Genomic DNA, 222974 nt, shown 5'->3' with positions numbered 1-222974 from the left:
AGCTCTTGATGGTGCTGATCGAGATCCCCTTCTCGATCTCGCCGATCATCGCCGGCATCTGCTACCTGCTGCTTTACGGCCGGCAGGGCCTGCTGGGCCCGTGGCTGGCCGCGCATGACCTGAAGGTCATGTTCGCCCTGCCCGGCATCGTGCTGGTCACCATGTTCGTCACCGCCCCCTTCGTCGTGCGCGAGGTGCTGCCGCTGATGCAGGCGCAGGGCTCGGAACAGGAGCAGGCGGCGGTCACGCTGGGCGCGCGCGGCTGGCAGGTGTTTTCCCGCGTCACCCTGCCCAATATCCGCTGGGCGCTGCTCTACGGCGCGGTGCTTTGCACGGCGCGGGCGGTGGGCGAGTTCGGCGGCGTCTCGGTCGTCTCGGGCTCGATCCGCGGGCAGACCAACACCCTGCCCCTGCAAATCGAGCTGATGTTCAACGACCTCAACACCACCGGCGCCTTTGCCGCCGCCTCGACGCTGACCGTGATCGCGCTGGTGGTGCTGGTCGTCAAGGCCGCGTTGGAAAGCCGCAGATGACGGCTCGTAACTGGCGGGAATGTCAGTGGACTTGACCCGCCACCCCGCCTAGGCTGCAGGCCATGGACGCCGCGATCAAGGACCAGAAACAGCCCTGCCCCGAACTGCCGAAGCCCCGCAGCTTCTGGCAGCGCATTGCCGACCGGCTGGCGGCGATCGTCGGCGCGCGCCGCCCCGCCACCCCGCCCGAGAAATCGGTGGCCTTCACCATCGCCGTGATCGCGCTGGGGGCCAAGCTCGCCAAGGCCGACGGTGCCGTGGCGCGGTCCGAGGTGGCGGCCTTTCGCCGCGTCTTCATCATCCCGCGGTCCGAGGAAAAGAACGCCGCCCGCGTCTTCGACCTGGCGCGACAGGACGTGGCCGGCTTCGACGCCTGGGCGCGGCGCATCGCGGCCATGTTCCCGGCGGGCGACCCGGTGCTGGCCGATGTGGTCGAGGGGCTGTTCATCATCGCCGTCGCCGATGGCGACCTGCACGAGGCCGAGATCATTTTCATCGACGAGGTGGCGCGCATCTTCGGCCTGCCCGCCGCCCAGGTGGCGGCGATCCGCGCCCGCCACGACCGCCGGCAGGGCTGCCCCTCTTGCGAGGTGCTGGGCGTGACGCCCGACACGCCGCTGCCCGAGGCGCGGCGGCGCTGGCGCGAACTGGTGCGCGAAAGCCATCCCGACCGCGCCCTGGCCCGCGGCCTGCCGCCCGAGGCGATCCGCCTGGCCGAGGCGCGCACCCGCGCGCTGAACGAGGCATGGGAGACCTTCCGCAACATGCACCCCAAGCGCTGCGCCGGCCCCAGCCTGTCGACCTAGGCGGGCTGCGGAAAAACGGCCTGGGTGTCTCGATCCGGCTCTGGAAGCCGGGAAATTCGCCGCAAAATGACCCGGAAACCTCAAACTCCTGGACCAGTTGCGCCAGATCGGGGACCAATTCCTTTACAGAAAAGGCCCAAGATCCTTTTCCAGCAGCCTGCCAGGGGCCAAGGCATTGCCGGGACGCCTGTGACCTGCGCGCCCCGGCATCCTCGTCGCGTCAGGCCATCGCCGCGCGCAGCGCCTTGCGGCGCGCCACGCGCTCGCGGATCGCCTCGATGTCCGTCACCGGGGTCGCGGCGAACAACTCGCGCGTATAGGGGTGGCAGGGGTCGGCGAAGACCTCTTCGCGGCTGCCCTGCTCGACCGCCTCGCCCTTGTTCATCACCAGCACGTCGTCGGCGATATAGCGCACCACCGACAGGTCGTGGCTGATGAAGACATAGGCCAGGTTGAACTCGTCCTGCAGGTCGGCCAGCAGGTTCAGCACCTGCGCCTGGACCGAAAGGTCCAGCGCCGAGACCGGCTCGTCCAGCACCAGCAGCGTCGGGTTCAGCATCAGCGCGCGGGCGATGGCGATGCGCTGGCGCTGCCCGCCCGAGAACATGTGCGGATAGCGGTTGAACACCTCGGGCGGCAGGCCGACCTTGGCCAGCATCTCCTCGGCGCGGCAGCGACGCTCGGCGGCGGGCGTGTCGGTGTTCAGAAGCAGGGGTTCCATCAGCACGTCGCCGATCTTCTGGCGCGGGTTCAGGCTGCCATAGGGGTTCTGGAACACCATCTGCACCTTGGAGCGCATCTCGCGCGTCAGCCGCGCCTTGCCGATGTCCACGGGCTTGCCGTCGATCAGCAGCTCGCCGCCCGAGGCCGGGTCGATCAGCGCGATGATCCGCGCCAGCGTCGACTTGCCCGAGCCGGATTCGCCGACGATGGCCAGCGTCTTGCCGCGATCGACCGAGAAGCTGATGCCCTTGACCGCGCGCACCATCTTGGCGGCGCGGGTCAGCGAGCCGGGGACGTAATAGTCGCGGATCAGGTTGCGCCCTTCGACGACACTCATGGCCGCACCTCCGGTTCAAGGAAGCTGCCGACGGTGGGCAGCCGGTCGCCCGTCGCGTTCTCGGGCAGGGCCGAAAGCAGCGCGCGGGTATAGGGATGCGAAGGTGCCTCGAACAGCGTCAGCACGTCGGCCTCTTCCATCTTGCGGCCCTTGTATTGCACCTGCACGCGGTCCGCGGTCTCGGCCACCACGCCCATGTCGTGGGTGATCAGGATCAGCGCCATGCCGGTCTGTTCCTGCAGTTTCATCAGCAGGTCGAGGATCTGCTTCTGGATCGTCACGTCCAGCGCCGTCGTCGGCTCGTCCGCGATCAAGAGGCGCGGGCCGGTGGCGATGGCCATGGCGATCATCACCCGCTGGCATTGCCCGCCGGACATCTGGTGCGGATAGCTTTTCAGCTTTTCCTCGGGGTCGGGGATGCCGACCTGGCGAAACAGCTCCAGCGCGCGGGCGCGGGCGGCGCGTTTCGACAGGCCCGCGTTGAAGCGCAGCACCTCCTCGATCTGGTAGCCGGTGGTAAAGCTGGGGTTCAGGGACGCGATGGGTTCCTGGAAGATCATGGTGATCTCGCGCCCGATGATGCGGCGGCGCTGGCGCGGGGTCATGCGCAGCAGGTCTTGCCCGTCGAAGGTCATCTCGTCGGCGGTGACGGTGGCGGTGTCGGGCAAAAGCCCCATCGCCGCCAGCATCGACACCGACTTGCCCGAGCCCGACTCGCCCACGATGGCCAGCACCTCGCCCTTGTCCACGGTCACGTCGATGCCGTCCACGGCGGTGAAGCTGCCGGTCGAGGTGGCGAAGCGCACGGTCAGGTTGCGGATTGTCAGAAGCGCCATCACTCAGCTCCGCTTCAGTTTCGGGTCGAGCGCGTCGCGCAGCCCGTCGCCCATCAGGTTGATCGCCAGCACCGAGACCAGGATGGCGAGGCCGGGGAAGGTGACGACCCACCAGGCGCGCAGGATGAACTCGCGCGCCTCGGCCAGCATGGTGCCCCATTCGGACGCCGGCGGCTGCGCGCCCATGCCGAGGAAACCCAGCGCGGCGCTGTCGAGGACCGCCGAACTGAAGGAAAGCGTCGCCTGCACGATCAAGGGCGCCAGGCAATTGGGCAGGATGGTCTTGAACATCAGCCGCAGGTTGCCGGCGCCCGCCACCTTGGCGGCGGTGACATATTCGCGCGCCTTCTCGCCCATCACCGCGGCGCGGGTCAGGCGTGCGAAATGCGGCTGGTAGACGATGGCGATGGCGATCATCGCATTGGTCAGCCCCGGCCCCAGCACGGCGACCAGCACCAGCGCCAGCAAGAGCGAGGGAAAGGCCAGCACCACGTCCATGACGCGCATGATGACGGTATCGACCCAGCCGCCGAAGAAACCGGCGACCAGTCCGATGATGATGCCGCCGGTCAGGGCGATGGCGACGACGACGATGCCGATGAACAGCGAATATTGCGCGCCATGGATCAGCCGCGACAGCATGTCCCGGCCCACGGCATCGGTGCCCAGCAGAAAGCCCGCGCGCCCGCCCTCTTGCCAGATCGGCGGCACCAGCAGCGCGTCGCGATATTGCTGCGTCGGGTCATGCGGCGCGATCAGCGACGCGAAGATCGCGGTCAGCACCAGCAGGACGAAGACGACGAGGCCGATCACCGCGCCGCGGTTCTGGCTGAAATAGAACCAGAACTCGCGCAGCATCCGGCGGCGGATGGCCGCGTCCGAAATCTTGACGGTGGTATCGGTCATTTGTGCCGGATCCTCGGGTTGATGAGACCATAGGTCAGGTCGACGATCAGGTTCACGATCATCACGATGGCGGCGATCAGCAGCAGGCCAGACTGCACCACCGGATAGTCGCGGCGCGAGATCGAATCGATCATCCACTTGCCGATGCCGGGCCAGGAAAAGATCGTCTCGGTCAGGATGGCGCCCGCCATCAGAACGCCGACTTGCAGGCCGATGGTGGTGATGACCGGGATCATGGCATTGCGCAGCGCATGGACCCCGATCACCCGGCGGGTCGACAGGCCCTTGGCCCTGGCGGTGCGGACGTAATCCTCGCCCATCACCTCCAGCATGGCCGAGCGGGTCTGGCGCGCGATCACCGCCAGCGGAATGGTCGCCAGCACGATCGAGGGCAGGATCAGGTGGCTCAGCGCCGACGCGAAGGCGCCCTTCTGCCCGGAAATCAGGCTGTCGATCAGCATGAAGCCCGTGACCTGCGGAAAGAAATACATCAGCGAGATGCGGCCCGAGACCGGGGTCCAGCCCAGCACGCCGGAAAACAGGATGATGAGCAGAAGCCCCCACCAGAAGATCGGCATGGAAAACCCGACCAGCGCCGCGGTCATCGAGACTTGGTCGAACCAGCTGCCGCGCTTGATCGCCGCGATCACGCCCACCGGCACGCCGATCACCGTGGCGATGATGATGGCCACCAGCGCCAGCTCGACCGTGGCCGGGAACAGCGCCAGGAACTCGGTCAGCACCGGCTTCTTCGTCACCAGCGAATTGCCCAGGTCGCCCTGCAGCAGGTTGCCGAGATAATGCAGGTATTGCTGCCAGACCGGCTTGTCATAGCCAAGCTGCGCCGCGATCTGGGCATAGCGCTCGGGCGAGACGCCGCGCTCGCCGGCCATCAGCAGCACCGGATCGCCCGGCAGCAGGCGGATGAAGCCGAAGGCCACCAGCGTGATCCCGATCATCGTCGGGACCAGGTAAAGCAGTTTCTTGAGGATGAATCTGAGCATCGAACCCTAACCTAAGGGCCGTGCAAGGAAATTTCCCTGCACGGCCGCGAGAGTTTCAATCCGGGCGCGACCTTATTCGGTCAGGTCCACGGTGTCGAAGACATAGTCGCCCAACGGCGACTGCACGAAGCCGGTGACGTTCTTGGCCATCGGCACGTATTGGGTCGAATGCGCCAGCGTGGCCCAGGGTGCCTCGCGCTTGAAGATGACCTGCGCCTCTTCGTAAAGCTTGACCCGCTCGTCATGGTCCGAGGTCGCCTTGGCCTTGGCCAGCAGGTCCGAGAATTCCTGGTTGCACCAGAAGGCACGGTTCGCCCCGCCCGGCGTGGCCGCGGCGCAGGACAGAAGCACCGACAGGAAGTTGTCGGGATCGCCGTTGTCGCCGGTCCAGCCCAGGATGACGGCGCCCTTGCGACCCTCTTCCATCGACTTCTTCAGGTATTCGCCCCATTCGTAGCTGACGATCTCGACCTTGACGCCGACCTTGGCGAAGTCGCTCTGGATCATCTCGGCGGTGCGGCGGGCGTTGGGCATGTAGGGGCGCTGCACCGGCATGGCCCAGACTTCCATGGTCAGGTCCTTGACGCCGGCTTCCTCCAGCATCGCCTTGGCCGCCTCGGGATCGTATTTGTCGTCCTCGATGGCGTCGTTATAGGACCACATGGTCGGCGGGATCGGGTTCTTGGCGACCTCGGCATTGCCCTGGTAGACGGCATCGATCAGCGCCGGCTTGTCCATGGCCATGTTCAGCGCCTTGCGGACCTGCGGGTTGTCGAAGGGCGCGACGGTGGTGTTATAGGCCAGGTAGCCCACGTTCAGGCCGGGCTGCTCGTCCAGCTTGAGGTTCGGGTCGGCGCGGATCTCGTCCAAGTCGGCGGGCGCGGGATAGGGCATCAGGTGGCATTCGCCGGCCTTGAGCTTTTGCAGCCGCACCGAGGCGTCGGGGGTGATGGCAAAGACCAGGTCGTCGATCTTGGGCGCCTCGCCCCAGTAGTCGGCGTTCTTCTGATAGCGGATCACCGCGTCCTTCTGGTAGGCGACGAACTTGAAGGGGCCGGTGCCGATGGGGGCGTTGTTCAGGTCTTCGCGGGTGCCGGCGGCGTCCAGCGCATCGGCATATTCCTTGGACACGATCGAGACGAAGGGCATGGCCACATTGGCCAGGAACGGCGCCTCGGGCTGGTTGAGGGTGAACTTCACCGTATGGTCGTCGACCTTTTCGATGGACTTGATCAGCTTGTCCATCTCCATCGAGGAATAATACTCATAGGTGATGCCGGGGATGTATTCGTGCCAGGGATGGTCGGCGCTGGCCTGGCGCTCGAAGGTGAAGATCACGTCGTCGGCGTTGAAGTCGCGCGAGGGCGTGAACTTGTCGTTGGAATGGAACTTCACGCCCTGGCGCAGATGGAAGGTGTATTCCAGCCCGTTCTCCGACACGTCCCAGCTTTCGGCCAGGGCCGGCTCGATCTCGGTGGTGCCCGGCTTGAACTGCACCAGGCGGTTGTAGACCGCATGGCCCGAGGCGTCGAAGGTGGTGCCCGCGGTATAGGGCGCGGCGTCGAACCCTTCCGGCGAGCCCTCCGAGCAATAGACGAAGGTCTTGGCATGCAGCGGCGCCGCAGCCATCAAGGCGAAAGCCGATGCCGCAAGCATCCGGGTGGAGAAGAGTGACATAATGCCTCCCATGTCTAGAGATATTCCCTGTCCCGATGCAAACGAATCTGCCTGACAGGTCAAGTGCTTTGCCGGGTCTGATCGTCGATTTGCCGCGATGACGCTGCGAAACGCCGGAATCATCGGGCGAATCTTGGCGTTCCACCGGGCAGCCATGGGAAAGCCCCCGCCGCAAAAACAGACAGAACCGGACCGTTCAGACGCTGCCGCGCCGCCGGTTCCCGCCCTGGGCGGGATGATTCTCGGCCCGGCATCCGCGGATCGGGGCGGCAGGCGGGTCCGCACCGGCGGCGGGACATCATCCGCCGTCGCCACGCCCCAGGAAAAGCGCCACGAAAAGATAGATCCCTGCCGCACCGAACAGGATGGCCCAGAAGAAGGCGCCACCCGCCGCCTCGAACGCCGCCCAAAGCAGGGGCAGCAGGACGCAGAGGACGCGGACCCAGAGCGGGCGGAAGAACGGGTGTTTGGGATCGACCAGCATCCCGCCAGCCTAGTGCAGCACGGCTGCCGGCGCCATATCCCTCGGCGCCTTGGGCCGATGGGGTGGCATTGCGCCGGCTCCAGCCTGCCGAGGCCTGGCCGCCTCGACCACCGGCGGCGGCGCCTGCCCTTCTTTCGTGCCCAAATATCCTGGGGGGACGTTTCCTCCACCCCGTCGAGGGGTGGAAGGAAACGCGGGGGGCAACGCCCCCCGACGCCAGCGGCGCAGCCGATCCCGGCGCGGCCGTCCGGCACCCGGCCGCACCGCCAGGACACAAACACCGGCCGCGCCGGCCACACCCTCGAACCTGGATCGCCCCGCCATGCATCCTGCATTCAGCCGGGGGGATGCGTCAGGAAAAGCGCGCGCTTGCATCGGCCCGACGGGCCCTCACCCCATGCCCAGCGGATCCTGGCGCCAGCGGGCGCGCTTGCGGTCCTCGCGCAGGCTCCACAGGGCGATGGCGCCCCAGGACAGGCAATAGGCCAGCCCCAAGGCCAGCACCAGCCAACCCGGAATCGGGCCGATGGCGGCGCGCTCCAGCAATTCGCCCGCCGATTGCAGCGGGGTCGGATGCACCCCCAGCTTGCCCAGATAGGCTGCGGTCTGGATCAGCAGGATCCAGAAGTAATTGCGCCGGATGCGCCGGCCGATGGCGGTGCGCAGGCTGACGTGATAGGCGGGGCGGCGGTAATCCTCGGCTAGCCGGTCCTGCCAGCCGGTTTCCAGCCGCAAATCGCCGTCGCGCAGCATCGGCGCCATGAAGTTCAGCTCCATCCAGCGGCAGCGCGCGCGCCAGACGTTGAAATAGCGATAGCGCCGGGCCTCCAGCATCAGGAAGAAGATGATGAGGATGCCGACCAGAACCAGCGGCAACGGCGATGCCTGGGGCGAGGAAAAGGTGATCGACAGCGCCACCCCCAGCGTCACCACCGACCAGTTCGTCGTGGTGTCGAGCCGCGTGCGCCAGATGGTCGAGCGATAGATTTCAGCCCGGTAAAGATGCGCAAGCGCGCCGATTTCCGCCGTGTCCAGCGACTTGCGGCTGTTCTGCTGTCCGTCCATATGCGCGTTCTCCCTGCCTTGCAGCTTGGCAGGGCCGGACCTTGCCGGCAAGACCCCCGGTCCGCGGCCGGACCCTCCGCGGCCTTCAGCTCAGCCGCTCGATCAGCGCCATGGCGGCTTGCGGATTATGCGCCTTGTGGCCGCCGATGACGTAAAGATAGACGTCGCGCGGCCCCGGGACAGCGTTCGGCCCGACATGATCCAGCCCCTCGGGCAGCCCGCCCGCGGCCCAGATCCGCGCCCTTTCCGCCCAAAGATCCAGCACGGCCGGCGAATAGCCCAGCGCCTCGTCCGCGCTGGTGCCCATGATGCGCGCATAGACGAAGGGCGCGGTCGGATCGGCGATCTGCGGATACTTGCCGTCCGCGGCGACCACGGCCGCCACCCCATGCTCGCGCAGCATCTCGGTAAAGGCGGGCGTACGGAAGCTCTCGTGGCGGACCTCGACCACATGGCGCAGCGCCCTGCCCTCGGCCGAGGCGGGCAGCAGCTTCAGGAAGGCCTCGAAATCCGCCGGCTCGAATTTCTTCGTCGCCATGAACTGCCAGTTGATCGGCCCCAGCTTGTCGCCCAAGAGCATGACCCCGCCGGACAGGAAGCGCGCGATGGTTTCGCCCGCATCGGCCAGCACCTTGCGGTTGGTGGCATAGCGCGGCGCCTTCAGCGAAAAGACGAAATCCTCGGGCGTCTCGTCATGCCATTTGCGAAAGCTCTCGGGTTTTTGCGCGCCGTAATAGGTGCCGTTGACCTCGATCGAGGTCAGCCGGCGGCTGGCATGTTCCAGTTCGCGCCGCTGCGCCAGCCCCTCGGGATAGAAGCTGCCGCGCCAGGGCTCATAGGTCCAGCCGCCGATGCCGATGCGGATGCGTCCCGCCGCCGCCCTGCCCTTGTCCATCCCCCGTCCTCCTGCGCTGGCGATTCGGCCGATCATAGCGCAGGGCGCGGGCCAGGCCCTAACCCGGCCGCTTGCGCGTCAGCGAGAACTTGTAGGGCGACATGCCGTATTGCCCCCGGAACACCTTGGAGAAATACGAGGACGAGCCGAAGCCGCAGGCCACCGCCACCTGCATGACGCTGAGATTGGTCTCGGTCAGCAACGAGCGGGCATGCTGCAGCCGCACCCTGTTGAGGTATTGCAGCGGCGTCGTGTCCAGGTAGCGCTGGAACAGCCGCTCGAGCTGGCGGCGCGAGATGCCCAGGTGGCGGGCGCATTCGGCCAGGTCGATCTCGTCCTCGACATGGGCCTCGATATAGGCCACGGCGCGGATCAGGTGGTCGTTGCGCGTGCCCAGGCGGACGGAAAGCGAACTCAGCTGTTCGTCCTCGCCGCGGCGGATCTGGCCCAGCAGGCACATGTTCATCACCGCCTGGCCCAGCTCGGCGCCGTAGTAATCCTCGATCAGCTTCAGCGCCAGCTCGGCCGAGGCGACGCCGCCGGCGCAGGTGACGATGCGCTCGTCGATGCAGAAGATGCGCCGCTCGGGCACCAGGTCGGGATATTTCTCGGTGAAGTTCGGGATGTTTTCCCAATGCAGGGTAAAGCGGCGGCCGTTGAGGATGCCGGCACGGGCCAGCGCATAGGCGCCGGTGCAAAGCCCGCCCACGGTGCCGCCATGGCGCCATTGCTTGCGCAGCCAGTCGGTCAGCTCGGCGCTGCAACCCGCATCCGGCTCGACCCCGCCGCAGACCAGCACGTAATCCGAGGCCGGCGCCTCGGACAGCGGCGCGTCGGGCAGCAGCGGCACCCCGTTCGAGCAGGTGATCGGCGCGCCGCTTTCGCTGTGGATGCGCCATTTGAACAGCACCTGCTCGGTCAGCTGGTTGGCCACCCGCAAGGGCTCGATCGCCGAGGTGAAGGCCAGCATGGTAAAGCGCGGCATCAGCACGAAGGACACGGTGATCGGCGCCCGGACCGGCGTCGCAAGCTTCACATGGGCGATGCCCCGCGCGATATAGCGTTCGCTGTCGTCAGCAACAGATTGCGGCACGATGGTTTCCCGGATGCTGCACCCGGCCGGGGGACCGGGCGTCCGTTCCGCATTGCCACAAGCCGCGGCGCGCTGCCAAGCCCCTTGGCAAGGGCTGGGCAGCGTCGGCCCAAGGCCGCCTCAGGCGGCCAGCAATTCGTCGGCCGGGCCGAAGAACTCGTAATGGATGCGGTCCGCGGGCACGCCCGCCAGCGACAAGGCCGCCACCGCCGCGCGCAGGAAGGGGCGCGGGCCGCAGATATAGTAATCCGCCGCCTCCGAGGGGGTATTGGCCAGCAACCATTCCTCGGTGATCAGCCCGGCATGGTCGTAGTCGCGGCCCGCGACCTCGTCCGCCAGCGGCGTCTGGTGGAAATCGGTGACGGTGATCTGCGGCCGCCGCTTGGCCAGCGCGCGGACATGGGCGCGCATCGCATGGGTGTCGCGGTCGTGGGTGCCGTGGATGTAATGCACCGGCACCGGCGCATCCGATTGCACCAGCGCCTCCAGCATGGCGACCATGGGCGTCAGCCCCACGCCCCCCGACAGCAGCACCACCGGCCGCTCGGGCCGTTCGGGCAGGAAGAACTCGCCCGCGGGGGCCGCGACCTTCAGCACCGTGCCCGGCCTTTGCTGGTGCAGCCAGCCCGAGACCAGCCCCTGCGGCTCGCGCTTGACCGAGATGCGATAGGTCTGGCCGTTCGCCGCGGCCGAGATCGAATAGTTGCGCTTGGCCGGGGCATGGCCGGGGATCTCCAGCCAGAAGGTCAGGTATTGGCCCGGCTTGTGCGCCATCACCGGCCCGCCATCGACCGGGCGCAGGATGAACGAGGCGATGGTGCTGCTTTCGCGGATCACCTCGTCGATGCGGAAGTCGCGCCAGCCGTTCCAGCCGCCCTCGACCGCCAGCTGCTCGTCATAGATCCGCCGCTCGCGCGCGATCAGGATATTGGCGAGGAACCAATAGGCCTCGCCCCAGGCATCCAGCACCTCGTCGGTGGCCGCATCGCCCAGCACCGCCTGGATGGCGCCCAGAAGCGCCTCGGCGACATGGGGGTAATGTTCGGGCAGGATCTGCAGGCCGACGTGTTTCTGGGCGATGCGCTCGACCGCGGGAACCAGCGCCGTCACGTTGTCGATATTGTTGGCATAGGCCAGGATCGCCCCGGTCAGCGCGCGCGGCTGCGATTCCGAACCGCCCTGGTGCGTCTGGTTGAACAGGTCGCGGATGTCCGGGTTCTGGAACATGCGCGCATACATTTCGCGAATGATGTCAAGGCCATGCGCCTCAAGCGCGGGGACGGTGGCTTTGACCAGGGCGATGGTCTGCGCGCTCAGCGGCTGCGGCATTCGGCTTCTCCTGCAAGGGGGCGCGGCAGGGGATCGGCCGCGACTCAAAACATGTATTGTGGATACATGTATCTTGCCGCCAGAAACATGCAATCAGGATACATGTTTTATCGGAGCCTGCGATGCGCCTGACGCGCTATACCGATTATGCCATGCGCGTGCTGCTGTATCTGGGCCGCGAGCCCGAGCGGCTCTGCTCGATCGGCGAGATCGCGCAGGCCTATGGCATTTCGCAAAACCACCTGATGAAGGTCATCAACGACCTGGTGCATGCCGGCTTCCTGGCCAGCCTGCGCGGGCGCAACGGCGGCATCCGCCTGGCCCGTCCGCCGGCCGAGATCAATGTCGGCGCGCTGGTCCGCCATACCGAGGACGATTTCGACCTGGTCGGCTGCGGCACCTGCATCATCGCGCCGGCCTGCGGGCTGACCTCGGTGCTGGACGAGGCGATGGCGGGGTTCATGGCGGTGCTGGACGGCTACAGCCTGGCCGACGTGCTGGCGCGGCGGCCGGATTTCTCGCATCTGCTGCACCCGGTCGCGGCGCGCGAACCGGCACGGTCCTGACCCGGATCAGCCGTCCGGCCCGGCATCCCTTTCGCGGAATGCCCAGTCCTGGAACGCCTGGGCGTTCTCGGCCAGGTCGGCGGGCTGCGGATCGTTGGCCAGCAGGTAGTAGCCATAGTTTTCCAGCACCGTGACCGGGGACAGCTGCACCAGCCGGCCGCTGTCCAGGTCGTCGCGGATCATCGCCAGCGGGCATAGCGCCACCCCCTGCCCGGCCAGGGCGGCGGCGCGAAGCAGATTGAAATCCTCGAAGACCGGCCCGGCCTCGTCCGGGCCGATGCCCTCGCCCATCCGCGCCAGCCAGGCGCGCCAGGCGGATGTGTCGGTGTCGTGCAGCAGCCCCGCGGCCCTGATCCCGGCGGCCGAGGGCGGCGCCTCGCCCAGGCCGGACAGCAGCGAGGGGTTGCAGACCGGCGCGCTTTCGCCGGGCAGGAAGGCCAGCACCCGCACCCCCGGCAGGACCGGCAGGCCATCCGAGAAGACGAAGGCGAAATGCGTGCTGCGAAAGTCGATCTCTTGCCCGTGCATGGCATAGACCACGCGCAGCGCCAGGTCGGGATGCGCCTGCCGAAAGCGCGAAAGCCGCGGGATCAGCCAGCAGATCGCGACCGAGGGGATGGCGGCGATCACCAGCGGCTGCGCGCCGCCGGCCATGCGCACCCGCTTGCAGGCCGCCTCGATCTCGGCCAGCGACAGGCTCAGCGTGCGCGCCAGCTCCTGCCCCCGCGGCAGGAGGCGCGGCCGCGGCCCCGAGCGGTCGAACAGCGCAACCCCCAGGAATTCCTCGAGATGGCGGACCTGGTGGCTGATCGCCGACTGGGTGACGAACAGCGCCTTCGCTGCCTCCTTGAAGCTTTTCAGCCGGGCGACGGCCTCGAAGGCACGCAGGGCATTGAGCGGCAGAAGCGACATGGGAAGCGACCCGCAACGGTTGAGATTTTCTCAAGCGAAGCATGAGAAACGGTCTTTTGACAAGACCCCTTGCACGCCCGATCCTGACGCCATCCGAACCCCCAAAGAACAAAGAGGACATCCCATGCAACGCGACAGGCTTCAAAGTTTCGTCGGCAATGGCGAGAAGGCGGCCCCGACCTTCTCGGCCACGGAAATGCAGCGCCGCCAGGACGCGATCCGCGCGCATATGGCGCAGGCGGGCGTCGATGCGGCGCTGTTCACCTCGTATCACAACATCAACTATTACGCGGATTTCCTCTATTGCCAGTTCGGCCGCCGCTATGGGCTGGTGATCGACCATGACAAGGCGACGACGATCAGCGCCGGCATCGACGGCGGCCAGCCCTGGCGGCGCAGCTTTGGCGGCAACGTCACCTATACCGACTGGCAGAAGGACAATTATTTTCATGCCCTGCGCCAGCTTGCCGGCAGCGCCAAGCGCATCGGCATCGAATTCGACCATGTGAGCATCGACCTGCTCGACCTGCTGAAGGCGGAATTTCCCGGCGTCGCGTTCGTCGACATCGCCGCCCCCGCCATGCGGCTGCGCATGATCAAGTCGGCCGAGGAGATCGCCCATATCACCGAGATGGCCCGCATCGCCGATGTCGGCGGCGCGGCCTGCGTCGAAGCGACCGCCGTCGGCGTGCCCGAGCACGAGGTGGCGCTGCATTCCACCGCCGCCATGGTGCGCGAGATCGCCAAGACCTGGCCGCATGCCGAGCTGCTGGACACCTGGACCTGGTTCCAGTCCGGCGTGAACACCGACGGCGCCCACAACCCGGTGACGAGCCGCAAGATCCAGCGCGGCGACATCCTGTCGCTGAACTGCTTCCCCATGGTCGCGGGCTATTACGTCGCGCTGGAGCGCACGCTCTTCGCCGAGGAGGCCAGCGACGAACATATCCGCCTGTGGGAGTTCAACTGCAAGGTCCACGACCGCGGCAAGGAACTGCTGGTGCCGGGCAAGAAATGCTCGGAGATCGCGGCCGAGCTGAACGAGATGTATGCGGCCGAGAACCTGCTGCAATACCGCAGCTTCGGCTATGGCCACAGCTTCGGGGTGCTCTGCCACTATTACGGCCGCGAGGCGGGGCTGGAACTGCGCGAGGATTGCGAGACGGTGCTGGAGCCCGGCATGGTCGTCTCGATGGAGCCGATGATCACCATCCCCGAGAACATGCCCGGCGCCGGCGGCTATCGCGAGCATGACATCCTGGTGATCGAGGAAGGTGGGAACCGCAACATCACCGGCTTCCCCTATGGACCCGAGCATCTGATCGTCAAGGGCAAGGCCAAGGCCGCCTGACCCCCGCCGCCCGCCGGACCACCCGGCGGGCGGATCGCGTAACGGCGGTTCCGACCGCCGCCACCGGCCCGCATCCCCCGCGGGCCGGGCCGAAAGGCCATTGCCGGCAGAGGAGGCCGGCAGGAACACCCAAGGGAGGGTAATCAATGTCCAATCCAACGCTCGCCGCGGCGGCCGGCATGCCGCAGGATGCGGCGCCGGACGCCGAGGTCTCGCGCGATGTCGTCAGGAAGGTGCTGGGCGCCAGCTTCGTCGGCAATTTCGTCGAATGGTTCGACTATGCCTCATACGGCTATTTCGCCACCGTCATCGCCCATGCCTTCTTCCCCGAGATCGCGCCGACCAGCGCGCTGCTGGCGACCTTCGCGGTCTTCGCCATCTCGTTCATCATCCGCCCGGTCGGCGGCATCATCTGGGGCGCGATCGGCGACCGGGTCGGGCGGCGCACGGCGCTGTCCTGGTCGATCCTGATCATGTCGGGCGCCACCACCGTCATTGCGCTGCTGCCATCCTATCACCAGATCGGCCTGCTGGCGCCGGTGCTTCTGCTGCTGGTGCGCATGGTGCAGGGCTTTTCCGCCGCGGGCGAATATGCCGGCGCCACCTCGTTCATCGCCGAATATTCGCCGACCCACCGCCGCGGCCTTTACACCAGCATCGTGCCGGCCTCGACCGCCGCGGGGCTGCTGGCCGGCTCGCTGATGTCGGCGGGGCTCTTCGCCTTCCTGGACGAGGCGCAGATGCAAAGCTTCGGCTGGCGCATCCCCTTCCTGCTGGCGCTGCCGCTGGGCTTCATCGGCCTTTATATCCGGCTGCGGCTGGAGGATACGCCGAAATTCCGCGAGCTGGAAAAGACCCATCACGTCGAGGCCACCCCGGTGCGCGAGCTGTTTCGCAACCATCGCCGGCAGATCGCCATCGCCTTCGGCGTCACCTGCCTCAACGCCGTGGGCTTCTACCTGATCCTCAGCTACATGCCCACCTATCTCTCGACCGAGATGGGCATGGGCAAGGCGCAGGCCTTCCTGGCCACCAGCATCTCGCTGGCCAGCTACATCTTCCTGATCTTCCTGATGGGCATGCTGTCGGACCGGCTGGGGCGCAAGACGGCGCTGATCACCGCCTCGGTGCTGTTCATGGCGATGACCGTGCCGCTGTTCAGCATGCTCGACGGCGCGAGCTTTCTCACCATCGTGCTGATCCAGATCGCCTTCGGCGCGCTGCTGACCATCAACGACGGCACCCTGCCCTGCTTCCTGTCCGAGATCTTTCCGACCCGCGTGCGCTATTCCGGCTTCGCCTTCAGCTTCAACGCGGCGAATGCGCTGTTCGGCGGCACCGCGCCCTTCGTCGCGACCTGGCTGATCAGCGTGACCGGCAGCAAGCTGGCGCCGGCCTGGTACCTGGTCGGCGCCGCCGCGCTGGCGCTGGTCGCCATGCTGATGGCGCGCGAGACCGCCGGCAAGCCGCTGGAGGACTGATCGCGCAAGGCCCAGGCTCCGAGGCCCAGGGGGCCGGCTGCCGGCGATCCGCCGCGGCCGGCCCCTAGGATTCGACCGCGGGCAGGAAGGTGCCCTTCAGCCCCAGGATATGGTCATGCACCCGCCGCCCCGCCGGCGACAGCGCCATGTCCTCGCGTCGGATCAGGAACCAGTTGCGCTGGATCGGCAGCCCCTCGGCCTTCAGCGCCACCAGCCGGCCGGCGCGCAATTCCTCGGTCACGGTATGCTGCGAGATCAGCGCGATCCCCAGCCCGGCGATCACCGCCTGCTTGATGGTCTCGTTCGTGCCCATCTCGACCATGCGCCAGGGCGTGCCGTCGCCGATCCGGTCCAGGAAGCGCGTCATCAGGATGCGCGTGCCCGAGCCCGGCTCGCGCGCCAGATAGGTTTCGGCCAGCAGATCCCGCGGCGTCGCCGGATCGGCCGCGGCCAGCCGGTGATCGGGGGGCGCGACGATGATATGGGGATGCGGGCCGATGGGCTCGGCCACCACCGCCGGGTTGCGCGGCGGCCGGCCCATGATCGCCAGGTCCAGCGCACGCGAGGTCAGCCACTGGATCACCGTGTCGCGGTTGCCGATGCGCAGCGTCACCTCGACCTCGGGCAGCGCGCGGCGCAGGTCGGCGACAAGGCGCGGCGCGAAATACTTGCCGGTCGAGACCACCCCCAGCGAGACGTTGCCGGTATGGCCGCTTTGCAGCGCCGCCACCCGCCGCGCACAGGTTTCCAGGGCGATGGCGATCTGCGCCTCGGCCTCCAGCACCGTCCGCCCCTCCTCGGTGGCAAGGAAGGCGCCATGCTCGCCCCGGATCACCATGGGCGCGCCCATCAGGTCTTCCAGCGCGCGCAGCTGGCTGTGGATCGCGGGCGGGCTGAGGCTAAGCTGCCCCGCGGCGCCCGTCAGAGAACCGCTGTCGATCACCGCGCGCAGCACGCGCAGCTGGCGCAGGGTAATGGCACTGATCCGCTTCATTCAGAATTTCCGAAATACTTTTTTGCATTATTAAATGTTCCTTAAAATCTGGACATGTCAACAAGAAGACGGGACGCGCCAGAGGAGGGGCAGATGACCGCCGAGACAATCCAGACCGACCGCATTCCCGAGGAGCTTCGGCCCGTGATGCAGGCGATGGCCGAGGCCGGCGCCCGGCTTGCCGCGATCATCCGCCGGGGCGGCGACCTTGCCTCGCCGGTCGGGACCAATGCGGATGGCGACGGGCAGAAGGCGCTGGACGTGATGGCGGACGACCTGTTCCGCCAGGCGCTGGCCGGCGCGGGGGTGCGCTGGCTCGCCTCCGAGGAACAGGACGAGGCCGTGGCGCTGGACCCCGCGGGGCGCCTGGCCGTCGCCATCGACCCGCTGGACGGTTCCTCGAACATCGACACCAATGTCTCGATCGGCACGATCTTTTCGATCTACCCCGCCGAGGCGACGGCCGAGGCCAGCTTCCTGCGCCCGGCGCGCCAGCAGATCGCCGGCGGCTATATCATCTACGGCCCGCGCTGCGCCATGATGGTGACGTTCGGCGACGGCGTGCAGCATTACGCGCTGGACCCCGACAGCGACGGCTTCCGGCTGGTCACGGCCCGGCAGGAGATGCCCGAAAGCGCCTTGGAATTCGCCATCAACGCCTCGAACTACCGGCACTGGCCGCAGCCGATCCGGGCCTATATCGACGATTGCCTGGCCGGCAGCGACGGCCCGCGGGAGCAGAACTTCAACATGCGCTGGATCGCCTCGCTGGTGGCGGAAACCCATCGCATCCTGATCCGGGGCGGCGTGTTCCTGTATCCGGGCGACGCGCGCAAGGGCTACGGCTCGGGCCGGCTGCGCATGCTCTACGAATGCGCGCCCATCGCCTTTCTGGTCGAACAGGCCGGCGGTCGCGCCACCAACGGGCTGGTCCCGATCCTCGACCAGGGCGCGGCGAGCCTGCACCAGCGCACGCCCTTCGTCTTCGGCTCGGCCGAGAAGGTCGCCCGCATCGCCGCCTATCACGAACTGCCCGAGACCGAGGTTTCGGCGCTGTTCGGCCATCGCGGCCTGTTCCGGGCCTGATCTGGAAAAAGAAGGGACACCATGAGCAAGAAACACCCGATCATCTCTGTCACCGGCTCGTCGGGCGCAGGCACCACCACGATCAAGAACACCTTCGACCAGATCTTCCGCCGCGAAAGCATCACCGCCGTCAGCATCGAGGGCGACGCCTTCCACCGCTTCGACCGCGCGGCGATGAAGGCGGAACTGACGCGCCGGACCGAGGCGGGCGACCACACCTTCAGCCATTTCAGCATCGAGGCCAACGAGCTGGAGCGCCTTGAGCAGGTGTTCCGCCACTACGGCGAGACCGGCACCGGCCAGACCCGGCATTACGTCCACGACGACCGCGAGGCCGAGAAATACGGCACGCCCCCCGGCCAGTTCACCGCATGGGAGGATTTCGCCCCCGACTCGGACCTGCTGTTCTACGAGGGGCTGCATGGCGCGGTCAGGTCGGACGGCATCGACATCGCCGGCCAGGCCGACCTGAAGATCGGCGTGGTGCCGGTCATCAACCTGGAGTGGATCCAGAAGATCCACCGCGACAAGGCCAGCCGCGGCTATTCGACCGAGGCCGTGACCGACGTGATCCTGCGCCGGATGCATGCCTATGTGCATGTGATCTGCCCGCAGTTCACCGAAACCGACATCAACTTCCAGCGCGTGCCGGTGGTGGACACCTCGGACCCGTTCATCGCGCGCTGGATCCCCACCGCGGACGAAAGCCTGGTGGTGATCCGCTTCAAGAACCCGCGCGGCATCGATTTTCCCTATCTGACCTCGATGATCCAGGGCTCGTGGATGAGCCGCGCCAATTCCATCGTCATTCCGGGGCCGAAGCTGGACCTCGCCATGCAGCTGATCCTGACGCCGATGATCCTGCGTCTGGTCAACGAATCGAAGCGCGCCTGAAGGGAGGGAAGAACATGAACCAGATGGCAAGGATCGACACCGGCATGGAGGCGCAGATGGCCAATGCCATCCGTGCGCTGGCGATGGATGCGGTCGAGGCGGCGAAATCCGGCCACCCCGGCGCGCCCATGGGCATGGCCGACGTGGCCGCGGTGCTGTTCAACCGCTTCATGAAGATCGACCCGGCGGATGCCGCATGGCCCGACCGCGACCGTTTCGTGATGTCGGCCGGCCATGGCTCGATGCTGGTCTATGCGATCAACCACATGCTGGGCTATGACGACATGGACATGGACCAGCTGCGGAATTTCCGCCAGCTGGGCGCACGCACCGCCGGCCATCCCGAATACGGCCATGCCAAGGGGATCGAGACCACCACCGGCCCGCTGGGCCAGGGCATCGCCACCGCCGTCGGCATGGCGCTGGCCGAGCGGATGATGAACGCCCGCTTCGGCGACGGGCTGGTCGATCACTGGACCTATGTCATCTCGGGCGACGGCTGCCTGATGGAGGGCATCAGCCACGAGGCCATCGACTTTGCCGGCCACCAGCGGCTGGGCCGGCTGATCCTGCTGTGGGACGACAACGGCATCACCATCGACGGCCATACCGACCTGTCCACCTCGACCGACCAGCTGGCGCGCTTTGCCGCCGCGGGCTGGCATGTGCAGGCGGTGGACGGCCATGACCGCGAGGCGGTGGCCGCCGCCATCGAGGCCGCGCGCGCGGACGAGCGCCCCTCGCTCATCGCCTGCAAGACGGTGATCGGCTATGGCGCGCCGAACAAGCAGGGCAGCCACGACGTGCATGGCGCGCCGCTGGGCGCCGACGAGATCGCCGCGGCGCGCGCGCATCTGGGCTGGAGCCATCCGCCCTTCGAAATTCCCCAAGACATCCTGGACTCCTGGCGCAATGTCTCCGCGCGAGGGGCCGAGGCGCGGTCAGCATGGCAGAAGCGGCTGGAAACGTCCCCAGATCAGGGCCGTTTCAACGCCATGCTGGCCGCGCCCGATGCGGCGGCGCTGCGCAGCGCCATCCGCGACTATACCGCCAGACTGGCCGCCGACCGGCCCAAGGTGGCGACCCGCAAGGCGTCCGAGATGGCGCTGGAGGTGGTGAACGCCACGCTGCCGAACACGGTGGGCGGCTCGGCCGACCTGACCGGCTCGAACAACACCCGCAGCAAGGGCATGGTCTCGGTGACGCCGGCCGAGCGCCTGGGCCGCTATGTCCATTACGGTATCCGCGAACACGGCATGGCCGCGATCATGAACGGCATCGCGCTGCATGGCGGGCTGATCCCCTATGGCGGCACCTTCCTGGCCTTCAGTGACTATTCCCGCCCCGCGATCAGGCTGGGCGCGCTGATGGGGGTGCCGGTGGTCCATGTCATGACCCATGACAGCATCGGCCTGGGCGAGGACGGCCCGACCCACCAGCCGGTCGAGCATGTCGCGGCGTTGCGGGCGATCCCGAACCTGATGGTCTTTCGCCCCGCCGATGCGGTCGAGACCGCCGAGGCCTGGGAGATCGCGCTGACCGCGCCCGCCACGCCCTCGGTCCTGTGCCTGTCGCGCCAGAACCTGCCCGCCGTGCGGCTGGAGGCCGATGACGAGAATCTGAGCCGCCAGGGCGCCTATGTCCTGCGCGAAACCGAGGGCGCGCGCGACGTGACCCTGATCGCCACCGGCTCCGAGATCGAGATCGCGCTGGAGGCCGCCGACCTGCTGGCGGCGCAGGGCGTGCGCGCCGCCGTCGTCTCGGCCCCCTGCTTCGAGCTGTTCGCCCGGCGTCCCGAGGCCGAGCGTGAGGCGGTGCTGGGCCGCGCCCCGCGCATCGCCATCGAGGCGCTGATCCGCCAGGGCTGGGACGGGCTGTTCCTGCGCCCCGGCGACGGCTTCATCGGCATGGCGGGCTTTGGCGCCTCGGCCCCTGCCCCCGCGCTTTACCGGCATTTCGGCATCACCGCCGAACGTGCCGCCGACCTTGCCAACCAGCTTATCCAGGGAGGAAAGTGATGGCCCTCATCACGCTGCGACAGCTTCTGGACCACGCCGCCGAACATGGCTACGGCGTGCCCGCCTTCAACATCAACAACATGGAACAGGGCCTGGCCATCGTGAAGGCCGCGGCCGAGGTCGATGCCCCGGTGATCCTGCAAGCCAGCCGCGGCGCCCGCTCCTATGCCGGCGACATCATGCTGCGCCGCATGGTCGAGGCCCTGGCCGAGATGAACCCGACCATCCCGATCTGCCTGCACCAGGACCACGGCAACAACCTGGCCACCTGCATGTCGGCGATCCGCCACGGATTCACCAGCGTGATGATGGACGGCTCGCTGCACGAGGACATGAAGACGCCCGCGGATTACGACTATAACGTCGCGGTGACGGCCAAGGTCGCCGAGGCCGCCCATGCCGTCGGCGCCTCGGTCGAGGGCGAACTGGGTGTGCTGGGCAGCCTGGAGACCGGCGAGGCCGCGGCCGAGGACGGCTCGGGCGCCGAGGGCAAGCTCGATCACAGCCAGCTGCTGACCGACCCCGACCAGGCGGTGGATTTCGTCTCGCGCACCCGCTGCGACGCGCTGGCCATCGCCTGCGGCACCAGCCATGGCGCCTACAAGTTCAGCCGCAAGCCCGATGGCGACATCCTGGCCATGCATGTGATCGAGGCGATCCACGAGCGCCTGCCCGGCACGCATCTGGTCATGCACGGCTCCAGCTCGGTGCCGCAATACCTGCAGGATCTGATCAACGATGCCGGAGGCGCGATGCCGCAGACCTATGGCGTCCCGGTCGAGGAGATCGAGCGCGGCATCCGCCACGGCGTGCGCAAGGTGAACATCGACACCGATTGCCGCATGGCGATGACCGGGCAGTTCCGCAAGATCGCCCGCGACAAGCCCGAAGAGTTCGATCCGCGCAAGTTCATGATCCCGGCCATGAAGGAGCTGACGGCGCTGTGCCGCGACCGCTTCGAGCGTTTCGGCACCGCGGGCCATGCCAGCAAGATCAGGGTCATCCCGATGGACGAGATGGCCAAACGCTATGCGTCGGGGGCGCTGGACCCGGCAATCACTGGCGCGAAAGCCGCCTGAGGAGGAGGAAGCCCGATGAACGAGATGAGCAAGTCCGAAATCACGGACAAGAAAAAGCGCTACGCCGCCGGCGTGCTGAAATACGCCCAGATGGGCTATTGGGACGGCGACTACCAGCCCAAGGACACCGATGTGCTGGCGCTGTTCCGCATCACCCCGCAAGAAGGCGTGGACCCGATCGAGGCGGCGGCGGCCGTGGCCGGCGAAAGCTCGACCGCGACCTGGACCGTGGTCTGGACCGACCGGCTGACCGCCTGCGACCAGTATCGCGCGAAAGCCTATAAGGTCGAGCCGGTGCCGGGCACGCCGGGGCAGTATTTCTGCTATGTCGCCTATGACCTGATCCTGTTCGAGGAAGGCTCGATCGCCAACGTCACCGCCTCGATCATCGGCAACGTCTTCAGCTTCAAGCCGCTGAAGGCCGCGCGGCTCGAGGACATGCGCTTTCCGGTCGCCTACATGAAGACCTTCGCCGGCCCGCCCACCGGCATCGTGGTCGAGCGCGAGCGCCTGGACAAGTTCGGCCGCCCGCTCCTGGGCGCCACCACCAAGCCCAAGCTGGGCCTGTCGGGCAAGAACTACGGCCGCGTGGTCTACGAGGGGCTCAAGGGCGGGCTCGACTTCATGAAGGACGACGAGAACATCAACTCGCAGCCCTTCATGCATTGGCGCGACCGCTTCCTCTACTGCATGGAGGCGGTGAACAAGGCCACCGCCGCCACCGGCGAGACCAAGGGCCATTACCTCAACATCACCGCCGGCACGATGGAAGAGATGTATCGCCGCGCGGAACTGGCCAAGGAGCTGGGCTCGGTCATCGTCATGGTGGACCTGATCGTCGGCTGGACCGCGATCCAGTCGATCAGCAACTGGTGCCGGCAGAACGACATGATCCTGCACATGCACCGCGCCGGCCACGGCACCTATACCCGGCAGAAGAACCACGGCATCAGCTTCCGCGTCATCGCCAAGTGGCTGCGCATGGCCGGGGTCGATCACCTGCATACCGGCACCGCCGTCGGCAAGCTGGAAGGCGACCCGATGACCGTGCAGGGCTATTACAACGTCTGCCGCGAGACGGTGAACGCGGTGGACCTGCCGCGCGGCATCTTCTTCGAGCAGGACTGGGCCAACCTGAAAAAGGTGATGCCGGTCGCCTCGGGCGGCATCCATGCCGGGCAGATGCACCAGCTGCTGGACCTGTTCGGCGACGACGTGGTGCTGCAATTCGGCGGCGGCACCATCGGCCACCCGATGGGCATCCAGGCCGGCGCGACCGCGAACCGCGTGGCGCTGGAGGCCATGGTTCTGGCGCGCAACGAGGGCGTCGATATCGCCAATGAGGGTCCCGAGGTGCTGCGCAAGGCCGCCAAGTGGTGCAAGCCGCTGGAAGCGGCGCTGGATACCTGGGGCAACATCACCTTCAACTATACCTCGACCGACACCTCGGACTTCGTTCCGACCGCGTCCGTCAGCTAAGGGAGAGATCAGATGCGTATCACTCAGGGCTGCTTTTCCTTCCTGCCCGACCTGACCGACGAGCAGATCCGCGACCAGGTGGAATACATCCTGTCGCGCGACTGGGCGGTCGGGATCGAATGGACCTCCGAGCCCCATCCCCGCAACACCTATTGGGAGATGTGGGGCAACCCGATGTTCGACCTCAAGGACGCCAAGGGCGTGATGATGGAGCTGGACGACTGCCGCAAGGCGCATGGCGACAAGTATATCCGCATCAACGCCTTCGACAGCACGCGCGGCTGGGAGACGGTGATGATGTCCTTCATCGTCAACCGCCCGGAAAACGAGCCGAGCTTCAAGACCTGGCGCATGGAGGCCGATGGCCGCCATATCCGCTATACCCACGAGATGGTCGGCTGACGGCACTGCCGGACCGGGGGGCTGTCTGCCCCCCGGACCCCCCGAGAGTATTTGTGAAACGGAGAAAGGCTGATGGACGGCGATATGGGCGAGACGCTGGCGACCGTGGATCTGAAGGCCGAGTATGAATCCTCGGGCGTGCGCGAGATCCTGGACGAGCTGGACCGCGAGTTGATCGGGCTGGCGCCGGTGAAGCAGAGGATCCGCGAGACGGCGGCGCTGCTGCTTGTAGACCGGGCGCGGCGCGACCTGGGGCTGGCCCATGAGGTGCCGACGCTGCACATGAGCTTTACCGGCAATCCCGGCACCGGCAAGACCACGGTGGCGCTGAAGATGGCCGGGCTGCTGCACCGGCTGGGCTATGTGCGCAAGGGCCACCTGGTCAGCGTGACCCGCGACGACCTGGTCGGGCAATATATCGGCCATACCGCGCCCAAGACCAAGGAAGTCCTGAAGAAGGCCATGGGGGGCGTCCTGTTCATCGACGAGGCCTATTACCTCTACAAGCCCGACAACGAGCGCGACTATGGCCAGGAGGCGATCGAGATCCTGCTGCAGGTGATGGAGAACAACCGCGACGACCTGGTGGTCATCATGGCCGGCTATGCCGACCGGATGGACCGCTTCTTCTCGGCCAATCCCGGCTTTCGCTCGCGCATCGCCCATCACATCGAATTTCCCGACTATACCGACGAGGAGCTGGGGCGGATCTCGGCCTCGATGCTGGAGAACCAGGGCTATGTCTTCGACGAGGCCGGGCGGGCGGCGATGGAGGAATATATCCGCCTGCGCCGCGAGCAGCCGCATTTCGCCAATGCCCGCTCGATCCGCAATGCGCTGGACCGGGCGCGGCTGCGGCAGGCGAACCGGCTGTTTTCCGGCGAGGTGCCGGTCGATGCGCGGGCGCTGTCCACCATCACCGAAAGCGATATTCGCGCGAGCCGGGTGTTTTCCGGCGGGCTGGACATCGACGGCAGCCGCCGCATGATCGAGGATTGAGGGCGGGCCGCTTGCGGCCTGCCGGGGCTTGCCGGTCAGCCAGAAAGATCGGGACGGGCGGGTTGCCGCGGCGTGGCGAAGGTCTTGCGGAACCAGTCCTGCACCATCAGCTTGTCATAGACGAAGCGCCGGCTGTCGCCATGCCCGCGCGGGTCCGAGAGATAGTTCATGTCGGTCAGCCGTTCTTCGCCCGCGCGGATGACGGTGTCGCCCTGCATCAGCCGATAGCGCAGGTGGATGCGCGGCGGCGTGGTGTCGCGCAGGAAGCGCACGTCGTTGAAGCCGCTGCGCCAGGGTTCGAACTCGCCGGCAAGGTCGATGTCCAGCACCTCGATGGCAAGGCTTTGCCCGGCGGGCAGGTAGCGCGCGCCAAGCTCGGCAAACCAGCGGTCGAACTCGGCCAGGGCCGAGGCGCGGCTGCGTTCGCGGCGGAACTCGCGGTCGCGGAAGCTCTCGGGCGCGACATAGGTGACGGTGACGTTTCCCCCCGCCGATGCGGCCGGCCCGGCCATGGCGGCAGGCGCGGCGAGCGCCAGGGAAAGGGACAGGCAGATGGTCCTGAGCATGGCTTGCCTCCGCGCTTCCAGCCCTGTGCCAAGATATGGGCATGGGACGCGAAAAGTCAAAGCCGGGTTCAGGCCCTGGCGTCCTCGAGCATCATCCGCGCGGCCTTTTCGGCGATCATCATCACCGGGGCGTTGGTATTGCCGCTGGTGATGGTCGGCATGACCGAGGCGTCGGCGATGCGCAGCCGGCCGAGCGCGCGCATCCGCAGCCTAGGGTCGACCACCGCCGCGTCGTCGGCGCCCATGCGGCAGGTGCCGACCGGGTGGAAGATCGTGGTGCCGATGGCGCCGGCGGCGCGGACCAGATCCTCGTCGCTCTGGAAGGCGATGCCGGGAATATGCTCCTCGGGGTCGAAGCGGTTGAAGGCAGGCTGCGCGGCGATCCTGCGGGTCAGGCGGATGGCGCGCGCGGCCACGTCACGGTCGGCCTGGGTCGACAGGTAATTCGGCCGGATCGCGGGATGGGCGCGGAAATCCGGCCCGGCGACATGGACCGAGCCGCGGCTTTCCGGCCGCAGGTTGCAGACCGAGGCGGTCATCGCCGGGAAGGGATGCACCGGGTCGCCGAACTTGTCGAGGCTGACCGGCTGGACGTGGAACTCCAGGTCCGGCGTCGCCTTGTCCGGCCCCGAGCGGGTGAAGATGCCAAGCTGGCTGGGCGCCATCGACATCGGGCCCGAGCGTTTCAGCAGGTATTCCAGCCCGATCGACGCCTTGCCCATCAGGCGCGAGGCCTTTTCGTTCAGTGTCGGCACGCCGCGGACCTTGTAGACCAGCCGCAATTGCAGGTGGTCCTGCAGGTTCTCGCCCAGGCTCGGCACCTCGACCTGGGGCGCGATGCCGGCCGCCTGCAGCACCTCGCCGCAGCCGACGCCGGAATGTTCGAGGATCTGCACCGAGCCGATGGCGCCCGCGGCCAGCACCGTCTCGCGCGCTGCGCGGACCTCGCGCCGCTGGCCCTGGTGGTGAAAGACCACGCCCGCGACCTCGCCCGCCTCGATCACCAGCCGCTCGACCTCGGCCCCGGTCAGGATGCGCAGGTTCGGGCGGTGGCGCACCGGGCGCAGAAAGGCCTTCGCCGCGCTCCAGCGCCAGCCGCGGCGCTGGGTCACGTCGAAATAGCCGCCGCCCTCGTTGTCGCCGCGGTTGAAGTCCTCGGTGCGCGGGATGCCGGCCTGCTCGGCCGCCTCCATGAAGGCGTCGAGCACGGCCCAGCGGACCCGCGCCGTCTCGACCCGCAATTCGCCGCCGGCGCCATGCATGTCGTCGGCGCCGCGATAATGGTCCTCTTGCGCCTTGAACAGCGGCAGCACGTCGTCCCAGCCCCAGCCGGTGCAGCCAAGCTGGCGCCAATGGTCGTAATCCGCCGCCTGCCCGCGCATGTAGATCATGCCGTTGATCGAGGAACAGCCGCCCAGCACCCGGCCGCGCGGGTAAAGCAGCGCGCGGCCGTTCAGCCCCGGCTCGGGCTGAGTGCGAAAGCCCCAGTCGGTGCGCGGGTTGCCGATGCAATAGAGATAGCCGACCGGGATATGGATCCAGTGGTAATTGTCGCGCCCCCCGGACTCGAGCAACAGCACCCGGTTGCCGGGATCGGCGCTGAGGCGGTTGGCCAGCACGCAGCCGGCGCTGCCCGCGCCGATCACGATATAGTCGTAGCTTTCCATCGGACACTCCATGATGGCCCCCGCCGGCGCGGGGGCCGCACCATCACGATTCGGAACGGAACCCCATTTTTCTGCCCAGCCTGGTCGCGAAGAACTCTCCGACGAGGCCGCGGCGGAACAGCAGCACGCAGACCATGAAGACGAGGCCGGTGATGATCGTCACCGGGAAGTCCGAGGTGGCCAGGTAGTTCTGCAACGTGACCACCAGCCCTGCGCCGACGATGGGCCCCAGGAGCGTGCCGATGCCGCCCAGCAGCGTCATCAGGATCACCTCGCCCGACATCTGCCAGGTCACGTCGGTCAGCGTCGCGAACTGGAAGATCAGCGCCTTGACGCCCCCCGCCAGCCCCGCCAGCGCCGCCGACATCACGAAGGCGCCCAGCTTGTAGCGCTGCACCGAATAACCCAGCGAGATCGCGCGTTGCTCGTTTTCCCGGATCGACTTCAGGATCATGCCGAAGGGCGAGTTCACGAAACGCCGGATGATCAGGAGCCCGATCACGAACACCGCCAACACGAAGTAATACATGTTCATCGGCCGGTTCAGGTCGATCAGCCCGAACAGGTGCCCGCGCGGCACCGACTGGATGCCGTCCTCGCCATGGGTGAAGGGCGCCTGCAGGCAGAAGAAGAAGAACATCTGCGACAGCGCCAGCGTGATCATGGCGAAATAGATGCCCTGGCGGCGGATGGCGATGGCGCCCATCACCAGCCCCAGCAGGGCCGCGCCGGCGACGCCCAGCAGGATGCCCGCCTCGGGCGACCAGCCCCAGACCTTCACCGCATGGGCGGTGAAATAGGCCGCGCCCCCGAAGAAGGTGGCATGGCCGAAGGACAGAAGCCCCGTGTAGCCCAGCAGCAGGTTGAAGGCCGAGGCAAACAACGCGAAGGCCAGAAGCTTCATCAGGAAGATCGGGTAGAGGAACATCGGCGCCACCAGCAGCCCGGCCAGGGCGATGGCGACCAGCGCCAGTTGCACCTGCCCCGCACGCGGATGGGCCGCGACATGTTCCGAGGCGACGGTTTCGGATTTTGCGGCCATGTCAGGCATCCTTTCCGAAAAGGCCCGCGGGCCGCAGGATCAAGACGATCGCCATGATGACGAAGATCACGATGTTCGAGGCCTCGGGGTAGAAGACCTTGGTCAGCCCCTCGACCACGCCCAGCATGTAGCCGGTGACGATGGCGCCCAGGATCGAGCCCATGCCGCCCACGACCACCACCGCGAAGACGATGATGATCAGGTTCGAGCCCATCAGCGGGCTGACCTGGTAGACCGGCGCCGCCAGCACGCCGGCAAAGCCCGCAAGCCCGGCGCCGAGCGCATAGGTCAGCGTCAGCAGCAAGGGCACGTTGACGCCGAAGGCCTGCACCAGCACCGGGTTTTCCGTCGCCGCGCGCAGATAGGCGCCGAGCTTGGTCTTTTCGATCAGCAGCCAGACCCCGATGCAGACCGCCAGCGAGGCGATGACCACCCAGCCGCGATAGATCGGCAGGAACATGAAGCCCAGGTTCACCGCCCCGGTCAGCTGCGGGGGCGGCGCATAGGGCTTGCCCGAGGCGCCGAAGAAATAGCGGAAGGTGCCCTCGATCGCCAGCGCCAGGCCGAAGGTGAACAGGAGCCCGTAAAGGGGATCGAGCTTGTAGAGCCGCGACAGCATGGTCCTTTCGACCAGCGCCGCGAACAGGCCCACGAACAGCGGCGCCAGGATCAGCGCCAGCCAGTAGTTGATGCCGCCCACGGTCAGGAGCAGCAGCGCCGCGAAGGCGCCCAGCATGTATTGCGCGCCATGGGCGAAGTTGATCACGCGCAACAGCCCGAAGATCACCGCCAGGCCCAGCGACAAGAGCGCATAGAAGCTGCCGTTGATCAGCCCGACCAGCAATTGCCCCATCAGGGCCTGGAGGGGCACGCCGAAAATCATCGTCATCTCACACCCCCAGTTCCCGATGCAGCATGTCCATCTGCGCCGGCAGTTCGGCGACCGGGAATTCTGCCGTCATGCGGCCGTGGTCCATCAGGTAGAAGCGGTCGGCGACCTTGGCGGCAAAGCGGAAGTTCTGCTCGACCAGCACCACGGTCATGCCGCGGCCCTTCAGCTTCTGCAGCACCTCGCCGATGGCCTGGATGATGACCGGGGCCAGCCCCTCGGTCGGCTCGTCGAGCAAGAGGCAGCGCGCGCCGGTGCGCAGGATGCGCGCCATGGCCAGCATCTGCTGCTCGCCGCCCGACAGCTTGGTGCCCTGCGAATTGCGGCGCTCCTCGAGGTTCGGGAACAGCGCGTAGATCTCCTCGACCGACATGCCGCCCTCGGCGACCTTCGGCGGCAGCATCAGGTTCTCCTCGACCGAGAGGCTGGCGAAGATGCCGCGCTCCTCGGGGACGAAGCCCAGCCCGGCGCGGGCGGTCTGGTGCAGGGGCAGCGCCATCATGTCGCGCCCGGCGAACTGGATGCGGCCGGTGCGCTTGCGCAGGATGCCCATGATGCTGCGCAGCGTCGTGGTCTTGCCCATGCCGTTGCGGCCGAGGATGCAGATGGTCTCGCCTTCGTTCACATGCAGGTTCACGCCGTGCAGGACGTGGCTTTCGCCATACCAGGCCTGCAGGTCGCGGACGTTCAGAAGCGGCGCGCTCATGCCTCGGACCCCATATAGGCGGTGCGCACGCGCGGATCGGCCGAGACGGTGGCATAGTCGCCCCGCGCGATGATCTCGCCGCGCTGCAGCACGGTGACGTGGTGGCAGATGTCGGCGACGACGCTGAGGTTGTGCTCGACCATCAGCACGGCGCGTTCGGCGGCGACGTCGCGGATGATGCCCGCGACCATGGCCACGTCCTCCTGCCCCATGCCGGCCATCGGCTCGTCCAGAAGCAGCACCTCGGGGTCGAGCGCGAGGGTGGTCGCGATCTCCAGCACGCGCTTGCGGCCATAGGACAGGTCGGCGGCGCGATGGTCGCGCCAGCGCGCCAGGCCCAGCTGCTCGATCAGCTGGTCGGCGCGCGCATTCAGCCGGTCGAGCGCGGACAGCGGCAGCCAGAACTGCGTCGAAAGCCCGTTGGGGCGTTGCAGCGCGACCTTGACGTTCTCGCGCACGGTCAGGTGCGGGAACACCGCCGAGATCTGGAAGCTGCGCACCAGCCCCATCCGCGCCACCTTGTCGGGCCGGGTGTTGGTGATGTCCTGGCCCAGGAGCGTGATCTGGCCCCGCGTCGGCTGCAGGAACTTGGTCAAGAGGTTGAACACCGTGGTCTTGCCGGCGCCGTTCGGCCCGATCAGGGCGTGGATGCGCGCATGCTCCACGTCCAGATCCACGTTGTTGACGGCGGTGAAACCCGCGAAGTCCCGGCCGAGGCCGCGGGCGGACAAGACCACCCGCGGCTCGGACTGCGTTGCAAGCGTCGCCGCCATCACTGGACCAGCGGGCAGCCGCTTTCGGCCGGGTTCAGGAAGGCCTGATCGCCCGGAATCGTGGCCAGGACGTTGTAATAATCCCAGTCCTCGGTCACGTCGCCGGGCGCCTTGACCTCCATCAGGTAGACGTCCTTGATCAGCCGGCCGTTGGGCCCGACCTTGCCGCCCTGGGCAAAGACGTCGTCCACCGGCATCTCGTGCATCTTGGCGGCGACGGCCTCGGTCTCGTCGGTCCCTGCCTCCTGGATCGCCTTGAGGTATTGGGTGACGGCGGAATAGGTGCCGGCATGGACCATGTTCGGCATGACGCCGGTGCGTTCCTTGAAGCGTTCGCCGAACTCGCGCGATTCCGGCGTGCGGTTCCAGTAGAAGCTTTCGGTCAGCGTCAGCCCCTGCGCGGCATCCAGCCCGATGCCATGCACCTCGGCCAGGGTAAAGAGCAGCGCCGCCAGGCGCTGGCCGCCGGCGGTGATGCCGAATTCGGCCGCCTGCTTGATGGCGTTCTGCGTGTCCATGCCGGCATTGGCCAGGCCGATGACCTTGGCCCCCGAAGCCTGGGCCTGCAGCAGGAACGAGGAATAATCCGTCGTCGCCAGCGGGTGGCGCACCGCCCCCGCGACCGTGCCGCCCTGCGACTTGACGAAATTGCCGGTCTGCTCTTCCAGCGAATAGCCGAAGGCATAGTCGGCGGTCAGGAAGAACCAGCTGTCGCCGCCCTCCTTCACCAGCGCACCGCCGGTGCCCACGGCCAGCGCATGGGTGTCATAGGCCCAGTGGAAGCCATAGGGGGTGCATTGCGGCCCGGTCAGCTCGGTCGTGGCCGCGCCGGTGTTGACGGTGATCTTCTTCTTTTCCTGGCTCAGCGCCTGCACCGCCAGGCCGACCGACGAGGTGGTCAGTTCCATGATCGCATCGACCTGCTCGGTGTCATACCATTGCCGTGCGATGTTCGAGGCGATGTCGGGCTTGTTCTGGTGATCGGCGGTGACGACCTCGACCGGCGCGTCCAGCACCTTGCCGCCGAAATCCTCGACCGCCATCCGCGCGGCCTCATAGGAATACTTGCCGCCGAAATCGGCGTAGACCCCGGACTGGTCGTTCAGGATGCCGATCTTGACCACCCCGTCCGAAACCTCGGCCAGGGCAGGCGTGGCAATAAGGCCGACCGCGGCGGTCGACAGCAGAATCTTTCGCATTATGTCCTCCCAAAGGCGCATCCCTTCCACCGGCCGCTTCTGCCTGCCGGGTGGGAATACTGTCCTGTTACCCGCGAGGGGGCGACTCTCGCCTTGCCCCTCCCGCATGGAACGATGCAGGCAATTCGGCTTTGACACAAGTGTTCAGAGAGGTTTAATTTCTTACAGGGCGTGTGCGTTTTCGAACAGATGGCCAATCTCAGCTGGGACGATCTGCAATTCTTTCTGGCGGTTGTGCGCGAAGGGCAGCTTTCGCGCGCGGCGCGACAGCTGGGCACCTCGCATGTCACCGTCTCGCGCCGCATCGACCGGCTGGAGCAGGCGCTGAACACCCGCCTGTTCGAGCGCAATCCCCGCGGCTACGAGCCGACCCCCGCCGGCCAGCGCCTGATCGAGGCGGCCGAGCGGATGGAGCAGGCCGCCGGGCTGATCCCGCTGGAGCAATCCGCCGCCACCGGCCAGGCGCGGCCGCTGCGGCTGGCCATGCCCGAGGGCTTCGGCAGCCTGTTCTCGACCCATCTGCTGCCGGCCTTTGCCGCGGAATTTCCGCTGATCTCGCTGGAACTCATCACCATGCCGCAGGTGTTGTCGCTGTCGCGGCGCGAGGCGGACATCTCGATCACGCTGGACCCGGTCACGAGCGGCCCCTATCGCTCCGAGCGGCTGGTGGACTATACGCTGCACCTCTACGCCACGCGCGAGCATCTGCGCAGCCTGCCGCCGATCGCCAGCCCCGAGGATCTGCCCCGGCTGCGCTTCGTCGGCTATATCGAGGAGATGATCTTCGCCCCCGGCCTCGACTACCTGGGCGAGATCCATCCCGCGATCCGGGCCGGGGTGAAAAGCTCCAGCATCTTCAACCAGCTTGCGGCGGTGCGGGGCGGGCTGGGGATCGGAGTGCTGCCCTGGTATATCGCCGCGAAATATCCCGAATTGCAGATCGTGCTGCCCGAACGGGTCCGCCTGACCCGGACCTATTGGCTGACCTGCCACCGCGACCTGCGGGTGATGCAATGGGTGCGCGCGGTGATCGGCTTTCTGTCGGCAAGGCTGGCCGAACGCGGCCACGAACTGTCCCGCCCCCTCGGCCATGCCGGGCCGGGCTGAGGCTCGCCCGGCAAGCCCCTGCGGGTGCGGAATCGATCAAATCCTTCGGAAATGCCTCGGGGCACGGGCATGCCGCTTAACCTTCTCTTAACGTTCCTTTGCCAGAAGGGTCGCAATGAATGGCGACACGATGGGGGAAAGCCCGCCAGATGGCATCGCGACATGCCCTTCCGACGGCCCTGCTGGCGACGGCTGGCCCCAAAAGGCCCGCTTGCGCGGGGCATCGGCCGTCCACGATCCGCTGTATTCGACCGCGCTGGCCCTTGTCCTCGGCAGCGCCATGGGCAGCCCCGCCGCCTTGGCGCAGACCGTGGCCGCCAGCGGCGACGTGCTTCCCGGCATCCCGCCGCCCCGCTTGCGGCCTGGAGCCTTGCGTGGGCGTGAACGCCCAGGATGCAATCGACATCGACGGCGGCGGCGGAACGCTGGCGATCCAAGCGGGCGGGCGGCTGGACACAGAGCCCGGCGTCATCGGCAGCGAGGCCGGCAAGTCCGGCTGAGTCAACGTCATGGGCAACGGATCGAAAGGCCATGGCCGCGCCTATGCCTCTCGGGGCAGCCTGCGGGCGGGGGCTGCCGGCAGCTTTGCGACCCTCGGCGCGCATGCCGTCGATGCCGGGGCCTCGCTCGACCTGGACGGTTTCGACCAGACCATCGGCTCGCTTTCCGGGGCCGGGGACGTCACGCTTGGCCAGGGCACGCTGACCACGGGCGGGGACGGCAGCGACACGGGCTTCGGCGGCACGATCTCGGGCACGGGCGGGCTGGTGAAAGAGGGCGGCGGCACCTTGATCCTCAGCGGCACCAACACCCACAGCGGCGACATCCTGGTGGCCGGCGGCGTGCTTCAACTGGGAAGCGGCAGCATCGGCACCCTGATGATCGCGGGCGACATGGAACTCGGCACCGGCTCCGTCCTCGGCTTTGACCTGGGCGCCTCCGGCCCGGCCAGCGGCGCGGCACAAGCGATCACGTCGCCGTCGGCGGGCAGCTGACCCTGGACGGCGTGCTCAGGCTTTCCAATGCGGGCGGCGCGGGCCTGGGCTATTACCGGCTGCTGAGCTATGGCGGGCTGACCGACCATGGCCTTGGGATCGCGACGACGCCGGCAATGGGAACAAGCACCTATGAAATCGTGACCGGCGGCGGCCATGTCGACCTGGTGGTCGGCACGGCGGCGATGCGGCGGTGAAGATCTGGCGCGGCGGCAGCGGCGTCTGGAGCGCGGCGAACCTGGCCTGGCGGGACCGTGGCGGCGACATCCCCATGGCCTTGGGCCGGCAGCCACGGCGCCTTCAACGAGACCGGAGGGCTGGTCGAAGTCCAGGGCGATTTGTCCTTCAAGGGCCTGCAATTCGTCGCCGACAGCTATGCCCTGGCCGGCGGCGGGATGCTGGAGACAGAGGCGGGCGGCGGCGAATTGCGCGTCCTTGCGGGGGCGACGGCCACCATCGGCACCCGGATCGGCGGCACGGGTGCTCCCCTGTCGCTGCCGCTCCCGCTTACGATGGCACTGCAACTGTTCGGCGCTTGTGTCAATCGCGTGATGGCGGCGGGCGGCCCGCCTGGCAACCCTGCGGGGCTGCATTGCCGGCCGGAAGATCCGTGCCGACGGCGGCTCGATCCGGCCGGTCTTGACCTCTGCAGTTCGCACAACGCAGGCCGCCTTGCTCAGATGGCAGCCGGGGCAACTCCACCTCCCCCTCCGCGCCGAAGAGGGCGATCAGCCCATCCGCCGGCACCCCACGCCAGACCAGATAGTCGTGGCCGCCTGCATATTTCCGCCACGCGACCTCATAGCCCTCAAGCCGCAATTCGCGCAGTTACGGCGAGGCTTCCAGAATACCCGCAGTGCCCGCACGCCCGGGCTGCGTCTGGTGGAGGGCTTGTCCTTGGTCGAACGGTCCAAGGCTGCCTGCTGTGCCAATGCTGTAAACCGATTTCCTGCCGGACACCACGCTGCGAAAATCAGAGGCCAGACTTCGAAAGCTGTGCTCTTGCAGGCTCGGCCGTGGCAGAACAGCCACAGATGCGGCGCGATTGCCGCAGCCTCGGCATTCTTTGCGTTGAAGACTTAATTCACAAATGGTTGAAGCCGGCAAGCGCGCGAGACGCCAGCCATCCCTGACCCTTTCCAACAGGAGCATGCGATGGCGACGCCTTTCCCGCGCCCGACCACGGGCACCGCACTCTGTCTGCTGATGTCACTGCCGGTCTTCGCCGGTTCCGTCCTGGCACAGGAGGCCACCACCGAAGACACGGTCGTCCTTGAAACAATCGTGATCACCGCCGAGGAACAGGCCAAGCAGGCGCTCGGAACCTCGACCGTGACAGCCGAGGACATCGAGAAAGCCCCTCCGGTCAACGATATTTCCGAAGTCGTGCGCAAGATGCCCGGCGTGAACCTGACCGGCGCCACCGCCAGCGGCCAGCGCGGCAACCAGCGCCAGATCGACATTCGCGGCATGGGGCCGGAAAACACCCTGATCCTGATCGACGGCAAGCCGGTCATGTCGCGCAACTCGGTCCGCATGAGCCGCAATGGCGAACGGGATTCGCGCGGCGATTCGAACTGGGTGCCCGCCGAAATGATCGAGCGCATCGAGGTGCTGCGCGGTCCGGCGGCGGCGCGCTATGGCTCGGGCTCGTCGGGCGGGGTGGTCAATATCATCACCAAGCGCCCCGAGACCTTCTCGGGCCAGGTCGGGATGCATTACAATTCGCCCGAAAGCCGCAAGGAAGGCGATACGGTGCGCAGCAACTTCATGCTGGCCGGGCCCGTGGGTGAAAACCTGACCTTCCGTCTGTTCGGCAACTACAACAAGACCGACGGCGACGCCCCCGACATCAACCGCGTTCCCTTGCTGGATGATGATGGAAGTCCGGTTCTGGACGACGACGGCAACCCGGAATATCTCAACCTCGCGGGCCGCGAAGGCGTGGTGAACAAGGATCTGGGCGGCTTGCTGAGCTGGCAGGTCGCGCCCGGTCATGTCATCGACTTCGAGGCGAATTTCTCGCGCCAGGGCAACATCTATGCCGGCGACACGATGTTCGGCAGCGTGAAAGAGGATCAGGACGGCGTCAACCTGATCGGCACCGAGACCAACCGCATGTATCGCCGCGCCCTGTCCCTGACCCATCGCGGCGAGTATGATTTCGGCGAGTCGTTCAGCTATCTGCAATGGGAAAACACCCGCAATGCCCGGCTTTGCGAAGGCACGGCCGGCGGCGGCGAAGGCGCGATCACCAATTGCGTCGATACCGATGGCGACGGGGAAAACGACGCGATGGCGTTCAGCACCATCACGCTGGACAACATCACCGCCAAGAGCGAATGGATCCTGCCGATGAAGCTTGCCGGCCGGGACAGCCGCGTGACCTTCGGCGCCGAATATCGCGGCGAGTTCATGGAGGACGGCGTGTCGATCCGCGGCGGGCTCGACCCGTCGTTGGTGCCCGATACCGGCGTCGATCCCGACGGCGAGAACCGCGACCCCAAGACCGACCAGCAGACCATCGGCCTTTACGCCGAGGCGAACATCCAGTGGAACGACAAGCTGACCCTGACCCCCGGTCTGCGCTTCGACTACAATGACAATTTCGGCAGCGCATGGTCGCCCAGCCTGAACGCGACCTATGCCTTCAACGACGAATGGACGATGAAGCTGGGCGTGGCGCGGCCCTTCAAGGCGCCGAACCTGTATCAGCTGAACCCGAACTACGTCTATGTCACCCGAGGCAATGGCTGCCCCTATGTCGACGGCGTGCGCCTCAGCGGTCCCTGCTACGTTCTGGGCAACCCGGATCTGGAGGCCGAGCGCAGCCTGAACAAGGAGATCGGCGTCGCTTATGCCGGTCACAACGACATCAGTGCCAGCCTGACCTGGTTCCACAACGACTATGACAACCGCATCGCCTCGGGCCGGATCCAGCACAACCCGGATGCGACGACAAACCGTCTGTTCCGCTGGGAAAACCAGAAGAACGCGGTGATCTCGGGGATCGAGGGCAATTTCTCGACCCCGCTGGGCGAAAGCTTCGCCTTCAACACGAACTTCACCAAGATGATCAAGTCCGAGGACGAGAACGGCCAGCCGCTGAGCCTGGTGCCGGACTATACGATCAACGCCTCGCTCGACTGGTATGCCACGCCTGACCTGACCCTGACGCTGGGTGCGACCCACTACGGCAAGATCGAGCCGGCGACGATCGGCAACAGCATGGGCAACGAGATCGAGGATCCCGAAACCCGCGGCAGCTATACGCTGGTCAACCTGGGTGCTAACTGGGCGGTAAGCGAGTCGGCGCGGCTGTCGGCCGGGGTGACGAACCTTTTCGACAAGCGGATCCTGCGCACCAATACCAGCGACGGAACGAACACCTTCAACGAACCGGGGCGCGCCTTCTATATCGGGCTGACCTCGACCTTCTGACGCGGCAGGGCGGTCCCGCCCCTCGCGCCGAAAGCCCCCGTGACGGCGGTGCCTCGTGCGCCGCCGTTTCCCTATATACACTCAAGTGAGCTCAAATGATGCCGTGGCGCGCCTGATCTGCCAGGTCCGCCGGACGAGGGCCGCGACGAAGGCCGCGGTCAGGATCAGGACGATGGTCGGCGCCGGTGCGCTGTCCAGGAAGAAGCTGGCGTGGACCCCGGCCAGCATCGCCCCCATGCAGACCGCGACAGCCACGATCAGCATCCGTCCGAAGCTGCGCACCAGCAGGAAGGCGATGGCCCCCGGCGCGATCAAGAGGCCCACCGCCAGGATCAGTCCCGTGGCGGTCATCGTGGCGACGCTGGCCAGCGACAGGATGGTCAGCAGCCCGTAATGCAGCAGCCCGACCGGCAGGCCGGAGGCCCGCGCCTGCACCGGATCGAAAGCGTGCAGCATCAGATCCTTCCACTTCAGGGCCAGCACGACGGAAACCGGCACGGCGATCCACAGCGCGGTGCGCAGGTCCGCCGGCACGATCCCCAGCATGTTGCCGAACAGGATATGGTCCAGATGCACGTCCGAGGTGATCGAGGTGTAAAGGACGATCCCCAGCCCGAACATGCCCGAGAAGACGACGCCCATGATCGTGTCCTGCTTGACCCGGCTGTTGGCCGACAGATAGCCCGTCGCCAGGGCCGTCACCATCCCGGCGCCGAAGGCCCCGAGGATCAGCGGAAAGCCGAAGATATAGGCCAGCACCACGCCGGGCAGCACCGCATGGCTGACGGCGTCGCCCATCAGGGCCCAGCCCTTCAGCACCAGGAAGCACGAGAGCAGCGCCGTCGGCACCGAGACGATGGCGGCGATCAGGAAGGCATTCTGCATGAAGCCGAACTGGAACGGCATCAGAAGCGTGTCGATCATTGCGCGCCTCCCTCTGCCAGAAGCGCCGCGCGGGCCTTGGCGCGGGCGGCCAGCAGCCCGTGCTTGGGCGCCCAGACGAAGGCGCTAAGAAAGACCAGCGTCTGCAGCAAGACGATGATCCCGCCCGTGGCGCCATCCAGGAAATAGCTGAGATAGGCGCCGAGGAAACTGGTGGCCGCGCCGATGGCGACCGAAAGCGCGATCAGCCGCGGGAAGCGGTCGCAGAGCAGATAGGCCGTGGCGCCGGGCGTCACTACCATGGCGATGACCAGGAACGCCCCCACGGTCTGCATCGCCGCCACCACGCAGGCCGACAGCAGGACGAAGAACACGCCCTTCAGCAGCCCCGGCCGCAATCCGATGGAACGCGCATGGGCCTCGTCGAAGAAGACCACCATCAGATCCTTCCATTTCAGCGCCAGCACCGCCAGCGAAACAAGGCCGATGAGGGCGAGTTGCAAGGTATCCTCGGGCGTGATGGCCAGGATGTTGCCCATGGTGATGGTCTGCACGGAAACCGCCATCGGGTTGATCGAGACCATGAACAGCCCCAACCCGAAGAACGCGGTGAAGATCAGGCCGATCACCACATCGAACTTGAGCCCCGAGCGATCGGACAGAAACAGCATCGCCGCCGGCGCCAGCCCGCCCGAGATGAAGGCGCCAAGCGCGAAGGGCAGGCCCAGCATATAGGCGCCGGCCACGCCCGGCACGACCGAATGGGACAGCGCGTCGCCGATCAGCGACCAGCCCTTGAGCATGAGGTAGGCCGACAGGAACGCGCAGACCCCGCCGACCAGCGCCGAGACCCACATGGCGTTCGTCATGTAGTGATAGCCGAAGGGTTCAAGCAGCAGGTTCATCGGACGCCCTCGCGCGTGTGGGTGCGGTCGCCATATTGCACCAGCGGGCGTTCGTCGTCGGTCAGGATGGTGACGTGGCGGCTGTCCTCGTCGTCATGCAGCGCCTGCCCGCCCAGGGTGAAATGGCGCAGCACGCCGCCGAAGGCCGCCTCGAGGTTTTCGCGGGTGAAGGTGGTCTCGGTCGGGCCATGGGCCAGCACGGTGCCCTTGACCAGCACCACCCGGTCGCAGAATTCCGGCACCGAGCCCAGGTTGTGGGTCGAGACCAGCCATCACCCGCCCCTCGTCCCTCAATTCGCGCAGCAGCGCCACGATCTGCTCTTCGGTCTTGACGTCGACGCCGGTGAAGGGCTCGTCCAGCAGGATGACGCGGCCGTCCTGCGCCAGCGCGCGGGCCAGGAAGACGCGTTTCTTCTGGCCGCCGGACAGCTCTCCGATCTGGCGATGGCGGTAGTCCTGCATGTTGACGCGGGCCAGCGCCCGCCCCACCGCGTCGCGATCCGCCTGCGACGGGCGGCGCAGGAAACCCATGTGGCCGTAACGGCCCATCATCACCACGTCCTCGACCAGAACCGGAAAGGACCAGTCCACCTCCTCGGCCTGGGGCACATAGGCGATCAGGTTGCGGCGCAGCGCCTCGCGGACCGTCATGCCCAGCAGCCTGATCTCGCCCCTGGCCACCGGCACGAAACCCATGATCGCCTTGAAAAGCTTCGATTTCCCGGAACCGTTCACGCCGACCAGCGCGGTGACGGTCCCCGTGGGAATCGCGAAACTGGCATTGCGCAGCGCGGTCAGGCCGTTGCGGTAGGTCACCGACACGTCGCGCGCCACGATGCCACCGCCGGGGTCCGTCCCAGGATCGCTGTCCCTCATGGTCATTCTGTCGTCGCGCATCATGGTCATCGCTTTCTGCCGGAACGGGACGGCCGCCCTTTGAACGGGAAACCCGCCGCGCGGAAGGCGCCGCGGCAGGGCAGTTCTTTTGCAAGCCAGGCCTTAGCTCACACCGGCCGCGAGCCCTTTCGCCACGGTCTCGGACGTGACCTTCAACAGGTCCAGGTAGGTCGGCACCGGCCCGTCCCACTCGGACAGGCTGTCCACGTAAAGAACGCCGCCGTAATGCGTTCCCGTTTCGCGCGCGACCTGTTCGGCGGGCGCGGTATTCACCGTGCTTTCGCAGAAGACGGTGGGGATCTGATGCTCCTTCACCCCGTCGATCACCGCACGCACCTGCTGCGGCGTGCCCATCTGGTCCGAGTTCATCGGCCAGAGATACAGTTCCTGCATCCCGAAATCGCGGGCCAGATAGCTGAAGGCGCCTTCGCAGGTCACCAGCCAGCGCCGGTCCTCGGGGATGCGGGCGATCTCGGCCTTCAGCGGCTCGAGCGTGGCGCGAAGCTGCTTCTTGTAGGCATTGGCGTTCCTGACATAGCTTGCCGCGTTCTGCGGGTCGTGTTCGCTGAAAGCCTCGGTGATGTTGTCGATGTAGATCAGCGCGTTGTCGAGACCCATCCAGGCATGGGGATTGGGTTTGCCTTCATAGGCGCCGGCGGCGATCGGGATCGGGTCGATGCCCTCGGTCAGCGTGGCCGAGGGGACATCGCCCAGGTTGACCAGGAACTTCTCGAACCAGAGTTCCAGGTTCATGCCGTTCCAGAGGATCAGGTCGGCATCCTGTGCGGCAATGATGTCCTGCGGCGTCGGCTCATAGCCGTGGATCTCGGCCCCCGGCTTGGTGATCGACACCACCTCGGCGGCATCCCCCGCCACCTGTCTTGCCATGTCGGCGATCACGGTGAAGGTCGTCACCACCTTCATCTTGTCCTCGGCCGTCGCGGCGGCCGCCATCAGCGCCGTTGCCGTCACCGCACCAAGCAGGCGCGCCAGTGTCGAAGACATGGGAATTCCTTTCCTGTTTCCATGGTCGAAAGCCCGCCTGCAAGGCCAGTCGCAACATAGTTGCGAGCGAGTCGCAGTAAGGAATATCGATTCGAAGCAATATTGCAAGTGCAATTCACTTGCATCTGTGCTTGACGAATGACGGCGCTTTCGCCATCCATTGTTGCGACTTACTCGCAACAATATCGGGCCGCCAATGACCGCCAGCGATGACAGCCCATTCGGTTCCCACCGCGCCCGCAGCATCCTGGCCGAAGCGGGCCTGCGGGCGACGCGCCAGCGGCTCGCCATCGTAGACATCCTGTCCGGGCAGCCACCGCGCCATGTCTCGGCGGAAGATCTTTTCGACGCATTGCAGAGCCGCGGCGCACCGGGATCCCTGAGCAGGGTCTATGGCAGCCTGAAACGCTTCTGCGAAACCGGGTTGGTGCGGCGCGTGCCGGCCTATGGCAACACGGTCTGGTATGAGATGAAGGGCGAAGATCACCATCATTTCTACATCGAGGAAGTAGATCGCTTGCTCGACATCCCGGCCGGGATGATCCACCTCGCCGAGCTTCCCCCTGCCCCGCCGGGCTATGAGCTTGCGGGTATCGACGTGCTGTGCCGCATCCGCCGCACCGCGTCGGAAGCCGGACCGGGCGCAAGCCGCGGCGCACAGACACGGTGACGCCCTTTCCGATCCGAAGGGCGCCCGCCGCCCGAGCGATGTCGTGCCGCCGGCATGGTCATTCCCAAGGAGAAGACGATGAATGCCTTTACAGACCTCAATGCCATGAACGCCGCCGTCGCGACGCCGGCCGGCCGCGACCACCTCTGGCTCGAACTGACAGCCATCGCCAACAAGGCGTTTTCAGCCGGAGAACATGCTGCGGCCAGGACGCTCTACATGCGGGCCCTGACCGAGGCGGAGCGGCTTTTCGCGCTGCAACGACCCGAGGCGCTGACCGTTCCCCTGCCGGTGATCGTCAATGTCTCGTGCCACAACCTGGCCGCACTTCTGGTCCATGAGGGCAAGGACGCCGAGGCGACGGAACCCCTTGCCCGCGCCTTCGACCTGCTGACCGGGACCGCGAGCCGGCGCTCCGCCCCGATAGCGTTGCGGATTAGCTGTGCGCAGCATCTGAAATATGCCCTGGCCGAACTGGCGGCGCATATCGGCAAGCAAGGCGCGACCGGGGCGGAAATCGACGGCCATGTCGCCCGCGCGAAAGCCGCCGCGCTTTCGGTCCATCATGCCGTCGAGCATCTGCGCCGCATCGCGCAATCGGCCTGCGGGCATTGCCGCCTGCTCAACTGATCCGCCCGGTCGGCATCGGCATTGCCGGACCAGGACGGCACCTCCCGCAGGATACAGGCCGGGAACCATTGACCCAAACCAGAAGGGTCGAGGGGCATGAAGACCCTGACCGATGCGATGAAGGACATGCTGGCGAAACAGACGCCGATCCAGGCGACGGTGACGAAAACCGGCATCCCGACCATCGACCCAAGCGCAGCCTGTGGGTCCATGAAGACACGCCGATCTTCGACGAAAAACCGGCGGCCAGACGCCGAAGACGACGCAAAGCGGATCGAAGATCGCCGTGGCGGTGATCGACCACGAAAAGCTGGACGACTATCGCTTTCTCGGCACGCCCCAGATCGTCGGCGCGGACGCCCCCTTCGACAATGCCGTGGCATTCGCCAGAAAGAACGGGTGAGGGCGCCGAAATGCGCCGTTCTGGTCCATAGAGACGATTTGCTCACCCGACGCGGGCAGGCGGATGGATGACCCGACGGCCTGATCGCGGCCGAGATGGAACCGGCGCCTCCAAGGGCTGAAGGCAGGCGCCGGGCTAACCTTCACCGCCAGCGACGGATTCGCGGCGGCATTCGCCCCATGCCGCGTCTTGCTTCGTCATCCGGCCCAGCGGCGGCAGGGTGCGGACACCCCGACCCAGGCCGGCCGGAACGGTCCCGGATGCCGGGCGGGATAGGGTGATGACCCCCGCAGGCCGAACTGCTATCGTGCCTGCTCACCCGCCGGGGGACCAACAGGGCGAAATTGTCAATCGGCACGCAACTTTGACCCCCTTTCGGCGCCCAATAATGACCCCGCTTGGTCAGCACGGGTAGCTGGCCCGATGCGGTGTAGCCTCCATACAGCGCAACCGGATCGGGCCAGCGGCGTCTCGGTCATTCCCGCGTCTTGAAGCGCCAGCTCTCGTTGCCGGTCTCGACGATGTCACAGTGATGGGTCAGTCGGTCGAGGAGCGCCGTTGTCATCTTCGCGTCTCCGAAGACGGTCGGCCATTCGCCGAAGTCGAGGTTCGTCGTCACGATGATCGAGGTGCGTTCGTAAAGGCGACTGATGAGGTGGAACAGGAGCTGGCCACCCGTCTGGGCGAACGGCAGATATCCCAACTCGTCGAGGATCAGGAAGTCGAGGCGGCACAGGAGATCCGCAGTGCGTCCCTGTCGGTCGGCGCGGGCTTCGGCGTCCAGCTTGTTCACCAGGTCCACGACGTTGAAGAAGCGGCCGCGCTTGCCACGGCGGATGCAGGCCCGGGCGATGCTGACGGCAAGGTGGGATTTGCCGGTCCCGGTGCCGCCGATGAGGACGACGTTACGCTGATGCTCGAGGAACTCTCCGGAGGCCAGATCGCGCACCAGCGTTTCGTTTACGGGCGTGTCTTCGAAGCTGAACTCGTCGACTTCCTTGGCCAAGGGCAGCTTGGCGATGGTCATCTGGTATTTGATCGAGCGAGCTTGTTTCTCGCTGATCTCGGCGTTCAGCAGGTCGCCCACGATTTGCTGCGGTTCGTGCTGTCGCTTCACCGCCGTGGCGATGATCTCATCGTAGGCGGCCTTCATGCCGTAGAGCTTCAACTGGCCCATCGCGTCCAGCACCTGTGATCTTTCCATGGCGGGGTCTCCTGAGGCTGTCGTAGCGTTTGCAGTCGGCCACGGGCTCGCAGGTCAGGCGCAACGCGTCCGGCGTGGCGATGGTCAACGGAGGTGGTGGCTCGCGATGTCGGGCCAGGATGTTCAGAACGACCGATGCCGCCGGGGCGCCTTCGGTCAGGGCCTCGACGCAGGCAGCCTCGACGGCTTCCAGTCCATCCGTTGGGATCATGCTCAGGATCTGGACCATCTGACGGTCACCGTTCGGCACGCGCCCCAGCTTACGCTGGACGCGTCGTATCGCCGGCGGCAGTTCCCATTCCTTGAAGGGAGCGCCGTTTCGAAGGGCGCCGGGCTTGCGGGCCAGCACCGGGATGTAGTGCAGCGGGTCATAGATGGCCTTGTCGCGCCCGAAGGCGCGGTCGTGCCGGCCGACGATCTTGCCGTCCTGCCAGACCTCGACCCGCTCGGCATAGGCGCGGATCTCGACCGGACGGCCGACGGCGCGACCATCGACCGAGTAGCGGTTCTTGTCGAACCTAACGAGGCAGGTCTTGGACACCGAGGCCGGCACGGCATGGAATCCGTCGAAAGGGCCGACGTAGGGCACCAGGCTCGCCCGCTCATCCTGGAACACGTCCCAGATTGTCCGATCACGCAATTCCTGGTGCGGATGGGCCTTGGCCCAGGCAATACAGCGATCCTGAAGCCAGGCGTTGAGTTCCGCGTAGCTCTTGAAGCGCGGCCGCGGCACGAAGAACCGCCGCCGGACAACGCCAACCTGGTTCTCTACTTGTCCCTTCTCCCAGCCGGACGCGGGGGTGCAGGCGACGGGATCGACAAGGTAGTGTCCGCACATCTGCTGGAACCGGCGATTATACGCGCGGTCGCGGCCGACGAAGATCGTGTCCACCGCCGTCTTCATGTTGTCGTAGATCCCACGCGCACAGGCGCCGCCGAAGAAGGCAAAGGCCTTGTCATGGGCATCGAACACCATTTCCTGCGTCTCTCGCGGGTAGGCCCGGACGAACAGCATCCGGCTATGACAAAGCCGGACGTGAGCCACCTTCACCGTGGTGGTCACGCCGTCGATCAGAACGACCTCGTGACTCCAGTCGAACTGGTAGGCTTCACCCGGATCGAAGCTCAGTGGCACATAGGCGGCGGCTGACGCTTCCTGCTCCGCCTGCGACCACGAAGCCGCATAGCGTCGGACCGCGTCGTAGCCGCCGTCATATCCGAGGGCCCTGAGCTCTTCGAAAATCCGGATGCGGGTCAGCCGCTCGCGCTTCGGCTTGCGCGCATTCGCCGCCAGCATCTCGTCGAGCTTGCCTTTCCAGGGACCGATCTTCGGCTGCGGTTGGACGGTTCGCTCGTAAGTCATCTCCGTTGCGCCGGACCGGATCACCTTCCGAACCGTGTTCCGCGATACCCGCAGCTCTCGGCAGATATGCTTGATCGACTTCTTGTCCTGGAAATACGCCCGGCGGATCTTCGCAATCGTCTCCACAACCAGCATCCCACACTGTGCCCCCCGATAGCCTCGGAGGCATCATGACCATCAGCGTAAGGGGGGTCATTTTTGGAAGCCGATTACCCCGTTACGGGGTCAATTTTGCACGCCGGTTCACATGTCCGGCACCGAGAGGCTGCACGAGATCGTCCGTTCCGATCCGCAGGTCCAGCGTCGGCTTTCGACGCTGATCCTGCCGCCGGTCTCAGAAGTGACGGATGGGGCAAGCGTCGTTCGGGTGATCCGGGAATATTGCCGGATTGCGGGGCTTGAGCCGCCGCTTGACGCAGATCTGATCCCGCGCCTGTTCCATGGCGCGCGTTATCGCTTTGGCCGCTGCATCGAGACTCTGGTCGGCGCGATCGAATTTGCCCTGGAGGCGGGGGCATCCCGTCTGGACATCGCCCATTTTGCGGAATTCTGGGCGATGCAGGAGGGCTGCCCGCCCGGCGGGAATGTCTTCCTCGCCCCGGATTGGCCGCAGATCGACCCCGACCGGAACGAGGCCGACGATCCGCCTGCTCGCGCGCGGGCCCGGCGGCGGCGGGCCTGAGCATGGCCCGCCTTTTTCCCCTGCTGCCGTTCCGGGCGGACGAGACCCATTGGTCCTGGGCGGTCCGCATGGCCGCTTTCCATATCCGCGGCCCCATCGAGACCTTCCTGCGTGATCTCGGCCTTGATCCTTTTGTTCTGTCCATCGGCGATCCGGATGAGCTGAACCGCCTTTGCGCAACCGCCGGGCAGGATCCGGGACCGGTGCTGCGCAACACCCTGATGCGGCACACCAGCCGGAGCTGGCGGCTTGGTGAGGAGATCCTGATCGACAGCCTGCGCCCGCAGCAGGATCTGCGCTTTTGTCCGGCCTGTCTGGCCGAGGACGATGCGGTCGCCAAGGTGGCAGGTCAGAATATCGCCATCCACCGGCGCGAACGGCTGATCTGGCGGCTGAAGCCGATCCGTTCCTGTCCGACACATAGGCTGCCCCTGATCCGCCGGGACAGGCCTGACCATATGGTTGGGAAGGGCGTCTTCGCCGGCAGCGTGCCGGAAACCGCCACCATGCTGCGGGATCTTGCGGGCTGTGCCAAATCCTGTCCGGCTTCCCCGCTCCAGACCTATATCGCCAACCGGCTTGTAGGTATTCATGGCCCTGCATGGCTGGACAGCCTGCCGCTCGAACAAAGTATCCGGGTGACGGAGTTGTTGGGCACCGCTATGGAGTTCGGGCCATATGCCGCTTTCGACGACCTATCAGTCCAGGATCAGATGCTGCAACGGCTCTGTTGCATAACTCAGGTGATGGGCGCGGTTACCCCCTCCCCGGACAGACTTATCCTACAGCTTCCGTGACCGGGATGCCGAGCGCGGTGTAGCCGTTCAGGACGGCGATGCGGATCTGGAACTCGGCGACCTGACGGTCGAAGTCCCTTGCCATGAGCCGCTGGCCCAGCAGTTTGACACAATGCATCTTCGTCTCGATGCGGCTCCGGCGGTGGTATCCACTCCATCGTCGCCACAGGGTGCGGCCGAGATACCTGGACGCCCGGAGGGCCTCGTTGCGCGCGACGGCTCCAGCGGTGATGGTCTTCCAGGTCTTCGCGTTCCTGCGCGGTGGGATGACGGCATGGGCTCCGCGATCTGCAATCGCATCGTGGCACTTGCGCGTGTCGTAGGCGCCATCTGCCGTGACGCTACCGATTTCCTGGTCCTCCGGGATCTGGTCGAGAAGGTCAGGTAGGATCGGCGCATCGCCGACGTTGCTCCCGGTGATCTCGACAGCCCGGATCTCTAGCGTTTCCTCGTCGATCCCAAGGTGGATCTTGCGCCAGACCCGCCGTTTGGGGCCACCATGCTTGCGAGCGTGCCACTCGCCTTCGCCCTCGACCTTGATTCCTGTGCTGTCGATCAGCAGGTGCAGCGGCCCTTTGGAGCCGCGATACGGGATGTTCACAGCCAAGGTCTTCTGGCGGCGGGACAGTGTGCTGAAGTCAGGCACCGTCCAGTCGAGGCCAACCAGACGCAGCAGGCTCTCGACGAACCCGGTCGTCTGCCGGAGCGCCATGCCGAATAGCACCTTCATCGTCAGGCAGCTCTGAATGGCAGTATCGCTGTAGGTCTGCTGGCGGCCACGCCTCCCCGTCGGCACGGCATCCCAGCTCATCTCGGGGTCGAACCAGATCGTCAGCGAGCCCCGGCGCTTGAGCGCTTCATTGTAGGCTGGCCAGTTTCTGGTCCTGTAGGTTGGCGGTGTGGGTCTGCTCATACATCACAGCTACCACCCTGGATTCACGATCTGAATCCCTGACGGGATTTGTGCAACAGAGCCTGCTGCAACCACTTGTGGCTGGATCTACACCGCCAAAGGGGTGGCGGGAATCCGCGGCGCATTGCAGATCCTTCAGACCGGATTTGACCCCACGCCGATGCCGAGGCGGGGCAGCAAATGGGATGCCTTCGGCTCGTTGCTCGACGAACTCCACCATCCCGCACCGGGCAGCCCGTTCCGCAGAAGCTTCGAAGAGCATATCGAGAGCACGGCGGAATCCTGATCTGCTATCGGCAGGCCCAGTCCGGCCCTGCCCTCCATCAGATGCCAGACTTCGTCAGGCCGCCTCCGGGCGGCCTTTTTCTTTGGCCGTCACGCAACATTTCGATGGTCAATAATCGCGCGTAGAATGGTCAAAGCGGGAAAACGCGCGATTCTTGGATGAATTGAAATCAATGGGTTATATGTAATGGACCGGTGCGAGTTGGCCATTATTTCAGTGGTTCGACATAGGAACACTGGCTGCGACGGGCCTTCCGTCGTTTTCAGTTGCGAGGTCCACAGTGAAACCCCTTATCCCGTTGATCGTCAAAGCGGTTCTGCCGCCCGTCCTCGGTGCGGCTGGTGCCGTGGCCGCGACCATGTTCCCGGCCTATCATGCCGCCGTCTGTGGCGGTGTTGTCCTTCCCGGCATCTCCTTCCCACTCGGGGGCTGACATGCGTCGTGGTCGTGTCTTTGCGCCACAGTCGGTGTCGAGCTACGAGGAAGCGCAAGCGTGGCTGTGGGGCCATTCCCGTGTCGAGGAATGGCTCTTTGATCCCGACGCGGTATTGCCTCCCGAGGCGATGCTTGTCTGCGCCGTTTATTGGGTCTCTCCCGCCCAGCTTTCCCGCGATCTGCGCAAGACGTGGAATCAGGTCGCGGGTTAAGCAGGCCACAGATACCAGGGATACAGGATGGTCGGGTCGATGCCGTTCAGCGTGTCGAAATTATCCAGCCCCACCATGCCGGGATAAAGCACCTGATCCAGTGAATACATCCACTGATGCGCATTGCTTTCACGCCAATCCGCGCCGATCAGCAGCTTGTGCTGGCGCCCCACAGGCCAAACTGGCCCTGCAGGCTGAGGTCCGCCGCCTTGGAATGGTTCCCGGTTTCCTCGTAGCGGGAAAAGACACCGGCGAAATTCCCGGTCTCGCGGTCGATCGGCCCGGTCGGGTTGATCCGCATGATGTCGGATTCGAAACTCTGCCGCATGGCCGAGAGCTTCAGCGTCCAGTCGGGGCTGATCCGATGCTCGACCGTGGCGAAGACATCCTTGATCCTGTGGTCGACATAGGCCCAGTCGGTGGTCAGCGCCCGGCTGCGATCAATGTCCATAAGCTGGAAATCGTCCCAGGTCGGTAGCCCCAGAAACCACTTTTTGCCCTTTTGCCGCTGATAGCTGACCCCGGCGCTGACGGTCGTGTCGGGCGTCAGGTCGTATTCCAGCACGCCATACAGGACATGCTTCTTCTCATCGCCCGGGGAGTAGAAGAAGTCCCGGTCCTGCCAGGCCCCGACCAGGCGACCGCGCAGCGCGCCGTCGCGGGTCAGCGGGCCGCCGATATCGGCCTCGATCCGCCGATTCTGCCAACTGCCATAGGACAGGACGATGCTGGACTGGAGCCGTTCGGACGGCCGCTTGCGGGCCAGGTTGACGCTGCCGCCCGGTTCTCCGCTGCCGGAAAATAGCCCCTCGGCGCCGCGCAGCACCTCGGCGCGATCATGGATCGCCATGTCGAAATCCGGCCGGAAGGACGATTCATAGGCCGTGCCCATGCCGTCGATCTGATAGTTGTTGATCTTGAAGCCGCGCGAATAGAACGCGGGGGCGCTGGTCGCCTCTCGCGTTGCGACGATGCCGGGCGTCCTGGCCATGGTTTGCTCCATCGTCGTGAGGTTCTGGTCCTCGATCGCCTGCCGCGTGACGACCGTGACCGACTGCGGCACGTCCTTCAGCGATTCCGCGCCCCGGGCGATGCTGGCCTCGCAGGCCCCCTAGGAACCGCTGCCCTCGGTCGCCGCACCGGATGCGTTGAGCGTGATCGTATCCAGCAGGATCAAGCCGTCCGGCGCCGTCATGCCGGCGGAGGCGGAACGGCCTGAAATGACGACGCTGCGGGGATCGGAAAAGCTGTAATGCAGGCCCGAGCCCGACAGCAGCCGCGCCAGCGCCTGTTCCGGTCGCAGGTTGCCCGTAAGGCCCGACGTGCTCTTGCCGGACGTGACGGCATCCAGATAGGAGATCTGGACCCCCGCCTGCCGTCCCCAGACCATCAGCGCCTGGCTCAGCGGCCCGGCCGGAATCGAGAACTCCACGCTTTGCGCGCTTTCCTGCGCCGATGCCGCTTGGCTGATCACGATGGTTCCGCCCGCCAGGACCAGCGTGGAAAGCAACAGTGCCCCCAGCATCCGCGCCGGCCGGATCGCGGTTGGATATAGCATTGAATAAACTGAACTTTCGGCCATGGCGAGCCTCTCCTTCGGTCAAACTGGACTGGAGGATGTGCCGTGCCTTCGCTCGCCGGAGCGCATTGGGTATTGCCCGACCCTATGACTGATACAATCGGGCAGGCGATTCATTCGGTCGATTATCGAAAAAAGTTCAGACGCTGGAGATGACCGCCAACAGACCCGAGACCCGGCGCAACCGGCCGCCGGTCGGGCGGACGGCGGCCTCGAGCGCTCGCTCGGGGTCGGAGATGTCGAAAAGGCCGCTGATCCGCGCGCGACCGATCGCAGCGTCCGCGACGATCACACGGCCGGGCAACCAGCGTGCGATCCGCGCGACAAGCGTTTCCAGCGGCTCGGCCTCGGCCACGACCATCCCCGTCCGCCAAGCCCCACCCATGGCCCCGTCGCGGCTGCCGGTCTCCGGGTGGCCGGTCTCGGTATCCAGACGGATCCAGCGCCCGGCGCCGATACCGTAACGGGATGTGCCGATCAACTCGACCTCGTCCCTTGCAACGGCAAGGTTGACGACACCCGCATCCTGCGAGACCTCGAAGGATGCCCCTGCCGTCCGCGTCTCGACGCCGCCGTTCAATTCCAGGACGAAGGGGTGCGTCGGATCGGGTGCGACATCGAACCAGGCCATGCCCCGCAACAGGCGCACGGCGCGGGTTTCGCCATGGTCCGGCATTGCGATGGCACTGGCCGGACCCAGGGTGATCCGCGTGCCATCGCGCAACTCCACGGGCAGCAATTCGGCCGTGGCGGTCAACTGGTCCGCCTGCAACCGCAATCGCATATAAGGCAAGCCCCAGGCACCCAACACTCCAGCCCCCAGGCCGAGCGTCCCCGCAAGCACCAGATTGCGCCGGGTCAGCCGGGGCTTCGCCGGTTCGGCCAAGGCGGCACCGCTCAACCCATGCGCCTCGGCCACGCACTGCCAGACGCGCCCGTGCTCTGCGCTGCGCCCGCGCCAGGCCGAAATCGTCTGAAGCGTCACAAAGTTCTCCGGCGCGTTCTGCCGTCGGATCACCAGGTCGATGGCCTCGTCCAGCAGGCGGGATGTCCGGTCGTCCAGTTCCGGCCGTTTCTCGGATGCGGAGGCCATCTTAGAGCCCCCCTGTCCGCAGCACGATCCGGCGATAGGTATCACGGACCAACTCCCATGTGCGGGTTGGGGACAACCCGATCTCCTCGGCGATGCGCGCGATGGGCCAATTTTCGACCCGATGCAGAAGGAATGCGCACCGCTGGCGTTCCGGCAACTCGGCCAGGACGGCAGCCACCAGCCGCAACTGCTCACGAGAGGCCAGGATCGTTTCTGCGTCGGGCTCGCGGGCGAGTGCCCGTTGGGCTTCAGATTGCTCCAGCGGCAGCGAAAGCACCAAGGCCTGCCGCTTTGCGTGGTTGATGTCCAGTGCGCGCCACTCGGTAAAGATAGGCCCTCGACAGGTAGTCGGAAACATCCTGGGCGGGCCCCCTGGCGATGACCCTCGCGAAGGTGTCCTAGGTCAAGTCCGCCGCAGCTTCGGCATCCAGCCCGCGCCTGCGCAGCGAGCGGGCGATCCCCGGCGCGTGCCGCCGGAAAAGGCTCTGAAAATCCCAGGCCATGCCTGTCACTCCAAGTTCCACTGGACGTTACGGTCCATTACGATGCGAAATGACCCTGTGGCTAAGGTACGCCATCGTCAAGACCCAGGGCGGAACGCTGGTCCTGAGCGGGGCCAACACCCATGCCGGCGGCACCAGGATCGAGGACGGCGTGGTCGCGGTCGCTGCCGACGACGCGCTTGGCCAGGCCGGGGGCGCGTTGACTCTGGACGGCGGCGTCCTGCGCGTGACCGGCGACAGCTACCGGGCCACGGACCGCACCGTCCTGGTGGGCGTCGACGGCGGCGGGTTCGACATCGCCGCGGCCGGCCACGTCTTTACCCTGGGCCGGGGCATCCTTGGCGGCGGAGAGCTCTACAAGCTCGGCGCGAGCACGCTGGCGCTGGCCGGCGACAATGCGGGCTTCGCCGGCAGCGCCACGGTCACGGATGGCCGGCTGACCGTGGGCGCCGGCGGGCTGGGCGGCCCGATCAGCGTGCAATCGGGCGGGACGCTGGGCGGCTCGGGCACGCTCGGCGGTGCGGGGGCCGCCGTCACCATCGCCGCCCGGGGGCGTCCACGCTCCGGGCGACGGCCTGGGCCGGCAGGCGGTCCTGGGCGATTATGTCCTGCGCGGCACGTTGCAGATCGCCGGCGCCCCGGAGGCCGTGGGCGGGTTGGTGGTGCAGGGCCGCGTCGACATTGCCGGATCGACCCTCGATCTGCGCTTCTCGCCCGTTGCGGCCGAGGGCTGGAGCGCGATCGCCCACCCCTTCATCATCATCGACAACCAGGGGACCGGCGCCGCAAGCGGAACCTTCGCCGCGGTGGACAGGAACCTCCTGTTCCTTGACCCGCAGCTGAACCATGCCGGCGGGGACGGCAATGACGTCACGCTGGAGCTGGTGCGACGTCTCCTTCGCATCGCTCGCGCGCAGGGCCAACCAGTCCTCGACCGGCCGGGGGATCGATGCCCTGCCCCGCGGCTACGCGGTATGGAACACGGTCGCGCTGATGAGCAACGAGAATGCAGTGCGCCGCGGGCTGGACCTTCTGTCGGGGGAAATCCATGCCTCGGCGCTGGACCTGCTGTTCGAGGAGGGCCGTTTTCCCCGCCTCGCCTTCGCCGACAGGTTCCGCCTTGCGGCCGGCACGGATCCCGGCAGCGCGTTCTGGACGCGGGGCCATGGTCATCGGCCGATCAGGACGGCGGTCGCAATGCCGCCGCGCTTGAACAGGACAGCGAGGGGCTGCTTCTTGGGCTCGACGGGCCGCTGGACGACTGGCGGGTCGACTTCCAGGCGGGAGAGAACGGATGCGATGCAGGTCGGGACGGATCGACCGGCCACGGCAGGACGGATCGGGGAAAGGACAAAGGATTGACTCAGGCTTTTGAGATCGGGGCGCGATCCGGCGGGCTCGGCCACCTTGCCGTCGCGCTTTGCGTCGTTGCGGCCTGGCTGGTGTTGACAACCAGCATCGGCCTGATGCCGCGCGATGCCCCGGTTTCGCTGAAACAGGTGATGACCACCACCCCGGCGTGGAAAAACCTTGCGGCGCTGGCATTCCTGCTGCTTGCCGTGCGGCTGCTGCGCGGGACGGGCCTGGGGCTGCGGTGGCCCGACTGGCGCACCCTCGGGCGGCTCCTCTGGTTTCCGCTGCATCTTGCCGCCATGGCGGCCCTGGTCGGGGCGGCGGGCCAGGGAATGCAAGCGGCGGCGATCCATGTGATGGTCAACGTGATCGCCATCGGCATCGCTGAAGAGCTTGCCTTTCGGGGCGTGCTATGGGGCGCGCCGCGCCGGGCGATGCCGTTCTGGCCGGCCTTTCTGGCCGTTTCCGGGGTTTTCGGAATCGCCCACATGGCCGATGTCGCCGGCACCGGGGACATGCAGGGCGGCATCGTGCAGTCCGTCGCGGCCGTGCTGTCCGGGACCGGCTGGCCCTGGCCCTTCGCATCCGGTGCCGGTCGCTTGTCCCGGCGATGGCGCTGCATTGCCTGTGGAACATCCTGGTCCTCGGCTTCGACGGCTTCGGCGCGCCGGAAGACCCGGCTGTCGCGTTGCCCTTTCTGCATCGACTGGGCGTTTCCGTGGGCTTCGTCCTGCCGATGTTTTTCTACGGCCTCTGGCTTGTGCGCAATGAAACGGTGCGCGCCGGCCGGCGCCATGACCAGGGCAGATGATCCGAGTGCAGGTCGCGGGGCCGACAGGCGCGCCGGGACGACCCGAGCCGGCCGGACGCGCGGATCGCGACCGCCCTGCTGGCGAAAACCGGCACCAGGCCCGACCGCGTCGGGTGCGGGCGCGGCAACCGCGATGGGCGGACCGCCCGAGACGCTGATCAGGGTTCCCCAGTCGGTTGCCGGCCCCTGCAGAGCCATGCCGTGGACCGCGCCTCGGCCGCGATGGGCGATACGCCACTGCGCCCGGTGGGGTTTCTGTGCCCGCTTGCGTCGGATTGGCACGCTCTGCCCGGCAGGGAACACCCGCCAGGGCTTGCAGCCGCGGGATTTGGCAGCGGATTCCAGGGCCACGCCACGCCATCGGAAACGACTAGTCTCTGCCGGTCAGGCCCTTCGGCGCGGGATCCGAGGTGAGGTTTCCGGGTGCCCATGACGCTGGAATGTGCAGACCTGGTCACGCAGGAAGCTGTGGTGGGATACAACAGCCCCTCGGAGACCTGGAGACCTGGAGACCTGGAGACCTGGAGACCTGGAGACCTGGAGACCTGGAGACCTGGAGACCTGGAGACCTGGAGACCTGGAGACCTGGAGACCTGGAGACCTGGAGACCTGGAGACCTGGAGACTGCGAAAGCCCGACGCGCCTGTCGAGAGGGTTTTCCGCCCCGCCATGGGAAATTTTTGCCGCGCCACCTAGGGAAAGCGCATTGCAGCCCTTCGGCGCGGCCTTCCCGGATGGCTCAGCGCAGGCCCATTTCGGCCAGCGCCCTGGCGATTTCGGGGGGCAGGTCCGGCTCGGCCCCGCGGCCTGCCGGCAGGTCGGGCGGGGCCTCGGCGCCGGGCAGATAGCGCCAGCCCTGGAACGGACGGCGCGGCACGGCCGCGACGCGCACCAGCTCGGGGGCAAGGACCAGCGCGCAGCGGCGGATGCCGTCCTCGCCCTGCACCTCATGCAGCTCCAGGATGCGCTGGCGGGCCTGCATCACGCCCTTGAACACCCAGTAGATCGAGCCGCCGTCCAGCAGTTCGGCCTCGCGCTTGGGCCACATGCGGGTGACATGGCGGGCCGGGCCGCCGCCGAAACGGTGTTTCTGCCAGGCGGCGAGTTCGGCGGGATCGTCGCAGCCGACGCAGAGTTTCATCAGGTTCAGGGACGCGCTCATGCGCCAGATATAGCTCCGTGGCGAGCGGGCGCAATGGACCTGTGCGCCAAGCCGCCATGACCGCAGCGCAGCGGCCGGGCAAGTAGGACCGGCCCAGCGACGGGCCGGGGCCTGCTGATTTCCCCCGAGGCGATGACCACCCTGCGACAACATGGACGCTAGGCCGAATCCGATTCTTTGGCCAGAAAGCGATCATTCAGGAAAAATTTTGCAAAGCAACGCAGTCTGGTCCGGTGCAGTCTGGTCCGGTGCAGTCTGGTCCGGTGCAGTCTGGTCCGGTGCAGTCTGCGCGCCCGACCTCCTTGGGCTGTGAACCCATGAACACAACGGGAGGAGTAACCTATGATGTAACCGCTCGGTTTCTACCGCCTCGGCTTGCCGATGATCAGGCGGCTGCCGCCCGCGGTGCTGCCGGTGGCGCCCAGTTCCAGGGGAGCAGTTCGTCGAGCCGGTTGATCTTGTGGTCGTGGATGCGGTCCAGGATGTCGGCCAGATAGGCCTGCGGATCGAGGCCGTTCATCTTGGCCGTCTCGATCAGGGTCATGGCGCGGGCGAGAGTCTCGGCGCCGGTTTCGGCACCCGCGAAGAGCCAGTTTTTCCTGCCGATTCCAATGAGCCGCAGGGCCCTCTCGGCCGGATTGTTGTCGATGGCAACGCGGCCATCGTCGAGGAACAGGCTGAAGCCCGCGCGGCGGCTAAGGCCATAGCGGAAGGCCTTCGCGAGATCGCTCTTGCCGGGGAGCCGGCGTAGCTGCACCCCGGACCAGTCGAAGAACGCTTCGACCAGCGGCTTGCTCAGCGTCTGGCGGGCCGCATGGCGCGCCTTGGCAGTCTGACCGGTGATGTCGCGCTCGATGTCGTAGAACGCCCCGATCCGATCAAGGGCTGCGCGGGCGATCTCGGATTTGGTGGATTGCCAGACGTCATGGAAGTCCCGTCGCAGATGCGCCCAGCACGCGGCCTCGCGGAAGCGGGCCGAGCTGCCGTCCGGTTCGGGAAGGTAGAGCTTGGCGTAGCCCTTGTAGCCATCTGCCTGTGAGGCATGCCGCTGGACCGTCGCAGGTGATGGCGGACATGCTCTTCCTTCCAGTCCGGCGCGAAGTGACAGGTCACGCCGGGTGGCGCTGAGCCGGACCAGGGCCGCTGATCGCGGACATAGGCCCAGATCCGACCCTTCTTCACCCCCTTGCCGAGGCCGCGGTCGCGCAAGGACCGGTCGAGCACCCGGATCGGGGTGTCATCGGCATGGAGCAGATCGCTGGCCATCACCGACATCTCGATGCGATCGATCAGCGGCTGCAGCACCCGCATCGCCCGGCCGCACCAGTCGACCAGAGTGCTGTCGGGGATGTCCGCACCCATGCGGGCGAAGATCTCGTTCTGGCGATACAAGGGAAGATGATCGTCGAACTTCGAGACCAGCACATGCGCAAGCAGCCCCGCGCCCGCCATGCTGCCGGGGATCGGACGGCTGGGCGCGGGCGGTTGCACCCTGTGCTCGCAGCGGCGGCAGGACTTCTTGAGCCGGGCGATCTGCACGACCTTCAGCTGCGCCGCAACCAGATCCAGCATCTCGCTGGTGTCTTCGCCCACCAGTCGTAGGTCGCCGCCGCAATCGGGGCAGCAGCTGCCGGGGTCGAGTTCCTGACGCTCGCGCGGCGTATCCGCCGAGACCCGCGGGCGGCGGCGTGTGGGGCGGTCCTCTGTATCGGGCTCGGCGATGGTCTTGACTTCCGGGGCATCCTCGGCGGCGGCCGCGCTGCTTTCGGCTGTCGCGACCATGAGGTCTTCAAGCGCCAGTTCCAGCTGTGCGATCTCGCGTTCGATCTTCTCCGATGACTGGCCGAAGACCTGCTTGCGCAATTTGGCGATCCGCGCCCGCAGGGTCTGGATCAGATGGTCAGGGGCGCGCAGGGTCGCCGATATCTGCGCATTCCCGGCCTGCAAGGCCGCAATCAGCGCCTTCAGAAGCGCAGGATCATCCGGCAGGTGTTCGGCCATGCTCGACATGCGATCTGATAACACGGATCGGTCCGAACAGCCATAAAAACAACGTCTTCCGGTTCATCCGACCCGCGCAGGCGGCGCGCCCCAATCCGGCCTGCGCCAATCAATTCCTTCCCAGAGCATGGCAAGCTGCGCCGAAGTCAGGCGCATCGATCCTTCGCTACTGCCGGGCCAAGGGAAGCGGCCCCGCTCCAGGATCTTATAGTAGAGGCAGAAGCCCTGGCCGTCCCAATAGAGCAGCTTCAGCCTGTCGCCGCGACGGCCGCGGAAGGCGAAGACCGCGCCGCAGGTCGGGTTCTGGCGCAGCACGTCCCGGGCCAGCGCCGCCAGCTCCTCGATCCCCTTGCGAATGTCGGTCACGCCGCAGGCCAGATAGACCCTGACACCGGCTCCGGGGCCGATCATGCCGCCTCGACCACCCGGATCAGCCGCACCAGAACAGCAGGCTCCAGATCTGGCGCGAAGCGCAGGCAGCGGCCATTGGTCAGAACCAACTCAATCTGCGGATCGGGTGCGGTCGGACTGGCCAGCGCCGCCTCCGGCAAAGCCGGTTCCATCGGCTCAGGCGCCGAGATCGGCAGAAACAGCGTATCGGCGGTCGGAAACAGCAGCCCCTTCTTCTTCAGCTCGGGCCGCCAGGCGTAGATCTGCTGGCGCGTCACATCATGGCGCTGCGCCGCCTGCGCGACCGTCGCGCCATCGGCGCCAACCGACAGCACGATCCCGAGCTTCTCCTCGTCATCCCACCGCCGCTGCTCCAACCCAAGGACATCGCCACGCATCCTCAACCCCGCATAAGACACGTCGTTAACGACGTCATTATGCACGTCCCATAGCCGATCCGCCCAAACTCAGGCAGATGGTCGCAACCGGGCGGTTACCCCGTGATGAACCGCCGCATGTTTCTTTGTACCACCACTTCGTTCACGCCGGCCTCCGCCGGCGCGGGCATGGCAGAAACCGCCTGCGTCATGCCGACGAAGGAGCGCCAGGCCGACATGACCCCCGCGATGTCATCGCCGCGCTGAAAGAGGGCAATGCCCGCTTTGCCGCCGGGGCGGTGCAGCATTGCGACCTGAACGCGATGGCGCGCGAAACCTCGGAAGGGCAATATCCCGTTGCCGCGGTCGTGGGCTGCATCGACAGCCGCGTGCCGCCGGAACTGGTCTTCGACCAGAAGGTCGGCGACCTGTTCACCGCGCGCATCGCCGGAAATTATGTGAACACCGACATCATCGGCAGCCTTGAATTTGCCTGCAAGGTCTCGGGCTCCAGGGCCATCGTCGTGCTGGGGCACAGCGCCTGCGGCGCGGCCAAGGGTGCCATCGACAAGGTCGAGCTGGGCTATCTGACGCATGTGATGCAGAGGATCGAACCGGCCATTGCGGCCGTTGCCCCGGCCAATCGCACCTCGAAGGACAAGGCGCTGGTGCAGCAGGTGGCCGAGAAGAATGCCGAACTGACCGTGGCCAAGATCCTTGCGGAAAGCCCGACGCCGAAGGACATGGCCATGCCGGCGAAATCGTGGTGGTGGCCGCGATGCACGGCACCGCCACGGGGGAAATCCGCTTCCTGTAGGCGAAAGGGCCGGGATCAGGCGGGGTGCCCGCAGGGGTTGAACCCAGGGGCTTGCGAGGTTACGCCCCAAAGGTCCACCGATGGAAGACATCATGCCCAATCCCCAACCGACCCGCGGCCAGCCCCTGCCGGAGTTCATCGCGATGCTGGCGCTGATCTTCGCCGTCATCGCCTTTTCGATCGATTCCATGCTGCCGGCCCTGCCCGAGATCGCGGCCATCCTGACGCCCCAGAACGTCAACCGCGCGCAGCTTGTGCTGACCTCATTCGTCGGCGGGCTGGGGCTGGGCCTGCTGGTCGGCGGGCCGCTTTCCGACGCGCTGGGGCGCAAGCCGGTCATCACCGCCGGCTTCGCGCTTTACGCGCTGGCCGCCGTGGCGGCGATCTTTGCCGATTCGCTGGACTTGCTGCTGGCGGCGCGTTTCGTGCAGGGCATCGGCGCCGCCGCACCGCGCATCGTGGCGCTGGCCATGGTGCGCGACCTGTACCAGGGGCGCGAGATGGCGCGGATCACCAGCTTCGTGATGATGGTCTTCATCCTGGTGCCGGCGGTGGCGCCCTCGATCGGGGCGGTGGTGATCCATTTCGTCGGCTGGCGCGGGGTGTTCGGCTCTTTCGTGGTGCTGGCGCTGATCGGCAGCCTGTGGCTGAACCTGCGCCGCCCCGAGACCCTGCCCGAGGCCGCGCGCCGGCCGCTGAACCTGCGCAGCCTGGCGGCCTCGGCGCGCGAGGTGATAGGCAACGGCCAGGTGCAGCTGGTGACGGTGGTGATGACGCTGGGCTTCGGGCAGATGTTCGCGCTGCTGAGTTCGGCCCAGCAGCTTTTCGTCGACACCTACGGCAAGGGCGAAAGCTTCCCGCTGTGGTTCGCCGCCATGGCCCTGCTGTCGGGCAGCGGCACGGTGCTGAACGCGCGCTATGTCGTGCGGCTGGGCATGCGGCGCATCGTGGGCTGGGCCTATGCCATGCAGGTCGTGGTCTCGGGCGCAATGACGGTGCTGGTGTTTTGCGACCTGCTGCCCGAGGCGCTGCGCTTTCCGGCCTTCTTCTTCTGGGCGGTCAGCGTGTTCTTCATGGCCGGCGTGACCTTCGGCAACCTCAACGCCATGGCCCTGCAGCGCATGGGTCATGTGGCGGGGATGGCGGCCTCGGTCGTCGGCGCGCTTTCGACGCTGGGGGCGGTGCTGATCGCGGCGCCGGTCGGGCTGCTTTACGACGGCACGGCGCGGCCGATCGTGCTGGCGACGCTGGTCTGCTCGGCGGTCGCGCTGATGCTGATGCGCGGCGTGCGCGAGGGCTGACGGCGCCGGCCGCGAGTTACCCACAGGGGAATGCGCCGCGGCCCCTTGCGCAGCCGCCGAAGCTGGCCTAAGAGCAGCCGTGTCGCCGGCCGAAGCGCAGGCGCAGGCATGGCCCGTTCGTCTATCGGTTAGGACGTCAGGTTTTCAACCTGAAAAGAGGGGTTCGACTCCCCTACGGGCTGCCATCGCCCCCTTTGCCTTTGATCCCCTTGCACGGCTAGCCTGATGCCGCCCGCCCGATGCAGGCGCCCGCCCGTGGGCGGCCGGGAACATGTCGCGAAGGGGCGGCGGTTCGGGCAGGCCGCCGGGAAGGCGGCCCGCCTCGCGGTCAGTGGCTGGTCGCGGTCAGTGGCTGGCTGGGCGGACCAGCGGCACCTCATTGCCATTCGCGTCGTAAAGCCGGCCGTCCATGAAATAGTCCCCATCCTCGAGCTGGGCGATGTCGGTGTAGCGGATGGTTCGTTCCGCCGCGGCACCGAAGACCGAGGGCTGGTCGGAATTGCCGGCCGTGAAATGGTTGAACAGAAGGTTCAGCGTGATCGCCATCAGCGCCGAGGAACTGATGCCCGAATGGAAGATCGTCTCGACCCAGGCCGGGAACTGGTGGTAGAAAGCCGGCAGCACGATCGGGATGGTGCCGAAGCCGATCGAGGTCGCCACGATGATCAGGTTCATGTTGTTGGCGTAATCGACCTTGGACAGGGTGCGGATGCCGCTTGCCGCGACCGTCCCGAACAGGACGATGCCGGCGCCGCCAAGCACCGGGCTGGGAATCGCCGCGACGATCCGGCCCATGACCGGGAACAGCCCCAGCGCCACCAGGATCAGCCCGCCCGTCGCCACGACATAGCGGCTCTTGACGCCGGTCACGGCCACCAGGCCGACGTTCTGGGCAAAGGCGCTTTGCGTGAACGAGCCGACGACCGGCGCCAGCATGCTCGACAGCATGTCGGCGCGCAGCCCGTCGCCCAGCCGCCGCCCGTCCACCTTGGTCTCGACGATCTCGCCCACGGCGAAAATATCCGCCGAGGTCTCGACCAGGGTCACGAGGATGACGATGAACATCGAGATGGTGGCCGCGACGCCGAAGGTCGGATAGCCGAAATGAAAGATCTGCGGCAGCGCGAAGACCGGCCCCTGCCCGACCTGGGAAAAATCGGTCATGCCGGTCGCATAGGCGATGGCGGTGCCGATCATCAGCGCCAGCAGGATCGACAGCCGGGATATGGCGGCATTGCCGACCTTGCTGAGCAGCAGCACGATGGCCAGCGTCAGGCCCGCCAGCAGGATGTTGGCCGGGCTGCCGTAATCGGCCGCGTTGCGGTCGCCGCCCATCGCCCAGGAACCCGCGACCGGCATCAGCGTCAGACCGATGGTGGTGATCACGATCCCCGCCACCAGCGGCGGAAAGAAGCGGGTGATGCGCGAGAATATCGGCGTGATCAGCAGGCCCAGCAGCGACGAGACGATGACCGCGCCGAAGATCGCCTGTATGCCGCCATTCCCCGAGATGGCGATCATCGTCGCCACCCCGGCAAAGGAAACCCCCTGCACCAGCGGCAGCTGGCAGCCAAAGAATGGCAGGCCGATGGTTTGCAGGATGGTCGCGACGCCGCCGGCGAACAGGGATGCCGTGATCAGCAGCCCGATGTCGGCGGGCGACAGGCCGGCGGCCTGGCCGACGATCAGCGGCACCGCCACGATGCCGCCATACATGGTCAGGATATGCTGCATGCCATAGGCCAGGTTGGCGGCAAGGCCCAGCCGTTCGTCCTCGGGCCGGACCGGCCCCGCTTCTGCATTCGTTGCCGTTTGCATGGTCGTCTCCCCCTTCTCTCCTCGCAAGCAGGCTCTCTCCCCTCAAGATTGGCGGAACTTATCGGGATAAGCCGGGGGTGACTTTTACAGAAAGCTATATGCTGCCTTAAAATCTGATATAAAATCGACGCGGGAGGCGCGGCAGGTGGGGCAGCAGGCCAGGCTTGCGGCAGGATTTCCACCCTGCCGCAAGCCTGGGTCAGGGGCGCAGGGCCTCAGTCGTCGCTGGCCGCATCGGCCGGGTTGACCATCGCCTCCAGGATCGAGGGCAAGTCGATGATGCCGACCAGCCTGTCGCCGTCGCGGACCTGCGCCTCGGACACGCCGGCCTTGGTCATGCGGCGCGCGACCAGGTCCAGCCGCGAACGCGCCTTGACGGCAAAGCCGGGCAGTTCGCGCCCCTCGGCGGCGGGCGCGGCGATGGTGCGCGCCTCGATGATGCGGCCGCGATTCACCTCGCGCACGAATTCGGCGATATAGGCGTTGGCGGGGCGCAGCACGATCTCCTGCCCGTCGCCCACCTGCTCCATGGCGCCGTCGCGCAGGATGGCGATCTTGTCGCCCAGCCGCAGCGCCTCGTCGAGGTCATGGGTGATGAAGATGATGGTCTTGCGCAATTCCTGCTGCAATTCCAGCAGGATCGACTGCATGTCCATGCGGATCAGCGGGTCCAGCGCCGAAAACGCCTCGTCCATCAGCAGGATCTCGGCATCGTTGGCCAGGGCCCGCGCCAGGCCCACGCGCTGCTGCATGCCGCCGGAAAGCTGGCGGGGATAATATTCCTCGTAGCCCTGCAGGCCGACGCGGCCGATCCAGTGCCGGGCGCGCTCCTCGGCCTCGGCGATACCGCGGATGTCCAGCCCGTAGGCCACGTTGCGCAGCACGGTGCGATGCGGCAGCAGCGCGAATTTCTGGAACACCATCGCGGTCTTTTGCCGGCGGAAGTCGCGCAGCTGCGCCGGCGTCATCGTCACCACGTCCAGCCCGTCATAGAGCACCTGCCCCGCCGTCGGCCGGATCAGCCCGTTGATATGCCGGATCAGCGTCGACTTGCCCGAACCCGACAGCCCCATGATGACCGTGATCCGGCCATGCGGGATGGTCAGGTTGATGTCCTGCAGGCCCAGGACGTGATTGTGCCGGTCGTTCAGCTCGGTCTTGGTCAGCCCGGCCTTGACCGCCTCGACATGGCGGCCGGCCTCGGGGCCGAAGATCTTGTAAAGGTCGCGGATCTCGATGTCATGCGTGCCCGCCTCGGTCATTTGCCGGCCTCCGTGTGCTTTTGCAGCCGCTTGCCATAGGCCTGCGTGGTGCGGTCCATGATGATGGCGATGGCGACGATGGCCAGGCCGTTCATCACCCCCATGGTGAAATATTGCTGGTTGATCGCCTGCAGCACCGGCTGGCCCAGGCCCCGCACCCCGATCATCGAGGCGACGACGACCATCGCGAGGCTCATCATGATGGTCTGGTTGACGCCCGCCATGATCGTCGGCAGCGCCAGCGGCAGTTGCACGTCGCGCAGCTTCTGCCAGCTCGACGAGCCAAAGGCCTCGGCCGCCTCCAGCACATCCGCCGCCACCTGCCGGATGCCCAGGTTGGTCAGCCGGATCACCGGCGGGATGGCATAGATCACCACCGCGATCACGCCGGGCACCTTGCCCAGGCCAAAGATCATCACCACCGGGATCAGGTAGACGAAGCTCGGCATGGTCTGCATCATGTCGAGGATCGGCGTCACCATGGCGTTCATGCGGTTCGACTGCGCCATCAGGATGCCGATGGGAATGCCCACCACCACGGCGATCAGGGTGCAGACCGCGACCATGGCGATGGTGCGCATCGTGTCCTCCCACATGCCGAAATAGCCGACCACCAGCAGCGCCAGCACCGAACCCAGCGCGATCTTCCAGCTTCGGCTCAGCAGCCAGATCCCGGCCGCCAGCACCGCCAGCACCAGGATCCAGGGCGAGCGGATCAGCAGGTTCTCGATCAGGGTCAGCAGGTCTTGCAGCGGCGCGAAGATCGCCTCCAGCGTGTCGCCCCAGGCGCGGGTGAAGTCCCGGAAGCCGCCGTCGATGGTCTGGCGCATCGCGCGCAGGCTCCCGCGGCTCATCTCCGGGAAACGGATCAGGTCCATGTCGTTCGTCCTTTGGAAATGGAAAGGGGCAAGACCGCGGCGGCGGCCTTGCCCGTCAGGCGCGAAGGCGCGGGTTACAGGGCGGCCTTGACCTTGTCGGCGACCTCGGCGGGCACCCAGCGGGTCCAGATCTCCTCGTGCCGTTCCAGGAACTCATAGGCGGCGTCCTCGTTGCTGGCCTGGTTCTCGACCATCCAGGCCAGCATCTCGTTGACGGTGTCGTTGCTCCAGGCGCGGGACTCGACATAGTCCATGGCCACGCCGGCCTTGTCGGCGAATTCCCTGGTCACGGCGGTATAGACGTCCGAGACCGGCCATTCCGTCACCTCGGGCTCGGCGCAATCGGGCTTGACCATGCAGCTGTCCCAGCGCTCGCGGTCGAAATCGGCCTCCAGCTCCAGCCGGGTCATGTCATGCTGGCCCAGGATGGCGGTGGGCGCCCAGTAATAGCCCAGCCAGCCTTCGTTGCGGTTCGCCGCCCGCGCGATCGAGCCGTCCAGCGCCGCGGCCGAGCCGGAATCGACCAGCTCGAACCCCTTTTCCGCCGCGCCCGAGCCGATGAACTGGTTGCGGTTGATCGCCTGGCAGGCCCAGCCCGAGGGGCAGCCGAACCAGGCGCCCTTGCTGCCGTCCTCGGCGCCGGGGAACAGCTCGGGATGCTCCAGCGCGTCCTTGAGCGTGCGGATGCCGTGTTCCTCGGCCAGCCAGGTCGGCACCCAGATGCCCTCGACCCCGCCGTCGGACAGGATCTTCGAGGCGATGACGATCCGCCCCTCTTCCACCGCCTGGTCCAGCGGTTCCTTGACGGCGTTGACCCACAGTTCGGGCGCCATGTCCGGCTCGCCCTTTTCGTTCATCGAGGCGAAGGTCGGCATGGTATCGCCCGCGACCAGCCCCACGTCGCATCCGTAGCCCTCTTCAAGAATGATCTTGTCGACCCAAGCCGCCAATCCCGCCGAGGCCCAGTTCATTTCGGCGACGGTGATGCTGCCGCATTCTTCATCCGCAGCAAGCGCGGGGACGGTCAGCGCCACGAAGGCAAGCGTAGTCGAAGCAAGAAATTTGCCCATCAAACATGATCTCCGGATTTTCAACGCGCACGCGTGACGCGGCGCAGGGGGCGAAACCAACCGACGCGCGACGCCGGTCACCTCCGCGGGTCGATTGCGACCCTGTTGCGTGGAATGGGGCATGCGCCCCGATTTCGGTGGGCGATACTATACACTTCTGTGAGAAAAGTTCAAATCCGCTTCAGGATTTTCTGCCGGCAGGGGATTTGCGCCGCATTTTCGGGACCGAAAAAGCGTCCTGGCAAGGCCAGGGGGCGCCTTGTGGCCCACCGGCCGGCCGCTGCCTTGCGCGCCGCAGCCGGCATCATGCCCAAGCCGCGAATCTCACCACCCAAGTCGCTGATCTGGAAGAAGTGGTGGGCGACCCTGGAATCGAACCAGGCATGGGTCTCCCCGGCGGAGTTACAGTCCGCTGCCGCACCTTGCAGCACGTCGCCCGCCGAGCGCTTTCGGCGTGAAGCGGTGATTATCCCGACCGTCGGGGGGCGTCAAGCAGGGAACCGCGGAAAAGTCGCAGTTCCTTGCCCCACCGCCAACCCGCCGCCACCCCGTCGCCAAGGTTGCATTCGGCGGCATTTTCTGCGCAGTCGAAACAGCAACCGGGAATGCGACATGGCCGAGAAACCACAGAAATCCAAGAAACCCGCCTGGGTCATCGACAAGGAACGCGCCCGCCGCGCCGCCGCGGCCGAAACCGTCTGGCTGTTCGGCCTGCATGCGGTGCGCGACGCGCTGGCCAATCCCCGGCGCGAAAAGCTGCGGCTGGTGGTGACGCGCAACGCGCTGGACCGGCTGGGCCCCCTGCCCGCTGAGCTGACGCCCGAGATCATCGATGCCCGCGTCTTCGACCGGACCGTGCCGCTGTCGCCCGAAAGCGTCCACCAGGGCGCGGCGCTGGAGGTCAGGCCGCTGAAATGGGACTGCCTGGCCGACCTGGCGCTGTCCGGGCCGGGCCGGCCGTTGCTGGTGGCGCTGGACCGGGTGACGGACCCGCATAACGTCGGCGCCATCCTGCGCTCGGCCGAGGTCTTTGGCGCCCGCGCGGTCATCGCGCCGGCGCGCCATTCCGCGCCCGAAACCGGGGCGCTGGCCAAGACCGCGTCGGGCGCGCTGGAACGACAGCCCTACCTGCGGGTCGTCAACCTGGCCGATGCGCTGATCGAGCTGCAATCCATGGGATATGCCGTGCTGGGCCTGGACGGCACCGGCACGGAAACCCTGCCGCAGGCGCTGGCGGAACTTTCGGGCCGGCCGATCTGCCTGGTCCTCGGCGCCGAGGGCCCCGGCCTGCGCGAACGCACGCGCGAGACCTGCGACCGTATCCTGCGCATTCCCTTCGCCGCAGATTTCGGCTCGCTCAACGTCTCGAACGCGGCGGCGGTGGCGCTTTACGCGGCTTCACAGAGTTGAACCCGGCCTTCACATCGGCGCTAGAACCCGCCCGCCCCGGTTGAGAATCGCCAACCGATTTGCCAGATCGAAAGCAGTCCAACCAACCCCCGCAGCGCCATGATTCGTCCGATTCTCGCCAGCCTGATGCTTGCCCTGCCCGTTTCGGCGGCGTTGGCGCAGGATTGGGCATTGGACGGCATGGATCCGGTCTCATACGGCACCGAAAACGCCGCGGTTCCGGGGCGCACCGACCTGGTGACGGTCTGGCGCGGCCAGGCCTGGCATTTCGCCAGCGAACAGAACCGCAACCTTTTCGAGGCCAATCCAAAGGCTTACGCCCCCGGCCTGGGCGGGCTTTGCGTCCTGGCCCTGTCCGAAGGCCGCTCCGAGCCGGGCAATCCGCGCTATTTCGTGGTGATCGGCCAGCGCACCTATTTCCTGCGCTCGGAACGCGCACGTGAGCGGCTTCTTGCCGATCCGCAGCAGATCCTGATGCGCGCCAAGGCCGTCTGGACCCGCATGAATCCCTAAAATTTCACTTTTTTGCGAGCGGGGTGGAACTTTTTAGCCACGGTTCCCATTTATTTACTGAACATGGCCACGGAACGGTCATGTTCAGATCACTGTCCCTCGTTCCGCGACTTGCGCCCGGCCAGACCTCTGGACCGGGCGCTTTTTCCATGCCACTTTCGGTTGAGATCTGGGGGAGGATCAGATGAACCTGGCAGTACTTCGCGACATCGGCACCTCGCCGGTCGACGACGACATTGCGCGCATCGCCCGCACGGTGCGCTGCATTGCCATCGTGGGCCTGTCGCCGAACGAAGCGCGACCATCCTGGGGCGTGGCCCGTTACCTGAAATCGCAGGGCTATCGCATCATCCCTGTCAATCCGGGCCATGCGGGCAGCACCATCCTGGATGAACGGGTCTATCCCGACCTGCGGGCGATTCCGCCCGAGGTGGTGGTGGACATGGTGGACATCTTCCGCCGGGCCGAGGCCGTGCCCGCCATCGTCGACCAGGCGCTGGCGCATCTGCCCCGGCCTGGCACGATCTGGATGCAGCTGGGCGTCCGCCATCCGCAGGCGGCCGCACGCGCCCGCGCCCGCGGCCTGACGGTGATCGAGGATCGTTGCCCGAAGATCGAGTTCCCGCGCTTTCTTTAAGGCCATGGCGATACGAAAAAGGCCCCGGTCCAGAGGATCGGGGCCTTTCTTTTGCGCCGCCGGCGATCACACGCCGGAATAGAGCCCTTCGTAGATCGGGCCCAGCGTGTCCACCTCGAACAGCGAGCTGACCGAGGTGCCGTTCCAGATGTTCAGGATCGCCTGGGCGAACATCGGCGCCGTCGGCACGATGCGGATGTTCAAGGCGGATTTTACCTTGTCGCTCGGCTCGATCGAATCGGTGATGACCAGCGATTTCATCACCGAGGCCTGCACCCGCTCGACCGCGGGGCCGGACAGGACGCCATGGGTGATATAGGCATGCACCTCGGTCGCGCCGTGTTCGGTCAGCACCTGCGCCGCCTTGCACAGCGTGCCGGCGGTGTCGCAGATGTCGTCGACGATGATGCAGGTCTTGCCGGTCACGTCGCCGATCACCGTCATCTCGGCCACCTCGCCCGGCTTTTCGCGGCGCTTGTCCACGATGGCCAGCGGCGCGCCGATGCGCTGCGCCAGTTCCCGCGCCCGCGCCACCCCGCCCACGTCGGGCGAGATCACCATCAGGTCCGACAGCCGCTCGCGGAAGTGATGCTTGATGTCCAGCGCAAAGACCGGCGCGGCATAAAGGTTGTCCACCGGGATGTCGAAGAAGCCCTGGATCTGTGCCGCATGCAGGTCCAGCGTCAGCACCCGGTCCACGCCCGCCTCGGTCAGCAGGTTCGCGACCAGCTTGGCACTGATCGGCGTGCGGGCCTTGGCGCGGCGATCCTGGCGGGCATAGCCGAAATAGGGGATGACCGCGGTGATGCGCGCCGCCGAGGACCGCTTCAGCGCATCGGTCATGATCAGCAGTTCCATCAGGTTGTCATTGGCCGGGTTCGAGGTCGGCTGGATGATGAACATGTCCTCGCCGCGGACGTTCTCATAGACCTCGACGAAGATTTCCTGGTCGTTGAAACGCTCGACCCGCGCCTCGACGGGGGCGACGTTCATCCCGCGATGCATCGACATGCGCCGGGCGATGGCATTGGCCAGAGGCCGGTTCGCATTTCCCGCGATGAGCTTGGGTTCGGTCATGGCCGGCATGGGCTTTCCCTGTCTGGATTCGTGCGATTGCACCCCGCTTAGCACCGGGCTAGCCTGCCCGCAAACCCCGAGGACGAAACCATGGCGCATATCGACTATTACTTCGGCACACCCAGCCCCTGGAGCTATCTTGCCGGCAACCGGCTGGAGGAAATCGCCGCCCGCCATGGGGCGACGATCCGCTACAAGCCCGTCGATCTGCTGCAACTTTTCGACCGCACCGGCGGGGTGCGCCCTGCGAACCGCCACCCCTCGCGCATGGAATACCGCGCGCAGGAACTGCGCCGCTGGTCCCAGCACCTGGGCATGGCGCTGAACCCGAAGCCCGCCTTCTGGCCGGTGAATCCCGCGCCCTCGTCCTATGCCATCATCGCCGCGCAAGAAGCGGGCGGCGGCGACCTGGCCGGGCTGGTGCAGGGCTTTCTGCGTGCCGTCTGGGCCGAGGACGCCGACATCGCCGACGACGCGGTGATCCGCCGGACGCTGGCTGCGGCGGGCTTCGACCCGGACCTGGCCGACAAGGGCCTGTTCGTCGGCGCCGAGACCTTCGGCCGCAACCTGGAACAGGCGGTCGAGGCCGGGGCCTTTGGCGCGCCCTTCTATATCGTGCGCGAGACGGGCGAGCGGTTCTGGGGCCAGGACCGGCTGGATTTCCTCGACCGGCACCTGGCAAGCCTGTGAGCGCGCTGCACCTGAGGCGCTGGCCGGGCAACGAGGATCGCCCGGCCCTGGCGCTGCATTGCATGATGGGCAACGCGGTCTATTGGGGGCCGATCGCCGAGGCGCTGCGCGACCGGGTGCGGATCAGCGCGCCGGACCTGCCGGGCCATGGGCAAAGCCCGGACTGGCCGGGCGGCACGCCGGATTATCACACCGCCGTCACCCGTGCGGCCGCGGCGCTGATCGACCGGCCGCTGGACCTGATCGGCCACAGCATGGGCGCGACCGTGGCGCTGCGCATCGCCGTCGCCGCGCCCGAGGCCGTGCGCAGCCTGACCCTGATCGAGCCTGTGCTGTTCGCCGCCGCCCCCGAGGCGCAGAACGACGCGCTGATGGAGGATGTCGCGGCCCGGCTCGCCGCCGGAGAGGATACCGAGGCGGCGCGCGCCTTTCTTGGCATCTGGGGCGGGATCGACTGGGATTCGCAGACCGCCGCGGGCAAGGCCCGCCTGGCACGGCAGATCCACCTGGTCCAGGCCAGCAACCAAGCGCTGCGCCAGGACAGCGCCAATATCCTGCGGCCCGAGGGACTGGAGGCCATCGACGCGCCGGTGCTGATCGTCATGGGCGAGGATTCGCCCGCCGTGATCCCGGCCATCGCCGATGCGCTGGCGGCACGGCTGCCCGATGTCGCGCGCGCCCGCGTTCCCGGCGCCGGCCATATGTTGCCGATCACCCATCCGCGGCAGGTGGCCGAGCTGATCGGGCTGAACCTGGACCGCGCCTGACCGGGTTCAGTCCAGATTCCAGTCGTCCTCGTGCCGCAAGGGGCCGATGGCCATCCAGCTGGCGCGCACGCGGGCGACGCGGGTATCGCCCCAGGTGCTGAACTGCAGCTCGAACCCCTCGGCGGTGATGTTCACCGCCTGAATGTCGGCGCGCTGGTTGGCATTGCCGTCCACGTCCCACATGCTCAGCGAGACATGCACCACGGGCGGCTCGACGAAGCGTTCGTCGAAGCGCACGGAACGCAGCTCGACCCGCGGCCCCTGCCCTGTCCACATCGGCCCGCCGCTCTCGAAGGCCGAGAACATCTCGGTCGAGCCATTGGCGACACCGACGGCGAAATATCCGAAACGCCGCACCCCTTACCCCTCCCCCGTGCCATGAAAAAATGATGGCACAAGTAGATAAAGCCCCGGAAAACCGGGGCTTACCATAGTTTTCATCAATTCCCGGTTAATGCGGGAAATTCGCCTGGTTCGGGTCAAGCCCGATATGCGTGCCAAGCGCCTCCATGTCGGCCAGAAGCTTGACCGCCGCGGCGACCAATTCCTCGCCGGCGGTTTCGCGTTCCTTGGCGACTTCGACGCGACGACGGGCCTGGGCCATCATCTCGTTGAAGACCGCCTGCGTCATCTCGGCGCGGGGATGCCCGCGTTCGGCCAGCAGGGTGACGGAGTCGTTGTTGATCTCGGCGAAGCCGCCGGTCACTGCGAATTCCGTCGCGGACCCGTCCCCTGCCACCACGGTCACCAGACCGGGGCGCAGGTTGACGATGGCCGGCGCATGGCCGGGCATCGCCGTCAGGTCGCCATCGGCGCCGGGCAGGCGCACCTCGCGCACCGGGACGGAAACCAGGTTCCGTTCCGGCGAGACGAGGTCGAACTGCATCGTGTCGGCCATGTCGCCCCCTTACGCCGCGTCAGCGGCGAGACGCTGAGCCTTGGCTTTCACTTCCTCGATGCCGCCGACCATGTAGAAGGCCGCTTCCGGCAGGTGATCGTATTCGCCGGCTACGACCGCCTTGAACGAGGCGATGGTATCCTCCAGCGGCACCTGCACCCCATCCGAGCCGGTGAAGACCTTGGCCACGTCGAAGGGCTGCGACAGGAAACGCTGGATCTTCCGGGCGCGGGCCACGGTCAGCTTGTCCTCTTCCGACAGTTCGTCCATGCCGAGAATGGCGATGATGTCCTGCAGCGACTTGTATTTCTGCAGGATGCCCTGGACGTCGCGGGCGACCTGGTAATGCTCTTCGCCGACGATCGCCGGATCGAGGATCCGCGAGTTCGAGTCGAGCGGGTCCACGGCCGGGTAGATGCCCAGTTCCGAGATCGCGCGCGACAGAACGGTCGTGGCGTCCAGGTGGGCAAAGGTCGTGGCCGGCGCCGGGTCGGTCAGGTCGTCGGCCGGAACATAGACGGCCTGGATCGAGGTGATCGAGCCGTTCTTGGTCGAGGTGATGCGTTCCTGCATCGCGCCCATGTCCGTGGCCAGCGTCGGCTGGTAGCCCACGGCCGAGGGGATGCGGCCCAGAAGCGCCGACACTTCCGAACCCGCCTGGGTGAAGCGGAAGATGTTGTCGACGAAGAACAGAACGTCGGTGCCGGTCGCGTCGCGGAACTGCTCGGCCAGGGTCAGGCCGGTCAGCGCCACGCGCATCCGCGCGCCCGGAGGCTCGTTCATCTGGCCATAGACCAGCGCCACCTGCGATTCCGCCAGGTTGTCCGGCTTGATGACGCCCGATTCCACCATCTCGTGATAGAGGTCGTTGCCTTCGCGGGTCCGCTCGCCGACGCCGGCGAACACCGAATAGCCCGAGTGAACCTTGGCGATGTTGTTGATCAGTTCCATGATCAGAACCGTCTTGCCCACGCCGGCGCCGCCGAACAGGCCGATCTTGCCGCCCTTGGAATAGGGGGCCAGCAGGTCGATGACCTTGATGCCCGTCACCAGGATCTCGGACGCGGTCGCCTGGGCGGCGAAGTCCGGGGCCGGCTGGTGGATGGCGCGCTTGTCCGTTGCGACCAGCGGCTCGCCTTCGTCCACCGGCTCGCCGACGACGTTCAGGATGCGGCCGAGCGTCACGTCGCCGACCGGAACCATGATCGGGCCGCCGGTATCACGCACCGGCAGGCCGCGGACCAGACCTTCGGTCGCGTCCATGGCGATGGTGCGGACGGTGTTCTCGCCCAGGTGCTGGGCTACTTCCAGCACCAGGCGCTTGCCGTTGTTCTCGGTTTCCAGAGCGTTCAGAATCGCAGGAAGCTGGCCGTCGAACTGCACGTCGACGACGGCGCCGATCACCTGCGTGATTTTTCCATTGGCCTCTGCCATGTCTCTACCTCTACGTGTCAGAGCGCCTCTGCGCCCGAGATGATTTCAATCAGTTCCTTGGTGATCGCGGCCTGACGCGAACGGTTGTATTCCGTCGTCAGCCTGTCGATCATGTCGCCGGCGTTGCGCGTGGCGTTGTCCATGGCGGTCATCCGCGCGCCCTGTTCGGACGCGGCATTCTCCAGCAGCGCCGCAAAGACCTGCGTCGCGACCGAGCGCGGCAGAAGGTCGTTCAGGATCGCGCTTTCATCCGGCTCGTAATCGTAGAGCGCCGAGGCCGCGGCCTCGCCCTCCTCGACCACGGCGGGGATGATCTGCCTTGCGGTCGGAACCTGGCTGATCACCGTTTCGAAGCGGTTGTAGAACAGCGTCGCCACGTCGAACTCGCCGGCGTCGAAGCGGTCGAGGATCTCGTCCGCGATCTGGCGCGCGTTCTCGTAGCCGATGCGCTTGACCTCGCTCATGTCGACGTGATGGACGAAGAGGTCGCTGTATTCGCGCTTCAGCTGCTCGCGGCCCTTCTTGCCGACGGTCAGGATCGACACCTGCTTGCCCTGCGCCAGCAACTCTTGCAGGCGCTGGCGGGCGAGCTTGACGATGGACGAGTTGAACCCGCCCGCAAGCCCGCGCTCCGAGGTCATCACCACCAGCAGGTGGCGGCGGTCTTCGCCGGTCCCTGCCAGCAGCCGCGGCGCCATGTCCGAGCCCGCCGCCGCAGCGGTCAGCCCGGCCATCACCGAGGCCATCCGGTCGGCATAGGGACGCGCAGCCTCCGCCGCTTCCTGCGCGCGGCGCAGTTTCGCGGCGGCGACCATCTGCATCGCCTTGGTGATCTTGCGCGTGTTCTTGACGCTGCCGATCCGGTTCTTGAGATCCTTGAGGCTGGGCATCTATCCCTCCTCTCAGGCGTAGGTCTTGGCGTAGCCGTCCAGCGCTGCCTTGATCGCATCCTCAAGCTCGCCCGCCACCTTGCGGTCGTTCCTGGTCATGTCCTCAAGCAGATCGGCCTTCTGGTTGCGCAGATACTGGATCAGCCCCTGCTCCCATTTGGTCACGTCGCGGACCGGGATGCCGTCCAGGTAGCCCTTGGTGCCGGCATAGATGACGATGACGATCTCGGCATTGGTCAGCGGCGAATATTGCGGCTGCTTCATCAGCTCGGTCAGGCGCGCGCCGCGGTTCAGCAGCTTCTGCGTCGCCGCGTCGAGGTCCGAGCCGAACTGCGCGAAGGCCGCCATCTCGCGATACTGCGCCAGCTCCAGCTTGACCGGGCCCGCGACCGACTTCATCGCCTTGGTCTGGGCGGCCGAGCCCACGCGCGACACCGAAAGGCCGGTGTTCACGGCCGGGCGGATGCCCTGGAAGAACAGTTCGGTTTCCAGGAAGATCTGGCCGTCGGTGATCGAGATCACGTTGGTCGGGATATAGGCAGACACGTCGCCCGCCTGGGTCTCGATGATCGGCAGCGCGGTCAGCGAGCCGGCACCGTTGGCCTCGTTCAGCTTGGCCGAACGCTCCAGCAGGCGCGAGTGCAGGTAGAACACGTCGCCCGGATAGGCTTCGCGCCCCGGCGGACGGCGCAGCAGCAGCGACATCTGGCGATAGGCCACGGCCTGCTTGGACAGGTCGTCATAGATGATCAGCGCATCCATGCCGTTGTCGCGGAAATATTCGCCCATGGCGGTCGCCGAATAGGGCGCGAGATACTGCATCGGCGCCGGGTCCGAGGCGGTCGCGGCCACGACGGTGGTGTAGGCCATGGCGCCGGTCTCTTCCAGCTTCTTCACCAGCTGGGCCACGGTCGAGCGCTTCTGGCCGACGGCGACATAGATGCAGTGCAGGGTCTTCATGCCGTCGGCCTCGCGGCCGTTGTAGTTCGCCTGGTTCAGGATGGTGTCCAGCGCGATGGCGGTCTTGCCGGTCTGGCGGTCGCCGATGATCAGCTCGCGCTGGCCGCGGCCGACCGGGATCATGGCGTCCACCGACTTCAGGCCGGTCGCCATCGGCTCGTGCACCGATTTGCGCGGCATGATGCCGGGGGCCTTGACGTCGGCGACGCGGCGCTCGGAGGCGTTCAGCGGGCCCTTGCCGTCGATCGGGTTGCCCAGCGCGTCCACGACGCGGCCCAGCAGTTCCTTGCCGGCGGGGACTTCCACGATGGCGCCGGTGCGCTTGACGGTGTCGCCTTCCTTGATGTCGCGGTCGTCGCCGAAGATCACGACGCCGACGTTGTCGGTTTCAAGGTTCAGCACCATGCCGCGGATGCCGCCGGGGAACTCGACCATCTCGCCGGCCTGAACCTTGTCCAGGCCATAGACGCGGGCGATGCCGTCACCGACGGACAGCACCTGCCCGACCTCGGCCACCTCGGCGTCCTGACCGAAATTCTTGATCTGATCCTTGAGGATGGCCGAGATTTCGGCTGCCTGGATTCCCATTATCCGACCTCTTTCATAGCATTCTGGAGGGAGGCGAGCTTCGAGCGGATCGAGCTGTCGATCATCTGCGAGCCCAGTTTGACGATCATGCCGCCGATGAGGCTTTCATCGACACGCGCGTTCAGTTTCACCTTCTTGCCCGATTTCGCGGCCAGCGTATCCGCAAGGCGGGCCTTCTGTTCGTCCGTCAGCGCCTGGGCGCTGACCACGTCGGCGGTGACTTCGCCCTTCGCATCGGCGATCAGGCTGCGCAGCTTGGCCAGCAGCTGCGGCAGGGCGAACAGCCGGCGGTTGCGGGCCATCAGGCGCAGCGTGTTGGCCAGTTCGGGCGAAAGCCCCATGCGGCCGGCAAGCGCGCCGATCGCAGTTTCCTGCTGCTGGCGGTCGTAGAGGGGCGAGAGGGTCAGATCGCGCAGATCCTGGCTGGCGTCATAGGCCGAGGCCAGATCGTCGATCTGGGCGGACAGGGCGTCGATGCCGCCCGAGTCCCTGACCAGATCGAACAGGGCCTGCGCGTAACGCCCGGCGATATCAGCGGAAATCGAAGCGGAATTGGCCACGGTCATCCTTCCGGTTAGCGCAAGCTCCGCAGGCGGGCCGGCGGGCGGGCCGGTCTGTCGCGGAGCGCGGGTCAAGGGCAGGCCCTGGCACAATACGGCTGGAGCCTTCCCGAAATCTGCGGCGTCTCTAGCAGGTGATTTTCCCTGCCGCAACCGCCTTGAACACGGAAAAATGAGCGTTTGCGGCCCTTGGCCGAGGACAGCCTGCGACCGATTGCGCAAACAGCCCGCCCCTCCGGCCACTCGCGCTTGCGCAGAGCCGCGACGCGGTGCCGGCAGACGCGCGGCGGGCGGGGGGATTCGCCCGCCCGCCCGCTCAGCCCGAGCCCCGCGCCGTGCGCCCGGCGCCCTGCCCCGCCGGCCGCGGCCGGGCGATGCCTCCCAGCACGTCGAGCGGGCTGGGCACGCTGACGCGCCGCCCCGGCCCGACCGGGGCCTGCACCTGCTTGCTGAACTCGGTCAGCACCACGCCCGCGACCAGGACCTGGCTGATGCGCAGCCCGGCGCGTTCCCACATCTGCGCGCTCTTCAGCCAGAACCGCCGGTCCGAGGGCGGGATGTAGAGCGCGGCCCCCGTGCGCTCGGTCACGAAGCCGGCCTCGCGGGCCTGCACCTCCAGCTGCCCCGCGGTATAGCTGCGCCCGAAGCCGAAGGGCGTCGTCTCGGACCGCGCCCACAGCCCGGCGCGGTTCGGCACCATCACCAGCAGCCGCCCGCCCGGACCCAGCACGCGCCAGGCCTCGTCCAGCAGGACGAAGGGATGGTCCGCCGTCTCCAGCGCATGCAGCAGCACCAGCCGGTCCACGCTGCCGGTATCCAGCGGCCAGGCCGTCTCCTCGCACAGGACCGAGCAATTGGGCAGTCCGGCCGGCCAGGCCATCACCCCCTGCGGCCCCGGCATCAGTGAGACGACCCGCCGCGCCCGCCCCAGCCAGGGCCGCAGCAGCGGCGCGGCAAAGCCATAGCCGGCCACGGTCATGCCCTGCACCTGCTCGGTCGGCCACAGCCCGGTCAGTCGGTCGCGCAGCACCCGCTGCACCACCCGGCCCAGGGGGCGGTTGTAATAGAATTTCCGCAGCTCATAGACGTCGTGATGCATTGCGCCTCCCGCCTCGCGAGGCCAGACTGCGGCAAAGAGAGGAATTTGCCAATGCCGCTGGAACTGGTCCCCGTCCGCTGCCTGACTGACAACTATGCCTGGCTCGTGCATGGCAACGGCCGGACCGCGCTGGTCGATGCGCCCGAGGCCGCTCCCATCCTGGCGGAACTGGCGGCGCGCGGCTGGTCGCTGGACCAGATCGCGCTGACCCACCACCATGCCGACCACATCCAGGCGGTGCCCGAACTGGTCGCGCAGACCGGCGCCGTGGTGATCGGCAATGCCGAGGATGCCGCCCGGATGCCGCCGCTGGACCAGGCCGTGCGGCCCGGCGAACGCTTCGCGCTTTGCGGCGAGGAGGCCGAGGTGATCGACGTCTCGGGCCATACCGTCGGCCATGTCGCCTTCCACCTGCCTGGCTCGGCCATGGTCTTTACCGCCGACAGCCTGATGGCGCTTGGCTGCGGCCGGCTGTTCGAGGGCGATGCCGCGATGATGTGGGCCAGCCTCTCGCGCCTGAACGCCCTGCCGGAGGAAACGCTGGTCTGCTCGGGACATGACTATTGCCGCGGCAACGGCGCCTTCGCCCTGTCGGTCGATCCCGGCAATGCCGCGCTGCGCGAAAGGCTGGCCGAAACTGCGGCCGGCGCCCGGCCCTGCGCCCCCTCGACCCTGGCCGAGGAACGGGCGACCAACCCCTTCCTGCGGGTCGCGGAACTGGCGGATTCCCTTGGCCTTGCCGGCGCGCCCGAGGCCACGGTCTTTGCCGAGCTGCGCGCCAGGAAGGATCGGTTCTGAGGTGTTTTCGCAACGCAGCAAGGACAAAGGGCCGGAACCGGCCCCCTGTCCCGCCATGGCGTTCGCCCAAGGCGACATGCTTGAAATTCGGCCAGGGGAACATCACATCTGCCTCAACCACGGGAAATTCGGCAGGGGCGGACGCAAATACCGCTTGAACTGCGCCGCAATCCACCAAATCTTAACTGTATCGTGACAGTCTGGTCAGGTGGACCGCTAAATCTGGCGGCCCATACCGCCAGCCGACTGACAGGAGCTTGAAGTGCCGTCCTTTTCGACCTCGCTGGAACAGGCCATCCATGCCGCGCTTGCGCTGGCCAACGAACATCGCCATGAGCTTGCCACGCTTGAACACCTCCTGCTCGCGCTGACGGAAGAACCCGATGCCATGAAGGTGATGCGGGCATGCAATGTCGATCTGGACGAGTTGCGCCGCATGCTGGTCGAGTTCATCGAGGACGACCTTTCGACCCTCATCACCGATGTCGAGGGTTCCGAGGCCGTCCCCACCGCCGCCTTCCAGCGCGTGATCCAGCGCGCCGCGATCCATGTGCAAAGCTCGGGCCGGACCGAGGTGACGGGGGCGAACGTCCTTGTCGCCATCTTCGCCGAGCGCGAATCCAACGCCGCCTTCTTCCTGCAAGAGCTGGACATGACGCGCTATGACGCGGTGAATTTCATCGCCCATGGCGTCGCCAAGAACCCGTCCTTCTCGGAAAACCGCCCGGTCCAGGGCGCCGAGCAGCAGGCCGAGCAGGCCCAGGCCGAAACCGCCCAGCCCAAGGACGAATCGGCGCTGGCGAAATATTGCGTCGACCTGAACAAGAAGGCCGCCAAGGGCGACGTCGACCCGCTGATCGGCCGCGCCGACGAGGTCGAGCGCTGCATCCAGGTGCTGTGCCGGCGTCGCAAGAACAACCCGCTGCTGGTCGGCGATCCCGGCGTCGGCAAGACCGCCATCGCCGAGGGGCTGGCGCTCAAGATCACCCGCGGCGAGACGCCGGACGTGCTGGCCGGCTCGACCATCTTCTCGCTCGACATGGGGGCGCTGCTGGCCGGCACCCGCTATCGCGGCGATTTCGAGGAACGGCTGAAGGCCGTCGTCAAGGAACTCGAGGACCATCCCGACGCCATCCTCTTCATCGACGAGATCCATACGGTGATCGGCGCCGGCGCCACCTCGGGCGGCGCCATGGACGCCTCGAACCTGCTCAAGCCGGCGCTGGCCGGCGGCAAGCTGCGCTGCATGGGCTCGACCACCTACAAGGAGTTCCGCCAGCATTTCGAAAAGGACCGCGCGCTGTCGCGCCGCTTCCAGAAGATCGACGTGAACGAGCCGACCGTGCCCGACACGATCAAGATCCTGATGGGGCTGAAGCCCAGCTTCGAAAAGCACCACGACCTGCGCTATACCAATGACGCGATCAAGATGGCGGTCGAGCTTTCGGCGCGCTACATCCACGACCGCAAGCTGCCCGACAAGGCCATCGACGTGATCGACGAGGCCGGCGCGGCGCAGCACCTGGTCGCGGAAAGCAAGCGCCGCAAGACCATCGGCCCCAAGGAGATCGAGGCGGTGGTGGCCAAGATCGCCCGCATCCCGCCCAAAAGCGTCTCCAAGGACGATGCGGCGGTGCTGAAGGATCTGGACGCGACGCTCAAGCGGCTGGTCTTCGGTCAGGACGCGGCGATCGAGGCGCTGTCCTCGGCGATCAAGCTGGCGCGGGCGGGCCTGCGCGAACCCGAAAAGCCGATCGGCAACTATCTCTTCGCCGGCCCCACCGGCGTCGGCAAGACCGAGGTGGCCAAGCAGCTCGCCTCGACGCTGGGGGTGGAGCTGCTGCGCTTCGACATGTCGGAATACATGGAAAAGCACGCGGTCAGCCGGCTGATCGGCGCACCTCCGGGCTATGTCGGCTTCGACCAGGGCGGGCTTCTGACCGACGGGGTGGACCAGCATCCGCATTGCGTGCTGCTGCTCGACGAGATCGAAAAGGCGCACCCGGATGTCTACAACATTCTGCTGCAGGTCATGGACCACGGCAAGCTCACCGACCATAACGGCCGGCAGGTGGATTTCCGCAACGTGATCCTGATCATGACCTCGAACGCGGGCGCGGCGGACCAGGCCAAGGCCGCCTTCGGCTTCGGCCGCGAACGCCGCGAGGGCGAGGATACCGCCGCCATCGAGCGCACCTTCACGCCCGAGTTCCGCAACCGGCTGGACGCGGTCATCAGCTTCGCGCCGCTCTCGCGCGAGGTGATCGTGCAGGTGGTCGAGAAATTCGTCCTCCAGCTCGAGGCCCAGCTGATCGACCGCGGCGTCCATATCGAACTGAGCCCCGAGGCCGCCGACTGGCTGGCCGAACGCGGCTATGACGAAAAGATGGGCGCGCGCCCCCTCGGCCGGGTGATCCAGGAATCGATCAAGAAGCCCCTGGCCGAGGAACTGCTGTTCGGCCGCCTGACCAAGGGCGGCGTGGTCCGGGTGCGGATCGAGGACGACAAGCCCGTCTTCGACATCACCGGCCCCGAGACGCCCAGGATCAGCAACTCCAAGCCGCCGCTGCTGACGGCGGACTGATCGCCGATCCCGGAAAGACAAAGGCGGCGCACCCCTCGCGCCGCCTTTCCTCTGCGTCGCAAGTCCTCTGCGTCGCAGGGGCCGCCCGGCTTTTCTTCCGTGTGGAAATATCCCGGGGGTCCGGGGGCAGCGCCCCCGGCGTGGCCGCGCCGTTCGGCCGCACCCTATCCTCCGCCAGGCCCGATCCCGACCGCCCCGGCCTTCTACCCCTTGGCCATGCCTTCCTTGATCTTCGCCGCCAGCTCCTTGGCGATGGCAAAGCTGCCCTTGATGCGCTCGGCGTCGGTCGGCCAGTCGCGCAGGACGACGATGCAGTTATCCGTCACCTTGGCCTGGCCGCGCTGGTCGTGGATGAACTCGACCAGCCCAGCCGGGTTCGGGAACTTGTCGCCATGGAACTGGATGGTCGCGCCCTTGGGCCCGGCATCCAGCCGGGCGATATTCGCCCGCTTGGCCATGGCCTTGATGCGGATGACCAGCAAAAGCGTGTTCACCTCGCGCGGCAAGGGGCCGAAACGGTCGATCAGCTCGGCCGCGAAACCCTCCAGCTCGACCTTGCTGGTCAGCTCGGCCAGGCGGCGATAAAGCCCCAGCCGCACGTCCAGGTCGGGCACATAGCTTTCCGGGATCGTCACCGGCACGCCCAGGTTCAGCTGCGGCGCCCATTCGTCCTCGGGCGTGCCCTCGATCTCGCCGGATTTCAGCTTGGCGATGGTCTCCTCCAGCATCTGCTGGTAAAGCTCGAAGCCGACCTCCTTGATATGGCCCGACTGCTCCTCGCCCAGAAGGTTGCCGGCACCGCGCAGGTCCAGGTCCTGCGAGGCCAGGTTGAAGCCGGCGCCCAGGCTGTCGATGGCGCCCAGGAATTTCAGCCGCCGCATCGCCTGCGGGGTCAAGGGCACCCGCGGCTTGGTGGTCAGGTAGCAATAGGCCCGCGTCTTGGAGCGCCCGACCCGGCCGCGGATCTGGTAAAGCTGCGCCAGGCCGAACATGTCGGCGCGCCAGACCACCATGGTGTTCGCGGTCGGGATATCCAGCCCCGATTCGACGATGCTGGTCGCCAGCAGCACATCGGCGCCGCGGTCGTAGAAGGCATTCATCCGCTGGTCCAGGTCGCCCGCCGCCAGCTGGCCATGGGCGACGATGGTGCTGGCCTCCGGCACATGCTCGCGCAGCCATTCCTCGACCTCGGGCAGGTCGGCCAGCCGCGGCACGACGAAGAAGCTCTGCCCGCCGCGATATTTCTCGCGCAGCAGCGCCTCGCGGATGGTCACGCCGTCGAACTCGGACACATAGGTGCGGATCGCCAGGCGGTCCACCGGCGGCGTGCCGATGATCGACAGATCCCGCACCCCGGTCAGCGACAGCTGCAAGGTGCGCGGGATCGGCGTCGCGGTCAGGGTCAGGACGTGGATGTCGCTGCGCAGCTCCTTCAGCCGCTCCTTGTGCCCGACGCCGAAATGCTGCTCCTCGTCGACGATCAGCAGGCCCAGGGTCTTGAAGCGCACCTGTTTCGCCAGCACGGCATGGGTGCCGACGACGATGTCCACCGTGCCCTCGGCCAGGCCCTTGCGGGTCTCGGCGGCATCCTTGGCGGACACGAAGCGCGACAGCGGCCGGACGTTGATCGCCGTGCCGCGGAAGCGCTCGGCAAAGGTGCGGAAGTGCTGGCGCGCCAGCAGCGTGGTCGGCGCCACCACGGCGACCTGCCGGCCCTGCGAGGCGGCGATGAAGGCCGCGCGCATGGCGACCTCGGTCTTGCCGAAGCCCACGTCGCCCACGACCAGCCGGTCCATGGGCCGGCCGGCGGCCAGATCCTCGGCCACGTCGGCGATGGCGGCGGCCTGGTCCTCGGTCTCGGCATAGGGGAAGCGGGCGGCGAAGCTTTCGATCTCGTGATGCTCGGGCTCCAGCACCGGGGCGGGCCGCAGCAGGCGTTCGGCCGCGACGCGCATCAGCCGGTCGGCGATCAGCTTGATGCGTTCCTTGAGGCGCGCTTTCCGCGCCTGCCAGGCGCCGCCGCCCAGCTTGTCGAGCAGCCCCTCCTCGTGCCCGTAGCGGCTGAGCAACTCGATATTCTCGACCGGCAGGTAAAGCCGGTCGCCGCCGGCATATTCCAGCGCCACGCAATCATGCGGCACGCCAAGCGCCTGGACGGTCTCCAGCCCGGTATAGCGGCCGATGCCGTGTTCGACATGCACGACCAGGTCGCCGGGGCTTAGCGTAGTGGTGTCGCGCAGGAAATTCTCGGCCTTGCGGCGGCGCTTGGCGCCCCGGATCAGCCGGACGCCCAGCACGTCCTGTTCCGAGATCACCGCCAGCGCCCCGGTGGCCGCGCCGTCCGAGGTGAAGCCCTCCTCCAGCGGCCAGACCGCCAGGCCAAGCGCACCGGGCTGGTCGGGCAGCTCGCGCAGGTCGGCGATGGGCTGGGCGCCCTTGATGCCCTCATCGGCGATCAGCCCGGCCAGGCGTTCGCGCGCCCCTTCCGAGAAACTGGCGATGACCACCCGGCGCGAGGCTTGAAGGTTTCGAATATGATCGGCAAGCGCCTTGAAAAGATTTCCCTTCTCGGCCTGGCGCTCGGGGGCGAAATTGCGCCCGACGCGACCGCCGGCATCCAGCACGCCCGGACCCGGCGGCTGCGGCAGAACCGAAAGGCGCAGCACCCGATGCGCGGCCAGCCAGCGCGCCCATTCGGCCTCGTCCGGGAACATGCCGGAGGGCGGCACGGGGCGATAGACCGTGTCGGTGCCGCCCTTGCGGGCCAGCGCCTCGCGCCGCGCCGCGAACTGCTCGGTGATCGTGTGCCAGCGCGCGTCGCGCACCTGCTCCAGATGGTCGTCCGCCACCACCGAGGCGCCGGGCAGATAGTCGAACAGGCTTTCCAGCCGCGCATGGAACCAGGGCAGCCAATGCTCCATGCCCGCCATCTTGCGGCCGGCGCTGATGCCCTCGTAAAGCGGATCGTTGGCGCCGCCGCCATATTCGGCGCGGTAGTTCTGGCGAAAGCGGGTGATGGCGGCTTCGTCCAGGATCACCTCGGACATGGGCGCAAGCTCGACGCGGTCGAGCTTTTCGATGGAACGCTGTGTTTCTGCATCGAATCTGCGCGCGCCGTCCAGGACGTCGCCGAACATGTCCAGCCGGATCGGCCCGGATTCGCCGGGCGGGAAGATGTCGATGATGCCGCCGCGGACGGCGAAATCGCCCGGCTCGGTCACGGTCGGGGCCTGCGAGAATCCCATGCGGGCCAGGAAGGCGCGCAAGGCGCCTTCGTCCATACGGTCGCCCACCGCGGCCGAGAAGCCGGCATCGCGCAGCACCTCGCGCGCGGGCACGCGCTGCATGGCGGCCGAAAGCGTGGTCAGCACCACGAACGGCCCCTTCAGCGCGCCATGGGCCAGCGCCGTCAGCACCGCCATGCGCGCGGCCATCACCGCCCCCGCGGGCGAGACGCGGTCATAGGGCGTGGTGTCCCAGGCCGGAAACTCCAGCACCGCGGCCGAGGGCGCAAAGAAGCCCAGCGCCGCCCGCATCGCGGCCATGCGCCGGTCGTCGCGGGCGATGTGGATGACGGGATTGCCGCGGGCCAGTTCGCGCGCGACCAGCGCGGCGTCCATGCCCTCGGGTGCGCCGGACAGGGTCAGGTGTTCGGGAAGCGGTGCCATGCGCCCCGAGGTAAAGCCGGCATCGGCGAAGTCAAGAGCGGTTCAGAAGCCGAAGGGATGCACGATCATCCAGAGCGCGCCGTAAAAGGCGGTCAGCGCCACCACGAGGACCGACATGGCCAGGATCACCATCCGGTGCCGGCGCATCAGCCGCGCGGCCTCGGCCCCGGCCTCGTTGACCGGCTGGCCCACCTCGGCGCGGGCCAGCACCGCGCGCAGGCGCCGCGCCAGCCGCAGCTCCAGCCCGAAAAGCAGGGCGAAGGGCAGGACCAGCAGCACCAGCGCCTGCGCCATCTCCAGCCCGTAGCCAAAGCCCAGGATGGCCAGCGTGGTCAGCAGGAACGAGCCCAGCCCCAGCAGGATCGCGCCCTCGCGCCGGTCGATGCGCCAGCGCGGCAGGGTCAGCGACAGCCAGTCGAGCAGCACCAGGGCGGCCGGGTCGTCCCTGGGGCCCGGCTCGGCGCCGACGGCCCCGGAAATCACGTCCGAGGGCACGCCCAGGATGCGGCGCCCCGCCATGGTCCAGGCCAGAGTCAGGATCACCCAGAACCAGATCGAGCCGAAGGACCGGCTGTCCAGCAGGGCGAGGATTCCCTCGGGTCGGGGCACGTCTTCTCCTTGCAGCGGTTGCGCAGGGCAAACTAACCGGGCCTGGGGCAAAGGAAAACCTCGATTTTCGCCGCCGGGCGGCAAGGGGTTGCGCGGCGCGGGGCATGGGTGCAGGTTCGGGCCAGATCCTTGCAAGCCACAGGCCCCGCCCATGTCCCCGACCCCGATCACCGCCCCCTTCCCCGCCAGCCGCCTGCGCCGGCTGCGCCGCACGCCCGCGCTGCGCGCGATGGTGACGGAAACGACCCTGACCCCCGCCAACCTAATCTGGCCGATCTTCGTGACCGAGATCGCCGGCGGCGAGGGCGAGATCCCCTCGATGCCGGGCGTCGAGCGGCTGACGCTGGACGGCGCCAAGCGCGCGGCGGAAACCGCGATGCGGCTGGGCATTCCGGCGATCTGCATCTTTCCCCATTCCGACCCGGAGCTGAAGACCGAAAGCTGCGAGCGCGCCTGGGATCCCGACAACATCGGCAACCGCGCCATCCGCGCCATCAAGGAGGTCGCGCCCGAGCTGGCGGTGATGACCGACATCGCGCTGGACCCCTATAACGCCAACGGCCATGACGGGCTGGTGCGCGACGGGGTGATCCTGAACGACGAGACGGTCGAGGCGCTTGGCCGCATGGCGCTGGTCCAGGCCGAGGCGGGGGCGGACATCCTGGGCCCCTCGGACATGATGGACGGGAGGATCGGCGCGCTGCGCGGACTGCTGGAGCAAAACGGCCACAAGGACGTGGCGATCCTGTCCTATGCGGCGAAATTCGCCAGCGGCTTCTATGGCCCGTTCCGCGACGCGGTGGGCGCCTCGGGGCGGCTGGTGGGCGACAAGAAGACCTATCAGGTGAACCCCGCCAACCGCGAAGAGGCGATGCGCTGCGTCGCCCGCGACCTGGCCGAGGGCGCCGACATGGTCATGGTCAAGCCGGGCATGCCCTATCTGGACATCTGCCGCATGGTCCGCGACCAGTTCGCGGCGCCGACCTTTGCCTATCAGGTCAGCGGCGAATATGCGATGATCGAGGGCGCGATCCGCAACGGCTGGCTGTCGCGCGAGGTGGTGGTGGAAAGCCTGCTGGCCTTTCGCCGCGCCGGCTGCGACGGCATCCTGACCTATTACGCGCCGCAGGTGGCCGAAAGGCTGGCGTGAGGGCGCGCGCCCGTCTATCATCGCGGCCTTGACAGGCGGGGCAACCGCCGAACAGGGAACGAGGGCTAGGATGATGTATTCCAACGGGATGAGCCGGCGCCTGCTGCTGCTGGGCGGCGCGGCGCTGGGGCTGGCGGGCTGTTCGAACGCGATCGGGCAGGATGCGCCCTCGCGGCTGGACGCGCGCGTCGATGCGACGCGGGACTTCCTGCTGCGCAGCTATCCCAATGTCGCGCCCATGGTGCAGAACGCCAAGGGCGTGCTCTACATGCCGCTGATGACCGAGGCGGGCTTCGGCGTCGGCGGCGCCTATGGCCAGGGTGCGCTGCGCATCAACGACGTGACGGTGGACTACTATTCGGCGGCGCAGGCCAGCGTCGGCTTCCAGATCGGCGCGCAGCAATATGCCCATGTGCTGATCTTCCAGACCGATGCCGCGCTGGCCGATTTCCGCCGCGCGCCGGGCTGGGTGGCCGAGGCCGGGGCCTATTACGCGCTGCCCGCCGGGGGCGTCTCGATGGGCACCGACACCATCACCGCGCAGCAGCCGGTGGTGGCGATGATCTTCGGCCAGTCAGGTCTGATGGCCGGCGCCTCGATCGCCGGGACGAAATACAGCCGCGTCATCCCCTCGACCTTCTGACCCTCGACCTTCTGAGGGCGCGCGCCAAGGCCGGGCGCCCTGCCCGGCCCAGCCTTTCAGCTGCCGTGGATGATGCGGACGTAGTTGCGCGTCTCGCGATAGGGCGGCACGCCGCCGTATTTCGCCACCGCCGCCGGCCCGGCGTTATAGGCCGCCAGCGCCAGCCGCCAGCTGCCGAAGGTGTTGTACATCATGCGCAGGTAGCGCGCGCCGCCTTCCAGGTTCTGCATCGGGTCGTTGGGATCGACGCCCAGCTTGGCCGCTGTGCCCGGCATCAGCTGCGCCAGCCCCTGCGCCCCCTTGTGCGAGCGGGCCGAGGGGTTCCAGCCCGATTCCTGCTGCACCAGGCGCAGGAACAGATCCTCGGGGATGCCGTGCTTGCGCGCGACGGCGCGGGCATGGGGCAGATACTGGCTGCGCCGGTTGCCGCGATAGGCGGGGATGGCGGTGGGAATGTCCAGCTCCACCACGCTCTTGGTCGAGGTGCCGCCGGGGCGCAGCCGGGCCGATTGCTGGTATTGCGCGGCCAGGCGCGAATCCATCAGCCGGGTCTGGCGCTCGAACTGGGCCAGCCGCGACTTGCCGCTTTTCGCCTGCAGCCGCAGCCCGTCGGCCGTGGCGGGGGCGGCCAGCCCGGCCGAAAGCGCCAGGGCCATCACGGCCCGGCCCAGCTGGCGCATCATCGCCCGATCGCGTGAAAGCATCCTTGGTCCCTCATGCATGGCGTCTTCTTTTTTGCCGGCACTATAGCGCAAAGCGGGCCGCGCGCCGCAAGAGGATTTTGCCGCGGGTCGGGCGGCACCGCCATCGGCGAATTTCCGCCTATGGCAGCCGGTGCCATTCCGCTTGCCCCCCCGCCCCCTCACGCGCTACACCCCCGCGGGAACGAAGCCAACGAAAGGGACCGCAGCATGGCTGGCAGCGTGAACAAGGTGATCCTGGTCGGCAACCTGGGCCAAGACCCGGAGATCCGCAGCTTTCCCAGCGGCGGCAAGGTCGCCAACCTGCGTATCGCGACCTCGGAGACCTGGAAGGACCGCAACACCGGCGAGCGCAAGGAGCGCACGGAATGGCACACGGTCGCCATCTATTCCGAGCCCCTGGTCCGCGTGGCCGAGCAATACCTGAAAAAAGGCTCCAAGGTCTATGTCGAGGGCCAGCTGGAGACCCGCAAATGGCAGGACCAGAGCGGCAACGACCGCTATTCGACCGAAGTGGCGCTGCGCCCCTTCCGCAGCGAGCTGCACATGCTCGACAGCCGCGGCGGCGGCGGTGCGGGCGGCGGCCGCGATGACGGCTATGGCGGTGGCGGTTACGGGGGCGGCGGCTATGGCGGCGGCGGCTCGTCGGGCGGCAGCTCCTCGGGCGGCAGCTCCTCAGGTGGCGGGCAGTCGCAGAACCGTCCCGATTTCGACGACGACATCCCGTTCTGATCCCCGAATCCTGGGCCCGCGAACCTGGCCCCACGAATCCCGGTCCCGGCCCCTCGCGGCCGGGATCTTGCGTTCAGAACCGGCTCAGCAGGTCCGAGCGGAACGAGGCGTCCAGCCGCCGCATGTAGCTTTCGGCGCAGCACATGTGGTCGTGCATGATGCGGGCGGCGGCATCGCCGTCCTCGGCACGAAAGGCGGCCAGCAATTGCCGGTGGCTTTCGATATTCGCCTCGCCGAAGATCTCGTGCTCACGCATGCTTTCGCTGCGATAGCTGACCAGGTCGCGCAGCATGCTGTTCAGAAAGCGGCACATGAATACCAGGATCACGTTGTCCGAGGCCTCGCAGAGGATGTCGTGGAACTCGGTCTCGGCCCGGCGCACCACGGCGCGGTCCTGGGCCGCGTTCGCCTCTTCGCAGATGCGGATGTTTTCCTCGAGCCGGCGGAAATGCGCGGGCGTCAGCTTGCCGATGACGTTGCGCGCCAGGCTGACCTCCAGCGACTGGCGCAATTCGTAGACCTGGGCAAAGTCGATCTTCTGGAAATGCAGGTATTGCCGCAGCTGCTGGGTGACGATGTCGATCGAGGCCGGCTGGATCTCGGGCCCGCCGTTCGGACCCGAGAGCATGCGCACCAGCCCCTCGACCTCCAGCGCCTTCAGCGCCTCGCGGATGGTGCCTTTCGAGCAGCCGTAATGCTCCATCAGCGCGCGCTCATGCGGCAATCGGTCGCCGGGGTGCATGCCGTCGCGGGCGATGCGGCGGCGGATGTCCTCGGCCACCTGGTCCGACAGCTTGATGCGGGTAAGCCTGCGTTCCTTGCCTGCCGGCGCGTCCTGATCCATGCGGTCCTTCAATCCTGCCAGGTTGTCCCCAGGTCCAGCGGATATATGGGCCGGGCGAGTTTTTTGAAAGCAAACAGATCGTAATCCGAGGCGGTTACGCCCGAGCTGGCGCATTCCACCACCGCCTTGGCCAGCGGCTCGAAGACCGGGCGGCAATACATGCGCGATTTCAGGTGCAGGAACCGCGCCTTGCCGGCGTCGAGGCCGAGGCAGGAAAAGCAGCCCAGGTCCAGCGGCTCGTGCGGTTCCTCGCAGATCACGATGCGCGCGGCGCCGGTGTCGAAGGCGGCGGCGCGGCCCATCGACAGCTCCTGCCCGTGATAGATCGGGCCGGCGACGCGATAGCGCCCGTCCGACAGCGCCGTGACCCGGCCCGACAGCCGCAGCGGCGGGCGCGGCGCGGGCAGGCCCTCGGCCGGGGTCTTGTTGCCCAGCCGGATCTCGACCTCGGCTCCCTCGCCTGCGGCGAAAAGCTGCGCCACGGTCTCGGGATCGGCGACGGGACCGACCAGGATGCCCTGCTGCCCGGCGGCCAGCAGTTCCTCCAGCACGTCCATCACGTCGCAGCTGCCGCCCGACATGCAATTGTCGCCATGGTCCAGCAGCAGCACCGGGGCCGAGCCATCGGCCAGCGCGGCGGCGCGGGCGATGGATTGCGCCAGGGGTTCCTCGGCATAGACATATTCGGCGCGCCGGTGCCATGCCTCGCGGCCAAGCTCCTGCGCGACCGCGCGCGCAAGCTCGGGCGTGTCGGCGACGGTGACGATGGACAGGCCGGTCTCGGCCAGGTCGGCGATGGGAAAGCCGCCAAAGACCGTCACCGCCTGCACGCCCGGCCGCGCCTCGGCCTGCCGCGCCAGCGCGATCAGGTCGGTCATGGCGCAGTCGGTCGTCGTGTTCATGCACAGCGTCGCCGCCAGCATCGGCGGGTGGCACAGCGCCATCGCCGGGCGCGGGGCGCCGGAAAGCAGCGGTTCGAACAGGCGCACGACATGTTCGCCGGTCTCGACCATGTCCACATGCGGATAGGTCTTGAAGCCGGCGATCACGTCGCAATGGTCCAGCGTGGCTTGGGTGATATTGCCATGCAGGTCCAGCGCCACGCCGATGGGCACGCCCGGCGCGGCGGCGCGGACGCGGCGCAGCAGTTCGCCCTCGCCGTCGTCATGGCTGCGCGTGACCATGGCGCCGTGCAGGTCCAGCAGGATGCCGTCGCAGCCTTTTTCCACCGCCGCCAGGATCGCCTGCGCCATGGCCTCGAAGGCATCGTCCTCGACGGGCCCCGAGGGCATGGCATGGGCGATCAGCGGCACCTCGACCTCGGCGCCGATGCGGCGGGCGAAGGCGTAAAAGGCGCCGATGGCGGCGGGATAGGTCTCGGCCGCGGCCAGCGCGTCCGCGCCCCATTTCGGGGCAAAGGCGGCCAGCGGGGTCTTGAGCGGCGAGAAGGTGTTGGTCTCGTGGTTCAGCCGGGCCAGGACAAGGCGGGTCATGCGGCGGCCCCCTTGCGGGTCTCGGCCATGCGGCGGTCATAGTCCAGCACCGCCTCCAGCAACACCTGCGCGCCGGCGGCGCATTCCGCGGGTTCGGTCGATTCGGCGGGGTTGTGGCTCAGCCCGTCCTTGCAGGGCACGAAGATCATCGTCGTCGGCGCCTTGGCCGCGGCATGGGCGGCGTCATGGCCGGCGCCCGAGACGATGTCGCGCGTGGAATAGCCCGCCGCCTGCGCCCCCGCCCTGACCGAGGCGATGCATTCGGCGTCGAACACCACCGGCGCGGTGCGCGAGATCTGCTCCAGCCGGCTTTCCAGCCCGACCGCCCCGGCGGCATCCTGCACCAGTGCCTCGACCTCGGCCTGCATCCGGTCCAGCACCGCGTCCGAGGGGTGGCGCAGGTCGATGGTGGCGCGCACCTCGCCGGGGATGACGTTGTGCGAATTGGGGCTGATCTCCAGGAAGCCGATGGTGCCCACCGCGTCCTGATGCGCCTTGGCGATGCGGTCGATGCCCTCGATCACCCGCGCCATGCCCAGAAGCGCGTTGCGGCGCATGCCCATGGGGGTCGAGCCGGTATGCGCCGCCGTGCCGGTCAGGGTCAGTTCGAACCAGCGCATGCCCTGGATGCCCTGCACCACGCCGATCTGGATGCCCTCGGCCTCCAGGATCGGGCCCTGCTCGATATGCAGCTCGAACATGGCGCCGAAGCGGACGGCGCCCGCCTTGGCCTCGCCGCGATAGCCGATGCGGTCCAGGCTGGCGCCGAAGGTGTCGCCGCGGGCGTCCGCCCGCCCGTCGCCGTATTCGCGGCTATAGACCCCGGCCCAGATCCCCGAGCCGAGCATGGCCGGCGAAAAGCGCGAGCCCTCCTCGTTGGTCCAGTTGACCAGCATCAGCGGCGCCTCGGTCTGGTAGCCGGCTGCGTCGAGCGTGCGCAGCACCTCGAGCCCCGCCAGCACCCCCAGCACGCCGTCGAACTTGCCGCCGGTCGGCTGGGTGTCCAGATGGCTGCCCATGGCGATGGCGGGCAGGTCCGCGCGGGCGCCGGGGCGGGTGGCGAACATGTTGCCGGCCTCGTCCACGGTCATGCTCAGCCCCAGCGCGTCGCATTGCGCCCCAAGCCAGTCTCGCACGCGGCGGTCGTCCTCGGACAGCGTCAGCCGGGCAATGCCGCCGTCGGGCGTGGCGCCGATGCGCGCCGTCTCCATCAGGCTGTCCCACAGCCTTTCGGCGTCGATCGTCAGGTTGGACATGGTGGTTTCCTTCATGCCTTCACGCCCAGATAGCGGTCGATGGTATCGGGGTCGCTGCGGAACTGCTCGGCGCTGGCGCAATGCACGATGCGGCCCAGTTCCAGGATGTAATGCCGGTCGGCCAGCTGGCTGCACACGGCCAGGTTCTGCTCGACCAGCAGGATCGGCACGCCGGCCTCGCGGATCAGGCGGATCTGGGCCACGATCTCCTCGACGATGATCGGGGCCAGCCCCTCGACCGGCTCGTCCAGCATCAGCACCTTGGGGCCGTTCAGCAGCGCGCGGGCGATGGACAGCATCTGCTGCTCGCCCCCCGAAAGCTGGCCGCCGCCGTTCTTCCTGCGCTCTTCCAGCCGCGGAAAGATGCGGTAGATGTCGCCAAGCGACCAGGGCGAGCCGCGGCGCATGGCGATGCGCAGGTTCTCCTCGACGCTCAGCAGCTGAAAGATGCCGCGGTCCTCGGGCACCAGCGACAGCCCGGCCGCGGCGATGCGGTGCGCAGGCTGGCCGGTCACGTCGCGGCCCGCCAACTCCACCCGGCCCTGCCGCGGCGCGATCAGCCCCACGGCGGTCTTCAGCGTCGTGCTTTTGCCGGCGCCGTTGCGGCCCAGCAGGGTGACGATCTCGCCCGGCCCGACCTCCAGCGTGACGCCTTGCAGGATGTGGCTCTTGCCGTAATAGCTGTGCAGATCGGTCAGTCGCAGCGCAGCGCTCATGCGATGTCCCCCGTGATCATGTTGCCCAGATAGGCGCGCTGCACCTCGGGGTCGTCGCGGACCTGGGCGGGCGGCCCCTCGACCAGCTTGCGGCCCAGCCGCATCACCGTGACCATGTCCGAGATGTTCATGACGATGCCCATGTTATGCTCGATGAACAGCACGGTATGGTCACGGCCCAGGTCGCGGATCAGCTGCTTCATCGCCTCGATGTCGTCGATGCCCATGCCGGATGTCGGCTCGTCCAGCAGGATGACGCGCGGCCGCGCCGCCATGGCCATGCCGACCTCCAGCCGGCGCTGCTGGCCATGCGACAGCTCGCCCGCCAGCCGGTTCGACACGGGGGCAAGCGCCAGCCGCTCGATCACCTCGTCGGCGATGGCCAGCGCCTCGGCATTGGCTTCCGCCCGCCGCCAGGGCGCCAGCGCCTGCCAGGGCGTGCGGCCCTGGGCGGCCAGGCGCAGGTTCTCGCGCAGGGCCAGGTTCGGGAACAGGCTCGTGACCTGGAACGAGCGCGCGATCCCCAGCCGCACCCGGTCGTCGTCCGAGGTGTCGGTGATGTCGCGCCCGTCCAGCTCGATCCGGCCCGAGGATGCCCGCACCCGCCCGGTCAGCGCGTGGAACAGCGTGGTCTTGCCGGCGCCGTTCGGCCCGATGATCGAATGGACCGAGTTGCGGCGGATCTGCAGGTCGACCTCGGCCAGCGCGTGGAAGTTGCCGTATTTGACGCCCAGGCCGCGGGTCTGCAATGCGATGTCGGTCATCTCAATGCTCCTCGGCCGGGGTTTCGGGCGCGCGCTCGCGGCGGAAGACCAGGTCGTAGCCGCGCTCGACCAGCCCCCAGAGCCCGCGTTGCAGGAACAGCGCCACCGTCACAAGCACCAGGCCCAAGAGCAGCAGCCAGCGCGGCCAGACGGTCGAGAGCGCATCGGCCAAGAGCAGGTAGAACCCCGCCCCCAGCACCGAGCCGAACAGGCTGGAACTGCCGCCGATGATGGTCATGATCAGGATCAGCTCGCTGGTGTGGTATTCGATGTTGGACAAGGGCGCGACGCCGATCAGCATCGCGTGCAGCGCGCCGCCAAAGGCCGTGACCGCGCCCGAGATGGCGAAAGCCTCAAGCTTGAACAGCTTGGTCGGGAAGCCGATGGCGGCCGCCCGCCCCTCGTTCTCGCGGATCGCCAGCAGGGTGCGGCCGAAGGTCGATTGCGTGACCATGACCAGCAATGCAAAGACCGCGACGAAGCAGACGGCGACGAAGGTGTAATAGGACCACGGGCTGTTCAGCGCCGTGCCGCCGACCGAAGGACGCGGCACGCCCAAAAGGCCGTTGTCGCCGCCGGTCACGCCGCTGAACGTATAGGCGACGAAGTAGAACAGCTGCGAGAAGGCCAGCGTCAGCATGACGAAATAGACCCCCTGCCGGCGGATCGACAGCCAGCCGACCAGCGTGGCCGTGGCCGCGCCCAGCACCGCCGCGCCGGCCAGCACCAGGGGCACCGGGACCGACCAGCGCGTCAGGCAGATGCCGGCGACATAGGTGCCGATGCCGAAGAAGATGCCCTGGCCAAAGGACAGCAGGCCGGTGTAGCCCAGAAGCAGGTTGCAAGCCGCGACGACCATGGCGAAGATCAGGATCTCGGTCGCCAGGATGCCGGATTTCAGGAACAGCGGCAGCACCAGCACGGTCAGCAGCGCCAGCGCGAGCTGCGCATAGGGTTTGTCGAGCGGGTTCATGCTCATGCCCTCCCCAACAGGCCGCGGGGCATCAGCGCGATGACCAGCGCCATGCCGACATAGATCATCAGCCGCGCGCCCTCGGGCCAGAGCGTGGTCATGACGCTTTGCACCACGCCGACCAGCAGGCCCGCGACCAGCGCGCCGGTATAGCTGCCCATGCCGCCGATCACGACGACGACGAAGGCGACGGAAAGCGCCTCGATCCCCATGAAGGGCTCGACGCCCCGGATCGGCGCGGCAAGCGCGCCCGCAAGCCCGGCAAGCCCGGCGCCGAAGCCGAAGACGGCGGTGTTGATGCGCAGCGTGTTGTAGCCCAAGAGCGCCATGTTCGCCGGCGATTCGGACCCGCCGCGCACGATGGCGCCCAGCCGCGTGCCTTCGAGCAGCCACCACAGCAGCCCGGCCAGGACGGCGGTGAAGCCGATGGTGAAGAGCCGGTATTGCGGATAGATGAAATCGCCCAGGATCACGACGCCCTGCAACCCGTCCGGCGCGGGAACCGAGCCGCCCAGCGGCCCCCAGGCGATGATGACCAGCTCCTGCACGACCAGGGCCAGGCCGACCGTCACCAGGATGTGGAAGGTATGCGGCAGCTTGTAGATGCGATGCAGCAGCACCGCCTCGATCAGCGCGGCGATGCCGGCCACGATCAGCGTGGCCAGCGGCATGGCGGCCCAGAAGCTGAAGCCGCGCATGGTCAGGTCATAGGTCAGATAGGCGCCCAGCAGGTAGAAGGCGCCATGGGCGAAGTTCACGAACTGCAACAGGCCGAAGATGACGCTGAGGCCGACGGCGAGCAGGAAATACAGCATCCCCAGACCGATGCCGTTCAGAACCTGGAATAGGTAGATCACGGGCTTCTCCTGAAACCGGGCGAAAAGGCCCCGCGCGACAGGGATCGCGCGGGGAGGCGGGGGTTCAGGCGGGCATCTTGCAGCCGGCATCCTCGGGCGACAGGAACGACTTGCCGGCGCTGATGACCTCGGCGTAATCGTCCTTGTCGGCCATGTCGGCCTTGGCCTTGCCCTTGAGCAGGTAATAGTCCTTGATGACCTGGTGGTCGGCGGCGCGGATCTCCTCCTCGCCGGTCAGGCCCTGGTATTTCAACCCGCTCAGCGCCGCGGCGACGCCCGCGCCATCCGGCGAGCCGGCCTTGACCGCGGCTTCCAGCAGCAGTTTCGCGCAGATATAGCTGCCGGCAAAGGAATAGTTCGGGTTGAAGCCGTGCTTTTCCTGCACCTTGGCCACCAGTTCGCGGTTCAGGGCCGTATCGGCGCCATGCCAGTATTGCGCGCCGAAATAGACGCCCTCGCAGATGTCCGGCCCCAGCGCCTCGAACTGCTCGAGCCCCGAGGCCCAGGCAACGACGATGGTCATGCGCTGCTTGAGGCCAAAGCTGACCGCCTGGCGCAGCGTGTCCGAGCTTTGCGCGCCGAAGTTCAGCAGTAGCAACACGTCGGGCTGGGCGGCGATGGCATTGGTCAGGTAGCCGGAAAATTCCTTGTCGGTCAGCGAATGATAGCTGTTGCCGACATGCTCGATGCCCTTTTCCGCGAACACATCCTTGGCGGCGTTCAGCAGCCCGTCGCCAAAGACGTATTGCGGAGTGATCGTATACCATTTCTTGGCATCGGGCAGCGCGTCGATGATCGGGCGCACGGTCTCGTTGATGGCGCCATAGGTCGGCACCGACCAGCGGAAGGTGGCCTTGTTGCAATCGACGCCGGTGATCTCGTCCGCGCCGGCGGTGGTCATGAAGGCGCCGCCGCCGCGCTCGACCTCCTTGCCCATAGCCAGCGATTCCGACGACAGGATGCCGCCGGCGAACAGCTTGACCCCGTCCTGCGCCAGCGCGTCCTGCACCTTGCGCACCGCGGTCGCGGGCTTGCCCTCGGTATCGAGGTCGAGGGTCGAGACCTGCACGCCATGCGCGGCCGCGACCTCTTCGGCGGCCATCACCGCGCCGATGGTGGCGAACTTGCCGTTGGCGGCAAAGGCGCCCGAGATCGGCACCGGCACGCCGATCTTCAGCGCCTCGCCCTGGGCAAGGGCGCGGGTGACAAGCCCCGGCGCGGCAAGCGCGGCCGCGGCCAGCGTGGATGTGGTCAGGAAACGACGACGATTGATCATGGGGAAACCCTGTTGTTGGCGTTGCATTGGTTCTTGGGGAGGCAACTTTCAAAACTATACGTATAGATAGGATTATCTGTCTATAAGCGGCTTCGCCTCGCCCTCCAAATATTTCCCTTTGAAATCATCGATCTGATCGTTTCTGCATCGCGGCGATGACTTCGCGCCCGCAGAAAGGGCAGCGGGAAAACCCGCGGCAAGGGCGCGCGACCCAGCCCGATTCGGCCCTGCTTGCGCCGAACTGGTCCCATCTATGGGCGCGATCTGGCTCTATCCCTTTTCCGCATTCGGGCGCAGTCAGGAGGAAACGCCCTTTGCCCGCAGGAGTCCGGCCATGACGCTCGATCTGAACCCCAACGACATGTCCCATGTGGTCGCGGCCGACCGCGCCCATGTCTGGCACCACCTGAGCCAGCACAAGCAATATGAGACCATCGACCCGCGCGTCTTTGTCGAGGGCAAGGGGATGCGGCTCTGGGATGCCACCGGGCGCGAGTTCCTCGATGCGGTTTCGGGCGGCGTCTGGACCGTGAACGTGGGCTACGGCCGCGAAAGCATCGCCGATGCGATCCGCGACCAGCTGGTCAAGCTGAACTATTACGCCGGCGCCGCCGGCACCGTGCCGGGCGCGATCTTCGCCCAGAAGCTGATCGAGAAGATGCCGGGCATGAGCCGGGTCTATTACTCGAACTCGGGCTCGGAAGCGAACGAGAAGGTCTACAAGATGGTGCGCCAGATCGCCGCGCGCCATCACGGCGGCAAGAAGTGGAAGATCCTGTATCGCGACCGCGATTATCATGGCACCACCATCGGCACGCTTGCGACCTCGGGCCAGGACCAGCGCGCCGCGGCCTATGGTCCCTTCCCCGACGGCTTCGTGCGCGTGCCGCATTGCCTGGAATACCGCAAGCAATGGGACGTGGAGAACTACGGCGAGCGCGCCGCCGACGCCATCGAGGAGGTGATCCTGCGCGAAGGCCCCGATACCGTCGGCGCCATCGTGCTGGAGCCGGTGACGGCCGGCGGCGGCGTCATCACCCCGCCCGAGGGCTATTGGCAGCGCGTGCAGGAGATCTGCCGCAAATACGACATCCTGCTGCATATCGACGAGGTGGTCTGCGGGCTTGGCCGCACCGGCACCTGGTTCGGCTATCAGCAATACGGCATCGAGCCGGATTTCGTGACCATGGCCAAGGGCGTCGCCTCGGGCTATGCGGCGATTTCCTGCACCGTCACCACCGAGCGCGTCTTCGAGATGTTCAAGGACGCGCCCGAAGACGGCATGAGCTTCTTCCGCGACATCTCGACCTTCGGCGGCTGCACCTCGGGGCCGGTGGCGGCGATCGAGAACATGCGCATCATCGAGGACGAGGGGCTGCTGGCGAATACCGTCGCCATGGGCGAGCGCACGCTGGCGAACCTGCGCGCGCTGATGGAGAAGCACGCGGTCATCGGCGACGTGCGCGGCAAGGGCCTGTTCTGCGGCGCCGAACTGGTCGCCGACCGCGCCAGCAAGGAGCCGATGGACGAGAAGAAGGTGCAGGCCGTGGTCGCCGACTGCCTGGCGCAGGGCGTCATCATCGGCGCCACCAACCGCTCGCTGCCGGGCTTCAACAACACGCTTTGCCTGTCGCCGGCGCTGATCGCCACGACGGACGACATCGACCGCATCACCGATGCCATCGACAATGCGCTGACCAGGGTATTTGCCTGACCCTTGATCCGCGGCGGCATTCGGGGGAGTGATGGACCCCGCCAGCCGCCGCGGATCACCCCATGCCGATTCCCCCCGACGCCTTCTTCCTGGACCACGCCGCCGGCCTGCCGCTTCAGGTCCAACTGCGGCGCCAGATCATCGCCGCGGTGACGGCCGGCCGCTTTCGCGCGGGCGAGAAGCTGCCCTCGACCCGCGCGCTGGCCCGGCACCTGGGCGTGGCGCGGGTGACGGTGGCGCAGGCTTTCGCCGAGCTGGTCTCGACCGACTACCTGGCCAGCCGCGACCGCTCGGGCCATTACATCTCGGACAGCATCGAGCGGCGGCTGGAGGCCGAGGCCCCCGCCCCGGCGACGCCGCGCTTCGACTGGGACAGCCAGATCGAGGGCCGCTTTGCCCGCGCCCAGCGCACGGATCGCGAACGCGACTGGCGCCGCTTTGCCTATCCCTTCGTCTACGGCCAGGCCGATCCGGCGCTGGTCGACCACGCCGCCTGGCGCGACTGCGCCATGCGCGCGCTTGGCCGGCGCGAGTTCGACAGCCTGACCGGCGATCTCTACGACGCCGACGACCCGGAGCTGGTCGACCATATCGCCCGCCAGATTCTGCCCCGCCGCGGCATCAGCGCCGGGCGCGACGAGATCCTGCTGACGATGGGGGCGCAGAACGCGCTGTGGCTGGTGGCGCAGGTGCTGCTGCGCCCCGGCGCCTCCTGCGCCGTCGAAGACCCCTCCTATCCCGGCCAGCGCGAAATCCTGCTGGCCAGCCGCGCCCGCATCCTGCCGGTTCCCGTCGATGCGCGCGGCCTGCCCCCCGACGCCATCCCGCCCGGCGTCGCCGCGGTCTTCACCACCGCCAGCCACCAGTGCCCGACCAATTCCACCATGCCGCTGGCCCGGCGCAAGGAACTGCTGGCCCGCGCCCAGGCGCAAGGCTTCGCCGTTGTCGAGGACGACTACGAATTCGAGATGTCCTTTGCCGGCGCGCCCTCGCCCGCGCTCAAGGCCATCGACCGGGCGGGGGCGGTGATCTATATCGGCTCCTTCTCGAAATCGGTGTTTCCCGGCGTGCGGCTGGGCTATGTCGTGGCCGATCCGCGCGTCATCGCCGAGGCCCGCGCCCTGCGCGGCATGGTGCTGCGCCACCCGCCGGGCCACATGCAGCGCACGCTGGCGCATTTCCTGTCGCTGGGCCATTACGACGCGCAGGCGAACCGCATGCGCCGCGCCTATGCCCGGCGGCGCGAGGTGATGCTGGCCGCCATCGCGCGCGAGGGGCTGCGGCTCGCCTCGCCCGAGGCGACCGGGGGCTCCAGCTTCTGGCTGGCGACGCCCGAGGGGGTGGATTCCTCGGCGCTTGCACTCCGGCTCAAGGCGCGCGGCGTGCTGATCGAGGGCGGCGCGGCCTTCTTTGCCCAGCCGGCGCGGGGGCGGGGCTTCTTTCGCCTCGCCTATTCCTCGATCTCGGCCGAGCGCATTCCCGAAGGCATCCGCCGCATCGCCGAGGCCCTGCAAGAGCAGGACCGGGGAGCGCCGCCGCCCGAGAGTTAGCTAGCCCCGGCCCCAATCGGCGTCGCGCATCTCGCGCAGCCGGCTGGCGGTGCGCTCGAACTCGAAGGCGCCCTCGCCCTCGGCGTAAAGCTGTTCGGGCTCGTCGGCGGCGCTGGCGATCAGCCGGACCCTGGCCTCGTAAAGCGCGTCGATCAGGGTCACGAAGCGCTTGGCCTCGTTGTAGTTCGATTGGCCAAGGCGGGGGATGGCGTCGATGAAGAGCAGGTCCAGCGCCTCGGCCATGGCCAGGTAATCGGCCGGGCCCAGGGGCTTGCCACAAAGATCCCAGAAGCCCGCGCGGCCGATGCGGCCGACATGCCGCGGGATCTCGACCTTGCGGCCCTTGATCTCGAGCAGCAGGGGCGCGGCCGCCGCGCCGCCGGTTTCCGCCTGCCACAACGCATCCATCTGCGCCCGCGCCGCCGCATCGGCGGGGATGAACCAGACCTGCCCGCCCTCGTCGCGATTCTGGCGGTGGTCGGTGGCGCTGGCCAACTCGACCACTTCCAGCCGCTCGCGGATCAGCGCGATGAAGGGCAGGAAAAGCTGGCGGTTGAGGCCGTTCTTGTAAAGATCCTCGGGCACCCGGTTCGAGGTGGTGACGACGGTCACGCCCTCTTCGAACAGCACCTGGAACAGCCGGCCGACGATCATCGCATCGGCGATGTCGGTGATCTGCATCTCGTCGAAACACAGCAGCCGCGCCTGCTGCGCCACCGCCTTGGCGACCGGGCGGACCGCGTCCTGCTGGCCGGTCTTGCGCACGCCCTCCAGCGCGCCCTGGATCTCTTGCATGAATTCGTGGAAATGCACCCGGCGCTTGGCGGCGACCGGCGCCGCCTCCATCACCAGGTCCATCAGCATCGACTTACCGCGGCCGACGCCGCCCCACAGGTAAAGGCCCCGCACCGCCGGCGCAGGCGCGGGGGCCGCGCCCCGCAACCGCGCGAGCCAGCCGTTCTTCTGCGGCGCGGGCGCCGGGGCTGCGGCCAATTCCCGCACCAGCCGGTCCAGCACCGGCAGGACGCCGCGCTGCGCCGCGTCGGGTTCCAGCCGCCCCGCCGCCACGCGGGCCTCGTAGAGTTCGGATACGCTTGCCATATCCGCCCCCTGCCAAAGAAAGGACCGGCCCGCAAGGGGCCGGCCCGGCAATTCCCATGAATTTCGTCGGGTTCAGCGGCCGCGGCGCTGGAAACTGCCGCGCGGATCGGGACCGCGGCCCAGCCAGTTCTGCGTCACCGCGGCGATCTGGTTCACGATCTGCACCCGCTGGGTCAGGCCCTTGGCATCGGCCTCGTCCCCGGCGCGGCCGACAAGGGCGGGAAGCTCGACCTTGACGAATTGCGGCTGGCTCAGCGCGGCGCCGCTGCGGGCGTCGAAAACCTGCACGGTATAGTGGACGTTGTGGACGCCCGAGTTCTGCAGCCGCTGGCGCACCACCGGGGTGACAGCGTGGAAACGCACGAGGGTGGCGACGATGCGCACCCCCGTCTTGCCTTTCAGCCCGGCGGCGCCCCGTTCGATGCCTTCCTCCAGGATGGCGGCCACCTGGGCGCGCCGGTCGCCCGCCGGCTCGCCATGCCAGACAATGTCGGCATTGGGCATGTAGCTGTTCGCCTCGGTGGTGGTCAGATCGTGGGGCACCGCGACCTCGACCGCGGCAAGGCGCCAGCCGACGGTCTGTGCGGGGTCAAGCTGTTCGTAAGCGGTTTCCCAGGTGCTGGCGCAGCCCGAAAGGCCCAGGGCCAAGCCAAGCGCCAGAAGCGCAGGTTTCAACATGGGGTGGTTCCTCGTTAAAATCGAATGAATGGAAGGCCGGCGACAGGCCGGCCGCTGAAATTGCGCCAGGGTCTTTGGGCATGATCGTGGCCTGGAAAATCGGATGGATCAGAAAAGCGCCTTTCGCAAACAGGCCGGCTTGCGCCGCCCTTAGGTCGCGGGAACAATCCCGCAAACCGATGGAAGGATAGTCCTGGTTTTCCAATGCGCAAGAGATTCGATTCCATACAGGCCGCCGCCCGCGCCGAACCCTGTCCCGACTGGCCCCTGCGTGCGGCAAGGCTGCGCGCCCTGCGGCAGATGCTGGACGAGAACCGCCGCCGCCTCGGCCAGGCCATCGCCCGCGATTTCGGCCAGCGCCCCCAGGCCGAGACCGACCTGGCCGAGATCTTTCCGGCGCGCGCCGGCATCCGCCACGCGCTGCGCCACGGCCGCGGCTGGATGCGCCGCCGCCCGGCGCGGACCGGGCCGTGGTTCTGGCCCGCGCGCTCATGGGTCCAGCCGCGGCCGCTGGGCGTGGTGGGGATCGTGGTGCCGTGGAACTATCCGCTGTTTCTCAGCATCGGGCCGCTGACCGATGCGCTGGCGGCCGGCAACCGGGTCATGCTCAAGCTGTCCGAACATGCCCCCGGCTTTGCCGAGGCCTTCGCCGAGGCGGCGGCGCGGCATTTCGACGCGGATGTGCTGGCGGTCGTGACCGGCGGGCCCGAGGTCGCGGCCGAGTTCGCCGCCCTGCCCTTCGACCATCTGCTGTTCACCGGCTCGGGCCGCGTCGGGCGGCAGGTGATGCAGGCGGCTGCGGCGAACCTGACCCCGGTCACGCTGGAGCTGGGCGGCAAGTCCCCGGCCCTGGTCGCGCCCGATGCGCCGCTGACCCATGCGGTGGACCGGATCATGACCGGCAAGCTGCTGAACGCCGGCCAGACCTGCATCGCACCCGATTACGTGCTGCTGCCGCGCGCCGGGATCGAGCCGTTCATCGCCGAGGCCCGTGCCTGGGTCGCCCGGCACTATCCTCGGCTGGAGGGGAATGTCGATTACAGCCGCATCATCAACGACGCGCAGTTCCGGCGCCTGGACGACTGGATCGCGCAGGCCCGCGACGCCGGCGCCGCCCTGCACCCGCTAAGCGACGCGGCCCCCGATCCCGCCAGCCGGCTGATGCCGCCGCTGATCATGACCGATGCGCAAGGCCCGCTGGCCGAGCAGGAGATCTTCGGCCCCATCCTGCCGCTGGTCCCCTATGACAGGCTGCGCGAGGCGGTGGACCACATCCTGGCCCGGCCGCGCCCGCTGGCCTTCTATCCCTTCACCCAGGACGACGAGACGCTGGCGCTGCTGCTGGGGACCATCGCGGCGGGCGGGGTGACGGTGAACGACACGCTGATGCACGTCGCCCAGCCCGGCCTGCCCTTTGGCGGCATCGGCGCCAGCGGCATGGGCGCCTGGCACGGCAAGGCGGGGTTCGACCGCCTGTCGCACCTGATGCCGGTGTTCCGGCAGGCGCGGCCGAACGGCGCCGGGCTGCTGGCGCCGCCCTATGGCGCGCGGTTCCGCATGCTGATGCGCTGGATGCTGCGGCTCTAGACGATGGACTGGTTGCGGGTCTCGGCCCGGATGAACAGCGTGCCGATGGCGGCCAGGAGCAGCAGCGCGGCAAAGACGCCGATGGCGACGCCGAAGCCGCGCGCCACGACATAGCCCATGAGCGAGGGCGCCAGCAGGCCGCCCACCCGTGCCACCGCGCTGGCCGTGCCCATGCCGGTGCCGCGCAGGCCGGTCGGGTAAAGCTCTGGGGTGAAGGCGTAAAGCGCCCCCCAGGTGCCCAGCAGCGCAAAGCTCATCAGCAGCAGCGAGGCGGCGACCAGCCAGGGACTGCCTGCGACGGTGAACAGGAAACAGCCCGCCGCGCTGAGCAGCAGGAAGACCTGCAAGGTGGGCTTCCTGCCCCAGCTTTCCACGCCATGCGCCGCCAGCGCATAGCCGGGCAGCTGCGCCAGCGCCATCAGCACCAGGAAGCCATAGCCGCGCACGAAGCCGAAACCGCCCTTGGCCAGCTCCGCCGGCAGCCAGACGAAGACGCCGTAATAGGACAGCGAGACCAGGAACCAGGCGGCAAAGATGCCCAGGCTGCGGTTGCGCAGCTCGGGGCCGAACAGCCGCGCCTCGGCGGTGACGGGCGGCGCGGTCAGGCGGGTGCCCTGCGGCAGCGCGCGGGCGCCGTTCGCGGTCAGCACCCGGTCCACGACCGCCCGCGCGCCGGGCTCGTCGCCCTTGCGCAGCAGGTACATCGGCGATTCCGGCACCCAGAGCCGCAGCCAGATGCCGATCAGCGCCGGCAGCGCGGCGACGGCAAAGATCCAGCGCCAGGGCTCGGCCGCGCCGGCCAGATGCGCGATCCAGGCGGTCAGGGCGATGGCGATGGTGCCGATGGCCCAGAACCCCTCGAGCCAGACCAGCCAGCGGCCGCGGTTCCTGGGCGGCAGGAACTCGGCCATCATCGCGTAGTCGACCGGCAGCGTGCCTCCCACCGCCATGCCGGTCAGGAAGCGCAGCAGCATCAGCGACCAGATGTCCGGCGCAAAGACCGAGGCCAGGCCGAAGACCGCATCGCAGCCCACCGTCAAGAGCAGCACGTTGCGCCGCCCGATCCGGTCGGCGATGCGCCCGAACAGCGTTGCGCCCGCGAACATGCCCAGGAAGAACAGCGTGCCGGTCTGCAGGGCCTGCGGCACGGTCAGCCCGAAACTGGCCGCGATCGAGGCGGCGGTGAAGCCGATAGCGATGACCTGCATCGCATCCGCCGCCCAGACCAGGCCGAAGATGCCCAGCAGCCGCTGCTGGAAACGGCCCGCGCCACCCTGGGTCAGGGCCTCGTCGATGGTCAGGTTCATGGGTCTTCTCCGCCTTGACGCCTGCGCCGCGGTCTTGCGGCGATCACCGCCATGTCCCACAGGAAAACGCCCGCCGACAAGCGGTTTTGCGCAAGGCGATGCGGGGCGGACGACGCAGGCATGAAAAGCGGGCATGAAAAAAGGCCGCCCCGGCGGGGCGACCTCTGGCGGGGCGGACGGGGCCGCGGGGCCGTCAGGCGGACAGGAAATCCTCGATCACCTGCTCGAAGCTGGCGGCAAAGCTGCCGCCCGCCGGGCGGCCGAACAGCGCCGCGCGCATCACCGTGCCGTGCAGCCTCTGGCCGATGGCGACGGTTGCGTATTCCACGCCCGGAATGCCCGGCACGCTGAAGGTCGCCATGCTTCCCCCCCGCGTATAGGCACGCACCATCTGCGCCGCATTGTCGATCTCGATCCCCACCACGAAGGCCTCGGGCGTGGCGGGCGCCCCCCCGAGATTGACCACGCGCGAGGTTTCCCCGTCGTGGTAATAGGCCTGCAGCTTGCCCTTGTTGCTGGTGATCGAGACGGGGCCGCCGGCGGGATTGGTCGCGAAAAGCTGCGCCACCCCGGAGTTGTGATGCTCGATCGCCAGGCGCAGGACGACGAACATCCCGCCGATGCCGCTGGTCGAGATCCCCGAGGCCTGCAGGAAGCCGCCGCCGTCGAAGCGGATGCCCGCGGGCGTCATGGCAATGGCCTGCCCCGAGCCGACCCGCGCCAGATCCCAGCCGCCATTGCCGCCGTTCACCAGCCCCGAGACGGCATCGGCCGTGCCGGAAAACGCGGAACCGGCGTGGAAATACCCCGCCGCCCGCGCGTAATCCAGGCCCGGCGCCCCCGGTTCGGCGACCGTCAGCAGCGCCGGGGCGGCGACGGCCGTGCCCGAGGCATTGCTCCAGTTGACCGCCAGCGCATATTCGCCGGGCTCGGACAGTTCCATGCTCAGCTGGTCCGGGTCGACCTGGTCGCGAATCGAGCTGTCGCCCAGAGTCAGATCCCATGCCGCGGCCGGCGGCGGCGCGCCCTCGGCCGCGCCCAGGTCCAGGGTGATGCTGTCGCCCAGCCCGGCCCCTTCGGGCAGCAGCGCGGGCTGGCGGGTGATCGTCGGGGCCACCGCGGGCTCGGGGGCGGAGGATTGCGCCTCGATCAGCACCGCGCCGCTTGCGTCCAGCAAGGCCGCCGGCTCGCCGCCCAGATAGATCTGCTGCACCCCCTGGAACAGGCTGCCCTCGATGGTGCCATGGATCACCGGCGGCGCGTCCCGCCCGTCCAGGACCAGCAGGTCGTTCGGGCGGCGCTGGCTTTCGGGCAGCGCGAGGTAGCGGTCATGGTCCGAAACCGTGATCAGCCGCGCCACGTTGCCCTCGCGCGCGGCCCGCAGGTTCTGCGCGCTGGTCCGCTCCAGCTCGCCCAGCGTCGTCGCCAGCGCCGAGGCCAGGAACAGCGATTTCACCTCGAACACCTTGGCGACATAGTGGTTGTAGCCCTCGATGGTCCAGGTCGTGCCCGCCCGCTCGCCCTCGCCGTTCACGATCAGATCCAGCGACCAGCCGCCCTGCGCATCCGTCGTCGTCTCGACCTTCTGCGTCACCACCCGCAGCCCGCCGTCGAATACGTCCGAGCCCTGAAGCGTCGCGACGATCTTGCCCGCCGCGATCGGCGCAAGCGTCGCATCCATCAGAACGCCCCTGACTGTGGCTTTGTTCGGCATCTCACCCTCTCCTCATCCGAATGGCGCCGCATTATCGGGGAGGGGAAAAGCCGTTGCGCCAAGGCCGGCTGCAACGGCCGCTGTCAGGGGATCAGGCCGGCAAAACGGGCAGGTCGCGGGGCGGAAACGCAAAAACCCCAGAGAAATCAGCGCAATGCGTCGATTTCTCTGGGGTTTCTGGTGCCGGTGAAGGGACTCGAACCCCCGACCCCATCATTACGAATGACGTGCTCTACCAGCTGAGCTACACCGGCCTCTCATGTGCCGCGCCGGATAGCAGGTTCCGGCGCGGGCGAAAAGGGGGGATCAGCGATTTTTCCCCGCAATCTTCACTTCTTCCCGGTCTATCGGCTCGACATCGGGGCGCACGGGCAGCAGATCGCCCTGGCCGCCAGGCGCCGGCCGGGGCGCCGGCTCGGGTGCTGCGGGCGCGGCCACCACCGGCTCGGGGTCGGTGACGGTCATCGCCGGCTCGGACCCGGCCACGGCCGGAGAGACGCGGCGATAATCCGATTCGCGCGGCACCATGCCGGGCGAGACATCGGCGATCTCGACCGGACCCGCGTCCTCGTCCGGCTTGCGCGGCTCGGGCTGCGAACCCACCGTGCCGGAGGTGGAGGCAGGGGGCGCGGCCGGCGTGGCCACCCCGGTCGCCCCCTCGCCATGCGCGGTGCCGACCAGCAGCGGCAGCATCTCGACCCCGTTCGAGGCGGTGGCGCCCCAGGCCGGGGTGTCCGGCTCGCGCCAGGTCAGCGTGTCGAAGCCGCCGCAGCTGTCGCAGGTCGGCGACCAGTCCGCCATGACGTTGTGGCATTTGTCGCAGACCCATTGCGGGCCGCGGCTGGCGACCAGCGCCCGCGCCAGGATGCCGCGCACCACCGCGTCGTCCGAACCCTCGCCCCGCTCGACGGCGGCCAGGATCGACAGCGAGCGCACCGTCGGATGCTTCTCGGCCAGGTCGCCGAGCGCGCGGCGGGCGCCGGGGAAATCCTCGGCCGCCAGCAGCAGTTCGGCGCGCAGCAGCCGGGTTTCCTCGTGCTCGGGGTTCTGCCGCATCAGATCCTCGAAGCGGCGCAGCCGCGCAGCCGGCTTTTCGTCCGGCACGATCTCGGCATAGGTCGCGGCGACCGAAGGATGCGGGCGCACGCTCCAGGTCTTTTGCAGCACCCGGCTGGCGTTGCGGGGATCGTTCTGCGCGATGTAGCTGCGCGCGGCCAGAACGGCGGCCGGGATCAGGTCGGGGCTGGCGCGGTTGGCGGAAATCGCCGCCTCGCGGGCGCTGATGGAATTGCCATGCGCCAGCACCTCGGAAGCCTCCTTCAGCGCCAGGACCGCGTCGCGGCGGACATGCACGTCCTTGGGCAGCTGGCCCTGCTGGCGCTTGTCCTTGAGCACGGCGCGCGCACCCTTCCAGTCGCCCTCGCGGGTCTGCAATTGCAGCAGCGTGTCCTGCAATTCGGTATGCTTGGGCTTCAGCGCATAGGCTTTCTCGGCCAGTTTCAAGGCGGTGGCGGTGTCGCCTTCGTCCAGTTTCTGGCGCATCAGCCCGCGGATGCCGACAAAGCGCGTCCGCTCGTCCGAGAGCAGGCGGCGATACACCTCGGCGGCCTTGCGGCGGTCGCCCGCGACCTCGGCGGCCTGCGCGGCCAGAAGGTCGGTGACATGCGGCTTGTCGAGAAGCTTGGCCGCCTTCGCGGCCTTGTCCTGGGCCAGCCTGCCCTCGCCCGAGGCGACGGCCAGCATGCCCTCGGACAGCGCGTCATAGCCCTTGCGCTCGCGCGAGCGGGCGAAATAGCGGTTGATCGCCGTCTCGTCGCCCAGAAGGAAGCGCATGAAGGCCAGAAGCAGCCCCAGCAGGCGCACGGTGATCCAGCCCAGCAGCACGACGACCAGCGCCGCGATGACAAGCTGCACCGGCCCCAGCGTGTATTCGGTGCCGCCATAGACCATGCTCAGGCCCTGGCCGGTTTCCGAAAGCTGCATCGCGCCCAGCGTCAGCACCAGCACGATGGCGAAGAAGATCAGGATTTTCAGTGCCGAAAGCAGCATGGCGCGCCCCTTACATGCTGCCCGCGGCCAGGGCGGCCAGCGCGGCATTGGCTTCGACCCAGGCCTGGGCCGCGGCAGTCCAGCCGGCCATCGCCGCCTGGCCGGATTGCGGCAGGGCGGCGATTTCGGCCAGCGCGCCCTTGATGTCGCCGGCATTCACCGCGGCATCGGCGCGCGACAGGATGGCGTCGGGATCGCTGCCCTCGCGCGGCTCGACCGAGCGGGCGCCGGTCTGCACGCGCAGGAAGTTCCCGATGGCCCCCAGCGCGCCGTCCTGCGGCGCCTCCTGGCGGGCGGCGGCCAGCGCCTCGCGCGCGGCGGCGGGAAAGCCGCTGCGCAGCTGGGCCAGCGTCGGCACCTCGCCGGTCAGCGCGGCCGGCGGCTCGACCCCGGCGGCGCGCAGGTCGGACAGCGCCTGGTCGCGGGCGCCCCCGGTCTCGATCGCGGCTTGCAGCGCGGCGGCAGCGGTGGCGGCCTGGGCGCGGCGGTTTGCCGCCTCGGCCGTCTCCTGCAATGCGGATGCCTGCGCCTGGGCGGCGGCGATGCGCTTTTCGGCCTCGTCCGCCGCGGCGGCGATGCGGGCTTGCAGCGCCTCGGCCTGTGCGGCCAGTTCCTGGACCTGCCCGGCCGCCGCCTGCGCGTCAGGGCGCGCGGCCAGCGCGTCGATGCGGCCTTGCTGCGCCGCCAGCCGCGCGGTCAGCTCGTTCAGCACCTGCTGCAGCCCGTCGCTGTTCTCGCCCGAGACCACGGGCGCCACCACGGGCCGCGCGGCCAGATCGGCCACGGCCTTTTCCAGCGCGGCCAGCTTTTCCTGCTGCGCCTGCAACGCCTCGGCATCGCCGCCCTGCGCCTCGGTATCGGCCAGGGCCTGCCGCGCCGCATCCGCACCCGCCTCCGAGGCACGGTTGGCAAAGGCCTCGGCCTGGGTCTGGATCTCTTCGCGCGCCGCCTCGACGGCAGCCTCGCGGGCGGCGGCGATCTGCGCCTCGGTCGGGGCGGGGTCGGCGCCCAGCGGCTGCCAGGCCGGCGGCAGATGCGGGATCGCCCACCAGGCCGCGGCGGCACCCAGGCCGGCGGCGACGACGCCGCCCAGGAAGGTCGGCATGAAGCCGGCCTTGCGCACCTCGACCACGCGGGTCTCGACCTTGGCCGGCTGGGGCTGCACGGGCGCGGCCTCGGGCTTGGCGACGGGCGGCACGCCGCCCTGCTTCACCTCGGCGGCGGGCTGGGAGGGGGCGGGCTTCGATTCGACCGCCGTCTTGCCGGCATCACGCTTGGGCGCGGCGGCTTCGGGGCCGGTGCCGGAACCGACCAGCCTTGATTCGACCTGCGGCTTGGGCTCGGGCCGTGCCGCCGGGGCGCCCTCACCGGCGCTGACCGGGCGGCTGTCGATGACCGAGCCGGAAACCGCCTTCTTCTTGCCGTCTTTTCCGGGGCTTGCCTTGTTCTCGCTGGAATTGGTTTCTGGCTTCTTCACAATTCTTCCCCGTTCCCTTTCGCATCGCGGCCCGGCTGCCACGGGGCAAGATCCGCCCCTTCCGCCCGCAATCATGATTGGCTCCCGCAGGCAGTCTAGTCGGCGGTGCGTGGCGCCTCAACCCGCCCTCATATGGATTGTTCCGTGGCCAGCAAGCGCTCGACGGCGCAAAGCACCCCTTCGGCATCCGGGGTGGGCGCCGGCACGCTGCGCGCGGCCGGGCCCTGCCAGGCCTGCTGCGCCGCGGCGCTGATCGGCGCCAGCCACAGGGGCGCGCGCGCACCCGCCGCCTGGCCGGACAGAAGCCGCGCCGAGCGGGGCGAGAACAGCGGCAGGATCACCGGCCTGGCCCCTGCCAGCGCCGCCCGCGCCGCCGCGTTCAGCGGTTCGGGCAATTGGTCATAGACCACCATGTCCGGCACCGGCAGTTCCTTGGCGACATGGGCGCCATGCGGATGCAGCCAGCCCTGCCCCAACCCCTTGAGCAGCGGCAGCATCCGCGCCGCGTCGCCGGGGCCCTCGGTCACGTCGAAGCCCGCCGCCCGCGCCGCCTCGGCCGTGGCCGGGCCGACGCAGATCGCCGGCCGCCCGCGCCCCGCCCCCGCCGCCGGCACGGCATTGACCGAGGTGAAGACCAGCCCCCGCGCCGCCGCCAGCCGCGCGGCATCATGCGCGACCGGCCGGATGCGCAGCACGGGCGAGATCAGCACCTCAAGCCCCAGATGCGCCAGACCTGCGGCAAATCGCCGCGAGGCCGGCTCGGGCCGGGTCAGAAGCAGGATGGGCGCGGGGTTCGGCGGCATGGCAATCGGCCTGACAAGATGCTACTCCCCCCTTGCCTAGGCCCTTGGCGGCGCGGGAACAAGGATGAGCATGGGACTGACCTTTCTGGGCATCGAAAGCAGCTGCGACGACAGCGCCGCCGCGGTGGTGCGCGACGACCGCAGCATCCTGGCCTCGGTCGTGGCCGGCCAGGCGGCGCTGCATGCCGATTTCGGCGGCGTGGTGCCGGAAATCGCCGCCCGCGCCCATGCCGAGAAGCTGGATCTTTGCGTCGAGGAGGCGCTGGCCCAGGCCGGGCTGCGGCTGTCCGACGTGGACGGGATCGCCGTCACCGCCGGGCCGGGGCTGATCGGCGGCGTGCTGTCGGGCGTCATGCTGGCCAAGGGGCTGGCGGCGGGCAGCGGGCTGCCGCTGGTCGGCGTCAACCACCTGGCCGGCCATGCGCTGACGCCGCGGCTGACCGACGGCATTCCCTTTCCCTATCTGATGCTGCTGGTCTCGGGCGGGCATTGCCAGTTCCTGCGCGTGGAGGGCCCGGCGGATTTCACCCGGCTCGGCGGCACCATCGACGACGCGCCGGGCGAGGCTTTCGACAAGGTGGCAAAGCTTCTGGGCCTGCCGCAGCCCGGCGGTCCCGCGGTCGAGGCGGCGGCGCGCGCGGGCGATCCGCGCCGCTTTGCCCTGCCCCGGCCGCTGCTGGACCGGCCGGGCTGCGACCTCAGCTTTTCCGGGCTCAAGACCGCCGTGCTGCGCCAGCGTGACGCGCTGGTGGCGGCGCAAGGGGGCTTGCACGAACAGGACCGCGCCGATCTTTGCGCCAGCTTCCAGGCGGCGGTGGCCGAGGTGCTGGCCGAAAAGACCCGCCGCGCCCTGGCGCTGGCCCCCGCTCCGGCGCTGGCGGTGGCCGGCGGCGTCGCGGCCAACGAATCCCTGCGCGCAGCCTTGCAGCGGGCCGCGGCCGAGGCCGGCGCGACCTTCCTGGCGCCGCCGCTGCGGCTTTGCACCGACAATGCCGCGATGATCGCCTGGGCCGGGATCGAGGCCTACCGGGCCGGCCGGCGCGACGGGATGGAACTGGCCGCGCGCCCGCGCTGGCCGCTGGACCAGGGCGCCGCGCCGATGCTGGGCGCCGGCAAGCGGGGGGCCAAGGCATGAGCGTGGCGATCATCGGCGCGGGCGCCTTCGGCACGGCACTGGCGGTTTCGCTGGCCAGCAAGGGCCCAGTCACGCTGTGGGGGCGCGACATCGGCTGGGCCGAGGCGCGCGAGAACCCGCGTCTGCCCGGCGTGACCCTGCCGCCGGCGCTGCACGTCACCGACCGGCTGGACGAGATCGCGGCCGAGACCGTGCTGCTGGCCCTGCCGGCGCAGGTGCTGGGCGGGTTCCTGGCCGAGCATGGCGCACGCTTCGACCGCCGCAACCTGGTCAGCTGCGCCAAGGGCATCGACCTGGCCACGCTGACCGGCCCCTCGGCGCTGATCGCCGCCGCCTGTCCGCAGGCGCGGGTGGCGGTGCTGACCGGCCCCAGCTTTGCCGCCGACATCGCCCGCGGCCTGCCCACGGCACTGACGCTCGCCTGCGCCGATGCCGGCACGGCCGAGGCGCTGCAACGCCGGCTCTCGACCGCCACGCTGCGGCTTTACCGCACCACCGACGTCACCGGGGCGGAGCTAGGCGGGGCGCTGAAGAACATCATCGCCATCGCCGCCGGCGCCGCCATCGGCGCGGGCTATGGCGACAGCGCGCGCGCCAGCATCGTGACGCGCGGCTTTGCCGAGATGCTGCGCCTGGCCACCGCGCTCGGCGCCCGGCCCGAGACGCTGCCGGGCCTGTCGGGCCTGGGCGACCTGGTGCTGACCTGCACCTCGGAACAATCGCGCAACTTCCGCTATGGGCTGGCGCTGGGGACGGGGCGCGACTTCGCCGCCGGCACCACGGTCGAGGGTGCCGCCACCGCCCGCGCCGTCACCCGGCTGGCCGAAAGGCTGGGGATCGAGATGCCAATCTCGAATCTGGTCGCGGGGCTTGCCCAAGGCAGCATCGCCATGGAACATGCGCTGGATTTTCTGCTCAACCGCCCGCTCAAGGAGGAATGATGCCCCTTTTCGCCGTCATCTGCCGCGACCATCCCGGCAAGCTGCAAACCCGTCTCGACACCCGCGAAAGCCACCTGGCCTTCCTGGGCGCGCAGCCCGGCGTCAAGCTGGCCGGCCCCCTGATCGAGAACGGCCAGCCCTGCGGCTCGCTGCTGGTGGTCGAGGGCGACGGCTTGACAGAGGTCAAGGAATGGGCGGCGCAGGATCCCTACAACGCGGCCGGACTGTTCGCCTCGGTCGAGGTGATCGAGTGGAAGAAGGTAATCGGCTGATGGCGCATTGGCTGTTCAAATCCGAGCCGGACGTCTTCAGCTTCGACGACCTGATCGCCAGGGGCGAGACGGGCGAGCAATGGGACGGCGTGCGCAACTACCAGGCCCGCAACAACATGCGTGCCATGAAGAAGGGCGAGCGCGGCTTCTTCTATCACTCGAACATCGGCAAGGAGATCGTCGGCATCTGCGAGGTGGTGGCCGAGGCGCATCCCGACACGACCGCCGCCGACCCGAAATGGGAATGCGTCGATGTCCGCGCCGTCGCCCGCATCAAGCGCCCGATCTCGCTGGACGAGGCCAAGGCCGAGCCGCGGCTGAAGGACATGGTGCTGGTCAATAATTCGCGCCTCTCGGTGCAGCCGGTCTCGGATGCGGAATGGGAGATCATTCTGGAGCTGGCCGGCGGCAGCGAGCCGCTGTGAACGCGCCATCAGGCAGCCAACCGGCCACCCAGGGAGGACATATGGCACGCGGACCCAAACCCATCGTGGATCGGCCGACGACGAAACGCATCGGCGCGCTGCGGGCGCTCTGGCCCTTCCTGCGCCCCTATCGCGGGCTGCTGGCCGCGGCGCTGGTCGCGCTGGCGGTGACGGCGGCGATCAGCCTGGTCCTGCCGCTGGCGGTGCGTCGGGTGGTGGACGGGTTCGACGCCGGCGCACATCTGCTGGACCAGTATTTCGGCGCGGCGCTGGCCATCGTGGCGCTGCTCGCGCTGGGGACGGGGATGCGCTACTACCTCGTCACCCGGCTGGGCGAGCGGGTGGTGGCCGACATCCGCAAGGCCGTGTTCAGCCGCGTCATCGCCATGAGCCCGGCCTTCTACGAGCGCGTGCTGACCGGCGAGATCATCAGCCGCATCACCACCGACACCACGCTGATCCAGTCGGTGATCGGCTCTTCCGTCTCGATCGCGCTGCGCAACTTCCTGATCCTGGTCGGCGGCATGGTGATGCTGGTCTGGACCTCGGCCAAGCTGTCGGGGCTGGTGCTGCTGCTGGTGCCGCTGGTCGTGGTGCCCATCGTCGTGCTGGGCCGGCGGCTGCGCAAGCTGTCGCGCGAGAACCAGGACTGGATCGCGCTGTCCTCGGGTGCGGCATCGGAAAGCCTGCTTTCGGCGCAGACCGTGCAGGCCTTCACCCAAGAGGGGCCGACGCGGGCGCGCTTCGACGACGTAACCGAGCGGTCCTATGATTCGGCGCTGAACCGGGTCAGGACACGGACGGTGATGACGGTGATCGTCATCTTCCTGATCTTCTCGGGCGTGCTGGGGGTGCTGTGGATCGGCGCCCGCGACGTGCGGCTGGAGATCATGACCGTGGGCGAGCTGGTGCAGTTCGTCATCTACGCCGTGCTGGTCGCCGGCGCCGTGGGCGCACTGTCCGAGATCTGGGGCGAATTGCAGCGCGCCGCCGGCGCGACCGAGCGGCTGACGGAACTGCTGTCCGCGCAGGACATGCTGGCCGATCCGCCCCAGCCCCTGGCCCTGCCCCGGCCGGTCAGGGGCGCGATCCGGCTTGAGGACGTGACCTTCCACTATCCCTCGCGCCCCGACCGCTCGGCGCTGGAGGGGGTCACGCTGGACATCCGCCCCGGCGAGACGGTGGCACTGGTCGGGCCTTCGGGTGCCGGCAAGACCACGGTGATCCAGCTGCTGCTGCGCTTCTGGGATCCCGATTCCGGGGCGGTGCGCATCGACGACATCGACCTGCGCGACATGGCGCGGGGCGATTTCCGCCAAGCCATCGCGCTGGTGCCGCAGGATCCGGTGATCTTTGCCGCCACCGCGCGCGAGAACATCCGCTTCGGCCGGCCCGACGCCTCGGATGCCGAGGTCGAGGCCGCCGCCCGCGCCGCCCATGCTGACGAGTTCCTGAACCTGCTGCCCGAAGGCTATGACAGTTTCGTCGGCGAGCGCGGCGTGATGCTGTCGGGCGGGCAGAAGCAGCGCATCGCCATCGCCCGCGCCATCCTGCGCGACGCGCCGATCCTGCTTCTGGACGAGGCGACCTCGGCGCTGGACGCCGAATCCGAGCGGCTGGTGCAGCATGCGGTGGACGAACTGGCGCGCACCCGCACCACGATCATCATCGCGCACCGGCTGGCCACGGTGAAGAAGGCCGACCGCATCGTCGTCTTCGACCATGGCCGCATCGTGGCCCAGGGCCGGCACGAGGAACTGGTGGCGCAGGGCGGCCTCTACGCCCGGCTGGCGCGGCTGCAATTCACCGAAGGCGCCATGGAAGCGGCGGAAGGCGTCGCCTGACGGGCGGCGGGCGCGAGCAGAAATCGCGGCCCGGCCCCGACTGCGGGCCGCCCTGAACAGGCAACGGACGACGCGACCCCGCCCCCGGCAGGTGCCAACCCGTCCCGGCAGGTGCCTCGGGGACGCAGGACGCCGCGAAGGGCCTCAGCGTGCCGGTGCTCAGCGCGGCGCGCTATAGACCGCTGCCCAGAAGACGGTCTTGCCATCCGCTCCCAGCGCCTTGCCGATGCCGTAATGGCGGGTCTGCGGGATCAGGATATTGGCCAGGTGCCCGCTGGAACGCGCCCATTCCACCAGCACGCGGTCCTGCCCCCAGGGACCGGCGGCGATGTTCTCGGCCGCGATGCTGGGGCGGTAGCCTTCCTTCTTTAGCCGCTGCATCGGCCCCTTGGTCTTGCTGCCCTGATGCGACATCACCCCGCGCTTGGCCATGTCGCAGGCATGGCGCGCCGCGGCCTCGGCCAGGTCGCGGTTCGATCGCAGCGGCGCCAGGCCGCGCGCCTGGCGCGTGGCATTGGTGGCGCGGACCGCTGCCTCATTTTCGCGCATCGAGGTCTGGAAGCAGGTGACGGTTCCCGGACGGACCGCATCCCCCGCGACGGACTTCGTCGAGATTCGCACCCCGTCCTCGGCCAGGGCGGGCAGCGCCACCAGGCCAAGAAAAGACGCCAGGATCAGTGATTTGCAGGATTTGTTCAACTTCTCTATCCCCTAAGACCTGCGAAAATTAGGGATCGGGCGGGCATTCCTCAACCTCCGATTGCTGAAATTTGTCTGGAACCGCCGCTTTCGGCGAATCGTTGCCGCCCCAGACACCGCCTGAAAGGAGAGATCATGGCTATCTGGGATTTCGTGAAGGACGCCGGCAAATCGCTTTTCGGATCCGAGGCCGAGGCGCTGGAAGCACCCGCCGCTGCCCAAGCCCCGCAAAGCGACACCGACCGCAAGGTGGCCGCGCTCAAGGCGGAGCTGTCCGCCCTGCGCCTGACGGGCAAGGACGTGCATCTGACGCTGCGCGGCGACACCGTGGTCATCTCGGGCAAGGCGCGCGACCAGGAAACCCTGGAAAAGCTGATCCTGGCGGTCGGCAACATCAAGGGCATCGCCCATGTCGAGCTGGCCGAGGGCGCCGGCACCGAAGCCCCCGCAGCAGCGGCGGCGCAGCCCCTGTTCCATACCGTCAAGAAGGGCGAGACGCTTTCGGCCATCGCGCAGCAATACCTGGGCAAGGCCAGCCGCTACCCCGAGATCTTCGAGGCCAACAAGCCCATGCTCAGCCATCCTGACAAGATCTATCCCGGCCAGACCCTGCGCATCCCGCAGGGCTGATCCCAGGGCTGAACCCAGGGCGCGACGCTGCGTTTTGGCCCCGGCGTGGCGTCGCGGAATGCTTGCCAGCATGCTGATTGTTGGACCATTCTGCCTGTCGGCGGGGCACGACCCCGAAAGGGAGAACGGGAGGTAAGGAATGGCCAGGTTCGCGAGCGTCGCAGACCGCGATGCGGTCGAGGCGGAGATGCCCTATGCGCAGCGTCAGGTGCCGCGCACCGTCTATGAGGCGCTGACCCAGACCCGCGACCGCCATCCCCAGCGCCCGGCGATCAGCTTCCAGCTGTTCTCGGACCCCAAGGCGCCGGCCCGCACCCTGACCTGGACCGAGCTGCACGAGCGCGTGACCGAGACCGCGAACCTGTTTCGCAGCCTCGGCGTCGGGCCGGGGGACGTGGTAGCCTACCTGCTGCCCAATTGCATCGAGGCGCCGATCGTGCTGCTGGCGGGCGCGACGGCGGGCATCGTGAACCCGATCAACCCGCTTCTGGAGCCCGACCACATCGCCGCCATCCTGCGCGAGACCGGCGCCAAGGTGCTGGTGACGCTGAAGAGCTTCCCCAAGTCCGAGGTCGCGCAGAAGGCGGCCGAGGCGGTGGCGCAGGCCCCGAACGTGCAGACCGTGCTGGAGGTCGACCTGCGCGGCTACCTGACCGGGCTCAAGCGCATGCTGGTGCCGCTGATGCGGCCCAAGGTTCCCGCCCGCCACCATGCCAAGGTCATGGATTTCGAGGCCGCCGCCAGCGCCTGCAAGCACAACCGCCTGACCTTCGACGAACCGGCCGAGGACCGCGTCGCCGCCTTCTTCCACACCGGCGGCACCACCGGCATGCCCAAGGTCGCCCAGCACAAGCAATCGGGCATGATCTACAACGGCTGGCTGGGCGGCACGCTGCTGTTCAGCGAAACCGACGTGCTGATGTGCCCCTTGCCGATGTTTCACGTCTTCGCGGCCTATCCGGTGCTGATGTCCTGCCTGATCTCGGGCGCGCAGCTCATCATGCCGACGCCGGCCGGCTATCGCGGCGAGGGGGTGTTCGACAATTTCTGGAAGCTGATCGAACGCTGGCAGGCGACCTTCCTGATCACCGTGCCCACCGCCATCGCCGCGCTGATGCAGCGGCCGGTCGATGCCGATGTCTCGTCGCTCAAGACCGCGATCTCGGGCTCGGCGCCCCTGCCGATCGAGCTTTACAACCGCTTCAAGGCCGCGACCGGGGTCGAGATCGCCGAGGGCTACGGGCTGACCGAGGCGACCTGCCTCGTCTCCTGCAACCCGATGGACGGGCTGAAAAAGGTCGGCTCGGTCGGCATCCCCCTGCCCTATACCCATGTGCGCATCCTGCAGCGCCGCAACGGCGGCTTCCACGAATGCGCCATCGACGAGATCGGCGAGATCTGCGTGGCCAACCCCGGCGTCTTCGAGGGCTCGACCTATACCGAGGCCGACAAGAACCACGACCTTTTCGCCGAAAGCCGCTTCCTGCGCACCGGCGACCTGGGCCGGATGGACGGCGACGGCTATCTGTGGATCACCGGGCGCGCCAAGGATCTGATCATCCGCGGCGGCCACAACATCGACCCCGCCGAGATCGAGGACGCGCTGCTGTCCCATCCCAAGGTCGCCGCCGCCGCCGCCATCGGCCAGCCCGACTCCTTTGCGGGCGAGCTGCCCTGCGCCTATGTCGAGCTGATCGCCGGCGCCGAGGTCTCGCTGGACGAGCTGATGGACCATGCCCGCGCCCATATCCACGAACGCGCCGCGGTGCCCAAGCATATCGGGATCCTGCCCGAACTGCCCAAGACCGCGGTGGGCAAGATCTTCAAGCCCGACCTGCGCAAGCTGGCGATCCGCCGCGTCTATGACGCCGCCCTGGCCGAGGCCGGGCTGGCCGCCGAGGTGGCCGAGGTGGTCGACGACCGCAAGCGCGGCCTGGTCGCCCGCATCCGCCCCAGGGGCGAGGTCGACCGCGACGCCGTCGCGCAGCTGCTTGGCCAATACGCCCTGCCCTGGGAATGGGAATAGGGCCCGCCGGCCCTTTCAACCGGCCTTCGGCGGAATGCCGTCGCAGGCCAGTTTAGCTTGCATCGTCAAGGAGGTGTTGCCAAACAAGGCCAAGATTGGGAGTGTTCGCCTGGCAGGCGAATCGCCGTGTATGTGTTTGAGAGTGTAAATTGAACGAGCCTTGTCCTCCATTGCCCGATCAGGGCTGGTCCAGAAAAACGATTACCCTGCAAGATGCGATTGTGGTCCCTCCGTGGGAATCCCGCCCCCGGACACCAAGCGGTGTCTGGAAGGACGGCGACATTGCAGAGGCAGCCGCCTGGCGTGGCGCCGGACGCATGTCGCTTGCGCTTGAAGAGGCCCCCGAGTCGGTTGAAAAACTCGAAGGGCATTTCCTCTTCGCGGGGATGTTTTATGGTCATTTCGGGCATTTCATTACCGAAACGATCAGCAGGCTTTGGGCGGTAAACAACGATTATGACGGGGTCTTGTTTACTCCCAAGCATCCGACCCTGACGCATTTCAAGAAGCCGCATCGAGAGATTTTCGAGATTTTCGGCATCAAATGCCCGACCCTGGTCATCAAGCAGCCTTCGCTGGTCGAAGCCCTTACCATCCCCGGCCAGGGATTTGGCCTTGGTGAAATCGCCGCCGGCACGGAAGAGTTCCGAAATTTCCTGCGCGAGACCGTAGGAAAGCTTCCCGCCAACGGGCGGCTCTGTTGCACAAATCCCGTCAGGGATTCAGATCGTGAATCCAGGGTGGTAGCTGTGATGTATGAGCAGACCCACACCGCCAACCTACAGGACCAGAAACTGGCCAGCCTACAATGAAGCGCTCAAGCGCCGGGGCTCGCTGACGATCTGGTTCGACCCCGAGATGAGCTGGGATGCCGTGCCGACGGGGAGGCGTGGCCGCCAGCAGACCTACAGCGATACTGCCATTCAGAGCTGCCTGACGATGAAGGTGCTATTCGGCATGGCGCTCCGGCAGACGACCGGGTTCGTCGAGAGCCTGCTGCGTCTGGTTGGCCTCGACTGGACGGTGCCTGACTTCAGCACACTGTCCCGCCGCCAGAAGACCTTGGCTGTGAACATCCCGTATCGCGGCTCCAAAGGGCCGCTGCACCTGCTGATCGACAGCACAGGAATCAAGGTCGAGGGCGAAGGCGAGTGGCACGCTCGCAAGCATGGTGGCCCCAAACGGCGGGTCTGGCGCAAGATCCACCTTGGGATCGACGAGGAAACGCTAGAGATCCGGGCTGTCGAGATCACCGGGAGCAACGTCGGCGATGCGCCGATCCTACCTGACCTTCTCGACCAGATCCCGGAGGACCAGGAAATCGGTAGCGTCACGGCAGATGGCGCCTACGACACGCGCAAGTGCCACGATGCGATTGCAGATCGCGGAGCCCATGCCGTCATCCCACCGCGCAGGAACGCGAAGACCTGGAAGACCATCACCGCTGGAGCCGTCGCGCGCAACGAGGCCCTCCGGGCGTCCAGGTATCTCGGCCGCACCCTGTGGCGACGATGGAGTGGATACCACCGCCGGAGCCGCATCGAGACGAAGATGCATTGTGTCAAACTGCTGGGCCAGCGGCTCATGGCAAGGGACTTCGACCGTCAGGTCGCCGAGTTCCAGATCCGCATCGCCGTCCTGAACGGCTACACCGCGCTCGGCATCCCGGTCACGGAAGCTGTAGGATAAGTCTGTCCGGGGAGGGGGTAACCGCGCCCATCACCTGAGTTATGCAACAGAGCCCCAACGGGCCGGAAAAGATCTATATCTCCAGAACGAAATATATTGCAAACGGCGGGCTGCTGGCTGAAGCGATCCTCGAGGAAAACCTGAGGCGCTCGGGCTATATCCCCGTTTTCCCCGAGCAGCTGTCCTGGAAGGATCAGTTCGCGCTTTACCGCGCCGCCCGGAAAATCATCAGCCTGGACACATCCGCCCTTCACATGGCCGGGATGGCGGCCGACCCGGACAAGGATATTGCCGTCATCCTGCGCAGGAACAATGCCGAACACCATAGCATGCGCCTGCAGCTCAGGGGAATGATGGGAAAGGATCCCTTGCTGATCAACAGCCTGGTCGCCGAATATCTGGTGCCCGGCAAGAAGCCGAACCACAACAGCTGGGGCCAGGTGGATTTCAGGGAAATCCATGCGACATTGCTGGAGCATGGCTATCTGGACGCGGATGCGGCCTGGGACATTCCTTCGGACGAAATCATTCAGGCCGACGTCGCCGAGGCCGAGCGGCGCGCAAAGGGAAGCCTTGCCTACACGCCGGTCACGAAACGGTTCGCACAATGAAGAACACCATGACCATAGTCGGGATTTGCCGCTTTTCCATGATCGGCCGCGGCGATTGGAAAGCCTATCGCAACGTCGAAGAAAACGACCTGGAACCGATCTACAAGCAAAAGGAGCAGGAGCTTTTCGGCGACGAGCGGATGAAGGCCCGTTTCGTGACGTTCGAGCAGTTGACGCTGGCGTCCCTGGACGCGCAGACCGACCCCGATTTCAAGCTGCTCGTCATCTCTTCGGACCGGATGCCCAAGGTCTATCGCGACCAGCTGCAAAGGCTTTGCGACGCGCGCCCCTATGTGGTGCTGCGCTTTGTCCCGCCGATGCATGTCGCCGATGCCCAGGTCCAGACGCTCAAGGAAATCGGGCTGGAATTGCAGGATTGCCTGCAATTCCGCCTCGACGACGACGATTGCCTTTCAAAGGATTATATCAGGAAGCTGCGCAAGCATGGCGATACCCTGTGGAAGGCGCATGGCGCCTTCGCCGTCAGCTTCCCCTCGGTGATCTATTCGGTCATCGACGGGCCGACGCAAGGGCTTTACCGCTGGTTCAACCCCTTCCTCGGCGTGGGTGTCGCCGTGCGCCATCCGCAACGCACGGTGTTCGGCTTTGCCCATTATCGCATCCCGACGGTCATGGTCGCCCTGACCGACCCCTCGGTTCCCAGCATCGTGACCCATTATGGGATGAACGACACGCCGCGGCACGCCAAGGAAATCCTGGCCAAAAGGGGCATGAAGAAAGCGCCGCGCGACGAATTGGATCGCCTGATCACGCGGCATTTCGACTACCTGTCGGAAACGGGCATGAAGGCCGCCGGGTTTCGATAACAGCCTGCGAAGAAAAAAGGGGGCAGATCCGCCCCCTTTCCTTCATCTTACCGCGTGAACTTCTTGTATTTCACCCGCTTCGGCTCGACCGAATCCGGGCCGAGGCGGCGGATCTTGTCGGCCTCGTAATCCTCGAAGTTGCCCTCGAACCATTCCACATGCGCATCGCCCTCGAAGGCCAGGATATGCGTGCAGAGCCGGTCGAGGAAGAAACGGTCGTGCGAGATGATGACGGCGCAGCCGGCGAAATCCTCCAGCGCCGCTTCCAGCGCCTGCAGGGTTTCCACGTCCAGGTCGTTGGTCGGTTCGTCGAGCAGCAGCACGTTGCCGCCGGATTTCAGCAGCTTGGCCATATGCACCCGGTTGCGCTCGCCGCCCGAGAGCAGGCCGACCTTTTTCTGCTGGTCGCCGCCCTTGAAGTTGAAGGCCGAGCAGTAGGCGCGGCTGTTCATCGTGGCATCGCCCAGTTCGATCTGTTCGGCCCCGCCCGAGATTTCCTCCCAGACGGTCTTGTTCGGGTCCAGCGCATCGCGCGACTGGTCCACATAGGACAGCTTCACCGTGTCGCCATAGCTGATCTCGCCCGCGTCCGGCTGTTCCTGCCCGGTCAGCATCCTGAACAGCGTCGACTTGCCGGCACCGTTCGGGCCGATCACGCCGACGATGCCGCCCGGCGGCAGGCTGAAGGTCAGATCCTCGATCAGCAGCTTGTCGCCCATGGCCTTCTTCAGGCCGTCGACCTCGATCACCTTGCTGCCCAGCCGCTCGCCGTTGGGGATGATGATCTGGGCGCGGGTCAGCTTTTCGCGCTCGGACTGGCTGGCCAGTTCGTTATAGGCGTTGATCCGGGCCTTCTGCTTGGCCTGGCGCGCCTTGGCACCGGCGCGAATCCATTCCAGTTCGCGCTCCAGCGTCTTCTGCTTGGCCTTGTCCTCGCGCGCTTCCTGCTCCAGCCGCTTGGCCTTCTGCTCCAGCCAGGCGGAATAATTGCCCTCGTAGGGGATGCCGCGGCCGCGGTCGAGTTCCAGGATCCAGCCGGTGATGTCGTCCAGGAAATAACGGTCGTGGGTGACGATCAGGATGGTGCCGGGATATTCGATCAGGTGCTTTTGCAGCCAGGCGATGGTCTCGGCATCCAGGTGGTTGGTGGGTTCGTCCAGCAACAGCATGTCGGGCTGTTCCAGCAGCAGCTTGCACAGCGCCACCCGGCGACGCTCGCCCCCCGACAGGCTTTCCACGTCGGCGTCGTCCGGCGGGCAGCGCAGCGCCTCCATGGCCACGTCGATCTGGCTGTCCAGATCCCACAGGTTCTCGGCGTCGATCTCGTCCTGCAGCTTCGCCATTTCCTCGGCGGTCTCGTCCGAGTAGTTCATGGCAAGTTCGTTATAGCGGTCAAGCTTGGCCTGCTTGGCCTTGACCCCTTCCATGACGTTGCCGCGCACGTTCAGCGCCGGGTCCAGCTGCGGCTCCTGCGGCAGGTAGCCGACGGTCGCGCCCTTGGCGGCCCAGGCCTCGCCGGTGAAGTCCTTGTCGATGCCGGCCATGATGCGCAGCAGCGTCGACTTGCCGGCGCCGTTGACGCCGACGACGCCGATCTTGACGCCGGGCAGGAAGTTCAGGCGGATGTTCTCGAAGGTCTTCTTGCCGCCCGGATAGGTCTTGGACACCCCGTCCATGTGGTAAACGAACTGGTAGGAGGCCATGATCTTTCCCCGTCTCTGAAATCCGTGTGAACTTGGCCGCTATGTAGTCGAGCGGGAACGAAAGGGGAAGGCTCAGCGGAAAGCCTTGGTGAATTCCGGGCCGAAGCTTTGTTCCAGAAAGGCGAATTGCGGCTCGAGCTTGTCGCGCAGCCGGGCGCGGGCCTGGTCGGGCACCACCAGCGCATTGTCCGAGGCAAAGACCTTCTTGCCGAGGTCGCGATAGTCATGCGGCCGCAGGTCCAGGAAGTCCTCGACCCGGCGCAGCAAGCCCAGGGGATCGCGGGCGATCATGCCGAAGGGCAGGTAAAGCAGCCGGTCGGGGCCGAAATGCGCGTTCCAGCGCGGCACATAGGTCATGTAGTCGCCGCGATCCATCAGCTCGGGGGCCTCGACCTCGGCCAGCCAGTCCTCGACGGTGGCGGGCTTACGGCGCGCGCGGGTCAGGTTCATCTTGAGCTGCGAGACGGCGCGATCGACCGGGTGGCGGATGATATAGATGAACTTCGCCTGCGGCAGGAACTTCGCCAGGAACTCCACGCCCTCGGCCGGCAGGGTCGAATATTCCGGGGTCACGTCGATGGTCCTGGCGCCCTGGGGCGCCGGGGCGAAGACCAGCTTGTACCAATGGTTGGTGAACATCGGCTCGCGGGTGACGCGGTCCAGGTAGCGCACCATCTCACGCGGCATCTCTTCGCCGCGGGCGGCCCAGCGTTTCTCGATGTTCTGGCGGCCGCGGCGGAAATGCCAGGGCAGCCATTTGCGATGCTCCTCGATGAAGCGGTGGTTGAAGAACTGCACCTCCTTGAACGGAGGCGTCCAGACATCGGGATGCTGGCCCAACATCTGCGAGAGCCATGTGGTGCCGGCCTTTTGCGCGCCGATGCCCAGGAAATCGGGTTTGCGGGGTTTGCCTTCGGGATCCCAGTTCATCATGCCGCCTTGCTGCGTCGCGCTGCCGCCTGATTAAGCCAGCGGCGCGGGCGCCACAACCTGCGCGATTGTCGCCGCCTAGAGCCGGCCCCAAAGGTCGTAGTCGCCTGCCCCGTCCACGGTGACGGTGACGATGTCGCCCGGCGCCAGCGCCTCGAAACCCTGGTCGATGAACAGGTTGCCGTCGATCTCCGGCGCATCGGCCTGGGTGCGGCAGGTCGCGCCCTCGTCGTCCACGCTGTCCACGATCACCTCGATGCGCCGGCCGACCTTGGTCGCCAGCTTGGCTTCCGAGATCGCCTGCGCCTTCTGCATGAAGCGGTCCCAGCGGTCCTGCTTGACCTCGTCCGGGACGTGGTCGGGCAGGTCGTTCGCGCGCGCGCCCTTGACGTTTTCGTATTGGAAACAGCCGACGCGATCCAGTTGCGCCTCGTCCAGCCAGTCCAGCAGGGTCTGGAACTCGGCCTCGGTCTCGCCGGGATAGCCGACGATGAAGGTCGAGCGCAGGGTGATCTCGGGGCAGGCGGCGCGCCAGGCAGCGATCTCGTCCAGCGTCCGGGCCGCCGCCGCCGGCCGGGCCATGCGCTTCAGCGTGTCCGGGTGCGCGTGCTGGAAGGGGATGTCGAGATAGGGCAGCACCAACCCCTCGGCCATCAGCGGGATCAGGTCGCGCACATGCGGATAGGGATAGACGTAATGCAGCCGCACCCATGCCCCCAAAGACCCCAGGTCGCGGGCCAGGTCGGTGATATGCGCGCGGTGCCCACGCTCCTCGGCGAATTTGCGGTCGAGCCCGTAGGCCGAGGTGTCCTGCGAAATCACCAGCAGCTCGCGCACCCCCGCCTCGACCAGCTTTTCCGCCTCGCGGATCACGGCATGGGCGGGGCGGCTGACCAGCTTGCCGCGCATGTCGGGGATGATGCAGAACTTGCAGGCGTGGTTGCAGCCCTCGGAGATCTTCAGGTAGCTGTAATGGCGCGGCGTCAGCTTGACGCCCGAGGCCGGCAGCAGGTCCACGAAGGGATCGGGGCTGGGCGGCACGGCGTGATGCACCGCGTCCAGCACCTGCTCGTATTGCTGCGGTCCCGTCACCGCCAGCACCGAGGGATGCGCGCCGGTGATGTATTCCGGCTCGGCGCCAAGGCAGCCGGTGACGATCACCTTGCCGTTTTCCGCCAGCGCCTCGCCGATGGCCTGCAGGCTTTCCGCCTTGGCGCTGTCCAGGAAACCGCAGGTGTTCACGATCACCGCGCCGGCGCCCTTGTAGTCGGGGCTGATCGCATAGCCCTCGGCCCGCAGGCGGGTCAGGATGCGTTCGCTGTCCACCAGCGCCTTGGGACAGCCGAGGCTGACCATGCCGATGGTGGGCTGCCCGTCCCTTCGCGTGGTGTCGAAGATCGGGCTTGGGGCTAGATCGGGGCGCAACAGGGGCGGGTTCTGGCTCATGGCCGGCATATAATGCGGGTCGCGGCGCTTGTTAAGCCGCAAGCGCGGCTCGCCGGAACGTCATTTGGACTTGTGCGTTCGCCAAGGCATAGCAGGGGACATGAGCATGCCTTCCCTCCTGACCCGCCTTTCTTCGGCGCTTGTCCTGGCGCTGGCCGTTGGCGCCGGCGTCGCCAGCCTGCCCGCGACGGCCGAGGCGCAGCCGCGCGGCAAGCCCATCGTCATCATGAACAACCGCGGCGGCAATGTCGTCGAGGCGATCCGCCAGCGCAACAAGCTGGCCGCCAGCGGCCGCCCGGTCGAGGTGCGCGGCTATTGCCGCTCGGCCTGCACGATCTATATCACCCTGCCCAATGCCTGCCTGGGGCCCAGGGCGACGGTGGGCTTCCACGCGCCCCGCATCCCCGGCACCACCATCATCCCGCCCATCGTGGACGAGCTGATGGCGCAATATTACCGCAACGGCATCCTGCACATGTGGAACGCGCGCTGGAAACATTCGTTGAAGATGCAAAAGATCTCGGCCCGCGAATATGTCCGGCTTGATCCGCAGACGCGGCTGTGCCGGAACTAGATGACAGCTCAGCGGCCATATGTCACATTTGTCTGCAAGGGAGGAGCCATAATGATTCGACATTGCATTTTCATTTCCGCCACAGCCCTTTTCTGGGCGACGGCGGCCGGGGCGCAGGACGCGGCAACCGAGGCCCCGCAGCCGCTGCGGCAAGGCGCCGGCAGCGCGGCGCAGGCGGCGCCGGGGCTGCTCGACTGCGCGATCTGGGCCGACCGCGAGCGGCTTGCCCCGGCCTATCGGCAGCTGGCGCAGACGCATGGCCGCGATACGGCGGAAAGCTGGCTGCGGCAGCAGACCACCGCCTACAACCTGCACGCGGCCCGGATGGGCAAGGCGGCGGCGCCCTGCCCGGCCTGAGCCGTCATTCGCGCAGCCGCCAGCCGGTCAGGAAGATCCAGCGGATCGCGCCCATGCAGACCAGGATCATCAGCGCGACCGCGCCCAGCGACAGCCCGACCGGCACGTCGGCAAAGCCGAAGAAGCTCCAGCGGAAGCCCGAGATCAGGTAAAGCACCGGGTTGAGCTTGGCCACGCCCTCCCAGAAGGGCGGCAGCATCGAAGCCGAATAGAAGGCCCCGCCCAGGAACACCAGGGGCGTGATGACCATCATCGGCACGATCTGCAACTGCTCGAAATTCTTGGCCCACAGGCCGATGATGAAGCCCAGCAGCGAAAAGGCCACGGCGGTCAGCAGCAGAAACGCCAGCATCCAGAACGGATGGGCGATATGGACGCCGGTGAACCAGAAGCTGGTCGCCAGGATCACCAGCGCGATCATCACCGCCTTGGCGGCGGCGGCGCCGACGAAGCCCAGCGTGACCTCGATCCAGCCGGTCGGCGCCACGAGGATTTCATAGATCGTGCCCGAGAATTTCGGGAAATAGATGCCGAAGCTGGCATTGGCCACGGATTGCTGCAACACGGTCAGCATCATCAGCCCCGGCACGATGAAGGCGCCGTAGGGCACGCCCTCGACCGCCTGGATGCGCCCGCCGATGGCCGCGCCGAAGACGACGAAGTAAAGCACCGTGGACAGCACCGGCGAGGCCAGCGATTGCCAGACCGTGCGGAAGAAACGCGCCATCTCATGGCCGAAGACGGCGCGGGCGGAACGCCAGTTCATGCGGTTTCCTCCTCGACCAGCGACATGAATATCTCTTCCAGGCTGCTCTGCTTGGTCGAGACGTCTCGCACGGCAAGGCCGCGCTCGGCCAGTTCGGCCAGCAGGTGGGCGATGCCGGTGCGCTCGGCCCTGGTGTCGTAGTCATAGCCCAGCTCGCGGCCGTCGGCCGAAAGCACCAGCCCGCGCCCGGCCAGGTCGGCCGGCAGCGCCGCCAGCGGCTCGTAAAGCGAGATGGTCAGGTGCTTCTTGCCGAATTCGCCCATCAACGCGTCCTTGGACCGGACCAGCAGCAATTCGCCGCGGTTGATGACGCCGATGCGGTCGGCCATGTCCTCGGCCTCTTCCAGGTAGTGGGTGGTCAGGATGATGGTCACGCCCTCGGCGCGCAATTCGCGCACCACCTGCCACATCTCGCGCCGCAGGGTCACGTCCACCCCGGCGGTCGGCTCGTCCAGGAACAGCACCTTGGGCCGGTGCGACAGCGCCTTGGCGATCAGCACCCGCCGCTTCATGCCGCCCGACAGCTCGCGCGTCTTGGCATCGCGCTTGTCCCACAGCGCCAGGCTGCGCAGCAATTGCTCGATATAGGCGTCGTCCGGCGGCTCGCCGTAGAGCCCGCGGGTAAAGCGCACGCAGTCGATGACCGTCTCGAAGGGCTCCAGCGCGATCTCCTGCGGGACAAGGCCGATCAGCTTGCGCGCCGCGCGCCAATCCGTGCGGATGTCGTGGCCGCCGACGCGCACCGTGCCGCCGGTCGGCACCACCAGGCCGCAGATGATCGAGATCAGCGTGGTCTTGCCCGCCCCGTTCGGGCCGAGCAGCGCCAGGATCTCGCCCTCCTCGATCTGCAACGAGACCTCTTTCAGCGCCACCGTGCCGCTGCCGTAGCGTTTGGAAACATGGTCGATGTCGATGATCGGACGCATACCGTCCCCCTGTTCTGGCCCGAAGGCCCGCGAATCCGCCGGGCAGGTTGGACCGCAACCGCGGGCGGGCGCAATGGCGAAAACGCCCCTGACCTTGCGTCAGGGCTCAGGCCGGCGGCAGGCCGCCCGCCTCGGCCAGCAGGCGGTCGCTGGCGCTCTCGATCCGGTCCTCCAGCAATTCCATCACCGCCCCCGACCGCGGGCCGGCGGTGATCGGCGGCAGGAACTCGATCACCGCCGTGCCGCCGCGGATCGGGATGCCCTGCCGGGGCCAGAACAGGCCGCAATTGACCGCCACCGGGTGGATGGGCAGGCCGGTCGCGCGCTGGATGGTGCCGGCGCCGTGCTTGTAGGGCAGTTTCTGCCCCGGCCGGGTGCGGGTGCCCTCGGGATAGATGATCAGCTGGCCCAGCCCGCCGGGACGGGCGCGGGCGGCCTCGATCCCGGCGATGATCTGCTTCATCGCCTCCTTGCCGCGGGCACGGTCGATGGGGATGCAGCCGACCTTGCGCGCAAACCAGCCCATGACCGGCACCCGCAGCACCTCGCGCTTCATCACGAAGGCGCGGCGCGGGCAGGCGCGGGCCAGCGCCAGGATGTCGAGAAAGCTGTGATGCTTGGAGGCGACGATGCAGTCGCCGGCGGGCGGCGTGCCGCGGTATTCGACCCGGACGCCCAGGATCAGCCGTGCCGCGCCCAGCATCTGGTCCAGCCACAGGCTGGCCACGCGATGCGCGCGCTCGGGGTGGACCAGCACCTGCGGCAGGCCCCACAGCCCCAGCACCAGCGTCACCAGCGCCGCATAAAGGTAATAAAGCACCGTGCGCGGCCAATCCAGGACCGAGGCCCGGCGCGGATGATAGAGGGCCATCAGCGCACCTCGCGCAGCATCTTCAGCGCCGCCCAGCGGGTCGCGACGAAACCGATGGCAGCGGCGAGCGGCGGGATCAGCAAGGGCCAGAGCCAGCCCCAGCCCTGGAATCCCAGCCCGGTCAGGAAGCTGCCCGCCTGGTCCATCGCGGGCAGCGCCCAGATCGCCGCCATCCCCAGCGCGGTGCCGCCGGCCGCACCCATGGCGGCGCGGCGGGTAAAGCGGCGTACGAAGGCGGTGGCGATGGTGATGTCGCGCGCGCCGATCAGGCGCAGGACGCGGATCACCTGCCCGTTCGCCGCCAGCGCCGCCTTGGCCGCCAGCGTGATCATCGCCCCCGAGGCGGCGGCAATCAGCAACAGCGAGACGAGGCCCAGCACCCGCAGCCGGTTCGCGGCCGAGACCAGCGGCTGGCGCCAGCGGGTATGGTCGTCCAGCACCGCGCCCGGCGCCTCGCCCTCCAGCCGCAGGCGCAGCGCCTCGGCGTCGAAACCCTCGGCCGCCTCGGTGATCTCGATCAGGCGCGGCACCGGCAGGGCCTCGACCGGGACATCGGGGCCGAACCAGGGCTCCAGCAGCCCTTCCACCTCGTCATCGGGCAAGAGCCGCGCCTCGGCGATGCCGGGGGTGGTCTTCAGCGCCTCCATCACCGTGAGGGTCTGCTCGTCGATCTGGTCCTCGGGGGCCGAGATGCGCACGGTCACGGTCTGGGCCAGCTCGCTGGACCAGCGTTCGGCCAGCCGGCCGGTGGCCAGCGCCAGCGCCAGGGCAAAGACCGCAAGGAAGGCCATGGCCGCGGCCGAGAACACCGTCAGCTGCGCGGTAAAGCCGGTCGGCGGCACCACGCGGTCCGTCCCCGCAGGGTCGGGTCGGGTCAGCCCGCGCCACAGCGTCGCCAGGTCGAGCGATTTCAGATCGGCTTTCTTCACAGGTCCGCCCCCGCCAGTTGCAGCCTCTTGCCCGCGATGCGCAGCACCCGCGCCTGCACCTGCTGCTTGGCGGCACGGATCAGGTTCAGGTCATGGGTGGCGATCAGCACCGCCTTGCCAGAACGGTTCAGTTCGATCAGCAACTGCAAAAGCCGCATCGACATGTCCCAGTCCAGGTTCCCGGTCGGCTCGTCCGCCAGGATCAGGTCGGGCGACATGATGACGGCGCGGGCCAGCGCGGCGCGCTGCCGCTCGCCCCCCGACAGTTCGGGGGGCATGGCGCGGGCATGGCCGGACAGCTGCACCCAGGCCAGCAACTCGCCCAGGGCCGGCATGTCCACCTGCTCGCCCGAGACCAGCAACGGCAGGGCGATGTTTTCCGCCACCGGCAGGTGGTCCAGGAATTGCGTGTCCTGATGCACCACCCCCACCCGCCGCCGCAGCCCGGCGATGCCGTCGCGCGACAGCCCCTGCACATCCTGGCCAAAGGCGGTCATCCGCCCGCCGCTGGGCAGCAGGTCGGCATAGCACAGCCGCAGGAAGGTGGTCTTGCCCGCGCCCGAGGGGCCGGTCAGGAAATGGAAGGAACCCGGCTGAAGCGTCAGCGACATGTCGGCAAGCAGCGGATCGTTGCCGCTGTAGCCGAAGGACAGGTTCTGCATCTCGATCACTGGTGGTCCCTTTCCGAGCGGGCTGCTTGGCGCGCGGTTCGTGGCTTGATAGAACAGTCGCGCGGCGAATGCGAGACGCCCGCATGATCGAAACCACCCCCGACCGGAGCCGAAAGACCAGCCCATGCGCCTGACCTGCCCCCGCTGCGCTGCCCAATACGAGATCGCGGAATCCGCCATTCCCGCCTCGGGGCGCGAGGTCGAATGCTCGGCCTGCGGCCATGTGTGGCGCCAGCCCGGAACGGGAAAATCCGCCCAGGCCACCGATCCCGCCCCGCGCCGCCCCTATGATCCGCAGGCGCGCCCGGTCCTGAACCGGCCGCTGGACGAATCGGTGCTGGCCATCCTGCGCGAGGAAGCCGCCCGCGAGCTGCGCGCCCGCGAGGCGCCGGTGCGAAAGCCCGCCACCGATCACATTCCCGCGACGGCCGCCGCCACAGCGGCCCCGGAGGCGGCGCCAGCGACGACCGAGCCCGCCGCCAGCGACGGCCGCGCGCCCGCCGAACCGCCGATCGACTGGCCGGCCGCCACCGTGACCGAGCCGGGCATCGCCCCGGCGCCCGCCGAAACCGCTCCCGCCGAGCCGGCCCCCGCCAGCCCGCAAACGCCGCCCCAGCCCCAGCCCGAAAGCCCGGTCGCGGAAGCCCCTGCCGCCAGGCCCGCGCCGCCGGAATGGCCCGAACCGGTCGCCCCCGCCCTGCCCGATGCCGAGGAACTGGCCGCGACCCTGACACGCAGCGGCCCGCCGCTGCCCGATCCGGCCCCCGAGGCGGGGGAAGCGCCCCCGGCCATCGCGCCGCTGATCCGTCCCGCCCTGCCGGAAACCCCGGCCGCGGCCAACCCGGCCGAGCCCGCCGCGGCCCCCGCCCCGCGCGAGGCGCCGGTTCCCGCCCTGGTGCCGGTGCGCCGACAGCGCAGCGGCGGCTACGGCATGGGCTTCGGCCTTGCCGCGATGCTGGCGCTGGGGGCGGTGATCCTCTATGCGCTGGCGCCGCAGATCCCTGCCGAGGAAGGCGGCGGCTGGCTCGCCGACTGGCGCCAGCAGGTCGACCAGGGCCGGCTCTGGCTCCACGACCGCATCCTGGGCCGATAGGGGGCCTCGCCGCGCGATCCGAACGGCGCGCCGCAAGGGCCGGCTGCCCCCCTTTTTCAGAAATTCTCCAGCAGCCGCCCCAGATAGTCGCGCTCGTCGCGCGGCCGCTCGCGCTCGCCGCTGCGCCGGCGGATCTCGTCCTGCAATTCGCGGGCCTTGCGCGAGGGATCGCCGCCCTCGGCCAGGGGATCGCCCGAGGTGATCGAACCGCCGTCGCCCGACAGCGCCCGGCCCAAGGGATCGGTCTGCGGCTGGCGATCATAGGGCTGCGCCAGCCCGCGCTGCCCGCGCGGATCGCCCGAGGGGCCCTCGGGGCCGTCCTGCTGCCCGCCCTGCTGCGGCTGGCCGTCCTGGCCCTGCTGCTGGTCCTGCGCCATCATGTCGCCCAGCGCCCGCATCCCCTCGCGCATGGACTGGATCGCCTGGGCCTGGCGCTCCATCGCGCCGGCGGCATCGCCCTCGCGCAGCGCCTGCTCGGCATCCTCCATGGCGCGGCCGGCCTCGTCCAGCTGGCGCCGCGCCTCCTCGCCCTGCGGGGTGCCGCGGCCGGGCAGCAAGCCGCGCTGCCGGCCCAGATCCTCGCGCAACTCGCGCTGGCGGTCGGCAAGCTGCTGGCCCTGCTGGTCGCCCTGGCCCTCCTGTCCCTCCTCGCCCGGCTGCCATTGGCCGAACCGGTCCTGCATCTGGCGCATGGCCTCGTCGGCCAGCTTCTGCTGGTCGCGCAGGGTCTCGGCCAGCCGGTTCATCGGCCGCTGGCGGCCGCCCTCGCCGCCCTCGGATTGCGTCACCCGCATGTTCTGCATCATGCGGTTGAACTGCTCCAGCAATTCCTGTGCCTCGGCCATGCGGCCCTCGTTCATCAGGCGCTGGATCTCGTCCATCATCTGCTGGATCTGGTCGCCGGTGATCTGCTGGCGATTCTGCGGCGAGCGGTCGAAACGCTCGGCCGGATCCTGCCCCTGCTGCTGGGCCAGCATGTCGAGGTAATCGTCGGTGGCCTGCTTCAGCTCGTCCATCAGGCGCTGGATCTCGTCGGGGCTGGCGCCGTTGCGGATCGCCTCGCTCAACCGTTCCTGTGCCTGCTGCATGCGCTCCAGCGCATCGGCCAGCCCGCCATCCTCCAGCGCGACGGCTGCATCCCACAGCAGCTGCGCCAGCTTGTTGCGCGCCTCCTCGCCCAAGTTGCCGGATTCCAGCGTGCCGACGGCACCGCGCAGGCCGTGATACAGCTCCTCCTCCATGAAGCCCTCGGGCTGCCAGCTCGCCGCACGCAGGATCTGGGCGCTGCGGGCGGCATTGTCGCGCGACCACAGCAGGTCGCGCCGCACCTCGATCAGCGACGCCGCCAGCGGGTCGAAGAAGCGCCGCCCCGGCAGCACCATGCGCATCGGGGCCGAGACGCCCTGCTGCTCGATCCCGTCCTCGACCTTCAGCGAAACCGTCACCGGCAGGTTGGCCCAGGGATGGCGCGCCAGGTCACCCACCAGCCGGCCGCGGATCTGCTTGCGGCTGCCGGTCGCGGGCAGGGGCAGTTCCAGCTCCACCGCCTCACGCGGTTCGGGATCGAGGGCCAGGCCAAAGCGGCGGTCCACCGCATCCAGGTCCAACGCGATGACCGCATGGCCGGCCGCGATGCCATTGTCGTCGCTGGCGGTGAATTCCTGCACCAGCCTTCCGTCGGCGCGCCGCTCGGGCGCCTTGCCGGGCGCCACCACCGGCACCGCATCCGGCAGCACGGTCACGTCGAAGCGCCGCCCGGCGACCTCGATCGCCCCGTCGCGCTCGGCCATGAACTCGGGCGCCGCGGGATCGCCGCCCGGCACCGCCGCGCCGATATCCTGCGCTATTTCGGCGCCTTCGCCGTAAAGCCGGAAGCTCAGCTTCGAGCCCTTGGGCAGCTCCAGCCCCCGCCCCTCGGGCAGGGCGTTCAGGTAAAGCGTCGGGCGCCGGGTATAGGCGGGGGGCGCGGCCCAGCCCTCCCATGACGGCCCGGCCTCGGCGCCGGGACGCGCCTCGGGCAGGGGCCGGAAGGTCGCGCCCAGGGCGGCAAGGCCCTGCCCCAGCTGCCCCGCCGGCGCAAAAACCAGCGCCATGACCAGCGCCACCATGCCGGCCAGCCGCAAGGCGACCGGATCGCGCCAGCGCAGCCGCGCATCGGGCGCAACCGGACGCGCGGCAGAGGCCACCTGCTCCATCCGCGCCAGATGCGCGCGCCACAGCGCATCCGCGCCGCCGTCCCCGGCCCCCAGGACCAGACGGTCGCGCAGCGCCGAAAGCGGCCGCCCCGGCAGGGTCAGGTCGACCCGCAGCCGCGCCACCGCGGCCGAGGGCCGCCGGAACCGCCGCACCCCCCAGCCGAAGGCCAGCACCGCGATCAGGGCCACCAGGCCCATCAGCCAGATCAGCGCCCGCGAGGAAAAAAGATCGGTCGCGCCAAAGGCCAGCGCCGCCAGCACCAGCGCCAGAACCACGCCCAGAGGCCAGAAGGCGGCGGCCAGCGCCTCCCACCACATGCCGGCGCGGGTCAGCCCGACCGCCCAGCGGATCCGGCGCGGCTCAGCGGGATCCATGGCCCCGCCCCCTCGTTCTTCCGTGGACAAATATCCCACGGGGGTCCGGGGGTGTGAAACCCCCGGCGACCACGCAGCAGGAAGCGATACCTAAAGCCATTCCGGGATGGTATCGCGTCCCAGCATTTCCTCAAGCGTCGGTCGTGCCCGAATGACGGCGAATTGATCGCCGCTGACCAGAACCTCGGGCACCAGCGGCCGGGAATTGTATTCCGAGGCCATCACCGCGCCATAGGCCCCGGCCGAGCGCAGCGCCACCAGGTCGCCCGGACCCAGCACCGGCAGATCGACCGCCTTCTGGAAGGTGTCGCCGGTCTCGCAGACCGGGCCGACCACGTCATGGGGCGCGACCTCGGCCCCCGGCGCCGGCTCGCGCACCGGCACGATGTCGTGATGCGCCGAATACATCGCCGGCCGGATCAGGTCGTTCATCGCCGCGTCGAGGATCAGGAAATCCCTCCCCTCGCCCTGTTTCAGATAGATCACCGAGGACAGCAGGATGCCGGCATTGCCGGCAATGTTGCGCCCCGGCTCGATCTCGATCTCGCAGCCCAGGTCGCCCACGGCATCGCGGATCACCTGGCCGTATTCGATCGGCAAGGGCGGCGCATTGTTGTCGCGCCGGTAGGGAATGCCCAGGCCGCCGCCCATGTCGAGCCGGGTGATCGCATGCCCGTCGGCGCGCAGGGCGCGGGTCAGCTCGGCCATCTTGGTATAGGCCAGCCGATAGGGCTCCAGGTCGGTCAGCTGGCTGCCGATATGCATGTCGATGCCGACCACCTTGATGCCGGGCAGCCGCGCGGCATGGGCATAGACCCCGCGCGCGCGCGCGATGGGGATGCCGAACTTGTTCTCGGACTTGCCGGTGGCGATCTTCTCATGCGTCCTTGCATCGACGTCGGGGTTCACCCGCACGGCGACCGGCGCCTCGACCCCCATCGCGGCGGCCACGCGCGACAGCAGTTCCAGTTCCGGCTCGGATTCGACGTTGAACTGGCGGATGCCGCCTTCCAGCGCCATGCGCATCTCGGGCTCGGTCTTGCCGACGCCGGAGAACACGATCCGCTCGCCCGGCACGCCCGCCGCCTTCGCCCGCGCGTATTCCCCGCCCGAGACGATGTCCATGCCCGCGCCCAGGTCGCCCAGAAGCTTCAGCACGGCGATGTTCGAGTTGGCCTTGACCGCAAAGCAGACCAGGTGATCGGTCCAATCCAGCGCCTGCTGGAACAGCTTGAAATGCCGGGTCAGCGTGGCGGTGGAATAGACATAGACCGGGGTGCCGACCTCGGCCGCGATGCGGGCCAGGGGCACCTCCTCGGCATGAAGCCAGCCGTCGACATAGTTGAAGTGATCCATCAGGTGATCCTGCGAGAGCGGATGAACAGATAAAGCGGCAGCGCAAAGCCGATCCCCAGCGCCAGCGCCGGCAGCGTCAGCAGCGCCGCCCAGTTGCGGCGCAGCATGGTCTCGACCAGGCACCACAGCGCCAGCGTGGCCTGCGCCAGCAGTTCGGACCCGCCGGCGCCCTGCCACAGCGCCTCGCCCCGCCACAGCGCCACGGCCAGGCCGGCCAGCGCAAGCGCCGCCCAGGCCAGCCGCAGGGGCGTCAGCTCAGAGCTGCTTGATGACACCGAAACGCGCCTCGCCGCTGATATGCACGCCGGGTTCGCGGACGGTTTCACGGGCAGGCTCGGGACGGGTCGGCGCACCATCGACCCCACAGGCGGCCAGGGTGGCCAGGATCAGCGCGAAGGCGGCCAAAAGCAGGTGCTGCGTCATGCGGATTTCTCCTCCAGTTTCTGTTTCCAACGGGCGATCTGGGCGCGAACCTGCTGGGGCGCGGTGCCGCCATAGGACATGCGCGAGGCGACCGAGTTATGCACGCCCAGCACGTTATAGACATCCGCGGTGATCGCCGGATGGACCGATTGCATCTGCGCCAGAGTCAGCTCCGGCAGGTCGATCCCGGCCTTCTCGGCCAGGGCGACCAGCGCGCCGGTGACGTGATGGGCGTCGCGGAAGGGCAGCCCCGCCTCGCGCACCAGCCAGTCGGCCAGGTCGGTCGCGGTCGAAAACCCCGAGCCCGCCGCCGCCTCCAGCCGCTCGCGGTTGGCCGTCAGGTCCGACAGCATGCCCTCCATCGCGGCCAGCGCCAGCATGAGGTTGTCGGCGGCGTCGAAGACCTGCTCCTTGTCCTCCTGCATGTCCTTGGAATAGGCGAGCGGCAGGCCCTTCATCACCACGAACAGCGCCACGGCCGCGCCCAGGATGCGGCCGATCTTGGCCCGGATCAGCTCGGCCGCGTCGGGGTTCTTCTTCTGCGGCATGATCGACGAGCCGGTCGAGAAGCGGTCCGACATGGTGACGAAGCGGAACTGGGCCGAGGACCAGATCACCAGCTCCTCGGCCAGCCGCGACAGGTGGACGGCACAGATCGCGGCCGAGGACAGGAACTCCAGCGCGAAATCGCGGTCGCTGACCGCATCGAGGCTGTTGGCCATCGGCCGGTCGAAGCCCAGCGCGCGCGCCGTCGCCTCGCGGTCGATGGGAAAGCCGGTGCCGGCCAGGGCGGCGGCGCCCAGGGGCGATTCGTTCATGCGCTTGCGCGCGTCCCGGAAACGCGACAGGTCGCGGCCGAACATCTCGACATAGGCCATCATGTGATGGCCCCAGGTCACCGGCTGCGCGGTCTGCAGATGGGTAAAGCCCGGCATGACCCAATCCGCGCCGCGCTCGGCCTGCGACAGGGCGACGCGGATCAGCGCGTCGAGGCCGGCGATGGCCGCGTCGCATTGGTCGCGCACCCACAGCCGGAAGTCGGTCGCCACCTGGTCGTTGCGGCTTCGCGCCGTGTGCAACCGCCCCGCCGGCTCGCCGACGATCTCCTTGAGCCGCGATTCCACGTTCATGTGGATGTCTTCCAGCGCGGTGGAAAAGGGAAACTCCCCCGCCTCGATCTCTGACAAGACCGTGAGCAGCCCTTCCCCGATCGCCTCGGCATCGCTAGTGCTGATGATGCCTTGTGCCGCAAGCATCGCGGCATGGGCGCGGCTGCCCCGGATGTCCTGGGCATAAAGCCGCCGGTCGAAGCCGATCGAGGCGTTGATCGCCTCCATGATCGCGTCCGGGCCTGCGGCGAAACGTCCGCCCCACATCTGGTTGGCGGTGGTGGGCTGCTCGGTCATGACTTGTCCTTCGGGGGGTGGAATGCGTTGGCTGGTTCTTTATACGGCGCTGCTGATCGGTGCAAATGCGGGTTTCGGCCCGGCATTTGCCGGCGAAATCGACTGGCAGGCCGCGCATGACGGCGGGCTGGCCAAGCTGGCGCCGACCGATCCGACCCCGGTGCCCGCCACGACCTTCACCGACCCCGAGGGCGGCACGCACAGCCTGGCCGACTGGCGGGGCAAGGTGGTGCTGCTGAATTTCTGGGCGACCTGGTGCGCCCCCTGCCGCGAGGAAATGCCCTCGCTCGACGCCCTGCAGGCCGAGATGGGCGGCGCGGATTTCGAGGTGCTGGCCATCGCCGCCGGCCACAACCCGCCGCCCGCGGTCAGGAAATTCCTGGACGAGGAAGGCATCGCCCATCTGCCGGTGCATCTGGACCCGCGCCAGCAGCTGGCGCGCGAGATGGGGGTGATGGGCATGCCGGTGACGGTGCTGATCGACCGCGACGGCAACGAGATCGCGCGGCTGATCGGCGGCGCCGACTGGTCCTCGGAGACGGCGAAGGAACTGGTCAGGCAGGCGACAGCGCCCTGACGCGGGCATGGGCCGGGCAATGGGTCACGTGGTCGTTGACCAGCCCGCAGGCCTGCATGAAGGCATAGGTGATCACCGGCCCGCAAAAGTTGAAGCCGCGCTTTTTCAACGCCTTGGCCATGGCTTCGGATTGCGGCGTCCTGGCGGGAACCTGGCTCAGCGCGGTGAAGCGGTTCTGGATCGGCCGGCCGCCGACGAAGGACCAGATGAAGGGCGAAAACCCCTGCGATCCCTCGATCTCCAGAAACAGCCGCGCGCCCTTGACGGCCGCCTCGATCTTGCCGCGATGGCGGATGATGCCGGGGTTTTGCAGGGCCTGCCCCACCTCGGCCTCGCCCCAGGCGGCGACGCGCTCGGGGTCGAAGCCCTCGAAGGTCTCGCGAAAGGCCTCGCGCTTGCGCAGGATGGTGATCCAGCTCAGCCCGGCCTGGAAACCGTCCAGCACCAGCTTTTCCCAAAGCGCGCGCGAATCGTATTCCGGCACGCCCCATTCATGGTCGTGATAGGCGACGTAAAGCGGGTCGGAGCCGCACCAGGCGCAGCGTTCGGTCAGGTCGGGCAAGGATCCGTTAACCTCGAGTCGAGAATGCGGCTCCAGTTTACGCGATCTTAGGACATGATCGCCAGAGTGCCGTCGATGACAGGAGTCTTGGCATGACCGACAATATCGATTCGCGACTGGAAATGGGCTCTCCGCTGGATTTCGCCGTGGACCGGCAGTCGCGGGTGACAATGGCGACGGTGCGGCGCGCAGTATCGCGCGGCGACGCCGTCCTGGCCTATCAGCCGGTGGTGCAGGCGGATCGCACAGACCACGCGGCCTTCCACGAAGGGCTGATCCGAATCATCGACGAAACCGGGCGCATCGTGCCGCTGCGCGACTTCCTGCCGCTGGCCGAGACGACGGAACTGGGGCGGCAGATCGACTGCCTGGCGTTGTCGCTGGGGCTGAAATCCCTGGCCGAGGAGCCCTCGCTCAGGCTTTCGATCAACATGTCGGCGCGTTCCATCGGCTATCCGGCCTGGCTGCGCACGCTGCACGAAGGCATCGCCGGGGATGTGAGCATCGCCGAGCGGCTGATCCTGGAAATCACCGAAAGCTCGGCGATGGGCATGCCCGAACTGGTCGAGCAATTCATGCAGGAGTTGCAGGCCCAGGGCGTCAGCTTCGCGCTGGACGATTTCGGCGCCGGCTATACCTCGTTCCGCTACCTGCGCGATTTCTGCTTCGACATGGTCAAGATCGACGGGCAGTTCGTCCGCGACATCGCCATGCAGCGCGACAACCAGGTGCTGACGCGGGCGCTGCAATCCATTGCCCGGCATTTCGACATGTTCACCGTCGCGGAATCGGTCGAGACGGCCGAGGACGCCGCCTTCCTGATCGACATGGGCCTCGACTGCCTGCAGGGCTATTATTTCGGCGCCCCGACCATCGTGCCGCCCTGGAAATCGCCCAACACAGCCGCCCGGCGCAGCTAAACCCGATTCACCCGGCAGTAGAAACGCCTTGGCCCCCGCGACAACCGTTCCCGCGGCCCCGCCGGCGGGGGTGGGGATTTCCCGACCGACCGGCCGGCCTGCGCGGATCGGCAGGCGGGCTTGCCGGCGCCGCCGCGTGGCCCGCCTGGGCGGACGGGCGCTCAGCCGCCGCGGCGACGGGGCCTGTCGGGGGCGACGCAGCCGCAAGTCCGCTTGACCTCGGGTAACGAAACGGCAAACAGTCTTCCTGTCACCGATATTATCGGCCTATCTGGGAAGGAGCCCCGTCATGACCAAAGCCGTAATCGTTTCTGCCGCCCGCACCCCCGTCGGCAGCTTTCTGGGGTCCTTTGCGAACCTGCCGGCGCATGAGCTTGGCGCCATCGTCCTGAAGGCGGTCGTCGAACGCGCCGGGGTCGATCCTTCCGAAGTGTCCGAAACCATCCTGGGCCAGGTGCTGACCGCCGCCCAGGGCCAGAACCCCGCCCGCCAGGCGCATATCAAGGCCGGCTTCCCGCAGGAATCGGCGGCCTGGGTCATCAACCAGGTCTGCGGCTCGGGCCTGCGCACGGTGGCGCTGGCGGCGCAGCAGGTGCTGCTGGGCGACGCCCGGATCGTCGTGGCCGGCGGCCAGGAATCCATGTCGCTGGCGCCCCATGCCGCCTATATCCGCGCCGGGCAGAAGATGGGCGACATGAAGATGCTCGACACCATGATCAAGGACGGGCTCTGGGACGCCTTCCACGACTACCACATGGGCACCACGGCCGAGAACGTCGCCACGAAATGGGAGATCGCGCGGGCCGAGCAGGACCAGTTCGCCGTCGCCTCGCAGAACAAGGCCGAGGCCGCGCAGAAGGCCGGCAAGTTCGCCGACGAGATCGTGCCCGTGACCATCAAGTCCCGCAAGGGCGAGACCGTGGTCGATGCCGACGAATACATCCGCCACGGCGCCACGCTGGACGCGATGGAAAAGCTGCGCCCCGCCTTCAGCAAGGAGGGCAGCGTGACCGCCGCCAATGCCTCGGGGCTGAACGACGGCGCCGCCGCCGTGCTGGTCATGACCGAGGACGAGGCGGCGCGGCGCGGGCTGACGCCGCTGGCGCGCATCGCCTCCTACGCGACCGCCGGGGTGGACCCGCAGATCATGGGCACCGGCCCGATCCCCGCCAGCCGCAAGGCGCTGGAAAAGGCCGGCTGGTCGGTCGGCGACCTGGACCTGGTCGAGGCGAACGAGGCCTTTGCCGCCCAGGCCATCGCCGTGAACCGCGACATGGGCTGGGATCCCTCGATCGTGAACGTGAACGGCGGCGCCATCGCCATCGGCCACCCCATCGGCGCCTCGGGCTGCCGCATCCTGAACACGCTGCTGTTCGAAATGCAGCGCCGCGACGCGAAAAAGGGCCTGGCCACGCTGTGCATCGGCGGCGGCATGGGCGTCGCCCTGTGCCTCGAGCGTCCCTGAGCCGAAAAGGCGCGCGCAACTATCTTGCGCGCGCCACGCCAGTTCGGTAACACAATTTCACGACCATTTTCAAAGGGGGACGAAAAATGGCAAAAGTGGCCCTTGTGACCGGCGGGTCGCGCGGCATCGGCGCGGCGATCTCGAAGGCGTTGAAGGAGGCCGGCTATACGGTCGCGGCGAATTACGCCGGCAATGACGATGCCGCCCGCGCCTTTACCGAAGAAACCGGCATCAAGACCTACAAATGGTCGGTGGCGGATTACGACGCCTGCGCGGCGGGCATCAAGCAGGTCGAGGAAGAGCTTGGCCCCATCGCCGTGCTGGTCAACAATGCCGGCATCACCCGCGACTCGATGTTCCACAAGATGACGCCGCAGCAGTGGAAAGAGGTCATCGACACCAACCTGACGGGCCTGTTCAACATGACCCATCCGGTCTGGTCCGGCATGCGCGACCGCAAATACGGCCGCATCGTCAACATCAGCTCGATCAACGGCCAGAAGGGCCAGGCCGGCCAGGCGAACTATTCGGCGGCCAAGGCGGGCGACCTGGGCTTTACCAAGGCGCTGGCCCAGGAAGGCGCGCGCGCCGGCATCACCGTGAACGCGATCTGCCCCGGCTATATCGGCACCGAGATGGTCCGCGCCATCGACGAGAAGGTGCTGAACGAGCGCATCATCCCCCAGATCCCGGTCGGCCGCCTGGGCGAGCCCGAGGAAATCGCGCGCTGCGTGGTCTTCCTGGCCTCGGAGGATGCCGGCTTCATCACCGGCTCGACCATCAGCGCGAACGGCGGCCAGTTCTTCGTCTGAGCCGCCCCCCGACAGGCAACGGCCCGCGAGATGTCGCGGGCCGTTTCTCATTCCATGGTCGTGGCCTTCGGGCGGGCCAGGCCCGCCCGTGCCGCAGGTCAATGCGACAGGCGCGTGATCTCTTCCTTGAGGCGAAGTTTTTCCTTCTTCATCCGGGCGATGGTGAGGTCATCCGTGCCGGGGCTGCGATGCGCGGCCTCGATGGCGTTCGAAAGTGACTGATGTTTGCGGCGAAGCTCCTGCACATGGGATTCAACCGACATTCCGTCCTCCTCTTGGATTGATCGAACCAAGGGATTGCAGCATAGAATCGTCACATTGTCACCGGAAATTCGGCCCGCCGAGCGAAAGTGCCGCACCCTCGCGCAAAACCGCCTGCGCGGCCTTTGTCAGATCCTCTTCGTCGCCGGAATGTGACGGTTTTGCATGCATGACAAAGGGCGACAGCAGGCGCAGCGGCGCGCGCGCGCCCTTGCGGGCGCATGCGATGACGCGCCCCGCCTCGCGCCCCTCGCGCGCCGCGACTGGCAGGATCGTGATCGCCCCGGCCAGGGGTGAAAGCGCGGCCAGGATCTCGGCCAGCCGGTCGGCGCGCTGGATCAGCGTCAGCCAGCCGCCGGGCCGCAGGCGGCGCAGCCCGGCCTCGATCCACAGCGGCAGGGGCGTCGCCTCGTGCCGGGCGCGACCGCGGCCGGCATCGGGCGCCGGCGGGCCGCCGGTGAAATAGGGCGGGTTGGCGATCACATGGTCGAAGCTTTGGCCGCGCAGGGCGGTGGGCATCCGGGCCAGGTCGCCCTCATGCAGCTCGGCCGGGATGGCATTGGCTGCGGCATTGCGTCGCGCCAGCTCGGCATAGGCGGGCTGCAGTTCCAGCCCGGCCAGCCGCAGGCCCGGCACCCGCGCGCCCAGGCAGAGCATCGCCACCCCTGCCCCGCAGCCCAGTTCCAGCACGCTGTCGCCGGGCCGCGCCGGGCAAGCCGCCGCCAGCATCACCGCATCCGCCCCGGCGCGATAGCCGCGCGCGGGCTGTGCGAGGCGCAGCCGGCCGCCGAGGAACCCGTCCTCGCGCAGTTCAGTCATGGTGGATGCGATTGTCCCGCAGGATGGCGCGCGCCATGAACAGGTCGCGGTCCGCCACCATCAGCCGCCGCGGCAAGATGCCCAGCGAGCCCTCCAGCACGCTCATGTGCTGGTCCAGCGGAAAGGCATGGATCCCCTCGGCCGCCAGCAGGTCGGCGGCCCGGGTGATGAGAAGCGGGTCGGTGGTGCGCAGAAGCTCTTTCATGACATGGGAAAGTTACGCGGCTGTTGCGCATGTGTCCATGGCGTGGCAATGGCTGGCGGCGAAAGGGGATCGCTGATGGGCATGAACGAAAACGTCTCCAAGCCGCTCGACCGGCTCTCCGTGGAACTGGCCGGGGATATGGACCGGGTCAATGCGCTGATCCGCGAGCGCATGGCCAGCCGCCACGCCCCTCGCATTCCGGAAGTGACCGCGCATCTGGTCGAGGCCGGCGGCAAGCGGCTGCGGCCGATGCTGGTGCTGGCGGCGGCGCGGCTGTGCGGCTATGGCGGCGACAGCCATGTGCTGCTGGCCGCGGCGGTCGAGTTCATCCATACCGCGACGCTTCTGCACGACGACGTGGTCGATGAAAGCCAGCAGCGGCGCGGCCGGCCGACGGCCAACCTTCTGTGGGACAACAAGTCCAGCGTGCTGGTCGGCGACTACCTGTTCGCGCGCAGCTTCCAGCTGATGGCCGATACGGAAAGCATGCAGGTCATGCGCATCCTGGCCAATGCCAGCGCCACCATCGCCGAGGGCGAGGTGCTGCAGCTGACCGCCGCGCAGGACGTCTCGACCACCGAGGACACCTATATCCAGATCGTGCGCGGCAAGACCGCGGCGCTGTTTTCCGCCGCGACCGAGGCGGGGGCGGTGGTGGCCGGCGCCGACCCGGCGGTGCAGCAGGCGCTGTTCGACTATGGCGATGCGCTGGGGATCGCCTTCCAGATCGTGGACGACCTGCTGGATTACGGCGGCTCGACCACGACCATCGGCAAGAACGTCGGCGACGATTTCCGCGAGCGCAAGCTGACGCTGCCGGTGATCAAGGCCATCGCCCGCGCCGACGAGGCCGAGCGCGCCTTCTGGGAACGCACCATCGGCCAGGGCCGGCAGGACGAGGCCGACCTTGCCACCGCGCTGGAGATCCTGCGCCGCCGCGAGGCGCTGGAGGCCGCCCGCGCCGATGCGATCGCCTGGGCCGGCCGTGCCAAGGCCGCGCTGCAAGCCGCGCCCGACCAGCCCCTGCGCCGCATCCTGGCGGACCTGGCGGATTTCGTGGTCTCGCGCCTGTCCTGACCAAGGCCCCCCGCGCAAATGAAAAAGCCCGGCGCATGTGCCGGGCTTTTCCTTTGCCTGAAGCGCTGCCTCAGTTGTTATAGGCGTTCTCGCCATGGGTGGTGACGTCCAGGCCCTGCCGCTCGTCATTGCCCGAGACGCGCAGGCCGATCACCGCCTTGACGATCATCAGCGCGATGAACGAGACCACGGCCGACCAGACCACCGCTACGATCACGCCCAGCGTCTGGGTCATCACCTGGCCGGCGATGTCATAGCTGGCCGCGACCGATTCCGTCGCATAGTCGTAGATGCCCGAGCCGCCCAGCGAGGGCGCGGCGAAGACGCCGGTCAGGATGGCGCCGACGATGCCGCCCACGCCGTGGATGCCGAACACGTCCAGGCTTTCGTCCACGCCCAGCTTGGCCTTCAGGCTGATGACGAACCACATGCACAGGAAGCCCGCGGCCAGGCCGATGACGATGGCGCCCATGGGGCCGACGAAACCGGCGGCGGGCGTGATGCCGACCAGGCCGGCGATGGCGCCCGAGACCCCGCCCAGCAGCGAGGGATGGCCGCGCAGCAGCCATTCGCCAAAGGCCCAGGCCAGCGCGGCGGCGGCGGTGGCGACGGTGGTGTTCAGGATCGCCATGGCGGCGGTGCCGGTGGCCTCCATGTTCGAGCCGGCGTTGAAGCCGAACCAGCCGATCCACAGCAGGCAGCCGCCCAGGAAGGTGAAGGGCAGGTTGTGCGGCGCCATCAGCTCCTTGCCGTAGCCCAGCCGCGGGCCGACGACCAGCGCGGCGACCAGGCCGGCGACGCCGGCGTTGATATGGATGACCGTGCCGCCCGCGAAGTCCAGGTCGCCATGGCCGAAGAGGAAGCCGCCGGGCGCGTCGAAGGCCGAGGGGCCGCCCCACCACCAGACCATATGGGCCATCGGCAGGTAGGAGAAGAAGAACCAGATCACCACGAAGGCCAGCATGGCCGCGAATTTCATCCGCTCGACCGTGGCGCCGACGATCAGCGCCGGCGCGATGCAGGCGAAGGCCATCTGGAAGATGATGAAGACATATTCCGGCACATAGACGTTCGTCGTGAAGGTCTCGGCCAGGGACGAGGTGTCGACGCCGGCCAGGAACGCCTTGGAGAAGCCGCCGATGAACGGGGTCAGCCAGGTCGCCTCCTCGGCCGAGCCGGCGCCGGTGAAGGCCAGCGAATAGCCGAAGCAGACCCACAGGATCGACATGATGCAGAAGACGGTAAAGACCTGCATCAGCACCGACAGCATGTTCTTGGCGCGCACCAGCCCGCCGTAGAACAGCGCCAGCCCCGGAATGGACATGGCCATGACCAGGATGGCCGAAATCATCATCCAGGTGGTGTCGCCCTTGTCGACGATGGGCGCCAGGGTCTCGACGACGGCTTCGACGGTCGCCGCCGGGGCCTCGGCATCCTGCGCCAGGGCCGGCACCGCCAGCCCGATCAGCGGGAGGGCGAGCGCCGGGATCATGGGTTTGATCGCGGTTGGTCTCATCATGTTTCCTGCACCTTCTTTCTGCGTTGCAGCAGTTCCATGTCCCGGTCAGGAAACCCGCCGGCCCCGACCAGGCACAAGGTTTGTGCAGCTTTCGGCCCATCCCGCCCCTCGCCTGCCTGAATTTGGGGCAGGAATGCCGGGTTTTGCAGCCTGAGGCGGCAGTTCACTGATAGGTCATCTCGGTTCTCAAGCCCTTGGCTTTGATGTATGTTGCGCGCCAACGGGCCGGAGCAATCGGCCGGGCAGGAAAGCAGGCATGAAGAAACCGACCGGCAAGGGCCGCATTGTCGCGGACAAGCGCAATTTCGACCAAGCCCCTCAGAAAGCGCAGAAACGAACCGGCGGATCGTCCCCTGGCAAGCCGCCCAGGCGGCAGCGCGGCGGCAATGTGGTGACGCGGGGAATCGCGGGAATCATCGCGCTGGTGTGGCGGGTGGTCTGGGGTTCGTTCTGGCGGCTGGGGCTGACGGTGGCGCTGATTCTGCTGGCCGCCAGCTTCTATTTCTACACCACGCTGCCCGAACCTGCGGCGCTTTTCGACGGCCGTGCCCGCGGTTCCGTCACCATGCAGGATACCGAGGGCCGGGTCTTCGCCTGGCGTGGCGAAACTTTCGGCATGGTCAGCGCCGACAAGATCGCCCCGGTGCTGAAGGACGCGGTGGTCGCGACCGAGGACAAGCGATTCTATCGCCATCCGGGCGTGGACCCGCAGGGCATCGCCAGCGCCATCAAGATCAACATGGCCGCCGGCCGCGGCCCGCTGGAGGGCAACGGCGGCTCGACCATCACCCAGCAGGTCGCCAAGCTTCTGTGCCTGGGCGAGACCTTCGACCCGATCCGCTGGAAGTCCGAGGCCGATTTCGAGGCGGAATGCCGCAAGTCCTCGATCTGGCGCAAGGTCAAGGAAGTGCCCTATGCGCTGGCGATGGAGTTCAAATACTCCAAGCAGGACATCCTGAACATCTACATGAACCGCTCGTATCTGGGGGCGGGCGCACGCGGCTTCGAGGCGGCGGCGCAGCGCTATTTCGACAAGTCGGCGGCCGAGGTGAACGCGGCCGAGGCGGCGATGCTGGCCGGCCTGCTCAAGGCGCCCAGCTATTTCGCGCCGACCTCGAACCTGCAGCGCGCGCAGGACCGGGCCACGGTGATCCTGGGGCTGATGCACGACCAGGGCTATCTGGACGACAAGCAATTCGCCGAGGCCAAGGCGCAGCCGGCGGTGCTGTCCAAGGCGGCGGCGGCGCGGGCCGGCGGCTATTTCGCCGATTGGGTGATGGAATCCGGCCCCGGCTTCCTGACCAGCGAGACGACCGAGGACGTCACCATCACCACCACCTTCGACCAGCGCGTGCAACGCGCCGCCGAACGTGCGCTGAAGCGCATCTTCGACGAAAAGGTCGCCGAGGGCTCCAAGGCGCAGGCGGCCGTGGTGGTCATGTCGCCCGACGGCGCGGTGCGCGCGATGATCGGCGGGCGCGACAATACCGCGACCGGCACCTTCAACCGCGCGACCCAGGCCAAGCGGCAGACCGGCTCCAGCTTCAAGCCCTTCGTCTATGCCGCCGCGCTGGACCAGGGCTACAGCCCGAACGACACGGTGCTGGACGCGCCGCTGACCATCAACGTGCGCGGCTCGGGGCCGTGGTCGCCGCAGAACTACACCCGCCGCTATTCGGGCGAGGTGACGCTGACCCGCGCCCTGTCGCAATCGCTGAACACCGCCACCATCCGCCTGCAGGAAATCGCCGGCCGCGATGCCGTGCGCCGCGTGGCGCAGGATTTCGGCTTTGCCAGCGACCTGGCCAGCGGCCCCTCGCTGGGGCTCGGCGTGTCGGAATCGACGCTGCTGGCGATGACCGGCGCCTATGCCGGCATCCGCAACGGCGGCACCGCCGTCAGCCCCTATGGCCTGGTCGAGCTGCGCATCAAGGGCGACGACCAGGCGCTGATCGGCCAGGTCGGCGGCATGGGCCAGCGCGTGATCTCGCAAAAGGCGTCGCGCGAGCTGATCGGCATGATGCAGCAGGTGATCGAGCGCGGCACCGGCACCCGCGCCAGGCTGCCCGGCCGTCCGGCGGCGGGCAAGACCGGCACCACCTCGAGCTATCGCGACGCCTGGTTCATCGGCTTCACCGGCCAATATGTGACCGGGGTCTGGATGGGCTATGACGACAACACGCCGCTGAAGGGCGTGACCGGCGGCGGGCTGCCGGCCGAGATCTGGCAGGCGGTGATGACCGAGATCCACGAGGGCCTGCCGGTCGAGCCCCTGGGCAATTTCGCCTTCGATCCCGACAGCGCCGTGCCGCAGGTGGTCAGCACCGGCGGCGAGGGCGCGGCCGATCCGCTGGCCGCCGCGCTTTCCGAGGCGCTTGGCCAGCCTTCGCCGCAAGGCGGCCAGGCCCAGCCCTCGGCCGAGGCCGGGCGCGCCCTGCCCGACCCCGGCGTGCAGACGCCCGGCGGCCCGCCGACCTTCCCGGCCGAGACCGTCACCAGCGGCCCCGAGGCCGAGATGCCGCCGCCCGGCACCGACGACGCGCTGACCCAGGCGTTGCGCGGCATCGAAGGGGTCTATCAGCAATAGCAGGAAGGCCGGCCCCTGGGGGACCGGCCTTTTCCTTTGGTGGATGGGTTTGGCCCCTTTCTGCCGCGCTTGCGCGGGTTTGCACCGTTGCAGCGAGTATTTAAGGAACGAAGAAGCGCTTTTTCATGATCCTGGGCGGCGGGGGCTCAGCCCGCCTGTTGCAGGTCGGCGGTCAGCGCCGCCAGATCGCCCTTGCGCCGCGCCAGCATCGCCCCGATCTCGGCCCGTTCCGAGGCGAGCATGTTCACCCCCTCGATGATGATGTTGAAATAGCGGCTTTTCCCGGACTTGTCCGAGACATGCCACTCCACCTCCATCGGGCTGCGCCCCTTGAGATAGGCGACCGAGGTCACGGCAAAGAAGGATTTCACCGGCTTGGCGCCCGTCACCTCGATCTTCGAACCGATGAACTCGCGGAAGCGCTTGCCGTATTTGCGGCCGATATAGCCCTGGAACGCCTGGCGATAGGCGGCGAACTCGGCCCCGCCCGCCTGGCGCGCCGCCGGTCCCAGCGCCGAGCGGGCGATGATCTCGACATCCGCATAGCGCGCGAAGATCGCCTCGAAGGCGCGATACATCTGCGCCGGGGGCTGGCCGGAGTTGATGACGGCATAGACTTCGGCCAGGGATTTCTCGATCAGCGCCCGCGCCTCGCCGGTGTCGAGCGCCCAGGCGGGCCGGGCGGCGATGGCCAGTCCCGCGCCGACCAGGCCCAGGAAGCCGCGGCGGGTGTCATTCGGCATAAGGGTCAATGTGTTCTCCTTCCTCGCCCAGTTCGTGGCGGCGATGCTGCAACCAGATCAGCCGCGTCTGGGCATAACTATCGGCGCTTTCATGCAGGATGGAATCGACGGAATCGCCGAAACGGCCCCGTTCACCGGCTTTTGAGGCGAGCCGCGCCCCCATGCCGATCAGGTATTGGTCGCGGTTGAGCCAGCCGCGCATCGGGTCGATGGCCAGGTCGACGACGCGGCCCACCGCATCGCGCCCGGTCGAGGGGCCGATCAGCGGCAGTTCCAGATAGGGCCCCTCGCCGACGCCCCAGCGGGCAAGCGTCTGGCCGAAATCCGTATCCTCCTCGGGCAGGGCGAAATCGCTGGCGGCGGGGTCGAGGAAACCCGCCATGCCGACCGTGGTGTTCACCAGAAAGCGCAGGGTGCTGCGCGCCGCCGGCCCCGGCCTGCCCTGCAGCAGGTGGTTCACCACCCTGCCCGGCTGCGCCAGGTTCGCGCCGAAATTGCCAAGCCCCGCAACGGCATGGCTGCCGATCCCGCCGCCCTCGCCACCCTCGCCGCCCGACAGGCCGGCGCCCAGCGGCTTGACGACGCGCGCATCCAGCCCGCGGTTGAAGGCATGGACCTTGCGGTTCATCGGCTCATAGGGGTCATGGATGCCGTCGCCGTCGCGGTCCGAACAGGCCACCAGCGTCACGGTCGCGACAAGGAGAAGGGAAAAATTCCATGCAGACAAGCTTTTGATAACCTTCTGAAGCTAAGACTCGGCGGACCAGCGGCGATTCGCCTCGGGGCAGACGGCGGGGCGGCGGCGGACTGTTTCACGGCTGCGCTTTGGGATATGCGCTGGGGCGATTCCGGGCAAGCCCGGTCAGGATGACAAGGAAGGAACCGGCATGGCCTTGCCGCCGATGCGACATGACGGCCAAAGCGAGCTGAAATCCGCGCGCGGACTGGCCTGGCAGCTTTATGCCATGGTCGGCCTGTTCTCATTCGCGGTGAACCTGCTGATGCTGACCGGGCCGCTGTTCATGATGCAGGTCTATGACCGCGTCCTGGCCAGCCGCTCGGTCGAGACGCTGACGGCGCTGTTCCTGCTGGTCGCCTTTCTCTTCGCGCTGATGGGGGTGATCGACCTGGCGCGCAACCGCGTCATGTCCCGCATCGCCGCCCGCTTCCAGGAACGGATGGAGGGGCGGGTCTTCACCGCCGCCTTGCAGGACGGCCAGGCCGCCGGCTCGGAGCTGGTGGTGCGCGGCGGGATGCGCGATCTCGAGGCGGTGCAGCGGCTGATCGCCTCGCCGGTGCTGATGGCGCTGTTCGACCTGCCCTGGGCACCGTTCTTCCTGGCGGCGGTCTTCATCTTCCACCCGATCCTGGGCGCGGTGGCGACGGCCGGCATGGCGGTGCTGGTCGCGGCGACGCTGCTGAACCAATGGCTCAGCCGCGACCTGCTGCAGCAGGCGGGCATCGCCGGCCAGTCGGCCGAGCGCATGTCCGACCTCTACCGCGACGAGGGCGAGCTGATCGGCTCGCTCGGCATGCGGGCGGCGGCCTTCCGGCGCTGGCAGGCGGCCCGCGACAAGGCGACCGAGGCGACGCTGCGCGCCAGCGATCGCGCCACCAGCTTCACCGTCTTCTCCCGCACCTTCCGGCTGTTTCTGCAAAGCGCGCTCCTGGCCGCCGGCGCCTGGCTGGTGCTGCGCCAGGAGGTGACCCCGGGCGCCATGATCGCCTCGTCGATCCTGATGGGCCGGGCGCTGGCCCCGGTCGAGCAGGTGGTGGGCGGCTGGTCCATCGTCCAGCGCGCCCAGGACGGCTGGAAGCGGCTGGCCGAACTGCTCTCGCGCCGCCCGCCGGTCGTGCAGCGCACGCCCCTGCCGCGGCCCGAGGCCCGGCTCGAGGTGCGCAACCTGGCCGTCGTGCCCCCCGGCCAGGGGGCGGCGATGCTGCGCGGGGTCAGCTTCGACCTTGCCCCCGGCCAGGCGTTGGGGGTGATCGGCCCCTCGGGCGCCGGCAAGACCACGCTGGCGCGGGCGCTGATCGCCGCCTGGCCCGTCGCCTCGGGCTCGATCCGGCTCGGGGGCGCGACGCTGGACCAATACGACCCGGACGCGCTTGGCCGGCTGATCGGCTATCTGCCGCAGCAGGTCACGCTGTTCGACGGCACCATCGCGGAAAACATCGCCCGCCTCTCGCCCCAGCCCGATCCGCAGCGCGTCGTCGCCGCGGCCACGGCCGCCGCCGCGCATCGCATGATCCTGGACCTGCCGCAGGGCTACGACACCCGCGTCAGCCAGGCCGGCGGACAGCTTTCCGGCGGCCAGATCCAGCGCATCGGCCTTGCCCGCGCGCTTTACGCCGACCCGGTGATCTTCGTCCTGGACGAGCCGAACTCGAACCTCGACAACGAGGGATCGACGGCGTTGAACCTCGCCATCCGCACCATCAAGGCCCGCGGCGGCGCAGTCATCATCATGGCGCATCGCCCGGCGGCGATCACCGAATGCGATCTGCTGCTGGTGCTGGACCAGGGCCTGCGCCGCGCCTTCGGCCCGCGCGACGAGGTGCTGAAATCCCTGGTCAAGAACGCCGAGCAGATCGCCCGTGCCCAGGGCCACGGCGGAGGGGTGACATGAACGATCCGAATCAGCCCGCCGAGGCCACGCCGCATCTGCGCGCCCAGCCGACCGCCGCGCCGGCCCCGCATCCGGCCCCGGCGCCACCGCCGTCCAGCCGCCCCGACTGGTCGGCGCGTGGCCCGGTCATCCTGGGCCTGGCGGCGATGCTGGTGCTGGTCGGCGGCTTCGGGCTCTGGTCCTGGACCGCGCGCATCGCCGGCGCCGTGGTGGCGCCCGGCCAGGTCGAGGTCGAGCAGCGCCGCCAGGTCGTCCAGCACCCCGATGGCGGGGTCGTGGCCGAGATCCTGATCCACGACGGCGCAAGCGTGACCGCCGGCCAGCCGCTGATCCGGCTGGACGGCGCGCTTCTGGGCACCGAACTCGCCATCGTCGAGGGGCAGTATTTCGAGATCCTCGCCCGCCGCGGCCGGCTCGAGGCCGAGCGTGCCGACCGCAAGCAGATCGCCTTCCCGCCCGAACTGGTCGAGGCCGCCGCCAGCCGCCCCGAACTCGCCGCGCTGATGGAGGGGCAGGCCAGCCTGTTCCGGGCCCGGCTCGACACGCTGGAGCAATCGCTGGGCCAGTTGGCCAAGCAATCCGAACAGGTGCAGGCGCAGATCGGCGGCGTGGACGCGCAGACCCAGGCGCTGGAGCAGCAGCGCGGCTTCATCGCCCAGGAATTGCGCGACCAGCGATCCTTGCTGGAAAAGGGCCTGGCGCAGGCCCCGCGCGTGCTGGCGCTGGAACGCGAGGCCGCCCGGCTCGACGGGCTTCTGGGCGAGGCGACGGCGACGCGCGCCCGCGCGGTGACGCAGCTGGCCGAAATCGACCTGTCGCGGCTGGAAAAGACCGCGACCCGCCGCGAAGCCGCCGAAACCGAGCTGCGTGAGCTGGGCTATCGCGAGCTGGAACTGGCCGAGCGCCGCCGCGCGCTGGCCGAGCGCATCGCCAGGCTGGACATCCGCGCGCCGGTCTCGGGCGTGGTGCAGGAATTGCAGATCACCACCCCGCGCTCGGTGATCCGCCCGGCCGATCCGATCCTGTTCATCATCCCGCAGGACCGACCGCTGCTGGTTGCCGCCCGCATCGCCACCATCAACATCGACGAGGTCCACGCCGGACAAAAGGTAGTGCTGCGCTTCTCGTCCTTCTCCTCGCGCACCACGCCCGAGATCGACGGGATGCTCAGCCGCGTCTCGCCCGACACGCTGGTCGACCCGGCGACGCATGTGCCCTATTACCGCGGCGAGGTGACGATCCCCGCCGCCGAGGCCGAAAAGCTGAAGGGTCTGGAACTGGTGCCCGGCATGCCGGTCGAGGTCTATGTCCAGACCGGCGAACGCAGCCCGATGGCCTATCTGGTCAAGCCCCTGACGGATTACTTCACCCGCGCCTTCCGCGAGAACTGAAAAGGCCCCCGACCCCCGTCATTCTTCCTTGCCCAAATATCCCGGGGGAGTCGCGCACCAGCGCGACGGGGGCAGAGCCCCCGCCTTGCCCGCCGCCAACGCAAGGGGCATCAGCATGATGTAACTGCCGGTTGCTTCGCCGTCCGGCGCGTGGATCAGCCTGCCAGGGCTGCGTATGGCGGTGGTGATGGCAATCCCAGACCATCCAGAGACCGCCTCCACCGCCACCATTCTCCGGCCCCACTTGCCCCCCTTTCCCGCTAGTTAAGGCTAGCCCTACCCTGGGCCGTCGCGTGCGCTGCCTCGACTGCGCCGGTTCGCAAGCGTTCCTCGCCGCGCCCGATGTCGACGCGCAACTCGTCAGCCATCTCGGCCTGCGGTCAATTATCGATCCGCGCCACGCTGTATGTAACCAATAATGAAGGCTATCGGCCGTTCACGCAGATTGCATCGTTTCGCACGCGTCGGCCTTGCACCGCCGATCGCGGTGATACCCAGGATAGACAGGATCGATGCAAGCCAGGTTAATCTTGGATTATTGGGACATAGTTACGCTGCGGAGACCCGCCCGGTGCTTTCTGATATACATCGGCTCATATGGATGGGCTTTACGGTGATCCAGGGAATGCTGCCATCATTCGATGACGGACAACATCCCGGACCGCCGGGGTTGATCTGCCCGTCGACCCCGCGAACCTGTAACAGCGGGCCTGCGTCAGCGAAGGAAGCGGCGGTGAGCTCCACATCGTTGGTCGAGCCCCGCCCCTCGGGCACTTCACGCCGGCCGATCCCGGACTCAGCCCGGCGTCACACGCTCGGCCCGGACCATCGGGCTGGACTGGGTCCCGACTTGCCACCTGTGCCACGGACGAAAAAAACCGGACCGCCGGACCTGTGGGACCAGCGATGCGTCCGGCGGGGCCGGCAGCGACGCGGGACCGAGGCGTTGCCCACACGAGCTGGGCTGCCGCCGGCTGAAATCCGGAACGCAGGCCCGGATCCTGCCCGAATCCAGGTCAGGCGCCGATCAGGTCTCAGAGGGCTTGTGCGGCAGGGCTGAGATGCCGGTCCCTGCTGTGCATCTTCCTCAGCTCGCGCCAGCTTTCGGGGTCCCGTGGGACAACGAATTCCAACTGCTCGGGGCTGTGATAGATGGCACTTTCCGGCAGGACCGTGGCGCCCAGCCCGCTGCGGACGAAGGCCAGAAGGGCGGTAGTGTTGCGCGCTTCCAGATTGCAATGCAGCAGCAGGCCGGAAACCAGCTCGGACGCGACCAGGTGGCAAAGCGGGTTCTCGATCAGCGGCTCCAACTCCAGCAGTTCCCATGACCGGGCGGCACCCGAGCCGACCGCCTGCGAGATCGGCCCGCCCGCCCGGCAGACGATGCCGAGCGCGTCGCGCCGGATCACCTCGCCGATCTGCTGGTCCTCGGCCGAGGTCGAGAGGATGCCGATATCCGCCTCGTCCAGCTTGATGCGGCGGTGGACGGTCGCGGTATCGACATCGCTGATCTCCAGCCGCACATCGGGCCGCTGGCGGCGGAAGCGGGCGATGATCTCGGGCAGCAGGTCCATGGTCGCCGAGGGCACGGCGGCGATGCGCACCAGGCCCGCCGTGGACTTGGCATGCCGGCGGATCGCCGAGGCGCTGCGGTCGAAGGCGTCCAGCGCCCGGTTCGCCTCTTCCAGCACCAGCGCGCCCAGGGGCGTCAGGCGGTTCTTGCGGTCGGTCTCGAACAGCTCGGCGCCCAGATTGTCCTGCAATTGCGACAGCATCATCGAGTCCGCCGAGGGCGTGCGGCCCAGAACCGCCGAGGCGCGGCCAAGCGAGCCTGCCTCGGCCACGACCTGAAAGACGCGCAGCATTTCGAGCTTGATTGATATTCAGAAATTCTGAAATAAACTTCAATTATTTAAGATTAATTGAAATAACCCGGAAGTCTATCTGTTTTCGGCAAATGCAGACCGGAGGCAGATCCATGACCGAGACCAGACTCTACATCGACGGCCAATGGCAGTCCGGCGCGACCACGGTGGAAAACCGCAATCCCTCGGACCTGGGCGATGTGATCGGCCAGTTCGCGCAGGCCAGCGCCGGGCAGCTGGACGAGGCGCTGGCGGCGGCGCGCCGCGCGCAGCCGGCATGGTGGGCGGCCGGCATCCAGAAACGGCACGACGTGCTGATGGCCATCGGCACCGAGCTGATGGCACGGGCCGAGGAGATCGGCCGCATGATCGCGCGCGAAGAGGGCAAGCCGCTGGCCGAGGGCAAGGGCGAGGTCTATCGCGCCGGCCAGTTCTTCACCTATTCGGCGGCCGAGGCTGCGCAACCAGGGCGACCTGGCCGAAAGCGTCCGGCCGGGCATCGAGATCGACGTGCGGCGCGAGCCGGTGGGCGTGGTGGCGATCATCTCGCCCTGGAACTTCCCGGTCGCCACGCCGGCCTGGAAGATCGCCCCGGCGCTGGCCTATGGCAATGCCGTGGTCTGGAAACCGGCGAACCTGACCCCAGCCAGCGCCATCATGCTGGCCGAGATCATCGCCCGGCAGGACATTCCGAAAGGCGTCTTCAATCTTGTCGCCGATCCGGGCCGCGAGGTCGGGCAGCAGCTGGTCGAAAGCCCGCTGGTCGATGCGATCAGCTTCACCGGCTCGGTCCCGGTCGGGCGCGGCATCGCCGCCGCGGCCACTGCCAACATGACCAAGCTGCAGATGGAGATGGGCTCGAAGAACCCGATGCTGGTCATGGAGGATGCCGATCTGGACCTGGCCGTCGCCCATGCCGCCAATGCGGCCTTCGGCGGCACCGGGCAGAAATGCACCGCCGCCTCGCGGCTGATCGTGCATGAGACGGTCCACGACGCCTTCGTCGAGCGGCTGGTGGCGGCGGCCAGGGCGCCGAAGGTCGGCCATGCGCTGGACCAGGGCAGGCAGATCGGCCCGGTGGTCAGCGAAGGACAGTTGCAACAGAACCTCGACTATATCCGCATCGGCCAAGAGGAAGGCGCCGAACTGCTTTGCGGGGGCGACCGGCTGGAGCGGGCCACGCCGGGCCATTACATGGCCCCCGCCGTCCTTGCCGGCACCCGCAACGACATGCGCATCAACCGCGAGGAGATGTTCGCGCCGATCACCTGCGTCATCCGCGCCGGCAGCTATGACGAGGCGCTGGCCATCGCCAATGACAGCGCCTTCGGGCTAACGGCGGGCATCATGACCCGCAGCCTGGCGCGCGCCAGCCATTTCCGCGCCAACATGCGGCCGGGCTGCGTGATGGTGAACCTGCCGACGGCCGGCACCGACTACCACGTCCCGTTCGGCGGTCGCGGCGCCTCCAGCTTCGGCCCGCGCGAACAGGGCCGCTACTATGCCGCCGAGTTCTATACCACCGTGAAGACCGCCTATGTCGCGGCGGGGGTGCCGGAATGAGCCGCGCGCCACTGATCGACGGGCTGCAATATGCCAACTGGTCGGAAGGCATCTTCCGCCAGATGCGCCAGGGCGGGCTGGACGCCGCGCATGTCACCATCACCTATCACGAGACCTTCCGCGAGACGGTGCTGAACATCGAGCGCTGGAACCGCTGGTTCGAGCGTTTCCCCGAACTGATCCTGCACGGCCGCAGCGCCGCGGACATCCGGCTGGCGCAAGAGACCGGGCGCACGGCGATCTTCTTCGGCGCGCAGAACCCGTCCTGCATCGAGGACGATATCGGCCTGGTCGAGATCCTGCATAGCCTGGGGCTGCGCTTCATGCAGCTGAGCTACAACAACCAGTCGCTGCTCGCCTCGGGCTGCTACGAGGCCGAGGATACCGGCCTGACCCGCATGGGCCGCGAGGTGGTGGCCGAGATGAACCGGGTCGGCCTGGTCGTAGACATGAGCCATTCCGGCGACCGCTCGACGCTGGAGGCCATCGAGCATTCCGGCCGCCCCATCGCCATCACCCATGCCAATGCGAAAAGCTGGCATCCGGCGCTGCGCAACAAGACCGACGAGGTGCTGCGGGCGCTCGGCCAATCAGGGGGCATGCTGGGGGTATCCACCTATCCGCATCACCTGCGCAACGGCAGCGCCTGCACATTGCAGGATTTCTGCGACATGATCGCACGCACGGCGGACATCACCGGGCCGCAGAACATCGGCATCGGCACCGACCTGTGCCAGGACCAGCCGGATTCCATCGTCGAATGGATGCGGGTCGGGCGCTGGACCAAGGGCATGGATTACGGCGAAGGCGGCGCCGAGGTGCCGGGCTTTCCCGCGACGGTGACCTGGCACCGCGACAATCGCGATCTGGCGGGCTTTGCCGAGGGGCTGCGCAAGGCCGGCCTGTCCCAGCCCGAGATCGACGGCGTGATGGGCGGCAGCTGGGCGCGTTTCTATGCCGAAAGCTTCGGGCCGCTCGACGCCCGCACACCGATCCAGCGGGCGGCCGAATAGCGCCGCCGGCCCGGATTTCTTTGTCCGAGGGAGGAAGGACATGAGCAATCTCGACATTCCGCGGGGGATCTCCGGTGCCTGGCGCCGGATCAACCTGCCGCTTCTGGGCATCACGGCAGGCTTCATCCTGCTGTTCTGTCTGCTGGCCGTCGCCGATCTGGCGCGGCTCAGCGCGATGATCGACTGGGGCTTCGCCGTCTCGGCCCGGCTGTTCGGCCTTTACTGGCAGATCCTGCTGTTCGCGGCGCTGGCGATCAGCATCGTGCTGCTGTTCATGCCGGGCAGCGGCGTCAAGCTGGGCGGGCTCGACAAGCCGGAATTCACCACCTTCCAATGGGCGGCCATGATCATGACCACGCTGCTTGCCGGCGGCGGCGTGTTCTGGGCGGCAGGAGAGCCGATCGCGCATTTCATCTCGACCCCGCCCTATTTCGCCGGGCCGGGCGCTGATCCGCAATCGCTCGCCACCATCGGCCTGGCGCAGGCCTATCTGCATTGGGGCTTCCTGGCCTGGGCGATCCTGGGATCGCTGACCACGGTGCTGCTGATGCATTACCATTACGACAAGGGCCTGCCGTTGGCGCCGCGCACCCTGCTCTATCCGGTCTTTGGCCAGCGTGCGATCCACGGCTGGATCGGCATCGTGGCGGATACCTGCTGCGTGATCGCCGTGGTGGCCGGCACGGTCGGACCCATCGGCTTCCTGGGCCTGCAGCTGTCCTATGGCCTGAACGCGCTGTTCGGCCTGCCCGACAGCTTCGCCACGCAAAGCACGCTGATCCTGCTGCTGGTGACGCTCTACACCATCTCGGCCATCACCGGGCTCGAGCGCGGCATCCAGTTCATGTCGCGCTGGAACCTGATCCTCGCCTTCGGCCTTCTGGTCTTCATCCTGCTCTTCGGCCCGACCTGGGCGACGCTAGGCGTGCCGATGCCGATGGTGTCGCTCAGGGACAGCTCATAGCAGCCGAGATCATACAGGCGCCGGGACACGCCGAGAACGGCGGAAAGGGCTACCTTGCCCTCGTATGGGCAACCCAGCGCGCAGGAGACATAGCCGCGCACGCGCACCCCTGCCGCACGCGCCCCGTCCATCACCGGCGCAAACCGCTGGAAGCTTTCGTCGATCGAACAGTTGATGTTCCTTTGCGAAAAGCTCTCGGATGCCGAGGCGAAGATCGCGATTTCCTCGGCACCGGCAGCCAGCGCCGCCTCCGGGCCCTTGGGGTTCGGCACCAGCATCGGATATGTCAGGCCGGGGCGACGTGGCAGGCGCGCCAGCACCTCGGCCGAGCCGGCCATCTGCGGCACCCATTTCGGCGAAACGAAGCTGCCGGCTTCGACGGTGGTCAGACCCGCGGAAATCAGGCCCTCGATCATGGCCACGCGGTCATCAACGCCAAGGGGCCGCGCCTCGTTCTGCAAACCGTCGCGAGGACCGACCTCGACGATGCGGATAGTGTCATGAAATGCCTCTTTCAGTCAGATTTGAGTTCTCGGCGCAGGAAAGCGCAGAAACGTGGATCAGCCCCATAAGCCACGTTGACCCGCATGGCGGGCCTTCTGCAGGCATCCCGCTCGGTATGGAAGACGCTGGCCGGGGCGATGAAGATGTCTGCCGCGGCCGCACGGCGGCAAAAGGCGGCTTCGTCCAGCGTCTCGGGAAGGGGGACCCAAAGGTAGAAGCCTTGCACCCGCGGCAGGCTCACATCCAGCCCGACCTCGGACAACGCCTGGACCGTCGCCTTCGCCCCCTCCTGCATTCGGGTTCGCAGCCGGCGCAAATGCTTGATATACTGCCCGCTCTCGATCATGTCCGTCACCAGGCGCTCGACATGCGCCGAGGTGGCGACGGTCGTGATCATCTTCAGGTCGACGAGACCGCGGACCAGATCCGGCGAGCCCGCGATATAGCCGCAGCGCAGGCTGGCCGACAGCGTCTTGGAAAACGAGCCGACATAAAGCACGCGCTCTTGCCGACCGAAGGCGGCAAGCCTGGGCAGGGTCGGCGCAAGCAGGTCGGCGAAGATATCGTCCTCGACGATGCGGAAGTCGTGCAAGTCGGCCAGTTGCAGCAGGCCGAAGGCCGTGGCCGGCGACAATGTCCCGCCGGTCGGATTATGCGCCTGGCTTTGGGTGAAGAAAACCTTGGGACGATGGCCGGCAAGCTTGTCCCGAAGATCGTCCAGGTCGGGCCCGTCTTCGATCCGGCGCACGGGGACGACCGTGACCTTGGCCAGGCGCAGCTTGGCGAACAGGGGATAATAACCGGGGCTGTCCACGAACACCGTGTCGCCGGGCTCAAGCAGCTGGCGGATGATCAGGTCCAGCCCGTGGTTCACGCCGCTGGTCAGCATGATGCCGTCCGGCTCGGTCAGGATCGAGCGTTCCGCAAGCGACATGCGCAGCCAGTCCCTTAGCGCGCCAAGCCCCCAGGAACTGCCATAACCGAAGTCGATCGCCCCGTCGCTGCGCCGTCCGGCACGCAGGATGCGACGCATCTCGGCGACTTCGGTCCATGTGGCGGGTGGACGCCCGTCGCCGGGGCGGGTCTCGTAGTGCTGGTCGAGCTGTTCGCGCAAAAGCGAGACGATGCTGGTCGCCTCGGTCACATCCGGGCGAAGCCGAGGCGCGGGAGGGGGACGATTGCCGGTGATGAAATAGCCCGATCCCTGTCGGGCGACCGCCAGTCCCTGCGCCACCAGACGGTCGTAAGCCTCGGCCATGGTGTTCTTCGAGACGCCGAACTGCCCGGCGCCGCCACGCACCGATGGCAGCTTCTGCCCGGCACGATAGAAGCCCGAGGCGATCTGCCCGCTGATCTGCGCGACGATAGCGTCCACCCTGCTCATGGTCCCGTCCCGGAAATTTTACTGGGACAGTCCCGGCCATAAAATCGGCAACTGTCCCTTGATGACATTATGAATTTTAAGACAGTTTAGGGCGTGTTGACAAAAGGGATTCACCGGGCGCGGTGATCGTGATTCAAGCTGGTATCTGCAATGGAGACCAGCGTGGCACGAAACCTGATGTCGAACGACGAGTGGGCGTTCTTTGAACGCTTCATCCTGGCTGTCCGTTCTCCGAACGGCCGCAAGCCCACGAACCATCGGCTTGTTCTGGATGGGATTTTCTGGATCGCCCGAACGGGGTCGCCCTGGCGCGACCTGCCGGAAGAGTTCGGCAAATGGTCGTCTGTCTATCGGCAGTTCCGGCGCTGGACGTTGGCGGGGCTGTGGGAACAGATCCTGGAGGCGCTGAACGAGAGCCGGATCGTGCCGGATGCGCTGCAGATGATCGACAGCACCGTGGTTCGCGCTCATCATCAGGCAGCGGGCGCAAAAGGGGGACTCCGCGCCAAGGTTTCGGCCGCTCGCGAGGTGGCTTCACGACCAAGATCCATCTGCGGGTCAATGCGGCAGGCCTGCCCATGAGAACCGAGATCACGGCCGGGCAGACATCGGACTACCTCGGCTTCGATCTGGTCATGGCTGACAACCTGCCCGAGCCAAGCGTTCTGCTCGCAGACCGCGGCTACGACTCCGACAACATCCGCAAGACCATGGAGGTGCGCGACGTGGTGCCGGTCATCCCCATGCGCAAAACCCGGAAGCTACGGGTCGCCGTTGACCGCAGGCTCTACCGCCTGCGCAATCTCGTTGAGCGGTGCTTCAACAAGCTCAAGAATGCCCGTCGCGTCGCCACCCGCTACGACAAGACCGCCGAAAGCTTCCTGGGCTTCATCGACATCACGTCGATCCGCCTCTGGCTCCGCCATTTGTCAACATGACCTAGGGCCAGCGCAAGCCCAGCCTGCGCAATCTGCCGTGAATTTGGGAGGATCCCTTGACGACCGGAACGAAACAAACCGCAACGTCGCGGATTGAAAACATGCGCAATCTCTTGCCCGCCGAGCGGCTGGAGAAGGTGGCGGCCGCGAGTGGGCTGGACGAGCAGGCGCGCGCGGTCCTGGCCTCGGCCGACGCCCTGCCGGTCGAGCGTGCGAACGGCATGATCGAGAACGTGATCGGCACGTTCCAACTGCCCCTGGGCGTTGCCACGAACTTCCTGGTCAACGGCCGCGAATACCTAGTCCCGATGGCGGTCGAAGAGCCTTCGGTCGTCGCGGCCGCCTCCTACATGGCGCGAATCGTGCGCGATTGCGGCGGGTTCCAGACCTCGTCCACGGCCCCGGTGATGCGGGCGCAGGTGCAACTGGTCGGCACGACCGATCCCTTCGGCGCACGGCTGGCGATCCTTGCCGCGCGCGACGAGATCATCGCGGCCGCGAACGCGAAAGACCCCGTCCTGGTCAAGTTCGGCGGCGGTTGCCGCGACATCGAGGTGCATGTCTTCCCCAAGACCTCACGCGGGGCGATGGTGGTCCTGCACCTTCTGGTCGACGTGCGCGACGCCATGGGAGCCAACACCGTCAACACCATGGCCGAGGCCATCGCGTCGATCGTCGAGCGGGTCGCCGGCGGCGAGGTGCGGCTGCGCATCCTGTCGAACCTGGCCGACCTGCGCATCGCCCGCGCCCGGCTTGAAGTGACCGAGAAGGCGCTTGCCACCAAGGATTTCTCGGGACGCCGCATGATGGAAGGCATCGTCGATGCCTATGAATTCGCCGCCGTCGATCCCTATCGCGCCGCCACCCACAACAAGGGCATCATGAACGGCATCGACCCCGTGGTCGTGGCCACCGGGAACGACTGGCGCGCCATCGAGGCCGGGGCACATGCCTATGCCGCGCGCGGGGGGCGTTATACCTCGCTGACGACCTGGGAAATCAGCACCAGGGGAACCCTGGTCGGGACCATCGAGATGCCGATGGCGCTTGGCCTGGTCGGGGGGGCGACTAAGACCCATCCCTCTGCGCAGGCGGCGCTGAAGATCCTGAACGTCGGCTCGGCCGTCGAACTGGCCGAGGTGACGGTCGCCGTGGGGCTGGCACAGAACATGGCGGCTTTGCGGGCGCTGGCGACCGAGGGCATCCAGCGCGGCCACATGGCGCTGCATGCGCGCAATATCGCCATCGGCGCCGGCGCGACCGGCGAGGAGATCGACATCGTCGCCCGTCGCCTGGCGGCCGACCACGATGTGCGCGCGGCGCGCGCCGAGGAAATCCTGGCGGAGATCCGCAAGGGCTGAACATCCAACACCGGCGGGGACGACACCTCGCCGGGGGTTCGTATCTGGGAGGACATCATGAACAATCCAACCCCGGCGCCCGCTTCGGGGCCGGACGGGCAGCTTGCCGAGATCTGGGGCGATGTCGTTTCGCGGCCCCAGCTTGGCAAGGCCATTCTGATCGGCGCGGTCGTCAGCCTGGCCGTCTATGCCGTAGCCCTGGCCACCATCGCGCCCCTGGCCAGCACGCCGGCCATCGGCAAGGCGCTAGCCATGCTGGCAGGGATCATCGGCTGCATCCTGGGCGGGGCGATCTGCGCCCGCCTTTTCCAGCCCAAGCGTCGGGTGGTCGAACAGATCGCGCCGGGCGCCATCTGGCAGACCGAAGTCCTCGACCAGATCGCGATCGAGGGCGGTGCCATCGGCAGCGTCGAGGATCTGCCGCCCGCCGTCGCGCAGGAAATGCGGGAGGTCGGGCTTTATTCCGTCTTCCAGGACTATGAGCAAGACCGCGCGCGCAACCGGGAGGCCGGCTGAGATGGACCCCTTGCTTTACGATATCCTGGTCGCCCTGGGACTGGGGCTGCTTGGCGCGGTGCTGTTCTCGGCCATCGGCCTGATCTCGGGGACGGACGAGACCACCACCATCGCGCCCGTGACCTTGCTGGTCGTTCTGCTGGGCGCACCGCCGGCGGGGGTGTTCACCTTCTGGATGTGCGCCGCCATCTCGAAGCACATGACCCACGCGGTCCCGACCGCGCTGCTTGGCATTCCCGGCGACACGATGGCGCTGCCCCTGTTGCAGCAGGCCTCGGCCCTGCGCAACCTGGGCGCCCCGCATATCGCCTTGCGCAAGATGCTGGCCGGCTCGGTCATCTCGGCCTTCATCGCCGTGCCGCTTGCCGTGCTCTTCGCGGTCATCCTGGCCCCCTTCGGCACCTATATCACCGCCTCGGCCCCGTGGCTCTTCATCGCGGCCTCGGTGCTGATCGCCTATTTCTCGGCCGGCCGCTGGGCTTCGGTCATCGCGCTTGTGCCGTTCACCCTGCTCATCGTCGCGCTGCAAAGCTTCACCGGCGCGCACGAGGTCAAGCTGGGTGTCAGCTATTTCCTGGGCATCGCGATCGGCCCGCTTGTCGCGGAACTCATCTCCGCGGCCTCGCCGCTGGAGCGCAAGCGCATGAACCGCAGCGAGCCGCGCGAAACGACGCTGGCCCCCGACGTGAAGGGCTGGGGCGGATACTTCCCGAACCCGTTCCGGGTCCTGGATCGCAGCCAGGTGCGGGCGACGGCGACCGCCGCCGCGATCACCAGCGGAACCTTCGTCTTCAGCCCGGTGGCGATAACCGTCATCGCCGGAGAAATCGTCGGTGCGCGCATCAAGCACGCCTATCACCGGCTGACCTCTGTTCTGGCGGTGCGCAACGGCGTGACGGAATCGACCTATATCGCCGAGGCGCTCATCCCGCTGATCGCATTCGGCCTGCCGCTCAGCCCGGTGGCCGCCGGCCCGGCAGCGCCGCTGTTCAACGCGCCGCCGCGCTTCACCGTCAATTCCGAGACGGGCGTGGTCAACAACCTGCATACGCTGATGTCGGTGTCGGAGTTCCTGATCTGGGGCCTGGTCTCGGTGGTGATCGCGACCCTGATCGCCTATCCCTTCGCCATGAACCATGCCCGCAGCGCCGCCGCCTTCGTCGCCAAGCGCATCAGCCACGAAGCCATCATCGCCACCTTCGTCGGGCTTATCTTGGTGATCGGCCTATGGGAGGGCGGCGTGATCGCGCTGCTGGTCATCCTGACAGTGGGCCTGGTCGGCGGGCTGCTCTATCGCGTGCTCGGGATGAATACCGGGGTGCAGTTCATGGGCTACTACGCCGCCGTTCTCAGCGTGCCGGCGATCCTCAAGCTGCTTGGATAAGCACCGCGCCGCCCCACCATCACGGGGCGGCATCACCACGTCGCGGCAAGCAAATGCTCGGGCATGCCCTCGATGCGCCGGGCCTCTGGCACCACCAGGCGATCATCACCGCCTGATGGCTATCAAACCGAAAGCCGGGCCTCAGGCGACCAGCCTTTCGGTCTCGCGGTCGAAATAGCGGATACTGTCCCGATCCGCCTTGAAACTGGCCGCGTCGCCCGGCCGATAGCTCGCCGCCGCCGGGGCCCGCGCGATCACGCTGCCCGAGGGCAGGTCGAGATGCACGAAGGTCTCGGACCCATGCGGCTCGGCCACGCGGACGGTGCCGTGCAGCACCAGCGCCGCGCCGGTCGTCCCGGCATTAAGCGGCGCCAGATCCTGCGGGCGGATACCGACGGCGACGCGCGGCGAGGACGCCTGACGCAGCCCCGGCGGCAGCGCATCCGGGACCAGCGTCACCCGGCCCGCATTGCCGCCGAAGCCAAGGCCGTCGCCGGACAGCTCCGCATCCAGCATGTTCATCTCGGGGCTGCCGATGAAACGGGCGGTGAACATGTCGGCGGGGCGGTTGTAAAGCTCCATCGGCGCGCCGACCTGCAGGATGCGGCCCTCGCGCATGACCACGATGCGGTCGGCCATCGACATGGCCTCGACCTGGTCGTGGGTCACGAAGACGATGGTGCTGCCGAGACGCTGGTGCAGCTGCTTGATCTCCAGCCGCATCTGGCCGCGCAGCTGGGCGTCGAGGTTCGACAGCGGCTCGTCGAACAGGAACGCCTGCGGGTCGCGCACCATGGCGCGGCCGATGGCGACGCGCTGGCGCTGGCCACCCGACAGCGCGGCGGGCCGGCGTTCAAGCAGGTGGGACAGGCCCAGGATCCTGCCCACCTCCTGCACGCGGGCGTCCTTTTCCGCCCTGGACAGTTTCGAAGTGTAAAGCCCGAAGCCGATGTTCTGATGCACCGTCATATGCGGGTAGATGGCATAGTTCTGGAACACCATGGCGATGTTGCGCTGCTTGGGCTCCATCTGGTTGACCACGCGCGCGCCGATCTTCAGCGTGCCGCCCGAGATGCTTTCCAGCCCGGCGATCATGCGTAGCGTGGTGGACTTGCCGCAGCCCGAGGGGCCGACCAGCACCACGAATTCGCCGTCGGCGATCTGCAGGTCGATGCCGTGGACGGCGGTCGAGGCGCCGTAGGTCTTGACGATCTTGTCGAGGGTAATGCTCGCCATCATGCTCCTCCCGAGAGCTGATTGAAGGATTGTTCAAGGGCTTCAGCCGCCGCGCGGTCTTGCGCCGCGCGGGCCGCGGCCCGGTTTTCCAGGGCCTGCAATTCCGCCCCGTAGCCCGCCAGCGCCGGTTGCAGCGCCGCCGGGGCGGGGCCGCCGAAACGGTCGCGCAGGGCGACGAAATGCGCGGCAGACGTCGCCTGGGCGAAGGCCGCGGCGTCCACCTCGGGCGCCTGGCCGGTCGCGGCCTCATAGGCGCGGCGGAAATGCGGATAGCCGCCCGAGGACAGATCCTCGCCCGCCGCAACGACCGCGCCCGCGACCTCCGAGGCGATCTCATGCGCGGCGCGGAAGGGCAACCCGGCCTCGCGCACCAGCATGTCGGCAAGCTCGGTCACGGTGGCGCAGGACAGGCGCAGGTTGCGGGCCACGCGGGCGCGATCGACCTGCAATGCCGCCATCACCCGGCCGAACAGGCGCAGGCTGCGCAGGGCGGCGTCGAAGGCCTGGTGGCCGAAGTCCTGCGTCTCGCCCTCGCTGTCGTTCATGTCGGTGAAGGGGGTGTTGTGCAGGATGTCCAGGACCGCATTGCTGCGCGCCCAGGTCTGGCTGGCCAGGTGGCGCAGATGCTCGATGGCGACCGGGTTGCGCTTTTGCGGCATGATCGAAGAGATCTGCACCAGCCCGCCGGGCAGGCGGATCTGCCCCACCTCGAAGCTGCTCCAGAATTGCAGGTCCTGGACCGGGCGACCCAGGTGCAGGAACATGAGCGACAGCGCCGAATAGGTCGCCGAGATGTAGTCCACCGTCGCGATGCAGCCATAGGAGTTCTGCAGGGGCGCCGCGAAGCCCAGGAGCTGGGCCACGCGGTGCCGGTCGGTGGGAAAGCCGGTGGTGGTGATCGCCGCCGCGCCCAGGGGGCAGCGGTCGACGATTTCCAGCGCCGCCTCCAGCCGGGCCAGGTCGCGCAGCATCACCTCGGCCACGGCGGCCAGGTAATGGCCCAGCGTGGTCGGCTGCGCCGGCTGGCCGTGGGTATAGGCGACGATCAGGGTCTCGGCCTCGCGCCCGGCGGTGGCCAGAAGCTGGGCCAGCGCCGCGCGGCCCTCGGCCAGCGCCGCCTCGACCCTGGGCTTCAGGGCCAGCCGGAACAGCGTGTGGTCGATGTCGTTGCGCGACCGCGCGGTGTGCAGCCGCCCGCCCAGGTCGGGGCCGATCCTGGCCTTCAGCGCCTTTTCCATGGCGAAGAAGAAATCCTCGACATCGCCGCCATAGCGCATGGCGGCGGGGTCGGTCTCGGCCCAGACGGCGCGCAGCCCGCCCGCGATGGCGCCCGCCTGCGCGGGCGTCAGGATGCCGGTCTCGGCCAGCATCACCAGATGGGCCTTGTCCACCTGCCGCAGCGCATGGGCATGGCCCGTGCGCGCGCCGTCGAACAGCGGCGCCAGCACCGTGTCGCGATAGACCGGATCGGGAAAGGTGTCGGAAACATGGGTCATGGTCAGCCCTTCACGCCGGCCAGCATGACGCCGCGGACGATATAGCGTTGGAAGAACAGGAAAATCAGCAGGGTCGGGATGGTCGACAGCGCCGCCCCGGTCATGATCATCTCCCACTGGATCGACTGCTCGACCGCGAAGCTGGAAAGCCCGACCGGCAGCGTATAGAGGTCGCGGTCGGTGGTGACGATCAGCGGCCAGAAGAAGGCCGTCCAGTTGCCGAGGAAGGTGAAGATCGCCAGGGCCGACAGCGCCGGCGTCACCAGCGGCATGGCGATGCGCCACCAGATGGTGAATTCGTTCAGCCCGTCGATCCGCGCCGCCTCGAGGAAATCGTCGGGCACGGTTTCGAAGAACTGGCGCATCAGGAAGACGCCGAAGGCGGTCATCAGGCCGGGGAACATGATCCCCCAATAGGTGTCCGTCCAGCCCAGGCTGCTCGACATCAGATACCACGGGATGACCAGCATTTCGGTCGGGATCATCAGCGTGGACAGGATCGCCAGAAAGACCAGCTTGCGGCCCGGAAAGCGGAACTTGGCCAGCGTGTAGGCGACCAGGCTGTCGAAGAACAGGCACGAGACCGTGGTGATCACCGCGATCAGGGTCGAGTTCAGGAACCAGCCGAGGAAGCGGCCGTCCGACAGCACGCGGATATAGTTCTGCAGCGTCGGGTTGGCCGGGACCAGGCGCAGGTCGAAGACCTCGCCCGCCGATTTCAGCGAGGTCGAGAACATGAAGAACAGCGGCGTGATCATGATGACCCCGCCGATGAACAGGCAGGTCCAGGCAATGATCGCGCCGGGGCGGATGCTGCGCGGGACAGGGGCGGTTGCGGATCGGCTCATCTCAACGGCTCCGCAGGATCCAGAGCTGGATCATGGTGATGACCAGCAGGATGGTGAACAGGACGACGGTCTGCGCCGCGGCGTAGCCCATCTGGTATGACGAGAAGGCGGTCTGGTAGATCATCAGCACCAGCGGCTTGGTCGAGTTCAGCGGCCCGCCCGGATCGTTGCTGGTCATGTTGTAGACCTGGTCGAAGATCCGCAAAAAGCCGATGGACGAGAACACGACCAGGAACACCGTGGTCGGCTTCAGCAGCGGCAGGGTGATCCGGTGCAGGATGGTGAACTCGCCCAGCCCGTCCACGCGCGCGGCCTCGTAATAGGTCGTCGGGATGGCGCGCAGCCCGGCCAGGAAGATGATGATCTGGAAGCCCAGGCCCGCCCAGATCGCCGTGACCATGATCGCCGGCAGCGCCTGTTCGGTCGAGCGCAGGAAGGGCTGCGCCTCGAAGCCCAGCATGCCGATGAAGCCGTTGATGATGCCGATGGGCGGCGGCTGGTAGAACAGCCGCCAGACCCAGGCCATCGCCGCGGCAGTGGTCAGGAAGGGCAGGAAATACAGCGCCCGGATCGCGCCATGCAGGAAGCGCACGCGGTCGAGGTAATAGGCGATCACGAACGATATCGCGATGCTGATGGGCGTGCCGATCAGCAGATAGGCGAAGGTGTTGCGGAAGACCTGCCAGAACAGCGGGTCGGCCAGCATCTTGCGGTAATTGTCGAGGCCGATGAAATTCGCCTCGTTCAGCAGGTCCCAGTCGGTCAGGGACAGCCAGAAGGCTTGCAGGGTGGGATAGAAGCGGACGACGCCGAAGAACAGGATCGGGACGGCAAGGAAAAGCCATGCCCAGACGATCTGCTTGGTCGTGACCGACAGCCTGTCCCACAGGCGCAGGGAACCCGTCCCTCCGCCGGAATGGTCGGATGGTGTCATAACATGATCCTGGATGCTTGAAGCCGCACAAGGTCCCCGGCCCTTCGGCCGGGGCCGGCGGGTCATTTCGCGAAATGCTTGTCCAGCAGGGCCTGTTCCGCCTTGGCGGCCTCGGCCACAGAATCCGCCGGGCTCTGGCCTTGCAGCAGCGCCCGGTTCACCATGTCGATGGCGATCTGGCGCTGCGCGGCCTCGTCCACGAAGCGGGTGGTCTGCGAATAGTCCAGCGCCCGGATGAAGGGGCCGAAGACGGGATCGGCCAGGTTCGCCTCGGTCATGGCGACGTCCTTGCGGGCGGGCAGCTCGCCCACCTCCTTCTGCCAAAGCTCCATGGCGGCGGGCGACGAGATATAGGCCAGGAACTTCTTGGCCGCCCCGAGTTCCTCGCCCGAGGCCGAGGCGCCGATGCCATTGGCGAAATAGCTGGCATAGTTGGCGCGGGTGCCGTCCGCCGCCGCCGGCAGCTCGGCCACGCCCCATTCGAAGCTGCCGATGGTGCCATAGCTGGCCAGGCGGAAGGTTCCGTCCACCACCATCGCCGCCAGCCCGGCACGGAAGGCGGCCTGGCCCTCGTCCATGAAGCCTTCCTTGCCGACCTTGTGCTGGGTCTGCAGCGCCAGGTAATAGTCCAGCGCCTTCAGCCCGGCCTCGCTGTCATAGGTGACGGTGGTGCCGTCGTCGGAATAGGGTGCGCCGCCATATTGCGCGGTCAGGATCGTGCGCCACCAGTGATGGTCCTGCCGGGCGATGTCCAGCGCGATCCCGGCCTGGACCAGGTTGCCGCCATTGTCATGCCTGGCGGTCTTTTTCGCGACCTCGACCAGTTCGTCCAGCGTCTTCGGCGGCTCGGTCACGCCGGCTTCGGCGAACAGCTTCTTGTTGTAGAACAGCGCCATGGTCCGCACCGCCGTCGGCAGCGCGTAATATTGCTCGTTGCGCTTCATCGCGCCGACGATCGGAAAGAACTCCGCCTCGATCGCGCTTGCGGGAAAGGCGTCCTCGGGCAGCGGCTGCAGGATGCCGCCATCGACGAAATTGTCGATCCAGCCATAGAAAAGCTGCACCACGTCGGGGCCCTTGCCGGCGGCATGGGCCGCAACCACGCGGGTCTGGTAGTCGGCATAGGGGAATGTCACCTGCTTCACGGTGATGCCGGGGTTCTCGGCCTCGAACGCGTCGATCAGCGTGTCCATCGCCTTCACGCGGGCGTCAAAGACATATTGCCAATATTCGATCTCGACATCCGCCGAAGCGAGGGTCGGGCCAAGCGCGGTGGCGCAGGCAAGGGCGGCGGCAAGGCGCAGCCTTGCGCGGCCGGTCAGGGCGATGCGGGTCATGGGTCTCCTCCCGAGGTTACGCAAGCGCTTGCATAACATGTGCAAGCGCTTGTGTAAACTGCCGAGGTCGACCAGGGATTGACCCCGGAAAATTCAGCAAATATCCTGATTTCCATAAAGTCGCGTTGCGCAAGCGAAGGGAACCACATGGCCAATGATCGCCCGAATCAGGGACAGGGCATCGGCCTGAAGGCGGTGGCGGACGAACTGGGCCTGTCGCAATCGACGGTCAGCCGCGCCTTGCGGAACCACCCCTCGATCCCCGCCGCCACGCGTGAGCGCGTGGCACAGGCCGCCAAGCGCATGGGCTATGCCCCGAACGCGCGGGCACGGGGCCTTGCCATCGGCCGGACCGAGGCGATCGGGCTGGTCTTTCCGCTCGAACGCCTGCGGCTGGTCCAGACGAATTTCGTCGATGTGCTCAGCGGGATCAGCGACGTCGTGACCGAACGCGGCTACAACCTGCTGCTGTCGCCGTTTCGCGACGACGAAGCTTCGGTGCTGCGCCGCCTGGCGACATCGCGGATGGTGGACGGGCTGATCATCACCCGGCCGCTGGTCCATGACCCGCGCATCCGGTTGCTGGCCGACACCGGCATCCCCTTCGTCGTGCATGGCCGCAGCGACGTGGACATTCCCTATTCCTACGTCGACGTGGACAATTTCGAGATCTTCAGGCGGCTGGCCGAGCTGTTGCTGGACTACGGGCACACCCGTATCGCGGCGCTGAACTCCTATCGGCGGTTTCGTTATGCCGCGGCCCGCGCCGCGGGCTATCGCGCCGCGATGGACAGCCGCCGTCAGCCCGTCGACCCGGATCTGGTGCTGGAAACCGCGATGACGGAAGAGGACGGGGTGGCATGCGCCGCCCGGCTCTTGTCCTTGCCCGAGCCGCCGACGGCGATCATCTGCGGGTCCATCTTCCTGGCGAAGGGGGTCTATCGCGCCGCAGCCGAGGCGGGGCTGCAGATCGGCCGCGACCTGTCGGTCGTGGCCCATGACGACCAGCTGCGCGGGATCTCGGCGGCGGATTTCGTCCCCGCGCTGACGGCCACGCAGCTTTCGGTCGAAATGGCCGGGCGCCGGCTGGCCGAGATCCTGATCGACCGGATCGAGGGCAAGCTGGGCGACGACCCCGTCGGCGAAGTATCCCGCCCCGATTTGATTTTGCGCGAGTCGGTGGGCCGCCGGTGATTGCAGCCTCAGCCGCCGAAAGAGTTTATCCTAGTTCAACGCGCTCTAGCGCAGGTCGCGGTCGCGGGCACGCATCCCACGATGCTTGCGATTGGCCGAACGACGCGTCCCAAGACGCGCTGCTTAGACCAGCCCTTTCAACCTCATAACGAAATCCCGGCTTCAAGACCCTGAATCTGCGCTACCGCTCTGACCGAACGACAGAACCGCCCTCAGACAGCTTTCAAAGGCACGGCCGAGCATACTTTCCATGTCTCAATGGTTACGCCCATATCTATCAGATTCGCAGTCTCGACGGCTATGGCGTGATCAGGTCAACGTCGACATCCAGCGTCTCAATTCCGACCATAGCCACCACGTCGAGCTGCCTTTTGATGTCGCCGCTGAGCACGACATTCGCGAGACGCCCCCCGGCTTCCGCAGATCAAGCAGGCCGTCAGGATCGCCACGGGGGCGCGAAAAGGAAATGGGAACCCGGTTGTTGGTGCAGGGGCCGCGCCGATGAGGATTGAGGCGCCCGAGACGGTTGGACAAGATGATCCCAACCTTCCCGCCGCAGCATCCGCAGGTCATCAGGCCGGAAAGGAGAGAGACAGGCCGGTTCGCCAGATGCAGCCGCCTCGCCCTCCCCTCCCACGCGTGCTGGCCGGATTCAGGCCGAAGATTTCCGCGATCTGCTTTTGGCATTCGCGCACCGCGTTCCAGAGCGCATCGTCCACGATCCGCAGATGCGGGACCTGCGCTCTGATCCATGCGGCTTCCGGGTTCGGGCGCGATACCCGCTTGCCGGTGCTGGGATCCTTGACGAAGCGGAGCCGGTTCCAGACCAGAACGCCCGCGTAAAGCTCATTGTTGACGATGCCGGTTCCACGATTGCGGTGGCCTCGAGTACTGGTATCGCCCCATCCCCGGCCCAGCGGGCCGGGGATGCCCTTCTTGTTCAGATCGACAGCGATAGCCTTCGGGGTTTTTGCCCTGCGCGAACTCGCGGAAAATGCGGCGGGCGATCTCGGCTTCCTCGGGAATGATTTCCCGGTCGCCCCGGATCGGCTCGCCGCTGGCGTCAAGCTTCTTGACGACCTTGAGGCCGCCGCCCGCCTTGCCCTTCTCTCCGCGACATCGGACAGCATCGGCCGCGTTCTGAACGAGATATCGACGCCCTCGGACACGCTCGGACACGGCGGCAAGCGCGCCCATCACCGCTGCGACATCCTCCAGACTGTGTCCCGTCACCTTCCGGGTTTCCTCCCGGCTCAGCGCCGCCTCGCATTCCAGGAACAGCGCCGTCGAGCAAAGCCATCATCTCGGCCGCTCTATGGAGCCGCTGTTCGGCCTCGATCACGTCGCGGATGATGAGGCGATCTTCGCCGTGTCCGTCCTTACCCAATTCGACCAGATCGGGCCAACCGCGCATCGCGCCCATGACCTCGTTGAACTGGTCGATGCCGGCGCTGTGCCGATGCGCGAACGTCGATTGCCGATACGTGATCGCGGCCAGCGCGATGGAAACATCGGCGATCAATCCCTGCATCGTCCCATCGAAGCGACGCCAGAGATGATCATCGCAGCCCCGCTGGTGCTACAGCAGGGCTGGCGGCACGATGAGGATGAGCCCCTCCAGCTCCTCGCTGGCAAGGATCTGGCAACTCAACCGACTCGTCGGAGTCCGCTCTCCGTCGACCATGTCCAGCATCTCGTCCTCGAGCGGGCCCGGCGGGCCGAGACGTTCCGCCCAAACGGGATCGGTTGCGACATGGCAGGTCGCGCAGGCAAGCGCGCCGCCGCAATCACCATGGATGCCCGGCACGCCCGCATCGCACGCGGCCCTCATCAAGTTGGTTCCCGAGGCGACATTCGCGCTGATTTCGCGGCCATCGGCATCACGCCAGGTTATGAGAGGCACTGTTGGTCTCCGTGTATTTCGCCAGGCGCGTATCCGCGCCCGGGTGGAATTCGCAAAGGCGTGGGAAGCATCAATAGGCACTGACCGCGCGCAAGGGCGTTTCTTCCGGGGGAACCTGCCGGCCGAGATAGCGATAGAAGTCCCAGATCGTGCCCTCGTAGTCGCGCGGCGCCAGCGGGCCGGAAGGCGCGTGGCGGGACGCGAGGGTTCGCTGCATCCTTTCCAGCTTCTCGCGATCCTCGCGATTGACCTCATGCCAAAGCGCGATCCTGTCCTCCAGCTCGTCCTGCGTGAGCTCGTCGCCCCAGGTGGACATGGTCCACCGCACCCGGATGCGATCGACCGCCAGGGGCTGGATCGAGAAGGAGACCAGCAAGGTCGCCGCCTGGCTGGCGATCTGCGTCGGGAACAGGCAGAACAGCGTCGAGCGGCGCCGCTCCTCCTCGGTAAGGCCCGGTGCCCCCGTGCCGCGCGATCCCGCGGTCTCGGGATAGTTGGCGCAATAGGAGGTGAAGCTGTCGTCGGACATCGACTTCCGGCTCAGGCCGGTCGGCGTGTAGGGATGCAGCGTTTCGGGATGCACCACCGAAAGATGGTAGGCTTCCATGAAGTTCTCGACCAGGCATTTCCAGTTGGTGCGCCACTCCTCCTCGAAGCTGCGCACGATCCGCATTTCCCCGGTGCGATAGTGGCCGAGCAGATCGCCGAGCTGGCCGAGGCGCGGCGCCAGCGGGTGGGCTTCGGGATCCAGGTTGGCATAGATGAAGCCGTTCCAGACCTCGCAGGGAAACGACGGCAGGCTGCAGGTTTCCCTGGTGACGCCCTTGTCGCGCATCCTGGGGGCGTTGACCAGCTCGCCGGCGCGGCCGTAGCTCCAGGCATGATACGAGCAGACGAAGCGGCGCGTGGAGCCCGACCCTTCGGCCAGCGGCATGCCGCGGTGGCGGCAGAGATTGGACAGGACGCGCACGGCGCCGTCGTCGCCGCGCACCACCAGCAGCGGCTCGTCGAAAAGCTGGCCGGTGAAATAGTCCCCCGGACCGGGGATCTCGTCGGCCCGGCCGAGGCAGTGCCACTCCCTGGACAGGAAGGTCTCCACCTCATGGCGGAAATAGTCGGGATCGGTATAGAACCGGCCCGGCAGGCATTGCGCGTCATGCTCCGGCAGGCCGGCGACGACGCGCAACCTGTCGTTCATCGACGGGATATCGGAAATCGCGGTCGTCATCGGCCTACTCCGCGGCCAGGGCGGCAGAGCGGTCGAAGCCCGCGGTGCGTTCGGCGATATAATGCATGAAGTCGTAGATCGGCCGCTCGAGATAGGACAGGTGCCCCGGCCGGGCCGCATTCGCGCTGAGGCCGCGGAATACCTTCTCGGTGCAGCCGCGATCCTCGGCATTGACCTCGTCCAGCAGGCCCTTGAGCGTGGCGACATATTCCTCGGCGCGCGGATCGGCCATGAATTCGGGGGCCAAGCCGCCGCCGAAGACGATCGCCACCTGCCCCGCGCCCTTGGGATGCAGCGACAGATACCAAAAATAGCCGGGGGTCAGCGTGATGAGGTGGCTGGGATAAAGCGTGATCAGCGCCGTGGTCTTGCGCCAGCGCCCCTCGAGCCGGGTGTTGTCGGGATGCGCGTTGCCCATCGGCAGCGAGGCTTCCTTGGTGATCCAGTGATAGTTGAAGGCTTCCAGGCCCGGCGGGCACTCCATTTCCTCCAGCTTGGAATGGCCGCCCACGGTCGCGGCATGGCAGACCGGCAGATGATAGCTCTCCATGAAATTCTCGGCGAGCACCTTCCAGTTGGTGTCCCAGACATGGGTTTCGCGGAAGCCCTCGACATAGTTCTCCACCCCATAATGGGCGATCAGCTCTTCAAGCGGCGCCAGAGCCGGGGCGAGGCTGGGGCGATCCTTGTCCAGCGTGATGTAGATCCAGCCGAGCCATTCCTCGCAGCGGATCTGCGGCAGGGCATAGTCCTCCTTGCAGAAGCCGGTGGTCCTGGTCATGAACGGCGCGCCGCGCAGCTTGCCGTCCAGATCATAGGTCCAGGCATGGTAGGGGCAGACCAGCAGGCGCTTGTTGCCGCAACCCTCGACCAGCGTGGACATGCGGTGCAGGCAGACATTCGAGAAGGCGCGGATCTGTCCGTCCTTGCCGCGCAGCACCACGATGGGCTGGCCGGCCAGATCATAAGTCAGATAGTCACCGACATTGGGCAGCCCGCTCGACCGGCCGACGCAGATCCATTCCCGCGCGAAGATGCTTTCGAGTTCGCAAGCCAGGAAATCGGGGCTCGTATAGACGGCGGGCGGCATCGCATGGGCGTCTTCGAGCGGGCGGTTGACGGCCTCGAGCAATTCGGAAACGGGCTGGGCTAGTGACATAAGGGTGCTCCTTGTCTTCGCATGGGGAAAAGTCCTGGCAGCCGGCCAAGCGGGCCGCCGGTCGGAAATCAGCTTGACCTTTTTCCAAGGAATATCAAAACTCGAATATCCGAGGTTTAAGCCAGCTTTTATATGGTTCGTTTCACCCTACGCCAATGCGCCTACTTCCGCGCCGTCGCCGAGCAGGGCGGCATCGCCCAGGCGGCGCGCGTGCTCAACATCTCGCAGCCCTCGGTGGCACAGGCGCTGGACAAGCTCGAGGATGTGACCGGCCTGGTGCTGTTCGAGCGGCACCACGCGCGCGGGCTGACGCTGACGCTCCAGGGCCGGCTGTTCCTTCAGCATGTCATGCGCCTGGAGGAACAGGCGCGGCAGGTCGAGCGCGAGGCCACCGCGCTGGCTGCCGAGGCTGCCGGAGAGATTCGGCTGGGCGTGTTCTGGACGCTGTCGCCCTTCTACGCCGCCGGCCTGATTCGCAGCTTCAACGACGCGACCCCCGGCGTGATCGTCCGGCAGCAAGAGATGGCGCTGGCCGATCTGGCCGATGCGGTGCGGGATGGGTCGATCGACCTGGCGCTGACCTATGACCGGGGCAGCGTGCCGGATGGGCTGGCCTTCGTGGAACTGGCGAAGCTGCGGCCGATGGTGGTCGTTGCCGCCGATCATCCGCTTGCGGGCCAAGACTCCGTGCGCCTGGCCACGCTTGCGGATGAGCCCTATGTCATGCTCGACGGTCCCGGCAGCCGCCGATATTTCGAGGATCTGCTGGCGGAAAGCGGCATCAACCCGCCGATCTCCTATGTCTCCACCTCGCTCGAGTCGGTGCGCAGCGCGGTGGCGTCGGGCTTCGGCTTCACCTTGCTGGTGATGCGCCCGCCTTCCGCGACCACCTATGACGGCGGCGCGGTGAAGACCCTGGAGATCGAGGATGATCTGCAGCCCCTGCGCATCGTGCTCGCCTCACGCGAGGGCGTGCATCGCGGGCTCATCGCCCGGCGCTTCACGGACCATGCGGTCGCGTTCTTTGCGGCGCGCCACGAGGCGACAGCCTGACGCAAGGAGATTGCCGGACGGGCCGGCCTACCGCATCAGCGTCTTCAGATCGGTGGCCACATCGGCCACCAGATCGGGGGCTGCGGTCCGGCCCGATTCGATCAGCCGCTTGCCCACCATGAAGGCGCGCGGGTCGTTCATGGCATCGACCGCCAGCAGCCGCTCGCCCGAGTAATACCAGATGCTGACCGCTTCCCCGTCGCCGGGGCGCGTGACCACCCGGTCGTAACCCACGTTCAGGCCGGCGATCTGCAGCTTGCAATCGTATTGATCCGACCAGAACCAGGGCTTGGGCAGGTAATCCCTGTCCGCGCCCATGATGTTCGCGGCGACGAGTTCGGCCTGGTCGATGGCGTTGCCGACCGATTCCAGCCGCATCTGGACACCGTTCAGCGGAAACGAGGCGCAATCCCCCGCCGCCCAGACATGCGGTGCCGAGGTGCGCCCCTGCGCATCGGTGCGGATGCCGTTGTCCAGCGCGATCCCCGCCGCCTGGGCCAGGGCGGTGGCGGGGACGATGCCGACCCCGACGATGACGAAATCCGCCGGCAGCTCCCTGCCATCCGTCAGGCGCACGGCGGTCACATGGCCTTCGCCCAGCAAGCGGTCGACGGCCATGCCCTCCATGATGGCCGCGCCATGGCCGGCATGCAGCTTGCGGAAATAGGCCGAGGTCTCGGGCGCGGCCACGCGTTGCAGGATGCGCGGCGCCATCTCGACCACCGTGACCTCCAGCCCCAGCTTGCGCCCGACCGCAGCGGCCTCCAGCCCGATATAGCCGCCGCCGATCACCACCAGCCGGCGGCCGGGGGCGAAGCTGGCGCGGATGGCGTCGATATCGGCCAGGGTGCGAACGGTATGGACCCCGCCAAGCGTCCCGCCCATCTCGGCCGGCAGGCGGCGGGGAACCGAGCCGGTGGTCAAGGCCAGCTCGTCATAGACCAGCACCTCGTCCCCGACCGTCACGCTTCGCGCCGCGGGGTCGAGGGCCGTCACCGGCTGCCCCAGTTTCAGGGTGATCCGGTTTTCGGCCCAGAAATCGGCGGACCGCAGCCAAAGCCGCTCCTCCTCCATCTCGCCCAGCAGATAGGCCTTGGACAGCGGCGGCCGCTGATAGGGGGGCGCGGGTTCGTCGCCGATCACCGTGATCTCCCCCTCGAATTTCAGCGCGCGCAGCTTGGCGGCCAGGGCGGCCCCGGCCTGGCCCGCACCGATGACGACGACATGCGACATGGTTTCTCCTCTCAGGCTGTCTGATGTGTGAACCGCCCTCACCTTGGCGTCAGGCCCCTGAGCCGTTCCGAGCGCCTGCGGAGCAGCTCGACGGTGGTGAGGAGCGCGATGGAGAAGATGACCAGCAGCGTGGCGACGGCGAGGATGGCGGGCGAGATCTGCTCGCGGATGCCGTTCCACATCTGCCGCGGGATGGTCTGCTGGTCCGGCCCGGCGATGAACAGCACCGCCACCACCTCGTCGAAGGAGGTCACGAAGGCAAACAGCGCCCCCGAGATCACGCCGGGCAGGATCAAGGGCATGGTGATGCGGAAGAAGGTCGTGCGCGGGTTCGCCCCCAGGCTCGCCGCCGCCCGGTTCAGCGACTGGTCGAAGCCGATCAGCGTCGCCGTCACCGTGATGATCACGAAGGGAATGCCCAGCGTGGCATGGGCCAGGATCACCCCCAGGTAGGTGCCCGCCAGCCGGCCGCATTCCGGGTTCAGCCCGATCCAGCTCAGCGGCTCGCAGGGGTTCGAGTAGAAGAAGAACATCCCCGTCGCGGTGATGATGATCGGCACGATCATCGGCGAGATCAGCATGGCCATGATCGCCCGGCGCCAGGGCATCTCGGGCCGCGACAGACCCAGCGCCGCCAGCGTGCCCAGCACCGTGGCCAGGATGGTCGAGAAAAAGCCGATGATGATCGAGCTTTTCGCCGCATTCACCCATTTCGCGTTCTGCCAGGCATCCGCCCACCAGCTCAGGTCGCGCGGCGCGTCCGGCCGCGCCATGCCGAAGGTCAGCAGGCTGTCGTACCAGCGCAGCGAATAGCCCTCGGGGTCGAAGGACAGCATCCGGTCGGTGAAGGTGAAATAGGGCTCGGCGTTGAAGCTCAGCGGGATCACCACCACGATGGGCGCGATCAGGAAGAAGAAGATCGCGCCGCAGATCACCAGATAGGCGTAGTGCCAGACCTTCTCCAAGGGCGATGCGTAAGTCGGAAGCGCCATGGCGATTACCCCAGTTTCAGGTTGTCGATGCCGACCAGCCGGTCATAGACCCAGTAGAGGATCAGCACGCCCCCCAGAAGCAGCGCCGCCAGCGCGGCCGCCATGGACCAGTTCAGCGTCTGCGTCATGTGCATCGCGATCATGTTCGAGATCAGCTGCCCCGACGAGCCGCCGACCAGCGCGGGGGTGATGTAGTAGCCCACCGCCAGGATGAACACCAGAAGCGCCCCCGCCCCCAGCCCCGGCAGGGTCTGCGGGAAATAGATCCGGCGGAAGGCGGTCCAGCTGGTCGCCCCCAGGCTGCGCGCGGCGCGCACATAGCTGGGATTGATCGTGCGCATCACCGAATAGAGCGGCAGGATCATGAAGGGCAGCAGGATATGGGTCATGGCGATGATCGTGCCGGTCTGGTTGAAGATCATCTGCAGCCGCTGGGTGTTGCCGATCACCCCCAGCCAGACCAGCACGTCGTTGACCACGCCCTGCTGCTGCAACAGCACGATCCAGGCCGTGGTCCTGACCAGCAGCGAGGTCCAGAACGGCAGCAGCACCAGGATCATCAACAGGTTCGACTGCCGCATCGGCAGCGTCGCCAGCAGGTGCGCGACCGGAAAGCCCAGAAGGAAGGTGGTGAAGGTGATGACCAGCGACAGCCAGAAGGTGCGCATGAACAGCTTGACATAGATCTGCTGCTGCGCCGGGGCGGCAACCACCTCGCCCTGGTCGTCGCGGGTGCGGTCGACCGCCGCCAGGTAGAAGTTGCTGGTATAGGGCGAGGAGGCCTCGCGCATCACCGACCACAGCCTGGGATCGCCCCATTTCGCGTCCATCTCGAGGATGGCCTCGCGATAGGGCGGCTCGATGCCGCCGCGGGCCTGGCGCCCGGCCGAGGTGAACAGCGAGCGCGTGCCCGGCATGTCGTAGTTGATGCGGGTGCCGACGACGCCGACGGTGCGCGCCTGGGCGGCGGCGGTCAGGTCGGCGGCCAGCGCCGCCCAGGCGGCATCGTCGGGTTCGGTGCCGCGGGGGTTGTCGTGGAACCAGGCCGAGAGCTGCGGCATGTTGGCCGAGAAGCCGTCGTTCTTGACCGAGCGCTGCAGCATCTGCCCGATCGGCACCACGAAGGTGATCAGGATGAACAGCAAGAGCGGCAGCACCAGCAGGAACGCCCGCCGACGCGCACGACGCGAACTCCGCGCAAGCGCAGACTTCAACGGACGACCGTCCGATGTGGTAAGACCCGCTTGCCGCGACCCCGCAGGAGCGAGCGCCGCGTCATTTGCCGAGATATCTGCCATATTGCTGCCTCTGCTTCGCGTCAAACGGGGCGGCGCGAGACCCGCGCCGCATCCCTTGTTCCGGGCGATGAAGCCCTGCGCCGGCCGTCGGGGCCGGCGGCCCCGGTTCACTCCGCAAGCCAGGTGCTGAACCGCTCGTTGATCTCGATGTCGCGGTCGACCCAGAACTCGTAGGAGGAACGCAAGGCATTGGCGAGATTGGCCTCTGCCGTGGGCATGTGCGGCGCCATCTCGGTCTTGCCGTCCTCGTAGAGCCCGACCAGCGACAGCGAGGACTTGCGGGCCGGGCCGTAGCTGATCCATTTCGTCTGATCGGCAAGGCGCTGGGTGTCGGTGGCGAACTTGATGTATTCCAGCGCCGCGTCCTTGTTCGGCGCGCCCTTCGGGATCACGAACAGCTCATATTCATAGACCTGCCCGTCCCAGACCATGGCAAAGGGCTTGTTCTCGGTGACCACGGCCGTGAACAGGCGGCCGTTATAGGCGGTGGTCATCACCACCTCGCCATCGGCCAGCAGCTGCGGCGGCTGGGCGCCGGCCTCCCACCAGACCACGTTTCTCTTGATGGTGTCGAGCTTGGCAAAGGCGCGGTCCAGGCCTTCGGGCGTGGCAAGCACGTCATAGACCTCTGCCGCGGGCACGCCTTCGGCCATCAGCGCCATTTCCAAGTTGGCGCGGGCGCTCTTGCGCATTCCGCGCTTGCCGGGGAATTTCTCGGTGTCGAAGAAGTCGGCGATCGTGCTCGGCTTCTCGTCCGGGAACTTGGTCACGTCATAGCCGTAGACGGTCGAGAACACCATCGAGCCGACCGCGCAATCGGTAAGCGCCCCCGGCAGGAAATCCTCGGTCGCGGGCGTGCCGTCCGGGGCGGGCGGCAGGATGGCCGGGTCGATCTCCTCCAGCAGCCCGTCGTCGCAAAGCCGGATCGCATCGGTATATTCCACGTCGGCGACATCGACGCCGACATTGTTCGATTCCACCATCGACTTGATCGGGGCGGCCGGGTTGTCGGCGGCAAGCATCTTGACGGCGATGCCGGTCTGGGCGGTGAAAGGCCGGTTATAGGCCTCGACCTGCGATTTCTCGTAGGCGCCGCCCCAGCTGATGACCGTGATATCGGCATGGGCGGCGGATGCGGCCGCGGCAAGCGCGGTGGTCAGGATCAGCAGTTTCTTCATCGTTGGGACTCCCTGTTGAATTTCTGGCCGGTGGCCGCCTCTCGCGGCTCTTCCGGGCTGGTCTGTGGTCGTTCAAGCCCGAGGGTCGGCTTCAGATCGGATCGAGGGCGCGCGCATCCTCGGGATGCCAGCCGATCTCGATGGTCTCGCCGGGGGTCAGCTTGCGCTGCCCCAGCGCGTTGCGGCACTTCATCACGAAGTCGCTGGTGCCCGCGACCTGCATGCGGATGCGAAGCACGTCGCCCATATAGATCACCTCGAGCACCTGGGCAGGGATCCGGTGCACGCCGGGCGGCATCATCTCGGGCTTGAACTCCACCCGCTCGGGGCGGATCGAGACCAGCGTCTCCTGCCCGCGCGCGCGGATGTTCACCGGGGTCGCGTCGATCAGCTCTCCGGTCGCCAGCCTTACCGTCGCCGTGGTGCCGTCGAAATCCTCGATGATCCCCGGAAGCGTGTTGTTCTCGCCGATGAACTGCGCGACGAAGCTGTTCTGCGGCCGCTCATACAGCTCTGCCGGCGGCGCGAGCTGCTGGATCCGTCCGTCGTTGAACACCGCCACCCGGTCGGACATGGTCAGCGCCTCGCCCTGGTCATGGGTGACATAGACGACGGTGATGCCGATCTGGTCGTGCAGCCGCTTGATCTCGTATTGCATATGCTCGCGCAGTTGCTTGTCGAGCGCACCCAACGGCTCATCCATCAGCACCAGCTCGGGATCGAAGACCAGCGCGCGGGCCAGCGCGATGCGCTGCTGCTGGCCGCCCGAAAGCTGCGCCGGGCGGCGGTTTGCGAAATGGCCCATCTGCACCATGTCCAGCGCCCGCATGATCCTGGCCTCGCGCTCGGCCTTGCCGAGCCCGCGCACCTTCAGCGGAAAGGCCAGGTTCTCGCCCACGCTCATATGCGGGAACAGCGCGTAGTTCTGGAACACCATGCCGATGCCGCGCCGGTGCGGCGGCACCGAGTTGATCGGCCGCCCGGCAAGCCGGATCTCGCCCGAGGTGGCGGTCTCGAACCCCGCCAGCATCATCAGGCTGGTGGTCTTGCCGGATCCCGAAGGCCCCAGCAGCGTCAGGAATTCGCCCTTGGCGATGGCCAGGTTCAGATCCTTCACCACGAGGGTTTCCCCGTCGTAGCTTTTCTGGACGCGCTCGAAGGCGACGAACGCGTCGCTGGCGACGGCCGCGCCCGTCCTGAGCCGGGCGGCTGCGGTAGCTTGGTTCAACTCTGGCTCCCTAGGTCTTGTCTGCGGCTGTCCCGACGGCAGAGCTGCGCCGGCATGGCCTTAACCCGGCCCGCGGCGTCAAATTGTCGGCCAACCACCCCTGTTCGTTGCGTGTTCCAATCATCCGAAACGGCGGCGTCTCGTAAATTAAAGTTTTCCGCAACTTTGCTTCGGCGAATCCTAAGCCCCTTGTCGCGCCGGGCCGGAGCCGGCCCGCATCACGCCCGAAGCCTGGCCAGCACCCCGTCCAGCATCCGGTCGCAGGCCGCAAGCTGCTGCGCGGTCAGGAACTCGTCGGGCTTGTGGCCTTGCGCCTCCATGTCGCCCGGCCCGCAAACCACCGTCGGTATCCCCAGCGACAGGAAATATCCGGCCTCGGTGCCATAGGTGACCTTGATGCGCTGCGGATGGCCGCAAAGCCGGGCGACCTCCTCCACCGCCGGGTGGTCTGGCGCCATGCCCAGTCCCGGATAGGTGTTCGTCGTCGCGATGCGGATATCGGCCGCCGGGTCGGGGAATTGCGCAAGGATAGCCTGGACCTCGGCCCGCAGCCGGCGTTGAAAATCGGGCAGCGCATCGCCTGGCAGATGGCGGAACTCGAATTCGACGACGGCCCGGTCCGGGACGATGTTCAGCGCCGTGCCGCCCTGCATCCTGCCGGCATGGACGGTGGAATAGGGAATGCCGTAAGCGTCATCCGCAAGCGCCGACCCGGCGTAATCCGACTGGATGCGGCGCAGCGCGGCGACGAATTCGGCCGCGAGATGCAGCGCGTTGACATGGCGCGGCGCCAGCGAGGAATGCCCGGCCGTGCCGTGGCAGGTCGCGACCAGCGCGGCCTTGCCCTTGTGCCCGATGGCCGGCCGCATTCCGGTCGGCTCGCCCACGATGCAGAATGCAGGCTGCCAGCCCAGGGCCTCGATGCCGGGCAGCATGTGGCGGATGCCGGTGCAGCCCAGCTCCTCGTCATAGGAGATCGCCAGCATGAGCGGCCGCGCCAGCCCTGTCTTGCCGGCGCGGCTGGCCGATGACAGCATTGCGGCCAGAAAGCCCTTCATGTCGGTCGTGCCCCGTCCGTAAAGATTGGCCCCTTCCCGCGTCAGCCGGAACGGGGGCCGGGTCCAATCCTGCCCCGCGACCGGAACGACATCGCTATGGGCCGAGAGCATCACCCCGCCCTGCCCCTCGCCCAGCCGGGCCATGAGCCCCGCCTTCGTCCCGTCCGGCGAAGCCAGGCGATGCGTGGTGAACCCCGCCTGCCGCAGATGATGCTCGGCAAAATCGACCAAGGCCAGGTTGCTTTCGGCGCTGACGGTCGGAAAGGCGATCAGGCGCGCCAGAAGCGCCAGCGTCTCGGGATGGGGTCCGGTCATGTGCAGCTCCTCCGGTTGGTCCGGGACGGTTATGGCCGCTCGTCTGTGGGGCGAAACAAGCGTTTCCCGATCCATTGCTGTGGCCGAGCCTAATCCACCCTGTCCCCTGCCGATTTAGGATCAGCCTAACCGTTGCTGCACGAAATCATAATTTTCGCCTTTCCGGCCCGACGGTAGACCGAGGGAAAGGCAAGGCACGCGCCGCCAGAACCCCTGAAATCCACGGAAGGACGCAAGAATGTCAGTTGAGAAGATCGACACGCTGATTGTCGGCGCCGGTCAGGCCGGCGTCGCGATGAGCGAGCATCTGGGCGAGGCCGGCGTGCCGCATCTAGTCCTCGAACGCGGTCGGATCGCCGAGCGCTGGCGCTCGGAACGCTGGGATTCCCTGGTCGCCAACGGCCCCGCCTGGCATGATCGCTTTCCCGGCATGGAGTTTGCGGGCGATCCCGACGGCTTCGTCGCCAAGGAAGAGGTGGCCGATTACTTCGCGGCCTATGCCAGGAAAATCAACGCCCCGATCCGCTGCGGCATCGAGGTGCGCGCGGTGCGCCGCAATGCGGGTCGTCCCGGCTTCACAGTCACCACCTCGCAAGGCGTGATCGAGGCCGAGCGCATCGTCGCGGCCACCGGCCCGTTTCAGAAACCGATCATTCCCCCTCTGGTCCCCGACGCCGCCGGCCTCATGCAGATCCATTCCAGCGCCTATCGCAACCCGGCACAGCTGCCCGAGGGGGCGGTGCTGGTGATCGGCGCAGGATCGTCGGGCGTGCAGATCGCCGATGAACTGCTGCGGGCGGGGCGCAGGGTCTATCTGTCGGTCGGCCCGCATGACCGGCCGCCGCGCGCCTATCGCGGCCGGGATTTCTGCTGGTGGCTGGGCGTGCTCGGCAAATGGGACATGGCCGCCCCGGCGCCGGGCACCGAGCATGTCACCATCGCCGTCAGCGGCGCGCGCGGCGGCGAGACGGTGGATTTCCGCCGCCTGGGCAATCAAGGCATGGTGCTGCTGGGCAGGACCGAAGCCTATCGCGACGGCCGCCTGAGCTTTGCCCCGGATCTGCGCCAGAATCTCGACCGGGGCGACGAGAACTACCTTTCCTTGCTGGACGAGGCCGATGCCTATATCCGCCGCAACGGCCTTGACCTGCCCGAGGATCCCGAAGCCCGCAGGCGCGAGCCCGACCCGGACTGCGTGACGAAGCCGATCCCGGACCTGCACCTTGCCGATGCGGGCATCGCGACCGTCATCTGGGCCACGGGCTTTGCGGTGGATTTCGGCTGGATCAAGGCCGATGCCTTTGACGAACGCGGCCGCCCGATCCACCAGCGCGGCGTCTCGGTCGAGCCGGGGCTGTATTTCCTGGGGCTGCCCTGGCAGTCGCGGCGCGGCTCCAGCTTCATCTGGGGTGTCTGGCACGATGCCCGCCATATTGCCGAGCAGATCACGATCCAGCGCAAGTATAGCGAATACCAGGGCAAGGCCCAGCGGATGCTGCAAGAGGCCTGACCATGCGATCACCGCCGATCCCTTGCCGGCAGCAAGTCGGAGAGCCCTTTCAACCGGCGCCCTGACGATGCGCGCCACAGCCATGGAGACCAGGATGGCCCACACCCGCATCCGCAAGTTCAACACCAAGGACACCTATCCCGAGCAGCGGCTCGACAACGATCTCTGCCAGGCGGTCGTCACCCAGGGCGGCCGCATCGTCTGGCTGCGCGGCCAGTGCCCGCAGGACCTGGACACGGCCCGCAACATCGACAGCCACGATCCGGTCGAGCAGACCCACAAGGTCATGCAGAACATCCGGCAGCTGATCGAGGAGGCCGGCGGCCAGATGGAGCATCTGGTCAAGGTCGTCGTCTATATCACCGACGTGCGGCACCGCGAGGCGGTCTATCGCACCATGGGCGAATATCTCCGCGGCGTGCATCCGGTCTCGACCGGGCTGGTGGTGCAGGCGCTGGCGCGGCCGGAATGGCTGGTCGAGATCGACGGCACCGCCGTCATCCCGGAGTAAGACGATGACCTTCTCGCTGGTGGCGCGCTGCCCCGAGACCGGCATGTTCGGCGTCGCCATATCCTCGTCCTCGCCAGCGGTGGCGGCGCGCTGCTCCCATGCCCGCGCGGGCGTGGGCGCGGTCGCCTCGCAGAACGTGACCGATCCCGCGCTCGGCCCTCTGGCGCTGGACCTGATGGCAGGCGGCCTCTCGGCGGCCGATGCCGTGGCCGAGGTCCGGGGGCGGGGGCGGTTCATCGAATACCGGCAGGTCCTGGCCGTGGACCGCAACGGCATGACGGCGATCCATTCCGGGCCGAACTCGCTGGGCATCTGGACGCAGGCACAATCGGAAAACGTCGCCTCCGGTGGCAACCTTCTGGCCAATGACGGCGTGCCGCAGGCCATCGTCGAGGGCTATCTGGCGGCCTCGGGCCATATCGGCGACCGGCTGATCGCCGCGATGCGCGCCGGGCTCGCCGCCGGAGGCGAGGCGGGCCCGGTGCATTCGGCGGGCATGATGATCGTGGACAAGGTCGGCTGGCCTGTGGCCGATCTGCGCTGCGACTGGACCGAGGCGTGCCCGATCGAGGCCGTGGCCCGGTTGTGGGAGATCTACAAGCCGCAACTCGACGCCTATGTCCAGCGTGCGCTGGACCCGCGCGCTGCGCCCTCCTACGGCGTGCCCGGCGACGAGTGAACCCCTGTGGCTGGGGGCCCGTGCGGCCGCCAGCCATGCCGCATGACCGCCCATCCGGTCGAAGCTCCGCCCTCGGCCCCCGGTCGGGCCCGTCGCGCATTGCCCTTGGCAGCGCTTGGGAGGGCGGGATTTCCATGCGACTTTGGTGCGTCATCATGCCACATTGCTTGCGGCGCCGGTTGTTTTGGGGCAATACTCCGGCCACGTCTGCGCGGGCCTCCAGCCGATGGCGCAAGGACGGCGGCGAAGGCTTTCGCCACGATGCCAACACCGAGCCGGAAGAAACATGCCCCTTCGTTATACGCTGCGGCAACTGGAATATTTTGTCGCCGTGGGAGAAACCGGCAGCATCGCCGCCGCCTCGCAGCAGGTGAATGTCTCGTCGCCCTCGATCTCGGCCGGGATCTCGCAACTCGAGGAGGAGCTGGGGGTCAAGCTTTTCGTCCGGTATCATGCGCAGGGGCTGACGCCGACGCTGGCGGGGCGCAAATTGCTGGATCATGCGCAGACGGTGCTGCGCCAGGCGGCGGCTCTGCGCGATCTCGCGGGGGATCTGTCCGGTTCGATCCGCGGCCCGCTGGCGATCGGCTGTCTCAGCACCTTCGCCCAGATCGTCCTGCCCGGCCTGCGGCGCAGCTTTGTCGAGCAGCACGGCGAGGTCCGCATCTCGCAGGTCGAGGTCGACCAGGCCGAGCTTTTCAGCCTGCTGCGCCAGGCCAAGATCGACTTGGCGCTGAGCTATGACCTCGACCTGCCGGCCGATCTGCTGTTCTTCCCGATCGTCGCATTGCCGCCGCTGGTCGCCATCAGCGAGGACCACCCGCTGGCGGAGCTGTCCGAGGTCTCGGTCCAGCAGCTTGCCCCCTATCCGATGGTCCTGCTCGACCTGCCGCTGAGCTCGGATTATTTCCTGTCCTTCTTTGCCAAGGCCGGGCTGCGCGCCAATATCGCCGAGCGGACACGGGACATGGCAGTGATGCGCAGCCTTGTCGCCAACGGCTTCGGCTATTCCATCGTGAATGTCCGGCCGCTGCATGACGTGGCGCCGGACGGCAAGCCCATGCGCTTCATCCCCCTTACCGGCAGGCCGCGGCCCATGACCCTGGGCCTGATGATGGGCAAGGGAACCGAGCGCACCCGATTGCACCGCGCCTTCATCAGCCATGCCCGCGATTGGATCGAGGCACAGAGCAGCCAGCTCCTGGGCACCGACCCGTAAGAGCCAATAGGCTCTTGCCGACGAGACATTTTCGCCCAGCGCGTGGGCTTCCCGGTTCAAAGCGTTTGGATCGAAGCTGAGTTCAATCGGGATCGGACAATTTACAATCCCTGGCACCATGTGGGGGCGCTGCGCAATGGCGCACCGTTCAAGGACTGGGTTCTGCCCGGCGCCCTCGAGCAGATCCGCCGCAAGTTGCAGGGGTCGTCGGATGGCGGCCTCCTCGATGAACTCGGATACCTGCCATTCGCCCAATTCGGCGACCAACTGCTGTTCCAACTGGTCAGCAGGCTCTACGAGCAGACCTCCGTCATCGTAACAACCAAATGTTAATCCACAGGGGAACCGACAGCGGAGAGCGGCGGATGCCATAGTCGGACGCGGAAGGAGGAGGGTCCATGTATGATAAGCATGGCCGGGCTGATGGGACGGGCAATGTCACGGCGCCGGAACGCCGATGCGTCGAACACACCGAGCGGAAATTGGCCCGGCATTACCTGCAGGCTCAATACGTCTTCGTCCAGTTCTTCACGGAGCATCTGGCCGATTGCAACGAGGCTTTCGAGAACGACCTGGGCGAGATGCTGGTCCTGGCGGTCCTGGGGCAGCGGCGGCTGTATGCAGCCTTCCAGCCCGGCCAGGACGACGAGGACGAGACCCAGCGCGCCTGCATGAGCGCATCGCGCATCGCCAACGTGGCGCGGATGCCGCGCCAGACGGTGCGGCGCAAGCTGGTCGCTCTGCAGGCGAAAGGGTGGATCGAAAACGATCCGGCGCACGGCTGGCATGTTCCCCATCCCGACAGCCTCTCGCCGGCACGGGATGCGCTGCGCGGACTTGAGCAACGCGGCTATGCCCGCCTGGCGCGGCTCTATACGCAGCTGGGCCTGCTGCTGGAGACGGCCCAGGACGAGGATGCCGAGGGAGATCCTGCCTGCTCAAAATGAGCAGGCCAGCCATCGTCTTGGCCGGGGCACAGGCGCATAAAAACCGCAAGCGAAACAACTTGCAGTCGATATGCCTTTGCCTTTCTCATGATTTCCGCGCCGGCGCCTGTGCTACCGCGCTGCGGCCCGTCCGGCGCTGGTCGCGCTGTTCCTGACCGTTCCGGGCCTTGTTCCGGCGGGATTCGATCAGGCCCTTGCCCAAGGCATCGCGGATGCGCAGCCTTTTTCCGGCCGGGCCATAGACAGCATCAGCATCCGCATCACCAACCCGCTTGCCGATTCCGCCTTCAACAGCCGGGTCGAGGACGGCATGCGCCGTGCCCTGCGGCTGTTCCCCGGCAGCAGCTATTCGGACGAACAGGTCACGCTGGCCCTTGGCGCCGCCAGGTGCATCGCGGGGATCGCCACGCTCGATCACGAGACCTTGCCCTCGGCTGCGGGCGGCGTCGAGGTGAGCGTCCTGGTCACGCTGCGAGAGGATGCCCAGCCGGATGCCGACCGCGGCATGGCCTGACCGGGGACCGGCGCGATTTTCCGATCCTGATGGACCGGGACGGAACCTATCTGCGGTTCAAGCTCGACGCCTTCAGCCTGTATTACGGCAATGGCAATGCCTGGTATGGCCGGCCCGACCTGATGCTGGCCGGCAATCCGCTGATGCAGGGCAAGGCCGCCGGCCGCGGCTATGACCACTGGGCCGAAGCCTATCTGCATTACGGCTTCTACGGCATCACCCCCTTGGGCGAAGGGCTGTCGTTCTATGGCGGGCTCAGCGCCATGACCACCTGGTCGCAAGGACAGGAGCTGTTCACCGACAAGACCCGCAGCCACACCCAGGTCGAGGACGCCTATCTGGGCATCGTTGGCGGGCATGTGGACGGGCGGGGCAACCGGCTGGTCTTCAACCTGACCGCCGGACGCCAGCGCTTTACCCTGGCCAACGGCTTCCTGATCGCCAACACCGCAGCGAATGGCGGCGAGCGGGCCGCACTCCAGGCCAATGCGCGCTGGTCCTCGGATCTGCTGGTGCTGGGCCAGATCGCCTATAACGACGTAAAGCTCGAGGCGTTCTATCTGGACCCCGACGAATTGCCGCTGCTGGACACCGACACCCGGATCGGCAGCCTGAACCTGGAGGCAACGCCCTTGTCCAGGCTGTCGCTGGGCGCCAGCTATCTGGCGGTACCGAAATCCGGCGCCAATTACTTCGGGCCGGACGGCTCTGTCGCCGGCAGCCGCGAAAGGCTGCGGGTGCATGATCTGCGCCTTGCCTATCAACCCAACCCGGCGGGCGCCTCGGGGCCGTTCTTCGGGGCCGAAATCGCCCGCCAGACCAACCGCAACTTCGACATGGACGCACGCGCGGGCTGGGCGGAACTCGGCTATCATTTCGCCGATGCCCGCTGGGCGCCGACGATCAGCTATCGGGTGTCCTATTTTTCGGGCGACGATCCCACCACCTCCGCCTATGAGCGCTGGGATCCGCTGCTCTCGGGCGGCGCGGGCGAGCAATGGGTGCAGGGCGTCAACCATTTCAAGGTGGTGCAGGACAGCAATGTCGTCGCCCATCGCATCCAGGCCCGCTTCAAGATGTCGCCGCGCATCGAGGTGGTGCCGCAGCTCTGGGCGTTCCGGGCCGACGAACTGAACACTATCGGCGGCAATCCGGCGCTCTCCGTGCTGAGTGATGACGAGCTGGGCTACGAGGCCAATGTCACGGTCAAGTGGCTCAAGTCGAAGAACACCTACATCCACGGCCATGTCGCCTACACCGTGCCGGGATCGGCCGCCAAGGCCGCGCTTGGCGGCAGCGCCAGGGACTGGCTCAGCGTCATGGCCTTCGTCCGCTACGCCTTCTGAGCGAGCGGCCGATCCCCTCCATCACCACAGAAACGAGGAATACCGATGAGTGAACCGCATGACAGCGCCGAAAACCTCGAGCGTCGCGCGCTGCTGAAAGTCCTTGGCGCGGCGGCCGTGACCGGCGGTCTGGCCAACCCGCTTGCGGCCGAGACCGCGCAACCGGCGGCCATGCCCACGACCCTTGGCGCCTATGCGATGCCTTGGGATCCGGCGGACCCGGCCCTGCCTGCGCGGCAGAACATCGTGCCGGTCCCCGAGGATTATTTCGTTCCGGGCCGCTTCGCCGGCAAGACTGCGCTGGTCACTGGCTGCGCCCGCGGCATGGGGCGCCTAGCAGCGATGCGGCTGGCACGCGAAGGCGGGAATGTCGTCGGCGTGGATTGGATCGCCGACGAGGGGCAGGCGGTGATCGACGCGATCCTGTCCGAGGGCGGCAAGGCGGCTTTCGTGCAGGGCGACATCTCGGAAACCGCGGTCTGCGACGCCATGGTGCAGGCGGCGGTCGGGCATTTCGGCGGGCTGGACTGCGCGCTGAACAATGCCGGGGTGATGGACGCGATCTTTCCGGGCGATCCCATCGACTATGCCAGCCAGAAGGACCTGGTCATGGCGCGCATCGACGAGGCCAGCGACGACTATTGGGACGTGGTGATGCGGGTGAACGCGACCGGCACCTTCCGCTCGCTGCGCGCCGAGCTGCGGCAGATGCTGGCCCAGGGCCGCGGCGGCAGCATCGTCAACGTGGCCTCGGTCGCCGGGCTGCGCGGCTTTGGCGGCACGCCTTCCTATGTCGCCTCGAAACATGCGGTGAACGGGCTGACCAAGAACGCGGCCATCGACTGGCCGCCCGCCTCGCTGAAAGCGTATTAGAGGGTTCGATGATCACGACCGGCCTTCAGTCGCAGGCGGATGTCCCTGGCAGGATACATGGTCTGCAATTGCTGCGAGGCAGCGTCAGGTTGATCGCTTCACCATTTCATGGGCTGAACTTCGGCCTTGGCTGCATCGCAGCGATGCCTGTCGGCCTTGCAGACTGCTATGGCGTCGAGGCGGTCTATCGGCTGCGCTCTTTCCTGCCGCTGACCAGATCCCTGCCAGCGATCAAGGGCAGGAGACACGGCCGAAACACGGTCAGGGGAAAGGAAAGCACGGCTGCACAGCAGGTTATGCGCCCCCGGCCGCCGCGAGGCCGCCTGGATCGGCGCCGGCGCACGGCGCGGCGGGCAGCTTCGGGCACGATCTCCATCCGACGGACGGCACACTTGCCCCCTCGAATGCGGCGCTGGTCGCAGCGGCTGCGGGTGGCGTGCGGGCTTGCGGCCCGAGAACCGCGAACACCGATGAGTTGGGCGAGATCTGGAACCTAGACCTGAGGGCGCGCGAGCCTTCGGCATTTACGCACGAGCCCCACGAGAAAGATTGCGTCAACCGGTCAGGGCGAACTTCAAAGACAGATCGCATCGACTCCGGCCGTCGATGCGATCTGCGCAATTGGCAGGTCTACTTTGCGACCGTATCCTGAATGAATTCGCCATCAAAGCGGATGGTGATTTCGGGACCGACTGACCCCTTCGGCTGGCCAAATTCGGTACGATCAAATACACCCTCAGCCGCAAACGCTACAGTTGGGACGTCCCTGAAAGGGTGTTTTTCGATCTCACCGTTGAATGTTGCCTTGAGCGTTACGGACTTGGTGACGCCGAGGAAACTGAGATCGCCCGTGACGTCTGCGGTTGTTGGCCCCGTAGGCGTCACTTTTGTCGACTTGAACGCGATCGTAGGATAAGTGTCACCGTTCAGAAACTTCGGCGAGCGAGCAACTTCTTCGTCCCAGGTTTCAAAACCGGAATCTGCATGCGTAGCCTTGTAGTTGCCACGATATCCAGTTTCGACGGACTTCGGGTCAATGGTGACTTCAATCGAGGAATCCTCGATCTTTGTCGGATCGAGCTTCAATGCAGCTTCGATATCGTTGAAACGTGCCGTATAGTTGGAAATCCCGTTGTGCTTGACCGACCAGAGTAATACCGCATGCGTGATATCAAGCTTATAAATGCCAGCGGGAGCTTTCACCTCGATGTTCGGCGGCGTGGTTTGGGCCATCACGAAACCGGCCGTTGTCCCGAGCAGGGTAGAAATAACGAATGCCGAAACGATGCTCTGCCTGGTGAATGTCATATCGGTGATGTCCTCTTGCTGGGAAGCAGGTTTTGCTGGGAAGCAGGTTCAGACGCCAGTCTAGCCATTCGCCGTCGATATGCATTGACGCATATCAAGGGAGGATCACTCTCTTACCGTTGGATTAGTGCGACAGCACATCGCATTCGTGCGACGCGATCGTGGCCGCGACACCAAATTCCCCCCCATCGCACATCAGGCTAGGGTCTTTGCCAACAGCCAGACCGAAGGGCAGGTAAATCGGCTGAAGCTGCTGAAACGGCAAATATATGCTGCTTACGCGCCTGCAGCATTCCGCCTGATGGCACCACAAAAATCGAGTCGGGCCTCAAAACTGCCCTCTTACGCCGACGGTCATGATGCCTCGGGATCACCGGAAGGGCACAATGCGGGATATTGAAGACGATTGCGAAGCGACGCTCCATGCGCTTGACCGTCGCCACGACCTTTTGCGCAACCTGATCCGCATCCGAATCGAAACGGCGAAAGCGGGAGCCCTTGATGAAGACGGGGCGGCCGCCAAACCGGTGGCGGAATATGAGGTGCGGATCACCACGTTGGAGCGGCCGGTCAGACAGACCGGTCAAGATGGCTATAGCCGCCGTCGGGGAACAGCCATTGACCCGTCATGTGGTTGGCCCGGTCCGAGAGCAGGAACAGGCAGCAATCGGCAATTTTCCCTGCGATCGTCATCCGCCGGCCCAGCGGGATGCGTTCGGTGATGCGCGACAGCGCCGCTTCGGGGTCGGGCATGGTGTCCAGCCAGCGTCGATAGAGCGGCGTCATCACCTCGGCCACAACGATGGCGTTCATGCCAGTTCACATTTTGCGTTTACGCAGGGGTTCGACCAGCATATTCCGCCAAGATTGGGCGAGTACCTCGTTCACTTGGGAATCCGTGCCAAACCTAGCCCCCATGATCTCTGTGTGAGCTGAGTGGGTCGGTGGCCTCTCCCGCGGCATTCTCCGTTCGAGGGTTGCACCAGATTGGCTAGTGCCGAGCCTCAGGAATGGGGGAGAGACCAGATTTCGAACAGCATTTTCATCGGGCCTGATGTCCACAAGGCCACGATATCTGTTGCGGTTGCGCGGGGCAAACGCGGTGGCGAGGTCCGCCCTGGGGGACCGTGCCGAAACGGCCCGATCACATCCGCAAGCTGGTGGAAAGGCTGGCCGCGAGCGGGGCACGGCTGCGGTTTTGCTATGAGGCTGGCCCCTGCGGCTATGGCCTCCACCGCCAGTTGGTCGAGATGGGCATGACTGCATCGTGGTCGCGCCCTCGCTGATCCCGCTGAAGGCCGGGGACCGGGTGAAGACGGATCGCCGCGATGCGCTGATGCTGGCGAAGCTGCATCGAGCCGGGGAACTGACAGCCGTTTGGGTTCCGGACACGGCGCACGAGGCAATGCGCGACCTGGTCCAGGCACGGGCGGCGATGCGCGTCACTGGCAAGGCGCGCCAGAATCTGCAGGGCTTTCTGCTGCGCTACGGCCGGATCTATCCTGGCAGGAAGGGCTGGACCGGAGCCTATCGGCGCTGGCTCGCGCTGGTGCGCTTCACGCATCCGGCGCAACAGATCGTTCTGCAGGATTACATCGACGCCGTCGCGGATGCCGAGGCGCGAGTGGAGCGCCTGACCGGACAGATTGCGGATCTGCTGCCGCAGTGGAGCCTCGCTCCAGTGGTTGAGGCGGTTCAGGCGATGCGCGGTGTCGGGTTCATCGTCGCAGTGACGGTGGTGGCGGAGGTCGGGGATTCAACCGCTTCGACAACCCGTGCCAGCTGATGGCCTACTTGGGCCTGACCCCGTCGGAGCATTCCAGCGGCGCCAGTGTCCGGCGAGGCGGGATCACCAAGGCGGGCAGCGGTCTCGCGCGCCGTGTCCTGATTGAGGGTGCTTGGAGCTGTCGCATGCAGGCGCGTGTCAGCCCGAAGCTCCTTGCCCGGCTGGAGGCGCTGCCCCAGGCGGTCCGCGACATCGCCTGGAAGGGGCAGCTCAGGATGTGCCAGCGATCCCGCCATCTGGTTGCGGCAGGAAAAGCCAAGGTGGGGGTCACCACGGCCATCGCGCGCGAGATAGCTGGCTTCATCTGGGCGATCGCAAAGATGGTGACGGCGGCTCCGGCCCACACCGCCGGACAGGATGCTTGGAGGAAAGGACATTCCTCCGGCAGGCCGATGCGCAGGGTTGGGGGCGGAACACGGTGAGGAACCCTCGTGCCCTGTTATGGGCCGACATTGTCGATGCCCGATCCCTAGGGCGTGTTGACAAAAGGGATTCACCGGGCGCGGTGATCGTGATTCAAGCTGGTATCTGCAATGGAGACCAGCGTGGCACGAAACCTGATGTCGAACGACGAGTGGGCGTTCTTTGAACGCTTCATCCTGGCTGTCCGTTCTCCGAACGGCCGCAAGCCCACGAACCATCGGCTTGTTCTGGATGGGATTTTCTGGATCGCCCGAACGGGGTCGCCCTGGCGCGACCTGCCGGAAGAGTTCGGCAAATGGTCGTCTGTCTATCGGCAGTTCCGGCGCTGGACGTTGGCGGGGCTGTGGGAACAGATCCTGGAGGCGCTGAACGAGAGCCGGATCGTGCCGGATGCGCTGCAGATGATCGACAGCACCGTGGTTCGCGCTCATCATCAGGCAGCGGGCGCAAAAGGGGGACTCCGCGCCAAGGTTTCGGCCGCTCGCGAGGTGGCTTCACGACCAAGATCCATCTGCGGGTCAATGCGGCAGGCCTGCCCATGAGAACCGAGATCACGGCCGGGCAGACATCGGACTACCTCGGCTTCGATCTGGTCATGGCTGACAACCTGCCCGAGCCAAGCGTTCTGCTCGCAGACCGCGGCTACGACTCCGACAACATCCGCAAGACCATGGAGGTGCGCGACGTGGTGCCGGTCATCCCCATGCGCAAAACCCGGAAGCTACGGGTCGCCGTTGACCGCAGGCTCTACCGCCTGCGCAATCTCGTTGAGCGGTGCTTCAACAAGCTCAAGAATGCCCGTCGCGTCGCCACCCGCTACGACAAGACCGCCGAAAGCTTCCTGGGCTTCATCGACATCACGTCGATCCGCCTCTGGCTCCGCCATTTGTCAACATGACCTAGACCGAGGCAACCCCAGGACGAAACGACGGTCATGGGGGTCAACCAACCCGCGCATGAGAGCTGCTCAACCGTCGTCTCGGTTCCGCCTCCTGCCATGCGCAACTACAACGCGCCGCGCCCGGCATCGCCGGAATAAGTGCCCTGGAATAAAGGATTGACAGCGATCATGAGAACAGGCCGCTGAAAAAAGGGTTTTGACAGGGCATCGTGGCGGAATTCGTTCTGGATTCGGCGGCGACCGGCCTGAAAACCGGGCATTTTCGGCAGGATTGAGGCGACTTTCCCGGTTCCCGGCCCAAGCTCTCCTGTCGCACGCAGCAGCCTGCCAGAGGCCGGCGCCGGCACGACGAAACCGCCGGCTAGCGCTTTCTCTGTTCCCCCAATACTCCCCGCCGGAGGCAGCGGCCAAGGGCCGCTTTCCGGGCTCAGGCGAGTTCCAGGTTCAGGCTTTTCTCGAACGCGGTGCGATAAAGCTGCGACAGCTCGGCCAGGGGCGCGGCATCGCCGCCAAGGACCACCGTCTCGCCGCCGAAGCTGCCGGCCGTCGCCAGCGGCACGCCGGCCGCCGCGGCCGCATCGGCCAGCTTGGCCGCGTTCCCGGCGGTGCAGGCGACCAGGTAGCGCGCCTGGTCCTCGCCGAAAAGCTGGGCGATCCCGGCGCTGTCCAGCGTCACGCCCAGGCCTGCCGCCTCGGCCAGTTCGAAGGCCGCCAGCGCCAGCCCGCCATCCGACAGGTCGGCCGCGGCCCGGATCAGCCCGCCATGCGCGCGCAGGAATTCGCCATTGCGGCGCTCGGCGGCCAGGTCCACGGGCGGCGCGTCGCCGGCCTCGATGCCGAAGGCCTCGGCGGCCAGCGCCGACTGGCCCAGGTGGCCCCGCGTCTCGCCGATGACCAGCGCCAGGTCGCCCTCGGCCGGCAGGCCGGCGATCAGCCCGTCCAGGTCGGCGATCAGCCCGACGCCGCCGATGGTGGGCGTGGGCAGGATGCCCTTGCCGTCGGTCTCGTTGTAAAGCGAGACGTTGCCCGAGACGATGGGGAAATCCAGCGCCGCGCAGGCCTCGCCGATGCCCTTGATGGCGCCGACCAGCTGGCCCATGATCTCGGGCTTTTCCGGGTTGCCGAAGTTCAGGTTGTCGGTGGTGGCCAGCGGCAGGGCGCCGCAGGCGGTCAGGTTGCGGTAAGCCTCGGCCACCGCCTGCTTGCCGCCCTCATAGGGGTTCGCCCGGACATAGCGCGGGGTCACGTCGCTGGTGAAGGCCAGCGCCTTCTTCGTGCCATGCACCCGCACCACGCCGGCGCCCAGGCCGGGGCGGCGGATGGTGTCGGCGCCGACCTGGGTGTCGTATTGTTCCCAGACCCAGCCCTTGTGGGCGTAGCTGGGGCTGCCGATCAGCGCCTTCAGCGCCGCGATCGGCGCGATGGCGGGCAGGCATGTCTCCTGCCGAAACCAACTCGGCACCGGACGCTGAATTGCGCAAACATCGGGAAACCGCCCCAATTTCGCGACTATTTCAGCGACCTGTTAAGGACCGCGGTCCGGCGCAAGGAGGTTGAGGCCGTGGATCCAGCCGGCCCCCGAGTTTTCCAACACCACGCGGCGGCGGGCAATCTTGGCCTCCCAGACCAGCCGCCCAGTATCAGCGTTGCCGAGAATGTCCTGATGCCGGAAGCTCTGGCTCAGCGGCAACTCGCCCTTGGCGCAGGTGCCGGGCCGCAGAGGGCAGCGACCCAGCGCACCGGCCCCGGTCGCGGGCTCTCCCAGGGGGAAATCCCCCGAGGCCCGCTTCCCCTTGCCTGAAACCTGTGCCCATATGCCCCCCGAATGCAATCCCAGGCACGGAGCCCGGCCGATGACCGGCGACCTCAGGCGGCGGCGGCTCGCGCTTTTCGCCTTCTTCTTCATCCCCGGCGTGGCGCTGGCGTCCTGGGTCACGCGAACGCCCGCCATTCGCGACGGGATCGACGCCTCGCTTGCCGAGATGGGGCTGGTGCTGCTTGGCCTTTCGACCGGGTCGATGTGCGGCATCCTGCTGGCCGGCATGCTGGTGGGCCGCCGGGGAACCAGGCAGGTCGCGATCTCGGGCACCTGGCTGCTGCTTCTCGGCGTGGCGGTCATGGCCGCGGGCACCGGCTTGGGCCTCGCCCCGGTGGTTGCGCTGGGGCTATGCTTCTTCGGGCTGGGCATGGGCGCCGGCGAGATCGCCATCAATGTCGAGGGGGCGGAGGTCGAGCGGCTCTCCGGCCGTCCCTTGATGCACGCGCTGCATGGCTGCTTCAGCCTGGGCACCGTCTTCGGGGCATTGGCCGGCACAGCCCTTGCCCGGATCGACCTGCCCGTTGCATGGCATCTGGGCCTGGTCGCCGCAGCCGCGGCGCCGCCGGTCCTGTGGTTTGGCCGCTGGATACCGGAAGGGACCGGCCTTGCCGCCGGCAGGACCGAAGCTGGCACCGCCCCTGCCCTTCGCCACGATGCCTATTGGCGCGATCCGCGGCTCTACCTGATCGGCCTGGTCGTGCTTGCTGTGGCCCTGGCCGAGGGGGCGGCAAACGACTGGCTGCCGATCCTGATGGTGGACGAGCACGGCTTCTCGCCCGCCATCGGGTCCTTGGTCTACCTGGGCTTTTCCGCGGCGATGACGCTGGGCCGGTTCGCGGGCGGGATCTTCCTGCGCCGCCATGGTCCGGCCGCGGTCATGCGCGTGACTGCGGCGCTTTGCGCGACCGGGCTGGCGTTGGTGATCCTGGCGCCCGTGCCGGCGCTGGCCGCGGCATCGGTGGTCCTGTGGGGCCTTGGCGCCTCGCTGGGGTTCCCCATCGCCATCTCGGCAGCAGCAGCATCGGGACCAAATGCGACCGGCCGGGTGCGCACGGTCACGATCTGCGGCTATATCGCCTTCCTGGTCGGGCCTCCGCTGCTCGGGCTCATCGGCGAGACATATGGGCTGCGCATGGCCATGCTGCTGGTCCTGGCGCTGATCCTTGCCGCCGCTGCCGTGGCCGGGGCGGTGCGGCCACGGGCGACATAGGCGCCTTCGACCACCCTCGCCGCGCCGGTCCGGTTTCAAGACGGCCGAGGTTTCCATCGCCCGGCGCAAGCGGCAGGATGGCTGAAGAGGCCACAACGAACAGGCGGGCACAGGGATGAAAGTCGACGGGCGCTGCGATTGCGGCCATGTCACCTGCCAGGCAGAGATCGACCCTGGGCGGGTGTCGATCTGCCATTGCACCGACTGCCAGCAGCTGGCCAGCAGCTGGCCGGCAGCGCCTTTCGCGTGACCGCCACGGTCCCCCCGCGAGGCGTTCCGGCTGACCGGCACCGCTCCGCGCTGCTCTGTCAAGGTTGCGGACAACGGCAAGCGAAGGCGGCAGTTCTTCTGCCCGGAATGCGGCTCTCCGATCTGCACCACCGGCGAGGGCGCGGAGACAAAGGAGATCGGCATCCGCGTCGGCACCGTGAACCAGCGCGACCAGCTGACACCGACATCGCAAATCTGGTGCGGCTCTGCCCTGCCATGGCTGGGCGAGATCCCGGATCTTCCCGGCCGTCCCCGCGATTGAAGAGCCTCGCCCCGTTTCCAGTGCTTCAGCGATCTGCAAGAGGCAGGGGGCCAGTGGATGCCGCCTCTGCATCGGGCCAAGGATTCGGATACTCGCGACCCTCCTGGCCCATCAGGGCGCATTCATCCGGGCGGCCATCAAGGAAGGGGCCGATGCCATCCTGCTCCATGCCGGTGGCAACCCGGTGATCGGCATTCGACACGCTTGCGCCAAAGCCCAGGCATCGGCCCGGTAGCCCCGAACGGCCGTGTATCCCGCAAAACCTGTTGAGGGAGATGGTCTTTTCTGGAATGAAGGTGGTCAACAGCATCAATGCGCAGGATAGATGGACATGATTTCATCCGGCGTTTTCCATGCCTTCCGCCTGAAGCCGGGTGAAAACCTGACTGCCGGACTGCGGGCGGCGTTCGATGCATCGGGGACACGGGCGATGGCGCTCGTGACCTGCGTCGGCAGCCTGACCGATGTCCGCATCCGCCATGCCAACAGCCCCGAGGCGACGGCCTATTCCGGCCATTTCGAGATCACCTCCCTCGTCGGCACCATCGACGCGGCAGGAGAGCATCTGCACCTGACCATCTCGGACGGTGAAGGGCGCTGCTTCGGAGGGCACCTGATGCCCGAGGGATCGGCCATCTACACCACCGCCGAGATCGTGGTCCTGGCCCTGCCCGAGCTTGCCTTCACCCGCCTGCCCTGCCCCCTGTCCGGCTATGACGAGCTTGTCGTGACGCAAGACGCATGATGGGCAGCAATCAAGGAACATCCCGATGAATCCAGTGTTTTCCACCCGCATGCTGGTCCTGATGGCGGTCGGCATCGCGGTGAACATGGCCCTTGGCCAGATCGCCCAGGCGGTCAAGCTGCCGATCTTCCTCGATGCCCTGGGGACGATGGTGGTCGCGGTCATGGCCGGGCCGCTGGCGGGGCTGATCACCGGCGTCGCCACCAACCTGATCTGGGGCCTGATCCTGTCGCCGACCGCGGCCGCCTTCGCCCCGGTCGCGGGCGTCATCGGCTTGGCCGCCGGGCTGCTTGCACGGGCGGGCATGTTCCGCGGCCCGGTCCAGGCGGCGATCTCGGGCGTCGTCATCGCCGTTGCGCTGTCGCTGGTCGCCGTGCCGATCCGGGTCTGGCTGTTCGGCGGCGTGACCGGCAGCGGCGCGGATTTCATCACCGCATGGATGCTGCAAACCGGGCGCGACCTGTTCGGCGCGACCCTCATCACCGTGATCACCTCGAACCTTGCCGACAAGGTGGTGACCGCTCTGCTGGCCTGGGCGATCCTGCGCGGCCTGCCCTTGCGCATGGCCGGGGACTGGCCATTCCTGCGCCACAGCCGCGCCTGAACCCGTATGGCCGCCGTGCCGGACCCGCCGAGGCGGCTGCATCCCGTGACCCAGCTGGCGCTCTGCCTGCCGGTCCTGGCGCTGCTGCCCGTGGGAGGGCCGGTCGCCCTGGCATTCGCGACCCTCGCCTGCCTTGCCGTCGCGGCGGCCTCGGGGCTGGGCTGCTTCGTGCTGCGCCGCATGGCGCTGCTGCTTCTGCCCGTGGCCCTGGCGCTGGCTCTGGTGCATGGCCTGCTGATCGCGCGGGGGCCGGCGACCGTCCTTGGCCCCGTCGCCATCTATCCCGCCGGCCTTGCCCATGCGGGCATGATCCTGCTGCGCCTTGCCGCGCTGCTGGCGGCGGGGCTGATGATCGTCGGCTCGACCACCCCCGGCGAACTGGCGGACGGGCTCGAGGACAAGGGCCTGCCCTCTGGCATCGCCTATCTGCTGACCGCGCCACTGAGCCTGGCCCAGGGGCTGTCGCTGGAAGGGGCGGCGCTGCGCGATGCGCTGCAACTGCGCGGGTTGCCGCTGAGCGGATCACCACGGCAACGCCTGCGCGCGATCTCGCATATCGCCATCGCGCTGATCCGCCTGCAACTGGTCGAGGCAGCCCCGCGCGCGCAGATGCTGGAGGCACGGGGCTTTCGCAGCCAACCCTGCCGCACGTTGCTGGCGCCCCCGCCCGACACGCCGGGCCAATACCGGCTGCGGCTGGCCTCGGCGCTGCTGGCCGCCTGCATCCTGATCCTGGGGATGCTGGCATGAGCCTGTCTTTGCGGGGCCTGCGCTTTTCCTGGCCGGGCGGGCCAGCCGTCCTCGACGGGCTGGACCTCGACCTTCCGCCCGGTGGCCGGGTCGCGGTGATCGCCGGCAACGGGGCGGGCAAGTCCACGCTGGCCCGCTGTGCCGCGGGCCTTGCCGGCAGCGAGGCCGTGCTGTGGCGGGGGCGGCCACTGTCTGCCCTGGCCGGGACCGAACGCGTGGCGACCGTTCAACTGGTCGGGCAAAGGCCGGACCTGCAACTGTCGGGCCGGGCGGCCACGGTCCGGGCCGAGATCGCCTTCGGGCCGGAAAACCTTGGCCTGCCCCACAGCCAGGTCCTGGACCGGGTCGAGGCGGCCATGGAAGCGATGGGGCTGACGGCCCTGGCCCTGCGCGATCCAAGGCGGCTGTCGGGCGGCGAGACGCAGCGGCTGGCCATCGCCGGTGCGCTGGCGATGCGGCCCGCCCTACTGATCCTGGACGAGCCGCTGACCGATCTGGACCACGAGGCGCGCGAGGGTCTGACCCAGCGGCTGACCCGGCTTGCGCCCGACATGTCGGTGCTTGCGCTGGACGTTAGCGCAGAGGCCTGGCGCGCGCAGGGTTTCCAGCTGATGCAGCTGCGCGACGGCAGGCTGCACCCGTTCCAGGATATGCCGCAACCCTCGCCACTCGCCGCCCGCCCTGCGACAAGCGCGGACATGATCACGATCCGCGACCTGGACTTCGCCCACGACCCGGCGAGGCCGCTGTTCCGGGGGCTGGAGCTGGACCTGCCGCAAGGGGCGGCCGTCGCGATCACCGGACCCAATGGCGCGGGCAAGACGACGCTGATGCGGCTGATCGCCGGGCTGGAGCGGCCTTCGAAGGGCCGGATCACGGTCGCGGGCGTGCAGGTCGGCCGGGCGAAGCCGAAGGAACTGGCGGCGGTTCTGGGAATGGTGCTCCAGAATTCCGACCGACAGTTTCTTGCCGCCACGCTGCTGGACGAGGCGATGATGGCCCCCCGCCTTCATCGCCTGCCCGATCCGCCTGGGCTGGCCCTGCGGGCGCTGGCCACACTGGGGCTGGAGGCCCTGGCCCTCGCCCATCCGCTGGACCAGCACAACGGCGCGCGCAGGCTGACCGCCGTGGCCGCCGCCATTGCCCATCGCCCGCGCCTGCTGATCCTCGACGAAACCCAACGCGGCCTCGATCCCCGTCATCAGCGCCGGCTTGAGCGCGCGATCACCGAGTTCACGCAATCCGGCGGAACGGTGCTGTTCGTCTGCCATGACGAGGGATTCTTGAGGCGTAACGCCAGCCACCGGCTGGCGGTATCGGGTGGTCAGATCGGTCTTAGCCGGCTGTCCGAAATCGGGGAAACCGCGCGTTTCTGATCGGCCAGAACCGCAGCGGACACATGAAAAGCGGTTGCTATCCGATTTTTGCCGTCCGAAGTTCCCTCGACCACCATGCTTCGCGCCCAAGCCCAGCATCACATCGTGCGACGAAGCCTCGCAGGCTGCGCTCCTCGCAGTCGCCGGCCGGATGGGGTGGTGCTTCTGCTTATGGCAGGCGTCGGCGTCTATTCGCGGCGGCAGCACAAGCGGCGATCATGCGCCCCACTGCCTCGGGCAGCATCTTCCTTCTGGACGTGCCGATCCCAAGCCCCACCGGGCAGAGAATATCAGTCCCTCGGACGTCGCCTCTCTAGCGAATTCTTCCAAATCCGCTGCACGAAACGCTGGTTTCAGCCCAAATTCCCATCTCACCGCAAATCACTATATACCTTATCGTATTTAAGTGTTTTCTTGGGTCGCAAGGACGACCGGCATCCCGGCGCCCGGCCGTGATATCAGCGAAAGGACCCCAACATGAGCATTCCAACCCCCGACAAGATCCGCGTGCTCTGGTTCCTGCCGACGCATGGCGACAGCCGCTATCTTGGCACGGCCGAAGGCGGCCGGACGGTCAACATGCCCTATCTGCGCCAGGTGGCGCAAGCCGCGGATTCCCTGGGTTATTTCGGCGTTCTGCTGCCCACCGGCCGCAGTTGCGAGGACAGTTGGGTCACGGCGGCGGCGCTGGCCTCGCAGACCGAAAAGCTGCGCTTCCTGGTCGCGGTGCGTCCGGGGCTGCAATCGCCGACGCTGGCCGCGCGCATGACCGCGACGCTGGACCGGCTGTCGGGCGGGCGGTTGCTGATCAACGTGGTTACCGGCGGCGACCCGGTCGAGAACGCCGGCGACGGCATCCACCTGAGCCATGCCGAACGCTACGAGGTGACCGAGGAATTCCTGAACGTCTACAAGGCGCTGCTGGCCGGCGAGACGGTGAACCACCATGGCAAGCACCTGAAGATCGACGACGGCAAGCTGCTGTTCGACCCGCTGCAGAAGAACGGCCCGCCGCTGTATTTCGGCGGTTCGTCCGATGCGGCAAACAAGGTGGCGGCGCGGCAGATCGACAAATACCTGACCTGGGGCGAGGCGCCGGCGCAGGTGCGCGACAAGATCGAATCCGTGCGCCGGCTGGCCGACGCCGAGGGGCGCGAGGTCAGTTTCGGCATCCGCCTGCATGTCATCGTACGCGACACCAATGCCGAGGCCTGGCAGGCGGCCGAGCAACTGATCAGCCGGCTGGACGACGCCACCATAGCCAAGGCGCAGGAAACCTTCGCGCGGATGGATTCGGTCGGTCAGGCGCGCATGGCCGCGCTGCATGGCGGGCGTCGCGACAGGCTGGAAATCAGCCCGAACCTCTGGGCGGGTATCGGGCTGGTGCGCGGCGGGGCCGGGACGGCACTGGTCGGCGATGCCGAAACCGTGGCCGAGCGCATCGACGAATATCGCCGCATCGGCATCGATACCTTCATCCTCTCGGGCTATCCGCATCTGGAGGAGGCCTACAGCTTCGGCGAGCGCGTCCTGCCGCTGCTGCCGCTGGAACACCCGCTGCCGCAGGCCAGCCTTGCGGCCAACATGGGCCCCTTTGGCGAGACGGTCGGCAACGACTATCGCCCGGCCCAGCCCGCGCCACGCCTTGCCGCAGCTGGAGGCTGAGACCATGTCCGCGACCCTGCGCATCGCCATCCCGCAGGACGGTCGCGCCGGCGCCGTGCTGGCATGGCAACCGGCGCGGAGGCGGCTGCCGGTGCGCCTGACCGTGGCCGAGCCGCGGCCGGAACCGGGCCGCGGGCCGGCCCATTCCGCCGCTGATCCGGCGCCTCGAAGAAACGCGCTTCACATGCCGATCAACGCCGAGATCCGCACCGATTTCGCGGACGGGCTGGCCGGGAATCCAGGCTTGCCGGACCCGCAGGCGACCACGCCGAATGACGATCCGCATGTCCGGCCCGCGCAGTGCGGCCGCCATGTTGCCGGGCGGCTGGCGCCTCAGCTGGCCTCGGGCGCGGTGCGCCAGGTCCGGGTCGCGCGCGAGATCGCTCGCTATGCCCTGCCGGGCCCTATCCTGCCCCCGGCGGCGACACGACCCTCCGTCGCCGGCCCCACGTCCCCTCTGTCCTGACCCATCGGGACCGAACAGAACAGGAGATCATCATGACCGCCCTGACCATCACCGGCTTTGCCGGCAGCCTTTCTGCGCCCTCGCGCAGCCGTGCCCTGGTCCAGACCGCCGTGGATCTGGCCGCCGACCGCTTCGGCGCCGTCAGCCATGTCTTCGATCTTGCCGATCTGGGCCCCTCGCTGGGCCATGCTCGCCACATCGGCGACCTCGACCCCGAGGCGCTGTCGCATCTGACCGAGCTGATCAATGCCGACGCGCTGGTGATCGCAAGCCCGGTCCACAAGGGCAGCTATGCCGGGCTATTCAAGCATGTCCTCGATCTCCTGGATCCCGACATGCTGGCCGGCAAGCCCGTGCTTCTGGCCGCGACCGGCGGCGGCGACCGCCATGCGCTGGTGATCGAACACCAGCTGCGCCCGCTGATGGCCTTTTTCGAGGCGCAGACGCTGGCCACCGGCGTCTATGTCGCCGACCGCGAATTCACCGGCGGCAAGCTGGCCGACGATGCCGCCCATGCCCGGCTGGACCGGGCGGTGGAACAGTTCGCACCCTTCCTGTCCCCCTATACCGTTCCCCAGCCGGCCGCCGAGCCCGCGCCGCTGCTGCAAGCCTTCTGAGAGGATATCGTCATGAGCATCACATTCTCGCGCCGCGCCACGCTGGCCCTGGGTCTTGCCGCGCTGGCCGCACCGACGATCCTGCGCGCCGCCCCCGCGACGGAGCTGCGGGTCGGCTGGCAAAAGGGCGGGCTTCTGGGCCTCGTCAAGGGGTCGGGCGCCTTTGAACAGGCGCTGGCCGACCAGGGCATCCGGGTCAGCTGGTCCGAGTTCACCTCGGGGCCGCCGCTGCTCGAGGCGCTGTCGGCCAATGCGCTGGACTTCGGCTATACCGGCAACGTGCCGCCGATCTTTGCCCATGCCGCGCGCGGCAACCTGGTCTTTGTCGGCGCGGGCCAGGGCTCGCGCGAAGGCCATGCCATCCTGGTGCCCAAGGATTCCCCGATCCGGAAGGTCGAGGATCTGAAAGGCCAGACCGTCGCCTTCAAGCGCGGCAGCTCGGCGCATTATGCGACGATCAAGCTTCTGCGCACGGCGGGGCTGACGCTGGACGACATCAAGCCGCAGGACCTGTCGCCGCCGGACGCGATCGCCGCCTTCGACGCGGGCGCCATCGGGGCCTGGACGATCTGGGATCCCTATTTCGCCTCGGCCGAGGCGCGCCCGAATACCCGCGTCCTGGTCACGACCGAGCAGCTCGCGCCCGAGTTCAACTTCTATTCCGCCAACGGCGACTATGCCCGCGACAACCCGGACCTGATCGCCACGCTGATCGATACGGTGCAGGCCGTGGGCAAGCAGGGCCAGGCCGACCTGCCCGGCACCATCGCCACCCTCTCGAAGGCCACCGGGCTGCCGGAATCGGTGATGGAACGCTTCCTGACCCGCAAGGGCAGCGACCTCGGGCTGGTCGGCTTCATCGAGCCCAGGCACGTCGCCTATGAACAGGAGCTTGCGGACGAGTTCTTCAAGCTGGGCATCATCCCCCGGCAGCTGGACATCGCCTCGGTCGTCTGGACGCCCGCCGTCAAGCAGGGAGCGTGACATGAGCCTTGCCGAAACCCTGAAAGTGCAGCGCCTGGCCGGCTGGCGGCCAAGCCTGCCGCAGCCCGCCGCGCTGCTGCCCTATGCCGTGCCGGCGGCGATCCTGGTCCTGTGGGAAATCGCCGGCGCGGCCGGGCTGATCGCGGATACGGTGATGCCGCGCCCCTCGGCCATCCTGGCGACGGCGGTGCGGATGACCGCCTCGGGCGAATTGCTGAACCACCTTGGCGTTTCCGCCACCCGCGCGCTGGCTGGGCTGGCCGTGGGCGGCGGCATCGGCTTTGCGCTTGGCATCGCCAACGGCGTCTCGCGCCGCAGCGAGCTGCTGACCGACGCCACGCTGCAAATGATCCGCAACATCCCGCATCTGGCGCTCATCCCGCTGGTCATCCTATGGTTCGGCATCGGCGAGGGGGCAAAGCTGTTCCTGGTCGCGCTTGGCGTGTTCTTCCCCATCTATCTCAACACCCTGCACGGCATCCGCAACGTCGATCCGCAGCTGATCGAGATGGGCCGCGCCTATGGCATGAACGGGCGCACGCTGTTTCGCCGCATCGTGCTGCCGGGCGCCCTGCCCTCGATCTTCGTCGGGCTGCGCTATGGCCTCGGCATCATGTGGCTGACGCTGATCGTGGCCGAAACGCTCTCGGCTTCGTCGGGCCTGGGCTACATGGCGATGCAGGCGCGCGAGTTCATGATCCTCGACGTCGTGGTGCTGGCGATCCTGCTTTACGCGGCTCTCGGCAAGCTGGCCGACACGCTGACCCGCGCGCTGGAGCGGCGCGCCCTGAAATGGAGCCCCGCCTATGCCAATCACTGAGATCCTGCCGCGCGCCATCGCCATCCCGCCCATGCTGCGGCCGGACGGGGCCGGCGCGGCGGTGCGGGCCCGCAACCTGGGCCGCAGCTTCGCGGGCAACCGGGTGCTGGCCGACCTCGACCTCGAGGTGCGGCCGGGCGAGTTCCTGTCCATCGTCGGCAAGAGCGGCTGCGGCAAGTCCACCCTGCTGCGGCTGATCGCCGGGCTGGACCAGCCCAGCTCGGGCAGCATCGGCGTGGACGGGCTGCCGGCGGACCGGGCCGGCGACCGGCTGCGCATCATGTTCCAGGAACCGCGCCTGCTGCCCTGGGCCACCATCGCCGGCAATGTCGCCGTCGGGCTGCGCCGCGGCCCCGATCCCGAAGCGGTGGCCGAGGCGCTTGCCTCGGTGCAGCTGGCCGACAAGGCGGATTTCTGGCCGGCGCAGCTTTCGGGCGGCCAGCGCCAGCGCGCGGCCCTGGCGCGCGCATTGGTCAGCCATCCCGGCCTGCTGCTGCTGGACGAGCCGTTGGGCGCGCTGGATGCGCTGACCCGGCTGACCATGCAGAACCTGATCCGCGACATGCATGATCGCGCCGGCTTCACCGCCGTTCTGGTCACGCATGACGTGGCCGAGGCGGTGGCGCTGTCGGATCGCATCATCGTGCTGGGGCAAGGCGGCATCCTGAAGGAAACCGCGATCCTGCGCGTCGGCCCGACCCGCCGCGGCAGCCCCGAGCTGGCCGCCATCGAGGCGGAAATCCTCGACGCGATCTTTGCCGCATGAGGCCAGCGGCTGCGCCCGCCGGACGGGGATGGTGGATCGAAGGCGGCAAGGTCTCTGGCGCAGCGGCGTTGCCATGCGGGCGGGCTGGTCCGGCCCCGTCGGATCAAGAATGGAGAGCCGGATGGACATCATGATCGCAGCGGGACTGGTCCTGCGCCCGGACGACCGAACGCTGCTGGTGCGCAAGGCCGGAACGCACGCCTTCCAGCAGCCCGGCGGCAGGATCAGCGCCGGCGAAACTGCCGCGGCCGCCCTGTGCCGCGAGCTTGCCGAGGAAACCGGCTTGCGGGTGGATGCGGGGCAGATGCGCGCCCTGGGCCGGTTTCGCGCCCGCGCTGCGAACGAGCCCGGCCGGCAGGTGGTCGCCGACCTGTTCCTGCTGCATCTGCCTGAGGGGGTCGAAATCGTCCCCGGCGCCGAGATCGCCGAGGCGCGCTGGGTCGATCCGGCATGCGACGACATCCCCCTCGCGCCGTTGACCGCAGAGGAGATCCTGCCGCGCTGGGTCTCGGGCGCCTTCGCCCGGCTGCAAGCCGGCTAGCCCAGGCTCATCGCCCGGCGGGTAGCAGCGGACCGACGATGTCCAGGATGGTCGCGATGGCCCCCTGCGCCGCCTGCGCCGTCCCCGGCATTTCGAATTCGGCGAGTTCGACCCCGGCGATGCGCTCCGGCGGGATGGCGGCAAGAAATACGCGCAGCCGGTCGGGGACAAGCCCGCCGGGAACGGAATAGGCGGCGGGGACCGTGCCGGGCTCCATTGCGTCCCAGTCGACATGCAACCAGATCGGCCCCTCGCCCAGGGCGGCCAGCACCGTTTCCGGCTCGGCCCCCGCTGCAAACCGCCGCACGCCGGCCTGCGCCAACAGGGCCTCTTCGGGTGGGTCGATGTCGCGGGCGGCCAACAGGGCGACGCGCGCGGGCGAGACCTCGCCGCCATGACCGGTCCGCCACAGGCCGCAGGCCCCGGCCAGCGCCATGCCGCCAAGATAGCCGGTCTCGGTCGTTTCCGGCGTGTTGAAATCGCCATGCGCATCGACCCAAAGCACGTTCAGCCCGTCGATCATCCGCGCCGCCGCCGGCAGGGTGGCGATGCTGGCCGAGCAGGTATTGGCGACGACCAGCGGGCGCTCGCCGGCTCCGATCCGGTGCCGGACCGCGTCGGCAAGCTGCCCAAGCCAGGGGCCGGCCTCGCGCAATGCGTCCTGCCAGCCGTCCTCGGCCGCCGGCGCGGGGGTTCCGACCGCCTGCATAGAAAGCCCGGTTTGCGCGGCCAAGGCTTCGGCGACGGCCTTGGCGCCGGGAATGGCGCCGGGCGTGCGGTCGGCAAAGCGGCCTTGGGAAAGCAGGATACCGGAAGCGGGGCGCATCGATTCGTTATTTCCATATGGACATATCGTTCGCCGGGGTGACGGGAACCGCGCCAGCTGTCAAGCCCGCCCGGCTGAGCAAGGTTTTGCGGCACGGCACTGGCCGGCGACCGATGCGAAACCCGCTCCCAACCCGCCGGAACCGCAGGAAAATCGCATGCCGCCGGGCGGTATCATCGAAGCCGTCTATGGATCGTTGAAAAACTCCGATTTGCGATTGCATGCGACGGGATGCAGGCTCGGCCCTGTCCACAAGACACCTCGTGCAACCCCCGAGGCATCCAGGGAGGGAAGCCCCGACATCGCCCGGCACCTGCCGGCCCGCCTGGCCATCGCCGTCATGCAGCTGACCCGAACCGTGCATCCGCCCGCGGGCGGCGATCCGCTGGTGGTGATCCTGGCCGGCGCGGGCTGGTCCTTCCTGGGCGTGCCGATCCTGGCGGGAACGGTGACGCTGGTGGCGGCCGCCATCGCCTATCACCGGCTGATCTCGTTGCGCGCCTATCCGGGGTAAGCCGAGGGCAGCAGGCAGCTCAGCATTTGTCGACATGGGCAACGCTCACCCCGCTTTCGGCGAAGAACGCCTCGAGCCGGGCATTGGATTCGGCAAAGCCGCCCTTCTTCCATTCCATGCGCCATTCGCCGGCCTCGTCGTCGTAATGCGCCGCCGGAAACGCCGCCTGGAAGCGCGCCGCCAAGGCGCCTTCGCGCGGGATGCCGATGCCATGCTTCAGGCACATCTTGGTCAGTGTCACGGTCCTTGTATCGTCGCTCATCTGCATGTCCTTTCAAGCGTTGCGTTCAATCCTGCACCAGAACGATCTTGGGCGCGTATTTTCCGAAGAAGTGATAGCCCGAGCCGCCTTGCGCCAGCACCTCGTGCAGCGCATCGGCATCGGCGACGCGCACGGTGCCCAGGATCATGCCCCGGCGGGCAAGAAAGGCGTCGGGCAGCATCGGCACGGTCGGGCCGACCAGCACAACCCGCGCTTCGGGGCGGGCGCAGGCGATCAGCCCGGGCAGGCTGTCATTGACGAGCGTGGTGCCGGTGATCAGCAACACGTCCGCCTGGGGCACGATCCGGGGATAGCTTTCGGCGGGGCGGAAATGCTCCATCTCGTTGGGGCGCAGGGTGGCCGGATCCTTTTCCAGCACGAAATGCCGCGCGCCGATGCCCCGCAGCGCCTTGAGGAAGGGGCCGAAGGCACCGACCACGACCGCCGTCTCGTCGGGCCGGATGCGGGCGATGTCGAAGGCGTCGGCATCCTCGACGACGCGATAACCCTGGGGCCCGCGACGCTCGGCCGCCAGATGGGCCAGCGCGTTCAGCGCCGCGATGCCGAGCGCGCGGCGCAACCCCGCATGCGACAGCGCCTCTTGCGCCAGCCGCAGCGCACCCATGCCGCGCAGCTTGCCGGGAAAGGGCATCGCCATGGCCGAAGAGGGGCAGCACACCGCCTCGGGGATGTCTTTCAGCGGCGTGGCGCACAGCCCGGTATGGCCGCTGTCCAGCGTGACGGCGACGAAGAACAGCCCCAGCGTGGCGCGACCGACGGTCCGCGCCTCGGCCTCGGCGCCGAGTATCCCGGTCACGGCATCATAGGTCCGTTCAAGATACGATGCGCTTACGGCACTGTCCTTTGGGCGGGGGACGCTCATACCCTGCCCCCCAGGATTGCGCGGATCTGCCCGTCGTCGAGTTCCGTGCCGAAGAAGCTCTTGTAGAAGTCCCGCACCGTCGCGATCAACTCGGCTTCGGGGAAAAGCTCGGGGTGGAAATGCGAGGCCGCCCAAAGCACGGTCAGCGGCTGCTCGACCGTGCGATTGGCCCAGATATGCGCCCCCATCGGCGCGACGAGAATCCGACCCTCCTGCACCGCGCGCAGTTGCGACAGGTTGGCGTCCACATCCAGGCGGGCGACATGGGTCGGGTCGCCGACGATGATGATGTCGGGATCGGCGGCCAGCACGACCTCGGTGGTCAGCGCCAGGGTTTCCTCGCTGCGGCCGTCGTCGGTGACGGAATCCCCGCCGGCAGCCGTGATCCACCATTCCGCCACCAGATGCGGCTGGGTCATGTTGACCGGGTTGAGATAAAGCACCGAGGGCCGGTCCGCCACACCTTCGACCCGCGCCGCGACGTCGGCCAGCGTGCCGTCGAACCACGCGGCATAATCCGGGCCGATGCGGGCATTGCCCAGCAAATCGCCGACCAGCGCCACGCCGGCCTTGACGTCCTCGGGCGTCTGGATGCGCAGCACCACGGTCGCGATGCCGTGCCGATCCAAAAGGTCCGCTGTGTCCTGGGCGAAAGTCAGCGCCACGTCCGGGTTGAGCGTCAGCAGTTCCTCCAGCGCCAGGTTGCGCTCGGCATCCTCGACGCGGGGGCTTTGGGCAAGCTGCGGCGCGAAAACGTCCTGCCAGGCCCAGCGGCCCGATTGCCGCGCCCAGGGCGGCAGGTCGTTGGCGATCAGCGCGCCTTGGCCCGCGGCAAAGACGAAGCTGTTGATGACCGGCACCGAGCCCAGCGTGGCGACGCTGTCGATCCGGTCCGGCACGGTGACGATGCGGCCGGCCATGTCGGTGATGTCGCGGGCCAGCACGGCGCCCGACAGGCCAAGGACGAGCATCCCTGACAGGATGGGGACGGCTTTAAGGAACATGGTTGCTCTCCGGTTGCGGGGAATGGAACAGCGGGGCGCAGGCCAGCGTGCCGTCGGCATCGCGGATGATGCGGATGCCGCGGCCGTAAAGCGCGCTCAGATAGCCGGGCCGCGCCAGATCGGCGACCGGCCCAGCCCCGTGCATCCGCCCCCCGCGCAGCGCGATGAAGCGGTTGCCGACATGCAGGGCGTGGTCGGGGTGATGCGTGACCATCAGGATGCCCAGCCCGTCCCGCGCCAGCCCGGCGACGAGGTCCAGCAGCCGCAGCTGGTTGCCGAAATCCAGGCTGGCCGCGGGCTCGTCCAGGATCAGCAATCGCGCCTGTTGTGCCAGCGCACGCGCCAGCAGGCAAAGCTGCCGCTCGCCGCCGCTGATGGCGGCAAAGGGACGCTCGGCCAGATGGGCCAGCCCGACCCGGTCCAGGCAGTCCATGGCGATGGCCCGGTCCGCCCGGCCCGGTATGTCCAGCCGCCCCAGATGCGGCGAGCGGCCCATGACCACCATCTCGCGCACCAGATGGCCGAAGGCCGGCTGCGTCGCCTGCGGCACATAGGCCATGCCGCGGGCAAGCGCACGCGGCGACAGGCTGGCCACCGGCCGTCCGTCCAGCAGGATCGAGCCGCCCGAAGGCGTCAGCGCCCCGATCAGGCAGCGCAGCAGCGTCGTCTTGCCCGCACCGTTCGGCCCCAGCACGCAAAGCACCTCGCCCGGGTCCAGCACGAAGCCGATATTCTCCAGCCGCTGCGCGCCGGCACCATGGGCAAAGGACAGGCCGGATACCGCCAGCCTCATGACCACCCCGTCCTTGCGCGCAACAGCAGCAGCAGAAACAGCGGGGCGCCGATGACGCTGGTGGTGATGCCCAGCGGGATCTCCATCGTGGTGGCGCCGCGCGACAGGTTGTCCACCAGCAGCAGGAACAGCGCGCCGGTCAGGGCCGAGACGGGCAGCAGCCGGTCGAAGGACGAGCCGACGAGCAGCCGCGCGATATGCGGCACCACCAACCCGACCCAGCCGACGATCCCGGCGATCGAGACGGCCGCCGCCGTCATCAGCGTGGCCGACAGGATCAGCACGATGCGGATCATGCCGGTGTCCACGCCCAGCATCCGCGCCTCTTCGCTGCCGACGCTCATCACGTTGACCTGCCATCGCAGGGCGTAAAGCACCGCCAGCGCCAGCCCGACCAGCAGCGCCACCAAGGGCAGGTCGCCGGGCGTCACCCGGTTCAGCCCGCCCAGCAGCCAGAACGTGATCGCGGGAAGCACGTCGACGGGGTCCGCCACGATCTTCAGCACCGAGATCATCGCCTGGAAGAACGCCGCGATCACCACGCCGACCAGCACCAGCACGATCAGCGAATGGCGGTTGATGGCCTGCCCCACGACAAAGACCAGCCCCACGGCGCAAAGCCCCATGGCGAATGCACCCGCCTGGATCGCCCAGGCGCCAAGGTTCAGCGTCACGGCAAGCGAGGCCCCGAAGCCCGCCCCGGCCGAGACCCCCAGGACGTCCGGCGCCACGATGGGATTGCGAAACAGCGTCTGGTAGGCTGCGCCGGCCGCGGCCAGCCCCGCCCCCACCAGCATCGCGGCAAGAATGCGCGGCAGGCGGACATTGGTCACGATCTGCTCGACCGCAGGCGACCAGTCGGCCTGAACCTCCCAGAACTGCGAGGCCAGCACCGCCAGCACCGTGCCCGGTGGAATGGGCACCCGCCCCAGTCCCAGAGAAAACACCGCCAGTCCCAGCAGGGCCAGCCCCAGCGCGGGGATCACCGTCAGGCGCCAGCGTCGCGGCCGTGCGACCTGCCGGGCGGGCGCAAGAGGGGCCGGCCTGCCCATCCGCATCACCCCTGCCGCCGGGAGGGGCCAGAGCGATCCGTTCCCGTCGGGCCCTGCGCCAGTGCCCGCGCGGCCGGGATGGACCGTGCCGATGCCAATGCGGCCGGTCCTTTGCCGATACGAACCACCACCCCCGTCTCCTCCTCGCATCCCATCGAATCGTTATATTCATTCAAGCATAACGAAAGGAAGGCAAAGGGCATATTGCGGCATATTGCCCGATGCGACAAAACCCTCGCGCGCGGGTCGGCGGAAAGATTGCGCCACCGACCAAGGCATCCACTTCGAAAGAAGCTTGGTTCAAAGGTCCGCGAACTCATCACTGCTGTCTCTATGATCATCCCGGACGGCTGCGTCAGTATGTCGACTTCAGGAACTCGGCGATCTCGTCGTCGACCAGTTCGATGCGGTAGATGTTGCGATAGAAACGCCGGGTTTCCTCGCGCATGTCGATATCGGCAAAGGCGTCCGGATAGAGCGTGCTGGCCGGCCAGAGGAATTGAAGCGCTTCTTCCGAGGTTCCCCGGCACCACCAGAACAGCCTGTGCGGATTGACGTAGACCCGGCCCTCGCGCACCGCCTTGACGTTGCGCCATTGCGGCCTGGTGCGGATTTCCTCGGCGTCCTCGGCATTCATCGAGATGATGACATCGGGGTTCCCGGCGATGATATCCTCAAGCGAGGCAGTGCCCGAGGCATAGGGCATGTCTCCGAACCAGCTTTCCGCGATATTGATCGCCCCGCCCAGATCCATCCAGTCCTGGTTCAGCGACGGTCGTCCCGAGGTCGAAAGCGGCGCGCCCGAGGCCAGGTAGACCCTTACGCACCGATCAGGCGGGATGCCTTCCAGCCGCTCGGCGACGCGGCGGCGGTTGTCGTCGAAATAGCCCTGATATTTCCTAGCGATCTCAAGCGCATCCGGCCCAAGCATTTCGCCGGTGATCAACACGCGCTCGACCAGCGCGTCGATGGAATTGCTGCGAAAGGACGCCACGGCGATGCCCGCCCCCCGAAGCTGCCTGGAAACAGCGTCGGGTAACGCACACGAGGAAAACAGGATGTCCGGCTTCATACAGAAAGACGCTGCCGCGCGCCGGCCGCAGCAGCTTCAGCATAAGCCGCAGCAGCGTCGATTTCCCCACCCCGTTCGCGCCCAATATGGCGACGATCTCGGCCTCGCGGATAGCGGGTTCGACGTCCGACAGGATGACGCGCCGGTCGCGGTCGAAACCCAGACCCTGCGCAGAGATGACGACCCTGCTCATGTCCAGCCCCGGCGGATGCGCGACAGGACGAGGACGAAGATCGGGATGCCGACGATCTCGGTGACAATGCCGATGGGGATCTCGATACCCGAAAGCGACCGCGCCAGGATGTCCGCGCCGACCAGGAAGGACGCTCCCAGCAGGGCCGAAGCGGGGATCAGGCGCATGTTCATCGAACCGATCATCAGCCGCGCGATATGCGGGATGATCAGGCCGATCCAGCCGATGATGCCCACCATCGACACCGAGATCGCCGAGACCATCGTCGCAACGGCAATGACGGCATAGCGGATCAGCGCCACCGGAACGCCAAGCGTATGTGGGCCTCATCGTCACCCATCGACATTGCGTCCAGCGCGCGGCCCAGCATCCAGACGATCAGGATAGACATTGTCCTCGCCGGTGAAAGCAAAGGGTCGCTCGATACGGAACACCGCCACCAAAGCATCCAGGCCGCCTAGGTCGGCCTTGACCCCAGCCTCGACCTGCTTGCTGTGCTCGGGTGCGGGCACCTGTCCGGCGTTCGCGGCCGTGGTCGGCGCGATACCGCCGCTTTGCAGCGAGTCGGCATAGGTGGCGACGCTCGCGACAGGTTTGTAGGTCAGCGCCACGCTGGAGCTGAAGCCACTCTTGCTGTATCTCTGCGTGACCGTGCCGGTCTCGTCATAATTCTTGACGTCGAACCATGTGTAGCTGCCCGACAGGATGGCCGACCACCGTTCGTTGAAGGTGATGCTGTCACCCAGCACCAGGCTTTGCGATCTGTTGCTGAAGGATCTGTAGCGCGGCTCCGCCGCCCGAGCTGGTTGAGGACCAGCCGGATCAGCGGCTTGGTGCGCGAGATGTCCGAGGGCGGCACCACCAGATAGAGCGTCGAGGGCTGTTCCGCCGCGATCAGATCGGCGATGCGCCAGTCGCAGCGCGATGTCACCTGGGCGACGACAGGGTCGCGGTAGAGGCCCAGAAACGACATCGCCGTGCTCAGCACGCTGGAACGTTCGTTCTCGGATTTGTTCAGCAGTTCCCGCGCGGCGCTGGCGATGACCGGATGCGGCCCGGCCTCGCCCAGATGCGGGGTCTTCATCATCGCCGCCAGCGTCGCCTCGATCGAGCGCCGCGGATCGGAGAGGAAGGCCGCGACGCGGGCGAGTGTCTTGCCTTCCTCGGCATAGAGCACATGCAGGATGACGCCGACCAGCAGGGCGTGGCTGGTCTTTTCCCAATGATTGCGCTTTTCCAGCGAGCCCTCGGGATCGACGAGGATGTCGGCAATGTTCTGGACGTCGCGGACCTCCCATTCGCCGCGCCGGACTTCCAGCAGCGGATTGTAGGCGGCAGACTGGGCATTGGTCGGATCGAAGAGCAACACGCGGCCGTGCTTCGCCCGGAACCCGGCGGTGAGCTGCCAGTTCTCGCCCTTGATGTCGTGGACGATGGCCGAGTCCGGCCAGGTCAGCAGGGTCGGCACCACCAGCCCGACGCCCTTGCCGGATCGGGTGGGCGCAAAGCAGAGCACATGCTCCGGCCCGTCGTGGCGCAGGTAGTCCTGTTGGTAGCGCCCCAGCACCACCCCGTCGGGGCCGAGCAGCCTCGCCCGCTCGATCTCGCCCCGCCCAGCCCATCTGGCCGAGCCGTAGGTCTCGACATCCTCGGCCTCGCGGGCGCGCCAGACCGACATCAGGATGGCGATGCCGATAGCCAGGAACCCGTCCGAGGCGGCGATGATGCCGCCCTCCATGAAGATGCGCGGGGCGTAGGCGTCATAAAAGTACCACCACCAGAACAGGGCCGGCGGGTAATAGACGGGAATGCCCCAGATCTCGAACCATGCCGGGCCAAGCTCGGGCTGGAAGCCGAGCCGCCAGGCCGTCCATTGCGTGCCGGACCAGACGAAGATCAGCACGACCAGGAACACCACGCCGATCTGGCCCCAAAGGATCTTCGTGCCGGACAAGGTGGTGCCAGCCTCCCTGCAGGTATCCGATGCAATGAGAAAAACCCGTCCGCCGCAAGATTCAACGGCTATGCTTGGGCTGGTCGCAGGCTGGCGCAGGGCAGCATAAAAATACTTGCAGAATGCGGTGCGCGGGTTTCTAGGGATGCATCGTAATCATCACCGAATGATGCTACATTGGATGCGTCACTTTCGGAGACATGGCCATGCGCACGACCCTGAACCTCGATGACGAGTTGCTCCAGCAGGCCCGCGAGCTCACCGGCATCGGCGAGAAGGCCGTTCTGGTGCGCGAGGGGCTGAAGGCCCTGATCGAGCGCGAGAGCGCCCGGCGGCTCGCCCTGCTCGGCGGCACCGACAAGCGGGCCTCGGTGGCCCCGCGCCGGCAGCCGGCGCCGTGATCCTCGTCGACACCTCGATCTGGATCGACCATCTACGCGCGGGCGATACGGAACTGGTCGATCTCCTGAACGCCGAACAGGTGCTGGCGCATCCCTTCATCATCGGCGAGTTGGCGCTCGGCAGCCTCAAGGACCGGGAAACCGTCATCGCCGCGATGCAGGGCCTGCCGCAGGCGCCCATGGCCAGCCATGCCGAGGTGATGGCATTGATCGACGCGCGGCGGCTTTTCAGCCTCGGCATCGGCTATGTCGATGCACATCTGATCGCCGCCACCCTGCTCGCCCCCGGCACCACGCTCTGGACCCGCGACCGTCGCCTGAGCGCGGCAGCAAAACACATCGACTTCCCTCCGAAAGGATGACCCATGCCACTGATCGACTCCGCCCGTTCGCTGCTTCTGCTCATCGACTTCCAGGCCCGCCTGATGCCTGCCATTCATGAGGCCGAAGCTGCCCTGCGCAATGCCGGCCGGCTTCTGGAAGCAGCCGGGATGCTGGATGTTCCAAGCCTGCTGACCGAGCAGAACCCGAAAGGTCTTGGCCCGACCGTCGGGCAATTGCCGGTCGGCGATGCCCCGGTGGTGGCGAAGCAATCCTTCGGGGCCTGTGGCAAGGAAGGTTTCGCGGATCGCATTCCTGCGAATGCGCAGGTGATCGTCGCAGGCTGGGAAGCGCATGTCTGCGTGTTGCAGACGGTGCTGGGACTGCTGGAAACTGGGCGTCAGGTCCATGTGGTGCGCGATGCGATCGGATCGCGGCAGCCGGAAAGCAAGGAGACCGCGATCCGCCGGATGGAGCGCCACGGGGCCGAAACCGTCACCACCGAGATGGTGCTGTTCGAGTGGCTGCGCACGGCGACGCATCCGCGATTCCGCGAGGTCGCGGCGCTGATCCGGTAGGAAGTCGGTTGGGCGGGCCGCGATGCCACCCGGGGTCGGCAACGTCGTTTTCTGAAACCATCCATGAGGGAACCAATGCCGGACTACGGATCGAACCAGACCGGGACGCTGGAAACCATCACATCCGCTGACCTGCCCCCCGGAAGTTCCCTCGCTGTGATGTAGAGTCTGCCCAACCTGAGAAGGAGCAGACGACATGAGGAAAAGCCGGTTCACCGAGGCGCAGATTATCGGGATGATCAAGGAGCAGGAGGCGGGTTTGCCGACTTCCGAGCTTTGCCGGAAGCACGGGTTGAGCCCCGCGACGTTCTACAAGCTCAAGGCGAAGTATGGCGGGATGGACCTGTCGGACGCCAAGCGGCTGAAGCAGCTCGAGGACGAGAACGCGAAGCTGAAGCGCCTTCTGGCCGATGCCATGCTGGACAACGTGGTTCTGAAGGATCTCTTGGGAAAGCCCTGACGACACCGGTGCAACGGCGGGACGCGGTGCTGCGGGCGATGAAGGATCATCCGATCTCTCAGCGTCGGGCCTGTGTCCTGATCGGTGTCGATCCGAAGACGGTGCGGCGTGACAGGCCACCCGACAACCCGGAAATCCGTGAGGAGATGCACAAGATTGCCGAGAAGCGCCGGCGGTTCGGCTACCGGCGCGTGGGCATCCTGCTGGAGCGCAAGGGCATGATCATGAACGAGAAGAAGCTCTATCGCATCTACCGGGAAGAGGGCCTGTCGGTGCGCCGCAGGCGTGGCCGCAAGAGGGCACGAGGTAGCCGGACGCCAATACCAGCGCCGTTGAGGCCAAACCAGCGGTGGTCGTTAGACTTCCTGTCCGACACGTTCGGGGCCTGCCGCAAGTTCCGCATTCTGGCTGTGAACGACGATTGCTGCCGCGAGAACCTGGCGTTGATCGCTGACACGAGCATCTCTGGGGCTCGGGTGGCACGGGAACTGGATGCGCTGGTCAGGATTTACGGCAAGCCCGCTTGCATCGTCAGCGACAACGGAACCGAGTTCACCAGCAAGGCCATCCTGAAATGGGCCAACGCGAACGGCGTCGAATGGCACTACATCGACCCGGGCAAGCCGCAGCAGAATGGCTACATCGAAAGCTTCAACGGCAGCCTGCGCGACGAATGCCTGAACGAGGAAATCTTCGACAGCCTGGCTGATGCCCGCCGCAAACTGGCCCTCTGGCGCTACGACTACAACAACGTCAGGCCCCATTCCTCGCTGGGCAACAAGACCCCGTCCGACGCGCGCCGAGCGCTTGAGCAATCTGAGGGCTCCGCGCCCGGCGCGCTTGCCACACCCGAAACCAACCAATATCAACCCCAAGGACTCTCGTTATGAACGAGGGACGACCGGGGGGCAGGTCATAGTTATCATCACGCAAAGCAACTATGCCACAATACTAATAGTCTATCGGCTCAACCAACCCAGTGCATGGGTGATAGCGTACAAAATTCATACCATCTGTCCCGCGCCAGAAAAAAAACAACACGATCTACCTATTCGCTCAACGATCTCGCAGCTTCACTGCCCGCCCCACTGCCATTGTCGCCACACCAAGACGCTTCAGCTTGACGATTCGCACATGGACCTCTTAACGCTTCTTAAAGTATTCCCGGTGGTGCACTCCTCTTTGGACACGCCACAGCAGTGGCGTTGCGGGATTGGCTGGTGAACCGGAAGCGCCGCATCGGAACGGGCGGGCAGGCCTATCCGTTCCGACGGCGCCGGCCGGCGGAATTGCCGGCTGGCGGATATTCGATCCGCCCCATGGCCGCGCAGAAGGTCGGGCGGTCAGCCTGCCCCCGGCCCAGGGTCGGAGGCGGTCTCGCCTGCCGGCTTGTTGGCGTTGTCGATCAGGCGGCGGTGGCGGCGAGCCTCGGCCAGTATGTCCTCGAATCGTTCCAGCCCCTTGGCCTCCAGTGCCGCGATCAGCCGCAAATAGGCCTCGGCCGTTGCGCGGGCGTCGCCCATGGCGGTGTGGCGCGCCTCGGGCGGGATTATGATGCCAAGCCGCTCGGTCAGCGCATCCAGCGAATGCGGCGCCGACTGGCCCCAGAGCATCGCCGAAAGCTGCACCGTATCCAGCACCTGATTGTCGAAATGCGCCCCGGTCTCGGGCAAGGCGCGGCGCAGGAAGCCCATGTCGAAGGGCGCATTATGGGCGACCAGCACCGTATCCTCGGCGAAATGGTGAAAGGCGGTCAGCGCTGCGGTCATGTCAGGGGCACCGGCCACCATCGCATCCGTGATGCCATGCACGGCGGTCGAGGCAGGCGGGATCGGCCGGCCGGGATCAACCAGCGTGTCGAAACGCTCGCCGGTCAGGCGGCCGCGGGCGATGCGCAGCCCGGCGATCTGCACGATGCGGTCAGCGGCGGGGTCAAGCCCGGTCGTCTCGGTGTCGAAGACCACGCAGGTCAGATCGGCCAGCCGCGACGAGGCCGCGCCGCGCCGCGACAGGGCGAAGTCATAGGTCAGCCCGGCGCTGTCCGGCCGGCCCGGCGCGATCGGCAGTGGCAGAACCAGCCGCGCCTGACCGTCCCGCGCTTCGGTCCAGATGCCGGTGGCATGCGCGGCCAGGATCTCGTGCCCGGTCAGTTCGGGCTGCGCCGGATCGGGCGGTTCGGCCAGCCAGGCCTCCAGCCGGTCCATGGGCAGCGCCGCCCCGGTCCAGAGCAGCAAGAGCCGCGCCTCGGACGCCTCGGCCCCGGCCTCGGCCTCGGCGGCAAGGCGGGGGGCCGCACCCTGCTCGCGCAGGCGGCGGTCCAGATGGCGCAGCAGCCCGTTCACGCCGGCCGCGTCAGCCAGCAGCACCAGCCGAGGCTGGTCGGGCGCCAGGTCCAGCCCGGCGGCCAGTTCGTTCAGCCCAGCCCCTCCGCGCGGGGCGTCACCGCTCATCGCCTCGGTCAGTGCGCGCAGGACATTGGCCAATCCCTGCCCCTCGCTCTGGATCGCCTGCGCCAGCGCGGGCGGGATCGGTCCCTCCAACGCACCCAGCATCGGCACCAGGGTCGCGGCATGGCGGCGCAGAGTCTCCAGCAGGTCGCGCGGCGCGGGATGCTGCGGCGGACGGTCGTTCAGGATCAGCAGCGTGCCGCCATCGACCCGTCGCATGCGCCCCCACAGCCGCTGCCCGGCCGAGGTCAGGCAGGTCAGGTCCGTCGCCGCCGCCCCCGCCGCCAGACGCGCCGCCCCGGCCTCCAACGCGCCGCCGGGCAGATGGCGCTCGATGGGGCGGTCCAGCGCGATGCCCGGCAAGAGATGCGCGGCGGAGGCGTTGTAAAACATCACCCGTCCGGCCGGATCGGTCATCACCGCGCCGGCACCGATATCGGCAAGGATGGATTCCAGCGTCTCCTTCTCGCGTTGCAGGTCGGCGGCATGTTCGGCGACCGCATCGGCCAGCGCCTCGGCCGAACGCGCCCGCGCCTCGGCGGCGTCGCGCGCGGCGGGGCCCAGATCGGCAAGATAGCGGGCCTCCTCGATCTCGGGGGTCTGGCCGGTGCGCAAGCCCCCGGCCAGCAGTTCGATCGGGCGGGCCACGTTGCGGTCGAACAGGAACCAGATCCAGACGATCATCCCCAACGCGCCGAACCCCGCGATCAGCGCCGCAAGCGCCAGCGCGTCCAGCATCGCCTGGACCGGGACGCCCCGGCCCGTAAGGCTTGTCCCCGCCACCCACAGCGCCGCCGCCAAGATCGCGAGGACGGCGCCCGCAAGCCCGGAAAAGATCAGCAGAACCCGAGCCCTCAGCGACAGCTGCGTCAGCATCGTCCCCCCAGCAGCCGCGCCAGTTCCGCGCGCAGCTCCGACAGCTCGAAGGGCTTGGCGATGAAGCCGTCCGCCCCCAGCGCCAGCCCCTTGCGGCGTTCCACGACCGAGCCGCGTGCGGTCATCAAAAGCACCCGCACGTCGTTCAGCGCCGGATCGGCGCGCACATCCTGCACGATCTGATAGCCCGAGACGTCGGGCAGCATCACGTCCAGCAGCACCAGATCGGGACGATTGGCCCGGATATCCTCGACCGCGCCGGCACCCGTGGCCATGCGGCGGTGCTTGTGGCCGTCGCGCGACAGCAGGAAATCCAGGGCGGTAGCGATATTGTCCTCATCCTCGACCACAAGGATATCTGCCATCAGCCTCCTCCCCCGCAGACGACGGAATAGGCCGGGTCCGATGGGCTGGGGGGCGACCATGCGCCGCGCGCCGGCCGGACCAGCCCCTTCGCGCAATCGAATTCCTGCGGCACGACCAACGTAGGGCCACGCCGCTCGACCAGCGTGATCCCGGCCCGGCGGATGCCCTCGGCGGTCTCCGAGATGCCGGCCGGATCAAGGGCGGCAAAGCGGATCACGACCGGTGCCAGATAGGTCCAGGGCGCCCAGAGCTGACTGTCGCGGCCCACCAGCAGGATCTGCGCGTCCGCGGGCAGCCGGGCGACCGCGCGGTCATACCAAGCGTAGTCGTTCCAGACCGCATAAACGACCATAGCAAGGCCGATGCCCGCCGGCAGCAGCCAGCGCGCCGGCGCCCACCCCAGCTTGCGCAACAGGTGCATTCCGGCATAAAGCAGCGCCGCCGCGCCCACGCCGACCGCGATCACGCCCAGCAGTTCGACCCCTATCCCGGTCATACGCCCCTCATCCCAACATCCCCTTGCCGTGGCCTAGCGCCGATTGCATCCCCCGCACCACCACGAAGGCGTCGCGCAGGTGGCTGCGTTGAAA

General features: G+C 67.4%; 211 protein-coding genes, 3 tRNA genes and 12 pseudogenes (2 of these 226 cut by a window edge). 101 read left to right on the top strand and 125 right to left on the bottom strand.

The genetic code is table 11. The features are described from left to right. Both cysW and E3U26_RS01385 read left to right on the top strand, forming a co-directional pair. On the top strand, positions 1-533 hold the 3' portion of the coding sequence (gene cysW, locus E3U26_RS01390; RefSeq protein WP_072463167.1) for a sulfate ABC transporter permease subunit CysW. 292 nt of this gene lie to the left of the window's left edge; the window shows 533 of its 825 coding nt (coding positions 293-825); its start codon lies beyond the left edge, outside the window; the stop codon is at positions 531-533. A 62-nt stretch (positions 534-595) separates the two neighbouring features. Beyond that, positions 596-1339 carry a molecular chaperone DjiA gene (locus E3U26_RS01385; protein ID WP_036757628.1) on the top strand — a complete coding sequence of 248 codons (744 nt, stop codon included), beginning with the start codon at positions 596-598 and terminating at the stop codon, positions 1337-1339. A 220-nt stretch (positions 1340-1559) separates the two neighbouring features. Here the strand turns inward: E3U26_RS01385 and E3U26_RS01380 are convergent, their stop codons facing one another. The 10 genes from E3U26_RS01380 to hmpA all read right to left on the bottom strand — a co-directional run bounded on the left by E3U26_RS01380 (position 1560) and on the right by hmpA (position 11688). Continuing rightward, positions 1560-2399 (bottom strand): ABC transporter ATP-binding protein, encoded by an 840-nt coding sequence (locus E3U26_RS01380; RefSeq protein ID WP_499105212.1) that lies wholly within the window; start codon positions 2397-2399, stop codon positions 1560-1562. Next, positions 2396-3235: an ABC transporter ATP-binding protein gene (locus E3U26_RS01375; RefSeq protein WP_499105210.1), complete on the bottom strand. Its 840-nt coding sequence runs from the start codon at positions 3233-3235 to the stop codon at positions 2396-2398. Before E3U26_RS01375 ends, E3U26_RS01380 begins: the two co-directional genes overlap by 4 nt. Positions 3236-3238: 3 nt before the next feature. Continuing rightward, positions 3239-4141 (bottom strand): ABC transporter permease subunit, encoded by a 903-nt coding sequence (locus E3U26_RS01370; protein ID WP_036757630.1) that lies wholly within the window; start codon positions 4139-4141, stop codon positions 3239-3241. Beyond that, on the bottom strand, positions 4138-5145 hold the full coding sequence (locus E3U26_RS01365; RefSeq protein ID WP_036757631.1) for an ABC transporter permease subunit: 1008 nt from the start codon (positions 5143-5145) through the stop codon (positions 4138-4140). The genes E3U26_RS01370 and E3U26_RS01365 overlap by 4 nt, the downstream gene beginning before the upstream one ends. A gap of 72 nt (positions 5146-5217) precedes the next feature. After that, entirely contained in the window at positions 5218-6822 is a 1605-nt protein-coding gene (locus E3U26_RS01360; RefSeq protein ID WP_499105208.1) for an ABC transporter substrate-binding protein, read from the bottom strand. Positions 6823-7120: 298 nt separating this feature from the next. Next, positions 7121-7306 (bottom strand): hypothetical protein, encoded by a 186-nt coding sequence (locus tag E3U26_RS01355; RefSeq protein WP_114536211.1) that lies wholly within the window; start codon positions 7304-7306, stop codon positions 7121-7123. A gap of 390 nt (positions 7307-7696) precedes the next feature. Then, on the bottom strand, positions 7697-8371 hold the full coding sequence (locus E3U26_RS01350; protein WP_036757637.1) for a DUF2270 domain-containing protein: 675 nt from the start codon (positions 8369-8371) through the stop codon (positions 7697-7699). A gap of 85 nt (positions 8372-8456) precedes the next feature. Then, on the bottom strand, positions 8457-9266 hold the full coding sequence (locus E3U26_RS01345; protein ID WP_499105206.1) for a DUF72 domain-containing protein: 810 nt from the start codon (positions 9264-9266) through the stop codon (positions 8457-8459). A gap of 58 nt (positions 9267-9324) precedes the next feature. Then, on the bottom strand, positions 9325-10359 hold the full coding sequence (locus tag E3U26_RS01340) for a GlxA family transcriptional regulator (RefSeq protein WP_114536210.1): 1035 nt from the start codon (positions 10357-10359) through the stop codon (positions 9325-9327). Positions 10360-10479: 120 nt separating this feature from the next. Continuing rightward, a complete protein-coding gene (gene hmpA, locus E3U26_RS01335; RefSeq protein ID WP_036757641.1) occupies positions 10480-11688 on the bottom strand; it encodes an NO-inducible flavohemoprotein in 1209 nt (402 codons plus the stop codon). 122 nt (positions 11689-11810) lie between these two features. Here hmpA and E3U26_RS01330 point away from each other — a divergent pair, with 122 nt between their 5' ends. After that, positions 11811-12254, top strand: coding sequence for an RrF2 family transcriptional regulator (locus tag E3U26_RS01330; protein ID WP_114536208.1), 444 nt, complete (start codon positions 11811-11813; stop codon positions 12252-12254). 6 nt (positions 12255-12260) lie between these two features. Here E3U26_RS01330 and E3U26_RS01325 read toward each other — a convergent pair whose 3' ends face one another. Further along, positions 12261-13166, bottom strand: a complete 906-nt coding sequence (locus E3U26_RS01325) for a LysR family transcriptional regulator (RefSeq protein WP_499105204.1) — start codon at positions 13164-13166, stop codon at positions 12261-12263. 124 nt (positions 13167-13290) lie between these two features. Between E3U26_RS01325 and E3U26_RS01320 the strand changes: the two genes are divergently transcribed. Both E3U26_RS01320 and E3U26_RS01315 read left to right on the top strand, forming a co-directional pair. Beyond that, positions 13291-14517 (top strand): aminopeptidase P family protein, encoded by a 1227-nt coding sequence (locus E3U26_RS01320; protein ID WP_499105202.1) that lies wholly within the window; start codon positions 13291-13293, stop codon positions 14515-14517. Between the two features lie 146 nt (positions 14518-14663). Continuing rightward, the gene (locus tag E3U26_RS01315) at positions 14664-15998 is read left to right on the top strand and encodes an MFS transporter (protein WP_499105201.1); all 1335 of its coding nucleotides are present in this window, start codon (positions 14664-14666) and stop codon (positions 15996-15998) included. A 64-nt stretch (positions 15999-16062) separates the two neighbouring features. On the opposite strand, the gene cbbR is transcribed toward E3U26_RS01315, so the two are convergent. Continuing rightward, positions 16063-16992 (bottom strand): LysR family transcriptional regulator, encoded by a 930-nt coding sequence (gene cbbR, locus E3U26_RS01310; protein ID WP_499105200.1) that lies wholly within the window; start codon positions 16990-16992, stop codon positions 16063-16065. Between the two features lie 93 nt (positions 16993-17085). Here cbbR and E3U26_RS01305 point away from each other — a divergent pair, with 93 nt between their 5' ends. The 7 genes from E3U26_RS01305 to cbbX all read left to right on the top strand — a co-directional run bounded on the left by E3U26_RS01305 (position 17086) and on the right by cbbX (position 24949). Further along, positions 17086-18078 (top strand): class 1 fructose-bisphosphatase, encoded by a 993-nt coding sequence (locus E3U26_RS01305; RefSeq protein ID WP_036757647.1) that lies wholly within the window; start codon positions 17086-17088, stop codon positions 18076-18078. A gap of 21 nt (positions 18079-18099) precedes the next feature. Continuing rightward, the gene (locus E3U26_RS01300; protein WP_114536205.1) at positions 18100-18972 is read left to right on the top strand and encodes a phosphoribulokinase; all 873 of its coding nucleotides are present in this window, start codon (positions 18100-18102) and stop codon (positions 18970-18972) included. A gap of 14 nt (positions 18973-18986) precedes the next feature. Further along, positions 18987-20990 carry a transketolase gene (tkt, locus tag E3U26_RS01295; protein ID WP_175562387.1) on the top strand — a complete coding sequence of 668 codons (2004 nt, stop codon included), beginning with the start codon at positions 18987-18989 and terminating at the stop codon, positions 20988-20990. Next, positions 20990-22069: a class II fructose-bisphosphate aldolase gene (gene fba / locus E3U26_RS01290; protein ID WP_036757649.1), complete on the top strand. Its 1080-nt coding sequence runs from the start codon at positions 20990-20992 to the stop codon at positions 22067-22069. Before tkt ends, fba begins: the two co-directional genes overlap by 1 nt. Positions 22070-22084: 15 nt before the next feature. Then, positions 22085-23548 (top strand): form I ribulose bisphosphate carboxylase large subunit, encoded by a 1464-nt coding sequence (locus tag E3U26_RS01285; protein WP_036757650.1) that lies wholly within the window; start codon positions 22085-22087, stop codon positions 23546-23548. 12 nt (positions 23549-23560) lie between these two features. Further along, on the top strand, positions 23561-23950 hold the full coding sequence (locus tag E3U26_RS01280; protein ID WP_072463156.1) for a ribulose bisphosphate carboxylase small subunit: 390 nt from the start codon (positions 23561-23563) through the stop codon (positions 23948-23950). Between the two features lie 72 nt (positions 23951-24022). After that, entirely contained in the window at positions 24023-24949 is a 927-nt protein-coding gene (gene cbbX, locus E3U26_RS01275) for a CbbX protein (RefSeq protein ID WP_036757652.1), read from the top strand. A 35-nt stretch (positions 24950-24984) separates the two neighbouring features. Here the strand turns inward: cbbX and E3U26_RS01270 are convergent, their stop codons facing one another. The 7 genes from E3U26_RS01270 to E3U26_RS01240 form a co-directional block, all read right to left on the bottom strand. Beyond that, entirely contained in the window at positions 24985-25515 is a 531-nt protein-coding gene (locus E3U26_RS01270; protein ID WP_499105199.1) for a DUF3016 domain-containing protein, read from the bottom strand. Positions 25516-25583: 68 nt separating this feature from the next. Next, positions 25584-27182: a GMC family oxidoreductase gene (locus E3U26_RS01265; protein WP_499105198.1), complete on the bottom strand. Its 1599-nt coding sequence runs from the start codon at positions 27180-27182 to the stop codon at positions 25584-25586. 43 nt (positions 27183-27225) lie between these two features. Then, the gene (locus E3U26_RS01260; RefSeq protein WP_243785165.1) at positions 27226-28224 is read right to left on the bottom strand and encodes a branched-chain amino acid ABC transporter permease; all 999 of its coding nucleotides are present in this window, start codon (positions 28222-28224) and stop codon (positions 27226-27228) included. Between the two features lies 1 nt (position 28225). Beyond that, on the bottom strand, positions 28226-29113 hold the full coding sequence (locus E3U26_RS01255) for a branched-chain amino acid ABC transporter permease (protein WP_036757656.1): 888 nt from the start codon (positions 29111-29113) through the stop codon (positions 28226-28228). 1 nt (position 29114) lies between these two features. Next, positions 29115-29819: an ABC transporter ATP-binding protein gene (locus tag E3U26_RS01250; RefSeq protein ID WP_036757657.1), complete on the bottom strand. Its 705-nt coding sequence runs from the start codon at positions 29817-29819 to the stop codon at positions 29115-29117. Further along, positions 29816-30592 (bottom strand): ABC transporter ATP-binding protein, encoded by a 777-nt coding sequence (locus E3U26_RS01245; RefSeq protein ID WP_243785164.1) that lies wholly within the window; start codon positions 30590-30592, stop codon positions 29816-29818. The genes E3U26_RS01250 and E3U26_RS01245 overlap by 4 nt, the downstream gene beginning before the upstream one ends. After that, positions 30592-31791 carry an ABC transporter substrate-binding protein gene (locus E3U26_RS01240; protein ID WP_072463152.1) on the bottom strand — a complete coding sequence of 400 codons (1200 nt, stop codon included), beginning with the start codon at positions 31789-31791 and terminating at the stop codon, positions 30592-30594. The genes E3U26_RS01245 and E3U26_RS01240 overlap by 1 nt, the downstream gene beginning before the upstream one ends. Before the next feature lie 189 nt (positions 31792-31980). Between E3U26_RS01240 and E3U26_RS01235 the strand changes: the two genes are divergently transcribed. From E3U26_RS01235 to E3U26_RS01215, 5 genes are all read left to right on the top strand, one after another. Beyond that, positions 31981-32898, top strand: coding sequence for a LysR family transcriptional regulator (locus E3U26_RS01235; protein ID WP_114537477.1), 918 nt, complete (start codon positions 31981-31983; stop codon positions 32896-32898). A gap of 374 nt (positions 32899-33272) precedes the next feature. After that, positions 33273-33398: a hypothetical protein gene (locus E3U26_RS01230; protein WP_275600364.1), complete on the top strand. Its 126-nt coding sequence runs from the start codon at positions 33273-33275 to the stop codon at positions 33396-33398. 9 nt (positions 33399-33407) lie between these two features. Continuing rightward, positions 33408-33893, top strand: a complete 486-nt coding sequence (locus tag E3U26_RS01225) for an autotransporter-associated beta strand repeat-containing protein (protein WP_499105197.1) — start codon at positions 33408-33410, stop codon at positions 33891-33893. An 11-nt stretch (positions 33894-33904) separates the two neighbouring features. After that, on the top strand, positions 33905-34090 hold the full coding sequence (locus E3U26_RS01220; protein ID WP_499105196.1) for a hypothetical protein: 186 nt from the start codon (positions 33905-33907) through the stop codon (positions 34088-34090). 958 nt (positions 34091-35048) lie between these two features. After that, the gene (locus E3U26_RS01215) at positions 35049-37334 is read left to right on the top strand and encodes a FepA family TonB-dependent siderophore receptor (protein WP_499105195.1); all 2286 of its coding nucleotides are present in this window, start codon (positions 35049-35051) and stop codon (positions 37332-37334) included. An 81-nt stretch (positions 37335-37415) separates the two neighbouring features. On the opposite strand, the gene E3U26_RS01210 is transcribed toward E3U26_RS01215, so the two are convergent. From E3U26_RS01210 to E3U26_RS01195, 4 genes and pseudogenes are all read right to left on the bottom strand, one after another. Next, positions 37416-38258, bottom strand: a complete 843-nt coding sequence (locus tag E3U26_RS01210; RefSeq protein ID WP_072463145.1) for a metal ABC transporter permease — start codon at positions 38256-38258, stop codon at positions 37416-37418. Beyond that, entirely contained in the window at positions 38255-39121 is an 867-nt protein-coding gene (locus E3U26_RS01205) for a metal ABC transporter permease (protein WP_499105194.1), read from the bottom strand. The genes E3U26_RS01210 and E3U26_RS01205 overlap by 4 nt, the downstream gene beginning before the upstream one ends. Beyond that, a pseudogene (locus E3U26_RS01200) lies at positions 39118-40003 on the bottom strand (manganese/iron ABC transporter ATP-binding protein). Before E3U26_RS01200 ends, E3U26_RS01205 begins: the two are co-directional and overlap by 4 nt. A gap of 117 nt (positions 40004-40120) precedes the next feature. Next, positions 40121-41023: a metal ABC transporter substrate-binding protein gene (locus tag E3U26_RS01195; protein ID WP_499105193.1), complete on the bottom strand. Its 903-nt coding sequence runs from the start codon at positions 41021-41023 to the stop codon at positions 40121-40123. 196 nt (positions 41024-41219) lie between these two features. Between E3U26_RS01195 and E3U26_RS01190 the strand changes: the two genes are divergently transcribed. Next, positions 41220-41693: a Fur family transcriptional regulator gene (locus E3U26_RS01190; RefSeq protein ID WP_499105192.1), complete on the top strand. Its 474-nt coding sequence runs from the start codon at positions 41220-41222 to the stop codon at positions 41691-41693. A gap of 78 nt (positions 41694-41771) precedes the next feature. Continuing rightward, positions 41772-42323, top strand: coding sequence for a DUF2753 family protein (locus E3U26_RS01185; RefSeq protein WP_499105191.1), 552 nt, complete (start codon positions 41772-41774; stop codon positions 42321-42323). A gap of 878 nt (positions 42324-43201) precedes the next feature. On the opposite strand, the gene istB is transcribed toward E3U26_RS01185, so the two are convergent. Continuing rightward, positions 43202-43930: an IS21-like element ISPkr1 family helper ATPase IstB gene (gene istB / locus E3U26_RS01180; RefSeq protein ID WP_024843951.1), complete on the bottom strand. Its 729-nt coding sequence runs from the start codon at positions 43928-43930 to the stop codon at positions 43202-43204. Beyond that, complete coding sequence (gene istA / locus E3U26_RS01175) at positions 43860-45428, bottom strand: IS21 family transposase (RefSeq protein ID WP_028717560.1); 1569 nt, start codon at positions 45426-45428, stop codon at positions 43860-43862. Before istA ends, istB begins: the two co-directional genes overlap by 71 nt. A 112-nt stretch (positions 45429-45540) precedes the next feature. Here istA and E3U26_RS01170 point away from each other — a divergent pair, with 112 nt between their 5' ends. Next, on the top strand, positions 45541-45975 hold the full coding sequence (locus tag E3U26_RS01170; RefSeq protein ID WP_499105190.1) for a hypothetical protein: 435 nt from the start codon (positions 45541-45543) through the stop codon (positions 45973-45975). Positions 45976-45977: 2 nt separating this feature from the next. Further along, positions 45978-46772, top strand: coding sequence for a TniQ family protein (locus E3U26_RS01165; protein WP_499105189.1), 795 nt, complete (start codon positions 45978-45980; stop codon positions 46770-46772). Here E3U26_RS01165 and E3U26_RS01160 read toward each other — a convergent pair. Next, complete coding sequence (locus E3U26_RS01160; RefSeq protein ID WP_179921185.1) at positions 46753-47685, bottom strand: IS5 family transposase; 933 nt, start codon at positions 47683-47685, stop codon at positions 46753-46755. The two genes, E3U26_RS01165 and E3U26_RS01160, sit on opposite strands and share 20 nt — an antisense overlap. Before the next feature lie 720 nt (positions 47686-48405). Between E3U26_RS01160 and E3U26_RS01155 the strand changes: the two genes are divergently transcribed. Beyond that, positions 48406-48618, top strand: coding sequence for a hypothetical protein (locus E3U26_RS01155; RefSeq protein ID WP_140846973.1), 213 nt, complete (start codon positions 48406-48408; stop codon positions 48616-48618). 148 nt (positions 48619-48766) lie between these two features. Here E3U26_RS01155 and E3U26_RS01150 read toward each other — a convergent pair whose 3' ends face one another. From E3U26_RS01150 to E3U26_RS01135, 4 genes are all read right to left on the bottom strand, one after another. Next, positions 48767-49681, bottom strand: a complete 915-nt coding sequence (locus E3U26_RS01150) for a TonB-dependent siderophore receptor (protein ID WP_499105188.1) — start codon at positions 49679-49681, stop codon at positions 48767-48769. Positions 49682-49729: 48 nt separating this feature from the next. Beyond that, the gene (locus E3U26_RS01145) at positions 49730-50128 is read right to left on the bottom strand and encodes an STN domain-containing protein (RefSeq protein ID WP_499105187.1); all 399 of its coding nucleotides are present in this window, start codon (positions 50126-50128) and stop codon (positions 49730-49732) included. 208 nt (positions 50129-50336) lie between these two features. Further along, a complete protein-coding gene (locus E3U26_RS01140) occupies positions 50337-51290 on the bottom strand; it encodes a FecR family protein (protein ID WP_499105186.1) in 954 nt (317 codons plus the stop codon). Between the two features lies 1 nt (position 51291). Then, entirely contained in the window at positions 51292-51567 is a 276-nt protein-coding gene (locus E3U26_RS01135) for a sigma factor-like helix-turn-helix DNA-binding protein (protein ID WP_244295335.1), read from the bottom strand. A 275-nt stretch (positions 51568-51842) separates the two neighbouring features. Here E3U26_RS01135 and E3U26_RS01130 point away from each other — a divergent pair, with 275 nt between their 5' ends. The 3 genes from E3U26_RS01130 to E3U26_RS01120 all read left to right on the top strand — a co-directional run bounded on the left by E3U26_RS01130 (position 51843) and on the right by E3U26_RS01120 (position 54390). Beyond that, the gene (locus E3U26_RS01130; protein ID WP_499105185.1) at positions 51843-52625 is read left to right on the top strand and encodes an autotransporter-associated beta strand repeat-containing protein; all 783 of its coding nucleotides are present in this window, start codon (positions 51843-51845) and stop codon (positions 52623-52625) included. A gap of 32 nt (positions 52626-52657) precedes the next feature. After that, on the top strand, positions 52658-53155 hold the full coding sequence (locus E3U26_RS01125) for a hypothetical protein (RefSeq protein ID WP_499105183.1): 498 nt from the start codon (positions 52658-52660) through the stop codon (positions 53153-53155). Between the two features lie 104 nt (positions 53156-53259). Then, positions 53260-54390: a CPBP family intramembrane glutamic endopeptidase gene (locus tag E3U26_RS01120; RefSeq protein WP_499105811.1), complete on the top strand. Its 1131-nt coding sequence runs from the start codon at positions 53260-53262 to the stop codon at positions 54388-54390. 306 nt (positions 54391-54696) lie between these two features. Here the strand turns inward: E3U26_RS01120 and E3U26_RS01115 are convergent, their stop codons facing one another. The 4 genes and pseudogenes from E3U26_RS01115 to tnpA all read right to left on the bottom strand — a co-directional run bounded on the left by E3U26_RS01115 (position 54697) and on the right by tnpA (position 57908). Then, positions 54697-55119, bottom strand: coding sequence for a DUF1489 family protein (locus E3U26_RS01115; protein WP_499105182.1), 423 nt, complete (start codon positions 55117-55119; stop codon positions 54697-54699). Positions 55120-55504: 385 nt separating this feature from the next. Further along, positions 55505-57129 (bottom strand): annotated as a pseudogene (tnpC, locus tag E3U26_RS01110) (IS66 family transposase). Positions 57130-57183: 54 nt separating this feature from the next. Continuing rightward, a complete protein-coding gene (gene tnpB, locus E3U26_RS01105; protein WP_499105181.1) occupies positions 57184-57531 on the bottom strand; it encodes an IS66 family insertion sequence element accessory protein TnpB in 348 nt (115 codons plus the stop codon). Next, positions 57528-57908: an IS66-like element accessory protein TnpA gene (gene tnpA / locus E3U26_RS01100; RefSeq protein WP_499105180.1), complete on the bottom strand. Its 381-nt coding sequence runs from the start codon at positions 57906-57908 to the stop codon at positions 57528-57530. The genes tnpB and tnpA overlap by 4 nt, the downstream gene beginning before the upstream one ends. A gap of 77 nt (positions 57909-57985) precedes the next feature. On the opposite strand from tnpA, the pseudogene E3U26_RS01095 reads away from it, so the two are divergent. The 3 genes and pseudogenes from E3U26_RS01095 to E3U26_RS01085 form a co-directional block, all read left to right on the top strand. After that, positions 57986-58552 (top strand): annotated as a pseudogene (locus tag E3U26_RS01095) (carbonic anhydrase); the annotation flags it as partial. 244 nt (positions 58553-58796) lie between these two features. After that, positions 58797-60005 carry an MFS transporter gene (locus E3U26_RS01090; RefSeq protein ID WP_499105179.1) on the top strand — a complete coding sequence of 403 codons (1209 nt, stop codon included), beginning with the start codon at positions 58797-58799 and terminating at the stop codon, positions 60003-60005. Between the two features lie 110 nt (positions 60006-60115). Further along, positions 60116-60190: transfer RNA gene (locus E3U26_RS01085), tRNA-Glu, on the top strand. Between the two features lie 160 nt (positions 60191-60350). Here the strand turns inward: E3U26_RS01085 and E3U26_RS01080 are convergent. From E3U26_RS01080 to E3U26_RS01060, 5 genes are all read right to left on the bottom strand, one after another. Further along, positions 60351-61823, bottom strand: a complete 1473-nt coding sequence (locus E3U26_RS01080; RefSeq protein WP_499105178.1) for a nucleobase:cation symporter-2 family protein — start codon at positions 61821-61823, stop codon at positions 60351-60353. Positions 61824-62038: 215 nt separating this feature from the next. Then, positions 62039-63085 carry a quaternary amine ABC transporter ATP-binding protein gene (locus tag E3U26_RS01075; RefSeq protein WP_036756652.1) on the bottom strand — a complete coding sequence of 349 codons (1047 nt, stop codon included), beginning with the start codon at positions 63083-63085 and terminating at the stop codon, positions 62039-62041. Next, a complete protein-coding gene (locus E3U26_RS01070; RefSeq protein ID WP_036756655.1) occupies positions 63082-63963 on the bottom strand; it encodes an ABC transporter permease in 882 nt (293 codons plus the stop codon). The genes E3U26_RS01075 and E3U26_RS01070 overlap by 4 nt, the downstream gene beginning before the upstream one ends. 74 nt (positions 63964-64037) lie before the next feature. Continuing rightward, positions 64038-65033 carry an ABC transporter substrate-binding protein gene (locus E3U26_RS01065; RefSeq protein ID WP_499105177.1) on the bottom strand — a complete coding sequence of 332 codons (996 nt, stop codon included), beginning with the start codon at positions 65031-65033 and terminating at the stop codon, positions 64038-64040. A 354-nt stretch (positions 65034-65387) separates the two neighbouring features. Beyond that, a tRNA-Tyr gene (locus tag E3U26_RS01060) sits at positions 65388-65471 on the bottom strand. A 174-nt stretch (positions 65472-65645) separates the two neighbouring features. Between E3U26_RS01060 and rlmB the strand changes: the two genes are divergently transcribed. The 3 genes from rlmB (at position 65646) to E3U26_RS01045 (ending at position 67593) form a co-directional block, all read left to right on the top strand. Then, complete coding sequence (gene rlmB / locus E3U26_RS01055; protein ID WP_499105175.1) at positions 65646-66443, top strand: TrmH family RNA methyltransferase; 798 nt, start codon at positions 65646-65648, stop codon at positions 66441-66443. 180 nt (positions 66444-66623) lie between these two features. Beyond that, entirely contained in the window at positions 66624-66956 is a 333-nt protein-coding gene (locus E3U26_RS01050) for a YHS domain-containing (seleno)protein (RefSeq protein WP_240540356.1), read from the top strand. A 184-nt stretch (positions 66957-67140) separates the two neighbouring features. Beyond that, positions 67141-67593: a CoA-binding protein gene (locus tag E3U26_RS01045; RefSeq protein WP_036756667.1), complete on the top strand. Its 453-nt coding sequence runs from the start codon at positions 67141-67143 to the stop codon at positions 67591-67593. A gap of 66 nt (positions 67594-67659) precedes the next feature. On the opposite strand, the gene E3U26_RS01040 is transcribed toward E3U26_RS01045, so the two are convergent. Continuing rightward, positions 67660-68679, bottom strand: coding sequence for a ribose-phosphate pyrophosphokinase (locus E3U26_RS01040; RefSeq protein WP_499105173.1), 1020 nt, complete (start codon positions 68677-68679; stop codon positions 67660-67662). Positions 68680-68760: 81 nt separating this feature from the next. Here E3U26_RS01040 and E3U26_RS01035 point away from each other — a divergent pair, with 81 nt between their 5' ends. Beyond that, positions 68761-69360 (top strand): 2-hydroxychromene-2-carboxylate isomerase, encoded by a 600-nt coding sequence (locus E3U26_RS01035; protein WP_036756673.1) that lies wholly within the window; start codon positions 68761-68763, stop codon positions 69358-69360. Next, on the top strand, positions 69357-70127 hold the full coding sequence (locus E3U26_RS01030) for an alpha/beta fold hydrolase (RefSeq protein WP_499105172.1): 771 nt from the start codon (positions 69357-69359) through the stop codon (positions 70125-70127). The genes E3U26_RS01035 and E3U26_RS01030 overlap by 4 nt, the downstream gene beginning before the upstream one ends. Positions 70128-70133: 6 nt before the next feature. Here the strand turns inward: E3U26_RS01030 and E3U26_RS01025 are convergent, their stop codons facing one another. The 7 genes from E3U26_RS01025 to E3U26_RS00995 all read right to left on the bottom strand — a co-directional run bounded on the left by E3U26_RS01025 (position 70134) and on the right by E3U26_RS00995 (position 76556). Further along, positions 70134-70484, bottom strand: a complete 351-nt coding sequence (locus E3U26_RS01025; RefSeq protein WP_036756679.1) for an H-type lectin domain-containing protein — start codon at positions 70482-70484, stop codon at positions 70134-70136. 94 nt (positions 70485-70578) lie between these two features. Next, positions 70579-71025, bottom strand: a complete 447-nt coding sequence (locus tag E3U26_RS01020) for a F0F1 ATP synthase subunit epsilon (protein WP_036756682.1) — start codon at positions 71023-71025, stop codon at positions 70579-70581. A 9-nt stretch (positions 71026-71034) separates the two neighbouring features. Continuing rightward, positions 71035-72459 (bottom strand): F0F1 ATP synthase subunit beta, encoded by a 1425-nt coding sequence (gene atpD / locus E3U26_RS01015; RefSeq protein ID WP_036756685.1) that lies wholly within the window; start codon positions 72457-72459, stop codon positions 71035-71037. Positions 72460-72476: 17 nt separating this feature from the next. Beyond that, positions 72477-73349 (bottom strand): F0F1 ATP synthase subunit gamma, encoded by an 873-nt coding sequence (locus tag E3U26_RS01010; protein WP_036756686.1) that lies wholly within the window; start codon positions 73347-73349, stop codon positions 72477-72479. A 12-nt stretch (positions 73350-73361) separates the two neighbouring features. Continuing rightward, positions 73362-74897: a F0F1 ATP synthase subunit alpha gene (gene atpA, locus E3U26_RS01005; RefSeq protein WP_036756687.1), complete on the bottom strand. Its 1536-nt coding sequence runs from the start codon at positions 74895-74897 to the stop codon at positions 73362-73364. Continuing rightward, complete coding sequence (locus tag E3U26_RS01000; protein WP_036756688.1) at positions 74897-75463, bottom strand: F0F1 ATP synthase subunit delta; 567 nt, start codon at positions 75461-75463, stop codon at positions 74897-74899. The genes atpA and E3U26_RS01000 overlap by 1 nt, the downstream gene beginning before the upstream one ends. Before the next feature lie 310 nt (positions 75464-75773). Next, positions 75774-76556 (bottom strand): methyltransferase domain-containing protein, encoded by a 783-nt coding sequence (locus E3U26_RS00995; RefSeq protein ID WP_036756690.1) that lies wholly within the window; start codon positions 76554-76556, stop codon positions 75774-75776. Positions 76557-76607: 51 nt separating this feature from the next. Here E3U26_RS00995 and gloB point away from each other — a divergent pair, with 51 nt between their 5' ends. After that, positions 76608-77354 (top strand): hydroxyacylglutathione hydrolase, encoded by a 747-nt coding sequence (gloB, locus tag E3U26_RS00990; RefSeq protein ID WP_499105171.1) that lies wholly within the window; start codon positions 76608-76610, stop codon positions 77352-77354. A gap of 262 nt (positions 77355-77616) precedes the next feature. After that, positions 77617-79938 carry an ATP-dependent Clp protease ATP-binding subunit gene (gene clpA / locus E3U26_RS00985; protein WP_499105169.1) on the top strand — a complete coding sequence of 774 codons (2322 nt, stop codon included), beginning with the start codon at positions 77617-77619 and terminating at the stop codon, positions 79936-79938. A 203-nt stretch (positions 79939-80141) separates the two neighbouring features. On the opposite strand, the gene mfd is transcribed toward clpA, so the two are convergent. Both mfd and E3U26_RS00975 read right to left on the bottom strand, forming a co-directional pair. Next, positions 80142-83606 (bottom strand): transcription-repair coupling factor, encoded by a 3465-nt coding sequence (gene mfd, locus E3U26_RS00980; RefSeq protein ID WP_499105168.1) that lies wholly within the window; start codon positions 83604-83606, stop codon positions 80142-80144. 42 nt (positions 83607-83648) lie between these two features. Next, on the bottom strand, positions 83649-84215 hold the full coding sequence (locus tag E3U26_RS00975) for a hypothetical protein (RefSeq protein WP_072461940.1): 567 nt from the start codon (positions 84213-84215) through the stop codon (positions 83649-83651). A gap of 151 nt (positions 84216-84366) precedes the next feature. Here E3U26_RS00975 and hemB point away from each other — a divergent pair, with 151 nt between their 5' ends. Beyond that, positions 84367-85365 carry a porphobilinogen synthase gene (gene hemB, locus E3U26_RS00970; protein ID WP_036756697.1) on the top strand — a complete coding sequence of 333 codons (999 nt, stop codon included), beginning with the start codon at positions 84367-84369 and terminating at the stop codon, positions 85363-85365. A 70-nt stretch (positions 85366-85435) separates the two neighbouring features. Further along, positions 85436-86008: a lipid-binding SYLF domain-containing protein gene (locus E3U26_RS00965; protein ID WP_084197151.1), complete on the top strand. Its 573-nt coding sequence runs from the start codon at positions 85436-85438 to the stop codon at positions 86006-86008. A gap of 56 nt (positions 86009-86064) precedes the next feature. Here E3U26_RS00965 and E3U26_RS00960 read toward each other — a convergent pair whose 3' ends face one another. Continuing rightward, positions 86065-86712: a lytic transglycosylase domain-containing protein gene (locus E3U26_RS00960; RefSeq protein WP_036756703.1), complete on the bottom strand. Its 648-nt coding sequence runs from the start codon at positions 86710-86712 to the stop codon at positions 86065-86067. Between the two features lie 207 nt (positions 86713-86919). On the opposite strand from E3U26_RS00960, the gene ssb reads away from it, so the two are divergent. After that, complete coding sequence (ssb, locus tag E3U26_RS00955; protein WP_114535720.1) at positions 86920-87441, top strand: single-stranded DNA-binding protein; 522 nt, start codon at positions 86920-86922, stop codon at positions 87439-87441. A gap of 73 nt (positions 87442-87514) precedes the next feature. On the opposite strand, the gene E3U26_RS00950 is transcribed toward ssb, so the two are convergent. From E3U26_RS00950 to E3U26_RS00915, 8 genes are all read right to left on the bottom strand, one after another. After that, on the bottom strand, positions 87515-88285 hold the full coding sequence (locus E3U26_RS00950) for a FadR/GntR family transcriptional regulator (protein WP_072461938.1): 771 nt from the start codon (positions 88283-88285) through the stop codon (positions 87515-87517). Positions 88286-88293: 8 nt separating this feature from the next. After that, positions 88294-89778, bottom strand: a complete 1485-nt coding sequence (locus tag E3U26_RS00945) for a M81 family metallopeptidase (protein ID WP_499105166.1) — start codon at positions 89776-89778, stop codon at positions 88294-88296. Next, positions 89775-91034: a Zn-dependent hydrolase gene (locus E3U26_RS00940; protein WP_175562331.1), complete on the bottom strand. Its 1260-nt coding sequence runs from the start codon at positions 91032-91034 to the stop codon at positions 89775-89777. The genes E3U26_RS00945 and E3U26_RS00940 overlap by 4 nt, the downstream gene beginning before the upstream one ends. An 11-nt stretch (positions 91035-91045) precedes the next feature. Continuing rightward, a complete protein-coding gene (locus E3U26_RS00935) occupies positions 91046-91750 on the bottom strand; it encodes an ABC transporter ATP-binding protein (protein ID WP_499105164.1) in 705 nt (234 codons plus the stop codon). Further along, positions 91747-92514, bottom strand: a complete 768-nt coding sequence (locus E3U26_RS00930; protein WP_036756714.1) for an ABC transporter ATP-binding protein — start codon at positions 92512-92514, stop codon at positions 91747-91749. Before E3U26_RS00930 ends, E3U26_RS00935 begins: the two co-directional genes overlap by 4 nt. A 1-nt stretch (position 92515) precedes the next feature. Continuing rightward, positions 92516-93487: a branched-chain amino acid ABC transporter permease gene (locus E3U26_RS00925; RefSeq protein WP_240540241.1), complete on the bottom strand. Its 972-nt coding sequence runs from the start codon at positions 93485-93487 to the stop codon at positions 92516-92518. A gap of 2 nt (positions 93488-93489) precedes the next feature. Next, complete coding sequence (locus E3U26_RS00920; RefSeq protein WP_036756728.1) at positions 93490-94344, bottom strand: branched-chain amino acid ABC transporter permease; 855 nt, start codon at positions 94342-94344, stop codon at positions 93490-93492. Between the two features lie 64 nt (positions 94345-94408). After that, complete coding sequence (locus E3U26_RS00915) at positions 94409-95620, bottom strand: ABC transporter substrate-binding protein (protein WP_116171105.1); 1212 nt, start codon at positions 95618-95620, stop codon at positions 94409-94411. A 334-nt stretch (positions 95621-95954) separates the two neighbouring features. Between E3U26_RS00915 and tpa the strand changes: the two genes are divergently transcribed. After that, positions 95955-97334, top strand: coding sequence for an aminotransferase family protein (tpa, locus tag E3U26_RS00910; protein WP_499105163.1), 1380 nt, complete (start codon positions 95955-95957; stop codon positions 97332-97334). Positions 97335-97396: 62 nt separating this feature from the next. Further along, positions 97397-98884, top strand: a complete 1488-nt coding sequence (pdxR, locus tag E3U26_RS00905) for a MocR-like pyridoxine biosynthesis transcription factor PdxR (RefSeq protein WP_114535725.1) — start codon at positions 97397-97399, stop codon at positions 98882-98884. On the opposite strand, the gene zapE is transcribed toward pdxR, so the two are convergent. Beyond that, complete coding sequence (gene zapE, locus E3U26_RS00900; RefSeq protein ID WP_036756733.1) at positions 98885-99985, bottom strand: cell division protein ZapE; 1101 nt, start codon at positions 99983-99985, stop codon at positions 98885-98887. Between the two features lie 72 nt (positions 99986-100057). Then, positions 100058-100663: a DUF6778 family protein gene (locus tag E3U26_RS00895; protein WP_499105161.1), complete on the bottom strand. Its 606-nt coding sequence runs from the start codon at positions 100661-100663 to the stop codon at positions 100058-100060. Positions 100664-100867: 204 nt separating this feature from the next. On the opposite strand from E3U26_RS00895, the gene E3U26_RS00890 reads away from it, so the two are divergent. After that, entirely contained in the window at positions 100868-102250 is a 1383-nt protein-coding gene (locus E3U26_RS00890) for a coniferyl aldehyde dehydrogenase (RefSeq protein WP_499105160.1), read from the top strand. Here E3U26_RS00890 and E3U26_RS00885 read toward each other — a convergent pair. From E3U26_RS00885 to E3U26_RS00860, 6 genes are all read right to left on the bottom strand, one after another. Beyond that, a complete protein-coding gene (locus tag E3U26_RS00885; RefSeq protein ID WP_499105159.1) occupies positions 102247-103557 on the bottom strand; it encodes an MFS transporter in 1311 nt (436 codons plus the stop codon). The genes E3U26_RS00890 and E3U26_RS00885 overlap by 4 nt on opposite strands. Positions 103558-103750: 193 nt before the next feature. Next, positions 103751-105271 (bottom strand): hypothetical protein, encoded by a 1521-nt coding sequence (locus tag E3U26_RS00880; protein WP_499105158.1) that lies wholly within the window; start codon positions 105269-105271, stop codon positions 103751-103753. 178 nt (positions 105272-105449) lie between these two features. After that, positions 105450-105525: transfer RNA gene (locus E3U26_RS00875), tRNA-Thr, on the bottom strand. 52 nt (positions 105526-105577) lie between these two features. Beyond that, on the bottom strand, positions 105578-107320 hold the full coding sequence (locus E3U26_RS00870; RefSeq protein WP_243784459.1) for a heme biosynthesis protein HemY: 1743 nt from the start codon (positions 107318-107320) through the stop codon (positions 105578-105580). Between the two features lie 10 nt (positions 107321-107330). Further along, the gene (locus E3U26_RS00865; protein WP_499105157.1) at positions 107331-108797 is read right to left on the bottom strand and encodes a COG4223 family protein; all 1467 of its coding nucleotides are present in this window, start codon (positions 108795-108797) and stop codon (positions 107331-107333) included. Positions 108798-108925: 128 nt separating this feature from the next. Next, positions 108926-109600, bottom strand: a complete 675-nt coding sequence (locus E3U26_RS00860; protein ID WP_499105156.1) for a uroporphyrinogen-III synthase — start codon at positions 109598-109600, stop codon at positions 108926-108928. Between the two features lie 64 nt (positions 109601-109664). Here E3U26_RS00860 and tsaD point away from each other — a divergent pair, with 64 nt between their 5' ends. The 5 genes from tsaD to E3U26_RS00835 are packed head-to-tail and all read left to right on the top strand — an operon-like array spanning position 109665 to position 114217. After that, positions 109665-110735, top strand: coding sequence for a tRNA (adenosine(37)-N6)-threonylcarbamoyltransferase complex transferase subunit TsaD (tsaD, locus tag E3U26_RS00855; RefSeq protein ID WP_499105155.1), 1071 nt, complete (start codon positions 109665-109667; stop codon positions 110733-110735). Continuing rightward, the gene (locus tag E3U26_RS00850; RefSeq protein ID WP_036756759.1) at positions 110732-111676 is read left to right on the top strand and encodes an NAD(P)H-dependent glycerol-3-phosphate dehydrogenase; all 945 of its coding nucleotides are present in this window, start codon (positions 110732-110734) and stop codon (positions 111674-111676) included. The genes tsaD and E3U26_RS00850 overlap by 4 nt, the downstream gene beginning before the upstream one ends. Beyond that, positions 111676-111948, top strand: a complete 273-nt coding sequence (locus E3U26_RS00845) for a YciI family protein (protein WP_072461924.1) — start codon at positions 111676-111678, stop codon at positions 111946-111948. The genes E3U26_RS00850 and E3U26_RS00845 overlap by 1 nt, the downstream gene beginning before the upstream one ends. Next, positions 111948-112373 carry an EVE domain-containing protein gene (locus E3U26_RS00840; RefSeq protein ID WP_036756762.1) on the top strand — a complete coding sequence of 142 codons (426 nt, stop codon included), beginning with the start codon at positions 111948-111950 and terminating at the stop codon, positions 112371-112373. The genes E3U26_RS00845 and E3U26_RS00840 overlap by 1 nt, the downstream gene beginning before the upstream one ends. 41 nt (positions 112374-112414) lie before the next feature. Further along, positions 112415-114217 (top strand): ABC transporter ATP-binding protein/permease, encoded by a 1803-nt coding sequence (locus tag E3U26_RS00835; RefSeq protein ID WP_499105154.1) that lies wholly within the window; start codon positions 112415-112417, stop codon positions 114215-114217. Between the two features lie 159 nt (positions 114218-114376). Here E3U26_RS00835 and E3U26_RS00830 read toward each other — a convergent pair whose 3' ends face one another. Further along, positions 114377-114916, bottom strand: a complete 540-nt coding sequence (locus tag E3U26_RS00830) for a CAP domain-containing protein (protein WP_499105153.1) — start codon at positions 114914-114916, stop codon at positions 114377-114379. Between the two features lie 135 nt (positions 114917-115051). On the opposite strand from E3U26_RS00830, the gene lysM reads away from it, so the two are divergent. From lysM to E3U26_RS00800, 6 genes are all read left to right on the top strand, one after another. Next, complete coding sequence (lysM, locus tag E3U26_RS00825; RefSeq protein ID WP_499105152.1) at positions 115052-115546, top strand: LysM and BON domain-containing protein; 495 nt, start codon at positions 115052-115054, stop codon at positions 115544-115546. 139 nt (positions 115547-115685) lie between these two features. Continuing rightward, entirely contained in the window at positions 115686-117572 is a 1887-nt protein-coding gene (locus tag E3U26_RS00820; RefSeq protein ID WP_072461920.1) for an acyl-CoA synthetase, read from the top strand. Positions 117573-117721: 149 nt separating this feature from the next. Continuing rightward, the gene (locus tag E3U26_RS00815; protein ID WP_499105151.1) at positions 117722-118384 is read left to right on the top strand and encodes a glycosyltransferase family 61 protein; all 663 of its coding nucleotides are present in this window, start codon (positions 117722-117724) and stop codon (positions 118382-118384) included. Beyond that, positions 118329-119261, top strand: a complete 933-nt coding sequence (locus E3U26_RS00810; protein WP_179921185.1) for an IS5 family transposase — start codon at positions 118329-118331, stop codon at positions 119259-119261. The genes E3U26_RS00815 and E3U26_RS00810 overlap by 56 nt, the downstream gene beginning before the upstream one ends. A gap of 41 nt (positions 119262-119302) precedes the next feature. Next, on the top strand, positions 119303-119872 hold the full coding sequence (locus tag E3U26_RS00805; RefSeq protein WP_499105150.1) for a glycosyltransferase family 61 protein: 570 nt from the start codon (positions 119303-119305) through the stop codon (positions 119870-119872). A gap of 8 nt (positions 119873-119880) precedes the next feature. After that, positions 119881-120699 carry a glycosyltransferase gene (locus E3U26_RS00800; RefSeq protein WP_072461963.1) on the top strand — a complete coding sequence of 273 codons (819 nt, stop codon included), beginning with the start codon at positions 119881-119883 and terminating at the stop codon, positions 120697-120699. A gap of 47 nt (positions 120700-120746) precedes the next feature. Here E3U26_RS00800 and ettA read toward each other — a convergent pair whose 3' ends face one another. From ettA to rimO, 3 genes are all read right to left on the bottom strand, one after another. After that, a complete protein-coding gene (ettA, locus tag E3U26_RS00795; RefSeq protein WP_243784951.1) occupies positions 120747-122402 on the bottom strand; it encodes an energy-dependent translational throttle protein EttA in 1656 nt (551 codons plus the stop codon). 72 nt (positions 122403-122474) lie between these two features. Next, a complete protein-coding gene (locus tag E3U26_RS00790; protein ID WP_243700162.1) occupies positions 122475-123335 on the bottom strand; it encodes a sulfotransferase family protein in 861 nt (286 codons plus the stop codon). 75 nt (positions 123336-123410) lie between these two features. Further along, positions 123411-124778 carry a 30S ribosomal protein S12 methylthiotransferase RimO gene (gene rimO, locus E3U26_RS00785; protein WP_499105149.1) on the bottom strand — a complete coding sequence of 456 codons (1368 nt, stop codon included), beginning with the start codon at positions 124776-124778 and terminating at the stop codon, positions 123411-123413. Between the two features lie 100 nt (positions 124779-124878). Here rimO and E3U26_RS00780 point away from each other — a divergent pair, with 100 nt between their 5' ends. Continuing rightward, entirely contained in the window at positions 124879-125352 is a 474-nt protein-coding gene (locus E3U26_RS00780) for a hypothetical protein (protein WP_499105148.1), read from the top strand. A 51-nt stretch (positions 125353-125403) separates the two neighbouring features. Further along, positions 125404-125709: a hypothetical protein gene (locus E3U26_RS00775; protein WP_072461916.1), complete on the top strand. Its 306-nt coding sequence runs from the start codon at positions 125404-125406 to the stop codon at positions 125707-125709. A 4-nt stretch (positions 125710-125713) separates the two neighbouring features. On the opposite strand, the gene E3U26_RS00770 is transcribed toward E3U26_RS00775, so the two are convergent. The 5 genes from E3U26_RS00770 to E3U26_RS00750 all read right to left on the bottom strand — a co-directional run bounded on the left by E3U26_RS00770 (position 125714) and on the right by E3U26_RS00750 (position 129872). Continuing rightward, a complete protein-coding gene (locus tag E3U26_RS00770; protein ID WP_036760703.1) occupies positions 125714-126475 on the bottom strand; it encodes an ABC transporter permease in 762 nt (253 codons plus the stop codon). Beyond that, positions 126472-127401, bottom strand: coding sequence for an ABC transporter ATP-binding protein (locus E3U26_RS00765; protein WP_114535742.1), 930 nt, complete (start codon positions 127399-127401; stop codon positions 126472-126474). The genes E3U26_RS00770 and E3U26_RS00765 overlap by 4 nt, the downstream gene beginning before the upstream one ends. Before the next feature lie 106 nt (positions 127402-127507). Continuing rightward, a complete protein-coding gene (locus tag E3U26_RS00760) occupies positions 127508-128272 on the bottom strand; it encodes a lysophospholipid acyltransferase family protein (protein ID WP_036760708.1) in 765 nt (254 codons plus the stop codon). Continuing rightward, entirely contained in the window at positions 128272-129201 is a 930-nt protein-coding gene (locus E3U26_RS00755; RefSeq protein ID WP_072461914.1) for a cell division protein FtsX, read from the bottom strand. Before E3U26_RS00755 ends, E3U26_RS00760 begins: the two co-directional genes overlap by 1 nt. Then, positions 129198-129872: a cell division ATP-binding protein FtsE gene (locus tag E3U26_RS00750; RefSeq protein ID WP_036760710.1), complete on the bottom strand. Its 675-nt coding sequence runs from the start codon at positions 129870-129872 to the stop codon at positions 129198-129200. Before E3U26_RS00750 ends, E3U26_RS00755 begins: the two co-directional genes overlap by 4 nt. Before the next feature lie 124 nt (positions 129873-129996). Here E3U26_RS00750 and E3U26_RS00745 point away from each other — a divergent pair, with 124 nt between their 5' ends. Next, the gene (locus E3U26_RS00745) at positions 129997-130965 is read left to right on the top strand and encodes a zinc-ribbon domain-containing protein (RefSeq protein ID WP_499105145.1); all 969 of its coding nucleotides are present in this window, start codon (positions 129997-129999) and stop codon (positions 130963-130965) included. Between the two features lie 56 nt (positions 130966-131021). Here E3U26_RS00745 and E3U26_RS00740 read toward each other — a convergent pair whose 3' ends face one another. The 5 genes from E3U26_RS00740 to argH (E3U26_RS00720) form a co-directional block, all read right to left on the bottom strand. Beyond that, positions 131022-133535, bottom strand: coding sequence for a DUF4175 domain-containing protein (locus E3U26_RS00740; protein WP_499105144.1), 2514 nt, complete (start codon positions 133533-133535; stop codon positions 131022-131024). A 90-nt stretch (positions 133536-133625) separates the two neighbouring features. After that, the gene (gene lysA, locus E3U26_RS00735) at positions 133626-134891 is read right to left on the bottom strand and encodes a diaminopimelate decarboxylase family protein (protein ID WP_499105143.1); all 1266 of its coding nucleotides are present in this window, start codon (positions 134889-134891) and stop codon (positions 133626-133628) included. Beyond that, on the bottom strand, positions 134891-135166 hold the full coding sequence (locus E3U26_RS00730) for a DUF2834 domain-containing protein (RefSeq protein ID WP_036758391.1): 276 nt from the start codon (positions 135164-135166) through the stop codon (positions 134891-134893). Before E3U26_RS00730 ends, lysA begins: the two co-directional genes overlap by 1 nt. After that, the gene (locus E3U26_RS00725) at positions 135147-135314 is read right to left on the bottom strand and encodes a hypothetical protein (RefSeq protein ID WP_036758388.1); all 168 of its coding nucleotides are present in this window, start codon (positions 135312-135314) and stop codon (positions 135147-135149) included. Before E3U26_RS00725 ends, E3U26_RS00730 begins: the two co-directional genes overlap by 20 nt. After that, positions 135311-136720: an argininosuccinate lyase gene (gene argH, locus E3U26_RS00720; RefSeq protein WP_499105142.1), complete on the bottom strand. Its 1410-nt coding sequence runs from the start codon at positions 136718-136720 to the stop codon at positions 135311-135313. The genes E3U26_RS00725 and argH (E3U26_RS00720) overlap by 4 nt, the downstream gene beginning before the upstream one ends. 22 nt (positions 136721-136742) lie before the next feature. Here argH (E3U26_RS00720) and E3U26_RS00715 point away from each other — a divergent pair, with 22 nt between their 5' ends. After that, on the top strand, positions 136743-137297 hold the full coding sequence (locus E3U26_RS00715; protein WP_499105140.1) for a TlpA disulfide reductase family protein: 555 nt from the start codon (positions 136743-136745) through the stop codon (positions 137295-137297). Here E3U26_RS00715 and E3U26_RS00710 read toward each other — a convergent pair. Then, positions 137275-137859, bottom strand: coding sequence for a DNA-3-methyladenine glycosylase I (locus tag E3U26_RS00710; RefSeq protein WP_036758380.1), 585 nt, complete (start codon positions 137857-137859; stop codon positions 137275-137277). The two genes, E3U26_RS00715 and E3U26_RS00710, sit on opposite strands and share 23 nt — an antisense overlap. Before the next feature lie 92 nt (positions 137860-137951). Here E3U26_RS00710 and E3U26_RS00705 point away from each other — a divergent pair, with 92 nt between their 5' ends. The 3 genes from E3U26_RS00705 (at position 137952) to E3U26_RS00695 (ending at position 141056) form a co-directional block, all read left to right on the top strand. Further along, positions 137952-138779, top strand: coding sequence for an EAL domain-containing protein (locus E3U26_RS00705; RefSeq protein WP_499105139.1), 828 nt, complete (start codon positions 137952-137954; stop codon positions 138777-138779). Between the two features lie 289 nt (positions 138780-139068). After that, positions 139069-140244, top strand: coding sequence for an acetyl-CoA C-acetyltransferase (locus E3U26_RS00700; RefSeq protein ID WP_214272820.1), 1176 nt, complete (start codon positions 139069-139071; stop codon positions 140242-140244). An 86-nt stretch (positions 140245-140330) separates the two neighbouring features. Next, positions 140331-141056 (top strand): beta-ketoacyl-ACP reductase, encoded by a 726-nt coding sequence (locus E3U26_RS00695; protein ID WP_114536322.1) that lies wholly within the window; start codon positions 140331-140333, stop codon positions 141054-141056. A 98-nt stretch (positions 141057-141154) separates the two neighbouring features. Here the strand turns inward: E3U26_RS00695 and E3U26_RS00690 are convergent, their stop codons facing one another. From E3U26_RS00690 to E3U26_RS00680, 3 genes are read right to left on the bottom strand one after another with little or no spacing between them, the layout of a single operon-like run. Beyond that, positions 141155-141319, bottom strand: a complete 165-nt coding sequence (locus tag E3U26_RS00690) for a YdcH family protein (protein ID WP_072461905.1) — start codon at positions 141317-141319, stop codon at positions 141155-141157. Between the two features lie 58 nt (positions 141320-141377). Next, positions 141378-142136 carry a tRNA1(Val) (adenine(37)-N6)-methyltransferase gene (locus E3U26_RS00685; RefSeq protein WP_499105138.1) on the bottom strand — a complete coding sequence of 253 codons (759 nt, stop codon included), beginning with the start codon at positions 142134-142136 and terminating at the stop codon, positions 141378-141380. Then, positions 142129-142341: a putative signal transducing protein gene (locus tag E3U26_RS00680; protein ID WP_024845043.1), complete on the bottom strand. Its 213-nt coding sequence runs from the start codon at positions 142339-142341 to the stop codon at positions 142129-142131. The genes E3U26_RS00685 and E3U26_RS00680 overlap by 8 nt, the downstream gene beginning before the upstream one ends. Positions 142342-142416: 75 nt before the next feature. On the opposite strand from E3U26_RS00680, the gene E3U26_RS00675 reads away from it, so the two are divergent. Next, on the top strand, positions 142417-143418 hold the full coding sequence (locus tag E3U26_RS00675) for a polyprenyl synthetase family protein (RefSeq protein ID WP_072461903.1): 1002 nt from the start codon (positions 142417-142419) through the stop codon (positions 143416-143418). 70 nt (positions 143419-143488) lie between these two features. On the opposite strand, the gene E3U26_RS00670 is transcribed toward E3U26_RS00675, so the two are convergent. Beyond that, complete coding sequence (locus E3U26_RS00670; protein WP_499105810.1) at positions 143489-144934, bottom strand: ammonium transporter; 1446 nt, start codon at positions 144932-144934, stop codon at positions 143489-143491. Between the two features lie 259 nt (positions 144935-145193). On the opposite strand from E3U26_RS00670, the gene E3U26_RS00665 reads away from it, so the two are divergent. Then, positions 145194-147524 (top strand): transglycosylase domain-containing protein, encoded by a 2331-nt coding sequence (locus E3U26_RS00665; protein ID WP_072461901.1) that lies wholly within the window; start codon positions 145194-145196, stop codon positions 147522-147524. A gap of 146 nt (positions 147525-147670) precedes the next feature. Here E3U26_RS00665 and E3U26_RS00660 read toward each other — a convergent pair whose 3' ends face one another. Continuing rightward, a complete protein-coding gene (locus tag E3U26_RS00660; RefSeq protein WP_072461900.1) occupies positions 147671-148267 on the bottom strand; it encodes an MlaC/ttg2D family ABC transporter substrate-binding protein in 597 nt (198 codons plus the stop codon). Beyond that, on the bottom strand, positions 148257-148994 hold the full coding sequence (locus E3U26_RS00655) for an MlaA family lipoprotein (RefSeq protein WP_499105137.1): 738 nt from the start codon (positions 148992-148994) through the stop codon (positions 148257-148259). Before E3U26_RS00655 ends, E3U26_RS00660 begins: the two co-directional genes overlap by 11 nt. 160 nt (positions 148995-149154) lie before the next feature. Here E3U26_RS00655 and E3U26_RS00650 point away from each other — a divergent pair, with 160 nt between their 5' ends. Both E3U26_RS00650 and E3U26_RS00645 read left to right on the top strand, forming a co-directional pair. Then, complete coding sequence (locus E3U26_RS00650) at positions 149155-150897, top strand: type I secretion system permease/ATPase (protein WP_036758360.1); 1743 nt, start codon at positions 149155-149157, stop codon at positions 150895-150897. 146 nt (positions 150898-151043) lie between these two features. Then, complete coding sequence (locus E3U26_RS00645) at positions 151044-152288, top strand: HlyD family type I secretion periplasmic adaptor subunit (protein WP_499105809.1); 1245 nt, start codon at positions 151044-151046, stop codon at positions 152286-152288. A gap of 1034 nt (positions 152289-153322) precedes the next feature. Here E3U26_RS00645 and E3U26_RS00640 read toward each other — a convergent pair. Next, positions 153323-154153, bottom strand: coding sequence for a LysR family transcriptional regulator (locus E3U26_RS00640; protein WP_499105135.1), 831 nt, complete (start codon positions 154151-154153; stop codon positions 153323-153325). A 113-nt stretch (positions 154154-154266) separates the two neighbouring features. On the opposite strand from E3U26_RS00640, the pseudogene E3U26_RS00635 reads away from it, so the two are divergent. From E3U26_RS00635 to E3U26_RS00625, 3 genes and pseudogenes are all read left to right on the top strand, one after another. After that, a pseudogene (locus tag E3U26_RS00635) lies at positions 154267-155716 on the top strand (aldehyde dehydrogenase family protein). Beyond that, entirely contained in the window at positions 155713-156729 is a 1017-nt protein-coding gene (locus tag E3U26_RS00630; protein ID WP_499105134.1) for an amidohydrolase family protein, read from the top strand. Before E3U26_RS00635 ends, E3U26_RS00630 begins: the two are co-directional and overlap by 4 nt. 40 nt (positions 156730-156769) lie before the next feature. After that, complete coding sequence (locus tag E3U26_RS00625) at positions 156770-157693, top strand: BCCT family transporter (protein ID WP_499105133.1); 924 nt, start codon at positions 156770-156772, stop codon at positions 157691-157693. A gap of 8 nt (positions 157694-157701) precedes the next feature. On the opposite strand, the pseudogene E3U26_RS00620 reads toward E3U26_RS00625, so the two are convergent. Continuing rightward, positions 157702-158154, bottom strand: a pseudogene (locus tag E3U26_RS00620) (hydroxymethylglutaryl-CoA lyase-like TIM-barrel protein); the annotation flags it as partial. 53 nt (positions 158155-158207) lie between these two features. Then, the gene (locus tag E3U26_RS00615; RefSeq protein ID WP_499105132.1) at positions 158208-159581 is read right to left on the bottom strand and encodes an aminotransferase-like domain-containing protein; all 1374 of its coding nucleotides are present in this window, start codon (positions 159579-159581) and stop codon (positions 158208-158210) included. Between the two features lie 150 nt (positions 159582-159731). On the opposite strand from E3U26_RS00615, the gene E3U26_RS00610 reads away from it, so the two are divergent. From E3U26_RS00610 to E3U26_RS00595, 4 genes are all read left to right on the top strand, one after another. Next, a protein-coding gene (locus tag E3U26_RS00610) for an IS5-like element ISPme2 family transposase (protein ID WP_088238952.1) occupies positions 159732-160519 on the top strand; the annotation gives its coding sequence in 2 pieces (ribosomal slippage) (positions 159732-160068 and positions 160068-160519; 789 coding nt in all). Positions 160520-160620: 101 nt separating this feature from the next. Next, on the top strand, positions 160621-161880 hold the full coding sequence (locus E3U26_RS00605) for a hydroxymethylglutaryl-CoA reductase (RefSeq protein ID WP_499105130.1): 1260 nt from the start codon (positions 160621-160623) through the stop codon (positions 161878-161880). A 57-nt stretch (positions 161881-161937) separates the two neighbouring features. Beyond that, positions 161938-162396, top strand: coding sequence for a hypothetical protein (locus E3U26_RS00600; protein WP_036758353.1), 459 nt, complete (start codon positions 161938-161940; stop codon positions 162394-162396). 1 nt (position 162397) lies between these two features. Beyond that, on the top strand, positions 162398-163780 hold the full coding sequence (locus E3U26_RS00595) for a tripartite tricarboxylate transporter permease (protein ID WP_499105129.1): 1383 nt from the start codon (positions 162398-162400) through the stop codon (positions 163778-163780). Positions 163781-163921: 141 nt separating this feature from the next. On the opposite strand, the gene E3U26_RS00590 is transcribed toward E3U26_RS00595, so the two are convergent. The 5 genes from E3U26_RS00590 to E3U26_RS00570 all read right to left on the bottom strand — a co-directional run bounded on the left by E3U26_RS00590 (position 163922) and on the right by E3U26_RS00570 (position 169631). Further along, positions 163922-165016 carry an ABC transporter ATP-binding protein gene (locus E3U26_RS00590; protein ID WP_499105128.1) on the bottom strand — a complete coding sequence of 365 codons (1095 nt, stop codon included), beginning with the start codon at positions 165014-165016 and terminating at the stop codon, positions 163922-163924. After that, complete coding sequence (argH, locus tag E3U26_RS00585; protein WP_499105127.1) at positions 165016-166512, bottom strand: argininosuccinate lyase; 1497 nt, start codon at positions 166510-166512, stop codon at positions 165016-165018. Before argH (E3U26_RS00585) ends, E3U26_RS00590 begins: the two co-directional genes overlap by 1 nt. A gap of 2 nt (positions 166513-166514) precedes the next feature. Further along, entirely contained in the window at positions 166515-167360 is an 846-nt protein-coding gene (locus E3U26_RS00580; protein ID WP_499105126.1) for a carbohydrate ABC transporter permease, read from the bottom strand. Position 167361: 1 nt separating this feature from the next. Next, the gene (locus tag E3U26_RS00575; RefSeq protein ID WP_036758345.1) at positions 167362-168294 is read right to left on the bottom strand and encodes a carbohydrate ABC transporter permease; all 933 of its coding nucleotides are present in this window, start codon (positions 168292-168294) and stop codon (positions 167362-167364) included. Between the two features lie 62 nt (positions 168295-168356). Further along, positions 168357-169631 carry a sugar ABC transporter substrate-binding protein gene (locus E3U26_RS00570; protein WP_499105125.1) on the bottom strand — a complete coding sequence of 425 codons (1275 nt, stop codon included), beginning with the start codon at positions 169629-169631 and terminating at the stop codon, positions 168357-168359. 147 nt (positions 169632-169778) lie between these two features. On the opposite strand from E3U26_RS00570, the gene E3U26_RS00565 reads away from it, so the two are divergent. Continuing rightward, positions 169779-170825, top strand: coding sequence for a substrate-binding domain-containing protein (locus tag E3U26_RS00565; RefSeq protein ID WP_052096140.1), 1047 nt, complete (start codon positions 169779-169781; stop codon positions 170823-170825). Between the two features lie 572 nt (positions 170826-171397). On the opposite strand, the gene E3U26_RS00560 is transcribed toward E3U26_RS00565, so the two are convergent. The 5 genes from E3U26_RS00560 to E3U26_RS00540 all read right to left on the bottom strand — a co-directional run bounded on the left by E3U26_RS00560 (position 171398) and on the right by E3U26_RS00540 (position 175115). Then, positions 171398-171742: a recombinase family protein gene (locus tag E3U26_RS00560; RefSeq protein ID WP_499105808.1), complete on the bottom strand. Its 345-nt coding sequence runs from the start codon at positions 171740-171742 to the stop codon at positions 171398-171400. A 146-nt stretch (positions 171743-171888) separates the two neighbouring features. After that, a complete protein-coding gene (locus E3U26_RS00555; protein WP_499105123.1) occupies positions 171889-172356 on the bottom strand; it encodes a hypothetical protein in 468 nt (155 codons plus the stop codon). Positions 172357-172404: 48 nt separating this feature from the next. Next, positions 172405-172656 carry a 2Fe-2S iron-sulfur cluster-binding family protein gene (locus E3U26_RS00550; protein ID WP_499105807.1) on the bottom strand — a complete coding sequence of 84 codons (252 nt, stop codon included), beginning with the start codon at positions 172654-172656 and terminating at the stop codon, positions 172405-172407. 142 nt (positions 172657-172798) lie between these two features. Continuing rightward, a complete protein-coding gene (locus tag E3U26_RS00545) occupies positions 172799-173956 on the bottom strand; it encodes an aromatic ring-hydroxylating oxygenase subunit alpha (RefSeq protein WP_499105121.1) in 1158 nt (385 codons plus the stop codon). A gap of 4 nt (positions 173957-173960) precedes the next feature. Beyond that, positions 173961-175115, bottom strand: coding sequence for an aromatic ring-hydroxylating oxygenase subunit alpha (locus E3U26_RS00540; protein ID WP_499105120.1), 1155 nt, complete (start codon positions 175113-175115; stop codon positions 173961-173963). A 132-nt stretch (positions 175116-175247) separates the two neighbouring features. Between E3U26_RS00540 and E3U26_RS00535 the strand changes: the two genes are divergently transcribed. Further along, positions 175248-176168, top strand: a complete 921-nt coding sequence (locus E3U26_RS00535; RefSeq protein WP_449044922.1) for a LysR family transcriptional regulator — start codon at positions 175248-175250, stop codon at positions 176166-176168. 27 nt (positions 176169-176195) lie between these two features. On the opposite strand, the gene E3U26_RS00530 is transcribed toward E3U26_RS00535, so the two are convergent. The 6 genes from E3U26_RS00530 to argE all read right to left on the bottom strand — a co-directional run bounded on the left by E3U26_RS00530 (position 176196) and on the right by argE (position 183470). After that, on the bottom strand, positions 176196-177401 hold the full coding sequence (locus E3U26_RS00530; RefSeq protein WP_499105119.1) for an NAD(P)/FAD-dependent oxidoreductase: 1206 nt from the start codon (positions 177399-177401) through the stop codon (positions 176196-176198). Positions 177402-177439: 38 nt separating this feature from the next. After that, positions 177440-178393, bottom strand: a complete 954-nt coding sequence (locus E3U26_RS00525) for an ABC transporter permease (protein WP_072461588.1) — start codon at positions 178391-178393, stop codon at positions 177440-177442. Positions 178394-178398: 5 nt separating this feature from the next. After that, on the bottom strand, positions 178399-179691 hold the full coding sequence (locus E3U26_RS00520) for an ABC transporter permease (protein ID WP_116171329.1): 1293 nt from the start codon (positions 179689-179691) through the stop codon (positions 178399-178401). Between the two features lie 107 nt (positions 179692-179798). Further along, positions 179799-180869 (bottom strand): ABC transporter substrate-binding protein, encoded by a 1071-nt coding sequence (locus E3U26_RS00515; RefSeq protein WP_243786099.1) that lies wholly within the window; start codon positions 180867-180869, stop codon positions 179799-179801. Between the two features lie 91 nt (positions 180870-180960). After that, the gene (locus tag E3U26_RS00510; RefSeq protein ID WP_036760730.1) at positions 180961-182097 is read right to left on the bottom strand and encodes an ABC transporter ATP-binding protein; all 1137 of its coding nucleotides are present in this window, start codon (positions 182095-182097) and stop codon (positions 180961-180963) included. 218 nt (positions 182098-182315) lie between these two features. After that, entirely contained in the window at positions 182316-183470 is a 1155-nt protein-coding gene (gene argE, locus E3U26_RS00505) for an acetylornithine deacetylase (RefSeq protein WP_499105117.1), read from the bottom strand. 238 nt (positions 183471-183708) lie between these two features. Here argE and E3U26_RS00500 point away from each other — a divergent pair, with 238 nt between their 5' ends. From E3U26_RS00500 to E3U26_RS00460, 9 genes and pseudogenes are all read left to right on the top strand, one after another. Next, complete coding sequence (locus tag E3U26_RS00500; protein WP_499105115.1) at positions 183709-184980, top strand: flavin-containing monooxygenase; 1272 nt, start codon at positions 183709-183711, stop codon at positions 184978-184980. Between the two features lie 94 nt (positions 184981-185074). Further along, a complete protein-coding gene (locus E3U26_RS00495) occupies positions 185075-185491 on the top strand; it encodes a RidA family protein (protein ID WP_036760737.1) in 417 nt (138 codons plus the stop codon). A gap of 4 nt (positions 185492-185495) precedes the next feature. After that, on the top strand, positions 185496-186170 hold the full coding sequence (locus E3U26_RS00490) for a DUF1028 domain-containing protein (RefSeq protein ID WP_499105114.1): 675 nt from the start codon (positions 185496-185498) through the stop codon (positions 186168-186170). Positions 186171-186456: 286 nt separating this feature from the next. Continuing rightward, complete coding sequence (locus E3U26_RS00485; RefSeq protein WP_499105112.1) at positions 186457-187389, top strand: LysR substrate-binding domain-containing protein; 933 nt, start codon at positions 186457-186459, stop codon at positions 187387-187389. A gap of 219 nt (positions 187390-187608) precedes the next feature. Next, positions 187609-187713, top strand: a pseudogene (locus tag E3U26_RS00480) (ATP-binding protein); the annotation flags it as partial. A gap of 74 nt (positions 187714-187787) precedes the next feature. After that, a complete protein-coding gene (locus E3U26_RS00475) occupies positions 187788-188336 on the top strand; it encodes a hypothetical protein (RefSeq protein ID WP_499105111.1) in 549 nt (182 codons plus the stop codon). A gap of 310 nt (positions 188337-188646) precedes the next feature. Continuing rightward, a complete protein-coding gene (locus E3U26_RS00470) occupies positions 188647-188850 on the top strand; it encodes a hypothetical protein (protein ID WP_499105110.1) in 204 nt (67 codons plus the stop codon). Between the two features lie 29 nt (positions 188851-188879). Then, positions 188880-190196, top strand: a complete 1317-nt coding sequence (locus tag E3U26_RS00465) for an alginate export family protein (RefSeq protein WP_499105109.1) — start codon at positions 188880-188882, stop codon at positions 190194-190196. 45 nt (positions 190197-190241) lie between these two features. Then, complete coding sequence (locus E3U26_RS00460) at positions 190242-191069, top strand: SDR family NAD(P)-dependent oxidoreductase (RefSeq protein ID WP_499105108.1); 828 nt, start codon at positions 190242-190244, stop codon at positions 191067-191069. Positions 191070-191699: 630 nt separating this feature from the next. Here the strand turns inward: E3U26_RS00460 and E3U26_RS00455 are convergent. Next, a complete protein-coding gene (locus E3U26_RS00455) occupies positions 191700-192377 on the bottom strand; it encodes a YceI family protein (RefSeq protein WP_499105106.1) in 678 nt (225 codons plus the stop codon). A gap of 570 nt (positions 192378-192947) precedes the next feature. After that, positions 192948-193190, bottom strand: a complete 243-nt coding sequence (locus E3U26_RS00450) for a Rossmann-fold NAD(P)-binding domain-containing protein (protein ID WP_499105105.1) — start codon at positions 193188-193190, stop codon at positions 192948-192950. 213 nt (positions 193191-193403) lie between these two features. On the opposite strand from E3U26_RS00450, the pseudogene E3U26_RS00445 reads away from it, so the two are divergent. Both E3U26_RS00445 and E3U26_RS00440 read left to right on the top strand, forming a co-directional pair. Continuing rightward, positions 193404-194492 (top strand): annotated as a pseudogene (locus E3U26_RS00445) (IS110 family RNA-guided transposase); the annotation flags it as partial. Between the two features lie 204 nt (positions 194493-194696). After that, positions 194697-195484 (top strand): IS5-like element ISPme2 family transposase gene (locus E3U26_RS00440; RefSeq protein WP_088238952.1). Its coding sequence is split into 2 segments (ribosomal slippage): positions 194697-195033 and positions 195033-195484, totalling 789 coding nucleotides; the frame shifts between segments, so codons are not numbered across the junction. Between the two features lie 430 nt (positions 195485-195914). On the opposite strand, the pseudogene E3U26_RS00435 reads toward E3U26_RS00440, so the two are convergent. Continuing rightward, positions 195915-196919: pseudogene (locus E3U26_RS00435) on the bottom strand (AIR synthase related protein); the annotation flags it as partial. A 421-nt stretch (positions 196920-197340) separates the two neighbouring features. On the opposite strand from E3U26_RS00435, the gene E3U26_RS00430 reads away from it, so the two are divergent. Both E3U26_RS00430 and E3U26_RS00425 read left to right on the top strand, forming a co-directional pair. Next, positions 197341-198516 (top strand): MFS transporter, encoded by a 1176-nt coding sequence (locus E3U26_RS00430; RefSeq protein ID WP_499105104.1) that lies wholly within the window; start codon positions 197341-197343, stop codon positions 198514-198516. Between the two features lie 115 nt (positions 198517-198631). After that, positions 198632-199048: pseudogene (locus tag E3U26_RS00425) on the top strand (GFA family protein). A 25-nt stretch (positions 199049-199073) separates the two neighbouring features. On the opposite strand, the gene E3U26_RS00420 reads toward E3U26_RS00425, so the two are convergent. Further along, positions 199074-199358: a hypothetical protein gene (locus tag E3U26_RS00420; protein ID WP_499105103.1), complete on the bottom strand. Its 285-nt coding sequence runs from the start codon at positions 199356-199358 to the stop codon at positions 199074-199076. Positions 199359-199373: 15 nt separating this feature from the next. On the opposite strand from E3U26_RS00420, the gene E3U26_RS00415 reads away from it, so the two are divergent. The 11 genes from E3U26_RS00415 (at position 199374) to E3U26_RS00365 (ending at position 208382) form a co-directional block, all read left to right on the top strand. Next, positions 199374-199793, top strand: a complete 420-nt coding sequence (locus E3U26_RS00415; protein WP_036757484.1) for a PPC domain-containing DNA-binding protein — start codon at positions 199374-199376, stop codon at positions 199791-199793. 25 nt (positions 199794-199818) lie between these two features. Then, a complete protein-coding gene (locus E3U26_RS00410; RefSeq protein ID WP_036757487.1) occupies positions 199819-200397 on the top strand; it encodes an ECF transporter S component in 579 nt (192 codons plus the stop codon). A gap of 45 nt (positions 200398-200442) precedes the next feature. Continuing rightward, positions 200443-201147 (top strand): energy-coupling factor transporter transmembrane component T family protein, encoded by a 705-nt coding sequence (locus E3U26_RS00405; RefSeq protein ID WP_499105102.1) that lies wholly within the window; start codon positions 200443-200445, stop codon positions 201145-201147. After that, positions 201144-202523 carry an ABC transporter ATP-binding protein gene (locus E3U26_RS00400; protein WP_499105101.1) on the top strand — a complete coding sequence of 460 codons (1380 nt, stop codon included), beginning with the start codon at positions 201144-201146 and terminating at the stop codon, positions 202521-202523. Before E3U26_RS00405 ends, E3U26_RS00400 begins: the two co-directional genes overlap by 4 nt. Positions 202524-203000: 477 nt before the next feature. Further along, on the top strand, positions 203001-204188 hold the full coding sequence (gene ssuD / locus E3U26_RS00395; protein ID WP_499105100.1) for an FMNH2-dependent alkanesulfonate monooxygenase: 1188 nt from the start codon (positions 203001-203003) through the stop codon (positions 204186-204188). Between the two features lie 4 nt (positions 204189-204192). Next, complete coding sequence (locus E3U26_RS00390; protein ID WP_499105099.1) at positions 204193-204654, top strand: FAD/NAD(P)-binding protein; 462 nt, start codon at positions 204193-204195, stop codon at positions 204652-204654. Positions 204655-204686: 32 nt separating this feature from the next. Next, positions 204687-205271, top strand: a complete 585-nt coding sequence (locus E3U26_RS00385) for an NAD(P)H-dependent oxidoreductase (protein WP_449045217.1) — start codon at positions 204687-204689, stop codon at positions 205269-205271. A gap of 12 nt (positions 205272-205283) precedes the next feature. Beyond that, positions 205284-206255 (top strand): aliphatic sulfonate ABC transporter substrate-binding protein, encoded by a 972-nt coding sequence (locus E3U26_RS00380; RefSeq protein WP_449045218.1) that lies wholly within the window; start codon positions 205284-205286, stop codon positions 206253-206255. 1 nt (position 206256) lies between these two features. Then, positions 206257-207075 (top strand): ABC transporter permease subunit, encoded by an 819-nt coding sequence (locus E3U26_RS00375; RefSeq protein WP_083539197.1) that lies wholly within the window; start codon positions 206257-206259, stop codon positions 207073-207075. Further along, positions 207062-207841, top strand: a complete 780-nt coding sequence (locus tag E3U26_RS00370; protein WP_036757508.1) for an ABC transporter ATP-binding protein — start codon at positions 207062-207064, stop codon at positions 207839-207841. The genes E3U26_RS00375 and E3U26_RS00370 overlap by 14 nt, the downstream gene beginning before the upstream one ends. 121 nt (positions 207842-207962) lie before the next feature. Then, entirely contained in the window at positions 207963-208382 is a 420-nt protein-coding gene (locus E3U26_RS00365; RefSeq protein WP_499105097.1) for an NUDIX hydrolase, read from the top strand. Between the two features lie 7 nt (positions 208383-208389). Here the strand turns inward: E3U26_RS00365 and E3U26_RS00360 are convergent, their stop codons facing one another. Next, positions 208390-209208, bottom strand: a complete 819-nt coding sequence (locus E3U26_RS00360) for an arginase family protein (RefSeq protein ID WP_499105095.1) — start codon at positions 209206-209208, stop codon at positions 208390-208392. A 340-nt stretch (positions 209209-209548) separates the two neighbouring features. Here E3U26_RS00360 and E3U26_RS00355 point away from each other — a divergent pair, with 340 nt between their 5' ends. Next, positions 209549-209722 (top strand): HPP family protein, encoded by a 174-nt coding sequence (locus E3U26_RS00355; RefSeq protein ID WP_499105093.1) that lies wholly within the window; start codon positions 209549-209551, stop codon positions 209720-209722. Between the two features lie 19 nt (positions 209723-209741). On the opposite strand, the gene E3U26_RS00350 is transcribed toward E3U26_RS00355, so the two are convergent. The 10 genes and pseudogenes from E3U26_RS00350 to traG all read right to left on the bottom strand — a co-directional run. Beyond that, positions 209742-209984: a hypothetical protein gene (locus tag E3U26_RS00350; protein ID WP_449045224.1), complete on the bottom strand. Its 243-nt coding sequence runs from the start codon at positions 209982-209984 to the stop codon at positions 209742-209744. A gap of 25 nt (positions 209985-210009) precedes the next feature. Further along, positions 210010-210801, bottom strand: a complete 792-nt coding sequence (locus E3U26_RS00345) for a Rossmann-like domain-containing protein (protein ID WP_499105092.1) — start codon at positions 210799-210801, stop codon at positions 210010-210012. A gap of 62 nt (positions 210802-210863) precedes the next feature. Continuing rightward, positions 210864-211871 (bottom strand): ABC transporter substrate-binding protein, encoded by a 1008-nt coding sequence (locus E3U26_RS00340; protein WP_499105090.1) that lies wholly within the window; start codon positions 211869-211871, stop codon positions 210864-210866. Next, a complete protein-coding gene (locus tag E3U26_RS00335) occupies positions 211861-212664 on the bottom strand; it encodes an ABC transporter ATP-binding protein (RefSeq protein ID WP_499105088.1) in 804 nt (267 codons plus the stop codon). Before E3U26_RS00335 ends, E3U26_RS00340 begins: the two co-directional genes overlap by 11 nt. After that, positions 212661-213716 carry a FecCD family ABC transporter permease gene (locus tag E3U26_RS00330; RefSeq protein WP_499105086.1) on the bottom strand — a complete coding sequence of 352 codons (1056 nt, stop codon included), beginning with the start codon at positions 213714-213716 and terminating at the stop codon, positions 212661-212663. Before E3U26_RS00330 ends, E3U26_RS00335 begins: the two co-directional genes overlap by 4 nt. Positions 213717-214071: 355 nt before the next feature. Then, on the bottom strand, positions 214072-214788 hold the full coding sequence (locus tag E3U26_RS00325; protein ID WP_499105084.1) for an ABC transporter substrate-binding protein: 717 nt from the start codon (positions 214786-214788) through the stop codon (positions 214072-214074). 61 nt (positions 214789-214849) lie between these two features. Beyond that, positions 214850-214981: pseudogene (locus E3U26_RS00320) on the bottom strand (ABC transporter ATP-binding protein); the annotation flags it as partial. Next, positions 214978-215283, bottom strand: coding sequence for an iron chelate uptake ABC transporter family permease subunit (locus E3U26_RS00315; protein ID WP_499105082.1), 306 nt, complete (start codon positions 215281-215283; stop codon positions 214978-214980). The pseudogene E3U26_RS00320 and the gene E3U26_RS00315, both read right to left, overlap by 4 nt. A 30-nt stretch (positions 215284-215313) precedes the next feature. Then, positions 215314-215745, bottom strand: a pseudogene (locus tag E3U26_RS00310) (TonB-dependent receptor domain-containing protein); the annotation flags it as partial. Positions 215746-215771: 26 nt separating this feature from the next. Continuing rightward, positions 215772-216935: pseudogene (gene traG, locus E3U26_RS00305) on the bottom strand (IncP-type conjugal transfer protein TraG); the annotation flags it as partial. 206 nt (positions 216936-217141) lie between these two features. Here traG and E3U26_RS00300 point away from each other — a divergent pair. The 4 genes from E3U26_RS00300 to E3U26_RS00285 all read left to right on the top strand — a co-directional run bounded on the left by E3U26_RS00300 (position 217142) and on the right by E3U26_RS00285 (position 219585). Continuing rightward, positions 217142-217336, top strand: coding sequence for a type II toxin-antitoxin system VapB family antitoxin (locus E3U26_RS00300; protein ID WP_072463131.1), 195 nt, complete (start codon positions 217142-217144; stop codon positions 217334-217336). Next, positions 217333-217698, top strand: a complete 366-nt coding sequence (locus E3U26_RS00295; protein ID WP_214272867.1) for a type II toxin-antitoxin system VapC family toxin — start codon at positions 217333-217335, stop codon at positions 217696-217698. The genes E3U26_RS00300 and E3U26_RS00295 overlap by 4 nt, the downstream gene beginning before the upstream one ends. Before the next feature lie 3 nt (positions 217699-217701). Beyond that, complete coding sequence (locus tag E3U26_RS00290) at positions 217702-218235, top strand: isochorismatase family protein (RefSeq protein ID WP_449045229.1); 534 nt, start codon at positions 217702-217704, stop codon at positions 218233-218235. Positions 218236-218431: 196 nt separating this feature from the next. Continuing rightward, positions 218432-219585, top strand: a protein-coding gene (locus E3U26_RS00285) for an IS3-like element ISPfe1 family transposase (protein WP_114537220.1) whose coding sequence is annotated in 2 segments (ribosomal slippage) — positions 218432-218678 and positions 218678-219585 — 1155 coding nt in all. Because the reading frame shifts where the segments join, the coding sequence is not laid out codon by codon here. A 453-nt stretch (positions 219586-220038) separates the two neighbouring features. Here the strand turns inward: E3U26_RS00285 and E3U26_RS00280 are convergent. The 4 genes in view from E3U26_RS00280 to E3U26_RS00265 are tightly spaced (at most 7 nt apart) and all read right to left on the bottom strand, a layout consistent with a single transcriptional unit that may run on beyond the window. Further along, a complete protein-coding gene (locus E3U26_RS00280; protein WP_499105079.1) occupies positions 220039-222018 on the bottom strand; it encodes a 3'-5' exonuclease in 1980 nt (659 codons plus the stop codon). Then, entirely contained in the window at positions 222012-222383 is a 372-nt protein-coding gene (locus E3U26_RS00275; protein ID WP_499105077.1) for a response regulator transcription factor, read from the bottom strand. Before E3U26_RS00275 ends, E3U26_RS00280 begins: the two co-directional genes overlap by 7 nt. Further along, a complete protein-coding gene (locus E3U26_RS00270; protein ID WP_499105076.1) occupies positions 222383-222880 on the bottom strand; it encodes a hypothetical protein in 498 nt (165 codons plus the stop codon). The genes E3U26_RS00275 and E3U26_RS00270 overlap by 1 nt, the downstream gene beginning before the upstream one ends. A 7-nt stretch (positions 222881-222887) precedes the next feature. Then, positions 222888-222974, bottom strand: partial view of a DUF294 nucleotidyltransferase-like/CBS domain-containing protein gene (locus tag E3U26_RS00265; RefSeq protein ID WP_499105075.1) — the 3' end only. 1725 nt of this gene lie beyond the right edge of the window; the window shows 87 of its 1812 coding nt (coding positions 1726-1812); its start codon lies beyond the right edge, outside the window; it ends in the stop codon at positions 222888-222890.

The sequence above is a fragment of the Paracoccus ferrooxidans genome (genome assembly GCF_029909815.1).
In the GTDB taxonomy this organism is placed as follows: Bacteria; Pseudomonadota; Alphaproteobacteria; order Rhodobacterales; family Rhodobacteraceae; genus Paracoccus; species Paracoccus versutus.
The sequence above is the reverse complement of the archived record's forward strand: the minus strand, read 5'-3'. Positions and strand labels throughout refer to the sequence as shown.

Bases quoted from the DNA above. Each gene is read 5' to 3' on its own strand.
- E3U26_RS01385 (WP_036757628.1), top strand. From the start codon at position 596: ATGGACGCCGCGATCAAGGACCAGAAACAGCCCTGCCCCGAACTGCCG.
- E3U26_RS01380 (WP_499105212.1), bottom strand. From the start codon at position 2,399: ATGAGTGTCGTCGAAGGGCGCAACCTGATCCGCGACTATTACGTCCCC.
- E3U26_RS01375 (WP_499105210.1), bottom strand. From the start codon at position 3,235: ATGGCGCTTCTGACAATCCGCAACCTGACCGTGCGCTTCGCCACCTCG.
- E3U26_RS01370 (WP_036757630.1), bottom strand. From the start codon at position 4,141: ATGACCGATACCACCGTCAAGATTTCGGACGCGGCCATCCGCCGCCGG.
- E3U26_RS01365 (WP_036757631.1), bottom strand. From the start codon at position 5,145: ATGCTCAGATTCATCCTCAAGAAACTGCTTTACCTGGTCCCGACGATG.
- E3U26_RS01360 (WP_499105208.1), bottom strand. From the start codon at position 6,822: ATGTCACTCTTCTCCACCCGGATGCTTGCGGCATCGGCTTTCGCCTTG.
- E3U26_RS01355 (WP_114536211.1), bottom strand. From the start codon at position 7,306: ATGCTGGTCGATCCCAAACACCCGTTCTTCCGCCCGCTCTGGGTCCGC.
- E3U26_RS01350 (WP_036757637.1), bottom strand. From the start codon at position 8,371: ATGGACGGACAGCAGAACAGCCGCAAGTCGCTGGACACGGCGGAAATC.
- E3U26_RS01345 (WP_499105206.1), bottom strand. From the start codon at position 9,266: ATGGACAAGGGCAGGGCGGCGGCGGGACGCATCCGCATCGGCATCGGC.
- hmpA (WP_036757641.1), bottom strand. From the start codon at position 11,688: ATGCCGCAGCCGCTGAGCGCGCAGACCATCGCCCTGGTCAAAGCCACC.
- E3U26_RS01330 (WP_114536208.1), top strand. From the start codon at position 11,811: ATGCGCCTGACGCGCTATACCGATTATGCCATGCGCGTGCTGCTGTAT.
- E3U26_RS01325 (WP_499105204.1), bottom strand. From the start codon at position 13,166: ATGTCGCTTCTGCCGCTCAATGCCCTGCGTGCCTTCGAGGCCGTCGCC.
- E3U26_RS01320 (WP_499105202.1), top strand. From the start codon at position 13,291: ATGCAACGCGACAGGCTTCAAAGTTTCGTCGGCAATGGCGAGAAGGCG.
- E3U26_RS01315 (WP_499105201.1), top strand. From the start codon at position 14,664: ATGTCCAATCCAACGCTCGCCGCGGCGGCCGGCATGCCGCAGGATGCG.
- cbbR (WP_499105200.1), bottom strand. From the start codon at position 16,992: ATGAAGCGGATCAGTGCCATTACCCTGCGCCAGCTGCGCGTGCTGCGC.
- E3U26_RS01305 (WP_036757647.1), top strand. From the start codon at position 17,086: ATGACCGCCGAGACAATCCAGACCGACCGCATTCCCGAGGAGCTTCGG.
- E3U26_RS01300 (WP_114536205.1), top strand. From the start codon at position 18,100: ATGAGCAAGAAACACCCGATCATCTCTGTCACCGGCTCGTCGGGCGCA.
- tkt (WP_175562387.1), top strand. From the start codon at position 18,987: ATGAACCAGATGGCAAGGATCGACACCGGCATGGAGGCGCAGATGGCC.
- fba (WP_036757649.1), top strand. From the start codon at position 20,990: ATGGCCCTCATCACGCTGCGACAGCTTCTGGACCACGCCGCCGAACAT.
- E3U26_RS01285 (WP_036757650.1), top strand. From the start codon at position 22,085: ATGAACGAGATGAGCAAGTCCGAAATCACGGACAAGAAAAAGCGCTAC.
- E3U26_RS01280 (WP_072463156.1), top strand. From the start codon at position 23,561: ATGCGTATCACTCAGGGCTGCTTTTCCTTCCTGCCCGACCTGACCGAC.
- cbbX (WP_036757652.1), top strand. From the start codon at position 24,023: ATGGACGGCGATATGGGCGAGACGCTGGCGACCGTGGATCTGAAGGCC.
- E3U26_RS01270 (WP_499105199.1), bottom strand. From the start codon at position 25,515: ATGCTCAGGACCATCTGCCTGTCCCTTTCCCTGGCGCTCGCCGCGCCT.
- E3U26_RS01265 (WP_499105198.1), bottom strand. From the start codon at position 27,182: ATGGAAAGCTACGACTATATCGTGATCGGCGCGGGCAGCGCCGGCTGC.
- E3U26_RS01260 (WP_243785165.1), bottom strand. From the start codon at position 28,224: ATGGCCGCAAAATCCGAAACCGTCGCCTCGGAACATGTCGCGGCCCAT.
- E3U26_RS01255 (WP_036757656.1), bottom strand. From the start codon at position 29,113: ATGACGATGATTTTCGGCGTGCCCCTCCAGGCCCTGATGGGGCAATTG.
- E3U26_RS01250 (WP_036757657.1), bottom strand. From the start codon at position 29,819: ATGAGCGCGCCGCTTCTGAACGTCCGCGACCTGCAGGCCTGGTATGGC.
- E3U26_RS01245 (WP_243785164.1), bottom strand. From the start codon at position 30,592: ATGGCGGCGACGCTTGCAACGCAGTCCGAGCCGCGGGTGGTCTTGTCC.
- E3U26_RS01240 (WP_072463152.1), bottom strand. From the start codon at position 31,791: ATGCGAAAGATTCTGCTGTCGACCGCCGCGGTCGGCCTTATTGCCACG.
- E3U26_RS01235 (WP_114537477.1), top strand. From the start codon at position 31,981: ATGGCCAATCTCAGCTGGGACGATCTGCAATTCTTTCTGGCGGTTGTG.
- E3U26_RS01225 (WP_499105197.1), top strand. From the start codon at position 33,408: ATGGGCAACGGATCGAAAGGCCATGGCCGCGCCTATGCCTCTCGGGGC.
- E3U26_RS01215 (WP_499105195.1), top strand. From the start codon at position 35,049: ATGGCGACGCCTTTCCCGCGCCCGACCACGGGCACCGCACTCTGTCTG.
- E3U26_RS01210 (WP_072463145.1), bottom strand. From the start codon at position 38,258: ATGATCGACACGCTTCTGATGCCGTTCCAGTTCGGCTTCATGCAGAAT.
- E3U26_RS01205 (WP_499105194.1), bottom strand. From the start codon at position 39,121: ATGAACCTGCTGCTTGAACCCTTCGGCTATCACTACATGACGAACGCC.
- E3U26_RS01195 (WP_499105193.1), bottom strand. From the start codon at position 41,023: ATGTCTTCGACACTGGCGCGCCTGCTTGGTGCGGTGACGGCAACGGCG.
- E3U26_RS01190 (WP_499105192.1), top strand. From the start codon at position 41,220: ATGACCGCCAGCGATGACAGCCCATTCGGTTCCCACCGCGCCCGCAGC.
- E3U26_RS01185 (WP_499105191.1), top strand. From the start codon at position 41,772: ATGAATGCCTTTACAGACCTCAATGCCATGAACGCCGCCGTCGCGACG.
- istB (WP_024843951.1), bottom strand. From the start codon at position 43,930: ATGGAAAGATCACAGGTGCTGGACGCGATGGGCCAGTTGAAGCTCTAC.
- istA (WP_028717560.1), bottom strand. From the start codon at position 45,428: ATGCTGGTTGTGGAGACGATTGCGAAGATCCGCCGGGCGTATTTCCAG.
- E3U26_RS01170 (WP_499105190.1), top strand. From the start codon at position 45,541: ATGTCCGGCACCGAGAGGCTGCACGAGATCGTCCGTTCCGATCCGCAG.
- E3U26_RS01165 (WP_499105189.1), top strand. From the start codon at position 45,978: ATGGCCCGCCTTTTTCCCCTGCTGCCGTTCCGGGCGGACGAGACCCAT.
- E3U26_RS01160 (WP_179921185.1), bottom strand. From the start codon at position 47,685: ATGAGCAGACCCACACCGCCAACCTACAGGACCAGAAACTGGCCAGCC.
- E3U26_RS01155 (WP_140846973.1), top strand. From the start codon at position 48,406: ATGCGTCGTGGTCGTGTCTTTGCGCCACAGTCGGTGTCGAGCTACGAG.
- E3U26_RS01140 (WP_499105186.1), bottom strand. From the start codon at position 51,290: ATGGCCTCCGCATCCGAGAAACGGCCGGAACTGGACGACCGGACATCC.
- E3U26_RS01130 (WP_499105185.1), top strand. From the start codon at position 51,843: ATGACCCTGTGGCTAAGGTACGCCATCGTCAAGACCCAGGGCGGAACG.
- E3U26_RS01125 (WP_499105183.1), top strand. From the start codon at position 52,658: ATGACGTCACGCTGGAGCTGGTGCGACGTCTCCTTCGCATCGCTCGCG.
- E3U26_RS01120 (WP_499105811.1), top strand. From the start codon at position 53,260: ATGCCGCGCGATGCCCCGGTTTCGCTGAAACAGGTGATGACCACCACC.
- E3U26_RS01115 (WP_499105182.1), bottom strand. From the start codon at position 55,119: ATGAGCGCGTCCCTGAACCTGATGAAACTCTGCGTCGGCTGCGACGAT.
- tnpB (WP_499105181.1), bottom strand. From the start codon at position 57,531: ATGATCGGCCCCGGAGCCGGTGTCAGGGTCTATCTGGCCTGCGGCGTG.
- tnpA (WP_499105180.1), bottom strand. From the start codon at position 57,908: ATGCGTGGCGATGTCCTTGGGTTGGAGCAGCGGCGGTGGGATGACGAG.
- E3U26_RS01090 (WP_499105179.1), top strand. From the start codon at position 58,797: ATGCCCAATCCCCAACCGACCCGCGGCCAGCCCCTGCCGGAGTTCATC.
- E3U26_RS01080 (WP_499105178.1), bottom strand. From the start codon at position 61,823: ATGCAAACGGCAACGAATGCAGAAGCGGGGCCGGTCCGGCCCGAGGAC.
- E3U26_RS01075 (WP_036756652.1), bottom strand. From the start codon at position 63,085: ATGACCGAGGCGGGCACGCATGACATCGAGATCCGCGACCTTTACAAG.
- E3U26_RS01070 (WP_036756655.1), bottom strand. From the start codon at position 63,963: ATGGACCTGATCCGTTTCCCGGAGATGAGCCGCGGGAGCCTGCGCGCG.
- E3U26_RS01065 (WP_499105177.1), bottom strand. From the start codon at position 65,033: ATGGGCAAATTTCTTGCTTCGACTACGCTTGCCTTCGTGGCGCTGACC.
- rlmB (WP_499105175.1), top strand. From the start codon at position 65,646: ATGGCCGAGAAACCACAGAAATCCAAGAAACCCGCCTGGGTCATCGAC.
- E3U26_RS01050 (WP_240540356.1), top strand. From the start codon at position 66,624: ATGGATCCGGTCTCATACGGCACCGAAAACGCCGCGGTTCCGGGGCGC.
- E3U26_RS01045 (WP_036756667.1), top strand. From the start codon at position 67,141: ATGAACCTGGCAGTACTTCGCGACATCGGCACCTCGCCGGTCGACGAC.
- E3U26_RS01040 (WP_499105173.1), bottom strand. From the start codon at position 68,679: ATGCCGGCCATGACCGAACCCAAGCTCATCGCGGGAAATGCGAACCGG.
- E3U26_RS01035 (WP_036756673.1), top strand. From the start codon at position 68,761: ATGGCGCATATCGACTATTACTTCGGCACACCCAGCCCCTGGAGCTAT.
- E3U26_RS01020 (WP_036756682.1), bottom strand. From the start codon at position 71,025: ATGGCCGACACGATGCAGTTCGACCTCGTCTCGCCGGAACGGAACCTG.
- atpD (WP_036756685.1), bottom strand. From the start codon at position 72,459: ATGGCAGAGGCCAATGGAAAAATCACGCAGGTGATCGGCGCCGTCGTC.
- E3U26_RS01010 (WP_036756686.1), bottom strand. From the start codon at position 73,349: ATGCCCAGCCTCAAGGATCTCAAGAACCGGATCGGCAGCGTCAAGAAC.
- atpA (WP_036756687.1), bottom strand. From the start codon at position 74,897: ATGGGAATCCAGGCAGCCGAAATCTCGGCCATCCTCAAGGATCAGATC.
- E3U26_RS01000 (WP_036756688.1), bottom strand. From the start codon at position 75,463: ATGACCGTGGCCAATTCCGCTTCGATTTCCGCTGATATCGCCGGGCGT.
- E3U26_RS00995 (WP_036756690.1), bottom strand. From the start codon at position 76,556: ATGCATCACGACGTCTATGAGCTGCGGAAATTCTATTACAACCGCCCC.
- gloB (WP_499105171.1), top strand. From the start codon at position 76,608: ATGCCGCTGGAACTGGTCCCCGTCCGCTGCCTGACTGACAACTATGCC.
- mfd (WP_499105168.1), bottom strand. From the start codon at position 83,606: ATGGCACCGCTTCCCGAACACCTGACCCTGTCCGGCGCACCCGAGGGC.
- hemB (WP_036756697.1), top strand. From the start codon at position 84,367: ATGTCCCCGACCCCGATCACCGCCCCCTTCCCCGCCAGCCGCCTGCGC.
- E3U26_RS00965 (WP_084197151.1), top strand. From the start codon at position 85,436: ATGATGTATTCCAACGGGATGAGCCGGCGCCTGCTGCTGCTGGGCGGC.
- E3U26_RS00960 (WP_036756703.1), bottom strand. From the start codon at position 86,712: ATGCTTTCACGCGATCGGGCGATGATGCGCCAGCTGGGCCGGGCCGTG.
- ssb (WP_114535720.1), top strand. From the start codon at position 86,920: ATGGCTGGCAGCGTGAACAAGGTGATCCTGGTCGGCAACCTGGGCCAA.
- E3U26_RS00950 (WP_072461938.1), bottom strand. From the start codon at position 88,285: ATGGATCAGGACGCGCCGGCAGGCAAGGAACGCAGGCTTACCCGCATC.
- E3U26_RS00945 (WP_499105166.1), bottom strand. From the start codon at position 89,778: ATGACCCGCCTTGTCCTGGCCCGGCTGAACCACGAGACCAACACCTTC.
- E3U26_RS00940 (WP_175562331.1), bottom strand. From the start codon at position 91,034: ATGTCCAACCTGACGATCGACGCCGAAAGGCTGTGGGACAGCCTGATG.
- E3U26_RS00935 (WP_499105164.1), bottom strand. From the start codon at position 91,750: ATGAGCGCTGCGCTGCGACTGACCGATCTGCACAGCTATTACGGCAAG.
- E3U26_RS00930 (WP_036756714.1), bottom strand. From the start codon at position 92,514: ATGACCGACATCGCATTGCAGACCCGCGGCCTGGGCGTCAAATACGGC.
- E3U26_RS00925 (WP_240540241.1), bottom strand. From the start codon at position 93,487: ATGAACCCGCTCGACAAACCCTATGCGCAGCTCGCGCTGGCGCTGCTG.
- E3U26_RS00915 (WP_116171105.1), bottom strand. From the start codon at position 95,620: ATGATCAATCGTCGTCGTTTCCTGACCACATCCACGCTGGCCGCGGCC.
- tpa (WP_499105163.1), top strand. From the start codon at position 95,955: ATGACGCTCGATCTGAACCCCAACGACATGTCCCATGTGGTCGCGGCC.
- pdxR (WP_114535725.1), top strand. From the start codon at position 97,397: ATGCCGATTCCCCCCGACGCCTTCTTCCTGGACCACGCCGCCGGCCTG.
- zapE (WP_036756733.1), bottom strand. From the start codon at position 99,985: ATGGCAAGCGTATCCGAACTCTACGAGGCCCGCGTGGCGGCGGGGCGG.
- E3U26_RS00895 (WP_499105161.1), bottom strand. From the start codon at position 100,663: ATGTTGAAACCTGCGCTTCTGGCGCTTGGCTTGGCCCTGGGCCTTTCG.
- E3U26_RS00890 (WP_499105160.1), top strand. From the start codon at position 100,868: ATGCGCAAGAGATTCGATTCCATACAGGCCGCCGCCCGCGCCGAACCC.
- E3U26_RS00885 (WP_499105159.1), bottom strand. From the start codon at position 103,557: ATGAACCTGACCATCGACGAGGCCCTGACCCAGGGTGGCGCGGGCCGT.
- E3U26_RS00880 (WP_499105158.1), bottom strand. From the start codon at position 105,271: ATGCCGAACAAAGCCACAGTCAGGGGCGTTCTGATGGATGCGACGCTT.
- E3U26_RS00870 (WP_243784459.1), bottom strand. From the start codon at position 107,320: ATGCTGCTTTCGGCACTGAAAATCCTGATCTTCTTCGCCATCGTGCTG.
- E3U26_RS00860 (WP_499105156.1), bottom strand. From the start codon at position 109,600: ATGCCGCCGAACCCCGCGCCCATCCTGCTTCTGACCCGGCCCGAGCCG.
- tsaD (WP_499105155.1), top strand. From the start codon at position 109,665: ATGAGCATGGGACTGACCTTTCTGGGCATCGAAAGCAGCTGCGACGAC.
- E3U26_RS00850 (WP_036756759.1), top strand. From the start codon at position 110,732: ATGAGCGTGGCGATCATCGGCGCGGGCGCCTTCGGCACGGCACTGGCG.
- E3U26_RS00845 (WP_072461924.1), top strand. From the start codon at position 111,676: ATGCCCCTTTTCGCCGTCATCTGCCGCGACCATCCCGGCAAGCTGCAA.
- E3U26_RS00840 (WP_036756762.1), top strand. From the start codon at position 111,948: ATGGCGCATTGGCTGTTCAAATCCGAGCCGGACGTCTTCAGCTTCGAC.
- E3U26_RS00835 (WP_499105154.1), top strand. From the start codon at position 112,415: ATGGCACGCGGACCCAAACCCATCGTGGATCGGCCGACGACGAAACGC.
- lysM (WP_499105152.1), top strand. From the start codon at position 115,052: ATGGCTATCTGGGATTTCGTGAAGGACGCCGGCAAATCGCTTTTCGGA.
- E3U26_RS00820 (WP_072461920.1), top strand. From the start codon at position 115,686: ATGGCCAGGTTCGCGAGCGTCGCAGACCGCGATGCGGTCGAGGCGGAG.
- E3U26_RS00810 (WP_179921185.1), top strand. From the start codon at position 118,329: ATGAGCAGACCCACACCGCCAACCTACAGGACCAGAAACTGGCCAGCC.
- E3U26_RS00805 (WP_499105150.1), top strand. From the start codon at position 119,303: ATGCAACAGAGCCCCAACGGGCCGGAAAAGATCTATATCTCCAGAACG.
- E3U26_RS00800 (WP_072461963.1), top strand. From the start codon at position 119,881: ATGACCATAGTCGGGATTTGCCGCTTTTCCATGATCGGCCGCGGCGAT.
- ettA (WP_243784951.1), bottom strand. From the start codon at position 122,402: ATGGCCTCCTACCAGTTCGTTTACCACATGGACGGGGTGTCCAAGACC.
- E3U26_RS00790 (WP_243700162.1), bottom strand. From the start codon at position 123,335: ATGATGAACTGGGATCCCGAAGGCAAACCCCGCAAACCCGATTTCCTG.
- rimO (WP_499105149.1), bottom strand. From the start codon at position 124,778: ATGAGCCAGAACCCGCCCCTGTTGCGCCCCGATCTAGCCCCAAGCCCG.
- E3U26_RS00780 (WP_499105148.1), top strand. From the start codon at position 124,879: ATGAGCATGCCTTCCCTCCTGACCCGCCTTTCTTCGGCGCTTGTCCTG.
- E3U26_RS00775 (WP_072461916.1), top strand. From the start codon at position 125,404: ATGATTCGACATTGCATTTTCATTTCCGCCACAGCCCTTTTCTGGGCG.
- E3U26_RS00770 (WP_036760703.1), bottom strand. From the start codon at position 126,475: ATGAACTGGCGTTCCGCCCGCGCCGTCTTCGGCCATGAGATGGCGCGT.
- E3U26_RS00765 (WP_114535742.1), bottom strand. From the start codon at position 127,401: ATGCGTCCGATCATCGACATCGACCATGTTTCCAAACGCTACGGCAGC.
- E3U26_RS00760 (WP_036760708.1), bottom strand. From the start codon at position 128,272: ATGGCCCTCTATCATCCGCGCCGGGCCTCGGTCCTGGATTGGCCGCGC.
- E3U26_RS00745 (WP_499105145.1), top strand. From the start codon at position 129,997: ATGCGCCTGACCTGCCCCCGCTGCGCTGCCCAATACGAGATCGCGGAA.
- E3U26_RS00740 (WP_499105144.1), bottom strand. From the start codon at position 133,535: ATGGATCCCGCTGAGCCGCGCCGGATCCGCTGGGCGGTCGGGCTGACC.
- lysA (WP_499105143.1), bottom strand. From the start codon at position 134,891: ATGGATCACTTCAACTATGTCGACGGCTGGCTTCATGCCGAGGAGGTG.
- E3U26_RS00725 (WP_036758388.1), bottom strand. From the start codon at position 135,314: ATGACGCAGCACCTGCTTTTGGCCGCCTTCGCGCTGATCCTGGCCACC.
- argH (WP_499105142.1), bottom strand. From the start codon at position 136,720: ATGACCGAGCAGCCCACCACCGCCAACCAGATGTGGGGCGGACGTTTC.
- E3U26_RS00715 (WP_499105140.1), top strand. From the start codon at position 136,743: ATGCGTTGGCTGGTTCTTTATACGGCGCTGCTGATCGGTGCAAATGCG.
- E3U26_RS00705 (WP_499105139.1), top strand. From the start codon at position 137,952: ATGACCGACAATATCGATTCGCGACTGGAAATGGGCTCTCCGCTGGAT.
- E3U26_RS00700 (WP_214272820.1), top strand. From the start codon at position 139,069: ATGACCAAAGCCGTAATCGTTTCTGCCGCCCGCACCCCCGTCGGCAGC.
- E3U26_RS00695 (WP_114536322.1), top strand. From the start codon at position 140,331: ATGGCAAAAGTGGCCCTTGTGACCGGCGGGTCGCGCGGCATCGGCGCG.
- E3U26_RS00690 (WP_072461905.1), bottom strand. From the start codon at position 141,319: ATGTCGGTTGAATCCCATGTGCAGGAGCTTCGCCGCAAACATCAGTCA.
- E3U26_RS00685 (WP_499105138.1), bottom strand. From the start codon at position 142,136: ATGACTGAACTGCGCGAGGACGGGTTCCTCGGCGGCCGGCTGCGCCTC.
- E3U26_RS00680 (WP_024845043.1), bottom strand. From the start codon at position 142,341: ATGAAAGAGCTTCTGCGCACCACCGACCCGCTTCTCATCACCCGGGCC.
- E3U26_RS00675 (WP_072461903.1), top strand. From the start codon at position 142,417: ATGGGCATGAACGAAAACGTCTCCAAGCCGCTCGACCGGCTCTCCGTG.
- E3U26_RS00670 (WP_499105810.1), bottom strand. From the start codon at position 144,934: ATGAGACCAACCGCGATCAAACCCATGATCCCGGCGCTCGCCCTCCCG.
- E3U26_RS00665 (WP_072461901.1), top strand. From the start codon at position 145,194: ATGAAGAAACCGACCGGCAAGGGCCGCATTGTCGCGGACAAGCGCAAT.
- E3U26_RS00660 (WP_072461900.1), bottom strand. From the start codon at position 148,267: ATGCCGAATGACACCCGCCGCGGCTTCCTGGGCCTGGTCGGCGCGGGA.
- E3U26_RS00650 (WP_036758360.1), top strand. From the start codon at position 149,155: ATGGCCTTGCCGCCGATGCGACATGACGGCCAAAGCGAGCTGAAATCC.
- E3U26_RS00645 (WP_499105809.1), top strand. From the start codon at position 151,044: ATGCTGGTGCTGGTCGGCGGCTTCGGGCTCTGGTCCTGGACCGCGCGC.
- E3U26_RS00640 (WP_499105135.1), bottom strand. From the start codon at position 154,153: ATGCTGCGCGTCTTTCAGGTCGTGGCCGAGGCAGGCTCGCTTGGCCGC.
- E3U26_RS00630 (WP_499105134.1), top strand. From the start codon at position 155,713: ATGAGCCGCGCGCCACTGATCGACGGGCTGCAATATGCCAACTGGTCG.
- E3U26_RS00625 (WP_499105133.1), top strand. From the start codon at position 156,770: ATGAGCAATCTCGACATTCCGCGGGGGATCTCCGGTGCCTGGCGCCGG.
- E3U26_RS00615 (WP_499105132.1), bottom strand. From the start codon at position 159,581: ATGAGCAGGGTGGACGCTATCGTCGCGCAGATCAGCGGGCAGATCGCC.
- E3U26_RS00605 (WP_499105130.1), top strand. From the start codon at position 160,621: ATGCGCAATCTCTTGCCCGCCGAGCGGCTGGAGAAGGTGGCGGCCGCG.
- E3U26_RS00600 (WP_036758353.1), top strand. From the start codon at position 161,938: ATGAACAATCCAACCCCGGCGCCCGCTTCGGGGCCGGACGGGCAGCTT.
- E3U26_RS00595 (WP_499105129.1), top strand. From the start codon at position 162,398: ATGGACCCCTTGCTTTACGATATCCTGGTCGCCCTGGGACTGGGGCTG.
- E3U26_RS00590 (WP_499105128.1), bottom strand. From the start codon at position 165,016: ATGGCGAGCATTACCCTCGACAAGATCGTCAAGACCTACGGCGCCTCG.
- argH (WP_499105127.1), bottom strand. From the start codon at position 166,512: ATGACCCATGTTTCCGACACCTTTCCCGATCCGGTCTATCGCGACACG.
- E3U26_RS00580 (WP_499105126.1), bottom strand. From the start codon at position 167,360: ATGAGCCGATCCGCAACCGCCCCTGTCCCGCGCAGCATCCGCCCCGGC.
- E3U26_RS00575 (WP_036758345.1), bottom strand. From the start codon at position 168,294: ATGACACCATCCGACCATTCCGGCGGAGGGACGGGTTCCCTGCGCCTG.
- E3U26_RS00570 (WP_499105125.1), bottom strand. From the start codon at position 169,631: ATGACCCGCATCGCCCTGACCGGCCGCGCAAGGCTGCGCCTTGCCGCC.
- E3U26_RS00565 (WP_052096140.1), top strand. From the start codon at position 169,779: ATGGCCAATGATCGCCCGAATCAGGGACAGGGCATCGGCCTGAAGGCG.
- E3U26_RS00555 (WP_499105123.1), bottom strand. From the start codon at position 172,356: ATGCAGGGATTGATCGCCGATGTTTCCATCGCGCTGGCCGCGATCACG.
- E3U26_RS00550 (WP_499105807.1), bottom strand. From the start codon at position 172,656: ATGAGGGCCGCGTGCGATGCGGGCGTGCCGGGCATCCATGGTGATTGC.
- E3U26_RS00545 (WP_499105121.1), bottom strand. From the start codon at position 173,956: ATGACGACCGCGATTTCCGATATCCCGTCGATGAACGACAGGTTGCGC.
- E3U26_RS00540 (WP_499105120.1), bottom strand. From the start codon at position 175,115: ATGTCACTAGCCCAGCCCGTTTCCGAATTGCTCGAGGCCGTCAACCGC.
- E3U26_RS00535 (WP_449044922.1), top strand. From the start codon at position 175,248: ATGGTTCGTTTCACCCTACGCCAATGCGCCTACTTCCGCGCCGTCGCC.
- E3U26_RS00530 (WP_499105119.1), bottom strand. From the start codon at position 177,401: ATGTCGCATGTCGTCGTCATCGGTGCGGGCCAGGCCGGGGCCGCCCTG.
- E3U26_RS00525 (WP_072461588.1), bottom strand. From the start codon at position 178,393: ATGGCGCTTCCGACTTACGCATCGCCCTTGGAGAAGGTCTGGCACTAC.
- E3U26_RS00520 (WP_116171329.1), bottom strand. From the start codon at position 179,691: ATGGCAGATATCTCGGCAAATGACGCGGCGCTCGCTCCTGCGGGGTCG.
- E3U26_RS00515 (WP_243786099.1), bottom strand. From the start codon at position 180,869: ATGAAGAAACTGCTGATCCTGACCACCGCGCTTGCCGCGGCCGCATCC.
- argE (WP_499105117.1), bottom strand. From the start codon at position 183,470: ATGACCGGACCCCATCCCGAGACGCTGGCGCTTCTGGCGCGCCTGATC.
- E3U26_RS00500 (WP_499105115.1), top strand. From the start codon at position 183,709: ATGTCAGTTGAGAAGATCGACACGCTGATTGTCGGCGCCGGTCAGGCC.
- E3U26_RS00495 (WP_036760737.1), top strand. From the start codon at position 185,075: ATGGCCCACACCCGCATCCGCAAGTTCAACACCAAGGACACCTATCCC.
- E3U26_RS00490 (WP_499105114.1), top strand. From the start codon at position 185,496: ATGACCTTCTCGCTGGTGGCGCGCTGCCCCGAGACCGGCATGTTCGGC.
- E3U26_RS00485 (WP_499105112.1), top strand. From the start codon at position 186,457: ATGCCCCTTCGTTATACGCTGCGGCAACTGGAATATTTTGTCGCCGTG.
- E3U26_RS00475 (WP_499105111.1), top strand. From the start codon at position 187,788: ATGTATGATAAGCATGGCCGGGCTGATGGGACGGGCAATGTCACGGCG.
- E3U26_RS00470 (WP_499105110.1), top strand. From the start codon at position 188,647: ATGCGCCGTGCCCTGCGGCTGTTCCCCGGCAGCAGCTATTCGGACGAA.
- E3U26_RS00465 (WP_499105109.1), top strand. From the start codon at position 188,880: ATGGACCGGGACGGAACCTATCTGCGGTTCAAGCTCGACGCCTTCAGC.
- E3U26_RS00460 (WP_499105108.1), top strand. From the start codon at position 190,242: ATGAGTGAACCGCATGACAGCGCCGAAAACCTCGAGCGTCGCGCGCTG.
- E3U26_RS00455 (WP_499105106.1), bottom strand. From the start codon at position 192,377: ATGACATTCACCAGGCAGAGCATCGTTTCGGCATTCGTTATTTCTACC.
- E3U26_RS00450 (WP_499105105.1), bottom strand. From the start codon at position 193,190: ATGAACGCCATCGTTGTGGCCGAGGTGATGACGCCGCTCTATCGACGC.
- E3U26_RS00430 (WP_499105104.1), top strand. From the start codon at position 197,341: ATGACCGGCGACCTCAGGCGGCGGCGGCTCGCGCTTTTCGCCTTCTTC.
- E3U26_RS00420 (WP_499105103.1), bottom strand. From the start codon at position 199,358: ATGCTGTTGACCACCTTCATTCCAGAAAAGACCATCTCCCTCAACAGG.
- E3U26_RS00415 (WP_036757484.1), top strand. From the start codon at position 199,374: ATGGACATGATTTCATCCGGCGTTTTCCATGCCTTCCGCCTGAAGCCG.
- E3U26_RS00410 (WP_036757487.1), top strand. From the start codon at position 199,819: ATGAATCCAGTGTTTTCCACCCGCATGCTGGTCCTGATGGCGGTCGGC.
- E3U26_RS00400 (WP_499105101.1), top strand. From the start codon at position 201,144: ATGAGCCTGTCTTTGCGGGGCCTGCGCTTTTCCTGGCCGGGCGGGCCA.
- ssuD (WP_499105100.1), top strand. From the start codon at position 203,001: ATGAGCATTCCAACCCCCGACAAGATCCGCGTGCTCTGGTTCCTGCCG.
- E3U26_RS00390 (WP_499105099.1), top strand. From the start codon at position 204,193: ATGTCCGCGACCCTGCGCATCGCCATCCCGCAGGACGGTCGCGCCGGC.
- E3U26_RS00385 (WP_449045217.1), top strand. From the start codon at position 204,687: ATGACCGCCCTGACCATCACCGGCTTTGCCGGCAGCCTTTCTGCGCCC.
- E3U26_RS00380 (WP_449045218.1), top strand. From the start codon at position 205,284: ATGAGCATCACATTCTCGCGCCGCGCCACGCTGGCCCTGGGTCTTGCC.
- E3U26_RS00375 (WP_083539197.1), top strand. From the start codon at position 206,257: ATGAGCCTTGCCGAAACCCTGAAAGTGCAGCGCCTGGCCGGCTGGCGG.
- E3U26_RS00370 (WP_036757508.1), top strand. From the start codon at position 207,062: ATGCCAATCACTGAGATCCTGCCGCGCGCCATCGCCATCCCGCCCATG.
- E3U26_RS00365 (WP_499105097.1), top strand. From the start codon at position 207,963: ATGGACATCATGATCGCAGCGGGACTGGTCCTGCGCCCGGACGACCGA.
- E3U26_RS00360 (WP_499105095.1), bottom strand. From the start codon at position 209,208: ATGCGCCCCGCTTCCGGTATCCTGCTTTCCCAAGGCCGCTTTGCCGAC.
- E3U26_RS00355 (WP_499105093.1), top strand. From the start codon at position 209,549: ATGCAGCTGACCCGAACCGTGCATCCGCCCGCGGGCGGCGATCCGCTG.
- E3U26_RS00350 (WP_449045224.1), bottom strand. From the start codon at position 209,984: ATGAGCGACGATACAAGGACCGTGACACTGACCAAGATGTGCCTGAAG.
- E3U26_RS00340 (WP_499105090.1), bottom strand. From the start codon at position 211,871: ATGTTCCTTAAAGCCGTCCCCATCCTGTCAGGGATGCTCGTCCTTGGC.
- E3U26_RS00335 (WP_499105088.1), bottom strand. From the start codon at position 212,664: ATGAGGCTGGCGGTATCCGGCCTGTCCTTTGCCCATGGTGCCGGCGCG.
- E3U26_RS00330 (WP_499105086.1), bottom strand. From the start codon at position 213,716: ATGGGCAGGCCGGCCCCTCTTGCGCCCGCCCGGCAGGTCGCACGGCCG.
- E3U26_RS00325 (WP_499105084.1), bottom strand. From the start codon at position 214,788: ATGAAGCCGGACATCCTGTTTTCCTCGTGTGCGTTACCCGACGCTGTT.
- E3U26_RS00300 (WP_072463131.1), top strand. From the start codon at position 217,142: ATGCGCACGACCCTGAACCTCGATGACGAGTTGCTCCAGCAGGCCCGC.
- E3U26_RS00290 (WP_449045229.1), top strand. From the start codon at position 217,702: ATGCCACTGATCGACTCCGCCCGTTCGCTGCTTCTGCTCATCGACTTC.
- E3U26_RS00280 (WP_499105079.1), bottom strand. From the start codon at position 222,018: ATGCTGACGCAGCTGTCGCTGAGGGCTCGGGTTCTGCTGATCTTTTCC.
- E3U26_RS00275 (WP_499105077.1), bottom strand. From the start codon at position 222,383: ATGGCAGATATCCTTGTGGTCGAGGATGAGGACAATATCGCTACCGCC.
- E3U26_RS00270 (WP_499105076.1), bottom strand. From the start codon at position 222,880: ATGACCGGGATAGGGGTCGAACTGCTGGGCGTGATCGCGGTCGGCGTG.